The sequence below is a fragment of the Pseudophaeobacter sp. EL27 genome (assembly GCF_900313025.1).
Lineage (GTDB): Bacteria > Pseudomonadota > Alphaproteobacteria > Rhodobacterales > Rhodobacteraceae > Pseudophaeobacter.
This window is the reverse complement of record NZ_OMPQ01000011.1, coordinates 282,907-475,550: the sequence shown is the minus strand read 5'-3', so window position 1 is coordinate 475,550 and position 192,644 is coordinate 282,907. Positions and strand designations below refer to the sequence as shown.

The 192,644-nt window shown below is 58.7% G+C and carries 176 protein-coding genes, 2 tRNA genes, 5 pseudogenes and 2 riboswitches; of the genes and pseudogenes, 77 read left to right on the top strand and 106 right to left on the bottom strand.

The window, feature by feature from the left end; all coding sequences use genetic code 11:
- The 6 genes and pseudogenes from ED661_RS14690 to ED661_RS14665 all read left to right on the top strand — a co-directional run.
- Window positions 1-193 (top strand): annotated as a pseudogene (locus ED661_RS14690) (hypothetical protein); the annotation flags it as partial.
- Between the two features lie 737 nt (window positions 194-930).
- On the top strand, window positions 931-1,365 hold the full coding sequence (locus ED661_RS14685) for a hypothetical protein (RefSeq protein WP_122074640.1): 435 nt from the start codon (window positions 931-933) through the stop codon (window positions 1,363-1,365).
- The gene (locus ED661_RS14680; RefSeq protein WP_122074639.1) at window positions 1,362-2,039 is read left to right on the top strand and encodes a MotA/TolQ/ExbB proton channel family protein; all 678 of its coding nucleotides are present in this window, start codon (window positions 1,362-1,364) and stop codon (window positions 2,037-2,039) included. Before ED661_RS14685 ends, ED661_RS14680 begins: the two co-directional genes overlap by 4 nt.
- Before the next feature lie 31 nt (window positions 2,040-2,070).
- Window positions 2,071-2,400 (top strand): biopolymer transporter ExbD, encoded by a 330-nt coding sequence (locus ED661_RS14675; protein ID WP_122074685.1) that lies wholly within the window; start codon window positions 2,071-2,073, stop codon window positions 2,398-2,400.
- 4 nt (window positions 2,401-2,404) lie between these two features.
- A complete protein-coding gene (locus ED661_RS14670; RefSeq protein WP_122074638.1) occupies window positions 2,405-2,782 on the top strand; it encodes a biopolymer transporter ExbD in 378 nt (125 codons plus the stop codon).
- Window positions 2,779-3,963: an energy transducer TonB gene (locus tag ED661_RS14665; RefSeq protein ID WP_122074637.1), complete on the top strand. Its 1,185-nt coding sequence runs from the start codon at window positions 2,779-2,781 to the stop codon at window positions 3,961-3,963. The genes ED661_RS14670 and ED661_RS14665 overlap by 4 nt, the downstream gene beginning before the upstream one ends.
- A gap of 60 nt (window positions 3,964-4,023) precedes the next feature.
- Here the strand turns inward: ED661_RS14665 and ED661_RS14660 are convergent, their stop codons facing one another.
- The 13 genes from ED661_RS14660 to ED661_RS14600 form a co-directional block, all read right to left on the bottom strand.
- Window positions 4,024-4,239, bottom strand: a complete 216-nt coding sequence (locus ED661_RS14660; protein WP_122074636.1) for an NnrT protein — start codon at window positions 4,237-4,239, stop codon at window positions 4,024-4,026.
- Window positions 4,236-4,415 (bottom strand): hypothetical protein, encoded by a 180-nt coding sequence (locus ED661_RS14655; protein WP_122074635.1) that lies wholly within the window; start codon window positions 4,413-4,415, stop codon window positions 4,236-4,238. The genes ED661_RS14660 and ED661_RS14655 overlap by 4 nt, the downstream gene beginning before the upstream one ends.
- A gap of 1 nt (window position 4,416) precedes the next feature.
- Entirely contained in the window at window positions 4,417-6,327 is a 1,911-nt protein-coding gene (locus ED661_RS14650) for a nitric oxide reductase activation protein NorD (protein ID WP_122074634.1), read from the bottom strand.
- 6 nt (window positions 6,328-6,333) lie between these two features.
- The gene (locus ED661_RS14645; RefSeq protein ID WP_122074633.1) at window positions 6,334-7,131 is read right to left on the bottom strand and encodes a CbbQ/NirQ/NorQ/GpvN family protein; all 798 of its coding nucleotides are present in this window, start codon (window positions 7,129-7,131) and stop codon (window positions 6,334-6,336) included.
- Between the two features lie 2 nt (window positions 7,132-7,133).
- Window positions 7,134-8,504, bottom strand: coding sequence for a cbb3-type cytochrome c oxidase subunit I (locus ED661_RS14640; RefSeq protein ID WP_122074632.1), 1,371 nt, complete (start codon window positions 8,502-8,504; stop codon window positions 7,134-7,136).
- An 11-nt stretch (window positions 8,505-8,515) separates the two neighbouring features.
- Window positions 8,516-8,968, bottom strand: coding sequence for a cytochrome c (locus tag ED661_RS14635; RefSeq protein WP_122074631.1), 453 nt, complete (start codon window positions 8,966-8,968; stop codon window positions 8,516-8,518).
- A gap of 297 nt (window positions 8,969-9,265) precedes the next feature.
- Window positions 9,266-10,657, bottom strand: a complete 1,392-nt coding sequence (locus ED661_RS14630; protein ID WP_122074630.1) for an MATE family efflux transporter — start codon at window positions 10,655-10,657, stop codon at window positions 9,266-9,268.
- A 260-nt stretch (window positions 10,658-10,917) separates the two neighbouring features.
- Window positions 10,918-13,260 (bottom strand): methyl-accepting chemotaxis protein, encoded by a 2,343-nt coding sequence (locus ED661_RS14625; RefSeq protein WP_254054848.1) that lies wholly within the window; start codon window positions 13,258-13,260, stop codon window positions 10,918-10,920.
- A gap of 476 nt (window positions 13,261-13,736) precedes the next feature.
- Window positions 13,737-14,387: a bifunctional 4-hydroxy-2-oxoglutarate aldolase/2-dehydro-3-deoxy-phosphogluconate aldolase gene (eda, locus tag ED661_RS14620; protein WP_122074629.1), complete on the bottom strand. Its 651-nt coding sequence runs from the start codon at window positions 14,385-14,387 to the stop codon at window positions 13,737-13,739.
- A 131-nt stretch (window positions 14,388-14,518) separates the two neighbouring features.
- Complete coding sequence (locus tag ED661_RS14615) at window positions 14,519-14,896, bottom strand: carboxymuconolactone decarboxylase family protein (RefSeq protein ID WP_122074628.1); 378 nt, start codon at window positions 14,894-14,896, stop codon at window positions 14,519-14,521.
- A 660-nt stretch (window positions 14,897-15,556) separates the two neighbouring features.
- Window positions 15,557-17,734, bottom strand: a complete 2,178-nt coding sequence (locus ED661_RS14610; protein ID WP_122074627.1) for a xanthine dehydrogenase family protein molybdopterin-binding subunit — start codon at window positions 17,732-17,734, stop codon at window positions 15,557-15,559.
- Between the two features lie 5 nt (window positions 17,735-17,739).
- Window positions 17,740-18,204 carry a (2Fe-2S)-binding protein gene (locus tag ED661_RS14605; protein ID WP_122074626.1) on the bottom strand — a complete coding sequence of 155 codons (465 nt, stop codon included), beginning with the start codon at window positions 18,202-18,204 and terminating at the stop codon, window positions 17,740-17,742.
- Between the two features lie 159 nt (window positions 18,205-18,363).
- On the bottom strand, window positions 18,364-19,299 hold the full coding sequence (locus ED661_RS14600; protein WP_254054847.1) for an SDR family oxidoreductase: 936 nt from the start codon (window positions 19,297-19,299) through the stop codon (window positions 18,364-18,366).
- A gap of 49 nt (window positions 19,300-19,348) precedes the next feature.
- On the opposite strand from ED661_RS14600, the gene ED661_RS14595 reads away from it, so the two are divergent.
- Together ED661_RS14595 and ED661_RS14590 are read left to right on the top strand one after the other, a co-directional pair.
- Window positions 19,349-20,245, top strand: a complete 897-nt coding sequence (locus tag ED661_RS14595; RefSeq protein WP_122074624.1) for an AraC family transcriptional regulator — start codon at window positions 19,349-19,351, stop codon at window positions 20,243-20,245.
- A gap of 172 nt (window positions 20,246-20,417) precedes the next feature.
- Window positions 20,418-20,671: pseudogene (locus ED661_RS14590) on the top strand (transposase); the annotation flags it as partial.
- 81 nt (window positions 20,672-20,752) lie between these two features.
- On the opposite strand, the pseudogene ED661_RS14585 reads toward ED661_RS14590, so the two are convergent.
- The 3 genes and pseudogenes from ED661_RS14585 to ED661_RS14575 form a co-directional block, all read right to left on the bottom strand.
- A pseudogene (locus ED661_RS14585) lies at window positions 20,753-21,091 on the bottom strand (IS481 family transposase); the annotation flags it as partial.
- 152 nt (window positions 21,092-21,243) lie between these two features.
- Window positions 21,244-22,416: an alanine racemase gene (locus ED661_RS14580; protein WP_122074623.1), complete on the bottom strand. Its 1,173-nt coding sequence runs from the start codon at window positions 22,414-22,416 to the stop codon at window positions 21,244-21,246.
- Complete coding sequence (locus tag ED661_RS14575; protein ID WP_254054846.1) at window positions 22,413-23,669, bottom strand: D-arabinono-1,4-lactone oxidase; 1,257 nt, start codon at window positions 23,667-23,669, stop codon at window positions 22,413-22,415. The genes ED661_RS14580 and ED661_RS14575 overlap by 4 nt, the downstream gene beginning before the upstream one ends.
- Window positions 23,670-23,853: 184 nt before the next feature.
- On the opposite strand from ED661_RS14575, the gene ED661_RS14570 reads away from it, so the two are divergent.
- Window positions 23,854-24,165, top strand: a complete 312-nt coding sequence (locus ED661_RS14570) for a DUF1272 domain-containing protein (RefSeq protein WP_122074621.1) — start codon at window positions 23,854-23,856, stop codon at window positions 24,163-24,165.
- Between the two features lie 16 nt (window positions 24,166-24,181).
- On the opposite strand, the gene ED661_RS14565 is transcribed toward ED661_RS14570, so the two are convergent.
- The 12 genes from ED661_RS14565 to ED661_RS14510 form a co-directional block, all read right to left on the bottom strand.
- The gene (locus ED661_RS14565; protein ID WP_122074620.1) at window positions 24,182-24,850 is read right to left on the bottom strand and encodes an ureidoglycolate lyase; all 669 of its coding nucleotides are present in this window, start codon (window positions 24,848-24,850) and stop codon (window positions 24,182-24,184) included.
- A 162-nt stretch (window positions 24,851-25,012) separates the two neighbouring features.
- Complete coding sequence (locus tag ED661_RS14560; RefSeq protein WP_122074619.1) at window positions 25,013-27,463, bottom strand: FAD-dependent oxidoreductase; 2,451 nt, start codon at window positions 27,461-27,463, stop codon at window positions 25,013-25,015.
- Between the two features lie 86 nt (window positions 27,464-27,549).
- Window positions 27,550-28,557 carry a GlxA family transcriptional regulator gene (locus tag ED661_RS14555; RefSeq protein ID WP_122074618.1) on the bottom strand — a complete coding sequence of 336 codons (1,008 nt, stop codon included), beginning with the start codon at window positions 28,555-28,557 and terminating at the stop codon, window positions 27,550-27,552.
- Window positions 28,558-28,588: 31 nt separating this feature from the next.
- Window positions 28,589-29,485: a homocysteine S-methyltransferase family protein gene (locus tag ED661_RS14550; protein ID WP_122074617.1), complete on the bottom strand. Its 897-nt coding sequence runs from the start codon at window positions 29,483-29,485 to the stop codon at window positions 28,589-28,591.
- A 10-nt stretch (window positions 29,486-29,495) separates the two neighbouring features.
- Window positions 29,496-30,545, bottom strand: a complete 1,050-nt coding sequence (locus ED661_RS14545) for an alcohol dehydrogenase family protein (RefSeq protein ID WP_122074684.1) — start codon at window positions 30,543-30,545, stop codon at window positions 29,496-29,498.
- 47 nt (window positions 30,546-30,592) lie between these two features.
- Complete coding sequence (locus ED661_RS14540) at window positions 30,593-33,040, bottom strand: FAD-dependent oxidoreductase (RefSeq protein WP_122074616.1); 2,448 nt, start codon at window positions 33,038-33,040, stop codon at window positions 30,593-30,595.
- 15 nt (window positions 33,041-33,055) lie between these two features.
- Window positions 33,056-33,439 carry a GFA family protein gene (locus tag ED661_RS14535; protein WP_122074615.1) on the bottom strand — a complete coding sequence of 128 codons (384 nt, stop codon included), beginning with the start codon at window positions 33,437-33,439 and terminating at the stop codon, window positions 33,056-33,058.
- Window positions 33,436-34,065 (bottom strand): LysE family translocator, encoded by a 630-nt coding sequence (locus tag ED661_RS14530; protein WP_122074614.1) that lies wholly within the window; start codon window positions 34,063-34,065, stop codon window positions 33,436-33,438. Before ED661_RS14530 ends, ED661_RS14535 begins: the two co-directional genes overlap by 4 nt.
- Window positions 34,062-34,352, bottom strand: coding sequence for a hypothetical protein (locus ED661_RS22260; protein ID WP_254054845.1), 291 nt, complete (start codon window positions 34,350-34,352; stop codon window positions 34,062-34,064). The genes ED661_RS14530 and ED661_RS22260 overlap by 4 nt, the downstream gene beginning before the upstream one ends.
- Before the next feature lie 203 nt (window positions 34,353-34,555).
- On the bottom strand, window positions 34,556-35,125 hold the full coding sequence (locus ED661_RS14520) for a helix-turn-helix domain-containing protein (RefSeq protein ID WP_216822455.1): 570 nt from the start codon (window positions 35,123-35,125) through the stop codon (window positions 34,556-34,558).
- A 219-nt stretch (window positions 35,126-35,344) separates the two neighbouring features.
- Window positions 35,345-35,800 carry a GAF domain-containing protein gene (locus ED661_RS14515; RefSeq protein WP_122074613.1) on the bottom strand — a complete coding sequence of 152 codons (456 nt, stop codon included), beginning with the start codon at window positions 35,798-35,800 and terminating at the stop codon, window positions 35,345-35,347.
- Window positions 35,801-35,895: 95 nt separating this feature from the next.
- Complete coding sequence (locus tag ED661_RS14510; protein ID WP_122074612.1) at window positions 35,896-37,068, bottom strand: acetyl-CoA C-acyltransferase; 1,173 nt, start codon at window positions 37,066-37,068, stop codon at window positions 35,896-35,898.
- Window positions 37,069-37,167: 99 nt separating this feature from the next.
- Here ED661_RS14510 and ED661_RS14505 point away from each other — a divergent pair, with 99 nt between their 5' ends.
- From ED661_RS14505 to ED661_RS14495, 3 genes are all read left to right on the top strand, one after another.
- Window positions 37,168-37,506, top strand: coding sequence for an STAS domain-containing protein (locus ED661_RS14505; protein ID WP_122074611.1), 339 nt, complete (start codon window positions 37,168-37,170; stop codon window positions 37,504-37,506).
- A 43-nt stretch (window positions 37,507-37,549) separates the two neighbouring features.
- Window positions 37,550-37,990, top strand: a complete 441-nt coding sequence (locus ED661_RS14500) for an ATP-binding protein (protein WP_122074610.1) — start codon at window positions 37,550-37,552, stop codon at window positions 37,988-37,990.
- A 270-nt stretch (window positions 37,991-38,260) separates the two neighbouring features.
- Window positions 38,261-39,838: a gamma-glutamyltransferase family protein gene (locus tag ED661_RS14495; RefSeq protein ID WP_122074609.1), complete on the top strand. Its 1,578-nt coding sequence runs from the start codon at window positions 38,261-38,263 to the stop codon at window positions 39,836-39,838.
- A gap of 195 nt (window positions 39,839-40,033) precedes the next feature.
- Here the strand turns inward: ED661_RS14495 and hspQ are convergent, their stop codons facing one another.
- Complete coding sequence (gene hspQ / locus ED661_RS14490; protein ID WP_122074608.1) at window positions 40,034-40,360, bottom strand: heat shock protein HspQ; 327 nt, start codon at window positions 40,358-40,360, stop codon at window positions 40,034-40,036.
- 85 nt (window positions 40,361-40,445) lie between these two features.
- Between hspQ and ED661_RS14485 the strand changes: the two genes are divergently transcribed.
- Complete coding sequence (locus tag ED661_RS14485) at window positions 40,446-41,333, top strand: AEC family transporter (protein ID WP_122074607.1); 888 nt, start codon at window positions 40,446-40,448, stop codon at window positions 41,331-41,333.
- A gap of 61 nt (window positions 41,334-41,394) precedes the next feature.
- Window positions 41,395-41,985 carry a lytic transglycosylase gene (locus ED661_RS14480; RefSeq protein WP_122074606.1) on the top strand — a complete coding sequence of 197 codons (591 nt, stop codon included), beginning with the start codon at window positions 41,395-41,397 and terminating at the stop codon, window positions 41,983-41,985.
- A 131-nt stretch (window positions 41,986-42,116) separates the two neighbouring features.
- Here the strand turns inward: ED661_RS14480 and ED661_RS14475 are convergent.
- From ED661_RS14475 to ED661_RS14440, 8 genes and pseudogenes are all read right to left on the bottom strand, one after another.
- Window positions 42,117-43,267 (bottom strand): annotated as a pseudogene (locus tag ED661_RS14475) (transposase).
- A 366-nt stretch (window positions 43,268-43,633) separates the two neighbouring features.
- Window positions 43,634-44,404 carry a TylF/MycF/NovP-related O-methyltransferase gene (locus tag ED661_RS14470; RefSeq protein ID WP_122074605.1) on the bottom strand — a complete coding sequence of 257 codons (771 nt, stop codon included), beginning with the start codon at window positions 44,402-44,404 and terminating at the stop codon, window positions 43,634-43,636.
- Entirely contained in the window at window positions 44,397-45,092 is a 696-nt protein-coding gene (locus tag ED661_RS14465) for a phytanoyl-CoA dioxygenase family protein (protein ID WP_122074604.1), read from the bottom strand. Before ED661_RS14465 ends, ED661_RS14470 begins: the two co-directional genes overlap by 8 nt.
- A gap of 275 nt (window positions 45,093-45,367) precedes the next feature.
- Window positions 45,368-46,624: pseudogene (locus tag ED661_RS14460) on the bottom strand (transposase).
- Between the two features lie 98 nt (window positions 46,625-46,722).
- Complete coding sequence (locus tag ED661_RS14455) at window positions 46,723-47,325, bottom strand: outer membrane lipoprotein carrier protein LolA (RefSeq protein WP_122074681.1); 603 nt, start codon at window positions 47,323-47,325, stop codon at window positions 46,723-46,725.
- A 79-nt stretch (window positions 47,326-47,404) separates the two neighbouring features.
- Window positions 47,405-50,452, bottom strand: a complete 3,048-nt coding sequence (locus ED661_RS14450) for a DNA translocase FtsK (RefSeq protein WP_122074603.1) — start codon at window positions 50,450-50,452, stop codon at window positions 47,405-47,407.
- A 113-nt stretch (window positions 50,453-50,565) separates the two neighbouring features.
- The gene (locus ED661_RS14445; RefSeq protein ID WP_122074602.1) at window positions 50,566-51,750 is read right to left on the bottom strand and encodes an aminotransferase class I/II-fold pyridoxal phosphate-dependent enzyme; all 1,185 of its coding nucleotides are present in this window, start codon (window positions 51,748-51,750) and stop codon (window positions 50,566-50,568) included.
- Between the two features lie 141 nt (window positions 51,751-51,891).
- The gene (locus ED661_RS14440) at window positions 51,892-53,226 is read right to left on the bottom strand and encodes an amidase (protein ID WP_122074680.1); all 1,335 of its coding nucleotides are present in this window, start codon (window positions 53,224-53,226) and stop codon (window positions 51,892-51,894) included.
- 154 nt (window positions 53,227-53,380) lie between these two features.
- On the opposite strand from ED661_RS14440, the gene ED661_RS14435 reads away from it, so the two are divergent.
- Window positions 53,381-54,607, top strand: a complete 1,227-nt coding sequence (locus ED661_RS14435; protein WP_122074679.1) for an FAD-dependent monooxygenase — start codon at window positions 53,381-53,383, stop codon at window positions 54,605-54,607.
- 360 nt (window positions 54,608-54,967) lie between these two features.
- Here ED661_RS14435 and ED661_RS14430 read toward each other — a convergent pair whose 3' ends face one another.
- From ED661_RS14430 to ED661_RS14415, 4 genes are all read right to left on the bottom strand, one after another.
- Window positions 54,968-55,156, bottom strand: coding sequence for a Trm112 family protein (locus ED661_RS14430; protein ID WP_122074601.1), 189 nt, complete (start codon window positions 55,154-55,156; stop codon window positions 54,968-54,970).
- Window positions 55,153-55,797 carry an LON peptidase substrate-binding domain-containing protein gene (locus tag ED661_RS14425; RefSeq protein WP_122074600.1) on the bottom strand — a complete coding sequence of 215 codons (645 nt, stop codon included), beginning with the start codon at window positions 55,795-55,797 and terminating at the stop codon, window positions 55,153-55,155. Before ED661_RS14425 ends, ED661_RS14430 begins: the two co-directional genes overlap by 4 nt.
- Before the next feature lie 27 nt (window positions 55,798-55,824).
- On the bottom strand, window positions 55,825-56,757 hold the full coding sequence (locus tag ED661_RS14420; RefSeq protein WP_122074599.1) for a tetratricopeptide repeat protein: 933 nt from the start codon (window positions 56,755-56,757) through the stop codon (window positions 55,825-55,827).
- A gap of 237 nt (window positions 56,758-56,994) precedes the next feature.
- Complete coding sequence (locus ED661_RS14415; protein ID WP_122074598.1) at window positions 56,995-57,783, bottom strand: exodeoxyribonuclease III; 789 nt, start codon at window positions 57,781-57,783, stop codon at window positions 56,995-56,997.
- A 353-nt stretch (window positions 57,784-58,136) separates the two neighbouring features.
- On the opposite strand from ED661_RS14415, the gene ED661_RS14410 reads away from it, so the two are divergent.
- Entirely contained in the window at window positions 58,137-59,246 is a 1,110-nt protein-coding gene (locus ED661_RS14410; protein ID WP_122074678.1) for a TauD/TfdA family dioxygenase, read from the top strand.
- A 137-nt stretch (window positions 59,247-59,383) separates the two neighbouring features.
- On the opposite strand, the gene ED661_RS14405 is transcribed toward ED661_RS14410, so the two are convergent.
- Window positions 59,384-60,070: a response regulator transcription factor gene (locus tag ED661_RS14405; protein ID WP_122074597.1), complete on the bottom strand. Its 687-nt coding sequence runs from the start codon at window positions 60,068-60,070 to the stop codon at window positions 59,384-59,386.
- 186 nt (window positions 60,071-60,256) lie between these two features.
- Between ED661_RS14405 and ribA the strand changes: the two genes are divergently transcribed.
- Window positions 60,257-61,348, top strand: a complete 1,092-nt coding sequence (ribA, locus tag ED661_RS14400) for a GTP cyclohydrolase II (RefSeq protein WP_122074677.1) — start codon at window positions 60,257-60,259, stop codon at window positions 61,346-61,348.
- Window positions 61,345-61,863, top strand: coding sequence for a L,D-transpeptidase (locus ED661_RS14395; RefSeq protein WP_254054844.1), 519 nt, complete (start codon window positions 61,345-61,347; stop codon window positions 61,861-61,863). The genes ribA and ED661_RS14395 overlap by 4 nt, the downstream gene beginning before the upstream one ends.
- Here ED661_RS14395 and ED661_RS14390 read toward each other — a convergent pair whose 3' ends face one another.
- The 3 genes from ED661_RS14390 to ED661_RS14380 form a co-directional block, all read right to left on the bottom strand.
- Complete coding sequence (locus tag ED661_RS14390; protein WP_162930134.1) at window positions 61,864-62,190, bottom strand: phospholipid-binding protein; 327 nt, start codon at window positions 62,188-62,190, stop codon at window positions 61,864-61,866. It abuts the gene before it with no gap.
- Window positions 62,191-62,286: 96 nt separating this feature from the next.
- Complete coding sequence (locus tag ED661_RS14385) at window positions 62,287-62,949, bottom strand: YggS family pyridoxal phosphate-dependent enzyme (protein WP_122074595.1); 663 nt, start codon at window positions 62,947-62,949, stop codon at window positions 62,287-62,289.
- A 120-nt stretch (window positions 62,950-63,069) separates the two neighbouring features.
- Window positions 63,070-64,110, bottom strand: a complete 1,041-nt coding sequence (locus tag ED661_RS14380) for a porin (protein WP_122074594.1) — start codon at window positions 64,108-64,110, stop codon at window positions 63,070-63,072.
- A 391-nt stretch (window positions 64,111-64,501) separates the two neighbouring features.
- Here ED661_RS14380 and ED661_RS14375 point away from each other — a divergent pair, with 391 nt between their 5' ends.
- The 5 genes from ED661_RS14375 (at window position 64,502) to ED661_RS14355 (ending at window position 69,877) form a co-directional block, all read left to right on the top strand.
- Complete coding sequence (locus ED661_RS14375) at window positions 64,502-64,990, top strand: DUF3576 domain-containing protein (RefSeq protein ID WP_122074593.1); 489 nt, start codon at window positions 64,502-64,504, stop codon at window positions 64,988-64,990.
- Between the two features lie 96 nt (window positions 64,991-65,086).
- Window positions 65,087-67,654: a leucine--tRNA ligase gene (gene leuS, locus ED661_RS14370; protein WP_122074592.1), complete on the top strand. Its 2,568-nt coding sequence runs from the start codon at window positions 65,087-65,089 to the stop codon at window positions 67,652-67,654.
- A complete protein-coding gene (lptE, locus tag ED661_RS14365; RefSeq protein ID WP_122074591.1) occupies window positions 67,641-68,168 on the top strand; it encodes an LPS assembly lipoprotein LptE in 528 nt (175 codons plus the stop codon). Before leuS ends, lptE begins: the two co-directional genes overlap by 14 nt.
- The gene (holA, locus tag ED661_RS14360; protein WP_122074590.1) at window positions 68,165-69,193 is read left to right on the top strand and encodes a DNA polymerase III subunit delta; all 1,029 of its coding nucleotides are present in this window, start codon (window positions 68,165-68,167) and stop codon (window positions 69,191-69,193) included. The genes lptE and holA overlap by 4 nt, the downstream gene beginning before the upstream one ends.
- 90 nt (window positions 69,194-69,283) lie before the next feature.
- Window positions 69,284-69,877 (top strand): glutathione S-transferase family protein, encoded by a 594-nt coding sequence (locus ED661_RS14355; protein WP_122074589.1) that lies wholly within the window; start codon window positions 69,284-69,286, stop codon window positions 69,875-69,877.
- A 19-nt stretch (window positions 69,878-69,896) separates the two neighbouring features.
- Here ED661_RS14355 and ED661_RS14350 read toward each other — a convergent pair whose 3' ends face one another.
- The 3 genes from ED661_RS14350 to ED661_RS14340 form a co-directional block, all read right to left on the bottom strand.
- Window positions 69,897-71,093, bottom strand: coding sequence for a TIGR03862 family flavoprotein (locus tag ED661_RS14350; protein ID WP_122074588.1), 1,197 nt, complete (start codon window positions 71,091-71,093; stop codon window positions 69,897-69,899).
- Window positions 71,094-71,184: 91 nt separating this feature from the next.
- Window positions 71,185-71,799 (bottom strand): enoyl-CoA hydratase/isomerase family protein, encoded by a 615-nt coding sequence (locus ED661_RS14345; protein ID WP_122074587.1) that lies wholly within the window; start codon window positions 71,797-71,799, stop codon window positions 71,185-71,187.
- On the bottom strand, window positions 71,796-72,545 hold the full coding sequence (locus tag ED661_RS14340; RefSeq protein ID WP_122074586.1) for an SDR family oxidoreductase: 750 nt from the start codon (window positions 72,543-72,545) through the stop codon (window positions 71,796-71,798). The genes ED661_RS14345 and ED661_RS14340 overlap by 4 nt, the downstream gene beginning before the upstream one ends.
- Window positions 72,546-72,687: 142 nt before the next feature.
- On the opposite strand from ED661_RS14340, the gene ED661_RS14335 reads away from it, so the two are divergent.
- The 5 genes from ED661_RS14335 to lpxK all read left to right on the top strand — a co-directional run bounded on the left by ED661_RS14335 (window position 72,688) and on the right by lpxK (window position 78,646).
- Window positions 72,688-74,208, top strand: a complete 1,521-nt coding sequence (locus tag ED661_RS14335) for a DUF2125 domain-containing protein (RefSeq protein WP_122074585.1) — start codon at window positions 72,688-72,690, stop codon at window positions 74,206-74,208.
- A 121-nt stretch (window positions 74,209-74,329) separates the two neighbouring features.
- A complete protein-coding gene (locus tag ED661_RS14330; RefSeq protein ID WP_122074584.1) occupies window positions 74,330-75,676 on the top strand; it encodes a TldD/PmbA family protein in 1,347 nt (448 codons plus the stop codon).
- Window positions 75,663-76,466 (top strand): 3'(2'),5'-bisphosphate nucleotidase CysQ, encoded by an 804-nt coding sequence (locus ED661_RS14325; RefSeq protein ID WP_122074583.1) that lies wholly within the window; start codon window positions 75,663-75,665, stop codon window positions 76,464-76,466. The genes ED661_RS14330 and ED661_RS14325 overlap by 14 nt, the downstream gene beginning before the upstream one ends.
- Before the next feature lie 13 nt (window positions 76,467-76,479).
- Entirely contained in the window at window positions 76,480-77,661 is a 1,182-nt protein-coding gene (locus ED661_RS14320; RefSeq protein WP_122074582.1) for a 3-deoxy-D-manno-octulosonic acid transferase, read from the top strand.
- The gene (gene lpxK, locus ED661_RS14315) at window positions 77,648-78,646 is read left to right on the top strand and encodes a tetraacyldisaccharide 4'-kinase (protein ID WP_122074581.1); all 999 of its coding nucleotides are present in this window, start codon (window positions 77,648-77,650) and stop codon (window positions 78,644-78,646) included. Before ED661_RS14320 ends, lpxK begins: the two co-directional genes overlap by 14 nt.
- 90 nt (window positions 78,647-78,736) lie before the next feature.
- Here lpxK and ED661_RS14310 read toward each other — a convergent pair whose 3' ends face one another.
- Both ED661_RS14310 and ED661_RS14305 read right to left on the bottom strand, forming a co-directional pair.
- Window positions 78,737-79,408, bottom strand: a complete 672-nt coding sequence (locus tag ED661_RS14310) for a DsbA family protein (protein WP_122074580.1) — start codon at window positions 79,406-79,408, stop codon at window positions 78,737-78,739.
- Window positions 79,405-79,932 (bottom strand): DUF721 domain-containing protein, encoded by a 528-nt coding sequence (locus tag ED661_RS14305; RefSeq protein ID WP_122074579.1) that lies wholly within the window; start codon window positions 79,930-79,932, stop codon window positions 79,405-79,407. Before ED661_RS14305 ends, ED661_RS14310 begins: the two co-directional genes overlap by 4 nt.
- A gap of 84 nt (window positions 79,933-80,016) precedes the next feature.
- On the opposite strand from ED661_RS14305, the gene mutY reads away from it, so the two are divergent.
- A complete protein-coding gene (gene mutY, locus ED661_RS14300; protein ID WP_122074578.1) occupies window positions 80,017-81,132 on the top strand; it encodes an A/G-specific adenine glycosylase in 1,116 nt (371 codons plus the stop codon).
- Window positions 81,133-81,265: 133 nt separating this feature from the next.
- Entirely contained in the window at window positions 81,266-82,402 is a 1,137-nt protein-coding gene (locus ED661_RS14295) for an alkane 1-monooxygenase (RefSeq protein ID WP_122074675.1), read from the top strand.
- A gap of 300 nt (window positions 82,403-82,702) precedes the next feature.
- On the opposite strand, the gene ED661_RS14290 is transcribed toward ED661_RS14295, so the two are convergent.
- The 4 genes from ED661_RS14290 to ED661_RS14275 form a co-directional block, all read right to left on the bottom strand.
- Window positions 82,703-84,091: an adenylate/guanylate cyclase domain-containing protein gene (locus ED661_RS14290; RefSeq protein ID WP_122074577.1), complete on the bottom strand. Its 1,389-nt coding sequence runs from the start codon at window positions 84,089-84,091 to the stop codon at window positions 82,703-82,705.
- A gap of 194 nt (window positions 84,092-84,285) precedes the next feature.
- Complete coding sequence (locus ED661_RS14285) at window positions 84,286-85,389, bottom strand: site-specific DNA-methyltransferase (RefSeq protein WP_122074674.1); 1,104 nt, start codon at window positions 85,387-85,389, stop codon at window positions 84,286-84,288.
- Between the two features lie 111 nt (window positions 85,390-85,500).
- The gene (locus tag ED661_RS14280) at window positions 85,501-86,118 is read right to left on the bottom strand and encodes a ribonuclease HII (RefSeq protein WP_122074576.1); all 618 of its coding nucleotides are present in this window, start codon (window positions 86,116-86,118) and stop codon (window positions 85,501-85,503) included.
- Window positions 86,119-86,260: 142 nt separating this feature from the next.
- A complete protein-coding gene (locus ED661_RS14275; protein ID WP_122074575.1) occupies window positions 86,261-86,743 on the bottom strand; it encodes a hypothetical protein in 483 nt (160 codons plus the stop codon).
- Window positions 86,744-86,959: 216 nt separating this feature from the next.
- Between ED661_RS14275 and ED661_RS14270 the strand changes: the two genes are divergently transcribed.
- The 3 genes from ED661_RS14270 (at window position 86,960) to ED661_RS14260 (ending at window position 89,834) form a co-directional block, all read left to right on the top strand.
- Window positions 86,960-87,253, top strand: a complete 294-nt coding sequence (locus ED661_RS14270) for a hypothetical protein (RefSeq protein WP_122074574.1) — start codon at window positions 86,960-86,962, stop codon at window positions 87,251-87,253.
- The gene (locus tag ED661_RS14265) at window positions 87,225-87,926 is read left to right on the top strand and encodes a hypothetical protein (protein WP_122074573.1); all 702 of its coding nucleotides are present in this window, start codon (window positions 87,225-87,227) and stop codon (window positions 87,924-87,926) included. Before ED661_RS14270 ends, ED661_RS14265 begins: the two co-directional genes overlap by 29 nt.
- Window positions 87,927-88,160: 234 nt before the next feature.
- Window positions 88,161-89,834, top strand: coding sequence for a DUF427 domain-containing protein (locus ED661_RS14260; RefSeq protein WP_122074572.1), 1,674 nt, complete (start codon window positions 88,161-88,163; stop codon window positions 89,832-89,834).
- 121 nt (window positions 89,835-89,955) lie between these two features.
- Here ED661_RS14260 and ED661_RS14255 read toward each other — a convergent pair whose 3' ends face one another.
- The 3 genes from ED661_RS14255 to ED661_RS14245 form a co-directional block, all read right to left on the bottom strand.
- Entirely contained in the window at window positions 89,956-90,999 is a 1,044-nt protein-coding gene (locus ED661_RS14255) for an ACP S-malonyltransferase (RefSeq protein ID WP_122074571.1), read from the bottom strand.
- Window positions 90,996-93,185: a thiamine pyrophosphate-dependent enzyme gene (locus ED661_RS14250; RefSeq protein ID WP_122074570.1), complete on the bottom strand. Its 2,190-nt coding sequence runs from the start codon at window positions 93,183-93,185 to the stop codon at window positions 90,996-90,998. The genes ED661_RS14255 and ED661_RS14250 overlap by 4 nt, the downstream gene beginning before the upstream one ends.
- Before the next feature lie 112 nt (window positions 93,186-93,297).
- The gene (locus ED661_RS14245) at window positions 93,298-94,176 is read right to left on the bottom strand and encodes a haloalkane dehalogenase (RefSeq protein WP_122074569.1); all 879 of its coding nucleotides are present in this window, start codon (window positions 94,174-94,176) and stop codon (window positions 93,298-93,300) included.
- Between the two features lie 73 nt (window positions 94,177-94,249).
- Between ED661_RS14245 and ED661_RS14240 the strand changes: the two genes are divergently transcribed.
- Entirely contained in the window at window positions 94,250-94,870 is a 621-nt protein-coding gene (locus ED661_RS14240) for a TetR/AcrR family transcriptional regulator (RefSeq protein ID WP_122074568.1), read from the top strand.
- Window positions 94,863-95,471 (top strand): 3'-5' exonuclease, encoded by a 609-nt coding sequence (locus tag ED661_RS14235; protein ID WP_122074567.1) that lies wholly within the window; start codon window positions 94,863-94,865, stop codon window positions 95,469-95,471. Before ED661_RS14240 ends, ED661_RS14235 begins: the two co-directional genes overlap by 8 nt.
- 197 nt (window positions 95,472-95,668) lie before the next feature.
- Here the strand turns inward: ED661_RS14235 and ED661_RS14230 are convergent.
- Window positions 95,669-95,744: transfer RNA gene (locus ED661_RS14230), tRNA-Lys, on the bottom strand.
- Between the two features lie 195 nt (window positions 95,745-95,939).
- On the opposite strand from ED661_RS14230, the gene dapF reads away from it, so the two are divergent.
- Window positions 95,940-96,770, top strand: a complete 831-nt coding sequence (dapF, locus tag ED661_RS14225; protein ID WP_254054843.1) for a diaminopimelate epimerase — start codon at window positions 95,940-95,942, stop codon at window positions 96,768-96,770.
- A gap of 3 nt (window positions 96,771-96,773) precedes the next feature.
- On the top strand, window positions 96,774-98,030 hold the full coding sequence (gene mtaB / locus ED661_RS14220; protein WP_122074566.1) for a tRNA (N(6)-L-threonylcarbamoyladenosine(37)-C(2))-methylthiotransferase MtaB: 1,257 nt from the start codon (window positions 96,774-96,776) through the stop codon (window positions 98,028-98,030).
- A 151-nt stretch (window positions 98,031-98,181) separates the two neighbouring features.
- Here the strand turns inward: mtaB and ED661_RS14215 are convergent, their stop codons facing one another.
- The 4 genes from ED661_RS14215 to ED661_RS14200 form a co-directional block, all read right to left on the bottom strand.
- Entirely contained in the window at window positions 98,182-98,973 is a 792-nt protein-coding gene (locus tag ED661_RS14215; protein ID WP_122074565.1) for a cytochrome c1, read from the bottom strand.
- Window positions 98,974-98,992: 19 nt separating this feature from the next.
- Window positions 98,993-100,324, bottom strand: coding sequence for a cytochrome b (petB, locus tag ED661_RS14210; protein ID WP_122074564.1), 1,332 nt, complete (start codon window positions 100,322-100,324; stop codon window positions 98,993-98,995).
- Between the two features lie 11 nt (window positions 100,325-100,335).
- Window positions 100,336-100,896: a ubiquinol-cytochrome c reductase iron-sulfur subunit gene (gene petA, locus ED661_RS14205; protein ID WP_122074563.1), complete on the bottom strand. Its 561-nt coding sequence runs from the start codon at window positions 100,894-100,896 to the stop codon at window positions 100,336-100,338.
- A 208-nt stretch (window positions 100,897-101,104) separates the two neighbouring features.
- Entirely contained in the window at window positions 101,105-101,707 is a 603-nt protein-coding gene (locus ED661_RS14200) for a glutathione S-transferase (protein ID WP_122074562.1), read from the bottom strand.
- A gap of 150 nt (window positions 101,708-101,857) precedes the next feature.
- Window positions 101,858-102,064: riboswitch (FMN riboswitch) on the top strand.
- Window positions 102,065-102,149: 85 nt separating this feature from the next.
- On the opposite strand from ED661_RS14200, the gene ED661_RS14195 reads away from it, so the two are divergent.
- Window positions 102,150-102,590 (top strand): 6,7-dimethyl-8-ribityllumazine synthase, encoded by a 441-nt coding sequence (locus tag ED661_RS14195; protein ID WP_122074561.1) that lies wholly within the window; start codon window positions 102,150-102,152, stop codon window positions 102,588-102,590.
- 36 nt (window positions 102,591-102,626) lie between these two features.
- Here ED661_RS14195 and ED661_RS14190 read toward each other — a convergent pair whose 3' ends face one another.
- The 3 genes from ED661_RS14190 to thiB are packed head-to-tail and all read right to left on the bottom strand — an operon-like array spanning window position 102,627 to window position 105,815.
- A complete protein-coding gene (locus ED661_RS14190) occupies window positions 102,627-103,319 on the bottom strand; it encodes an ATP-binding cassette domain-containing protein (protein ID WP_122074672.1) in 693 nt (230 codons plus the stop codon).
- A complete protein-coding gene (locus tag ED661_RS14185) occupies window positions 103,306-104,862 on the bottom strand; it encodes a thiamine/thiamine pyrophosphate ABC transporter permease ThiP (RefSeq protein WP_122074560.1) in 1,557 nt (518 codons plus the stop codon). Before ED661_RS14185 ends, ED661_RS14190 begins: the two co-directional genes overlap by 14 nt.
- Complete coding sequence (thiB, locus tag ED661_RS14180) at window positions 104,838-105,815, bottom strand: thiamine ABC transporter substrate binding subunit (RefSeq protein ID WP_122074671.1); 978 nt, start codon at window positions 105,813-105,815, stop codon at window positions 104,838-104,840. The genes ED661_RS14185 and thiB overlap by 25 nt, the downstream gene beginning before the upstream one ends.
- Before the next feature lie 32 nt (window positions 105,816-105,847).
- Window positions 105,848-105,944, bottom strand: a riboswitch (TPP riboswitch).
- Window positions 105,945-106,180: 236 nt separating this feature from the next.
- Here thiB and aroC point away from each other — a divergent pair.
- The 3 genes from aroC to ED661_RS14165 are packed head-to-tail and all read left to right on the top strand — an operon-like array spanning window position 106,181 to window position 108,911.
- Window positions 106,181-107,287, top strand: coding sequence for a chorismate synthase (gene aroC / locus ED661_RS14175; protein ID WP_122074559.1), 1,107 nt, complete (start codon window positions 106,181-106,183; stop codon window positions 107,285-107,287).
- A complete protein-coding gene (locus ED661_RS14170; protein WP_122074558.1) occupies window positions 107,284-107,970 on the top strand; it encodes an HD domain-containing protein in 687 nt (228 codons plus the stop codon). Before aroC ends, ED661_RS14170 begins: the two co-directional genes overlap by 4 nt.
- Window positions 107,967-108,911 (top strand): AEC family transporter, encoded by a 945-nt coding sequence (locus ED661_RS14165; protein WP_122074557.1) that lies wholly within the window; start codon window positions 107,967-107,969, stop codon window positions 108,909-108,911. The genes ED661_RS14170 and ED661_RS14165 overlap by 4 nt, the downstream gene beginning before the upstream one ends.
- Before the next feature lie 39 nt (window positions 108,912-108,950).
- Here the strand turns inward: ED661_RS14165 and ED661_RS14160 are convergent, their stop codons facing one another.
- On the bottom strand, window positions 108,951-110,456 hold the full coding sequence (locus tag ED661_RS14160; protein ID WP_122074556.1) for a malonyl-CoA synthase: 1,506 nt from the start codon (window positions 110,454-110,456) through the stop codon (window positions 108,951-108,953).
- Window positions 110,457-110,551: 95 nt separating this feature from the next.
- Here ED661_RS14160 and ED661_RS14155 point away from each other — a divergent pair, with 95 nt between their 5' ends.
- Entirely contained in the window at window positions 110,552-111,493 is a 942-nt protein-coding gene (locus tag ED661_RS14155) for a DMT family transporter (RefSeq protein WP_122074555.1), read from the top strand.
- Window positions 111,494-111,702: 209 nt separating this feature from the next.
- Here the strand turns inward: ED661_RS14155 and ED661_RS14150 are convergent, their stop codons facing one another.
- Window positions 111,703-112,569: a branched-chain amino acid aminotransferase gene (locus ED661_RS14150; protein WP_122074554.1), complete on the bottom strand. Its 867-nt coding sequence runs from the start codon at window positions 112,567-112,569 to the stop codon at window positions 111,703-111,705.
- Between the two features lie 172 nt (window positions 112,570-112,741).
- Here ED661_RS14150 and ED661_RS14145 point away from each other — a divergent pair, with 172 nt between their 5' ends.
- From ED661_RS14145 to dxs, 7 genes are all read left to right on the top strand, one after another.
- The gene (locus ED661_RS14145) at window positions 112,742-113,278 is read left to right on the top strand and encodes a MarR family winged helix-turn-helix transcriptional regulator (RefSeq protein WP_254054842.1); all 537 of its coding nucleotides are present in this window, start codon (window positions 112,742-112,744) and stop codon (window positions 113,276-113,278) included.
- Window positions 113,275-113,976 (top strand): response regulator, encoded by a 702-nt coding sequence (locus ED661_RS14140; protein WP_122074553.1) that lies wholly within the window; start codon window positions 113,275-113,277, stop codon window positions 113,974-113,976. The genes ED661_RS14145 and ED661_RS14140 overlap by 4 nt, the downstream gene beginning before the upstream one ends.
- 137 nt (window positions 113,977-114,113) lie before the next feature.
- On the top strand, window positions 114,114-114,599 hold the full coding sequence (locus ED661_RS14135) for a hypothetical protein (protein ID WP_122074552.1): 486 nt from the start codon (window positions 114,114-114,116) through the stop codon (window positions 114,597-114,599).
- Window positions 114,600-114,724: 125 nt separating this feature from the next.
- Entirely contained in the window at window positions 114,725-115,651 is a 927-nt protein-coding gene (locus tag ED661_RS14130) for a histone deacetylase family protein (RefSeq protein WP_122074551.1), read from the top strand.
- Entirely contained in the window at window positions 115,648-115,893 is a 246-nt protein-coding gene (locus ED661_RS14125; protein ID WP_054461847.1) for an exodeoxyribonuclease VII small subunit, read from the top strand. The genes ED661_RS14130 and ED661_RS14125 overlap by 4 nt, the downstream gene beginning before the upstream one ends.
- Before the next feature lie 4 nt (window positions 115,894-115,897).
- Window positions 115,898-116,761, top strand: coding sequence for a polyprenyl synthetase family protein (locus ED661_RS14120; protein ID WP_122074550.1), 864 nt, complete (start codon window positions 115,898-115,900; stop codon window positions 116,759-116,761).
- A 41-nt stretch (window positions 116,762-116,802) separates the two neighbouring features.
- Window positions 116,803-118,731, top strand: a complete 1,929-nt coding sequence (dxs, locus tag ED661_RS14115) for a 1-deoxy-D-xylulose-5-phosphate synthase (RefSeq protein WP_122074549.1) — start codon at window positions 116,803-116,805, stop codon at window positions 118,729-118,731.
- A gap of 125 nt (window positions 118,732-118,856) precedes the next feature.
- On the opposite strand, the gene ED661_RS14110 is transcribed toward dxs, so the two are convergent.
- The gene (locus tag ED661_RS14110; protein ID WP_122074548.1) at window positions 118,857-119,177 is read right to left on the bottom strand and encodes a hypothetical protein; all 321 of its coding nucleotides are present in this window, start codon (window positions 119,175-119,177) and stop codon (window positions 118,857-118,859) included.
- Window positions 119,178-119,180: 3 nt separating this feature from the next.
- A complete protein-coding gene (locus ED661_RS14105) occupies window positions 119,181-120,053 on the bottom strand; it encodes an SDR family oxidoreductase (protein ID WP_122074547.1) in 873 nt (290 codons plus the stop codon).
- Between the two features lie 422 nt (window positions 120,054-120,475).
- Between ED661_RS14105 and ED661_RS22415 the strand changes: the two genes are divergently transcribed.
- Window positions 120,476-120,745, top strand: a complete 270-nt coding sequence (locus ED661_RS22415) for a hypothetical protein (RefSeq protein WP_371412446.1) — start codon at window positions 120,476-120,478, stop codon at window positions 120,743-120,745.
- 119 nt (window positions 120,746-120,864) lie between these two features.
- Here ED661_RS22415 and ED661_RS14095 read toward each other — a convergent pair whose 3' ends face one another.
- Genes ED661_RS14095 through ED661_RS14080 form a run of 4 tightly spaced genes read right to left on the bottom strand, consistent with a single transcriptional unit; the run spans window position 120,865 to window position 125,183 of the window.
- Entirely contained in the window at window positions 120,865-121,662 is a 798-nt protein-coding gene (locus tag ED661_RS14095; protein ID WP_122074669.1) for a carnitinyl-CoA dehydratase, read from the bottom strand.
- On the bottom strand, window positions 121,662-123,698 hold the full coding sequence (locus ED661_RS14090) for an acetate--CoA ligase family protein (RefSeq protein WP_122074546.1): 2,037 nt from the start codon (window positions 123,696-123,698) through the stop codon (window positions 121,662-121,664). The genes ED661_RS14095 and ED661_RS14090 overlap by 1 nt, the downstream gene beginning before the upstream one ends.
- Before the next feature lie 6 nt (window positions 123,699-123,704).
- The gene (locus ED661_RS14085; protein ID WP_122074545.1) at window positions 123,705-124,013 is read right to left on the bottom strand and encodes a SelT/SelW/SelH family protein; all 309 of its coding nucleotides are present in this window, start codon (window positions 124,011-124,013) and stop codon (window positions 123,705-123,707) included.
- Window positions 124,014-124,019: 6 nt separating this feature from the next.
- Window positions 124,020-125,183: an acyl-CoA dehydrogenase family protein gene (locus ED661_RS14080; RefSeq protein ID WP_122074544.1), complete on the bottom strand. Its 1,164-nt coding sequence runs from the start codon at window positions 125,181-125,183 to the stop codon at window positions 124,020-124,022.
- Between the two features lie 78 nt (window positions 125,184-125,261).
- Here ED661_RS14080 and ED661_RS14075 point away from each other — a divergent pair, with 78 nt between their 5' ends.
- On the top strand, window positions 125,262-126,215 hold the full coding sequence (locus ED661_RS14075) for a GlxA family transcriptional regulator (protein ID WP_122074668.1): 954 nt from the start codon (window positions 125,262-125,264) through the stop codon (window positions 126,213-126,215).
- A 380-nt stretch (window positions 126,216-126,595) separates the two neighbouring features.
- Here ED661_RS14075 and ED661_RS14070 read toward each other — a convergent pair whose 3' ends face one another.
- Window positions 126,596-127,600 (bottom strand): sterol desaturase family protein, encoded by a 1,005-nt coding sequence (locus ED661_RS14070; RefSeq protein WP_254054841.1) that lies wholly within the window; start codon window positions 127,598-127,600, stop codon window positions 126,596-126,598.
- Between the two features lie 116 nt (window positions 127,601-127,716).
- Entirely contained in the window at window positions 127,717-128,472 is a 756-nt protein-coding gene (locus ED661_RS14065) for a class II aldolase and adducin N-terminal domain-containing protein (protein ID WP_122074542.1), read from the bottom strand.
- 128 nt (window positions 128,473-128,600) lie between these two features.
- Between ED661_RS14065 and ED661_RS14060 the strand changes: the two genes are divergently transcribed.
- The 7 genes from ED661_RS14060 (at window position 128,601) to msrA (ending at window position 135,544) form a co-directional block, all read left to right on the top strand.
- Entirely contained in the window at window positions 128,601-129,512 is a 912-nt protein-coding gene (locus ED661_RS14060) for a LysR substrate-binding domain-containing protein (RefSeq protein WP_122074667.1), read from the top strand.
- A 138-nt stretch (window positions 129,513-129,650) separates the two neighbouring features.
- Window positions 129,651-131,453, top strand: a complete 1,803-nt coding sequence (gene ade, locus ED661_RS14055; protein ID WP_122074541.1) for an adenine deaminase — start codon at window positions 129,651-129,653, stop codon at window positions 131,451-131,453.
- On the top strand, window positions 131,450-132,934 hold the full coding sequence (locus ED661_RS14050; RefSeq protein WP_122074540.1) for an AMP nucleosidase: 1,485 nt from the start codon (window positions 131,450-131,452) through the stop codon (window positions 132,932-132,934). Before ade ends, ED661_RS14050 begins: the two co-directional genes overlap by 4 nt.
- A gap of 142 nt (window positions 132,935-133,076) precedes the next feature.
- Window positions 133,077-133,370: an HU family DNA-binding protein gene (locus ED661_RS14045; RefSeq protein WP_054461859.1), complete on the top strand. Its 294-nt coding sequence runs from the start codon at window positions 133,077-133,079 to the stop codon at window positions 133,368-133,370.
- A 188-nt stretch (window positions 133,371-133,558) separates the two neighbouring features.
- Window positions 133,559-134,431 (top strand): DMT family transporter, encoded by an 873-nt coding sequence (locus tag ED661_RS14040; RefSeq protein ID WP_122074539.1) that lies wholly within the window; start codon window positions 133,559-133,561, stop codon window positions 134,429-134,431.
- Window positions 134,432-134,582: 151 nt separating this feature from the next.
- Entirely contained in the window at window positions 134,583-135,032 is a 450-nt protein-coding gene (msrB, locus tag ED661_RS14035) for a peptide-methionine (R)-S-oxide reductase MsrB (RefSeq protein WP_122074538.1), read from the top strand.
- Window positions 135,029-135,544, top strand: coding sequence for a peptide-methionine (S)-S-oxide reductase MsrA (msrA, locus tag ED661_RS14030; RefSeq protein WP_122074537.1), 516 nt, complete (start codon window positions 135,029-135,031; stop codon window positions 135,542-135,544). The genes msrB and msrA overlap by 4 nt, the downstream gene beginning before the upstream one ends.
- 69 nt (window positions 135,545-135,613) lie before the next feature.
- Here the strand turns inward: msrA and ED661_RS14025 are convergent, their stop codons facing one another.
- The 8 genes from ED661_RS14025 to ED661_RS13990 form a co-directional block, all read right to left on the bottom strand.
- The gene (locus tag ED661_RS14025) at window positions 135,614-137,620 is read right to left on the bottom strand and encodes a hydantoinase/oxoprolinase N-terminal domain-containing protein (protein WP_122074536.1); all 2,007 of its coding nucleotides are present in this window, start codon (window positions 137,618-137,620) and stop codon (window positions 135,614-135,616) included.
- Between the two features lie 69 nt (window positions 137,621-137,689).
- Complete coding sequence (queG, locus tag ED661_RS14020) at window positions 137,690-138,742, bottom strand: tRNA epoxyqueuosine(34) reductase QueG (RefSeq protein WP_122074535.1); 1,053 nt, start codon at window positions 138,740-138,742, stop codon at window positions 137,690-137,692.
- A gap of 103 nt (window positions 138,743-138,845) precedes the next feature.
- Window positions 138,846-139,511 carry a glutathione S-transferase family protein gene (locus tag ED661_RS14015; protein ID WP_122074534.1) on the bottom strand — a complete coding sequence of 222 codons (666 nt, stop codon included), beginning with the start codon at window positions 139,509-139,511 and terminating at the stop codon, window positions 138,846-138,848.
- 69 nt (window positions 139,512-139,580) lie between these two features.
- Window positions 139,581-140,255 (bottom strand): monofunctional biosynthetic peptidoglycan transglycosylase, encoded by a 675-nt coding sequence (mtgA, locus tag ED661_RS14010; protein WP_122074666.1) that lies wholly within the window; start codon window positions 140,253-140,255, stop codon window positions 139,581-139,583.
- Window positions 140,256-140,472: 217 nt separating this feature from the next.
- Entirely contained in the window at window positions 140,473-145,005 is a 4,533-nt protein-coding gene (gltB, locus tag ED661_RS14005) for a glutamate synthase large subunit (RefSeq protein ID WP_122074533.1), read from the bottom strand.
- Between the two features lie 12 nt (window positions 145,006-145,017).
- Window positions 145,018-145,854, bottom strand: coding sequence for a hypothetical protein (locus ED661_RS14000; protein WP_122074532.1), 837 nt, complete (start codon window positions 145,852-145,854; stop codon window positions 145,018-145,020).
- A 27-nt stretch (window positions 145,855-145,881) separates the two neighbouring features.
- Window positions 145,882-146,319: a GFA family protein gene (locus ED661_RS13995; RefSeq protein WP_122074531.1), complete on the bottom strand. Its 438-nt coding sequence runs from the start codon at window positions 146,317-146,319 to the stop codon at window positions 145,882-145,884.
- 32 nt (window positions 146,320-146,351) lie between these two features.
- Window positions 146,352-147,797 (bottom strand): NAD(P)-dependent oxidoreductase, encoded by a 1,446-nt coding sequence (locus ED661_RS13990; protein WP_122074530.1) that lies wholly within the window; start codon window positions 147,795-147,797, stop codon window positions 146,352-146,354.
- A 252-nt stretch (window positions 147,798-148,049) separates the two neighbouring features.
- On the opposite strand from ED661_RS13990, the gene ED661_RS13985 reads away from it, so the two are divergent.
- Window positions 148,050-148,856: an undecaprenyl-diphosphate phosphatase gene (locus ED661_RS13985; protein WP_122074529.1), complete on the top strand. Its 807-nt coding sequence runs from the start codon at window positions 148,050-148,052 to the stop codon at window positions 148,854-148,856.
- Window positions 148,857-148,947: 91 nt separating this feature from the next.
- Here ED661_RS13985 and ED661_RS13980 read toward each other — a convergent pair whose 3' ends face one another.
- On the bottom strand, window positions 148,948-149,937 hold the full coding sequence (locus ED661_RS13980) for a complex I NDUFA9 subunit family protein (RefSeq protein ID WP_122074528.1): 990 nt from the start codon (window positions 149,935-149,937) through the stop codon (window positions 148,948-148,950).
- Between the two features lie 245 nt (window positions 149,938-150,182).
- Between ED661_RS13980 and ED661_RS13975 the strand changes: the two genes are divergently transcribed.
- From ED661_RS13975 to ED661_RS13935, 9 genes are all read left to right on the top strand, one after another.
- A complete protein-coding gene (locus tag ED661_RS13975) occupies window positions 150,183-150,614 on the top strand; it encodes a globin domain-containing protein (protein WP_122074527.1) in 432 nt (143 codons plus the stop codon).
- 122 nt (window positions 150,615-150,736) lie between these two features.
- A tRNA-Leu gene (locus tag ED661_RS13970) sits at window positions 150,737-150,823 on the top strand.
- A gap of 434 nt (window positions 150,824-151,257) precedes the next feature.
- Entirely contained in the window at window positions 151,258-151,872 is a 615-nt protein-coding gene (locus ED661_RS13965) for a ribonuclease D (protein WP_122074526.1), read from the top strand.
- Window positions 151,869-152,837, top strand: coding sequence for an SIS domain-containing protein (locus ED661_RS13960; RefSeq protein WP_122074525.1), 969 nt, complete (start codon window positions 151,869-151,871; stop codon window positions 152,835-152,837). Before ED661_RS13965 ends, ED661_RS13960 begins: the two co-directional genes overlap by 4 nt.
- Before the next feature lie 18 nt (window positions 152,838-152,855).
- Window positions 152,856-153,452 carry an LPS export ABC transporter periplasmic protein LptC gene (lptC, locus tag ED661_RS13955; RefSeq protein ID WP_122074524.1) on the top strand — a complete coding sequence of 199 codons (597 nt, stop codon included), beginning with the start codon at window positions 152,856-152,858 and terminating at the stop codon, window positions 153,450-153,452.
- A 3-nt stretch (window positions 153,453-153,455) separates the two neighbouring features.
- Complete coding sequence (locus ED661_RS13950; protein ID WP_122074523.1) at window positions 153,456-153,968, top strand: LptA/OstA family protein; 513 nt, start codon at window positions 153,456-153,458, stop codon at window positions 153,966-153,968.
- Window positions 153,968-154,729, top strand: coding sequence for an LPS export ABC transporter ATP-binding protein (gene lptB, locus ED661_RS13945; protein ID WP_122074522.1), 762 nt, complete (start codon window positions 153,968-153,970; stop codon window positions 154,727-154,729). Before ED661_RS13950 ends, lptB begins: the two co-directional genes overlap by 1 nt.
- A gap of 320 nt (window positions 154,730-155,049) precedes the next feature.
- The gene (gene hpf, locus ED661_RS13940) at window positions 155,050-155,622 is read left to right on the top strand and encodes a ribosome hibernation-promoting factor, HPF/YfiA family (RefSeq protein WP_122074521.1); all 573 of its coding nucleotides are present in this window, start codon (window positions 155,050-155,052) and stop codon (window positions 155,620-155,622) included.
- A gap of 46 nt (window positions 155,623-155,668) precedes the next feature.
- On the top strand, window positions 155,669-156,133 hold the full coding sequence (locus tag ED661_RS13935; RefSeq protein WP_122074520.1) for a PTS sugar transporter subunit IIA: 465 nt from the start codon (window positions 155,669-155,671) through the stop codon (window positions 156,131-156,133).
- A gap of 428 nt (window positions 156,134-156,561) precedes the next feature.
- Here ED661_RS13935 and ED661_RS13930 read toward each other — a convergent pair whose 3' ends face one another.
- The 8 genes from ED661_RS13930 to cysQ all read right to left on the bottom strand — a co-directional run bounded on the left by ED661_RS13930 (window position 156,562) and on the right by cysQ (window position 165,783).
- A complete protein-coding gene (locus tag ED661_RS13930) occupies window positions 156,562-157,992 on the bottom strand; it encodes a sulfotransferase family 2 domain-containing protein (protein WP_122074519.1) in 1,431 nt (476 codons plus the stop codon).
- 3 nt (window positions 157,993-157,995) lie between these two features.
- Entirely contained in the window at window positions 157,996-159,699 is a 1,704-nt protein-coding gene (locus ED661_RS13925; RefSeq protein WP_122074518.1) for a beta-1,6-N-acetylglucosaminyltransferase, read from the bottom strand.
- Window positions 159,696-160,682 carry a glycosyltransferase family 2 protein gene (locus ED661_RS13920; RefSeq protein ID WP_122074517.1) on the bottom strand — a complete coding sequence of 329 codons (987 nt, stop codon included), beginning with the start codon at window positions 160,680-160,682 and terminating at the stop codon, window positions 159,696-159,698. The genes ED661_RS13925 and ED661_RS13920 overlap by 4 nt, the downstream gene beginning before the upstream one ends.
- Window positions 160,683-160,947: 265 nt before the next feature.
- Complete coding sequence (locus tag ED661_RS13915; RefSeq protein WP_254054840.1) at window positions 160,948-161,991, bottom strand: glycosyltransferase family 2 protein; 1,044 nt, start codon at window positions 161,989-161,991, stop codon at window positions 160,948-160,950.
- Window position 161,992: 1 nt separating this feature from the next.
- A complete protein-coding gene (gene galE / locus ED661_RS13910; protein ID WP_122074515.1) occupies window positions 161,993-162,976 on the bottom strand; it encodes a UDP-glucose 4-epimerase GalE in 984 nt (327 codons plus the stop codon).
- 71 nt (window positions 162,977-163,047) lie between these two features.
- Window positions 163,048-163,950 carry a UTP--glucose-1-phosphate uridylyltransferase gene (locus ED661_RS13905; RefSeq protein ID WP_122074514.1) on the bottom strand — a complete coding sequence of 301 codons (903 nt, stop codon included), beginning with the start codon at window positions 163,948-163,950 and terminating at the stop codon, window positions 163,048-163,050.
- A gap of 235 nt (window positions 163,951-164,185) precedes the next feature.
- Complete coding sequence (locus ED661_RS13900) at window positions 164,186-164,986, bottom strand: 3-deoxy-manno-octulosonate cytidylyltransferase (protein ID WP_122074513.1); 801 nt, start codon at window positions 164,984-164,986, stop codon at window positions 164,186-164,188.
- Window positions 164,986-165,783, bottom strand: coding sequence for a 3'(2'),5'-bisphosphate nucleotidase CysQ (gene cysQ, locus ED661_RS13895; protein WP_122074512.1), 798 nt, complete (start codon window positions 165,781-165,783; stop codon window positions 164,986-164,988). Before cysQ ends, ED661_RS13900 begins: the two co-directional genes overlap by 1 nt.
- A 135-nt stretch (window positions 165,784-165,918) precedes the next feature.
- Between cysQ and ED661_RS13890 the strand changes: the two genes are divergently transcribed.
- Window positions 165,919-166,740, top strand: a complete 822-nt coding sequence (locus ED661_RS13890) for an ABC transporter permease (RefSeq protein WP_122074511.1) — start codon at window positions 165,919-165,921, stop codon at window positions 166,738-166,740.
- A gap of 24 nt (window positions 166,741-166,764) precedes the next feature.
- On the opposite strand, the gene ED661_RS13885 is transcribed toward ED661_RS13890, so the two are convergent.
- Window positions 166,765-167,367, bottom strand: a complete 603-nt coding sequence (locus ED661_RS13885; RefSeq protein ID WP_122074510.1) for an alpha-ketoglutarate-dependent dioxygenase AlkB — start codon at window positions 167,365-167,367, stop codon at window positions 166,765-166,767.
- Window positions 167,368-167,577: 210 nt separating this feature from the next.
- Between ED661_RS13885 and dnaK the strand changes: the two genes are divergently transcribed.
- The 3 genes from dnaK to radC all read left to right on the top strand — a co-directional run bounded on the left by dnaK (window position 167,578) and on the right by radC (window position 171,728).
- Window positions 167,578-169,497 carry a molecular chaperone DnaK gene (dnaK, locus tag ED661_RS13880; RefSeq protein ID WP_122074509.1) on the top strand — a complete coding sequence of 640 codons (1,920 nt, stop codon included), beginning with the start codon at window positions 167,578-167,580 and terminating at the stop codon, window positions 169,495-169,497.
- A 77-nt stretch (window positions 169,498-169,574) separates the two neighbouring features.
- Window positions 169,575-170,732, top strand: a complete 1,158-nt coding sequence (dnaJ, locus tag ED661_RS13875) for a molecular chaperone DnaJ (RefSeq protein WP_122074508.1) — start codon at window positions 169,575-169,577, stop codon at window positions 170,730-170,732.
- Window positions 170,733-170,948: 216 nt separating this feature from the next.
- Window positions 170,949-171,728, top strand: coding sequence for a DNA repair protein RadC (gene radC, locus ED661_RS13870; protein ID WP_122074507.1), 780 nt, complete (start codon window positions 170,949-170,951; stop codon window positions 171,726-171,728).
- A 138-nt stretch (window positions 171,729-171,866) separates the two neighbouring features.
- On the opposite strand, the gene ED661_RS13865 is transcribed toward radC, so the two are convergent.
- The 3 genes from ED661_RS13865 to secA form a co-directional block, all read right to left on the bottom strand.
- The gene (locus ED661_RS13865; RefSeq protein WP_122074506.1) at window positions 171,867-173,423 is read right to left on the bottom strand and encodes a phosphate ABC transporter substrate-binding/OmpA family protein; all 1,557 of its coding nucleotides are present in this window, start codon (window positions 173,421-173,423) and stop codon (window positions 171,867-171,869) included.
- Window positions 173,424-173,447: 24 nt separating this feature from the next.
- Window positions 173,448-174,407 (bottom strand): hypothetical protein, encoded by a 960-nt coding sequence (locus ED661_RS13860; RefSeq protein WP_122074505.1) that lies wholly within the window; start codon window positions 174,405-174,407, stop codon window positions 173,448-173,450.
- A gap of 245 nt (window positions 174,408-174,652) precedes the next feature.
- Window positions 174,653-177,358: a preprotein translocase subunit SecA gene (gene secA, locus ED661_RS13855; RefSeq protein WP_122074504.1), complete on the bottom strand. Its 2,706-nt coding sequence runs from the start codon at window positions 177,356-177,358 to the stop codon at window positions 174,653-174,655.
- Window positions 177,359-177,536: 178 nt separating this feature from the next.
- Here secA and ED661_RS13850 point away from each other — a divergent pair, with 178 nt between their 5' ends.
- The 3 genes from ED661_RS13850 to mutT are packed head-to-tail and all read left to right on the top strand — an operon-like array spanning window position 177,537 to window position 180,012.
- On the top strand, window positions 177,537-178,388 hold the full coding sequence (locus ED661_RS13850; protein ID WP_122074503.1) for a peptidylprolyl isomerase: 852 nt from the start codon (window positions 177,537-177,539) through the stop codon (window positions 178,386-178,388).
- 2 nt (window positions 178,389-178,390) lie between these two features.
- The gene (gene argJ / locus ED661_RS13845; protein ID WP_122074502.1) at window positions 178,391-179,617 is read left to right on the top strand and encodes a bifunctional glutamate N-acetyltransferase/amino-acid acetyltransferase ArgJ; all 1,227 of its coding nucleotides are present in this window, start codon (window positions 178,391-178,393) and stop codon (window positions 179,615-179,617) included.
- The gene (gene mutT / locus ED661_RS13840) at window positions 179,614-180,012 is read left to right on the top strand and encodes an 8-oxo-dGTP diphosphatase MutT (RefSeq protein ID WP_122074501.1); all 399 of its coding nucleotides are present in this window, start codon (window positions 179,614-179,616) and stop codon (window positions 180,010-180,012) included. Before argJ ends, mutT begins: the two co-directional genes overlap by 4 nt.
- Before the next feature lie 737 nt (window positions 180,013-180,749).
- Here the strand turns inward: mutT and infB are convergent.
- The 6 genes from infB to pip form a co-directional block, all read right to left on the bottom strand.
- A complete protein-coding gene (gene infB / locus ED661_RS13835) occupies window positions 180,750-183,251 on the bottom strand; it encodes a translation initiation factor IF-2 (protein ID WP_122074500.1) in 2,502 nt (833 codons plus the stop codon).
- Window positions 183,252-183,259: 8 nt separating this feature from the next.
- Window positions 183,260-183,880 (bottom strand): RNA-binding protein, encoded by a 621-nt coding sequence (locus tag ED661_RS13830; protein WP_122074499.1) that lies wholly within the window; start codon window positions 183,878-183,880, stop codon window positions 183,260-183,262.
- Window positions 183,881-183,911: 31 nt separating this feature from the next.
- Window positions 183,912-185,537 (bottom strand): transcription termination factor NusA, encoded by a 1,626-nt coding sequence (gene nusA, locus ED661_RS13825; RefSeq protein WP_122074498.1) that lies wholly within the window; start codon window positions 185,535-185,537, stop codon window positions 183,912-183,914.
- Window positions 185,537-186,127 carry a ribosome maturation factor RimP gene (rimP, locus tag ED661_RS13820; protein ID WP_122074497.1) on the bottom strand — a complete coding sequence of 197 codons (591 nt, stop codon included), beginning with the start codon at window positions 186,125-186,127 and terminating at the stop codon, window positions 185,537-185,539. The genes nusA and rimP overlap by 1 nt, the downstream gene beginning before the upstream one ends.
- A 263-nt stretch (window positions 186,128-186,390) precedes the next feature.
- On the bottom strand, window positions 186,391-187,236 hold the full coding sequence (locus ED661_RS13815; protein ID WP_122074496.1) for an ABC transporter substrate-binding protein: 846 nt from the start codon (window positions 187,234-187,236) through the stop codon (window positions 186,391-186,393).
- Window positions 187,233-188,213, bottom strand: a complete 981-nt coding sequence (gene pip, locus ED661_RS13810) for a prolyl aminopeptidase (protein ID WP_122074495.1) — start codon at window positions 188,211-188,213, stop codon at window positions 187,233-187,235. The genes ED661_RS13815 and pip overlap by 4 nt, the downstream gene beginning before the upstream one ends.
- Window positions 188,214-188,263: 50 nt before the next feature.
- Between pip and ubiG the strand changes: the two genes are divergently transcribed.
- A complete protein-coding gene (ubiG, locus tag ED661_RS13805; RefSeq protein ID WP_122074494.1) occupies window positions 188,264-189,010 on the top strand; it encodes a bifunctional 2-polyprenyl-6-hydroxyphenol methylase/3-demethylubiquinol 3-O-methyltransferase UbiG in 747 nt (248 codons plus the stop codon).
- A 325-nt stretch (window positions 189,011-189,335) separates the two neighbouring features.
- On the opposite strand, the gene ED661_RS13800 is transcribed toward ubiG, so the two are convergent.
- From ED661_RS13800 to ED661_RS13785, 4 genes are all read right to left on the bottom strand, one after another.
- Complete coding sequence (locus ED661_RS13800; RefSeq protein WP_122074493.1) at window positions 189,336-189,776, bottom strand: MarR family winged helix-turn-helix transcriptional regulator; 441 nt, start codon at window positions 189,774-189,776, stop codon at window positions 189,336-189,338.
- A complete protein-coding gene (locus ED661_RS13795; RefSeq protein WP_122074492.1) occupies window positions 189,776-190,606 on the bottom strand; it encodes a carbon-nitrogen hydrolase family protein in 831 nt (276 codons plus the stop codon). Before ED661_RS13795 ends, ED661_RS13800 begins: the two co-directional genes overlap by 1 nt.
- Window positions 190,607-190,637: 31 nt before the next feature.
- Window positions 190,638-190,895 (bottom strand): glutaredoxin 3, encoded by a 258-nt coding sequence (gene grxC / locus ED661_RS13790; RefSeq protein WP_122074665.1) that lies wholly within the window; start codon window positions 190,893-190,895, stop codon window positions 190,638-190,640.
- A gap of 82 nt (window positions 190,896-190,977) precedes the next feature.
- On the bottom strand, window positions 190,978-191,706 hold the full coding sequence (locus tag ED661_RS13785; RefSeq protein ID WP_122074491.1) for a ComF family protein: 729 nt from the start codon (window positions 191,704-191,706) through the stop codon (window positions 190,978-190,980).
- A 13-nt stretch (window positions 191,707-191,719) separates the two neighbouring features.
- On the opposite strand from ED661_RS13785, the gene ED661_RS13780 reads away from it, so the two are divergent.
- The gene (locus ED661_RS13780; RefSeq protein WP_122074490.1) at window positions 191,720-192,550 is read left to right on the top strand and encodes an SAM-dependent methyltransferase; all 831 of its coding nucleotides are present in this window, start codon (window positions 191,720-191,722) and stop codon (window positions 192,548-192,550) included.
- Window positions 192,551-192,644 lie beyond the last annotated feature (94 nt).

The window sequence follows — 192,644 nt, the reverse complement described above, 5'->3', positions numbered from 1 at the left end:
CTTCCTTCAGGGCGACGTGGCGATGTGGATGGGCTGGGTCAAACTGACCAACTCGGACGGGTCGGTCACCACGGTCGACAAGAGCTTTGGTTACAAAAAGGACGAAACCGGTACGCTGCGAATCGTTCTGCACCACTCCTCGCTGCCCTACCAGCCGCCGGAACCGGCCCTGAAAACAGGGCCCCTCAAATGATCCTCGACAAAATCCCTGCACTCGATGATTGCAGGCTTTTGTATCCGCACCTGGAAGTCTGACTGCAATTCATCAGTCAAACTGCGCTTCAACGGTCTGGCAGCGCAAACCGCTGCCGGGCTTCCAGGAATGAATCGATAGGTTGCCGCTCGATCAATTGCCAAAGGCGCGAATGATCTTGCAGCCAGAGGCGGTCTGTGACGCGCTGGTCGACATTTCCCGACAGAGATCCACGCTGCTTCAGACTAGCATTGTAAGACGACCAGTTTTTGTCTTGTACATTATTGAGGGCCTGCCACTCACACCTCCCATCTATCATGCTGGATTCACAGCATGAATCCCTACAAACGATTTGTGCAACAAAGCCAGTTGTGCCTATTAGCCAAATACTTTGTATAAAAAGAGTGTCGTGAATTTTTATATCTGCCTTGGCCCATGCGGGCTTCAGATCAGCGGTCACATCTCATGGCGCAGGACTTGGAACGTCAGGTCGCCGAGGCCTAGATCCGTATCGCCCTCAGGAACTGCGAAAGAGCCCTCGGAATACCCATCACAGAAGCAATGGGATAGGTCCGGCCAGGGGGGAGGGAAACTCCTATCAGCCAATTTGTACAACAGAGCCTAAGAGGCTTGATCCTTGCCCCCGCCCTTCTTTAGGAAGAATGATGTGCTGCCGCCAAACATCATCCGAACCTGCAGATTGTTCGGGTCAGCATTCTACAAACAGGAGCCAATCGATGTTTCTTCGCCATATCGCTTCTTTGGTGCTCTTCTTAAGTCTCGTTCCTAGCCTGATATTGGCCCAATCCACCGAGAAGGACCCCTCCTCCCTGTTTTTGGAGTTGAACGAGGTTCAGGATGCGGGCACGGCTTGCCGATTGACCTTTCTGGTGCGCAACGAGACGGGCCAAACAATCGACCAAAGCATTTTTGAGACCGTGGTTTTTGACAGCTCAGGGAGCGTGGTGAGCCTGTCGCTCTTTGATTTTCGCGACCTGCCTGCAGACCGGCCTCGGGTGCGCCAGTTTGAGCTGCCGAATATGGCCTGCGGCACGGTGGGAAAGGTGCTGATCAACGGCGCCAACTCCTGTCTTATTGAGGGGGTTGAAAGCGAAATCTGCGATAAATACCTATCGCTTAGCAGTCGGCAGGCAGTGGAGTTGCTGGGATGAAATCTCTTGATGTACTAGGTGAGATCCTCGCCCTTGGCGGCCCGGTGGTTATGATCCTCATTGCGGTTTCAGTGCTGACGCTGGGTGTCACGCTTTACAAGCTCTGGCAGTTTGCAGTCTCCGGCGTTGGCCGCCACCGGGTGCTCAGCGAAGCCCTGGAATTTTGGGACGCCGGAGATCGAGAGGCGGCACAGCTGCGTATCTCCGAGAGCCATAGCTACCTTGCCCCCTTGTTGCGTTCCGCAATGCAGGCGCAGGGTCAGTCCGATCTCGATGGCAGGCTTGATGCCGAAGCAGGGCTGGCACTCGCCGGGCTGGAGCGTGGCTTTCGGTTTCTTGACACGGTTGCGCAACTTGCTCCGTTGCTGGGCCTGTTTGGGACAGTTCTTGGCATGATCGAGGCCTTCCAGAACCTGCAGGATGCCGGTTCTTCGGTTGATCCCTCACTGCTGGCAGGAGGTATTTGGGTGGCCCTGTTAACCACCGCTGTGGGGCTGGCTGTGGCCATGCCAACCTCTATGCTGCTTGCCTGGTTTGAAAGCCGAACGGCCCGTGAAAGGGTCTTTGCCGACAAGGCCCTGCAAACCGTTTTGGTGCCCGGTCAAACGGGCGTCCAGGTGCACGGAGGTATCCAGCTCCCCGCGGCAACTGTCTCCACGCCGCTCGATGCGTAACCGCACCCCCTTTGTCCGACGGGCCTTGTCGATGACCCCGCTCATCGATGTGATCTTTTTGTTGTTGCTGTTCTTCATGTTGACCTCGACCTTTTCGACCTTTGGTGAAATCGAGCTGGGTCAGGCGACTGCCGGGGCCTCCGCGCCTCAAACCCAATCCGATCAAAAGGCCTTTGTGCAGCTGGGAGCTGCGCGTTTAACCTTGAATGGCGCATCGGTCTCCCTGGAGGAACTGACCTCACAGCTCGAGACCGGGCAGGTGCTTGTTAGTCTGGATGCTGACACCACAGCGCAGAGGGTGGTGGATTTCCTGGTGCATCTGCGGGGCCGCGAAGGGCTGACCGTATTGGTGCTGGAGTGACACTATGATCAGACGCCCCCGCACGCGCAGGAAACGCGACTCGACGATCACACTGATCAACGTAGTCTTCCTGATGCTGATCTTTTTCCTGATCGCGGGCACAATTGCGCCGCCGCTCGACAGCAGTTTGGAACTGGTGGAAACCTCTGGTCTCGAAGGGCGCGAGCCGCCAGATGCGCTGGTGCTTCACAAAGACGGCACTTTGCGTTTTCAGGGCAGATTGACCGATCCCGAAACATACATGGCCGCCCATGGGGCAAAGCCAGTGCGCATTGTTCCTGACCGCGCGGTCCCAGGGTCCCGGCTCATAGAGATTACCGGAGCGCTGCGCCGGCTGGGCGCTCCAGGTGTCTTCCTCGTCACTGTGCGGTCGCTGGAATGATCAAAGCCTCTACAGGTATCGCGGTTGCCGCCATTGTGCTGTCGCTGTTGCTGCATATGGTCGGATTGAACGTGATCGGCTTTGATCAGCCAAAGCAGTCTGCTGGCGAGGGCTCCGAGAATGTAGTCACTCTCGACAATGCCTTTGAAGATCTTGCTGAACCTTTGTCTGATGCGGCCCCGCAAGAAACGACTCCTGCGCCGGAATTGGACAACGCCACTGTGCCGGAGCCAGAGAGTGCAGAAACGCCGACCAGCGAGGCGCTTGTGGCTGCTGAGACCCCTCAGGACACCTATTCACCGGACACAGGCACCGCACAAGAGGTGACGCCAAGAGCCGCCGGATCAAGCGAGGCTGCGCCGGGCCAGATCGTTGAACCCCAGGCAGTAGAGCCCTCTGGAGCCGCCTCGGGCGGCGAACAGGAAAGCCTTGCCAAACAGGAACCGGTAGAGCCGACCGTCCCCGAGACCACAGTGCAGCCACCCGTCACCCCAAACTCGACACCGCCAGTCACCTCGTCAGCTCCCGTCACGCCCAGCGTAGCTGTTGCCCCCTCCCCTGTGCCCTCTGAGGTTCCTACCGTTCCGTTGCCGGACGCGCTGTTACCGCCCGAAACACTGGAGGCTCTGGACGCCCCCATAACAGAGGAGCCTACCCCCGAAAACGCCGCAGCAGAAACAGCTGTTTCCGATCTGGCCGTTGCCACCTCGCTGCGTCCAAAGCCACCGCCCCGCCGATCCGAGGTCGCGGCCACAGGGCAGAGAGAGGATACAACTGCGCTGAGCTCCCTTCTGTCTCCACCTCCGTTTCAATCCCCTTTGAGTGCCTATCAAAACGGCCAAGGCAATCCTTTTGCCGGGCAAAGCGGTGGCTCACAAGCGGAAGGCTTTGGCCTGCTGGGTTCTCGTGCGACCGGAAATTCTAAAACCACCAACTATGCTGGCCGGGTTTTGCTTCATCTCAATCGGGCCCCCTCTGCCCAAGTTTCGATTCCAGGCACCGTCCGTGTGGTGTTTGAGATCAATCCTGATGGCTCGCTGGCCAGGGTCGACATCACCAGCAACACGGGCACAAAAGAGCTCGCCCGTGCCGCCAGGAGACAGGTCCAAAGTGCAGCGCCGTTCCCACCGCCACCCAAAGGGGCCCCGCGCAGGATGTCCTTTGTTTACCGGAGCAACTAGCTGTGAGAGTCGCTTGGTCGCCGCGTCTCACCGGTGCGCCAAACAGGGCATCGGGGTTTGTTAGCTCTGCATCAGTTTGTGGATGTGACGCGCAAAGGCAAAGGTTAGCGGCGCCCCCAGCACTAGGCCAAGGCCGAGCGACTGCACGGGGGACAGCACCGACCAGCCAATCCACGAAGTGATCAGAGAGGCAAAAAATACATTGACCGCCGCTGCCCCTGCGCCAAACGGGTACAGAACCAACGTCAGCCGCGCCTTGCCCCAGGGCTGTTTCATCGTTTGCTCACCAGCCATCCAACTGCGCCCAGCGCCGCGATCAAGGTCAGGGATGCAAGAAAGAACCAGAACTCGGCAGTGGCACTTTGGGACTGCGGGATGGGGCGGTCAAAACTGGTTGCCCAAACAGTGGCAGGCAGAAATACCAAGGGCATCGCGAAAAAAATGCGTTTCATGTCAGGTCTCCTGGGTCAGGGATCGGTAGATTTGTGGCAATGCACGGGTCAAGCGCGTCGGGTCCGGCAGCAGGGTAAAGCCCGCCCGGCCAAAGATACGGGCAAACCAGTCCTGGCCGTCCTGGTCGATGACAATGCCATGCACCGTGTGGCCCATGCGTCGGGCCTCGCGCACCGCCATATGGCTGTCCTCAATGCCATGGATGCCCTCGTAGTGGTCCAGATCATTGGGTTTGCCATCAGTAAGCACCAGCAGAAGTTTTCGCGCCGCGCTTTCCTGCTCCAGCTGTGCGGTGGCATGGCGAATGGCGGCCCCCAGTCGGGTATAGTGACAGGGGGTGAGGCCACAAATTCGCTGTGTCACCTCTGACGACATTGGCGCGTCGAAACCTTTGCATTTCTTCAAAAACACCCGGTCGCGGCGCAATGAGGAAAAGCCCCAAATGCCCAACCGATCACTACTGGCATCAATGCCACCGGCAAGAGCAACCAGGCTTTCGCGGGCTATATCCAACACGGTGCTGTCCCCAACCGAAGCTTCTGTGGATCGCGAGGTGTCGAGCAGGAAGCAGACGGAGAGGTCACGATCAATCTGGCGCAGGCTTTGGTAAATGCGGTCGCTGGAGGTGCCATCCGCCTGCAAATCCACCCGTGCGGTGATCAAGGCGTCCAAGTCCAGCTCGCTGCCTTCGATCTGACGTGGCCGCATCACCCGACGCGGATGCAGGGCTTCGAACTGGCGGCGCACGGCGCGCAATTGTCTCGGATCAGGGATCAGGGTCTGGGGCGCGTCGGTGTCGGCCTCGGTGTCCAGAACCCTGGTGTGATCCTGCAAATAGCTGCGCTTGCGATGGTCCCACTCTGGGTAGGTGAACACACCGGCAAGTCGTTCGTGCTCGGCATCCGCCGGGGCCAGATCCAGATGCAGCCGCAGCCGGGTGGCTGTTTTTTTATCCTTGTGGCGCGACAGAATGATCTTGTCCTGATCATCCGCAGCCTTTTGGGCGTTTTCGTCTTCGTCGTTATCAATGGAGCGGTTGAGGTTCATGCTCTCCACCCAGGACAGGATGGATTCAAAGCGGTGGATGATCAGGCTGTCTTTGCGATTTGCCTCATCGCGATCTTCACGCGCGGCCATTTTGCGATTGGTGGTCGCGGCAGCTGGGGCTGGCGGCAGGTTGTCTGCCTCCTCCTCTTCCTCCGCTTTTGTGCCGGACTGCGGCACGCTCAGCGTGAGCCAGATCGGCACCGGGGTAAAAGGCAGATAGCTCTTGGGGGCCTGTCGCTGTTCCGGCAGGGCAACGGGGCTGGCGTCTGGGCTGTTGAGCTGGTCCAGAATCGCCTGCTCGAGCCGCGCCTCCTCGCGGGGCAACATCAGCTTGGGGCGGGTTGCCAAGATAAAACTGCACATGCGCTGATAGGCACCGCGCAGGCCGGGGCAGCGTTGAAAGGCAAGATCAGAGGCCTGCGCCATGGCCTCGATCTGGGCGCGATCCTTGATACAACCGCAGCCCTCAGCCGGTGGCAGTGCGGGCTGCATTGCCGCAAGGGCGACCAGCCAGAAATAGGCGGCTTGGTTCAGCGTCTTTTCCGGAAAGACGTCAAAGCTGAGCGGCAGGCACAGACGCTCGCCATCATAACTCGGCAGGAACATCAGCTCCCCCCGGTTGCCCAGTTTGCGCTGCACCCCCTGACGATGATGTGACCGTATCTGCGGCGCCTCGGCCAGCTCAACAGAGGCAGCCCCCCCAAGGGCGCGAAACAACAGCACCAGACTGCCACGCACCTCGGGTAGGGCAACCGCGGCCTCAGGAAAGCTTGGCTGCGCCCCAATCTTGGTTGCGTAGTCATGCCAGATGTTGCCCACAGCTTCTTCGGGATCCATCAGATCAAGGGGGTGCAAAGCAGCCATGGCGCGTTACCCGTAAACGACAGCGATCAGATCACGTAGCGCGGTCTGAACATCTGCCTCATCGGTCAAGGGCTCGACGATGGCCGCCTGCAGGGCTTGATCAATTGGCATGCCGCCTGCGATCAGCTGGGCAGCATAGATCAGAAGACGCGTTGACACGCCTTCCTCCAGATCCATACCGGACAGCGCCCGGATATGCCCGGCCAATCGGATCAGGGGGGCGACGCGCTCCCGGCCCAACCCGCTTTCCTGGGTGACAACCTCGATTTCGATGCTGGCCTCAGGGAAATCAAACGAGGCCGACAAAAACCGCTGCCGGGTGGAGGGTTTCATCCGTTTGAGCACGTTTTGATAACCTGGATTATAGCTGGCAACCAACATGAAGCCCTTGGGGGCGACCAGTTCTTCGCCGGTGCGATCCAACATCAGCGTGCGGCGATTATCGGTCAGAGGATGCAGAACGACGGTGACATCCTTGCGGGCCTCGACCACCTCATCCAAGTAACAGATCGCGCCTTCGCGCACCGCGCGGGTCAAGGGGCCATCCACCCATTCGGTTTCGCCGCCCCGCAGCAGGTAGCGGCCAATGAGATCCGCCGCCGACAGATCGTCATGGCAGGCCACGGTGTAGAGCTTACGCCCTGTGCGGGCCGCCATATGTTCGACAAAGCGGGTTTTCCCGCAGCCGGTTGGCCCCTTCAGAAGAAGGGGCAAACCATTGTTTTGAGCAGTTTCAAATAGCGCACATTCATTGCCAACTGGCTGGTAGAATGGCACCTCGAAATCGCTGACTTGGGCGTTCATGTTCATTCTCCAACTTGGGCGGTTTTGGCGTCACGCACGAAGAGCTCGCGGCGGGGAACCATCATCGCGTAGATGAACAATAGCGCGCCGATCACCACGGCCAGGCCAGAGCCAAAGCGCATCATGTAGAACAGGCTGAGCCCCTCTTGGACCTCCATGAAACCCTCGCCCAGAACCCGCTGCATATGGGTCTGAATGGTGCCCGCAAAGGTCAGCACAAAGGTCATGAAGGCCATGCCGCCGGTCATCAGCCAGAATGAGGCCATGTTGAGCACCTGATTGTAGGGATCACGGCCCCGCAGATGCGGGATGGCATAGCTCATGACCGCCAGGTTGGTGGCAACATAGGCGCCGTAAAAGGCCAGGTGACCATGGGCTGCGGTGATCTGGGTGCCATGGCTATAAAAGTTGACCCCGTGCAGCGTGTGCAAAAAGCCCCAGACGCCAGCGCCAAAGAAAGCCACAGTCGACGCGCCCAGCGACCACAACAGCGCGGCCTTGTTGGGATGATTGCGACGGCCCTTCCAGACCATGACAAAGGCAAAGCTCATCATCAGGAAGAAGGGAATGACTTCCAGTGTCGAGAAGATCGACCCAATCCACTGCCAATAGCCCGGCAGGCCAATCCAGTAGAAGTGGTGCCCGGTGCCGAGGATGCCCGAGAACAACGCGGTGGCGACGATCACATAGAGCCACTTCTCAACGATCTCGCGGTCCACCCCGGTGAGTTTCAGCAGCAGGAAGGCCAGGATTGAGGCCATCACCAGTTCCCAGGTGGCTTCCACCCAGAGATGGATCACGAACCACCAGTACATTTTGTCGAGGCTGAGGTTGTCAGGATTGACCAAAGCAAAGAGCCAGAGCAGTGACAGCAGCCACAGACCGGTCAACAGCACATTGGAGATGGCGGTTTTACGCCCGGCCAAAACGGTCATCGAGATATTGAACAGGAACATAAGCGCCGCAACCAGAATGCCCAGTTTCACCCACATGGGCTGTTCGATGAACTCACGCCCCTGCATGCCCAACAGCCAGTTGCCTGGAAATGGATTGAACAGATAGGTGAGTACAGCCCCCAGGGTGCCAACCACCAGGATCAGCAATTGCAGATAGGCCAGCGGGACCGAATAGATCTCTCGCTCGCTTTCCTCGGGGATCAGGTAGAAGGCCGCGCCAAAGAAGCCCAGCAACAGCCAGACGACGAGCGCATTGGTGTGCAACATGCGGACGATGTTGAACGGCAGCAGCTCTGACAGGAAATTAGGCGATACATAAATCCAGCCGGCGATCAGCCCTCCCAAAACTTGAATGGCAAAGAGCGCCATCGCCACCAGGAAATAGGCATAGGCCACTTTTTGAGATTGATACTTCATAACCTGTCTCCTTAACCCGCGTCATTGGGCGGCCAGCCCTGTGTGTCGGTCTGGTCGGCCCAGCGCAGAAACTCTGCGAGGCCGCGCATTTCTTCCTCGGTGAGCTCGAAATAGGGCATCTGGCGGCGCCCCTCGACACCGCTGGGCTGAGATTTCATCCAGCCGTCCAGGATTTCATAGGCGGTTTCAGGGTCATCCAAGGTGCCCCAGCGGGACATGACATTGCCCAGTTCAGGGGCAAAATAGGCGCCTTCGCCGTGCAGCGTGTGGCAGTTGATGCAGCTGTGTCGCTCCCAGACATGCTTGCCCAGGACAACCGCTTCGGTCAGGGGCATTCCGGCAGTCGATGTATTCACCACATAGCGATGGCTGTGAAAGGACAGGACCCCAAAGATCGCGACGAAGAACAGCGATCCTCCGTAGAAAATGTTCCGGGCCCGTGACTTTGTCAGGATTTCAGACATTTGGGAATCCAATCGTGGTTTCGGGTTCCCCACGATTAAGGGTCGCGTTTGAAATAGAGTTTGTTGCCGCACAAAGTCGCGCCAGTTTTCCAACCTCAGCGGTCACTCGGCAGCCCGAAACCATGAGCTCCCCTGCCTGCTGAGGAGACGAAGATCTGGGCTGAAACCGGACCACTGGACGAGCCAAATCTCCGATCTCAGCCCAAACCCACCCTTCACACCAAGCAGATTTCACCGCGTTGATCTTAGGGGGTTAGGCCTGTTCCCTTGTCTGAAGGAATGGTGAAAGGGGGATCTTCATGGGGCAGATCCTCCTTCAATGTGAAAGACACCCCACTTTAGCCGTTTGTCCTTGGCCACTTGCCCAAGCACCAAAGTCGTCAAGAGGAGCAACAGTATTTCCGCCACTGGCCCCGCAAACCAGACCCCCATCTCACCGAACCACAGAGGCAGCAGAAAGGTCAGCGGTATTGCAAAGGCATAGGCCTTGGTCAGCCCCAAGACTGCCGCCTTCGCCGCTGCCCCGATGGCCTGGAAATAGCTCGCGATCATCATCAATGGCCCCATGAGGAAGAAGACACAGGTCATGATAGGCAAGATACGCGCCACCTCTGCTATGACGCGCAGATCCTCAACAAATGCACCTGCGATCTGGCTGGGGAAACTCATCACAATGACCTGCACCACTGCACAATAGACAAAGGCAACCCAAAGTGCGATCCGCAGGCTCTTGTCAGACCTCTGCCAAAGCTCTGCACCATAGTTGTTGCCGGTGATCGACTGCATGGCAAACGACAGACCCAGAAGCGGCAGGAAGGCAAAGGTGATGACACGTGTGATAATCCCATATGCGGACACCGTGTCTGCGTAGCCCGGATGACCAACCCATTGCAGCGCCGTGATAATCGCGGCAGACCCAAGTGCCAGGCCAATGAAGTTCAGACTTTGCGGTGCCCCCAACACCAGGATCTGCCCCCAGTATCGCCACAGGGAATTCTGCAACAGGGTTGAGGGGCGGAGCGCGGTGTTGCCACAAAACCGAAAGGCAAAAATGATGCCAAACGCAAGAGCCTGTGCCGCAGCGGTGCCATAGGCAGAGCCCGCCACGCCCATGTCGAGCAGGGCAATCAGCACATAGTTGAACCCGATATTTGCAACCGAGACCAGCAAACTCATCGCCGCCATGAAGCCGACGCGGCCTTCATTGCGCAGCACATCAGAGTTGACCGACAGGACAAATAGCAGCGGAGAGCAGAACACTGTGACCTGCAGATAGATCAGCCCCATCTGTGCGAGTTCGTCGGACCCTCCTGCAGCCAGCAGGGTTGCAGGCCGCCCCAAGAACAGGAAGAGCAGGATCAGACAGCCACTCAAAACGAGGGCCATTCCGTGCGCACCTGAGAAAACACCACGGGCACGCCGCATATCTCCAGCGCCGAGGTATCGCGCCAGAAGACTCGACATGCCGTTGGAGACCAATGTCGAAAGAGCCACGATCAGCATGTAGATCGGAAACATCAGCGTGACAGCGGCCAGCGCCTTGGGGCCCACGTAGTGTCCCAGAAACAGCGCATCAGCCACCGACAAAACCCCATTCATCCCCATCACAAATATGATCGGTAACGCGGTCTTCAGGTAAATGGTGCCAAGGGGCCCATTGGTGAATGTATTGGTAGGAGTGTCAGACATATCCCATATTCCTCAAGCCTATTCGCGCTTTTGAGATGGGACCCGCATTACCATCCGCGCGATATGCGGAAAGAGGTAGATAGAGATTTGAACTCGTAGACCTTAACCAAGACAAATGTCAGCGGGAGGCAGGTGTCTACAACCTGCCCCCCGATTAGTTTAATAAATTTTCTGCGTCAAGCGGTCTGCAGAGGCTTCGGTCTGACAAACCTGGGCAAAGGAAAGATCTAGATAAAATCGCTTTGCCCGGCGTCCTGCCTCTAGGCTGATTGTGGTTGATCCCAATCCGCAGCATCTCCCCAGTCGCTGGGGGCTTCCGCAACTGCAGAGGATCCTTCCGCGCCATCACCAGAAACCGCGTCCTGCCCCAGGTCAAAGCGGCTGACAATCCCGGACAGGCTGGTGGCTTCCTGCTGCAACAACTGGCTGGAGGCAGAGGCCTCTTCTGCCATCGCGGCGTTCTGCTGGGTGACCCCATCCAGGACCTCCATCGAGCCATTGATCTCCCCCAGGCCCTTGGACTGCTTGCGCACCCCTTCGGCGATCTCGCTCACCAGGCCAGAAACCTCGCCCACGTTGCCAATGATGCCCGACAAGGCATCGCCAGCTTGACCCACCATATCAACACCATTTGCGATATGGGCCTCGCTGGCGGAGGTCAGCTCCTGGATCTGTCCGGCCGCTGTAGAGGTCCGTAGCGCCAGTGCCCGCACCTCAGAGGCCACCACGGCGAACCCTGCCCCAGAATGGCCCGCCCGCGCGGCCTCGACCCCGGCATTCAGAGCCAGCAGGTTGGTTTGAAAGGCAATGTCATCGATCATGTTGATAATCTTAGAAATCTCATTGGAGGTTTCCTGGATCTGGTCCATGGCAGACACCGCTGCCGTCACAACCTTGGTACTGCCTTCGGCCTCGGTGCGTGTTCGGCTCATGGCCTTGTCCATCTGCGCCGCCTGCTCTGCAGTGGTTCCAATATTGGCAGTCAAATCCCGCAGCGCCGAGGCGGTCTGTTCCAAGGTAGCGGCCTGACTTTCGGTGCGATGCGCCATTTCATCGGCCGCTGCACTTTGCTCCTGAGAGAACTTGCCGACATGCTCAGAAGCACTGACGACCTCACCCATTGACCCGCGCAGATTGACCAGACTCTGATTGAAGTTTTCGCGCAGCGTTTCATAGCTCTCCGCAAAGGGGTTCTGGATGTCACAGGCGAGGTTGCCAGCCTGAAGCTGCGACAGGGCCCGACTGGTCTCCTCCACCACAGCGGTGGTTTGCTGAGCTGCCTGCACCTCGCGGACGGCGGCCTCGTCGGCCTGCTTCAGCTTATCCCGGAAACTGTCCAGGCTGCGGGCCAAATCGCCCAGCTCATCGCTGCGGGATTTGCCAGTGATGTCGATGTCATAATCATCATCGGCCAGGGCATTGGTGGCTTCGCGCAGCGCCAGAATGGGGATTGTGACCCGGCGTGCGGCAAACAGGGAAACCACAATCGCAATCAACACAGAGCCACCAATCACCGCCATAGCAAGCAGGCGAATTTGGTTCAGCTCTGCAAAGGCCGCGATCTCATTGGTTTCCAGAACCAGTGACCAGGAAAAGCCCGGCAGATCTAGCGGCATAACCAGGGCGGTTGCACTGCCCCCTGCCATGGCCGGAACCCCGTCAAAGCGCGCGGTTTCTGCGTTACGGGCGGCCTGTATTTGCGGCACATCCGGCAGGGTATCCAATACGCCAAAGCTATCCCCCAGCGCCGAGGGGCTGCGGGCCAATCCATCAGGGCTGACCAGATAGATATTCTGGCTCTCAAGATCTTGCAGGTTTTTTGTCAGGGCCTGTACCACCCCAGCACTGCCCAGACGAACGGCAATCACGCCAACGGTTTTTTGCCGTTTGTTGAGCACCGGGGTTGCCAGAAAAGCAGAGGGCGCATCGCCGTCTAGCCCATATAGGGTGAAATCCGAGTGCACCACATGGCCCGGTTCCGCCACCAGAGCCTCTGCGAACAACTGGCCCAGTCCGGTTTCGGCCAGATCTCCGGTGGCAAAACTATTGGCATAGTCATCCAGCTTTTTGACCGAGTAGATCAACAGCCCTTCCATATCAAAAAGGTAGAGATCTTCGTAGCCGTTCAGATCGACCGTGCGCTGGAATGTCGGGTGATAGCTGGCATGGGACTGGCTGTAATAGGATCCATCACCGGGATCGACGAGCTGTGCGCGTTGATCAACCGGATTGGGGTTTTCGCTTCCATAGACCCGCTTGAGATAGGCAATCGGATCGGGTTCTTCGATCATGCCGATCACACGGGTGAAGTTGCTGACCGCCCGGAAAACAGTTGGCTGGGCCGCCTGGCTCGCGAGGTTGGAATGGGCGGAAGAGATCAGGAAATCCAGCGCCTGAGCGCCCGCATTGGCCTCAATTTCATGTGCCGTGTAGATGTTCTTTCGAATGCTCTTTTCGGCCATCGAATAGATCAGAAAAGCAACCGTAACAAGAAAGGTCGCTGTCAGCGCCACCATGATCATCGGGAGTTTTGCCGAAAGTGGTAGCTTTTGTATCTTAAACATCATCGGGTCCTTGTCTGAGGCGGCCCCTGTACCTTCCATTTTCAACGATCCTGGCCATAGCACATAGGAAAGGGGCACCCAGAGAGATGCCAAAAAATGCCTGACAAAAGGTTGATTTTTCCAATTTGCGCGCAAACCGCACATTCGAAGCCCGATCCAAGTCCATGACTGGCTAACGGCTTGGACAGATAAAATCCAATTTCAGCGTCCACGCTGCTTACCTTTAGACGGTCCGAAACCCTCTAGGGGCAAGCCACCTGAAAAGCTAGGACTTAGTTTTGATCGAACACCGCCTCCTAAGAGGCACAAGGATCACGCTTTGAATGCAATGCCTTAAGGATGTTGATTTGGAGTTTGGCCCCCCCAGCGGCACCAAGTTCACGCCTTTGGACAACGGGAACAAATGCCCCGCCCTCGGCGTGGCGGCACAACGGCATGGGGTTGGTAGCTAAACAACGCGTTACACTGTTCTTTTTAGTGGTGTTCTGCCCTGGTAGCAGCGCAAGACTATCCATCTAGGTGGATAGATGTTGTTTTGCCTCGCGGGCGAGGGTCTCAATTTCACTCCAGGCCTGGGCAGAGACGAGTGTTTCCGGGGCCACCCAACTCCCTCCTGCACAGAGAACATTGGAGAGCCCAAGGTAATCTTTTGCATTCGACAGGCTGACACCACCTGTAGGGCAAAACCGAATTTGCGGCAACGGCGCGCCAATGGCCTTCAGTGCCGCTGCACCGCCAGAGGTCTCGGCTGGGAAAAACTTCTGTGTTGTATAGCCCCGCTCGAGCAGCCGCATGGCTTCACTCGCGGTCGCGGCGCCGGGCAGCAGCGGCAGATCTTCGTCGAGACAGGCCTCAATCAGCGCATCCGTGGCCCCCGGCGAGACACCAAACATGGCGCCAGCCGCCTTGGCATCGCGTACATCCTGTGGGGTAATCAGGGTGCCTGCGCCAACGACCCCGCCTGGAACTGCGGACATCGCAGCAATAACATCCAGGGCGGCGGGCGTGCGCAGGGTGACTTCCAGCGCAGCTAGGCCACCAGCAATCAGAGCCTTGGCCAGGGGTTCCGCATTGACCGCATCCCGGACCACAAGAACCGGCATAATAGGTGCCAGTTCACAGACCTCGCGGGTTTTCTTTTGCGCGGCTGCTGTATTCTGTCTCATTCCCTGTCACCCTTTTGCATGTTGTATACTCCCAGGCCCCCACTCTGATCAGCTTACCCTAAGGCTTCTGTGACAAGAATACCAAGAGCGCTGTCGCGAATGAGGGCCAGGCCCGCCGCCTCTATCTTGGATCAGGTCTCCTCGAGTACTTTACGGGCGACCCGGAAACATTCCAGCGCTTGCGGCACCCCACAATATATACCAACGACGTGGATGATGGCCCGGATCTCTTCTTTGGTGACCCCGTTGCTGATCGCCCCACGGCAGTGAATTTCCCATTCGGACATTTTGCCCAGCGCGCCGATCATGGAGAGGTTCATCATCGACCGGGTTTTTGCATCAATCACATCATCCCCCCAGCCAAAGCCCCAGCACCAGGCGGTCATGGCTTCCTGAAACGGGCGGGTGAATTCATCGGCCGCGGCCAGGTTTTTCTCCACATACTCAGCGCCAAGGGTCGCCTTTCGTTGCTCAAGTCCCTTTAGAAACAGGTCTTCATCTAGGCTCATATTTTGCCCCTCATCTTGATGGTGGTTTTTGTTTGCACATAGGCCAAAGCGCCTCGTGGCCTTTTCGCAGCCGTAACCGGGTTTATTATAGTAACCCAATGGAGTTTCAACAAACTCGAAGGCGGCGATGGTTGGTCTCTGGAAGTTGTCACTGGGGACGGAACACCCATTGTCTGGGACGATCTATTCGATGACGATCAGGCTGCGTTCGATGAAGCGGCGACGACAATTCGCAAAGAAGGCACTGTAGCCTCCGTCAATGGTGGATCAAACCTCATCTCCTTCAAGCAATAGGCCGCGAACAACGGCCCGAAGCCGACCTGCGTGGACGACCCCGCTTGCTGCGCTGCAGGTTTCGGTCAGCTGCCATTCAAACCGTCCACTGCTTTCATGAAAATAGCGACTGACAAGTCGAACCATTGCGATGGAAATGAACTGGCCTTTCAAGTCCCAATTGCCTTAGCTGTTCAGTCCCGGCATCTGGTGGATCGGGTTTGAATTGAATCGATCTGGTTCAAAAGTCCGGTTTTGCAGATGTATTCGGAATGGCAGCTCCAATGACCTTGTCACAACGGTTTTCGACGTTTGCCCACAGATGAGAAAAGTGATCCGAAAACTAGAAAAGGGCGCAGCACAGTTTGTTGCTGTGCTGCGAAAATACTATGCGAATGAAACTCCATTTGCGCTCATAGGCAATTCCGCAACAAGCAGATCCAGCTGCGCGATGGCGTTGGCCAAGGCGGGAGCTGAAGGCGGGGTGCCAGGTTCTCCGATACCGCTAGGTGCTTCGGAAGATGCCACAATATGCGTTTCGATCGCCTTGATGTCAGAGATCCTTAGCGGCTCATAATCCGGAAAGTTGGACTGTTCTACCGCTCCGCCATCCAGGGTGATTTGGTCGCGCATCGCATGCCCAATGCCGTAGCCAATGCCTCCTTCGATTTGGGCTTTGACCACATCGGGATTTACTGCGATGCCACAATCGACGGCGGCGGTGACTTTTTCGATCTGGATACCATCCGCCAAGTTTCCAGAAATTTCCACCACTTCCGCTACATAAGACCCAAAGGACTTGTGCACAGCAATGCCCTGCACATTCCCTGCAGCTGGTGTGCCCCAGTTTCCTTTGTCCGCTGCCAGTTTCAAAACCGCTGCCTTGCGAGCTTGGTCCGCCTCACCTGCAAGATACTTCAGTCTGAACGCAACGGGATCTTGCCCAACGGCCCTAGCGGCCATATCCATCATGACTTCCATCACATAGGCTGTATGGGTGTGGCCAACCGATCGCCACCATAGCACCGACGTCGCTTTTTCTGTGTCCGTCAGCCCAAGCGCCATGCCTGGAACAGCATAGGGGCTGTCAGCGATGCCTTCGACCGTGGAGTGGTCAACGCCGTCATGCACGGCAAAGGCCTCAAAAGGCGTGCCTTTCATGATCGACTGCCCAGCCACCTGATGTTCCCAGCCGACAATGTTGCCCGCGTCATCCAAACCAACACGGACTTTGTGACCCGCGGCTGGTCGGTAATAACCACCACGGATGTCATCCTCGCGGTCCCAAACAAGTTTCACCGGGCGGGACCGGTCTGTTTTGACAAAGGCCAGCCCGGCTTCAACCTGGTAGTCCGCATCCGGCGTTGCACGGCGCCCAAAGGAACCGCCTGCCAGCATAGTTCTGATATGAATCTTCTCCGCTGGGAGGCCAAAGATCTGCTGATAGGCCATATGCGGTCCAGTCGGCATCTGTGCGCCGTCATGCAGTACGATGTCGCCCTCGGCGGTCTGCTCAATCGTGCAATTCAGCGGTTCCATCGGGGCATGGGCCAGAAGCGGGAAGTAGAACGCCTTTTCAATCGTCGTGGCCGCACCATCGACCATGGATTTTACGGCTGCTGGATCCGCCTTGTTGACGTTATATGTCGGCGCTGCGTCCAGGGCTGCCAGAATCTCATCCTTGATCTCCTGTGAGGACCGCGTTTCCGCGGCAGCGAGATCCCATTCGACCTCCAGTGCTGCGCGCGCCTGCATTGCCGCCCAGGTGTTTTCTGCATAGACAGCGACGCCGTGTTTCGTCGGCAGCGCCTGCGCCATGATGAAACCTTTGATCTGCCTGGCAGCGCTGTCGTCAAAGCTTGCCACCAGACCACCACGTTGTGGTGTGCGTTTGATCATCACAACCATTTGGTTGTCCAAATGCACATCCATGGCAAATTTGGCTGTGCCGTTTACCTTTATGGGGCTGTCTTTGCGCCTGGTGGTTGGGTTGCCGATGATCTTCCACTCTGCAGGCGCGCGCAGGCGCGGGTTTTCAGTGGGGGCAATGCCCGCGGCAGCCGCAACAAAGGCCCCCAGAGGTGCAGAGTGACCAGCGCCAGAGATCACCCCTGCCTGAATATCCAGGGCCGAAGCCTCCACGCCCCATTCCTTTGCCGCGGCTTTGATCAGCATTTCACGGGCATTGGCACCAGCCGTGCGATACTGCATCCAGGAGTTGGCCATGGCCGTTGAACCGCCGGTGCCCTGGAACTGCCCAAACAGCGTGTTGTTGTAGACTTTTGGGTTGGAGGGGGCGAATTCATAGCCAATTTGATCCATCGTCACACCGAGTTCTTCGGCGATGAGGGAGGTCAGACCAGTGGCCGGGCCTTGACCTTTCTCAAAGTGCTTTACGATAGCAATGACGGATCCATTGCTATCGATTTTTACAAATGGATTCAGCATGGCATCTGCTGAACCGGATGCTGCGCTGACGCCCTTTGAAGTTGCTCCAACGTAGAGCACAGCGGTGGCTGCGGCTGCGGTTTTCAAAAAGTTGCGGCGGGACGTATTGATAGTCATCAGTTTCAAGCCTCCAGAATATCAGCGGCACGCAGAACACCGGCGCGAATGCGTTGGTAGGTGGCACAACGGCAGGCATTGCCATGCATATAGTCATCTACCTCCTGCGCCGTGGGGGTCGCGTTTTCACGTAGTAGCCCTACTGCATTCATGATCTGGCCAGACTGACAGTAGCCGCATTGAACCACATCCAGTTCCAACCAAGCCTTTTGGACAGCCGCACCGATCTTGTCCTCTTCCATCTTTTCAATGGTGGTGACTTCTGCATCTTCAACGTCTTCAATGAAGGTCTGGCAAGAGCGGACAGGCGCGCCATCCAAATGCACCGTGCAGGCCCCGCAAGAGGCCACACCACATCCGAATTTGGTTCCGGTCAGTTTCAATTCATCCCGGATAACCCACAAAAGCGGGGTGCCCGGTTCGGCGTCAACAGTATGTGTCTCACCGTTTAGTTTGAGTGATATTGCCATGGCTTGTAGGTCTCCCTGTTGGCTATTTTTCGAGGCTATATTTTATTCGCATTTGGCTCTTTCAGAGCTTGTTGGGCAGGCGCCCCGACCAGGTCAGTTGCAAGAGCTGGCCCAGCCAATGCAGCCACCTAATCACACCAGCCCGTTTTCCGGTCCCGGCTACAGACCAAGCTGCGCCTTCAGGCCGCCGATGAATGAAGCGTCATCCAAGGCCTTGCGGTTATCGAGCAATTCAACCGCATCTGCACCAGCGCGGTAACGCAGTGTGGCAGTGCCATCGGTGACCGCCTGATAGATGACTTCGGCAACAACGATGGGCTGCGAGGCGCGGGCTGCCATTTCTGTGCTGCCCCATGCTCCGAATAGGGCCTGAACAACGGGTTGGTACTCTGTCATTGCTTCATCATTGACAAAATCAAACGAACGCCCACCAAAGTCGGTTGCAATCATGCCTGGTTCTACGATTTTGATCTTGATACCCGCGGCTTCCAGTTCATAGTGGAGTGCCTCTGAAATACCTTCGACCGCAAATTTTGTTCCATGATATAGCGCCCCCAAGGGAAAGGTCATCTGGCCGCCAATAGACGAGATATTGACGATTGTGCCCGAACCCTGGCTCCGCATGTGCGGCAATACTGCCTTAGTGGTTTCCAGTAGGCCAATCACGTTTGTGTCGAACTGGCGGCGGATCCGATCCATTGGAAAGGCTTCCAAGGGGCCATACGCCCCGTAGCCCGCATTGTTGAGCAAAACGTCGATCTTGCCAAACTTTGCAATTGCAGCGGACAGGGCCGCGTTGATCGTCTCAGGATCGGTCACATCAAGGCGGGTGACAAGAACATTCTCGATTTCTACGAGTTCTTCTTCTTTGGCGGGAGCGCGCGTCGTGGCAACCACATTCCACCCGCGCGAGGCAAAGAGTTTCGCAGTTTCCTTGCCAATGCCGGAAGATGCGCCTGTGATCAAAATGGTCCGAGACATGAAGACAACTCCTGTTTTGCCTGCCTTCAATTTAACATTACCCAGTCCGGTTCCATTGCCTGATCCTCCAAATGGTCTGCCTAATTCTCCAGATCTTAGGGCTTTGTCGTTCACCGCACCGCGATCATGGCCTATCATTTTTCAGGAACAGGGAGGCTCTTACATGGTACTCGACGATCTGGCTCGGGAAGTTTTTCAGCATGTGGTGTCCCAAGACGCCCTGGGAACGGGCTGCGAAACCGATATTCAAGGGCTCTATGCAATCGGCAATCTCGAGAAGACTGATTGTGCGGCCGCCTTTTATGAGCCGATCATGTGCCTAGTGTTGCAGGGGGCAAAAGAGGCCTATGCCCGTAGGCGTGTGATCCGATATGGCGCCGGGGATACCTTGATCGTGAGTCACGCAGTCCCGGTTGATGCTGCGGTCATTCAGGCCAGCCCTCATGCCCCCTATACAGCCCTGGCCTTGCGGCTAGACTTGGATTTGCTACGCAGCATGTCTGCCGAATTTCAGGGGCTTGAGGAGGCTGGAAGTGGCAATATGCATTCGCTAAACGCCGCCGCTTCCGACACGGCACTCATTGATGCCGTGGGCAGGTTGTTTCGCCTATCCTTAGATCCGGTTGAGACTGAGGCACTGGCGCCGCTGGTGCTAAAGGAAATCCACTTTCGACTTCTGCGGGCAAGTCATGGTACAATGCTGCGTCAATTGCTCAAGCAAGACAGCCCGGCAAGTCGTATATCCAAAACCATCACCACACTGCGCAATAACTACAAAAGCAATATCTTGGTTGCCGACCTTGCGGCTGCATCTGGCATGAGTCTTTCGGCCTTTCATGAGCATTTCAAATCGGTAACGTCCACTACGCCTCTACAGTATCAAAAGGACTTGCGTCTGCTGGAAGCACGGCAACTTCTCATTTCTGGAACCAAGTCCGTGGCTGCAACAGCTTACCACGTAGGCTATGAAAGCCCGACACAGTTTAGCCGTGAATACTCCCGAAAATTTGGAATGTCTCCAAGCAGTCAAAAGTCAGAAACACTTTCTCTTTCTAAATGATCGCAAATACTTATCTTGGTTTCTGACTGAAAACTTCCAACTAGGACTAGATGCTCGATGTGAACACAACAAACGCCGGTTTTGTCGGTCTGCAACTCTTATCACTGACCGACAGCACAGGCTTGCATGTGTGAGAGGTTGGGGTGACCCGGAAATGGCGTGAAAGGCGTAGCCGTCAGGTCATCCTGGGCCTCAGCAAGCCTATAGCGATGCGGCAATCCAAGCCTGTCTGACCATGAAAGTTCTGTTCGGTCTGGCTGTGTCGAAAGCCTGCTGGAACTGATCGGGCTTGACTGGTCTGTGCCAGACTTTGGCACCCTGTGTCGGCGGCAGAAGATGTTGCCGGTCGCCATTCCCTATCGGGGCTCACCAGGGCCGTTACATCTGCTCATCGATAGGACCGGCATCAAAGCTGAGGGAGAAGGTCCCCGCTCGGTCATAGGCTAAGTCCGCCCGGGGAAGGGAGAAACACGACTTCAGGCCGATTTGTGCAACAAAGCCATGGCTGGGATAACGCTTGAACTTCTGACGTTTAGGCTTGTCACCCTCGACGTCCAGCAAGCGAGAAATGCCGTGCTGCTGAAGGCATCGATGCAGGGCAGACCGGGTCAAATGTGGAATGGATGGCTGAAGAGCATAGAGAAAATCATCCAGCGGCAACAGCCTGTGCCTTGGGAAGGCGACGATCATTGCCTCCTCAGCTTTGCTGAGAACAGTTGAACGCGGCTCCTTTGGTCTGGTCTTCAAGTCTTCGACCGTCGCACGCTTACGCCACTTTGTGACAGTCTTGGGATTGATGCCCAACTGCTTGCTCAGCTGCGCGAGCGAAGCTTGCGATCGCTGTATTGCAGCTCTGACGGCGCACGTGCCCTATCGGCAGATTGCTCCGCAATCGCCTGCCGGGTGACAGTGCGAGGCGCTTTCGTGACGAACTTGCCCCCTAATGCTTCCTTCCAGGCTTGAGAAAGGATCGCACCATCAAACCTGGGATCAAACACCTAGTGAAGGTGACTCAATGCAGGCCAGGTCTCGGTGATCTGCCCCTCTGACAGCACGAGGAGCGCGCCGAACTCAGGGATCACCGCTTCGCTTTGACTGGGGTGCAGAAAAGCGAAGTGATCCACCGGAGAGGGCTCCAACTGCGGACCAGACCAGACCTCCTGGTTGGAGGAGCGCCCAAAGACACCTGAATTGCCATAGCCTAGGGGGTGGACCGGTTTGGCTTTCCAATAGCCGCCGTAGATGGCCAGATTGGCACGGCGGCGCCAGCTCAGCAGGGGACTTAGGGCCTCAAGCCCCGGCAGTGGGTTATTGGCGCGATACTTCAGAATCGGCGTGGCGATAAACATCGCAGGCAGAAACGCACGCGTCGCCGGGATTAAAAAATCCTGAGGCTTCACCAGCACTGAACCTAGAGAGACCTCGCTGACACCCTGGGCAGGCCCATAGCTGTCAAAGCTCAGGCTGCCGCCGGTATTGACCAGCGGCGCTTCCCCACCTGACCCGCAAACGCCGAGCTGTTTCATCAGGTCCGCCGCCGCGTGCAGAGCCCGCTCAACTGCAGCCTTAGCGCTTTTTCGCAGGAGGGTAGGTAACTTGGCGAGATGTGGTTCATAGCCCATCACCCCCTCAATGTTCAGACCGGGCATCCGCTGGATCTCCGCCACAAGTGCCGCCAGCTCTGCCAGTTCAACACCGCCCCGGTGCAGCCCCACATCCAGCTCTATCGCGACCCGCAGCTGGACCCCGCGCGCTATGGCCAGCTCTGCATATTGCTGCGCCCGGCGTGCGGTATCAATCAGCCAGATCACCTGTTCGGGAGCCTTCTCCTGGCCCGCCAGGACCTGCGCCGCCGCCCCGACGGGCAGAGGTTTACCCATCAGCTGCTCCAGCTCAGGGCGGTGCTGCAACAGATCCTGCACCATTGCCGCTGAAAAGGTCATCACGCCCAGGGCGCCGAGCTGCTCTATCGCCAGATCCAGCAGCGGCAATGAGGCCAGGGATTTTGCCACCACCCGCAGGCCGGTGCCAAGCTGTGCCCTGCTGCGGGCCAGCGCCAGATTTGCGACAAAGCGCTGGCGGTCAACCACCAGACAGGGCAGGTTTTGTCCCCGTTGCTGCAAGGCCCGATCCCAAAGCGCAAAATCCGGCAAACCACCCAGGCCACTCATGGGCGGAATACCTTGGCCATGGCAGGTGACAAAAACCGATCCTTGGGATCCAGCCGGGCCCGCAGCGCATCAAACTTTCCCAAGTCCGGATAAAGCTCCTCCAGATCCCGCCGTTTCAGGCTGTGCATCTTGCCCCAATGCGGGCGTCCGCCTGCGGTGCGAAAGATCGCCTCGCAATCACGGAAAAATCCGGTGTAGTCCTGACCACCATGCATATGCACCGCCACCGAAACCCGGGGCCCGTGCTGAAAGGGCGAGAGCCAGGCGGTATCGCCAGCGGTCTGGCGCACCTCGATCGGGAACCAGACATCCGGATGGCGCGTTTCGGTCAGTGCCGTGATCTCGCGCAGCACCCCTTCGGCGGTGTCAGGCGGCAGGTGGTATTCCATCTCGTTGAACAGCATGGCGCGGGTAGAGCTGAGCACCCGCCAGCTTTCGCCGGTAAAATCTTCCTCGCCCTGTAGTTTCAGCATCAAGGCGAGAACCCCGCGCTGTATCTTGGGATGCAAATGACGCAGAGCGCTGGCCAGCCTCATCACCTGTAGGCCCAGCGCATCCAGATCCAGCGGCGGTTTGCCGGGTGCTGCCTCTGTCACATCATGGCTGATCTGCACCCCCTTGCCGCTATGGGGCAGCAGGAAAAACTCGTAACAGCGATGCGCCGCCCAATTGTCATGCATCTGTTCCAGCAGTGTCTCCAATGAGCGGACCCCAACCCGGCGGCGCAGATTAAAGGCAGGCACGGTGTTCAGCTCAATCTCCAGCAGGATCCCCAAAAGACCCAGGCTGACCTGAACACCCGGCAGATCCTCAGCCGAGACCTCAATCAGCTCTCCGCTGGCGGACAGCAACTGCGCGCCGGTCATTTCGGCCGCAATACAGGGCAGGGTCAGCCCGGTGCCATGGGTAGCCGTGGACATGGCACCTGCCAGCGACTGCACATTGATATCCCCAAGATTGCGAAACGCCTGCCCCTTACTGCCCAGCGCCGCTGACAGCTCATGCAAGCGGGCATTGGCATTGACCCGCGCCCGGCCTGACTCAAGCCCAATGACGGTCGGTTTTTCAAACCGGTCCAGTTGCAGGATCTGGTCGCCCTCCACGGCCAGGGGGGCAAAGGAATGCCCCGCGCCTACCGGGCGCAACACCCCGTGAGCACCCGAGAGCTGCGCCTTCAGCTGATCCAGTGAGGTAGGCGCCACAACGGCAGCGTCCGAGGTCTGGCACCCCGACCAATTCGTCCACATCCGCATCACCTCTTTCTCGCCACTCGCTTTGAGCCGCAGTCTAGCCGCAGCCCCCAGGGGGCAAACAATACTAACCCGGCGTCAAGCGCGAGAGTTCATGAACCAGTGGGAATGCCATCAAACCACATGACAGGGCGGCCCAGCTCTGACACTCTGAGTGCCAGATAGGCCTCCACTCTGGAATTTGCACATGCTTGAGCTGCGCCCCAACTGCGAACTTTGTGATGTTGATTTGCCGCCGCAGTCCTCGGAGGCGCGGATCTGCAGCTATGAATGCACCTATTGCGCGGACTGCGTAGAAAAGCTGTCCAATGTCTGCCCCACCTGTGGCGGAGGCTTTGCGCCGCGCCCCATCAGACCGCAGCAGGCCTATCGCCCCGCGTTAAAGCTGGGGCTGGTCAACCACCCCGCCAGCCGCAAACGCCACTCTTCAAAGTTCACGGCCGAAGATATTGCGGCGCATGTGGCCCGTATCAAAGAGACCCCACCACAAGAGCGGTAACAGGGGGCACCCTCCCCTATAGGTCTTTGATCTTGGCCGCATCCAGAGGGCAGGACAGGTAGACACCAAACTCCTGACCGATGTCAGCACTGACCCGCGCATGTACGGCCCCCTGACGGTCGAGGAAACGCTGGTTGTCTTCCACCGGGAAGATGCCTTCGTGCCAGATATTGGGGTGAATATAGAGCCCCTTGGAGCCGTCACACCAAAAGGCCACCACCTTTTCCGGGCTGAGGTTGTCACCAGGCAAGGCCAGCGGCACGATGAAGGGTTTATTGTCGAGCGGGAAGAACAGCTGACCGCCATCTGGGTGATAGTTCATGTGCCAGAGCAGCACCTGATCGCGCGGTGCTGTCTGCCTCTCGGTCTGGGCCTGTTGCGGGTCGGCTGACCAGCCCAAGACATAGTTGCCTTTTACCGCTTCGTTTTCGCCATAGAGCACATCCCCACGCCAGTCGCATTTAAACGTGCCCTCGACCCAACCGCCCTCATCGCCGGTGCCCTGATCAATCGGGCGCCAGCCCTGTTGCGGCCAGCGGGCGATCTCGATCTCAAAGCCCTCAGGGCTGTCCACCAATTGGCCATAGCCCTTGACGCTCTCGTCGGTGGCTCGGATCAGAGGCACCTCATGCCAGGGCAAAGAGGGTTTGGAACTGGCTTCAAAGATATATTCGGGGTTGTTCATGTTCAGGTGTCCTGTGGCATCTGTTTGGGGCAGTCAAACAGCCCAGCAGACGCAAGCGCTAGCTCATCTGCGACAGCTTCATCAAACTGCTACGGAAAATGAAAAGGGGCAGAGACCTCTCACAGTCCCCGCCCCTTTCCGCTTTTGCTTTGCCTTGAGCGATCAGACCTTCACCCGCTCCGATTTTGGATCATACATCGGCTTCAATGAAGCCTCGGCGCGCACCCGTGTGCCCATGACCTCGATCTCATAGCAAGAGGCCAGCACATCCGCCGCTTTTTCGCCCTCGCAGGGCACATAGCCCATGCCGATGGCAGCCCCCAGCGTATGACCATAGTTGCCCGAGCTGATATAGCCAACGATCTCACCATCGCGGATCAGAGGCTCGTTGTGATAAAGCAGCGGCTCGGGATCGGTGAGCTTGAACTGCATCATCCGCATCTTGGGGCCGCTCTCTTTGCGCTCCAGCACCGCGTCACGGCCAATGAAGTCCGGCTTGTCGGTCTTGACTGCAAAGCCAAGCCCGGCATCGATCACATGGTCCTCGCAGGTGATATCATGGCCAAAGTGGCGGAAGCCTTTCTCGATCCGGCAGCTGTCCATCATATGCATGCCACAGAGCTTGAGCCCCATGTCCTGACCGGCTTCATGCAGGGTCTCAAAGGCATGACCGGCCATATCCGAGCCCATATAGATCTCCCAACCGAGCTCACCCACGTAGGTCACCCGGTGCACCCGTGCCAGCCCCATGCCCAGCTCGATCTCCTGGGCGGTGCCAAAGGGGTTCACATCATTGGAGAAATCATTGGGCGAAACCTTTTCCAGCAGTTTGCGCGCATTGGGGCCCATCACCGCCAGCACACCCTCGCCAGCGGTCACATCGGTGATTACCACGCGGCGATCACCAACATGACGCATCATCCAGGTCTGGTCCGCCAGACGGGTGATCGCAGGTGTCACCACCAAATAGGCGGTCTCGCTCATCCGGGTGACGGTGACATCCGCCTCGATGCCGCCACGCGGGTTGAGGAACTGGGTATAGACAATCTTGCCCGCGGGCACGCTCAGGTTTGCACCACAGACGTGGTTCAGGAAGGCCTCGGCGTCGGGGCCTTCGACGCGGATTTTACCAAAGGACGACATGTCGTACATGCCGACATTTTCACGCACAGCGCGATGTTCGGCCGCCGAGTTTTCAAACCAGTTCTGACGCTTCCAAGTGTACTCATACTCCGCCTTCTGGCCTTCATTGGCAAACCAGTTGGCGCGTTCCCAGCCGCCCAACTCGCCCATGACCGCGCCCTGTTCTTTCAGGTGGTGGTGAAAGGGCGTGCGACGCACACCGCGCGCGGTGGCCTTTTGGCGATAGGGGAAGTGATCGGCATAAAGCAGCCCCAGCGTTTCTTTGGAGCGCTCGAACAGATAGTGTTTGTTGCCCTGGAAGGGATGCATGCGGGAGATGTCCACATCGCCGAGATCAAAGGGTTTCTGCCCCTCGTCCATCCACTGTGCCAGCGCCATGCCCGCGCCACCGGCCGACTGGATGCCGATGGAGTTAAACCCGGCGGCCACCCAAAAATTATCCATCTCGGGCGCCAGACCCAGATGATAAGCATCATCGGGGGTAAAGCTCTCTGGCCCGTTAAAGAAGGTATGGATACCCGCCTCGGCCAGCATCGGCATCCGGTTGCAGGCGTTTTCCAGAATGGGCTCAAAATGATCAAAATCTTCCGGCAGCTGGTCAAACTCAAACGTGTCCGGAATGCCCTTCATCGCCCAGGGCTTGGCATTGGGTTCAAAGGCCCCCAACAACATTTTCCCTGCGTCTTCCTTGTAGTAGGCGCATTCATCCGGCACCCGCAGCACCGGCATCTGGGTCAGGCCCTCAATCGCTTCGGTGACAATGTAGAAATGCTCGCAGGCGTGCAGCGGCACGTTGACGCCCGCCATGCGGCCAACCTCGTGGCCCCACATGCCGGCGCAGTTCACCACCATGTCAGCCTTGATATGGCCCTGCGCGCTGCCGTCATCGCTGACCCAATCAACCCCCGTCACCCGGCGACCTTCTTTAGACAGACCCGTGACCTTGATGCGTTCTTTGACCAGCGCACCACGTTGACGCGCGCCCTTGGCCAGGGCCAATGCGATATTGGCGGGATCGCCCTGCCCGTCCTTGGGCAGCCAGACGCCACCGGTGACATCGCCGATGTTCAGATGCTCATAGCGCGCTTTAACCTCTTCGGGAGAGATCTCTTCGACATCCACCCCAAAGGCCCGCGCCATGCTGGCCTGACGAAAGATCTCTTCTTTGCGCTCCTCCGTCAGGGCCACGGTGATCGAACCGCAGCGCTTGAACCCGGTGGCAACACCGGTTTCCGCTTCCAGCGCGCCATAGAGTTCCTGGCTGTATTTTGCCAGTTTGGTCATATTGGCGGTGGCCCGCAGCTGGGCGATCAGACCAGCGGCATGCCAGGTGGTGCCCGAGGTGAGCTGCTTGCGCTCCAACAGCACCACATCCTTCCAGCCCAGCTTGGTCAGATGATAGGCAACCGAGCAGCCAATAACGCCGCCACCGATGATGACCACACGGGCCTGAGTAGGAAGTTCGCTCATGTCAGCACTCCAAAAGAACCAGAATTTTGCCCTGATTATCATGTCCAGGCGTCACAAAATGTGTCAAAAACGTCAGAGGTCTTTGGCTATTCACCGGCTTTCAAAAAATCTGTCGGCATGTCCTCGCCCAGACGGCGGCGTTTGCGCAGCGTAAAGGGAGTGATTCCAAAGATCGATTTATAGAGCGTGGAAAATCCGTTCTGGAAACCACAGGCCAGGCCAATCTCGCGCACGCTCATGGTGGTATTGAGCAACAGGTTGTTGGCCTTGTTGAGCCGCATTTCGCGGTAGAACCCATTGGGCGTTGTAGCAAGAAAGGTCTTGAACTTGCGCTCCAGAGAGCGCGTTGAAATGCCCAGGTCCGCGACGATCTTGCCAATGGGCATCGGCTCTTCGATATTGGCCTGCATCAGGCGGATCGCATGATCCAGATCCCGGTCACCGGTGATCGTTGGCTTGGCGCCCGAAAAGGGCTGCAGCGAGGAATAGTCCCGCACCTGTTCATGCAGCATGATATTGGCCACGCTCATCTGCGCCGCGGCCGAGGTGAGGCGCCCAATCAGCGCCAGTACGATATCAGTAGTGGCCCCCATGCCTGCACAGGTGATCACCGGACCATCCTCGCTGGCCAGGGCGTGGCTCGCCTCGAACAGGCCGAGACGTTCGCGCAGCAGAGCGGCGTTTTCCCAATGGGTTGCCCCTGCGGTCCCCTGATCCTTGAGGTAGCGGGCGGCGGCTTCGGCCAGCAGATAGACCCGCGCGCCCCGGTTGGTGTAGCTTTTCGTCACCCGCCCCAGAGACAGCTCGGGGTGATCCGGGTCTGTATTGCCCAGCACAAAGGCAAAATCCGCATTCGGGCGATCAGCATAGGGTTTGGTATTGACCAACAGACCCGCCCGACAGGACAGCTGCCCGCCCTGCGCCGAGCGAATACAAATGCGAAAGGGCGGCTGAGCCAGCACCCGATTGGCAATGCGCAGCGTATCGGCCACAGCGGACATTTCCGTCAGAACAAAGCCTTCGGCGACCAGAATATCCACCGTCCAGACCCGCGTCGGGGAAATCTCCAGACCCGTTGCATTTTCCTTCGCCATGTCACGCCTCCTCGTTCTGCCCGGTCTCTGATCAGATGATTTCATGCCCTGCTGCGCGCAACCTGCGCGCCACTTCGGCAATATGCGCCGGACCCACTTCGCAACAGCCGCCAACAATTGTGGCACCCATGGCGACCCAGCCCATCACAAACTCTGCGTATTCAGCCGGCCCCAGATCCCGCCGCTCTTCCAGGGCATCCACAGTGGGGGCCTCTTGCAAAAAACCCTCGGAGATGCCGGTAAAGCCATTGGCATAGGCGCCAAAAGGGCGGCCAAAGCCCTTGATGATCTCCAGCCCTACGCCGATTGCCTCTGGGCGGGAACAATTGATCAGCACCGCTGCGGGGGCAAATTCCGCAATCACCGGCGCCAGATCCTGCAGCGGCTCACCAGAGCGCAAACGGGTGCCGTCTTCGTCATTCACTGAGACCGCCAACCAGACAGGTTTGTTCGTGTCTGCACAGCCCAGCAAAGCGCCGCGGGCGTGATCAACGGAGGAGACTGTTTCCAGCAAAAACAGATCAGCCTTGGGTTCCATCAGCCGGATCAGTTCCGAGAACAGAGCTTTGGCCGTTTCTAGCGGAATATCAAGATCCGGGCGGTAGCTGGCCCCGATGGGTCCCAGCGCAGCGGCGATACGGCCTGAACCATGGGCGTCACGGGCCTTTTCGGCCTGGCTCATGGCGATTTCAAGCAGCTCTTCAAAGCGGTTTTCCATCCCGGCGCGCACCAGACGGTCACGGTGCACCGCATAGGTATTACTGGTGGCAACGGTGGCCCCAACAGCAAAATAGTCGCCATGAACCGCGCTGACCACGTCGGGTTTGTCGATCATCACCGAGGTCGACCACAGCGGCGTCGGCCGATCACCAGAGCGTTTGACAATTTCCTGGCCAATCGAGCCGTCCAACAGGGTTATCTGCATGATCTTCTTCTCACTATGGGATCAGGACCAGCTTGCCGGGCAGCGCTTTGGACTGAAAGTCCTCCTGAGCTGTGGCAATGTCCTGGAGTGGGTAGGTATTGGACACCAAGGGTTTGATCCGCCCGGCATTGATCAAGGCAACGAGGCGGCCAAAATTCTCGGGCGATTGATAGGTGCAGCCATGGATGGTGATATCACGCAGATAGATATTGCGCAGGTCGGCCTCTACCATGGGGCCAGCAATGGCGCCGGCCACCGCATAGTGGCCGCCGGGTCGCAGCGCCAGTATCAGATCTCCCCAGCCAGCGCCGCCGACAATATCAATCACCACATCAAAGTGATCTGTGGGCAGCTTGGCATCGCGCCCCCATGTTGTCATGGCCCCCTGCCCCCGCACGGCCTCCGCCTTGGAGGCACTACAGAGCGCAGTTACATTGGCCCCGCGCAGGCTGGCCAGTTCGACTGCCGCTAGGCCAACGCCACCAGAGGCACCGGTGATCAGAACCTCATGCCCTGCCGTCACGCCAGCGCGCGCCAATAGACCCTCGGCTGTGCCAAAGGCGCAGGGAATGGCGGCTATCTGGACATCGCTCAGCGGCGAGGCACTGACATCATAGAGATCATCCTCATCCATCAGGCAAAACTGCGCAAAAGCCCCGTCGATCTCAGACCCAATAGCGATGTATCCCATGGGTGCGCCGGGACGCGCACGCGGCAGGTTCACCGGGCAGGTGACGCGATTGCCGATCTGAAAACGGCTGGCGCCTGGCCCCAGCGCTTCAACCACGCCGCAGAGATCACCGCCTTGAATGCGTGGAAAACTCAGCGCGCCGGCATGGCCGCCGGCCTCGACGTCCTCGGTCACATCATCGGTCGCACCCGTTACCTCAGGGGCATACCAGCCGATGCGGGTATTGATATCGGTATTGTTGACCCCGGCCGCCGCGACCCGGATCAAGACCTGCCCCGGCCCCGGGACCGGAACAGGAATGTCGTTGCGAAACTCCAGCATCTCGGGGCCGCCGTGGCCTGTAAGGTAAACAGCCTGCATTCTATCAGTCATGGTTTGTCCTCTTGGGTCACGGGGGCGGCCCTTTTCTGTTGCAGTGATCAGGCGCGCAGGCGCGCGTTGGCGGGATCCCACAGGGGTTTGTCCTCTTGTACCACAGCGCGACATTTTTTGCCGTAGATCTCAATTTCGACCTCGGTTCCCGGCACCGCCAGATCGCTGCGCAGAGTGCCCAGCGCGATCGAGGCATTGACCCGGTAGCCGTAGTCACCCGATGTGGTCTCGCCGACAATCTCACCCTCTTTCCAGATGCAGGACATATAGGGCGCGTCTGCATCACCAGCGTCGACGATCATGGTGACAAAGGTCTTTTTGGGCCCCTGCTGCATCTCATTCTGGATCGCCGCCTTACCGGGGAAATCCTGTGGCTTGTCGAGTTTGATGAACCGGCCAAGACCGCCTTCGAGCATGGTGAAATCGGTCGAAAGGTCGCCTTTCCAGGTGCGATAGCCTTTCTCGATACGTAGGGAGTTCAGCGCATACATGCCAAAGGGTTTGGCGCCGCCAGAAATCAATGCCGCATAGATTTCCGGCTGGTCTTCGTTGGCACAGTGCACCTCCCAACCCAATTCACCCGCATAGGATACCCGCGCCAGGAAGGCAGGTTTGCCCGCCACTGTAGCGCTTTGATGCGTGAGCCAACCAAGGGACAGATCCGCATCAGAGATGCCGGCAAACAGCTCCCGCGATTTGGGGCCAGTGACGATCATGGTGGCAAATTCGGTGGTGTGGTCGGTCAGCGAAAGCCCTGCGGGCAGCGACTTTTTCAACACCTCAAAATCATGCCACTGGGCCGAACCCGCGGTGATCATAGTGAAATGGTCTTCGCCGTGACGCACACAGGACATCTCGGTCAGGATGCGGCCACGTGTGTCGGAGAAATAGACCAGGTTCATCCGGCCCACCTTGGGCAGACCACCTGTCACCATCCCGCGCAGAAACTCGGCAGCGCCTTCACCTGTCAGGTTGTAGCGTGAGAAACCGGGTAGATCGAGCACACCTACGCCGTCACGCACCGCTTCGCATTCTTCCTGAATGCGGCTCTGCCATGGACCGGAACGACCCCAGGTATGGGTGGCTTCCTCAGAGGTATCATCGCCATCCTTGGCGAACCAGTTGGCCCGTTCCCAACCGTTGTAGGCGCCCATCTGACCGCCCATTTCCTTGATCTGAGCATGCACCTGGCTGACCTTCTTGTCGCGCGCGGCGGGCCATTCATGATGGGGGAAATGCATGGCATATTCATTGCCGTAGACTTCCATGCCTTTCTGGTCGCAGTAGTCCTGATCGGTATAGTCGGTGTAGCGACGCGGATCGACGGACCACATGTCCCATTCGGTCTGCCCATCCACAATCCACTCCGCCAGCACCTTGCCAGCGCCACCACCCTGGGCAATGCCAAAGGTAAAGACGCAGGCCTCAAAGGCATTGTCGACGCCGGGCATCGGGCCAATCAGCGGCAGGCCATCGGGGGCATAGGGAATCGGACCATTGATGACGCTGGAGACACCAGATGTCGCCATCAGCGGCACCCGCTCCATCGCATCGGTGACGATATCCTCGATCCGGTCCAGATCATCCTGCCAGAGCTGGAAGGAGAAATCCTCCGGCATCTGGTCGTCCTCGGTCATCCAGTGGCCACGGCAGTTCGGCTCGTATGGGCCAAGGTTGTAGCCGTTCTTTTCCTGGCGCAGATAGTAAGAGACATCCACATCACGGATCAGCGGCAGTTTCTTACCCGTCTCTTTGACATGAGCTTCAACCTCATCGATCTGCTCGGTCAGCAGATACTGGTGCGACATCACCATCATCGGCACGGTGCGGCCGCCATAGGGTTTGAACATCTCACCCACCCGCTGGGCATAATAACCTGCAGAGTTGACCACATAGTCACATTCGATGTCGCCCTTCTCGGTGTGGACGATCCAGGTCTTGTCTTCTTTCTGGGTCACACCTGTTGCGGGGCAAAAGCGGATGATCTTGGCCCCCATGTCGCGGGCACCCTTTGCCAGGGCCTGGGTCACCTGTGCCGGGTCGATATCCCCATCCGAGGGGTCCCAGAGCACCCCTTCCAGATCATGGGTTTCCAGGAAAGGATAATGCTCCTTGGCCTGCTCCGGCGTCCAGATCTCCATCTCGATGCCCTGATACCGACCCATAGAACAGGCGCGTTCAAACTCCTGCATCCGCTCCTTGCTATGCGCCAGACGGATCGAACCCGTCTGGTGATAGTTCATTGGGTAGTCGACCTCTTCACCCAGACGGGCATAAAGCTCGGTCGAATAGCGCTGCATATTCATGATCGACCAGGAGGTGGAGAAGGTCGGCACATTGCCCGCCGCATGCCAGGTGGACCCGGCGGTCAGCTCGTTCTTCTCCAGAAGCACACAATCGGTCCAGCCCTTCTTGGCCAGATGATAGAGGCTAGAGGCGCCAATCACGCCGCCGCCGATGATGACCACACGGGCCTTGGTTGGAAAATCAGACATGTTTGCTCCCTAGTCTTAGTCTTTTTGCAAAACGCCATCGGCGATCTCGTAGAAATCGCCTTTGTCGCGCACAAAAATATGTTTCTCGATGCTCAGCCCCGTGGGCGCCTCTACAGCGCCAAGGGCAAAACTTGTGGTGTCTTCGTCATGGGCCTTCCAGAACAGGTAGGAGCCGCAACGGGCGCAGAAGCCGCGCTTGGCTGTGTCACTGGCCTCGTACCAGCTCACCGGGCCAGTGATGGTCAAGGCGCTGTCCTGCACATAGGCCGACGACCAGATCCCGCCGGATTGCTTGCGGCACTGACCACAGTGACACATAGATGCCCCCTGCGGTTCAGCCTCCGTTTCAAAACGGATATCGCCGCACAGGCAGGCGCCTCTGGTTACATGAGCAGTCATCGCATTGCCTCCACTTGCGGTGTGCTGCTGGCGCCAAGCAGCACACCATAGATGATGAAACACAGGGCCAGAACCCGGCGGATCCAGATGTTGAACACCGCTTTCAACGCCGCGCGCCCCATCACCAGCCCCAAAAGGGTAAAGCCCGTATAGCTCAGCGCGGTCAGCACCAATGCGGTGGGCATGATCACTCCCATCTGCTGCCAGATCGGCACCTCCGGCTGCACGAATTGGGAAAAAGCTGCGAGATAGCCCGCCACGCTTTTGGGATTGATCACCGCCACGGCCAAGGCATGCAAATAGACATGGCGGGCAGGACGCTCTGCCGCCGGGGCAGGCTTGGCCGCGTTGCGCCAGTTGCGTATCCCTAGAAAGATCAGAAATCCTGCACCGATCTGCTTGGCCACAAAGAACCCGGTTGGAGAGGCCGCAATCAGTGCGGTGACGCCCAGCGCCGAAAGCACCAGAAACAGCGTGGCCTGTGTCAGGATCGCCAGCACCCCAAGCATTGCCTTGGGAAAGCTCAGCACCATGCCATTGCTGATGCAATTCACCGCATTGGGCCCTGGTGTGGTCACAAAGGCCACCCAGAACAACACGAATATGGTCCAGGCTTCAAAGGTCATCCCTCTCCCCCTGACCGCGTTGCCATCAACTCCGCGTTCAAGGCCGACACAAGATCAGGCGCTTCTTTCTCTAAGATCCCGTACCAAACTGCCCGTGCCTCTGCTGGCACCTGATTGTGATGTACACGCACGATGGCAGAAAACAGGGCTTCGGGAATTTCGTAACCGGAATTTAGCTTCCTAGTATGGCGGCTCTTGTGTCCCCATTCATAGGCCGTTTCGAAATCACGATTGGCCTGTTCGAGGTTTCCATTCCGAAAACGCTCCACTGCATAGCCAATATACAATTCAGCATCGCCTGGCTTATGTGCCTGCCCAATCTTGCGGAGGCCCAGCAGACCAAATCTACTGACCCGGCAGGCTCTATCCGTCCTGTCTGGCTGCGTTAGCCCCTTGCGGCACCCTGCAGAGGCTAAGCCAGTGACCATACCAAAGGACCAGAAGAGCATGAAGCCGACAGCAAAGAGAGATATGAAAACACCCTTGCGCATTAGTAAACCGGCGGCGCGATGACCCAGACCGCGACGGCAGGTTCATCATAGGGATTGGCCCATTGATAGGGCTGATGCTTGATGCGGAAACTGTCACCCGGCCCAACGCTAAAGGCCTTGCCATCGATCAACAGATCAAGTCGACCAGAGATCATATAGCCGACTTCCTGAGTCGGACGATCCGCTGGTTTCTGCATCTTGGAGCGCGGCTGAAAGGTGGAATGCACCATCTCAAAATCATCCGTCAGATCCGGCGAGAGCAACTCTTCAATCAGGCCTTCCTCGCCCGAGCCCATGGGACGGCGCGATCCAGCCCGCACGATGTAACCATGTTCATGCGCAGGGGCTCCGGAATGGGCAAAGAGCATCGACATCGGCACGCCCAGACAATTGGCCAATTGCCGCAGGTCTGAAATAGTTGGCTCCGACAGGTCCCTCTCCACCTGGCTCAGCCAGCCCACCGATTTATCCAACATCCCGGCAATATCGGTCAGGGTCAGCCCACGCGCCTTGCGCAGTGCGCGAATATCTGCACCCAAAGTTGCAGATTGTGGGGCTTGGCTGATCACGCCGGACATCTCCATTTGCAAAACTTACGTGAAATTTTCTTCCTCTTTTTCACGATGCGTCAACTTGGTGAAATTTTCAAGCATTTTTTCATCACAAAGCTCAGCAAAAGACATCACGCCCCCCCTCACAGCAGGCGCTTTGCTTATCATCTTTCCAAAAATATTCTGGGGTGAGGCCATAGGCCGAGGGGCAAAGCCCCTCCCTTTTTGATATAATACCTAGAGCCTACCAAACACCTGCTGCAAAATTGCAGTCAGTTGACGCTGGTCTTCCAGGGTAAAGGCATCAGGTTGGTCGCTGTCGATATCCAAGACCGCAATAACCTGTCCTCCCGCATTCCGCACTGGAATCACCAGTTCAGAGCGGGTGGAAGAGGCACAGGCAATATGCCCGGGGAAGGCTTCGACATCTGCAACCAACTGCGCCTCTCCTGTGCGCGCCGCAGCACCGCAAACACCACGTGAAAACGGGATCTGCAGACAGCCATGCCCCCCCTGATAGGGGCCGATTTTTAGCAACTCGGTATCAACAACGCGGTAAAACCCAGTCCAATCAAAGCGGTCGTCACTATGGTGTAACTCGCAAGCCACGGTGGCCATCAGGGCAACCGCATCATCCTCACCCTCTGTCAGGGCTGCAATTGTTTTGGATAGGGCGTCGTAATCCACAGCCATGTCACTGTCCTTTGAAACCAGTAGAGGGGGCTTTCTGCCCCCTCTTGCCCCTGGGGGTCAATTCACCCCCGAGGATATTTTTGGCCAAATGAAAATCAGACCAATTCGATGGCAATCGCAGTCCCTTCGCCGCCACCGATGCAGATCGCGGCAACGCCGCGTTTCAGCCCGCGCTTTTCCAGAGCATTGAGCAATGTCACCATGATCCGGGCGCCGGAAGCGCCAATGGGATGGCCCAGCGCACAGGCGCCGCCGTTTACATTGACCTTGTCGCGGCTGATTCCCATCTCATGCATGAAGGCCATAGGAACCACGGCAAAGGCTTCGTTCACTTCCCAAAGATCGACCTCTTCGACGTTCCAGCCAATTTGATCGAGAAGTTTTTTCGCAGCGGGAACCGGCGCGGTGGTGAACCAGCCTGGCGCCTGGGCATGGCTGGCATGACCAAGAACACGGGCACGCATTGTCAGCCCCTGCGCCACAGCAGCCTCTTCGGAGGCCAGAACCAAGGCGGCGGCCCCGTCCGAGATCGATGAGGCATTGGCCGCCGTCACGGTTCCGTCTTTGCGGAAAGCTGGTTTCAGGGTCGGTATCTTTTCGGGACGGGCATTGCCGGGCTGCTCATCCGCGACATTGGTGGTTGCGCCTTTGCGCGTCTTTACCGTGACGCTGGCAATTTCGCCGTCAAAAGCACCATTTTCCTCCGCAGCCAGCGCATTGGAGAGGGATTTCAACGCGTATTCATCCTGTGCCTCGCGGGTGAACTGATAGTGTTCGGCGCAATCCTCGGCGAAGGTGCCCATCAGGCGACCTTTGTCGTAGGCGTCTTCCAAGCCATCAAGGAACATATGGTCAATGACCTGACCATGTCCGATTCGAGCGCCACTGCGCTGATTGGGCAGCAGATAGGGCGCATTTGTCATGCTCTCCATGCCGCCGGCAACAACCGTGTCAGTTTGCCCCAGGGCGATTTGATCATAGGCAATCATTGCCGCCTTCATACCTGAGCCACACATCTTGTTGAGCGTGGTTGCCGGGACGTCTTCACCAAGACCAGCGGCAAAACCGGCCTGACGTGCGGGCGCCTGGCCTTGCCCTGCTGGCAAAACACAGCCCATCAGCACCTCATCAACCGTTTTGGCGCCAGCGCCCTCCAGCGCCGCTTTGATGGCAACACCGCCCAGTTCGGAGGCGGGCAGTGCCTCAAACACCCCTTGAAATCCACCCATGGGGGTCCGCGCCGCGCCGGCAATCACAACATTTTTCATCAGATCTTCCTCCAATCGTCGCCAATAAACATACCGAATGCTAAGGATTGAGGTCTAGACTGGTATAAATACGTTGAGACAAACTCCCGGGGGATCATTATGAGCCTGACAAGTACAGAGGCCGATGGTGCACAGATTGTGACTGTAAATGCGGATCGCATCGATGCAGCCATGGCCATACAATTCAAAGAAGACATGCGTTCTGAGACCGAAAGCGGTCCTGATCGCGTTATCCTTGATCTGTCATTGGTACAGTTCATCGATTCCAGCGGGCTGGGCGCTATAGTGGCAGCCATGAAGCAACTGGGGCGAGATCGCCGTCTGGATCTGGCTGGCCCCACACCGATGGTCGAAAAAGTATTCCGCCTGACGCGTATGGATACAATTTTCACCCTCTACGACTCTCTGAATGACGCCGTTGGCGCAAACAAGACCTGAGTTCTGTCCAACGCACCGCGTAAAGGCGGGGAGTGAGAAGTGAATGGCTGAAACTTTTGCATATTCATTCAGAGCAACCGAACAAACCGCCAGATCCTGTATCTCGGCAGTGATGGAATGGTTGCGCGGAATTGATCTGCCCGCAGAGCGGGCTGGAGATGTGCAAATCGCCCTGACGGAAGCAGTGAACAATATTGTTGAGCACGCCTATGCAGACACCCTGGGCGGCGAGATTAGTATCCAATGTGATCTGTCACCAAAAATTCTAAAAATCCGCATTGTCGACACCGGCCCCCCGTTGCCCGACGACGAACTCCCTGCTGGTCTGCCTGCAGATATCAGCGGCCCCTTGGAAACCCTGCCAGAGGGAGGCTTTGGTTGGCACCTTATCCGTGAGCTGACCAGTCGTCTGCACTACGAAAGACAGCTTGATCGTAACCTCTTGTCGCTGTTCTTTGAGATGCCTGCCAAGCCTATCGGGTAACTCAATCCGGAGGTGCGCCGCAAAAGCGCCGCATTCTCGACCCACTCTCGCCGCAGGGCTCAGGCAGTAGTTAACGCGTAGCTGACATAGCTTCTCCTGGCGTCGGACATCCAAGCCCCCACCGATCGTGCGACGCCAGGGACATTCCCCCTTAGACCATCTCCGCTGTGCTTGGCCTCTGCCCATCGAGCCCCTCAAACAGTGGCGAAAACTCTATTGTCATTTCAACCAGCTGCACTACCCTGCCGGGCAACCCAACAGGAGTGGTCTATGCGCGACTTTCAATCCCCCGGACGCTCTGCCGTCTTTGCTCAGAACGGTCTTTGTGCCACCTCTCATCCGCTGGCAGCTGGTGCCGCCATTGATATGCTGAAACGTGGCGGTAATGCCATGGATGCGGCCATTGCCGGCGCTGTCTTGCTGGGCATCTGCGAGCCGCAGATGACCGGGATTGGCGGCGATTGTTTTGTACTCTTTTCACGCGGCGGCAGCGATGAGATCCAGGCCGTGAATGGATCAGGGCGGGCACCAGCAGGCGCGTCAGCCCAGGCGTTGCGCGACCAACAACTCACCAACATTCCACTGGGCAGCGCTGATGCGGTCACCATTCCCACCGCGATTGAGACCTTCTGCCACCTGTCGGAAACCGAAGGGAAACTGGGTCTGGACGCTCTGCTGGCCCCGGCCATTCACTATGCCGAAAATGGCGTTCCGGTTGCCCCACGTGTGGCCTTTGACTGGACCAAGGACGCGGATACCCTGCAGGGCTCGGCGCGTGACGCCTACCTCTTTGACGGCAAGCCCCCCTCTGTTGGCCAGATCTTTCGGGCCCCCGGCCAGGCCGAAGTGCTGCGCCGTATTGCCCGGGAGGGCCGCGATGCCTTTTACACCGGGGAGATCGCCGAGGACATGGTTGCCACCCTGCAAGCCGCAGGTGGCACGCACCGGATCGACGATTTTGCTGCTGCTACCTGTGACAGGGTCACCCCAGTTTCCGCCCCCTACAAAGGGCTGGATCTGGTTGAGCATCCGCCCAATGGCCAAGGGGCTACCGCGCTGTTGATGCTCAATATCCTATCGCATTTTGACCTCTCATCAATGGATCCCCTCGGCTCTCAGCGCGCCCATATCGAGGCTGAGGCCGCCAAACTGGCCTATGATGCGCGCAACCGATTCCTGGCTGATCCCGCACATATGCAGCACCTCGACCATATGCTGGCACCAGAAACAGCCAGCCGTCTTGCAGCGCTGATCGATCCCAAACGCGCCATGGCTGCCGCCGCACCGCTCACCGAAGCCATTCACAAAGACACCATCTATATCACCGTGGTGGACAAGGATCAGATGGCCGTCTCGCTGATCTACTCGATCTTTCACGGCTTTGGCTCCGGCCTCGCCTCTGACAAATTCGGCATTCTGCTGCAAAACCGCGGCGCCGGCTTTACTCTGCAACAGGGGCACCCGAACGAGCTCGCAGCTGGCAAACGCCCGATGCATACCATCATTCCTGGGATGCTGCGCCAGGAGGGGCGTGTCATGATGCCCTTTGGGGTGATGGGTGGTGCCTATCAGCCCAATGGACATGCCCGATTTGTGTCCAACCTGCAGGATTTTGACATGGAGCCCCAGGCCTCCATCGATAGCCCGCGCAGTTTTTCGGATGGCGGCATTCTCAACGTCGAACGCGGCTACAGTGATCAGGTCCGCCAGGAGCTGAGCGACCTTGGGCACAGGGTCCAGATCCCGGCCACGGCGATTGGCGGCGCTCAGGCCATCAAGATCCATTCAAATGGGGTGCTCGAAGGGGCCAGCGATCCACGCAAAGACGGGTGCGCCCTCGGCTATTGACCCCTTCAGTTCAGCCCCAATCTCACTGCAGGGCACAACCGCGCCGGGCCGAAGGAACGGCGCCCGGCCCAACGCCTGTCAGGCTGGCGCAGCCAGTTCTGAAACAGGGGGCGGGAGCCCCACCCTGGCAAGATCTGCCAAGGGAGCAGCAATTTCAGGTGATTTCAAAAAGGGGTGATAAAGCGGTGCTGCGGCTCAGTTGAGCTGATACTGCAGCGCATAGGCGGCGCCATCAAACTGATCAAACATCTCCGGCAGGTCCGGGTGGCTGATCGGTTCACCGGAATAATCCGCAACCAGATTCTGTTCCGAGACATAGGCCACATAGTAGGTCTGATCATTCTCTGCCAGCAGGTGATAGAACGGCTGATCTTTCACCGGGCGACTGTCCTCGGGAATGGATTCATACCACTCTTCCGTGTTCTCGAACTCTGGATCCACATCAAAAACCACGCCGCGAAACGGGTGTTTCCGGTGCCGGACAACCTGTCCCAGATTATATTTGGCGCGTGTTCTTAGCATTGGCAGACTGTCTCCGTGACTTGTTACTAGCGCAAAACGCTGGCAGATGTCCAACTCTTGAAGCAAAATTTAGAGGAAACAGTCTGTGAACCTGGCTTTGACAGTGCTCGAAATAACGGCCCCTGTTTTCCTGCTTGCAGGGGTTGGCTTTACCTGGGTGAAACTCGGATTTGAATACCGAATTCAGTTTGTCACCCGCCTGGCCATGACCCTCGCGGTGCCCGCCCTGATCTTCACCGCGCTGATGAAAACCGAGCTGGATAAATCTGCCCTCGGGGTTTTTGTCATCGCCGCCATTCTGGGGCATTTGCTGCTTGCACTGGTGGGAACCCTGCTGATCAAGACCGGGCGCCTGAACCGGCAAACCTATCTGGCGCCTTTCATTTTTGGCAATACCGGCAATCTCGGCATCCCTCTGGCGCTCTTTGCTTTTGGCGAGGCGGGACTGGGCTATGCGGTGGCCATGCTGGCGGTCTCAGCCATACTGTCCTTCACCCTGGGCCTGTCTTTGGTGGCAGGCAAAGGCGGCGGCGCCAAGGCTCTGCGGGAACCGATGGTCTGGACCACGCTACTGGGCGCGCTGTTCCTGTGGCAGGACTGGCAGACGCCCAAGTTTCTGACAAATGCGCTGGACCTCATTGGCCAGATGGCCATTCCAATGATGTTGATCACCCTGGGCGTGGCCATCGCCCGGCTCACTCCGGGGAAAACCGGTCTGGCGATTTTGCTCTCCCTGGCCAAACTCTGCGCCAGCGTTGCCATTGGCTGGGGGCTGGGGCTTGCCTTTGGCCTGGATGAGATCGCCTTTGGCGTGTTAGTTCTGCAACTGGCTACCCCGGTTGCCGTCACCTCCTATCTGCTGGCCGAAAAATTTGGCGCCGAAGCAGAGGCTGTTGCCGGGCTTGTGGTGGTCTCCACCCTGATGGCGATTGCTGCCCTGCCCCTGGTGCTCTCGCTTTTGCTCGATTTGTGATTTTCTCTTTTGTCAAAATTCGCTAGGATGGCAAAAAAATAAATCAAATGAGGCAGAGGCAATGAGCAGAATCATCGTCGCACTCGCCCTTCTTCTGGTCGTCGCATCCTGCGGTGGTGGTGGTCCCAATACCCCGCCCCGCAATCTGGACAATGCGTGTAGTATCATCAAGGAGCGGCCCAAATACCTGAACGCCTTTCGCGCGACTGAGCGCCGTTGGGGCGTGCCCATCCATGTGCAGATGGCCACCATCCATCAGGAAAGCAAATTCCGCGGCAATGCCCGCACCCCGCATAAATACCTGCTGGGGGTGATTCCTATGGGGCGGCAATCCAGCGCCTATGGCTATGGTCAGGCCCTGGATGGCACCTGGGAGGACTACAAACGCGACACCGGACGCCGCCGCGCCAAACGCGACCGGATCGAGGACGCCACCGATTTCATGGGCTGGTATATGAACAAAAGCCTCGAGAAGAATGGCATCCAATTGTATGACGCGCGCAACCAGTATCTGGCCTATCACGATGGCCACACCGGCTATGCCCGCGGCACCTACAAAGCCAAAACCTGGCTCTTGCGCGTCGCCAGCAAGGTCGAAGCTCGCGCGCAGATGTATCAGGCCCAGCTCGCCACCTGCCGCCGCGCCCGCTGATCAGAAAACCTCAACACAGCTGTCGTTCTCCGCAGCGCAGCTAACGGCAGCTCTCCGTCGATTCTGTGGAAAAACAACGTGTTGCGACCACAGAAAGTAGCGGTTCAAACAGAGTGCGAGCACCTTTCTTATCAGGCTTTGCGCATTTGTTGCGGTGCAGAAAAGATCTTGGCCAATTTGCGGGGGTTCTGGGCGGTTGCGGCGAGGAGGAATTCGTCATTTGCGCCGCATGGACCACGTAATCTCAGCCGTCCGAGACCACGGATACGTTTGAGGTGCGCAAACAACATTTCGACCTTCTTTCGCAGACGCATTGACATGGCATATTGCTTGGTCTTTGCAATGTCGCGGGCGACCTGTCGAGCATCCTCGTGTTCCTCGCGGTCAACGAGCCATCCCAGCATTGGCCCTGATCCATAAGCGCTGTCTGCAATAAGCCGTTCTGGGTCAATATTATGCTGTTCCTTGATCCGATCCAACATGGCGCGCACGGACCCAACTTCTGCTTGTCGGATGGATCTTGTGCCTTCCACATCGACGATCACGCTGTGATCAGTATCAATCAGGTAATTGGTGGTATAGCCAAAGAACGCTGGTCCTTTACGAGCCGCTGTCCACTGGCTGGATGGATCGGAATGGGACGTAAATTTGGGTTCCACGGTGGACGCAGCACCAAAAGCCGCGTCCTCCAAGACATCTAAATCCTCCCTCACAGCACGCGGCGCATCGTTTGGATCAATGGTACTGCGATCCCAATCTTCCTTTGGCGTGGAGTTCTGATTGGTCGCGTCGGCCTCGATCAAGCTGGCATCTTCCGCAAGGCGTTGTCCGGTCACCAAACCATCTGCAATGCAACGTGCGACGGCCTTCTCAAACAGGTGGCGCAGCAGTTTGCCCTCCCGAAAGCGCCGGTGCCGATTTTTGGAAAATGTCGAATGATTGGGTATGGGGTCAGAAAGATCGAGACGACAGAACCAACGATATGCGAGGTTCAGATGCACTTCCTCACAAAGGCGGCGTTCCGACCGAATGCCCAAACAATAGTCCACCAGCAACATTCGGATCAGCAGTTCAGGATCGATCCCCAGTCATGCATTTACAACGCATTGCCGGGCAGTGGATGGGAGGCCTGATTGGCTGCAAAATCTGCGGGATACTGACGGATGTCGTCCAAATCGACGAACCGGTCAATTGACCGTAGCAGAAGATCTTGTGGCACAGGATCGGATATCGAGAACTCGTAAAACAGTGCGCCCTGGGCTTCTTGCTTCGGTCCTAACATCGTCAATCCCCTGCATTTACAGGTAAATTGAATCAGCCATAGCTCCTCAAATCAACAAGAGTTTTTCAACAGAATTCGCTCACTTCAGACCCAGAGCGCAGCCGCAGTATTTTGCAGGTGCGGCCTACAGGGACCGGAAAGATCCGCCAATAGCTGACATTCGTTCATGCTGCAGCGAGAGCAGTTTCGAGTTTAGTATGCATTGTGACTGTGGCTGCAGTTTAAACCGAAAACCGGAGCAAGCCGCTGTTCTTTGCTGGCAGGTACATAGATGTACGCCGTTGATTCAGGGGACAAAATGCTAGGCAGCATAAAATAATTATTGGTCTTCCAAGACACCTACTGCAGTGCAATTCGTTCGCGTCATCATTCCAAGACCGCATAAGAAACATATGAATCAAACGGAAACCTCTGGATGTTGATGTCTCGTAACCCCAAGACTTCGTCCACAGCAACGGTCTCACCTGGGAACATTTTTGCATTCAGTTCGTCAAAAACGACAATGGCCCCTTTGGGCATACGCGGTAAAAAAGTTTCCAAAAGAACCTTGGTCGGCTCATACAAATCCACATCAAGGTACAAAAGACTGACCACCAAATGTGGATTTTCCTCTAGATAGACCGGTGCTGTTTGGGCGATGTCACCTTGTACCAATTCTACCTTGGGTATGTGACTTAATGGGCGATTCAGGTCATAAACTCGGACGGCTTCGTCAACACTGCCGCGCGCGGATCCCTTGAGTTCACCAACTTTTGTTAATGTTCCATCATTTCCAACGAGATCTTTCTCGTCCACCGATGGAAATCCATCAAACGTGTCAAAGCCGATAATTTTGCGAGTATGATTTGTGGGTTCAAGAATGGACGACAGTTTTGCCCAACCCAAAGTTCCGCCACCGTGCAAAACGCCCCCTTCAACAATTGATCCGTTCACATGCAGAATTTTCTGAAAAATCTCATACTTTGTCAGAAATTTGGCGATTGATTGGCGCGAAGCGTATTTGGGGAAGGCATCCAAACGGTTCACCAGACTGTCCGTTTCGGATTGGAACAAAGTTTCCATAGCGGAAAACTGATCGAGATCGCCTTTGGATTGGTTAAGCGGTTCGCGACTGTGTTTGACATCAGAATTAGACATGGGTGAAACCCTTCATTAGACTCGATTGTACACCCGCGGAAGCCGCAGAATAGCGCAGTTGGATCGAATAGCGTATTTGCTCAGAAATGTTCAGATTAGAAGAATGAATGAGGTATGAGCTAAAGAACAGAACATCGCTCTTGTTCATTTCGACGATGTTTATGGGGGCATCGAACACCCCCACAGGTAGAGACTTTTTTCCGACCTTGTAAGAATGCGGAATAGCGCCGTTCACGTGGCTACCCTTCATGACTGACAACGCTCCAGTGTGGGCAAAAGTATCCTGTAGTGGAATCCATACTGTGACTTCACTTTGGTTTCCTTGCACATAGAAATCATCTTGATGCCAGAAAGCTAACTCTTTGTTTTCAAATGGAACATCTATGCGAAGTGGGATTTTATGATAGATCACAGGCGCGTCAATCAAAGACTTTATAACGTTGGTGATGTTTGGGGTTTGGCCAAGCGCTAACAGCGCAGGATGGCCTTGCAGCTTGTCATATACTGCACTCACAATTTCAGGGTTCTCGCTGGCAAACTGAACCCATTTAGGATCTTGGATGGAGGTCGCCTCTGGCAAATGCTCTTTGATCACACTCAGAATAGCAGAGCCAATCGGCGCAATGTCTTGGATGGTTAGAAGCGAGCGGGAAAGGACACATCCTTGTGCGGAATATTCACTGTTCATCGGTGCCTCATTCACTAATTTCAGCTTTCTTTACTCGATCATGTTTGGAACTTAAAGATGATCATGGGAATCCTGTCAACTTATCCACCCTTATCGGACATTGGCGCATTCCGCAGAGAAAGTCTGCAATCCGCCCACCCTCCCAGTTTCTGCATTGGAGAAGCCAAGGATCGTGCGCCTGCAGCGAACGGCTGAAAAATCCGAATTCTGTGGGAAAACACCCGTTCGCGATCGCAGAAAGAGAACGCTTTGGCGACGCGCGAACGCCTTTCCTGTCAGGCCTTGCGCGTTTGCTGCAGCGCAGGAAAGATCTTGGCCAGTTTGCGGAGGTTTTGGGCGGTTGCGGCGAGGAGGAATTCGTCATTTGCACCGCATGGGCCACGTAGTCGGAGCCTTCAGAGGCCGAGGATGCGCTTGAGGTGCGCGAAGAGCATCTCGACCTTCTTCCGGAGCTTCATGGATATGTCGTATTGCTTGGTCTTTGCGATGTATCGGGCGACCTGGCGAGCGTCTTCGTGTTCTTCGCGGGTGATCGATCTGACATCTGCGTTCGGGCAGCATTTTGCCTTGGACGGGCATGCCTGGCAAGTCAGTTGCAGGGCACGGTATTTGGTTCTGCCCTGTCCGGTCGGCCCCCGGTTCGGGTCCGAATAGTTCCGCCGGAACTGCTTCAGCTCTTGGCCCTCGGGGCAGATGTATTGGTCGTTCTCTGCGTCCCATTCGAAATCCGCCCGGGTCCAGGTGCCATCGCTGCGGCCAGATTTGTCGAAGACGGGAATGTGCGGGGCAATCTTGCGTTCAACCAGCCAACCCAGCATCGGCCCGGTGCCATAGGCCGTGTCCGCGATCAGGTAGTTGTCGGAATAACTGAAGAATGCAGGGACTTTGCGGGCGGCTGTCCACTGACTGGCCGGGTCGCAATGCGAGGTGAACTTGGGCTGCACCTCGCTGCCGGCACCGAACGCGGCCTCGTCCAGCGTGTCGAGATACTCGCGAACTGCGCGGGATGCATCCGCTGGGTCGATGCTTGCCGCATCCCAGTCTTCTTTCGGCGTGAAGTTCTGCTTGTTGGCATCCGCTTCGATCAGGCTGGCGCCGATGGCCATGCGCTGGCCACTGACCAGACCTTCCGCGATGCAGCACGCAACGGTCGTCTCAAACCGATGGCGCAGCAGCTCACTTTCGCGGAAACGGCCGAGGCAGTTTTTGGAGAACGTCGAATGATCCGGCACCCGGTCACTCAGATCGAGGCGGCAGAACCAGCGATACGCGAGGTTCAGATGCACCTCATCGCAGAGCAGCTGCTCAGACCGGATGCCGAAACAGTATCCGACCAGAAGCATCCGGATCAACAGCTCGGGGTCGACCGACCGGCGGCCCGTGTGACTGTAAAAATCTGCAAGGTGGGCACGGATGCTGCTCAGGTCGATGAACCGGTCGATGGATCGCAGAAAGTGGTCTTGTGGAACGTGATCCTCCAGCGAGAACTCGTAGAACAACCCCGCCTGCGCTTCTTGTCTCGGTCCCAACATCGCCAAATCCCTCCAACAATACGGGAATTGAATCAGCAGTTCAGGCCGCAATCAAGGAAGAGTTTTTCAACAAAATATCCGCAAAGCAGACCTTGCCGCTAGGGCGAACTGCCACCGCCACCCGAACTAAACAGCGTCGACGGCAGGCGCATGCCGGTTTCCAGCGCGCCAAGGATCACTGTGGTTTTGCCACCGCCACCGTCGTGCACCACCCATTTGCGCAGCTCCACTGGCTCATCCGTGAACATTAGCTCCAGACTGCCGTAATCCGGGTTTTCGGGGTCCTGCGCGCGCACCACGGTCGAGGTACCGTCAAATCCGTGGCCGACCACCATATTCGCCTGATCCAGATTGACCCGCTTGGCCAGGATGATCGACAGCGGCGTGCGCCGCAGCGGGAAGGTTTCGGGCGGTTGATTTGATTTGGGGTCATGAATGCGCACGGCCCCGGCCCCGGCCACCACGGTGCCGCCGCCTGTGCCCTCATATTCAAACCGCATCCGGCCCGGACGATGCAGGTAAAGCTTACCTGTGGTCAGCGTACCGTCATCATTGATCTGGGTGAAGGTCGCCGTCGCCGTCTTCATTCCGTTCAGATAGCCCGAGATCTCTTTCAGGCTCAGCTTATCCCCGGCCCAGGCAGCAGAGGAAAACACAAGGGCGCAACAGCTCAGCGCGATAGCAGACAGAATATGTTTCATGAGATCTAGATAAGCCTTGCCGGACAAATGAAAAGAGGCCGGATCAGTTCTGACCCAGCCTCGCAGTGTCATGCGCGATTTATTGCTCTGGCACCAGGATTTCGCGTTTGCCCACGTGATTTGCAGGTGAGACGAGACCTTCGTCCTCCATCTGCTCAACCAGTCGCGCGGCCTTGTTATAGCCGATGGCCAGTTTGCGCTGAATATAGGAGGTAGAGCACTTGCGATCCTTGATCACGATCTGCACCGCCGAGTCGTATAGCGCGTCTTCGCCATTGGTATTGCCACCGGTGTTCAGGCCCAGAACCGCGTCGATATTGTCGGCCTTGTCATCATCCGGACCATCAACAACCCCGTTCATATAGGCAGGCGGACCAAACTGCTTCAGGTGGTTCACCACCTCTTCAACCTCTTCATCCGACACAAATGGCCCATGGCAGCGGGTGATCTTGGCGCCGCCCGCCATATAGAGCATATCGCCCATCCCCAGGAGCTGTTCTGCCCCCATTTCGCCAAGAATAGTCCGGCTGTCGATTTTCGACGTCACCTGGAACGAAATCCGGGTAGGGAAGTTGGCCTTGATGGTACCGGTGATCACATCCACCGAGGGCCGCTGTGTGGCCATGATCAGGTGAATACCAGAGGCCCGCGCCATCTGCGCAAGACGCTGAATACAGGCCTCGATCTCCTTGCCCGCTACCATCATCAGATCAGCCATCTCATCGACGATCACCACGATATAGGGCAGCGCCTCGGGGGCGAATTCATCCGTCTCGAACACTGGCTCGCCAGTGTCATCATCAAATCCGGTCTGCACCGTGCGGCTGAACATCTCGCCCTTGGCCAGGGCTTCCTTCACCCGACCATTGTAGCCGGCGATGTTGCGCACACCCATCTTGGACATCTTGCGGTAGCGATCTTCCATTTCGCCGACGACCCATTTCAGCGCCACGACTGCCTTTTTGGGGTCGGTCACAACAGGCGACAACAGATGCGGGATACCGTCATAGACGGAAAGCTCCAACATCTTGGGGTCGATCATGATCAAGCGGCATTCCTCTGGTGACAGTTTGTAAAGCAGCGACAGGATCATGGTATTGATCGCAACCGATTTACCCGAGCCCGTGGTCCCAGCAATCAGCAAATGCGGCATCTTAGCCAGATCGGCCACCATGGAGGACCCACCGATATCCTTGCCCAGCGCCAAAGGCAGGCTCTGAATGCCATCTCCATAGTCGCGCGACGACAGGATTTCACGGAAGTTCACCATCTCGCGCTTTTCATTAGGCAGTTCAATGCCAATGACCGTCCGACCCGGCACGGTGGAGACCCGCGCTGACAAGGCCGACATCGAGCGCGCAATATCATCAGACAGGCCAATCACACGGCTGGCCTTGAGACCAGGAGCTGGTTCCAGTTCATACATGGTGACAACAGGCCCAGGACGCACCGAGACGATCTCGCCCTTCACGCCATAGTCATCCAGCACCACTTCCAGCATGCGCGCATTTTCTTCCAAAGCTTCGTCACTCAGGTGGTGGCGTTCGACCCCATTGGGGTGGCCAAGCAGCGAGAGCGGCGGCAGTTCAAAATCGGCGGCATTATCCTCAAAGGCCAGCGCAGGCTGGGCTTCGGCCTTGGCCCGCGTCGAGGGCTGCACTGGCTTACGCTGGGGTTGCTCCACAACGGCCTTACGCGGCGTGGCGACGGGCAGTTCATATTCAACCGGATCCGCAGCTTTTTGAGCAGAAACCGTCTTTGGCGCTGCACCAAATTCGCGGTTGATCACGCGACCTGCAGGCAGATCTTCTGAGGCAACCCGATCTGGCGCAAGCTCTGAGGACACATCCATAGCTGTGGGTTCAGGGGCAGATCTCTGCTGGGCGGGCTCTGCTTCCATCGAAGCGGCCTCAAGGTCCGGAACCTGATGTAACTCTGGAGCAGAAGGCGCAAATGCAGCCACTGCAGGCGCGGCAGGAATGCTCTGTGTTGCAGTCAGCGGTGGCTCAGGTGGCAAATTGGCTTGGGCTGCGTTTGGATTAAACAACAAAGGTTCCGCCCGCTTGCCACGTCCCTTGGTCAGGGGGAGATCCGGGTCATGGTCCGGCGCTTGGCTCGCTGCACGACGAATGCGCACAGCGCTGGCAATCTTTTCTGATATCCGCGCATCGCCTGACAGCAAGGATTCACCAGATTGCGCCGTTTCCACCAGCTCTGGTTCCGGCATTTGATCTGGGATCTCTTCGGGGTCAGAGCGACGCATCAAGCCTGGCACGCGAGCAAACAGCCCAACCTTTTCAGGCCTGTCCTCAACAAAGTCATCTTCAGCGGCCTCTGCACCAGTGCCGCTCTGCGGATAGCTTTCAAACATCTGCGCGCCATCGTCTTCTGCAATCCAGGCGTCCTCTTCGGCCTGTAATTTGGCCGCGCGACGCTGTTCACGCAGCGCCATAGCGGCTTTAAAGCCGCTGGTGGCACCCCGCCCCAGCAGACTGGCAATGCCGCCATAGATGATCACAAAGCCCAGGGTCAGATAGCGCCCAGCACGGGACATTTCACCACGGCTGAACCCAGCCACAAAAGCCCCAAGCGCCAGCATGCCAAAGGCCATCAACAACGACATCAATTTGACGGCAAAATGCGAACTGACTGGCAAGAGCGTCAGCAAAGCTCCCATGACGGTATCACCGAACAATCCACCCAAGCCGAAGCTATGGGTCGCTTTCCATTCGACACCCGGTACCAGGGTCGCCGCATAGATAGAGGCCACAGCCAATAGAACAGGCGCAAAAATCATCCGACCAAGCACGCGGTCTTCACCACTGTGCAGTAGGAACCGCAGGCCCCAGGCCAATGGCGTCAGCGCAAGGCTCCAGGCCGCCCAGCCCACAATCATGAACAAGGGTGCCGCGATCGAGGCCCCAGGGCGGCCAAGCCAATTCTGCACCGGCGCATCGGTAGAGACCATCCAATTGGGGTCATCCGGCGTATAGGAGCCAACCATCGCAGCCACAAAAACGCCGAGGCCAATCAGGAAAATCCCAATCAGTTCCTTGCCACGCTTTTCGATCGCCGCCTGCATCGAACTGTCAAGCAGGGGGTCCCTGCTGCGGGTTTGAAATGCCATGCCTACCTCGGTTCATTGTTGCCGATCTGTCCTGATTGTATCACAGGATCTAATTACCGGTCGTTCTTAAGTATTGGCCATGTCCCCAAGAGCCCCGGGGCCATCGCAGTCATTCAAGCGTCGTAAAGACAGCGTCGCAGTTTGGTCAGCGCTTCTCGCGTCACCTCGGGCGCGGCCACCAGTGCCACCCGGATATAGCCAGCACCAGGGTTCCCCTCGCCGCTGCCCTGCGCCAGATAGGCACCAGGCAAAACCCGCACACCGGTCTGCCTCCACAGCTTCAGCGCCGCTTCCTCGCCATCTGGCACCGGAAGCCAGAGGAAAAAGCCCGCCTCGGGTGATACATAGCCGTCGAGCCCAGCGAAAACTTCATCCGCGATTTTGTATTTCTCAACATAAAGCGCCCGGTTTTCCACCACATGGGTTTCATCCGCCCAGACCGCTGCCGCGGCGGCCTGCAAAGGCCCCGGCAAGGGCGCGCCGGAATAGGCGCGCAGCTGTTTGATCCGTTTGATATTTTCCGGGCCAGAGGCAATCACCCCAGAGCGCAGCCCCGGCAGGTTTGACCGTTTGGAGAGCGAATTGAACAGCACCAGCCGTTCCGGATCCGCCCCCATCTCCTGCGCCACGGTGAGGGCACCAATGGGGGCCTCGTCGCGATAGATCTCGCTGTAGCATTCATCGGCAAAGATGCAGAAATCATGCTTCTCGGCCAAGGCGATCAGCCGCTGCCAATAGGCGCGATCGGCTACGGCCCCCTGCGGATTGGCAGGCGAGCAGATATAGGCAATGGCCGTGCGTTCCAGCAGCTCTTCGGGCAGGTTTTCATAATCGGGTAGATGACCGGAGGCTGCGGTTGCCGGCAGGAACACGGGCTCTGCCGCAACAGACAGGCTGGCCACCATATAGACCTGATAGAAGGGGTTCGGGATCAGGATCGCTGGTTTTGCGCCATTCTTGGTTTCAGGGCAGAGCGCCATGGCGGCGTTATACAATCCCTCACGGGTGCCATTCAGCGCCATGATCTGCGTTGCCGGATCCATAGTGACACCGTAGCGGTTGGAAATCCAACCTGCCATCGCGCCGCGCAGATCATCAGAACCATCATTGGGCGGATAGCTGTTAAAGCCCGCCGCATTCTCAACGATGACATCCGTCACCCACTGGGGGAATTGGTGTTTTGGCTCGCCAATGGTCATATGCACCACATCGCCGCCGGGCGTGTGATGGTCCAAAAGCGCCCGCAGGCGCGGAAACGCATAGGCTGGCAGGTTCGCAAACCGCTCAGGGAAATTCATAGCTGTGCCTCAAGTTCGGGATCATTCACGCCCCGTTTGCAATCAAATTACAGAGCAAGAGCCCATGCGTCCAGCCGCAGGATGCGGCCTTGGCCAAATTTGTGGCATTCCCGCCAGACTTTGCGTCTCACCGGCGCGACTTTAGACAGCCAAAGCCGCCTCAACCCCCATGCCAACCCGCAGCAGAGCCTCTTCGCAATCGGGCTGACCAAGGATTTGCAAACCGCAGCTGGGGGTGCCCGTTGGCAGGCTCAGCCCGCATGTGCCCATCAGGTTGCCAATACGGGTGTTGCGCAGTGTCAGCAGATTGGCCTGCACATAGTAATCCTCTTCCTGTTCCAGCCGCGCCAGATTGGGCGGCAGGATCGGGCAGCTGGGGGTCAAGACACCATCAAAACCAGCCACTGCCTGATCCCAGGCCATGCGGGCTTGCTCCAGCTTGGCCCAGGCTGCGACATAGTCCGGACCTGAGAAACCCGCGCCGGAGCGGAACCGTTCCAGTATCTTGTCAAACATCACCTCAGGGCTGGCCTCAATCACGTCTTTCCACAATCCATAGGCCTCAGTGGTGAACAGAATTGCGCTAAACCCCATGGCCTCAGCCAACTCAGGCACCTCCAACGGCACGATCTCAGCGCCTGCCTCTTGTAGCTTTTGCAGGGCATCAGCGTAGCTTTGGGCGACAACCGGGTCGAGTTCCTCCTGCGCCATGGTCTGCAGATCGGCAAAACGCCGCCCCTTGAGGTCGCCCGCACCGCGCAGATCCGGCCCCTCGGTCCCCTCCAGCAATCCCAGGAAAAGACCAGCGTCCTCAACCGAGCGTACCAGCGGGCCGACAGTATCGAACTTGAGACAGAGAGGCACCACCCCTTCGAGGCTGATCCGCCCGGCAGTGGTTTTTAGCCCAACCAGATCGTTCCAGGCAGAGGGAATACGCACCGATCCCCCTGTATCAGAGCCAATAGCGCCCGCCGCCATATCAAAAGCGACCGAGGCGGCTGCACCGGAGGATGAGCCGCCCGGCACCGCCCCTTCATCGTTCACGCAGGGGGGCGTTGCCTTCACCGGGTTGAGGCCCAGCCCGGAAAAGGCCAGCTCGCTCATATGGGTTTTGCCAAGACAGACACTGCCCATGGAGGTTGCTACCTCCAATACCAATGCGTCCTGATCCGGCACCCGATCTTTCAACAAATCAGACCCCGCCTCGGTCTTGGCCCCTGCGGAATCAAACAGGTCTTTCCAGCTGATCGGCACCCCATCGAGGGGCGAGCGCCGCAGCCCCATTCGGGCGCGTTCCGCGGCCGCAGTGGCTTCCGCCAAGGCGCGTTCGTGGGTGACTTCGCTGTAGATACGATCCCGGTGCGGATGTGCGTCGATAGCCGCCAGATAGCATTCGGTCAAAGCAACCGGGTCAATCTCCCGTGCCGCAATTCCCCGCCCCAAATCTGCGGCACTCATCTTCAACCAGTCCTGCATTGCCATCTCTCCCATGGATTTTCCAGGACGGTAGCCTCCTGCTGAACCTCGTACAATCCCGAAGACCAAAGTCAGCGCGGGCCAGCGGCTTAGATCTGCCGAATTGCCCTCCGGTGGCATGGACAATTCCACCAATCAGCGCATATTGCGAGGTATGAAAAACACATCCGATATTCTGATCGTAGGTGGTGGTCTGAATGGCCCTGCTCTGGCTTTGGCACTGGCTCAGACGGGTCATAGCGTCACTGTGATCGACGCCCTGCCAAGGGGCGGATTTAAGGAAGAGGATTTTGATGGGCGCGGCTATGCCTTGGCCTTGGCCTCGCAGCGGTTGCTGCATCAGATCGGCATCTGGCCCTTGGTGGCAGAGCAGGCGCAGCCCATGCTGGAAATCAAGGCCAGCGATGGTCATGCCGGGGAAGGGGCATCGCCGTTTTTCCTGCATTTTGACCACCGCGAAATCGAAGAAGGCCCGATGGGCTATATGCTGGAGGATCGCTATCTGCGTCGCGCCTTGCTGCAGGCGATGGAAGATGAACCAAGCATCACCCAGATCAATGAGGCCCGCGTTGTCGCCCAGGAGGCGGATCAGACCGGCGTCACTCTGACGCTAGAGAGTGGCGAGACTCTGCGGGGCGGTATTCTGGTCGGCGCAGACGGGCGCAAGAGCGGCACCGCAGCCCGCGCCGGGATCACGCGCAGCGGCTGGGACTATGGCCAGACCGCGCTGGTCTGCGCCATTGATCACGAAAAACCACACCACGGCATTGCCCACCAGTTCTTCATGGAGCCCGGCCCGCTGGCGATCCTGCCGCTGCCCGGCAATCGTTCCTCGATTGTCTGGAGCGAAAAGACCGAGATGGCTCAGGCAATCCACGGTCTGGAGGATGCCGATTACATCACTGCCCTGAAACCGCGCTTTGGTGACTTTCTTGGTGAGATCTCTCTGGCAGGCAAGCGCTTTACCTATCCGCTGAACCTGACCATCGCCAATAGTTTCATTGGTACCCGGATGGCGCTGATTGGGGATGCGGCCCATGGCATGCACCCCATCGCCGGACAGGGGCTGAACGCCGGGTTGCGCGATGTTGGCGCCCTGGCTGAGGTGCTGACCGAGGCCAAACGCCGCGGTGAAGACGCAGGTTCTTCGCTGGTTCTGGAGCGTTATCAACAGTGGCGCCGCTTTGATACGGCCACGCTTGTGGCCAGCACAGACATGGTCAACAAATTGTTTTCCAACGACAACCCGCTGCTGCGGTTTGGCCGTGATCTAGGGATGGGACTGGTGAACAGCCTGCCGGGCCTCAGGCGTGGTTTCATGCGCGAGGCCGCCGGGCTGACCGGCGATTTGCCGCGTCTGCTCAAAGGCGAAGCCATTTGACCTCTCGCCATCCGCAAGGGGGCGCTCCCGCCCATTCCGTCAACACCTCTGGTGTTGCGATCCAGTTGGGCCAAGCGCCTTGCCCACCGGCAAGGCGCGGCACCGCTGGTTTCGCAGCTGTCGCGAATACCGACCCACGCGGCCAGCCCTCTTGCCACATAGCGCCATTTTCCAGGCACTGCCAAATCCACCACATATCAAATAGCGCGCCCGCTGTGCGTCAGCTCAGCGCCGGGCCCAACGCCGCCAAGTTGCCCCAACGGGGCAGCTGCGGGGGCGGGAGCCCCTCCCTTGTCAAGTCAAACTATCAGGAGTTTTGGCCACAATCCAAAGCCTAGATGTCCGCCTTACCCCATCGGCCTAGTCAATTACGCGGGCTTCATCCACCAACATGACCGGAATACCGTTACGGATAGGAAAGGCCAGGTTTGCGGCCTTGGACCGCAGCTCCTGTGCCTCGGCGTCATACTCAAGCGTGCCTTGGGTTTTTGGACAGACCAGGGCCTCCAGCATGCGGCGATCAAAGGTCACCGGTTTTGTATCACTCATTGCAAGATATCCTCATGTGCGCCGCCCCGAAGGGCAAACTCGATCAATGTCACCAGCGTTTTCCGCCTTGTGGCAAGACAGGGCGACTCTAGCAAGGCCTGTTTGTCCTCGGGCTCAAACTCCAACAACATCGACAGAGAGTTGATAAGCAGCTCATCTTCAGCCTCGCTCAACGAGCCCCAATCCGTAGACAGGCCCTGCGCCACAAAGAACCGCTCCAACAGGGACAGGAAACCAGTGCGATCAAACTCCGGGTCCAGCTCACCAGAACTGCCAAGATCACGATCAAAACCGCTCCAGCTCACGTCACAGCGGCGATAGGGGCTAAAGCCGGTGACCTCTCCCAGAACGCGAAACCGGGACAGGCCGGACAGGGTGACCATATAGCGACCGTCCTCAGTCTCGGAAAACTGTGTCACCCGGCCGGCGCAGCCTATGGCGTGCAGCGCCTCGGCATCCCCTGGTCGAGCACAGGGTTGGATCATGCCAATCAGACGTTCCGGAGTTTTCAGCGCATCCTCAAACATCTGCAGGTAGCGGGGTTCAAAAATATGCAGCGGCAGGCGCGCCCGGGGCAATAAAATCGCCCGAGGCAATGGGAAGACAGCAATAGTGTCCGGCAGATCCGCGATATGCATCATGGCTATTACTGTAGGGCAGAGACGCGATTAGGCAAAAATTAATGAGCTCAGCTTGCGTCGCCCATTCAAAACCACCGGGTCATTTGGCTGAAGCGCATCAAAGATGGTGAAAAGCTGTGCCTTGGCAGCGCCCTCATTCCATTCCCGATCGCGACGGAACAGCTCCAGCAACTCTGTGACAGCAGCCTCGGCATCTCCGGCGGCATGCAGCGCCTGCGCCAGTTCAAACCGCGCCTCCAGATCCTCTGGGTTGGCCTCGACCTTGGAAGCCAGTTCCGCAACCGGGCCGGCATTTTCCGCCTGTCGCGCCAGTTCGATCTGCGCCCGCGCCGCCTCAATCTCAGCAGCATCGGCGATCTCTGCCGGAGCACCATTCAGAGCCGCCTCGGCCTGGTCCAGATCTCCCAGCGCAATATGCGCCCGCGCCAGGCCGCCATAGGCCGCGGCGCTCTTGTCATCTTCGCCAATGATTGCCGCAAAGGTCTGCGCCGCGTCGGCAACCTCGCCCTCTGTCAGCATCTGTTCCGCCACTTCCAGCGCCTCGGCCAGGCCGCCATCCGCGCTGCCACCGCCAGCCTCGATCGCCTTGTTCACAAAGGCTTCGATCTCACTCGGCGGGACATTCCCCTGGAACATATCGAGCGGGCGCCCCTCAACAAAGGCAACAACAGTTGGGATGGATTGCAGAGGCAAGCCCTGCTGTGACAACGCCTGCACCAGACGCTGGTTCTCATCCACATTGACCTTGGCCATGGTGACCGCGCCCTTGGCTTTGGTCACGACCGCTTCCAAAGCAGGGCCAAGCGTCTTACATGGGCCACACCACGGCGCCCAGAAATCAACAATCACCGGTGCCTGCATCGAGGCCTCGACCACATCCTGCATAAAGGTCGCCTCACCGACGTCCTTGATCAAATCACCTGCGGGGGCTGCTGTGCCCGCTCCGCCAATAATGTCCATTGTCTCAATCTTCTCCGTTTGAAGCTTGGCCCCTATATGGAGCCCTGAAGCACAGAAACCAAGAGAGGAGTTCGCCACAGCCCTCCTCTCTCCGCATTTCTCACCGCCTGAGGCCCATCAGACCAGACCGCAAAGAGGCGCAACCGCGCCGCGCGTCAGCGCGGCGCTCGGCCCAACGGGAGGCGGGCATCTGTGATGCCCAAACGACGGGCGGGAGCCGCCCCTGCCCTTTAACGCTTACAGATCAAAAGTCGCAAAGACTGGCGCATGGTCGCTGGGCTTTTCCCAACCACGCGCGGCGCGCAGAACCCGGCTGGAATGCGCCGCCTGCTTGATGTCTTCGGTGGCCCAGACATGGTCTAACCGTCGCCCCTTGTCCGCTGCATCCCAATCTTTGGCGCGATAGCTCCACCAGCTATACAGCAACCCTTCGGGGATATCCGCCCGGGTTACATCCGCCCAACTGCCAGCCTCCTGCACCTCTGCCAACAGATCCACCTCCACTGGCGTGTGGCTGACAATTTTCAGCATCTTCTTGTGATCCCAGACATCATCCTCGCGGGGCGCGATATTCAGATCCCCTACCAGAATGGACTTCTCGGGCCGCTCAGCCTTGAACCAATCCCGCATCTCACTGAGGTAATCCAGCTTCTGACCAAATTTCTCATTCACCGCGCGGTCGGGCTTATCCCCGCCTGCAGGCACATAGAAATTATGCACGGTTACACCGTTCTCCAAGCGCCCAGCGATATGACGGGCGTGACCAAGATTGGCAAAATCCTCAGCCCCGGCCTCCTCGATGGGCAGGCGCGACAGAATGGCGACGCCGTTATAGCCCTTCTGGCCGCGTGCCACCATGTGGGGATAGCCCAACTCGGCAAAACCCTCGGTCGGGATCAGATCCACCGGGCTTTTGCACTCCTGCAGGCACAGCACATCCGGGCCTTCCTCGCGCATGAGTTTCTGCACCAGCCCTTCGCGCAGGCGGACAGAGTTGATGTTCCAAGTGGCAAGGGTAAAGGCCATGCTGCGTCTCTCTTCCTAGATGAGTTGCCCCTGAACATGCATGAACAGAAGGGGAACCTCTAGACTGGAAAATCAAAGATGCATCTTTTTCTGAGCATGAGGTCGGATTTTGGTGAAATTTGCTTGCCATTTTTCATTTGTTTTTCCAAAGCTGCCCAAACTGCTCTTCACACAGAGGCCCTGCGCCGTGCCACGCTCCTCCGTCCTCGGGCAACGCCCAGGGCACCCCTATAAAAAAGCCTATGACTGGTGGCCGCCCCCGGGTGGTGCTACCTGAGCTGACTGTTCAGCCATTCCCCTCATATGACCTGTCCAACATGCCCGCGCGCATGCTTTTTTATGGAGGCCTATCCATGGCCAATGCCACCCTTCGTTCCGACGATGCCCTTGTTCACCTCACCTTTGCCGATGGCAGCAGTGCCGATTTCCCCTACATCTGGCTGCGCGACAATGATCCCGCCGGTTTCCACCCGCAGACCCAGGAACGGATCACCGATCTGACCGCCATTCCCCTGGATGTGACCCCCAGCAAAATCGAGACTGATGGCCAGAGCCTCAGCATCTGGTGGCAGGGGGACGAGACCATCTCCACCTTTGATCTGTCCTGGTTGAGCGCGCGGCGCCCTGGCCAATATGCCGCCGATCCGGCGCGCACCGGCTTCCACCACTGGCGCAAAGATCTCGGCGCTCAGGGTATTCCCCGCGCCAGGGCCGATGAGGTCCAGACCTCGGATCAGGCCCTGCAGGATTGGTTGATCCAGACCCAGAAATACGGGCTCTCCATTGTGGAAGGGTTGGCCGACAGCACCGAGGCCGGCATGGATGTCGCCCGCCGCATCGGTTTCCTGCGGGAAACCAACTTTGGCCTGACCTTCGAAGTCCAGTCCAAGCCAAATCCGAACAATCTGGCCTATACCCCCATAGCCCTGCCCCTGCACACCGATCTGACCAACCAGGAACTGCCTCCCGGCTTTCAATTCCTGCATTGTCTGGCAAATGAGGCCACGGGCGGCGGCTCGCTGTTCTGCGACGGCTACGCCATTGCAGAAGATCTGCGCAAGACAGACCCAGAGGCCTTTGCCCTGCTGTCCACGGTCTCGATCCCGTTCCGGTTCCACGATCAGGTTACCGATATCAGAAACCGGAAGAAGGTCATCAATCTGGATGAAGACGGGCAGATCATCGAGATCTGCTTTAATGCGCATCTGGCCGATATCCTCGACCTCGCACCCGATCTGATGACCCGTTACTACCGCGCCTATCGTCAGTTCATGATCATGACCCGCAGCGCCGATTATCTGGTCACGCTGAAACTCAAAGGCGGCGAGATGGTGGTGTTTGACAACCGCCGGGTTCTTCATGGCCGTGATGCTTTTGACCCGCAGACCGGGTTCCGGCACCTGCATGGCTGCTACGTCGATCGCGGTGAATTTGAAAGCCGCCTGCGCCTGTTGCAACGCTAGGGCGAAAAAAGGGCCGGGCGCGATGCCCGGCCTAGTCCAACAGGGAGGTGCATGTCATGACCCGGACATGCGCGGGATACGAACATGGTTAAAGATGCGCTAAGAATGTGTCTTTGACCTATGTCAATAAAAACACCTTAGCTGATCAGACGATATCCGCCGGACTCCGTCACCAGGATACGCGCATTTGAGGGATCGGGCTCGATCTTCTGGCGCAGACGGTAGATATGGGTTTCCAGAGTGTGGGTTGTGACCCCGGCGTTATAGCCCCAGACCTCATGCAGCAGCACATCGCGCGCCACCACACCATCGGTGGAGCGATAGAGGAACTTCAGGATATTGGTCTCTTTCTCGGTGAGGCGGATCTTGCGGTCATCCTCGGTCATCAGCATCTTCATCGCAGGTTTGAACGTATAGGGCCCAAGGACAAAGACCGCGTCTTCGGATTGCTCATGCTGGCGCAGCTGGGCGCGGATCCGCGCCAGAAGCACCGGAAATTTAAAGGGTTTCGAGACATAGTCGTTGGCGCCGGCATCCAGGCCCAGGATGGTATCGGAATCGCTGTCATGGCCTGTCAGCATCAGAATCGGCGCCTTGACGCCCTGTTTGCGCATCAGGCGGCACAGCTCACGTCCATCGGTATCGGGCAGACCAACGTCCAGGATCACCAGATCATACAGCGCTTCTTTGACACGCTCCATGGCGCCCTGGCCATTCTCGGCCTCAAAGACATCAAAGTCTTCGGTCATGATCAGCTGTTCGCTCAGGGCCTCGCGCAGGTCCTCGTCGTCGTCCACCAGTAGAATTTTTTTCAATTGCGCCATGTCTCTACTCTCCTGCCTCTACTCTCCTGTTTCCATGACTGACAGATGCGCTTCCATCATGCAAAGGACAAGATATGCTGCAAAACACTCACGCCGTCGTGTCCACAGCAAAGGATTTGTTTCACTTCTGTCGAAATTGGGCCTAGGAAAGGCCCGTTATTGTGTACCAACCGCTGGATCTGCTGCATGAGCCTGATGCCCTCCATGATCGAACTGCTGGCCCGCGCGCGCGTGGATCTGCGCATGGGGCTGCCCGTTGTCCTCATTGAGGAGGGTCAGGCTGCCCTCGCCATCGCGGCTGAAAGCCTGTCCCAGGAACGGCTGAAGGACATGCAGGCGCTGGGGGAGGTCACTCTGGCCCTGACCGCGCGGCGGGCCGAAACACTCAAGGCCCGCGCCTATGATGGGGATACCGCCCGCATCCGTCTGCCAGAGGTGGCAACCCTGGACTGGATTCAAGCGATTGCTGATCCTGCGGATGATCTGAATGCCCCCATGAAGGGCCCGCTGATCAGTGCCCGCGAAGGCAGCGCCGCGCTGCACCGTCTTGCCATTGCTCTGGTCAAATCCGCCCGACTGCTACCTGCGGCCCTTTTGGTGCCACTGAAAGGCACAGGCGCGCAATTTGCCACCGATCACGGGCTGACTTTGCTGCCACAGGCCGCAGCAGAACCGCTGATGAGCCAAAGCTCGCCGCTACATGCGGTTGCCGCTGCCCGTCTGCCGATACAGGCTGCCGAAGCCGGGCGGCTTCATATCTTCCGCCCCGAAGATGGCGCCGAAGAACACTATGCTATCGAGATTGGCCGTCCTGATCGCAGCAAGCCGGTGCTGGCGCGACTGCATTCGGCCTGCTTCACCGGCGATGTGCTGGGTTCGCTCAAATGTGACTGCGGCCCGCAGCTCAATGCTGCTCTCGCGCAGATGGGGACGCAGGGCAGTGGTGTCTTGCTCTACCTCAATCAAGAGGGTCGCGGTATTGGTCTCGCCAATAAGATGCGCGCCTATTCCCTTCAGGATCAGGGGTTTGACACAGTTGAGGCCAATCACCGCCTCGGTTTTGAGGATGATGAACGGGATTTCCGGCTTGGCTCTGCCATCCTGAAAGCGCTGGGGTTCTCGCAGGTGCGGTTGCTGACCAATAACCCCAACAAGATTGCGATGATGGAGAAAACCGGGATCAAGGTTGCGGAACGTGTCGAGTTGAAGGTTGGAGAAAACGCTTTCAACGCGCAGTACCTGGCCACCAAGGCGGCCAAATCCGGGCATATGTTGTGAGCAACCTGCCCTTTTCTGCCGCTGATCTGGTACTGACCCGGCAGGGTCTGCGCTTTGCCGGCCGCTTACTGCCCTGCAGCATCGGCAAGGGTGGGATCTCCACTGATAAGCGCGAAGGCGACGGGGCCACCCCCACCGGGGTGCATCACATTGTCGGAATGCTTTACCGTCCGGACCGCATGGCGCGCCCCAATGCCTGGGCACAGCAAATAGGCCCGCGTGACCTATGGTCTGACGATGGACGCGATACCCATTACAACAGCCGGGTTACAGCGCCCTATGGCTATAGCCACGAGCACCTGCGCCGTGCCGACCCGCTTTATGATCTGGTGCTGATACTGGATTGGAACTGGCCCAATGCTACCCCCGGCAAGGGTTCTGCCATCTTTATCCATCAATGGCGCCGCCCGGGATACCCGACCGAAGGCTGCATCGCCTTTGACCGCAGCGATCTGCATTGGCTGACCGCCCGCGTGGTGCCGGGCAGCCGGGTGATTGTCCCCAATCTGGTATAGTTATTCAGGATAGCGGCGCTGCGCCGTGGCCCGCGCCAGAACCTTGCCGCCCTTGCGCGCTGTCACGGTCCATTCATAGGTATGCACCCCACTCGGAGGGCAGGGGCTCTTGTAAGTGAAGCTGCCTTCAGGAACGGTCCCATCGCCAGACATTGCGATCCGCTTGCTGCCGCCATGGTTGTAACTGGGCACATCCAGATCCTTGAGGCGGAATTGCACCGAAGTGGTCCCCTCAGGCAGGCCCCTGAGCACAAAAGCAGGGTTTCCCACCTTGTTCGGGCTTCCGGTGGTGCAGCTTGGAATATTGCCCCAAGAGGAAAATTTCAACGAAAGCTCCCCGGCCTGAACGCCCGTTGCGCCCATCAGGAGAGTCAGTATCAGAATGGCTTTCTTCATCGTTACGCATCTCGCAATTGTTAAGGTCTAGCTCACTTGCCTATAGGCCCTGGCCCCAAAAATGGCGGAACCAACCCGGACATGGGTAGCACCATGGGCGATTGCAGTTTCAAAGTCACCACTCATCCCCATGGAGAGACCCTGCAACCCATTGCGTGCGGCCATCTCTGACAGTTGTGTAAAATGATCGGTGGCCACCTCTGAAACCGGCGGGATACACATCAGCCCCTTGATTGGCAGATCCAAGGCGCGGCACTCAGCAACAAACCCGTCGGCCTCGGCAGGCAGAATACCGGCCTTTTGCGGCTCGGCCCCGGTATTGACCTGAATAAAAAGATCCGGACACTTGCCCAGCTCCTGCGCCAGTCGCACCAGGGCTTTGGCCAACTTGGGACGGTCCAATGTGTGGATAGAGCTGAACAGCTCCATCGCCTGACGCGCCTTGTTGGTTTGCAAAGGGCCAATCAGATGCAGATCCAGCCCCGTGTAAGCCTCGGCAAAATCGGGCCATTTCCCCATGGCCTCCTGCACGCGGTTTTCACCAAAACAGCGCTGTCCTTCGCCCAGAACCGTCGCCACCCGCGCGTTTGGCTGAACTTTGGACACCGCGATCAGGGTCACCGATCCTTCGGGACGGCCAGCAGCAGCCTCTGCCGCTGTGATACGAGTTTTGATTTCTTGCAGCGACATTTAGCGTCCTCCGGTTTTGACGCCAAAACAACACTGTTTGGCAGCAAATGTTAAGAGCCAAACGAAAAGGGCGAGCTCTGTTAAGAGCCCGCCCCCAATTCACGCTAAGCGTAGTTCAGCTTAGAAGCTGAAGTATACACCAGCCTGGAACTGGTTGTCATCGTCTGCTTCGTCAACATAACCAGCAACGAAGGTAGCGCCGCCACCCAGGTCGTACTGGTAGTTGATGCCGAAGGAGGTGCCGTCAGCTGTGTCAGCTGCGGTAACAACACCGGAAACGTCGGTGGAGTTAACCCAAACCAGGATGTTGGAAGCCGCGCCGATGTCCATGTTACCTTCGAGAGTAACCGAGTCAGCCGCGTCAGTCGAACCATAGGCCAGACGTGCGCCAAATGCGCCGAAGTCACCGCCAGCTGCGACGAATGTGACGTCGTTTGCTGCAACCGAAGAGGACTGAGCAGCAGCTGTCACATAGTAGTCGGAGAAGGAGTATGTCAGCATGATACCGGTGCGGTCTTCGCCACCAGCTTTACCCAGAACGGTACCGCCGTTCTGCTGGCTGTAGGAGATGTGACCAGTGAAGCCGCCCATGGAGTACAGAGCTTCGATACCGTTTGCGCCCATGCCGTCGGAGGAATACGCATCCCAGTTAAAGGCAGTACCGGTGCGGGATTTGATCACAACTGAGTGGAAACCCATGCCGTCGATGCCTGTGCCAGCAGAACGTGTTCCGGTGGTGAACAGGCCAGGTGCGTTTTCAACAGCACCGATGATGTTGCCAACGTTGACAGCCAGGCCGCCATAGGTCACGCCAAAACGTGCACCGTTGAAGCCGTTGTCGTCAGCCAGCTCATCTGCGCCGTTCAGGGCTGGGCCGTCGGAATCACCTGCGGTACCAGCGGAACCAGCAGGATTGCCGTCACGGCTTTCGGACTGCATACGAACGCGTGCGTTGAAGCCGATGCCGCCATCGGTTTCGGTGGACATGTCGACCTGCAGACGCAGACGGCTGGTGATGTTGGTTTCGGAAACACCAGCAGTACGCTCGTTAGCGGAGTTATAGTCCAGACCAAAACGGCCGTAACCGGACAGACGGACGTCAGCAGCTGCCATGCCGGCAGTGGCGATCAGCGCGGTAGTCGCGAAGAGAACCTTTTTCATCGATTTTTCCCTCGGTTTTCAATTCTGATGCCCAAACCGGGGAATCCGGTGTGGGTATGACAAGGGGTTTCGCTTTTTCACCCCCGTTTTGGCAAGAGCGCCCCATCCGTCAGCCAGCATTGCACTCGGGGATGGTGCAGCTTTGCCACAGTCTTTAGTCCCGCCCGGTGCTTCACGGTCTGAATCACGCCATTTCATTAACAGGCGCGCTTCTTTGCAGCCAAAGTCCAAGCAGAACTGCCACCCCCGTTTTTCCCGCAATTGGTTGTGGCCCATATATAACTGTCCAACCACACGATTCGCAGGAAGCTGCCAGCGAGAGCTAAAGCCCTTGCTCCGCAACCCACCGATACGATAGGAGTTCCGCAAGATACTGGCGCCAGGAGCGACGATGACACAGCATAAGATAATTAGAACGACCCTTGTTGGGGTTTTGTGCTTTGGTTTAGCGGCCTGTGGCGGGCGCTCTGACAATGGGGCCCCTCGCGGGACAGCGCCCCAGGAGTTCAACAATGACGTCGACAGCGCAAGCAGCAACCGCTCTTCCATCTGGGATCTGTTTGGCGGCACCCCTGACCAGAAAGTACAGGTGAACCGTTACCTGTGGAATGCGTCCTTGGATGTTCTGGAGTTCCTGCCGGTGCAGTCTGTTGATCCTTTTACCGGCGTCATCGTCACTGGCTACGGCAACCCACCCGGAAGTGGCCGTTCCTATCGCGCTACGGTCCATATCAAGGATCCGGCATTGGATGCGCGTTCGTTGAATGTCTCGCTGCAGACAAAGGGCGGACGCCCCGTCAGCGCCTCAACCACCCGCGCCGTTGAGGATGCCATCCTATCGCGTGCCCGCCAGTTGCGCATCGCTGACAAGAACCTCTGACGCCCAGCCACGAAGCTCTGGAACAGAGAACAAAACATCAGTATTACATGCGCCGGGTCACCACCCGGCGTTTTCATTCTTAAAGGACCAGTCGTGATGTCGCGCTACGCTGCCACCAAAATCGAAGAAAAATGGCAAAAGGCCTGGGATGAGGCCGGCATTTTTGAAGCCAAGCGCACGCCTGGCAAAGAGAAGTACTACGTGCTGGAGATGTTCCCCTACCCATCGGGCAAGCTGCACATGGGCCATGTGCGCAACTACACCATGGGCGACGTGGTAGCACGCTACAAGATGTCCACCGGCCATAACGTGCTGCACCCCATGGGCTGGGATGCCTTTGGCATGCCTGCGGAGAACGCCGCCATGGCCAGCGGTGGTCACCCCAAGGACTGGACCTACGCCAATATCGACGCAATGAAAGAGCAGATGAAGCCGCTTGGCCTCTCGCTCGACTGGTCGCGTGAATTTGCCACCTGCGATGAAGACTACTACGGCCAGCAGCAGGCGCTGTTCCTGGACTTCCTCGACAAGGGGCTGGTCTATCGCAAAAACGCCGTGGTGAACTGGGATCCGGTTGACATGACCGTTCTGGCCAACGAACAGGTCGAAGGCGGCCGCGGCTGGCGTTCTGGCGCGCTGGTGGAACGGCGTGAGCTGACGCAGTGGTTCTTCAAGATCTCCGACTATTCCGAAGAGCTGCTGTCGGCGCTGGACGGGCTGCACGACTGGCCCGCCAAGGTGCGCTTGATGCAGGAAAACTGGATCGGCAAATCCCGCGGGCTTCAGTTTGGCTTTGAACGCACCGATGGCGGCGCGGCGATTGAGGTCTATACCACCCGCCCCGACACGCTGAATGGCGCCTCTTTTGTGGGCATCTCGCCCGACCACCCCATTGCCAAAGAACTCGAAGCCCACTCTCCTGAAGTGGCTGAATTTGTTGCGGAATGCCGCAAAGGTGGCACCACCGAAGAGGCCATCGAGACGGCTGAAAAGCTGGGCTATGACACTGGCATTCGGGTGAAACACCCGCTGAACCCGGACTGGGAGCTGCCCGTCTGGATCGCCAACTTTATCCTGATGGATTACGGCACTGGCGCCATTTTTGCCTGCCCGGCGCATGACCAGCGTGACCTGGATTTCTGCCGCAAGTATGACCTGCCGGTACTGAACGCCTTTTATGCGCTGGATGACGCGGCTCCTGTGGCGAATGAGGCCCTGGTTCCTGCCAAATCGGAAAAGGTCCGCTGGGTCGACCATTTTGCCGGTCTTACCGAGGCCACAGGCGAAGAAGCGATCAACACCACCGTCGATTTTGCGGAAAAGGCAGGTTGGGGCGAGGGCGTCACCAAGTTCCGTCTGCGCGACTGGGGCCTGTCCCGCCAGCGGTATTGGGGTTGTCCGATTCCGGTTGTGCACTGCGAAGACTGCGGCGTGGTGCCGGAAAAGAAAGAGAACCTGCCCATCGCCCTGCCCTATGATGAAGACGGCAAGGCGATTGATTTCTCGGTGCCGGGTAATCCGCTGGACCGCCATCCCAGCTGGCGCAACTGCGCCTGCCCGAGCTGTGGCAAACCTGCCCTGCGCGAAACCGACACCATGGATACCTTTGTGGATTCGTCGTGGTATTTCAGCCGCTTTACCGCGCCACAGGCCAAAACACCGACGATTCTGCCCGAGGCCGAATACTGGATGAATGTGGACCAGTATATTGGCGGCGTGGAACATGCGATTCTGCACCTGCTCTATGCCCGCTTCTTTTCACGGGCGATGAAGATCTGCGGCCATCTGCCGGATGGCTGCGAAGAACCCTTTGACGCGCTGTTCACCCAGGGCATGGTGACCCATGCGATCTACAAAAGCGAAGATGACAACGGTCGTCCGGTCTATCACTACCCAGAAGAGATCGAGCTGCGCGACGGTAAGGCCTTCCTCAAGGAAGGTGGTGCCGAGGTCGCGGTGATTCCTTCGGCCAAGATGTCGAAGTCCAAAAACAATGTGGTCAACCCGCTCTCGATCATCTCCTCCTATGGCGCGGATACGGCGCGCTGGTTTGTGCTGTCTGATTCGCCCCCCGAACGGGACGTGGAATGGACCGCCTCCGGGGCTGAGGCCGCCTATAAGCACCTCAACCGGGTCTGGAACTTGTGTGACAAGATCGGTGAGATGGAGCCCGGCGCCACCGGTCAGGGCGACGAGGATCTGCTGCGCGAGATGCATAAATGTATCCGCGATGTGACCCTCGGCGTTGAAAGCTTTGGCTTTAACGCCTCCATCGCGCGGCTTTATGGCTTCACCAACACCCTGGCGAAATCCAAGGCCGGACAGGCAGCGCAAAAGCAGGCGATCATGACCCTGGCACAGCTGATGTCGCCGATGGTGCCGCATCTTGCCGAAGACATCTGGGCCCATCAGGGCGGCACCGGCCTGATCACCACCGCGCCCTGGCCCGTGGCCGATGAAGCGATGCTGGTCGAGGACAGCGTCACCCTGCCGATTCAGATCAATGGCAAACGTCGCGGCGAAATCACCGTGGCTGCCGATCTCGACAAAGCAGAGGTTGAAAAAATCGCGCTGAGCCACGAAGCTGTGCAAAAGGCGCTGAATGGCAGCGCCCCGAAAAAGGTCATCGTGGTGCCGGGTCGTATCGTCAATGTCGTTGCTTAAACAGCCTTTGCTGATCCTTATGCTGGCCACCTCTATGGTGGTCAGCGCCTGCGGCTTTACGCCAGTGAACGCGCCAGGCGGCACTGGCGATGCACTTTATGGCGAGGTGGTCATCGCCTTCCCGGATCTGCCCAATTCGACCGGCGACAGAAATGCCTATTTCCTCGTGCGGGATCTGGAACAGCGTCTGGGACGCAGTAGCGATGGCCCCTACAAGTTGAATTTGACCCTGTCGACCCGCCAAGAGGGTCAGGCCATCACTGCGGATAACTCGATCACCCGTTATTCGATCATTGGCGCTGCGGGCTATAGCCTGGTCCGACAATCGGATGGTGTGGTGCTGGCCAGTGGCAGCGAGACCAATTTCACCGGTTATTCCGCCACCGGATCCACTGTTGAAACCCTGGCAGGCGAACGCGATGCCTATGAACGCTTGATGCGCATCCTGGCGGATCAGATCTCTGCCCGCCTGCTGAGCACAGCGGATCTAACTGTGACAACAGCTGCCGAATGAAGCTTTCGCCACGCGATACTGATGCCTATTGCCAGCGCCCGGATGCCTCTAAGACCGGGCTGTTGATCTATGGCGCCGATGCCATGCGGGTGGCGCTGAAGCGGCAGCAGATGCTGGCAGCCCTGCTGGGGCCCGGCGCGGATGAAGAAATGCGCCTCACGCGGATGCCCGGCTCTGATCTGCGCAAGGATCCGGCCCAGTTGTTGGACGCGGTCAAGGCGGTGGGGTTTTTCCCCGGTGCCCGTGCTGTCTTTGTGGAAGAGGCAAATGACACCGCCGCCCCGGCAATTCTTGCCGCCCTTGAGGAATGGCAGCCGGGCGATGCGCAGATCATTGTCACCGCCGGGCAGCTCAAGGCCACATCAAAACTGCGCAAAGGCTTTGAGGGGCATTCCAACGCCTATGCCACCGGCATCTATGACGACCCGCCTTCGCGGTCTGAGATCGAACGCATTCTGGGCGCCGCGCAGATCCGCGATGTACCAAGTGACAGCATGTCGGCGCTGACGGATATTGCCAATGACATCGGCCCCGGGGACTTTTCCCGGATGATCGAAAAGCTGTCGATCTATAAACATGCCGACAGTGCTGCCCTCTCGCTTGAGGATATTCAGGCAGTGGCACCGCAATCCACCGAGGCGGCTCTGGATGATGTGCTCAACGTGGTGGCCGAGGGGCGCACGCCCGAAATTGGTCCCTTGATCAGCAGGTTACAGTCGCAGGGCACCAATGCGGTGACGCTCTGTATTGGTGCCACCCGGCATTTTCGCACACTGTACAATGTTGCCGCCGATCCAGGTGGTCCGGCACAGGGCATTGGTAGATTGCGTCCGCCACTTTATGGCAAGCGCCGCGACAGGGTGCTGCGTCAGGCGCAGAGCTGGGGGGCGGATCGTTTGCAACGGGCGCTGACACTTCTAACAGATACCGATCTGCAGCTGCGCTCGGCCGGGCAAACCGCCCCTGCCCTGGCGCTGATGGAGCGCGCTTTGATCCGACTGTCGATGCTGGGCCGTGCCCGCTAAGATCTACGCTGCGGTTCTATCTCTCTTCCGGTCTTGACCTATGGCGCCCAGGCTTCATCTTGGCGACAAGGAAAAACGGGAGTGATCATCATGTATAAAGTCATCGGCACACCTCTGTCGCGCAGTTTCCGGGTGCTTTGGGCTCTGGAAGAACTGGGCCAGCCCTATGAGCTGAATCCGGCGCCACCACAAAGCCCGGATATCCTGGCGGTGAATGCCTCGGGCAAGGTGCCGGCCTTGATGGAAGGCGAGGCGGTGCTTACTGATTCGACTGCCATCATCACCTATCTTGCGGATAAACACGGCGGCCTCACAGCGCCGGCCGGCACGCTGGCGCGGGCACAGCAAGACGCCATGACCCAGCGCTTTCTGGATGAGCTGGATGCCATCTTGTGGACGGCGGCGCGACACAGCTTTGCCCTGCCAAAGGACCAGCGGGTTCCCGAAGTGAAGCCCAGCCTGAAATGGGAATTCAACCGCAACCTCGACAGAATCGAGACCCAGATCAAAGGCCCCTTTGTCATGGGAGAGGAATTCACCCTCGCAGATATCGTGCTGACCCATTGCCTGAACTGGGCTTACGGCGCCAAATTCCCAGTCGAAAATCAGGCCATGCTGGACTACGGCAAGGCAATGCGCTCCCGTCCGGCGCATCAGCGCGTGGCCGCGCTCATGAAGAAATAGACCTGTCGGTCAGGGCCAATCACTGGGTCGCGAGGTAGCGCGCGGCCCCTTGTCCGGCCCATCGCCCAGTGGCGAAACACCCCGTCAGGAGATAGCCGCCAGTGGGGGCTTCCCAATCCAGCATTTCCCCGGCGCAGAAGGTGCCGGGGCGTTTTGCCAACATCAGATCCGCGTTCAGTTCTGCCCAGCTGATGCCGCCAGCGGTTGAGATCGCCTCATCCATGGGGCGCAGGCCCGCATGTGTCACCGGCAGCGCCTTGATCAGTGCCGCCAAAGCGGGTGGGTCCTGCGGCAGCGGACGGCCAAACTCCTGCAACAGGGCGGTCCGCCCCGCCCCCAGCTTCAAAGCACGGCGCAGGTGATTGGCCAGGCTGGCCTTGCCACGAGGGCGCGCCAGACGGTGTGTGACCTCCGCCTCGGTAAGGTCCGGCAACAGATCGACATGCAGTTCCGCCCCATCGCGGACAGCCGCACTGATGGTGTAAATGCCACCACCTTCCAGACCTCGCGCCGAAATCACCGCTTCCCCACGGGAAGAAACCTCCCCCGCCTGCCATTGCACGCCCTTCACCGGCTGGCCGAACTGCACCTGCATATGGGAGGACCATGCAACCATCAGACCCGCATTTGCAGGTTTGAAGGGCGCCAGCGAGACACCCGGCGCCCCTAGAATATCGCTCCAGGCCCCATCCGAGCCGAGCCGGGACCAGCTTGCGCCGCCCAGCGCCAACACGGTGCTGCGGGTCTTGATCTGCTGCGCCCCTTCGGGGGTGTCAAAACGCAGATCTTCCCCCTGCCAGCCCGTCCAGCGCCAGCGGGTCCGCTGGGTCACACCCAGGGTTTGTAGCTGGGCCAGCCAGGCGCGCAACAGCGGCGAGGCCTTCATCTTCTCCGGAAAGACCCGCCCGGTAGAGCCGGTGAACAGCGCCTGTCCCAGGCCCTGCGCCCAGTTCTGAATGGCAGGGGCATCAAAGGCAGAGATCATTGGCGTCAGGGTGTCTGACGCATCACCATAATGCGTGAGCAACTGCGCCAGAGGCTCATCCTTGGTCAGGTTCAGGCCGGATTTCCCCGCCATCAGGAACTTGCGCCCCAATGAGGGCTTGGCCTCAACCAGCAACACGCTATGGCCTGCAGCGGCCAGCTCACCAGCGGCCATCAGCCCCGCAGGCCCGCCACCAATCACCACCGCGTCCCATACCTTTTGCTGATCCATCCGTCTCTCTTTCCTGACTGCTGTCTGGTTCGCCTTTACCGGCGCATCTATGACAGATGAAGACGAAAGACGAGGCTTCAATCTCTGAGCCTCAGCCTTGGCACATCTCCAGGATGCCCTTGGCGATCTCAGGCTTGGCTGCCAGGGAATCTGCCAGCAGTCCCTGCGCCTGTGGCAGCAACTCTTCCGGTTCAACCAATCGGTCCACCAATCCCCAGGCACAGGCCTCTGCGGCTTCAATCTTTTGGCCGCCCGCCAGGATCATTTTGGTGCGCGCAGGGCCGATCAGCGCCCGCATCCGCCCCGCATCCGAGGGCTGCGGCAGATAGCCGAGCTTCATCACCGGGTAAAAGAACTTGGCCCCCGGCACCGCCAGGCGGATATCGCAGGCCAGTGCCATACCATTTGCGCCCCCCGCCAATGTGCCGTTCAGTGCCGCAATCTTGAGACAGGGTACCGCTGCCAGGGCTGTCGACAACCGCTCCCAAACGGTGGAGGTCGCCAGACCCGCGCGGGCTTCATCCAGATCAGCACCGGCACTAAACACCTTGCCTGTACCCGTGAGGATCAGCCCCCGCGCCTCTTGCGCACGGGTTGCGATCTCGACCAGCTCTTCCAGCATATCCGCAGTGAGCGAGTTCGCCTTTTCGGGCCGATTGATGGTGACGGTCCAAAGGCCTGTGTCAGCAATATCGAGCGTGATCATACCAGGCCCACCCGGCGGCGGATCAGGTCAAGACGCAGAGAGACCTCGTCGCCCAGGAATTCATCGGCATCCGGGCTGCACATCCACAACAGGGTTTTGGCTGGCCATTCTGCGGGCACATGGTCCTTCCAATCAATCTGACTGACCGGATTGATGCCGCTGGACTTGATCTTGCGTTGCATTTCGGTGGCCACGGTGCCCGGCGACAGGCTGAGAACACGAATGCCATTGTCCGCCTCTTCCAGATGCAGCGCCTTGGTCAGCATCAAGACAGCCGCCTTTGACGTGCAATAGGCGCTCCAGCCTTCGAGCGCATTATAGGCCGCGCCGGATCCGATATTGATGATCGTGCCGCCTGCGCCAGATTTCATCAGAGGCAGGGCCGCGTGGATGCCGTTGAACACCCCCTTGATGTTGATATCCATCAGCTGACCCCAGGAGGCCGCATCGGCGTCTTCGATCCGGGCAATCGGGTCAATGACCCCGGCATTGTTGATCAGAACATCCAGACTGCCAAAAGCCAGCTGCGTTTGTTGCAGGGCAGCGGCCACCGCTGCGGGTTCCGAGACATCACAGGCAAAGGCCAGCGTGTTTCCGCCGAGCTCTTCGCAGAGGGCCGCCAGACTGTCAGAGCTCCTTGCCAGCAAGGCCAGATTGGCACCTGCGGCGGCAAAAACCCGTGCCGCATCCGCGCCGATGCCACGGCTGGCACCGGTAATGACAACTGTTTTGCCCTTGATATCCATCAGCTAAATCTCCAAATCCTCTAATTCCAAATGTGTTAAACTGCTTAGGGGGAACGGTCCAGTGCTTGGCCCCTTGACGCTACACCCTTTGCGGTTGACCATATAAGCCATTGTATTTGACCATATGCAGAAAGGTTATCCTATGACAGTTTCCCTCGCGCGCGGCACGGGCGCTGCTGCGGTACTTATTATCTCCGCCCAAGGCGCATTTGCTGACGTCAGCGCTCAGGATGTCTGGTCGGACTGGAAAGCCTATATGACCGGCACTGGTTACACCGTGACCGGCACCGAAAGCCAATCCGGCAATGTGCTCACCGTCAGCGATATTTCGATGACAATGCCCCTGCCAGATCAGGATGGCACCGGCGGGCTGACCATGCCCGAAATCCAGTTCATCGAGAATGGCGATGGTACCGTCAACGTGATGCTGCCCAAGGATTTCCCGATGACCTTTGCCGGCGAAGGCGACGGTGAGAAGTTCTCGGCAGAGATCCTCTATTCCCATGATGGCAGCCCAATGGTTGTCTCTGGTGATACCTCTGCCATGACCTATGACTACGCCACTGGCCAGGCCAGCCTGACACTGGGCAAGGTCATGGGCGACGGTGAGGAAATGCCGGAGGGGGCACTGAAGGCTTCGGTGATGATCAGCGATTTCACCGCCAATACGGTCATGCAGATTGCCGATCAGCGCAACTACACGCAGAAGTCCTCGATGGCAGAAGTCAGCTATGACATCGCCTTTCAGGACCCTGATTCGTCGGATGCCGGCACCATCAAAGGCAGCATTCAGAACATCACTGCCACCGGTGTGAGCAGCATTCCGGCCGGTCTGGATGCCCCGCAGATTTCGGATTTGATCAAAGCCGGCATGAGCGTGGATGCCATGGTCAACTACACCGCTGGCAACAGCGCCATCTCTGTGACTGGCTCTGACAGTTTTGACATGCAAAGCTCCTCCGCTGGTGGCAACTTTGGCGTCACCATGAGCAAGGACGGGTTGTCCTATGATGTCGGCCAACAGGATATCTCGGTCAATGTGTCCGGGTCGGAAATTCCTTTCCCACTGGCACTCTCGATGGCGGAAACCGGCTTTAAGCTGATGATGCCTGTCAGCCAGTCCGACGAAGAGCAGGACTTTGGTCTTGGCATCACCCTGCGTGATTTTGCCGTTCCTGAGATGCTCTGGGGGATGGTGGATCCCACCGGTGCCCTGCCACATGACCCAGCAACGATCGTTCTGGACCTCGCCGGCAAGGGCAAACTGCTGTTTGATATGTTTGACCCGGAAGCCATGAAAGCCATGGAACGCGGCACGCAGAAACCTGGTGAGTTCAATGCTCTCAGCATCAAGCAACTGCTGGTCACCGCCGCAGGGGCCAAGCTGACCGGAACCGGCGATTTCACCTTCAACAACGAAGACCTGGTGACCTTTGACGGCATGCCCGCCCCCGATGGCACCGCCAATATCGAACTGGTTGGCGCCAATGGTCTGATCGACAATCTGATCAAGATGGGCCTGGTCAGCGACAGCGACGCCATGGGCGCGCGGATGATGATGGGCATGTTTGGTGTCCCCGGTGAGGGCGAGGACACCCTGACCTCGGAAATCAAGGTCACCGAAGATGGCCAGATCCACGCCAATGGCCAGCGCATCAAATAGGCGCTGCCTCTCAAAAATACGCAATCAGGGCCGCCATGCGCGGCCCTTTTTTGTGCCACACCCTTGCGGCAGCGCGCGGGTCTGGCTAGCTCTTGTTGCAATCCAAATTCAGTAGGTGCCCATGACCCAGTCCCCGCAAGCGCTTTGCCACGCCCTGATTGACGCCGCCAAATCCGCCGGTGCCGATGCCGTAGATGCCATGGCCACCGAAGGCAGCTCTCTCAGCATCGAGGTGCGCGAAGGCAAACTGGAACATGCCGAACGTTCCGAAGGCACCGATCTGGGGCTGCGGGTCTTTATTGGCCAGCGTCAGGCGCAGGTCTCTTCTTCGGACAGTCGCCCCGAAACCCTGTTGGCCATGGCGGAGCGCGCTGTGGCCATGGCCCGCGAGGCCCCCGAAGATCCCTATGCTGGCCTGGCCAGCGCCGATCAGCTGGCGCAGAACTGGGAAATCGAGGCGCTGCAGCTGTGTGACCCAAGTGCCGAACCCGCACCAGAGGCCCTGCAACAAGACGCGCTTGCCGCCGAGGCCGCCTGTGCCGCCATTGATGGGATCAGCCAGGTGCAGGCTGCCGGGGCCAGCTATGGTCATCATTCGGTCTATCTGGCCACCTCCAACGGTTTTGCCGGTGGCTACCAGCGCACCGGCCGTTCGCTGTCTTGTACCGGCATTGCCGGAACCGGCGCCGGGATGGAACGCGACTATGATGGCGATTCCCGCACCTTTCAAAGCGATCTGCGCAGCGCCGCGGAAATTGGCCGCATCGCAGGCGAACGCGCCGTGGCGCGGCTCAATGCCCGCCGCCCACAAACCGGCAGCTACCCGGTCTTGTTTGACGAGCGGATCTCTTCTTCGCTGATCGGTCACCTGTTGTCGGCTTCCAATGGCGCAGCCATCGCCCGTGGGTCGTCCTGGTTGCAGGGCATGGTGGGGGAGCAGATCCTGCCCGAGGCCCTGTCGGTCATCGAAGACCCGCACCGCGCCCGCATATCCGGCTCCCGCCCTTTTGACGGGGAAGGCCTGCCCACCCAGCGGCGCGCCATTATTGAAAACGGCACCCTCACAGGTTGGACCCTGGATCTGGCCTCGGCCCGCAAACTGGGACTGCAAAGCACCGGTAATGCAGTACGTGGCGTGGGATCGGTCCCCATGCCCTCGAACTGGAACATTGCCCTGACCCCTGGCAGCCATAGCCGCGAAGAGCTGATCGCAAATATGGGCACCGGCCTGTTGGTCACCTCCCTTATCGGCTCGACCATCAACCCCAATACCGGGGATTATTCCCGCGGGGCCTCGGGCTATTGGGTGGAAAACGGTGAGATCGCCTATCCGGTGAATGAATGCACCATTGCGGGCAATCTGCGCGACATGTTGAAAAACCTGGTCCCGGCCAATGACGCCCGCAGCTACCTGTCACGAGTTGTACCCTCGCTTCTGGTCGAAGGAATGACCCTTGCCGGCAGCTGAAGACCTCACTCTCCTGATCCAGGCGGCCAAGGCGGCAGGCGATATCGCACTTAAATACTCTGGCCCCACCGCGCAGCGCTGGGACAAGCCCGATGGCCAGGGCCCGGTGACCGAGGCCGATCTGGCGGTCAATGCCATGCTGGAGGCCATGCTGCCAAGGGCGCGGCCAGATTATGGCTGGCTGTCGGAAGAAAGCGAAGACAATGAGGCCCGGCTCGGCAAAGACCGGGTGTTTATCATTGACCCTATTGATGGCACCCGCAGCTTTGCCGAAGGGTCAGCCACCTGGGCGCATTCGCTGGCCGTGGCGGAACGAGGCGTGGTCACCGCTGCAGTGATCTACCTGCCACAACGCGACTTGCTCTATTCGGCCTCCAAAGGAGGCGGCGCCTTTTGTAACGGGACCCCGATTTCGGTGACATCCCCCGGGGCACTGAGCGCCGCAAAGATACTGACGGCCAAGCCCAACCTGGATACACAGCACTGGCTGGGTGGCACGCCACCTGTCTTTCACCGCAGTTATCGCCCCTCGCTGGCCTATCGGCTGGCCCGTGTCGCGGATGGCGGATATAGCGCCATGCTGACGCTGCGGCGCAGCTGGGAATGGGATATTGCCGCTGGTGATCTGCTGCTGCGCGAGGCCGGCGGGCTGATCAGTGATCGGCTCAACAAACCCTTGCTGTTCAACAACCGGGTGCCGCTGTTGGATGGGGTTGTGGCGGCAACGCCCCAAACCCACCTGGAGCTGTTTCAGGCCCTGGACCCAATAGGTCCGGGCATTGCAGGGTAGTGGACCGGCAACTATGGCTGAGCCACATACACTCTCTTCCCCGGCCCGTCCTGCGGGCGAAGTGCTCTGGGTGCATGCCACCAGTATCGAGCGCTTCATGGCGCTTTGTGACATTGGTCATCGGCTCAAGGCGATGCGGCCAGATCTGGTGGTGCTGGCCACCTGGGAGACCGACATGGGCGAGGTTCCTGAGGTCGATGGCTGCGATTACATTCTGGGCCCCCTGCCCGGCGATCAAACCAGCGAGTCCAGGGCCTTTCTCAACCAGTGGCGGCCGGATCTGTGCCTCTGGGCCGGCGGGCAGCTGCGCCGGGGGATGTTGCGCCAGATGCGGGAACAGGGGGTCTCTGCTTTGCTGGTGGATATCCTGGACAGCGAAATGCCAACCCGCAAACTGCGCTGGCTGCCGGACCAACGCCATCGGATCTTTAGTGGCTTTGATGCAATTTACACCCCGTCAAAACTCGTCCGCAGCCAGCTCCTGCGCGGACCGTTCTCTGCTGAACATGTGCTGCTAACCAGCCGCCTGCGGCTTTCCACTGTGCCCCCCGGCTGCAATCACGATGATCTTGCCGACCTGCAGCAAAGCCTCGGCAGTCGCCCCGCCTGGCTGGCGGCTCGGGCTCAGCTGGAAGAACTGCCCACCCTGCTGGAGGCCCATCGCACCGCGCTCAGACTATTGCACCGGATGCTCCTGGTTATCGCGCTGGACAATCCCGAATGCCGTGCCCGCGCCCGTAATCTGGTGCAGGCCAGCGGCTTGCAATGCGCCGATTGGGACGCCGGGGACGAGCTGAGTGACTACACCCAGATTCTGATCACCGACAGCGCCAACCTTGGGCTGTGGTACCGGTTGGCCCCCATTACCCTGCTGGCCTCGAGCCTGATGCAGGATATGCCGGGACAAAACCCGCTGGACGCGCTGGCGCTGGGATCTGTTGTGCTGCACGGACCGGGTAGTGGCCATCACCGGGCAATCTATAGTCAACTCGCCGCGCTCAAGGCAACAAAACAGGTGAATTCCGCGCAGGAGCTGGCCGAGATGGTGATCCATCTGTCGGCGCCGGACATGGCGGCAAAGCGGGCATTGGCCGGCTGGACAGCTGTCACCGAAGGCGCGGAAATGACCGATCAACTGATAGACAGAGTTCAGGACATTCTGGACCTGCGCGAGGACCAAGATGCGACCTCCTGAGTTTTGGAACAAACCGCCGCAGCGCTTTGATCTGCGCCGCCTGGTGCTTGCACCTTTGGGCTGGATCTATGCCGCTGCCACCGCCAGACGGCTGCGCGCCGCCGGGTATCAGGCCAAGGTGCCGGTGATTTGTGTTGGCAACCTCAATGCCGGGGGCACCGGCAAAACCCCAACCGTGATCTGGTTGCTCGAAACACTACGCGCCATGGGCCATGACCCCCATGTTGTCACGCGCGGTTATGGTGGCACATTGCAGGGACCAGTGGCCGTGAACCCCGGCAAACACCGCGCTCAGGATTGTGGTGACGAGCCGCTGTTGCTGGCCGCCTTTGGCGGGGTCTGGGTCTCCCGTGACCGCGCCGCTGGCACCAAGGCCGCCGAAGCGGCAGGCGCCACCGTCATTGTGCTGGATGACGGGTTTCAAAACCCCAGCGTGACCAAGGATCTGTCGCTTGTGGTGGTGGATGCCGCCCGTGGGTTTGGCAATGGCAGCTGCCTGCCGGCCGGCCCCCTGCGTGAACCCGTGGCGCCAGGTCTGCGCCGTGCGGATCTGGTGCTGTCCATTGGGGGTAAGGCGGCACAGGACGGCTTTGCCAAACAATGGGGCCGCGACCTGCAGGGCCTGCCGCATGTTCAGGCCGCGCTGGAACCGCTGCAAACGGGAATGCCCTGGAAAGACACGCCAGTGCTGGCCTTTGCCGGCATAGGCCATCCGCAAAAATTCTTTGATACCCTGCGCGGCCTGGGGGCCAGGATCCTGCACGCCGAGGCTCTGGACGATCACCAGCCGCTCTCCACCGCGCTAATGACCCGGCTGGAGGCGGATTCCAAGATGCGGGGCGCGCAGCTGGTCACCACCGAAAAGGACGCCGTGCGCCTGCCTGCGAGTTTCCGTCACAAGGTGATCACCCTGCCCGTGCGTTTGCAGATCCCCGAAGATCAGGCGCTAACCGACCTGCTCAAGGCACGTGCCCCGGCGCCCTAACCAACTGCCCAGCGCGGTTGCATGGATCGCCAAAAAACAAAGCCCGAGGTTTCCCCCGGGCTTTGGCATAGTCACTCTGGCTGGGGCGATTTAGCCGTCCAGCTCAGCGTCGATCAGGGCCTTGAATTGCTCATAGGACTGATTGGCGACCTTGGTTCCATTCAGGACAAAGGAGGGGGTTGATTCAACGCCATCCGCTGTCGCGTTTTCCTGATACCAGGAGACCAGGGTCTGCGCCTTGGTGCCATCCTGCAGGCAGGCCTCAACCGTGTCTTTATCCAAACCGGCAATACCGCCAATTTTGCGCAGCGCGTCAATGACCTCGGATGCGCCACCAGCACGGGTCCAGTCAGACTGGCCTTTGTAGATCAGATCGCTGATGCCAAAGAACTTCTCGGACCCGCCGCAGCGCGCAATCATCGAGGCCCAGAGACCGTAGCGATCAAAATAGACCTCGCGGTAGATCAGTTTGACCTTGCCAGTGTCGATGTAGTTTTCCTTGAGCTGCGGATAGACGCCTTTGTGGAAATTGGCGCAGTGCACACAGGTATAGGAGGCGTATTCGATCAGGGTGACAGGCGCGTCTTCGGCTCCGATCACCATCTCCGCGATGGTCGAGGTGTCCACCTCGGCCTCCTGCGCAGAGGCGGCCCCAACCAGGGACAGATCGGGCAGGCGGGTTTGGCTGTTGTAGCCACTGACCGCATAGGCCCCGGCAGCAAGCGCCACCGCAGCAAAAACACCAGACATAAGACGGGTCATTTATACCTCTTTCTTTGCGTTTTCTTCTTTGTCAGCACATTGCGCCCCAGCCGTTCAAGCGCGGCGCGCAGATCTTCGTTTTCGACCCCTTCGGCAGCCTGAGCCGCCTCTGCCTGATCCTGCGGATCAACCGGGGCGAGCTTTTGCACCTTGGGGGCGTGTTTGAATTCTACCTGGCCATCGGAAAACCCGGTGGGAGCAGTCTGGGTGATCCAAACCTTGGAAATGGCATTGTAGCCGTAGACGGCGTTCACCTTTTCCCGCAGCCGTTCCTTTTGCATCTCCAGCATTGGCGCATTGGCGCCATTGGTCAGCACCGTCAGCGTGGCACCAAAGGAACTGCGGCCATAGCCAACCTTGACCGGACGTGCGATCGCCGCAATGTCAGAGCCGGCGATCTCTTCCCAATGGGTGAGCAGCCGCGACACCGCAAAGCCACGGCTTTCGCCCGCCTTGCGGATCTGATCCGACAGGAGCCGGGAAGTGCGGGAGAACCCGCGTGTGGTGCTGCGCCTGAATGCCATAATCTGGTTTTGCTTGACTGCTCCCCCTATTGTAAAGGGGGCACGTAGCGTGGTCATCAAAACAACGACACCAAGGGGTAAAGAATGCGTGATTTGGACAGATCCTCGAACCCCGGTTCAAAAACCGCAGCGGATGAGACGGCACTGAACCAGCAGCTGCTCAGCTGGTACGACCGCAATGCCCGCACCATGCCCTGGCGAGTCTCTCCGGCGGATCGCGCCCGCGGACAGCGCCCCGACCCCTATCGGGTCTGGCTCAGCGAGGTCATGCTGCAACAGACCACGGTTGCCGCCGTGACGGACTATTTCCAACGCTTCACCCAGCGCTGGCCAAGCGTGTTGGATCTGGCCGCTGCCGAGGATGCCCAGGTGATGGCCGAATGGGCCGGGTTGGGCTATTACGCCCGCGCCCGCAATCTGCTGAAATGCGCCCGTGTAGTCGCACAGGATCTGGAGGGTGACTTTCCCGACAGTTACGACGCCCTGCTGAAGCTGCCCGGCATTGGCCCCTATACGGCGGCCGCTGTGGCTTCCATCGCCTTTGACCGGCGCGAGACGGTGCTCGACGGCAATGTGGAGCGGGTCATGTCGCGGCTGCATGACATCCATGATCCGCTGCCGGCGGTGAAACCCCTGCTGAAAGATCACGCCGGGCTCCTGACACCAGAACTGCGCCCCGGGGATTATGCCCAGGCGGTGATGGATCTGGGCGCAACCATCTGCACCCCCAAGAACCCCGCCTGCGGCATCTGCCCCTGGCGCGCCCCCTGTCTGGCCCGCGTCGCGGGAACCGCACCAGAGCTGCCAAAGAAGACCCCAAAACAGCCCAAACCCACCCGGCTTGGTCTGACCTATCTGGCCCGCAGTGCTGACGGCGCCTGGCTGCTGGAGCGCCGCCCCGATAAAGGCCTGTTGGGCGGCATGCTGGGCTGGCCCGGATCGGAGTGGAACGAGGCCCCAGTGCCGCGCGCGCCCTTTGAGGCCGACTGGCAAGACCTAGGTGGGGAGGTCCGTCATACCTTCACCCATTTTCACCTGATCTTGCAGGTAAAACTGGCAGAGCTACCCGCCGGATATAACCTCACCCCGGGACAGGAACTGCTGTCACGGCATGCGTTTCGACCACAGGATCTGCCAACCGTGATGCGCAAGGCATTTGATCTCTGGGCGGGCTCAGATTTCAACCCGGGCCAAGACTGAAACCCTAGGGGCTGAGCGCTGAGAGCAGCCACCTTTGATCGCCACGCAGCCCCTTGGGTTTCAGGAAGAACAGGCCTAGTCTCCCCCTATCCCATTGGCCCTGATGCGGGCCACTGATTTTGGAGACCGACCGATGATCGCCGCTGATATTCTGCCGCGTTGGCAATCTGCCCTGCCCTTCTGGCTCTCCTTTCTGTTGCTGCCACTGATCTGGAGCGCCGCCATATTCGGCGGTTGGACCATCCTGCTGCCGCCGCTGGTGACCTGGTATCTGTTTGCGGTGCTGGATGGCCTTCTCGGCCTCAACCTCAAAAACGCCGACCCGGCAACTCCTGAAGAAGATCTCGACTGGTATCGCTGGTTGACAACAGCCTGGGTGCCACTCCAGTTTCTCAGCCTGTTTGGCCTGATCTGGTATGTCAGCGATGCCAGCCACCTTTCGGGGCTGGAAAAATTCGGGGTGTTTTTTGGCACCGGTGTGGTCACCGGCACCATCGGTATCAACTACAGTCACGAGCTGATGCACCAGCGCAACCGACTAGAGCGCAATCTGGCTGACATCTTGCTGGCCATGGTGCTCTATTCGCATTTCCGCTCAGAACACCTGCTGGTGCATCATCGCTACGTTGGCACCCCGCGCGATCCAGTTACCGCCCGCTACAACGAGGGATTTCACCGCTTTTATCCCCGTGTATTGCGGCAATGCTGGCTGTCTGCTTTCCGCGCCGAACGAGAGAGGCTCGCGAAGAAAAACCTACCCTGGACCCATGCGAAGAATCCCTTCTTTCGCTACTGGGGGTTGCAGGGCGGTATGATTCTGCTGGCTATTTTACTGGGGGGCTTCACCGGATTTGTGCTGTTCCTGGTGCAGGCGGGCGTTGCCATCTGGCAGCTGGAACTGGTCAACTATGTGGAACACTACGGGTTGACCCGTAAGCACCTGGGGGAGGGCAAATACGAGCATGTGCGCCCGCATCACTCCTGGAATGCCGCCCATAAGGCCTCAAACTGGTTGCTGATCAATCTGCAGCGGCATTCGGACCATCACTACCGCCCGGATAGGCGATTTCCATTGCTGCAGAACTATACCACCTCGGATGCGCCACAGCTGCCCTATGGCTATCCGGTGATGACGGTGGCGGCAATGTTCCCACCGCTGTGGCGCCGGGTGATGAACCCAAAGGTGCGCCGCTGGCGGCAGATGTATTACCCGGAGATCACCGACTGGAGCAGCTACAACAAGGTCAAGACCCCGATGCCCCGCTCCTAGAGCTTAATGTCGGTTGCCCTGAAGTGAAAAAGAACACTGACCGGCCCAAGGGTCAGTGTTCTTTAGAAGACCCTTGGCGAGGGCCTCAAGGAGGCGCAGTTCAGGAGTACACTGAGGCGGAAAACTCCTTTGCTGCACGGCAACAGGGGCATCCTGTCAGTACAGACTTTCCAAAATTCTAACGTAAAATTCGCAACCCAGAGATGTGCTTTTAAGAAGCTGAAATCAAACAGTAAAAATCTGTCCAACACCGCTTCAGGAACACCATCATATAAAACAACCGCTAAAGCTGTAAGCGAATCACCGCTTTGCCCAGACCGCCATCGGGTCATCCAACCCGCGCACTTCTTGCTCCGGGTGGCTCTCAAACCCTTTGCCCAAATCAGAGCCGGGTTGCTCCAGCTCAGCTTGCAGGCGCAGATCATCGCTCATCACAATGGGTGTCTTGAGCCGCCGGGTCATCTCTTCCAACCGCGCGGCTACATTCACCGCTGTGCCAATCACCGCGTATTCCAAGCGGTTGGCACCGATGTCTCCCAACAGGGTCTCACCGTAATGAATGCCGATCCCGGCCAGGATTTCCGGCTCTCCCAAGCGACGGCGCTCCCGATTCCAGATCGCCAGGGAGTCCTGCATCGCCAGGGCACATTCCAGCGCATTGCTGGCGTCACGCTCTCCGGCCGAAGGGGTGCCAAAAGTCGCCATCAGCCCGTCGCCAAGATATTTGTCGAGCGTGCCGTTATGACGAAAGACCTCGCGCTCCATCCGGCCATGAAAACCGCGCAGCAGGGTAATGACATGGTGCGGGTCATGACCCGCCGCGAGTCGGGTAAAGCCGATGATATCGATAAACAGAACCGCAACATTCTGGATCTTCACCTGTTTCAGCGGTTCATCGTTCTGCGATAGCTGGTCAACAACATTGGGCGAGAAATACCGAGACAGGTTGGCGCGTTCCCGCTCCAGCCCGGCATTGTTCAGCAGCAGTGTATTGGTCCGGCGCACCGAGACCCCCAGGGTGATCGCCACGATCAAGAAGACGATGACCTCCTGCACCCTGAGCGACAGCATGAAGTCATTGGGATCCAGGAACTTGAATAGATCGGAATCAGCTCCAAAAGCAGCCGCTGCAGCCTCGGAGACCCCCACCATCGGGGTTGAGAACCACATGGAGAGCCCAAGCCCCACCATCCACATCCCCAGCGTCCAGACACCGATAGCAATCACTGTGCGCCAGGAATAGGCCATGGTGCCGGCCGCCAGAATCACAAAGAAGTAAATGAAGTTGTCGAACCGATACTGCATCGCCATTGGCATGGCATCGAGGCTCAAGGGATTGGGGCCAACCATGCCCAGCGTCATCAAAAACAAATCGATGAATATCAGCAGTAGCTCCATGCGGGACCGGCCAACCCGCCCAACGCGCTGAATGAACCAGCCATTCAGGCAGATGAGGGCCATGATGCCGATGTAATATGCGACCTCAAACTGAGGGTGCACGATCAACAAAAAGACCGCAAAGATTGACATGGCAATCCAGCGCGCCTTGACTGCCAATTCCAGCCCCTGACGTTTGTGAATTTCCAGCGCATCCAGAACATATTGCGATTCAGCAGCCTGAGCCTCTGCCGGGTCCGGGAAATATCTGTCGAGTTTGGGCTTGGACGAAATCAAAGCGGTGTCAGTCATCAAGCAGTCCCTATTGCTGCGCCCTAGATAGGCAGTCTCTCTGCAGCATACATCCCCCAAGCCTGCCAAAATACGAAAAAACCCCGCCATATTGGCGGGGCAAGGTGCGGTCTCCGTGTTTCGAGCTGCGTCACGTCAGTGACACAGGCACGGGGACCGTCAGTTAACTTTGGTGGTTTTGAGAACAGCAGCGCCTAGTTCTGCATTTCAGCCCGGATTTGCTGGCGCAGCACGTCGATGGGCACAGTTTGACCATCACGTTTGAAACACCAGTAGGTCCAGCCATTGCAGGAAGGGGCGTTTTCCAGATGGGCGCCAACCTGATGAATGGAGCCTTTGACATTGTCGCCAATCAGCGTGCCATCGGCGCGCACTTTGGCTTTGTGCCTCTGGTTCATCGAGTAAAGCTCATCACCGGGGCGCAGCATGCCGCGCTCCACCAGCTGGCCAAACGGCACTCGGGGCTCGGCCCGTTTGCTGGTCGACACCTGAAGGGCTTCGCGGTCGAACTTGCGCACAGATTTGATCCGCGCAGTTGCCACCTTGCGATAGCTTTCCTCCTGTTCGATGCCGATGAATTCACGACCCAGCATCTTGGCTACTGCGCCGGTGGTGCCGGTACCAAAGAAGGGGTCGAGAACCACATCACCGGGGTTGGTCGAACCAACCAAGATACGATGCAGCAGCGATTCAGGTTTCTGGGTCGGATGGGCTTTTTCGCCATCCTCGTTCTTCAGCCGCTCATGGCCGGTACAGATCGGTAGCACCCAGTCCGAGCGCATCTGAATGCCCTCGTTCAGCGCCTTCAGCGCCTCGTAGTTGAAGGTGTATTTGCCACCCTCAGATTTTGACGCCCAGATCATTGTCTCATGGGCGTTGGTATAGCGTTTACCGCGGAAGTTCGGCATCGGGTTCGACTTGCGCCAGACCACATCGTTGAGGATCCAGAAGCCCTCATCCTGCATCGCGGTGCCGACGCGGAAGATGTTGTGGTAGGAGCCGATCACCCAGATTGAGCCGTTTGGCTTTAGAATCCGGCGGGCCTGATGCAGCCATCGGCTGGTAAAATCATCATAAGCCGCAAAGCTGGAGAACTGATCCCAATGATCATCCACCGCATCGACCTTACTGTTGTCGGGGCGGTGAAGCTGGTTCTTCAACTGCAGGTTATAGGGGGGATCCGCAAAGATCAGATCGACCGAGTTGTCCGGTAACCCGGCCATCACGTCGATACAATCGCCGTCAAGAATCGTGTTTAGAGGGAGCGCCTCGGCGCCCTTCGTCATTGTTTTAGTCATTTGCTCTGCCTCAAAACCATTCGGCGCATTTTTGCGCTCATTTTGGTTATCCACAGGATGAGTCATCCGGGATTCGAGGTCAATTTGTTTTTTAGATCAGAGCCCTGCGGTTCACTCTTGATACAATATCTTGTGTACCGGCTTAAATGAGCGCCGATGATGTGGTGTCACCCCCAATTCGACAAGCGCCTCACGGTGTTGCTTTGAGGGATATCCGGCGTTCTTCTCCCATCCATATCCTGGAAACTGTTGCGCCAAATCCACCATGAGATTATCGCGCGCCTCTTTTGCCACGATCGAGGCCGCTGCAATCGAGACTGATTTGCCGTCTCCTTTGACCACCGCTTCGGCTTTGATCGTGAGGTCCCGGGGGATCAGGTTGCCGTCGATCAGCAGGTAGTCCGGGGGTGGGTTCAGCGCCGCCACCGCGCGCTCCATCGCCAGATGTGAGGCACGGAGTATATTAATGGAATCAATCTCTTCGACGCTTGCCTCTGCCAAGGAAACCTCGGCCCGATCCCAAATCTCTGTGGCCAGGGCAGCGCGTTTCTTGGGGCTCAGCTTTTTGGAGTCATTCAGCCCCTCAGGCAGGTCTGCCATGTCCAGTACAACGGCTGCCGCCGTCACTGGTCCGGCCAGGGGGCCGCGCCCCACCTCATCGACTCCGGCAATCCTCAAATAGCCCTTGGCATGGGCGGCGATCTCTAGGCTGTTATCTGGCTGTTCCATGGCTCTGTCAGACCCAAATCCTGCCGAACTTGCAAGCGCCCAGATACAATTCGACCTGTGTCAGGCACAAAAAGAAGGGGGCCAGGGCCCCCTCAAGTCTGCTCGATATGTTGCGCTTGGGTCACGTATTGAGCAGAGCCCCTTAGCGATTGACCATGCGATAGCCATGATTGTTCAGGCAGCGTGGCTTGTAAGCCGTGCGGTTTTTATGGCCATTCCAAAATGTGACTTTGCAGGCCTGCGGCAGCGAGCGTGTGTGGTTGTAATTGCGTTTCAAGCAGCCACGCGCCACCAGATTTCGACCATTTCGGAAGTTGGGGAAGTACTTCACGCATTGTGCGGGCAGATCATAGCGACCAAAGCGCGGCGGCAGCGGACGCGGCTGCGGGCCTGGGGTTGGACGATGTGGCCGGGTCACCACCTCCCGCGAGTGGCGGCGATCCCGGGTGTTATGGTTATGCAGCGCCGCGCCAAGGATCCCCAGAACGGCCAGTCCTGCCACCACCTTGCCAAAGTCCTCCCCGGCTTGTGCGGGCCCAGAGGAGGCACCTGTGATGGCCAGTGCTGCGGCCAGAATGATAGCAATGAATTTACGGTGCTGTTTGGGTTGGGTGCTCTGGGTCATCGGATCGTTTCCTCTTCATGTTCTGTCTGGTGACGCCGCCTGGAGAGGCAGCAGACCCGCGCTTGTTCAGTGATATAGGCGGGCTCAAAATCTGTGCCCTCACAATCCGCCAACAGCGCTCAGACAGGCAATAACAGCGCATTGATATCGAATAACCATCGGCCCAAATGGCTGTTGTTATTGAATTTCACCCGGGTTTCAGCGCAGGGTGAAGTTATGAAACACATCCTTGCCATACCGCTGATATGCGCCGCCCTGCTGGCCGCCACGGCGCCTGCACAGGCCGCCGATTGCTATGCTGATTACAAGGCCAAGCAGAACAACCCGCTGAAATTGCATTACGGGGTGATCCAGATCCGGGGCGCCTGCAACAAGGCCGCCGCGCAGGGGGAAATTCAGTCCCGAATCGCCTCTTCCGGCTGGACCCTGCTCAATGTGATGTCCGTCTTTGGTCCCGAAGGCCTGCAACAAAGGAAGGCCAATGCCGGACCCTACTATCTCCGTTTCTGAGGCCCGCACCGCTGGCAGCCGTATCATCGCTATTGGCATCGCCCTGATCGCCGCCCTGTTGGCCATCGCCGGGACGGTGCTCTTGCTGGCGCTGCCAGATGCCAATGCCTTTAACGCGCGGGTCGAGCAGCTCTTTGTTGAAAACGACCTGACCACCCAGGCTGAAATCAAACTGCTGGAAATCCTGGCCCAATCCGGCACTGCCTTTGCCGATACCCTGGCCAGTTACCGGGTGGTGATCTTTGTGCTGCTGATCTTTGCCACCGCGATGATGATTGTTGCCCTGGTGGTTCTGGCCATGCTCTTGCTGCTCAATCGCCGAATGGCGCAGATTGAACGTGCCGGCATTCAGGTGACCGAGCTGTTGATCAGCCGCGAAGAACACACCGTCTATCTCAACAACATGGGCTTCAAACTCACCCCCGCCGCGATGGAGACACTCTCAGCTCTAGCCGAGGCGCGGATGGATGATGATGTGCTGTCTGGCGCTGAAATCGAAGCGGTGATTTCCGGTAAACACAGCAGCGATTGTGAAGAGGCCGCCGGTGCCACCCGCATCAAACGGCTGCGCGACACGCTGGGCAACCAGATGGTAAGCGAGCTATTGGTCAAAAACATCGCCAAACGGGGCTATGTGCTAGCGATCAGCAAGGACGTCATCCGCATGATCTGACAGGCGGTCCGCCTGTCAGACCCCACAGAATCTGGTCACTTCTGTGCGAGAAGGGGCGAATCCGGCAGCAAAACACATTCCCTGTGCACAGATGATCCTTCCAGCCACTGGATATTTGCCCCTGCAACCCCACATATAGGGCTGCCTCCCAAGGGGAGGTGCCCTGGGGAGTCTCTTGCGATCCTTAGGTCCCAGCACGCCCCTCGAACAGCGGGGGACAAGAGGATAGCCCCGATGAACGCACATGTTTCCGTCCCCCCCAACAGTGCCGGCCCACACAGCGGTGGTCCGCAAAATCGTGGCTATGGTATTCTGGTTGAACCCCTGCGCGGTGAGGTTCAGGTGCGACGCGGCGGCTGTCTCCTAGCCAAAACCACCCGCGCGCGGGTGATGTATGAAACCCGCCTGCAACCAACCATTTACATTCCGCGCGAAGATCTGGTGGTAGATTTGTCCAACAAAGTTGGGATGCAGACCTTCTGCCCCTTCAAGGGCACCGCCCAGTATCACGATCTCAAACTGGCAGAGGGCCGGGTCGACAATGCGGTCTGGATCTATGAAAATACCCTGCCCGAGGCCTCTCAGATCGAAGACCATGTGGGGTTTGTCGCTGACCCCTGCACTGAAATTGACCTTGGCACCAATCAGATTGCACCGCCCGAATATGGCAATATCTCCGGCCCTCTGATTGACTGGCTCCTTCGCGAGGCCGCCTTTCTGCCGACCCCGGCAGAGTTCACCAAGGCTTTTTCGGAAAAGCTGCTGGAACAGGGCGTCTATCTTTCACGGCTCTCGGTCCTGGCCTGGTCCCTGCATCCGCAAATCGCAGGCAAGAACTTCATCTGGCAAAAGGCCACAAATGAGGTAACCACCTACGCGCCCAGCTATGAAATCTACGAACACCCTGCCTATAATGCCAGTCCGCTGCGCCATGTTTCCAAGGGACTGGGCGGTGTGCGCCACCGCATCGACAGTGAAGACAGCGCTGATGCCTTCCCGATCCTCAGCGATCTGCGCGCTGCTGGTTCAACCGACTATGTCGCCATGCCGCTGCCCTTCTCGGATGGGCGGATCAATGTGCTCACCGTGGCCTCGGACCACCCGGACGGGTTTTCCACCGCCAATCTGGGGCTGATCTTTGAATGCTCTGCCGTTGTGGCTCGCTATTATGAGGTCTTCATGCAGCGCGAGAATGCTCAGTCGCTGTTGGAAACCTATGTGGGCAAGCGCACCGGTGAACGGGTATTGGGCGGCAAGATCCGTCGCGGCGAAGGCGATGAGATCGACGCTGCCATCATGTTCTGCGACCTGCGTGGCTCTACCCTGCTGGAAGAGCAGCTGGGACGGCGCGACTATATCAAGCTGCTGAACGCGTTTTTCGATACCGCCTCGACCATCGTGCATGATAACGGCGGCGAGGTGTTGAAGTTCATCGGGGATGCGGTTTTGGCGGTGTTCCCCGTTGGGGATGGAGCGGGGGAAGATGCCAATCAAGCCCGTGCACAGGCACTGAAATCCGCCCGCAGCATTGTTCCGGCCCTGGCTGAGGTCGCTGCTGACCACGATCTGCCCCAGCTCGAATGCGCCAGTGGCATTGCCTATGGCACCGTCACTTATGGCAATGTCGGCTCACGCGAACGGTTGGATTTCACCGTCATTGGCCAGGCCGCCAATATCGCCGCCCGTCTGGGCGACTATGGCAAGACCCTGGGCCATCAGATCGTGGTCAGCCGGAACTCGCTGCCCGGCAGCTGCAAGAGTGCGACACCTCTGGGGGCGCTCAGCCTGCATAATGTCAGCCAGCCGGTAGAGGCCTTTGCTGTCAGCCCCTTGACTGTTGCCCTTGAAAAGAAGCCGCTGGAGACCCCAAAGGGACCGCCACCCGCACCGGAGCCTGTTTCAAAGTAAACCGCGTCCAGGAGGAAGGCCAGGCAATAGGGGGCCTTGCCCCCTCGCGTCCAGGGACGCTCACCCCCAGGATATTTTTGGCCAAATGAAGGGGATGGCCGGTGCTATTTAGCCCTTTGGTCTATGAAGGAGCCCTGGTGGCCAGATCACGCTGTGCCGCATCGCCCATGGAGATCAGCAGTGGTGCCTCGGATTGGCGCGCCTTAAATGCCGCCTTGTCTGCCATGCCCCGCCAGTCCTGATGCACCAGGGATTGCGCCACGGCGCCGCCCAGCGTGGTGCCCGGTCCGGTGACGATGAACAGATCCGGGGCAAACTCCTGCGCCGCCACCTGCACCGCACGGGTGAAGTCATAGGGCTCCACCACCTGATGGCCGAGGGTGTAGTCCCAGAGCGCCATCAGATCGGTTGATCCCGGCTGCCAGATAGCGCCGCGCCCATCCACCAGCGGCACTGCAGGCTGTCTCGGCATTGCGCCATTCAGGTGCTTGCGCCCCTCAGCAGCCACCGGTGCCTGCAGGGCGGTATGGAACCCCGCGTGGTTGGCCAGCCGCATCGGGAACCGCCCGTCGATCTGCGGCACGGCCTCCTCAAAGGCAGCCAGCCCTGGCTCATCCCCGGCCAGAACCAACATGCCGCCAAGATCAATCGACAGGGCCAGCACATGGCCTGCGCGGGCATTGATCTGATCTACCAGCGCCAGCAGGGCGGCTTTACGCGCCGGATCCGGCCGCCAGTCATCTCCGGTAAAGGGATAGACCAGCTGCCCACCAATCAGATGCTGCTGCATCAGGCTGCCCATGGTATTGACCAGATCAAACCCATGTTGCGGCGACAGCGCCCCGGCTGCAGCCAGCGCGATGTACCAGCCCATGGAATTGCCGGTAACCGCGACCACCTCGATGTCATCTGCCAGCGACTGCGCATCCGCCAGAGCGCTGGCATAGATCAGCGGAGAGGCAATATCACCGCGCGAGTATTTTGCGACCGAGAATCGGGTAGCCCCATCCAGGGCGGTGACTTCTTCCTGTCCCTGGGCCACCCGCGCTGCATCAAAACCCGCAAACAGGCTGGCCTTGTCAGCGTGGTGGCGGTGCAGATAGCCCAGCTCAGGCTTGTTATAGGTGCCCCGACCGGGACAGATCAAAACGGCGGTGCGGGTCATGCGCGCTCTCCTACCAGGTCAAGGGCTGCGGCCAGGATGCTCTCCTTGGAGGGCAGGGTTGCCGCATAGGCTGGGCCGGTTGCAATAAAGCAGTCCCCGGCTGCAATGCGTGCTGTGGGGATATCACTGGCCTCTGCAAAGAGCGCCATCAGCCCCTCAGACTGGCTGCCGGTGGTGCGGCATTCATCCACGATGAGCACATGTTTGCAGCCCTTGGTGGCGGCAATCAACGCCTCGGCCGGCAGTGGTGCCAACCAGCGCAGGTCAATGATGCGGGTCTTGATGCCTTTTGCCTCCAGATCTGCCTGCGCCTGAGACGACAGATACCGCCCATTGCCATAGGTGACGATGGCCAGATCCGTGCCGGTCCCGTGCTGACCAACCTCTCCCAAAGCGATGCTCTGGTCCGGGGTGGGATAGTGACGCATCCAACCGCCATCCTTGGCCGCATGCAGATCCCGCATCGGATAGAGCGCGATGGGTTCGACAAAGACCACCACACGTTGCTCTTCGCGTGCCAGGCGGACCGCTTCGCGCATCATCATCGCGGCCTCTGCCCCATCCGAGGGACAGGCGATAATGATCCCGGGAATATCGCGCAGCACCGCTAACGAGTTGTCATTGTGGAAATGACCGCCAAAGCCCTTTTGATAGCCCAGCCCTGCGATGCGCAGCACCATTGGGTTGCTGAATTGCCCGTTGGAGAAGAACGGCAGGGTTGCCGCCTCACCACGCAGCTGATCCTCGGCATTGTGCAGATAGGCGAGGAACTGGATTTCCGGCATCGGCACAAATCCGTTATGGCCCATGCCGATGGCCAACCCCAGGATCGATTGCTCATCCAGCAGGGTGTCGATCATCCGGTCGGGACCAAAGCGCTGATGCAGCTTTTGGGTGACGCCGTAGACCCCGCCTTTGCGGCCCACATCCTCGCCCATCATGACGATCTCGCCATGCTCCAGCATCAGGTCGGTCAGCGCCCAGTTGACCAGGCGCGACATCGGCTGTGGGTCCGTCATGGCGCGCATATCACTGCCAAAGACCTCGGCCCGCGCCGCCTCGCTGGGACCATTGCTGGCAGCACAGGCGCGCACTGGGGGGACTAGGCTGGCGGCAACATCCGCACCGGATTTCAGATGCGGGCGTGTCACCACCTCGGCGCGGATACGTTCAACGCGGGCGCAGGTCTCGTTATAGATCTTCAGCGCGTCATCGCGTGACAACGCCCCGGCCTGTTCCAACAAGCGCACCGAATGCAGCAGCGGATCATTGGCCTCGTCCGCTTCAACCTCGGATTTTGGCAGATAGGTGGTGGGCACATCCGCTCCGGCATGGCCGTAAAGGCGCACGGTACGCAGATGCAGGAAGGCGGGTTTCTTGCGAAGGCGCACATAGTCTGCCGCCTCTTGCGCCACCGCATGGGCGGCAAAGATATCCAGCCCATCGGCTTTGAAATACTTGATACCGGGGCGCGCCCGCATCGAGGTCTCAATCCAGCCCTGCGGGGTTTTGGTTGAGATGCCGATGCCATTGTCTTCGCAGACAAAGAGCAGCGGCAGCGGTGTCGACTGCACCGAGGTCCAACCCGCGGTGTTGATGGCCCCCTGCGCGGTGGAATGATTGGCCGAGGCGTCGCCAAAGGAGCACATCACGATGCTGTCGTCTCGCATCACCTGATGCTCGGGCGCATGGCGCCTGGCGGCACCGATGGAATAGGCGGCACCCACTGCCTTGGGCAGGTGGCTGGCGATGGTCGAGGTCTGCGGCGGGATCATCAGTGCCCTGGAGCCCAGCACCTTATGCCGCCCACCGGAGGTTGGATCTTCGCTGGAGCAGGCAAAGGACAAGAGCATATCCCAGGCGATGCGTTGGCCCGGCACCTGATCGGCGCGCGAAATCTGAAAAGCCGCATCGCGGTAATGCAAAAAGGCCATATCATCGGGGCGCAGGGCCCGGGCCACCGCCGCCATGCCCTCATGCCCGGATGACCCAATGGTATAGAACCCCTGCCCGGCCTTCTGCATGGCCCGGCTGGTGATATCCAACGCCCGGCTCAGCACCTGGGCCCGGTAGATGCCCACCGCCTGCTCTGGCGACAGCCCCGCCTGCGGTGGCATCCCCTGCGGCAACGCCCCGCTGGCAACCCGATCCAGGAAGTTCTGATGCACGATCTGAGCGCGGTCCATTGGCAATCCCTTTGCTGTTGTGACCTCCGTTATCGGGCAGAACAGCCATGAATTCCAATGAGTTTAGCAGCCCGACTCATGCGGTTTTGACATGAGTCGGGCCAAAACTCCCCTAAATCTTGGCGTGCCAGTCTTGGATCGCTTGGCCGATGTCATCCGGGGAATCCTCCTGAATGAAATGCGCGCCTTTGACTGTGACCTCATCGAGATTGGGAAAGCTGCGCACATAGTCCCGCACAGGCCCGACGATCAGCGCGCCGGGCTCTGCGTTGACAAACAGCTTGGGCACCGGAGTTTCGCGCAGCCAGGCAGAATAGGCGCTGACAATTTCGACCACATCAGCCGGATCGCCGCCAATCGGGATTTGCCGTGGCCAGGTCAGGGTGGGGCGGCGGTCTTCGCCTGCATTGGCAAAGGGGCGACGATACTCGGCCATCTCTTCCTCGCTCAGATCCCGCAGGATAGAGCCCGGCAGGATTGCCTCCACAAAGAGGTTCTTTTGCAGCACCATCTCCTCACCGGCCTCGGACCGAAGACCCTGGAACATGGCCCGTGGTGCCTCGGGGAAGCTCTCCCAGCCCGGTACCGGCGCCACGATTCCCTCCATAAAGGCGATGCCACGCACCGCATCGGGATTCATATGCGCCCAGTGAAAGCCCAAACCAGATCCCCAATCATGAAGGACCAGTGTTACATTGCTGGTGACCCCCAGCTGTTCCAGCAGGGCAAAGAGATATTTGCGGTGCTCAACATAGGTGTAGCGATCCGGGCCACTCTCGCTGAGCTTCTCCGAATCCCCCATGCCAATCAGATCCGGCGCAATCAGGCGGCCCCGTCCTGCCAGATAGGGCATGATGTTACGCCACAGATAGGAGGAGGTCGGATTGCCATGCAAAAACACTATGGGGTCGCCTTCGCCCTCCTCAATATAGGCCATCTGTTTGCCATGCACGGTGGCGAATTTCTTTTTGTCCCGAAAGCGCGTAGTCATGTCTCATCCTCTCGATCTTGAGATCCGGTTGAGAAAACGATAGTGGAACGATCATTCCAAAACAAGGACCAAAATGCCCCGCCCCAAGTCTTCCTCCCGCACTGAGCTTGTTGATAGCGCTCTTAACACCTTTTGGAAAAAGGGGTTTCACGTGGTTTCCATGGGAGACCTGGTGCGTGAAACAGGGGTAAGCCGCAGCAGTCTCTATAGTGATTTCCCCAGCAAGGAGGCCTTGTTTCACGCCTGCCTCGACCGATATCAGGAAAAGGTCGTAACCCCGGCTTTTGGCCCGGTCGAACAGGAGGGCGCCGGGCTGGCTGAAATCCGGACCTACCTGGAAAACCTGTTGGGCCGCGCAGAGACCTCAACCGCCCCCTATGCGGGCTGTCTGGTGCTCAACACCCTGGCCCAGATCACGCCACAAGAGGGTGAAACGCTGGAACGGCTCAAGGCCCATGGCAAACGCCTGCACAAAGGCCTGTATCAGGCGCTGTCGCATGAGAATCAAAAGCACCAACGCCTGGATGAGGCCCAAATTGATGCGCTGGCCCGGTTCACCCTGATCTCTGTCCAGGGGCTTTGGGCACAATCACGCGGCAGCAAGGACAGCGCGCCGCTGCGCCAGTATTGCGAAACTTTGCTGGCGCTGCTTGCCAATCGCCTGGGCGTTGATGAGGCCGGCATCCATGACTGAACACTCCATGGTCTCAACCCTGCCCAACGGCCCGTTTCGCTTTATCGCATTGGATGTTGAAACCGCCAGCCGCGACAGTGCCAGCATCTGTCAGATCGGCATTGCCTGCGTACAAAGCGACAACCATATCCAAACCTTCACCACCTATGTGAACCCCGAACAGAGCTTTGCCTCCTTCAATACCGAACTGCACGGCATCGACGCAGAAACCGTTGCCGACGCTCCAAGCTTTCCCGAAGCCTGGGCGCTGTTGAAACCCCTGTTGCAACTGCACCATCTGGTCCAGCACAGCAGCTTTGACAGCAGGGCCCTCACCGCCGCCTGCCGCGCCTACCGCATGCCCAATGCCGATCTGAGCTGGAGCGACAGCGTCAAAATTGCCCGCAAGGCCTGGCCGGAGTTCAAGGGCAATGGCGGTCATGGATTGGCCAATCTGAAGCAGGAACTGGGGCTATCCTTTCACCACCACGACGCCGGCGAGGATGCCCGCGCCGCGGCCCAGGTGGTCTTGATGGCTGAAACCAGGCTGGGACAGAGTTTTGACCTGATCAGCGGCACCACTCGAAAGTCACAGTTCAGCCTGCCACTTGATAGGACCTAGGCCTCATCGGGAGCCATTACCTTCCCAAGCAAAGTGCCAAAAACCCAATGGAGATTTTACGCCCGCGCTTGCGGGCAACACAGTGAATCTGCGTGGCTATGCCCAATGGAGATTCGCTCAACAAAGCCCAAACCCTACAAAATCCGGTGCTGAAAAAGAGAAAGCCTCAGGCGTTTCCGCCTAAGGCTTTGATAAAGTGGTGAGCCGTGATGGGTTCGAACCATCGACCTACTGATTAAAAGTCAGTTGCTCTACCAGCTGAGCTAACGGCCCACTTTATTTGCGCGGTCTAAGTGATTTTCCCAAGAAGATCAAGCACTTAATTTGCTATCGATTGGCTCGTCCGTATCGTCCTTGCCGTCTCGATTGGCGGCTGTCTACGGTTAGGACGGGAAAGGGTCAAGCCCTTTTTTGAACTTTATGCGTCACAGGCTGGATTCATTTTCACCGCAGGTCTATATGGCCAATATGAGCAAGCTTTCAGAACCCCATTTCCCCTTCATGAAGATGCATGGGCTTGGCAATGACTTTGTTGTTGTCGATGCGCGTAGGCAAAAACTGGAGATCACCCCGGCCCTGGCCAAGGGAATCGCCCATCGTCAGTTTGGCGTGGGCTTTGATCAGCTTGCCTTGATTGAACAGGGCGCTGGGGATGCGCATCTGACCTTTTACAATGCCGATGGCTCCACCTCGGCGGCCTGTGGCAATGCCACCCGTTGCATTGCCCGCCATCTGATGGAGGAAGGCGGCAAGACGGAGCTGCATCTCACCACTGATCGTGGTGACCTCTTTGCCCGTGACGCCGGGGATGGCCTCACCTCGGTCAATTTGGGTCAGCCGCAGCTCCACTGGGATGAAATCCCCCTGGCAGAAGACATGGACACGCTGGAACTGCCGATCAAAGACGCTCCTACAGCCACCGGCATGGGTAATCCCCATTGCACCTTCTTTGTCGAAGACGCCGAACAAATCCCGCTGGACGAATTTGGCCCCCGCTATGAGCATCACCCGCTCTATCCCGAGCGTACCAATGTACAAGTGGCCCATCTGGTTGGCCCCGATCACATCCGCATGCGAGTCTGGGAGCGCGGTGTTGGCATCACCTTGGCCTCTGGCTCCTCCTCCTGCGCCACAGCCGTCGCTGCCGCCCGCCGGGGGCTCACAGGGCGTCAGGTGCAGATCGATCTGGATGGCGGCACCCTGTGGATCGACTGGCGTGAGGATGGCGTCTGGATGACTGGCCCCACAATGCATGTCTTCTCCGGCACGTTTACCGCCGCCTTTCTCGAAAGTCTCTGAGCCATGTCCGCGCCCAAATTCACCACCCTCGGTTGCCGTCTCAACGCCTATGAGACCGAGGCGATGAAAGAGCTCTCGCAGGCTGCTGGTCTGGAGGATCTGGTGGTGGTGAACACCTGTGCGGTCACCGCGGAGGCGGTGCGCAAATCCCGTCAGGAAATCCGCCGGTTGCGCCGCGATAATCCGCAGGCCCGCATTGTGGTCACCGGCTGCGCCGCCCAGACCGAACCGGAAACCTTTGCCCAGATGGCAGAGGTTGATACCGTCATTGGCAATACCGAAAAGATGCAGCCAGAAACCTGGAACGGCATGGCGGCCAATTTCATCGGTGAGACCGAAAAGGTGCAGGTCGACGACATCATGTCAGTGACCGAGACCGCCGGCCATCTGATCGACGGTTTTGGCACCCGTAGCCGCGCCTATGTACAGGTACAAAACGGCTGCGATCACCGCTGCACCTTTTGCATCATCCCCTATGGCCGCGGCAATTCCCGCTCTGTGCCGGCCGGCGTGGTGGTCGATCAGATCAAGCGGCTGGTCGACAAGGGCTACAACGAGGTGGTGCTCACGGGCGTTGATCTCACTTCCTGGGGCGCCGATCTGCCAGCCACGCCCAAACTTGGCGATCTGGTGATGCGGATCCTCAAATTGGTGCCGGACCTGCCGCGCCTGCGAATTTCCTCAATCGATTCGATCGAGGTGGATGAGAACCTGATGCAGGCCATCGCCACCGAACCCCGCCTGATGCCGCATCTGCATCTGTCGTTGCAACATGGCGACGATATGATCCTCAAACGCATGGCCCGGCGCCACCTGCGCGATGATGCCATCCGCTTCTGCGAAGAGGCGCTCAAACTGCGCCCCGAAATGACCTTTGGCGCCGATATCATCGCCGGCTTCCCCACTGAAACCGAGGCGCATTTTGAAAACTCGCTGAAACTGGTGAACGAGTGCCAGCTCACCTGGCTTCATGTCTTCCCCTATTCCAAACGGACCGGCACCCCGGCGGCTAAAATCCCCAAACAGGTCAATGGCAATGTGATCAAAGCCCGCGCCGCCCGTCTGCGCGCAGCGGGTGAAGCCCGGGTGCAGTCCCATCTGGCAGTACAGATCGGCAAGACCCATCAGGTGCTGATGGAAAACCCGCATATGGGCCGAACCGAACAGTTCACCGAAGTGCGTTTTGCCACGCCACAACAGGAAGGCCAGATCGTCACCGCGATGATCCTCGGCCAGGACGGCAGTCAACTCACCGCCTGACAGCCAGCTCTCTTCATTTGGCCAAAAATATCCCGGGGTGAATGCGCGCCTGGCGCGCAGAGGGGCAGCGCCCCACTGTCCGAACTCCTCCGAAAAATGGCCCCCGCAAGTCTCCTCGCAGGGGCCATTTTCTATCTGCTAAATCAGCCTATCAGGCGGATTTGCGACCCTTATGCGGGGCCCAGAGCTGTTTGTTGGTCAGATAAAGCAGAACCGACAAAACAGTCAGGATCAGAACTCCGACAAAACCAACTTTCTTGCGGTCCATCATCTTGGGCTCAGCGGTCCACATCAGGAAGGCCGCAACATCCTGCGACATCGCCTTGACGCTGTTGTCATGGCCATCGGCAAATTCAACCTGCTCATCCGACAGCGGGGGCGCCATCGAAATCCAACCACCTGGGAAGGCGGTGTTTTCATAAAACAGGGTGCCTGCTTCTTCCTTTTCCTCACCGGTATAACCGTCCAGCAAAGAGGCGATGTATTCCGCGCCACCGATGCCCTTGAACAGCTGGTTCATACCAGAGCCATAGGGGCCGTGGAAACCGGCACGCGCCTTTGCCATCAGGCTCAGGTCGGGTGCGCCAGCAGCCGTGTTGGCAGGGAAGTGATCCACCGGCTTGGCAGGAACATCCTCGTCCAGGTCGGCGTCATAGACGGTGAAGTTCTCAGCCGCATAGGCCCGAACCTGATCGGCGGGCAGCGCAGGGCCACCCTCGTCAGCCAGGGTGCGCAGAGGTACAAACTTCAGCCCGTGACAGGCCGCGCAGACTTCGGTGTAGATCTGCAGGCCGCGCTGCAGCTGGTTTTGATCATAGGCGCCGAATGGTCCCTCAAACGAGAACTGGAAGTCCTCGACGTGGCCGCTACCGCCTGCTGCATTGGATGCAGCAGGGATAAGGGCCAGAGCGAAGGCGGCACCGATTGCGAGTGTCTTCAACATTGGTAGCTGTCCTTCTCTCTTACTCGGCAGGCGTGGCTGCGTCGGATTTCTCGCCGTAGTGAGCGTCGAAATCTTCTTCGATTGTAGCAGGCTCTGCCAGGGGCTTCTCGATGACACCCAGAATGGGCAGGATGACCAGGAAGTAGCCAAACCAATAGGCCGATGCGATCAGCGAGAACGATGCATAGGGCTCTTCCGCCGGCATCGCGCCCAGCCACATCAGGGCAAAGAAGTCAAAGACCAGGAGGTAGAACCACCACTTGAACATCGGACGGTAGCGACCGGAACGCACCCGCGAGGTGTCGAGCCAGGGCACCAGCGCCATGACGGCAATCGCGCCAAACATCGCCAGAACACCAAAGAACTTGGCGTCGATGATGCCACCGGTCACGAAGGAGGCAATCTGCACAACCCAGACCTCGGAGGTGAAGGCCCGCAGGATCGCGTAGAAGGGCAGGAAGTACCATTCAGGAACGATATGCGCAGGGGTCACCAGCGGATTGGCTTCGAGATAGTTATCGGGGTGACCCAGATAGTTTGGCATAAAGCCAACGATCGCCCAGAAGATCACCAGAACCACGGCCAGGCCGAGGAAATCCTTGATCACGAAGTAGGGCCAGAACGGCAGGGTGTCTTTTTCGGCTTCTTCTTTAGAGCCCTTGCGCACATCAACACCGGTTGGGTTGTTGTTGCCTGTGGTGTGGAAAGCCCAGATATGGACCACAACCAGCGCCGCGATGACAAATGGCAGCAGATAGTGCAGCGAGAAGAAACGGTTCAGCGTGGCGTTATCCACCGCAGGTCCGCCCAAGAGGAAGGTCTGCAGCGCTTCACCAACAAAGGGAATGGCGCCAAACAGGCCGGTGATCACGGTCGCACCCCAGAAGGACATCTGACCCCAGGGCAGAACGTAGCCCATGAAACCGGTTGCCATCATCAAGAGGTAGATGATCATGCCGATGATCCAGGTGATCTCACGTGGGGCCTTGTAGGAGCCGTAGAAGAGACCACGGAAAATGTGGATGTAAACGGCCACAAAGAACAGCGAAGCGCCGTTTGCGTGAATGTAGCGCAGCATATAGCCGCCATTCACGTCGCGCATGATGTGTTCAACAGAGGCAAAGGCCAGGTCAACATGCGGGGTGTAGTGCATCACCAGGACGATGCCGGTGACAATTTGCAGCACCAGGCAGAAAGCCAGAACGATGCCCCAGATCCACCACCAGTTCAGGTTCTTGGGGGTGGGGATCATGATGGTGTCATATACCAGACCGACGATGGGCAGGCGGCTATGCAGCCATTTCTCTGCGCCAGTCTTTGGTTCGTAATGATCGTGCGGAATGCCAGACATTGCGTACCTCCTTATCCCAGTTTGATGGTGTTGGCGTCGGTGAAGGACGCGACAGGCACATGCAGGTTCTCAGGCGCGGGGCCTTTACGGATCCGGCCAGCGGTGTCGTAGTGCGACCCGTGACAGGGGCAGAACCAACCGTTGAATTCGCCGGCACCATCGCCAAGCGGAACACAGCCGAGGTGGGTACAGACACCCATCATCACCAGCCATTCGCCATTCTCATCCATGGCGCGGTTCGCATCCGCGGCATCGGTGCCAGGCTTGTTGGGGTTTTCCGAAGTGGTATCGATCAGGCCTGCAACATCAACTGCACGGGCTTCGTCGATCTCTGCCTGAGTACGACGGCGGATGAACACGGGTTTCCCCAAGAACATCACACTAATCTGCGTTCCAACTTCTACACCGCTGATATCCACGAGAATCGAGGACAAAGCTTTGACGTCAGCCGAGGGGTTCATCTGATTGACCAGGGGCCATATGGCGGCTCCCGCGGTCACTGCCCCGGCGCCGGCAGTGGCGTAGTAGAGGAAATCTCTCCGGGTTCCTTCGTGGTCTTCTGCGTGGGACACGAGGTTTTCTCCATTTCCAGCGCCCGTTTAGGGCAAACATGCGCATGCACCACGATAAACGCGGTGACTCATGGCGGGTCATAGCCGGGTGAGGCGCTTTCGTCCAGCGGTCAAAGGCGCACATGGCACTCCAGTTTCAAGTTTCTTTGAATGGGCGCTCTGAAAACCACAGCCCAGCGCGGCTCACCCCAGATTTCTAAAGGAAAACTTAACCCTCAGGCGGCCGAGTCGCCTGCATCGCGGGGCGCGATTCGAAAGTCTTGAACCAATCCGCCAGAGCCTCGTTACCGGTCCGCCAACCCGCATCTGGATGCCTGAAATCCACATAGGCCAGCGCGCAGCCCACGGCGATCTGGCCCATGTCCAGGGGACCTTGCAGGTGACTCATCCAGCGCGCATTCAGCGCCGAACAGGCCCCCAGAACCTTACCCAGTTGCGCCTTGATCCACTCCGGGGACTGTTTCTCTTCGGGGCGCAGACGCATTTCATAGGTCATGAGAACCGCTGCCTCCATGATGCCATCGGCAGTGGCCTCCAGCACTTTGCTGTCCCAGCCCCCGGCATAGAGCCCGGCTCCAGCGCGTTCATTGAGGTAGGCGCAGATCACCCGGCTATCATACAAGGCCGAACCATCGCCGCGTTCCAGCGCCGGGATCTTGGCCAGGGGGTTGCTGGCCTGCACATCAGCGCTGGGGTCATAGGGCGTGGTTGCGACATTGTGTAGCTCCACGCTGTCCAGCGTTTCGGTCTCATGCAGCAGGACCATCACCTTGCGCACAAAAGGGGAAGTTGGGGCATAATGCAGTTTCATCGCGCTCTCCTTGATCAGTTGGCGGCAGCCTAGTGGCTCTGCCCCAAATGGAAAGCCCAAGCCACGCCCCATTGCCACAACAAATTCTTATAGCGCGGCGTCACCCTATACTTGGGATCTTGCGCTCAGCATCACTTCTTGGCAGGGTCGCGCTGTTCTCAGGGCGGGGTGAAATTCCCCACCGGCGGTATGCGGGCTCATCCCCGTAAGCCCGCGAGCGGTCATCTTTTTGGCTTCACAGCTTGAACCGAAAACCGGTTCCCACTTTTCGGGCTGTGAACGCACATCAGATGATGTCTAGCAGATCTGGTGTGATTCCAGAGCCGACGGTCATAGTCCGGATGGAAGAGAACGTGCGACAGGATTGCTTTCGGCTGAGGCCGGTGCAGTCATGCCGTTCGTTATCGCCTTGGGTGACGTGTCAAACCTATAGGAGATACCAATGACACACACCCGCTATGCCTTTATCAAGGCCCAATGGCATGCCGATATCGTTGACCAGGCGCTGCTTGGTTTTACCCAGCTTATCCCCGCCGAACAGGTAGATGTCTTTGACGTGCCCGGTGCCTTTGAGATGCCGTTGATGGCACAGGATCTGGCAAAGACCGGCGCATATACCGCCATCGCCTGCGCTGCCTTTGTGGTAGATGGCGGCATCTACCGCCATGATTTTGTCGCCCAGTCCGTGGTGGATGGGCTGATGCGCGTCGGCCTGGATACCGGCGTTCCTGTGCTCTCTGTTTCCCTGACACCGCATCAGTACCAGGAAACCGATCATCACAATGCCATCTACCAGGCACATTTTGTCGACAAGGGCCGCGAGGCCGCCCAGGCAGCACTGATGATCGCCAAATCGCGTCAAAAACTGGCAGCTGTCGCTTAAACGCGCAAATCGCGGTGGGCCTGATCGCCCGCCGCCCTAACCCAGATAGGCCTTTAGCACCGGCGGCGGATTGTCCAGCAGTTCCGCCGTCGCCACAGGCGGATGCGCCTTGCCCTCGGCGACCAGAACCACCTGATCTGCAAGGCGGCGCGCGTCCTGTGGATCATGGCTGACCATCAGCACCGTCGCGCCCGTCTCGGCAGCGATTTCCGCCACCAGATCCAGCATCTCATCTTTCAGGGCCGGCCCAAGCGCCGCAAAGGGCTCATCCAGCAGCAGGATATCGCGCCGCTGCAACAGGACCCGCGCCAGGGCGACCCGGCTTTGCTGCCCCCCCGACAGTTCCGCCGGTTTACGCGCCGCCAGATCCCCCAACCCGACTCGGAGCAGTGCTTGCTGAACCTGTGCCTGCTCGTCCTGCGACAGACGCAGATTGGCGCGCAGCCCCAGTCCCGCGTTCTGCGCCACGGTAAGATGGGGGAACAGGTTGCCATCCTGAAACAGCATCGCCACCGGACGCTGCCCCGGTGCCAGACCCGTCAGATCCTCCCCCTGCCAAAAAATGCGCCCCTGGCGCAGCGGCAAAAACCCGGCAATCGCCTCAATCAGGGTGGATTTCCCCGCCCCCGAAGGGCCAATAATGGCAAGCTTGGCCCCGGCAGGAATCTCCAGATCAGCCCGCAAAACGAAGCCGCCGTTCTCTATTTCACAGCTCTCAAGCCTCAGCATGCCAACGACCTCCGCGATCCAGAATCCAAAATGCGCCCATCGACAGGATCAACAGCAACAGCGCCGCCCCCGCTGCCGCCTCCATCTGGTAGGCTCCCATCAGGCGGTAGACCTGTAAGGGCAAAGTCGCCACTTCCGGGTCGGCAAACAGGGTAATGACGCCAAGATCTCCCATCGACAGAGCCGCCCCCAGCCCTGCGGCAAAGCCGATTTGCGCCCGCATCCGCGGCAGGAACACCCGCCACAAAAACGGCATCCCCGCCATATTCAGCGAGAGCGACAAGCGCCCATAGCGCATCATCACCTCACGGGCACGCGGCACCAGAATGCGCAGGGCAAAGGGCAGCGCCATCACCGCATTGACCAGCGCCGTCACCGGCAACGCCAATGAAAACGGATCAACAAAGGGGTAGATCACGATGAACAACCCGGTACCGATCACCAGGGGCGAGGCCGCTAATCCCAGAATACCTGCGACCTCGATCAATGCGCTCCGCCCCATAGCCACGGCTGCGGCCATGGGCAGCGCCAGAAGCAGCAGCAACAGGGTGCTGAGGCCAGCAACCAGAACCGAGGTCAGCGCCGCCATCCAGACAGATGCTTTTAACAGAAACAGGCCGGAAATTCCCGACACAACAACCGCCGACAGAGGCAGAATCAAAAACAGGGCCGCAAGCGTAATCCAAGCGACATCCAAACAGCGCGCCAGCGGGGCCTCGCCGTCCCAGCGCCGCAGCGCCCGGTCCAACCCAGCGCCAACACCATCACCGTCAGAGACCCGAAGTGCCACAAAACCGGCAATCCCGGTCAGCCCCAACTGCACCGCCGACAACAGTGCTGCCCGCCCCAGATCAAAATCAAACCGAAAGGCCTGATAGATGGCCAGCTCAATCGTGGTGGCACGTGGCCCGCCCCCCAGCGTCAGCGCCACCGCAAAGCTGGACAAACAAATGGCAAAGACCACCGCCAGAGCGCCGGGCACCACGCGCCGCAACATGGGCGCTTCCAGCAGTTGCCACATGGCACCGGGGCCTGCCTTCAACTGCGCCGCCAGACGGAAACGTTCTGTCGGGATTTCCTGCCAGCCCTGCAGAATCAACCGGGTTGCCAGTGGCAGATTGAAAAACACATGCGCCAGCACCACGCCGTGCAGCCCATAGATCTGCAAGGGCTCCAGCCCAAGACCCATCAAGATCTGACTGATCCAGCCCGCCCGGCCAAACACCGTCAGCAAGCCCAGAATCGCCACAATCACCGGCAGGATAAACGGCGCCCCCAGGAACGCGATTAGCGCGGTGCGCGCCCAAAACCGTCGCCGCGCCAGGGCCCGCGCCAGACCGATTGCCAGTCCAACGCTCAAAACAGCAGAAAGTACCGCCTGTGTGAGGGTAAAGCGCAGCGCCGCCCAGTCACTACCTCCAAAGCCACGACCGGCCTCGGCCCGCAGCGCCACCGCGGCCAGCGTCCCGAGTATCAGCGCGGCCACAATCAGGGCCGCGCCAGCGCCGGGAAGCGCGCTTATTGGCTGAGCGCGTCGAGCCATTCGTCCAATGCACCATCCCGCACAGCCGCTGCTTCGTCCGCTGACAACAGCAATGACTTGGCAGGGGTGATCATGGTCTCAAACCCCTCGGGCAGACCACCCGCAGGAGTGACGGATGGATACATCCAATTGGTGGTTGGAATAATCGACTGGAACGCGTCAGAGACCATGAACTGCATGAAGTCCTGCGCCAGTTCCGGCTGATCGCTGCCTGCCAGAATGCCGGCAACCTCCACCTGCATGTAGTGACCTTCGTCGAAGGCCGCCGCCGCTTTGGAGCCATCTTCTTCCGCAATCAGGTGATAGGCCGGCGAAGTGGTATAAGAGAGTACCATATCGGCCTCCCCTTCCAGAAACAGACCGTAGGCCTCAGACCAGCCCTTGGTCACGGTGACCACATTATCCGCCAGCCCAGCCCAGATCGCCGGGGCTTCATCGCCATAGGCGGCCTTGACCCACATCAGCAGCCCCAAACCAGGAGTAGAGGAGCGCGGATCCTGAATGACAATCTTCATGTCACTGGCGCCCAGCGCCTTGAAATCCGCCGGCACAGCAGCATCCACATTGTGCACAAAGGCAAAATAGCCCCAATCATAGGGGGCAAAAGTGGCATCCTTCCAGGTCACGGGCAGGCTATAGTCGGCGGTCACACCATGTTCGGCAAACAGACCGGTTGCGGCCGCCGCCGCTGTCAGATTGGTATCCAAGCCCAACACGACATCCGCCTCCGAACGCGCGCCTTCCAGTTTGACCCGCGCCAGCAGTGCAGCCCCATCGCCAGCCCCAACCAGCTTCAGATCACAGCCACACTGGGCTTCAAATGCTTTTTCCACCGCTGGGCCAGGGCCCCAGTCAGACACAAAGCTGTCATAGGTATAGACAGTCAGCTCGGGCTTCTCGGCATAGGCCGCCGAGGCGCTCAGGACTGCTGCTGCAAAAACGGAATACTTCATGGCATCCTCCTTTGCGGCATCGGGCAAGGGTGGAGCATCTCCGAAACCTTCCCTCCGCCGGTTCAAGCCGGTTCAGGTTCTACGGGTTTGTTCTCAGCCAGGCCCTCCCTGGCACCCCGAGGTGCCCCTCTCCTAGGCCCCGGACCGTCCAAAGGCAAGCCAAAGTCACCTCTGGCTAGACGGCTCCGCCAAACTGGCCAGCAGGAACCCACCTTTTCATTTGGCCAAAATATCCCGGGGGAGCCGCCCCTGGGGCGGCGGGGGCAGCGCCCCATTCCCGGCCAGCAAGCAGGTATTGCAGTGCAATAGGCCTTGAGCCATGGCCTCAGCCTCGCTAAGCACATCTCGCAAAGGAGACCCGCCCCATGTCGATGAACAGCTTTGGCCATCTTTTCCGCGTCACCACCTGGGGTGAAAGCCACGGACCCGCGCTCGGTGCAACCGTGGACGGCTGCCCACCCAATGTTCCGCTGGATCCTGCGATGTTGCAGCAGTGGCTGGATCGGCGCCGCCCGGGCCAGAATAAAAACACCACCCAGCGCAACGAGCCCGATGCGGTCAAGATCCTGTCCGGTGTCTTTGAGGGCAAATCGACCGGCACGCCGATCCAGCTGATGATCGAAAACACCGACCAGCGCTCCAAGGATTATGGCGATATCGCCCAGACCTTCCGTCCCGGCCATGCCGACATCACCTATTTCCAGAAATACGGCAACCGCGACTATCGCGGTGGTGGCCGCTCTTCGGCGCGTGAAACCGCCGCCCGTGTCGCCGCAGGCGGGGTGGCGCGCGAAGCCATCAAGGCGCTGGTTCCGGGGTTGGAGATCACCGGCTACATGACACAGATGGGGGAGATGGAAATCGACCGCGCCCGCTTTGACTGGGAGGCCATCGGCCAGAATGATTTCTGGATCCCCGATGCCGGTGCAGTGCAGGATTGGGAAGACTACCTCCAGGCCCTGCGCAAAGCCCATGATTCTGTTGGCGCCGTGGTTGAAGTGGTCGCCCGCGGTGTTCCCGCCGGTATTGGCGCACCTGTTTATAACAAGCTCGACACCGATCTGGCTGCCGCGATGATGTCGATCAACGCCGTCAAGGCCGTGGAAATCGGCGAAGGCATGAATGCCGCCCGCCTCAAAGGGTCTGAAAACGCCGATGAGATCTTCATGGGCAACGATGGCCAACCGGTCTATTCCTCCAACCATGCCGGCGGCATCCTCGGGGGGATCTCCACAGGCCAGGATGTGGTGGTGCGCTTTGCCGTCAAGCCGACTTCCTCGATCCTGACCCCGCGCCAATCGATCCGCAAAGACGGCACCGCCGCCGAAGTCATCACTAAGGGCCGCCATGACCCCTGTGTTGGCATCCGCGCGGTGCCGGTGGCCGAGGCGATGATGGCCTGCGTGATCCTGGATCATCTGCTCTTGCATCGCGGCCAGATCGGCACCAACCAGGGCACCATCGGCGCATGACCTTGAAAGATTTGCAGGCGAAACTGCGCCGCATTGCCGAAGTGCAAATGGCGCAGGATCCAGCCCATGACATCGCCCATCTGGACCGGGTCTGGGCCAATGCTCATCGAATAGCCCTCGATGAAAACAAGGATGATCCAAACCGTGCCAGCCTGCGGGTGCTGATCGCGGGCGCCTATCTGCACGATCTGGTCAACCTGCCCAAAGACCACCCTGAGCGCGAGACCGCCTCAAAGCTCTCGGCAGAAAAAGCAGAGCCTATATTGGCGGATCTGGGCTATTCAGCAGATGAAATCACCGCCGCCCAGCACGTGATTGAGGCCCATAGTTTTTCGGCCGGGCTGCCTGCAAACAGCCTCGAGGCGCTGATCCTGCGCGATGCCGACCGGCTGGACGCACTGGGGGCCGTGGGTATTGCCCGGACATTCATGGTGGCAGGCACCATTGACCGTCCGCTGTGTGATGCGGATGACCCTTTTGCCGCCAACCGCCCCCTGGATGATCAGACCTGGTCGATTGATCACTGGCACCTGAAGCTGTTGAAGCTGCCCGGTGACATGGCCACAGATAAGGGCCACAAGATCGCCCGCAAACGCGCCCGGCTGATGTTGGCCTACCTGCGGCAACTGGCCAAGGAAATGGATACCGAGCTACCCGATCACTGGGCTGACCTGCTGAAATGATCGAAATCCTCGCCATTACCTTCCCCATCTATGCAGCCCTGGTGCTGGGTTATCTGGTGGTTTGGAAGGGTTGGTTCAGCGCAGGTGATATGCGCGTCCTTGGGCGCTATGTGCTCAACATTGCCCTGCCTGCACTGATTTTCTCTGCCGTGGCAGCGCGCAGCCCGGTGCAGGTATTTCAGCCCGGATATGTTCTGATCTATGCGCTTGGCGGGTTGGCAACGGTCGCAATCTCCTATGGGCTGTTTAGCCTGCGCGGCACCGATCCCAAGCGCCGCGCGCTGGGGGTGATGGGCTCTACCTGTCCCAACAATGCCTTTGTCGGCTATCCGATCATGCTGCTCGCCTTTCCCGATCAGGCCGGCATCATCCTGGCTCTGAACCTGCTGGTGGAGAATCTGTTGCTGGTCCCTGTCTGCCTGATCCTGGTCGAGCTCGCTGCCAATAGCGCAGATCAACCGATCTGGGCACGGCTGCGACGCATCCTGCTGGATCTGGCAAAAATGCCCATGTTGATTGGTCTGGCACTGGGGCTGGTGGTCTCGCTCATCGGTCTGCCGCTGCCCGGTCCCTTTATGCGATTTATTGACATGCTCGCACTCTCCGCCGGGGCAGTCTCGCTTTTGGTCATCGGTGGTTCTCTGGTGGGATTGCCGCTGCATGGCAATCGCTCGCTTGCGGCGCAGATCAGCGCCTCAAAACTACTGCTGCACCCGGCACTGGTGGCTCTGGCGGCTTCGATCCTGCTGGGGCTGGGGCTGATCACCCTGACACCGGAACTGCACAGTGCTGTGATCCTATCAGCGGCCATGCCAATGTTTGGCATCTACACGGTCCTGGCCCAGCGCCAGGGGCTGGAGGGCGCCGCCAGCCTGGCCATGCTCACCGGAACCAGCTGCGCCTTTGTCACGCTCACGGCCTTGCTCTGGCTGCTGGCCTGACTGGGAGGCCAGAGGTTTCGCCCGCCTCAGAAGTGCCTCTTAGGCAAACAGATCTGCATATTCCTCGCGCAGTGCCTTTTTCTGTACCTTGCCCATGGTGTTGCGCGGCAGTTCCGCGACCAGCTCGATCCTCTTTGGCTGTTTGAACTTCGCCAGTTGATCCGACAGGGCCTCGGCAATTTTGTCGGCGCTGATGTTCTGAGGCTCGGAGGCCACCACGATGGCCACCACGGCCTCACCAAAATCGGGATGCGGCACGCCAATCACCGCGCTTTCCAACACGCCGGGCAGATCGTCAATCAGGCTTTCAACCTCTTTGGGATAGACGTTAAAGCCGCCGGTGATCACCAGATCCTTTTGCCGCCCGACAATGGTGATGTAGCCCTCCGCGTCCTGCCGGGCGAGATCGCCGGTGATGAACCAGCCATCAGCCTGCAACTCCTCGGCGGTCTTTTCCGGCATCTGCCAATAACCCCGGAACACATTTGCGCCGCGCACTTCCAGAACCCCGGTCTCACCACGCGCGACCTCGTGACCCTGATCCACGATTCGCGCCTCGACTCCGGGCAGCGGAAAGCCGACAGTGCCAGCACGGCGCTCGCCCTCATAGGGGTTTGAGGTGCTCATATTGGTTTCGGTCATCCCGTAGCGTTCCAGAATGCGGTGCCCGGTGCGCGCCTGCCATTGTTCATGGGTGTCCACCAGCAAGGGGGCAGAGCCCGAGATGAACAGCCGCATATTCGCTGCTCGCTCTGGCGTCAGTCGCGGATCCTGCAACAGACGGGTATAAAAGGTTGGTACCCCCATCAGAGCGGTAGCCTGCGGCATGGCCTCGAGGATTTGATCCGCGTTGAAACCCGACAGAAACACCACCCGCACCCCGGCAAAAAGCGCCACATTGGTCGCGACAAACAACCCGTGGGTATGAAAGATCGGCAAGGCGTGGATCAGCACGTCCGCGCTGGTGAACTGCCAATAGTCCCGCAGGGTCAGCGAATTGGACGCCAGATTGCCATGGCTCAGCATCGCCCCCTTTGAGCGCCCGGTGGTGCCTGAGGTATAAAGGATTGCCGCCAGATCGTCCGGCCCCCGCGGCACCGGAGTAAACCCGCCGCGTCCCACGACCGAATCCGTCAGCGTCCCCAGCCCCTTGGCATCCAGAGTCACAACCCGTGCCGCCCCGGAAATGGCCTGTATGTCCTCCAGGCGCGCGGGATCGCAAACCACCACACGCGGTGTGGCGTCGCCCAGGAAATAAGCCACTTCCGGCACCGTATAGGCGGTGTTGAGCGGCAGGAAGACGCCCCCTGCCATGACAGTTCCCAAATAGAGCTGGATTGCCTCGATGGTTTTTTCCACCTGCACCGCCACCCGGTCCCCGGGTTGAACCCCCAGGGCCACCAAGGCTGCGGCGTTGCGTTCTGCCCCGGCGAACAACTCTCCAAAGGTAACGCTGGCACGGGCAGGGAAGGTGGCAAAGTTGCGGGTCTCATGCCCCTTTGAGGCGCTATGCAGTCGGGAAATCAGGTGGTTGGCATCGTACATCTGCAGGCTCCTCAAGGTTTGCCGCAATCTGCGCCGGGGCTGATAGGGAAATCAACCCATTGATCTTTTTGTCGCAGGGGCGCAGGGTCCGGCCCATGGCCACATCCTTAACATCGCATCGACCTATGCTCGCTATCGCCCTAAAGGTCGTGGCCATTGGTCTCTTTACCGGTCTTTCCGCACTGATCAAGGCGGTGTCGGAGGTGATCCCAGCTGGCGAGGCGGTGTTCTTTCGCTCGTTTTTTGCTATTCCCGTCATTGTTGTCTGGCTGTCGATGCGGGGCGATTTGAAAAACGATTTAAAGACGCAACGGCCCATGGGTCACATTTTGCGCGGCTTGGTTGGCACCTCGGCGATGGCGATGACATTTATGGGGCTGGGCATGTTGCCCCTGCCAGAGGTCACGGCCATTGGCTATGCCACGCCGATTTTTACCCTGATCCTGGCCGCGGTGTTCCTGGGTGAGCGCATTCGCCTGATCCGTATCAGTGCCGTAGGCATTGGACTTCTCGGGGTTCTGATCATGATCTACCCGCGGCTCTCTGGTGGTATGGATATGTCCAGCGCCGCCTTTGTCGGCGTCCTGCTGATTTTGGGAGCCACGGTGGCACGCGGCTTTGTGCAGATTCACATTCGCCGCATGGTGATGACAGAGCACACAGCCGCCATCGTATTTTACTTTTCTGTCACCGCCTCACTGCTGTCCCTGCTGACCCTGCCCTTTGGCTGGGTCATACCTGATTTCACGACTTTGCTTTTACTGATTGGAGCAGGGCTGGTTGGTGGCGTCGCACAGATCCTTGTCACCTCCTCTTATCGCTTCGCCCCGGCCTCAATGCTGGCGCCCTATGACTATGTCTCGATGCTTTTTGCAATTGTTCTTGGCTATGTCTGGTTTGAAGAATGGCCGACCGCTGTCATGCTGGCCGGTGCCTGCCTAGTGATTGCTGGCAATGTCCTGGTGATCTGGCGCGAAAGCCGCCTGGGGTTGGTACGTGGTAAGGCGAAGTCTCTTACCGACCCCAAAGGCGGTTGAAGCCCTCTGTGCTCCGGTTAACGGCAGGAACCTCCGAAACGGGAAAACCATCCTTGATCGGGACATATTGCGAGGCTCTGCCTCGCGCTCCGGGATATTTTTGGCCAAATGAAATTGCTAAGGGCGACAACCGCACCGTCAGGTGCGCATACAGCAAAAGCGCGGAAGGTGACTTCCGCGCTTTTTCATTTTAACAACAGCAGATGCAGTTAGCTACGCACCAAGGCCTCATAGGCGGCAGCAATATCTCGTGTCATCTCTCCAACCTCAAATGTGTAGGGGCCGATTTCACCAACCGGGGTGACCTCAGCAGCGGTGCCGGTCAACCAGCACTGCTCAAACCCTTCCATTTCCTCGGGCAGGATACGGCGCTCGTGCACGGTGATGCCTTTTTCCTTGAGCATGCCGATTACAGTTTGCCGGGTAATACCATTGAGGAAGCAATCTGCCAGCGGCGTGTGGACTTCGCCATCTTTCACAAAGAAGATGTTGGCGCCGGTCGCCTCGGCGACATATCCCCGATAATCCATGAACAAGGCATCTGAGCAGCCCTTGGCCTCGGCCTTGTGTTTGGAGATTGTGCAGATCATATAGAGACCTGCGGCCTTGGCATGCACCGGAATAGTTTCCGGGCTGGGACGTTTGTACTCAGCGATATCCAGCTTGGCGCCTTCCATCTTGGCGTCCCCATAATAGGCCCCCCATCCCCAGACCGCCACGGCCATGCGCACCGGGTTCTGAGCCGAGGCAACCCCCATGTCCTCGCCGGAGCCACGCCAGACCAGGGCACGGACATAGGCATCCTGCAGACCTGAGGCCTTTAGGGTTTCTTCCTTTGCGGCCTCGATCTCATCCACCGAGTAGGGCATCGGCATATCCAGCGCCTCGGCGCTTGCAATCAGGCGCTCGGAATGTTCGCGGCTTTTGAAGATCTTGCCGTTATAAGCGCGTTCGCCCTCAAAGACAGAAGAAGCATAGTGCATCGCATGGGTCAGGACGTGCACCTTGGCATCGCGCCAGTTCACCAGTTCTCCATCCATCCAGATCAAGCCGTCACGATCATCATATCCAGCCATGCCACAGCCTCCTCAAAGCAGTTAGTATTTTCACAAGTTGCGCAACAAATGGCCGATGTGGACATATTGTTGCGCCAAAGCTGCGATTCGATACATCTTCACTCTTGGAATGTCAATATAGCTGACATAAACTGCCCGTTAGGCACTTAAGGCGAGTAGAAGGGAGAGCACCATGACAGAGGGTGACTCACGCGGGCGGTCAATGGGGCGATCGAGTCAGGCATTTGGCGGCGAAAGCCTGTTGTTTTTGACTGATGAGCAGCTACGGCAGGGGATCGAGGCAATGTTCTTTGCCTATCGCGGCTTTACCGCTGACCCCGACCGCATTCTGGCGCAGATGTCCTATGGCCGTGCCCATCACCGGGCCATTCACTTTATCAATCGCGCCCCCGGCACCACAGTGAACAACATGCTGACCATTCTGGGCGTCACCAAACAATCGCTCAACCGGGTTTTGCGCACCCTGATCAGCGACGGGCTGGTCGAAAGCCGGGTGGGCGTCACTGACAAACGCGAGCGCCATCTGCACCTCACCGACGCGGGCAGACAGCTGGAGGCAAAACTCTCCGATGCCCAGCGCGCCCGCATGCGTGCGGCCTACAAGGATGCCGGGCCCGAAGCCGTGCAGGGATTTAAGAAGGTACTGGAAGCCATGATGGATGCCGATATGCGCCGGGCCTATATCAATTTGCGGGAAACCGGATCATGAGCACATTTGACTCACATCTGTTGATCGTAGACGACGATGAGCGCATTCGCGGCTTGCTGAAGAAATTCCTGATGCGGGCCGGGTTTTTGGTCTCTGCGGCGCGTGACGCCGCCCATGCTCGCCGGGTGTTGGCGGGGCTGGATTTTGATCTGATCATTATGGATGTAATGATGCCGGGCGAGGATGGCATCTCGCTGACCAAATCGCTGCGCGAAACCATGTCGACGCCGATCCTGCTGCTCACTGCCAAGGGCGAAACCGAGGACCGCATTACCGGTTTTGAAGCAGGGGCAGACGACTACCTGCCCAAACCCTTTGAACCCAAGGAACTGCTGTTGCGGGTCAATGCGATCCTGCGGCGGGTGCCGGATACTTCGGCGCAGGATAGTGCCCCGAAGGTGCTGCACCTGGGCGAAATTCGCTATGACATAGAGCGCGGGGAGATGTGGCAGGGTAATGATCTGGTCCGGCTGACCGGCACCGAAAGCCAGCTGATGAAGATCTTTTCAGCCTGCCCGGGCGAGGCCGTGAGCCGGGCCAAACTGGTTGAGGATCTGGGCCGAGATCGCGGCCAAGCGCAGGAGCGCGCTGTAGATGTTCAGATCACCCGGCTGCGTCGCAAGATCGAGCCAAACCCCAAGCAACCCCAGTACCTGCAAACCGTGCGGGGCGCAGGCTATATGCTGGCGCCCGACTGACCATCTGCCTCCTTTGCCAATGCTTCAACCTCTTGCTGCCCCTATCGGCGATAGATTTGTTTGACCATTTTGTTTTGGAATCGTGTTAGTTTCCCTTGAGCTTCCGACAAAGGGGAGACGCAGCATGGGAGAGATCAATGAAATTGTTCAAACTGGCCGCCGTCGCTTGCCTTCTGCCACTTACGGTCCAGGCACAGGAACTAGACTACTGGGGGGAAGCCGGTGGTTGGGATGTAATGATCGATTCATCGCTGGGGGATGGCTGCCTGATCCAGGCGGCCTATAGCGATGGCTCCGTGGTTCGCATTGGCTTTGATCGCAACCAAGGCAACGGCTATGTGACAGCCTTTAATGAAGCCTGGGAGGGTATAGAGGAAGGCGTGACCTACCCGATCGCTTTTGATCTGGACAGTGAGGAGTATCAGGGGGAGGCAACCGGTATCTATCTGAACGATGTTCCAGGCGCCGATATCGCCTTTTCCAACCCGGACTTCCTGTTCGATCTGGCGCAGAAATACACCATGACCCTGTACAATGAACAGGGTGAGGTCATGGCAATCGACCTGGAGGGATCTTACGCCGGGCTAGAGGCTGCCATCGCCTGCCAGGAAGAAATGGGCTAATCTCTCTGCGCGTATTTTGCATGGCGGAATAATTCAGAGTTGCATCTTGTGGCCTCTGCCCCTTGAACCTTAGGTATATCAACTTGAAGACATCCTTTTCTTGTCACACTCCTGGGACACGCTGAATGACCACCGCCCTGATTACCCATGCTGACTGCCTGCGCCATGAAACACCTGAGGGACATCCCGAACAGGTGGCGCGACTGGAACATATCCTGCATGCGCTGGAGCCCTTGGATCTGAAGCGGGTTTCCGCGCCGATGGTGGCCGAGGATGATATCCTGCGCATTCATCCCGTGGATCACCTGCGCGCCCTACGCTCTGCCCATCCCAGCGAGGGCTATGTGCAGATCGACGGGGATACCTTTATGTCACCGGGAACCCTGGATGCAGCCTTTCGCGCAGCGGGCGCTGCGGTGCGTGCGGTGGATATGGTCCTGGGCGGAGAGGTGCAGAACGCCTTTGCCGCCATTCGCCCGCCGGGACATCATGCTGAGACCGAGACCGCCATGGGCTTTTGCTTCTTTGGCAATGCCGCGCTGGCTGCCAAACATGCGCTGGAGCATCACGGGCTGAATCGGGTCGCGGTGGTGGATTTTGACGTGCATCACGGCAATGGCAGCCAGGACCTCTTGTGGGATGAGCCCCGCGCACTGTTTGTGACCAGCCAACAGATGCCGCTTTGGCCAGGCTCTGGCCGTGTGGACGAGGACGGTGTGCATGGTCAGATCCTCAATATGCCACTGCCCCCCGAATCGGGAGGGGCAGAGATGCGCGCCGCCTACACGGGGCAGGCCTTTCCCCGCATCCGCGCCTTCAAACCGGAGCTGATCATCATCTCGGCAGGCTTTGATGCGCACCGCGATGACCCGCTCGCCAGCCTGAACTGGAGCACCGAGGATTTTGCTTGGCTCACGGCTGAGCTGTGCGCTCTGGCAGAGGAGCTGTGCCAGGGTCGTATCGTCTCGACTTTGGAAGGCGGATATGATCTGAACGCGCTAGCGCAGGCCACCCGTGGGCATGTGGAAGAATTGATAAAGGCAGCGACATGACCACCGAAACACCCGTGAACGAGATGAGCTTTGAACAGGCCATGCGCGAGCTGGAAACCGTTGTTGGCCAATTGGAACGTGGCGATGTGGCACTGGATGCCTCGATCGCGCTCTATGAACGTGGGGCACAGTTAAAACAGCGCTGCGAAGATGAACTGAAACGCGCCGAAGAAAAGGTGGCCTCTCTGACGCTGGATGCCAGCGGCACACCGATTGCAACCCAGGCTCTGGACGCTGGCTAACAGCATGGCTGTCCCGTTCACCGAGGCGCTGAAACAGGCGCAACAAGAGATCTCTGCCCGCTTGAATGCTATCATTCCTGTGGGCGCCACCCTCGGCAAACCGATGCTGCATGCCGTTCTTGGCGGCAAGATGCTGCGCGGTTTTTTGGTATTGGAAAGCGCCCGCCTGCACGGTGTTGATGCCGAGGCCGCCCTGGATGCAGCCGTCGCCATCGAGTGCATTCACGCCTATTCCCTGGTGCATGATGACCTGCCCTGCATGGATGATGATGATCTGCGCCGCGGCCTGCCGACTATCCACAAGAAATGGGATGAAGCCACCGCCGTTCTGACCGGCGATGCGCTGCAAACCCTGGCTTTTGACCTTTTGGCCGACAGTAAATTTGGCCCCAATGCGCTGGAGCTCATCCGGCTCTTGGCCCGCGCGGCTGGACACTCTGGCATGGTGCAGGGGCAGATGCTGGATATTGATGCCGAAACCGCCAGCACCCCGCTGACACTGGAGCAAATCACCCGCCTGCAAGACCGGAAAACTGGCTGCCTGATCAACTGGTCGGCCACCGTTGGACCGGTGATTGCCGGTGACGATTCCCGCGCCCTGTGGCAATATGCAACTGCCCTTGGTCTTGCTTTTCAGATTGCCGACGACATCTTGGATGTTGAAGGAGACGCGGAAAAGGTCGGCAAAGCCCTGCGCAAGGATGCCGATGCCGGCAAGGCAACCTTTGTCTCGCTCTTGGGGTTGGAGCCCGCAAAACAACGCGCGCGGGATCTGATCGACGAGGCCTGTGCCGCCCTCGCCCCCTACGGGGATGCGGGAGAAACCTTGAAGCAGGCCGCCCGCTTCGTTATTGCGCGAGACAGCTGACACCGGGGCCAATTTTGCCCCGCCCGCCACAAGGAAATACCATGTCTGACCGGCCCTCTACCCCGCTTTTGGACCAGATCGCGCGCCCTGCGGATATGAAGGGGCTGAGTGACAGCCAATTGGTACAACTGGCCCATGAGCTGCGGCAGGAGACCATCTCGGCGGTGTCCACCACCGGTGGTCATCTGGGCGCCGGTCTGGGCGTGGTTGAGCTGACCGTGGCCCTGCATGCGATTTTTGACACCCCTCGGGATAAACTGATCTGGGATGTGTCGCATCAGAGTTACCCCCACAAGATCCTGACCGAGCGCCGCGACCGTATCCGCACCCTGCGCACCAAGGGCGGGCTGTCGGGGTTCACCAAGCGCAGTGAGTCGCCTTACGATCCCTTTGGTGCGGCCCATAGCTCCACCTCGATCTCCGCAGCACTGGGGTTCTCGGTTGCCCGCGACCTGGGCGGCGTTGTGCCCGAAGGCCTGGGTGAGGCAATCGCGGTGATTGGCGATGGCTCGATGTCGGCCGGCATGGCCTTTGAGGCGATGAACAACGCCGGCCATCTGAACAAGCGTATGATCGTGATCCTCAACGACAACGAGATGAGCATTGCTCCCCCCGTTGGCGCCCTGTCGTCCTACCTGTCACGGCTCTATGCCGAAGAGCCTTTCCAGGAGCTGAAGGCCGTGGCCAAGGGCGCGGCCTCGCTATTGCCGGAACCCTTCCGAGAAGGCGCCAAACGCGCCAAGGACATGCTGAAAGGCATGGCTGTGGGCGGCACCATGTTTGAATCCTTTGGCTTCTCCTATGTCGGGCCGATTGATGGTCACGACATGGACCAGCTGCTGCCAGTGCTGCGCACAGTCAAGGCCCGCGCCAAGGGCCCGGTGCTGATCCATGTACTGACCAAAAAGGGCAAGGGCTACGCCCCCGCCGAGGCCGCCCGCGACAAGGGCCATGCCACCGCCAAATTTGATGTGGTCACCGGCAAACAGCACAAAACGCCTTCAAACGCGCCCTCCTATACGGGAGTCTTTGGTGATGAGCTGGTGAAACTCGCCGCCAAGGACGACAAGATCTGCGCCGTAACCGCCGCCATGCCCGATGGCACTGGCCTGGCGCTGATGGCCGAACGCTACCCCTCGCGCTGTTTTGATGTGGGCATTGCTGAACAACACGGCGTCACCTTTGCCGCTGCCCTGGCGGCGGGCGGAATGAAGCCATTCTGCGCGATGTATTCGACTTTCCTGCAGCGTGGCTATGACCAGGTGGTGCATGACGTCGCCATCCAGCGCCTGCCTGTGCGCTTTGCCATCGACCGCGCCGGTCTGGTCGGTGCCGATGGGGCCACCCATGCGGGATCTTTCGACATTGGCTTTATGGCCAACCTGCCCGGCATGGTGGTCATGGCCGCCGCGGACGAGGCCGAGCTGGTGCATATGGTCCATACCGCCGCCGCCTTTGATGCAGGGCCCATCGCCTTTCGCTATCCGCGTGGCGAGGGCGAAGGGGTCGAAATGCCCGAGGAACCGCAACTGCTGGAAATCGGCAAGGGCCGGATGATCCAGGAGGGCAAGCGCGTCGCGCTGCTCTCCTTTGGCACCCGTCTGGGCGAGGTCAAAAAGGCTGCCGAGGCGCTCTCTGCCAAGGGCATCACGCCAACAATCGCCGACGCCCGCTTTGCCAAACCGCTGGACCGCGAGATGATCCTGGATCTGGTGGCAGGTCACGAAGCCCTGATCACCATAGAAGAAGGCGCCGTGGGCGGCTTTGGCAGCCATGTGGCGCAGCTTTTGTCGGATGAGGGCGTCTTTGACGCGGGCTTCAAATACCGCTCCATGGTGCTGCCCGATACCTTCATCGATCAGGCCAGCCCCAAGGACATGTACGAGACCGCCGCCATGAACGCACCGCAGATCGAAGCCAAGGTGCTGGAAGTTCTGGGCGTGGCGCAGATCGGGGAAAAGCGGGCTTAATCTGCGCAAACAATAGGTCTGAGACTGCCTGGGGAGGCGAAAATGCGTCTGTCTGTTGTGTCAGAGTCAAACCTTCGGTTTGACGGGCAGGCAGGGCCGCAAGTGTGCGGGCGAGGTATTCAAACCTAGTTATAGCCAGTGACTTTGCAGAAGACTCGATAAACACTGGCTGACCCTCGATCGTTCAGCGCACGCACAAGTCTGGCAATTTGCTCATCACCCAAAAGATGAACCGGCAACCGATCCGGGTTCACAACCGCCAAGTTCATCAACATTGCCAGTTTTGTAAACACCGCGGGACCAAGAGCAACATCAATGCGACGCGTGAATGACTGCTGCTGCCACAGCTGGTCCAGAACACCGGGAGACGCATCATTTACACGTCCGTAAAGGCGACGCAGTGTCCTGAAGTTCAACAATACAAAGATCAGATGCAAAATGCCCATGCTCTACAACGCTGGCGGCTCAGCCGGCGGCACAAACGCCTCCATATCTTCTGCCGCCAGCACGGCCCGCAACCCCTCGCGATAGCTGGGATAGAGCAGCTCCACCCCCAGTTCGGACTTGATGCGGTTGTTGTGCACACGTTTGTTCTCACCATAAAAACTGCGCGCCATTGGGGTCATGCCCGCCTCATCAAAGGGCACTTCGGCAGGTATGGGCAGGCCCAGCAGCTCTGCCGCGTAGCCCAGGACATCCTGCGGCGGCGCCGGGTCATCATCGCAGAGGTTGTAGATCCCGCCCGGGTTGGGCTGGTCCATCGAGGCCAGCAGCGCCTGGGTGATATCCTCCACATGGATGCGCGAAAACACCTGCCCCGGTTTGACGATGCGCCGCGCCTTGCCCGCCATCAGCTTGGCAAAGGGGCCGCGCCCGGGACCGTAGATCCCAGCCAGACGAAAGATATGCAGCGGCAGATCCGGGATCTCTTGCCATTGACGCTCTGCCAAGGCACGCCAGTTTCCGCGTTCACTGGTTGGCGCGACTGGCGTGGCCTCATCCACCCAATCGCCGCCCCTATCGCCATAAACGGCCGTGGTCGACAGATAGCCAAACCACGCGAGATCAGTCGCAACAGCGGCAATCTCATCGTGCAGAGCTGCCAGTATCGGATCACCCAAGGCGCCCGGGCCGATCGAGCTCAGCACATGGGTAACTCCGGTCAGAGAGATTTCCTCGTCAGGCCAGGTAATCATCTCCACACCCGGCACCTCCACCGGCTCACGCGCCGTGCCGATCACCCGCCAGCCACGCGCCAAAAGCTGCGGCGCCAGGCTGCGCGCAGTATAGCCATATCCAAGACAAAGAAGTGTTTTCTGCATGACCTCTACTTGAGCGGAACTGCCAAGCCGCGCAAGGCTTGATTCGAATCCTTCACCACTCTTTGATGACCCCATGACAGATGAACAACCAGATCTCGCCGCCGCCTATGATCTTGCCTCGCCAGAACAATCCCGGCGGCTCTATGCGCAATGGGCCGCAAGTTATGATGACTCAGCTACCACCTGCCCTTTCAAACCGCGCAGGCCTTTGTCGCGGCGGGTGGCCATGGGCCGGTGCTGGATGCTGGGGCCGGAACGGACCTTTGCGGGCAGGCCCTGTCTGATCTGGGCATCTCACCGCTGGAGGCCACCGATATCAGCCCCGAAATGTTGGCCCAGGCCGCACAAAAGGACATCTACCGCGACCTGATCGAGGCCGATCTTTTACAGGGTATCCCGGTGCCCCAGGCAGTTATCGCGGCGTGGTCTCCTCCGGCACTTTCACCCATGGTCATATCGGCCCCGAGGCTCTGCCCGCGCTATTGCGCGTCGGCGCCCAAGGCGCGCAATATGCCCTGTCCATAAATGCCAAGTTCTACCACAAATCCGGGTTTGCGAACGCCTTTACCCGCCTGATTGATGGTGGATGGATCTCGGATTTCACCCTGCTTGAGGTCCCGATCTACGGCGAAGCCGCCAGGGATGAGCACCGCGGTGACAAGGCCTTTATCGCCCTGTTCAAAAAGGCCTGACCCCGCGCCCTACTCCCACGACCTGCAAGAAAGCGGCAAGCAGCGCGCTGCCGGGCCCAACCCTAAAGCAGCAGTCTTTGACTGCTGCGGCAGGGGCGGGAGAGCACCCTTGGCCCTTTTCAGCACCCTTTCCAGACCGGATCGCGTTTCTCGGCAAAGGCGCGGGCCCCTTCCAGCTGATCCTCGCTGGAATATAGCACATCCACCGAACGCAGTTGGCGCTGCGTGATGTGGTTCATCGCATCCTGGAACTTGGCGCCCTCGGCGTCGCGCACCACCTCTTTGATCGCCGCGTAGACCAGCGGCGGCCCCGAGGCGAGCAGCCGCGCCAGTTCCCAGGCACGGTCCATCAACTGATCGGCGGGCAGGATCTCGTTCACCAGCCCCCAGCGGTTTGCTTCCTCAGCATCAAACCAACGCCCGGTGAGCAAAAGCTCCATGGCGATGTGATAGGGGATCCGCTTTGGTAGCTTGATCGAGGCCGCATCCGCCACTGTACCAGAGCGGATTTCCGGCAGGGCAAATGTCGCATGCTCCGCCGCCAGGATCATATCCGCCGAGATCGCCAGTTCCAGCCCGCCACCACAGGCGATACCATTCACCGCCGCGATCACCGGTTTGTTCATGTCGCGCATTTCCTGCAGGCCGCCAAAACCGCCCACTCCATAATCGCCATCAACCTCATCCCCGTCGGCGGCGGCCTTCAGATCCCACCCGGGGCAAAAGAATTTCTCGCCGCCCCCCGTCAGAATTGCCACCCGCAGTTCCGGATCATCGCGGAAATCGCGAAACACCTCGCCCATGATCCGGCTGGTCGCCAGATCGATGGCATTGGCTTTGGGCCGATCCAGCGTGACCTCCAGAATGGCGCCTTCGCGCCGGGTTTTTACCGGCCCCTCAGTCAAATCCACACCCATCATTTCATAAAATCCTTTCTTCGCATCAGCGCATCCGCCGCCACCGCATCGGTCGGTGTACACAAGAGCGGGTTGATTTCAATTTCTTCCAGACCCTCTGCTTCAGCCAGCACATAGGACTGCACTGACTTGATGGCCCGCAGGATTGCAGCGCGGTCGGCGGCTGGTTTGCCGCGATAGCCTGCCAGCAGTTTTGAGATTTTCAACCCATCCAAAGCGGCATCAATTGCTGCATCACTGGCGGGCAGCAACAGCGAGGTGCTGTCTTGCAGGATCTCGGTCAGGGTACCGCCAGCGGCCAGCGTCAGAACAAAGCCATGCGCCGGGTCTTTCACCACCCCGATCAGCAGCTCTGCAACAGCATCATTGACCATTTCCTCGACCAAAAACCGCTCGGTTGGCATCGCATCTGCCGCTTCGCTGACGTCGCCACCCGACCTCAGCCCAAGCACCACCGCACCGGCTTCGGTCTTATGGGCGATGCCTTCGCCTTTCAGCACCACCGGATAGCCGATATCAGCCGCCGCAGCCCGCGCCATGCCGGGGGATTTTGCCCGAATGGATTTGGGCAGGCGCAGCCCATAATGCCCCAGCCGGAACTTGGCTTCTGCTTCCGAGACCAGGCTGGGCTCCACCACAGCTGTGGGCAGCAACAAAGGTTCACCCATTTCTGCGCGTGGTTCGGCAGCAGCGGCGCAGGCCACCAGGGCCTCCCGCAGCCCACAAAAGGGCACCACCCCCGAGGCCATCAATTGCTCAGAAACCATTTCGGGCAGCAGTTCCGGCAGACTCGCTACCAGGGCAACATTTGCCCCGGTAGCCTGGCGCGCGCCAATGGCGGCGGCAATGGCACAGTCCCAATCCTCGGCAGAGCAACGATCCGCACGGGGAAAATCGACAATCAGAAGGGTCATCGCCAGAGAGGGATCCATCATCGCAGACCAGGCCCGCGTCATCGCCTCTGTGTCGCGCCAGATATAGGTGTGATAATCCAGCGGATTTGCCAGCGCCACCATCGGCCCCAGCGCCGCGCGCAGATTCTCCCGCTGGCTGTCGTTCAGCGGTGGAAATACCACAGGCAGGTCATGGCCCGTATCCGCTGCCAGGCTGGCCTCGCCGCCGGAACAGCTGATCGAGGCAATACGATTGCTGGGCAGCGGCCCGGTCACATGCAACAGTTTCAGCACCTCCAAAAACGAAGGCAGATCATCCATCCGCGCAATGCCAAGCCGCGACAGCAAAGCCGAAGCTCCCGCGTCGCCGCCTGCAAGCGATGCGGTATGGGAAATGGTTGCCGCCTGAGCCTCCGCCGATTTGCCCACCTTCAGGGCGATAATCGGCTTGCCCAGGGCACGTGCCTTTGCCGACAGGGCCTCAAAGGCTCTCAGATCGCCAAAACCCTCGATATGCAGGCCCAGCGCGGTGACGCGATCATCGTCCAGCAGGGCCTCGCCAATGGCGGCAATGCCGGACTGCGCCTGATTGCCCGCTGCCACCACATAGGCAATGGGAAGCCCCCGTGTCTGCATGGTCAGATTGATGGCAATATTGGAGCTTTGGGTGACCAGGGCGACACCCTTTTCCACCCGTTTGCCGCCATGCTGATCCGGCCAGAGTAATGCCCCGTCCAGATAATTGATAAAGCCATAGCAATTGGGGCCGAGGAAGGGCATCTCACCCGCTGCCTCCAACAGCTGCGCCTGAAGATCGGCGCCCTCAGAATCCTCGGCCTGGGCCTCAAGAAAGCCCGAAGCAAAACAGACAGCACCGCCTGCGCCGCGTTCCGATAGGGCTCTGACCACCTCAATTGTGGCAAAGCGATTGACGCCGATAAAGGTGGCATCAGGTGCATCCGGCAGGCTGGCAACATCCTTGTAGGCCTGCAATCCTGCCAGCTCTTCCGCTTTGGGATGAACCGGCCATATCTCGCCATCGAACCCCATTTTCTGGCACTGTTCAATCACCAGCCGACACCAGGCACCACCGCCAACAACGGCAATGGTTTTGGGCCTAAATAGCCTGTTTAGAGACTTCATTTCTATCTATTCACCACTTGTAGCCCGGTCCAGATGGCCCAGGTCCTGTTGCGGGTTGATCCGGTCACGCACGCGGGTTTTCAGCTCTTTCACATCCGGAAATCCACCATCACGCTTGCGCTCCCAGATCAGCTCTTGATCGAGCCTGATCTCAAAGATGCCCCCGACCTCCCCCGGAACCAGACTCACCGCGCCCAATTGATCCTGAAAGGTCGACAACAGTTCCTGCGCCATCCAGGCAGCGCGCAGCATCCAGTTGCAGCCGATACAATAGGTGATGGTGATCTTTGGTTTTTGAGAGGGTATCGTGGTCATGGCTCATCAGGCTCCGTGGGCGCGTAACATTTCACGGCTGATGATATGGCGTTGGATCTCGCTCGTCCCCTCCCAAATGCGCTCAACCCGCGCATCACGCCAAATACGTTCCAGCGGCAGCTCATCCATCAGCCCCATGCCGCCATGGATCTGGATTGCTTCATCGGCAACCATGGCCAGCATCTCGGTGGCTTTCAGCTTGGCCATCGACATATCGGATTCGGTGACGGTGCCCTGATCGAACTTCCAACCGGCCTCAAAGGTCAGCAGATTGGCAGCTTTCAGCTCCAGCGCCATATCGGCCAGCTTGAAAGACACACCCTGGAATTTGCCGATCTGCTGGCCAAATTGTTTGCGCTCAGCGGCATATTCAACCGAGTGCTGCAGGGCCCGTTCTGCCCGACCCAGACAGGTGGCCGCCACCTGCAAACGGGTCGCCCCAAGCCAGGTATTGGCGACATCAAAGCCTTTATCGACCTCGCCCAGAATGGCCGAAGACGGCAGGCGGCAATCGTCAAACTCCAGCACCTGATTGGTGTAACCCCGGTGCGAGACATTGCGGTAACCATCGCGCACAGCAAAGCCCGGCGTGCCCTTGTCCACAAAGAAGGCGGTGATCTTTTTCTTCGGCCCGCGTGGGGTGTCCTCGACGCCGGTCGCCATAAAGCAGATGGCAAAATCGGCGATATCGGCATGGCTGATGAAATGTTTGGTACCGTTCAGGATCCAGTCATCGCCATCCCGACGGGCGGTGGCCTTCATGCCGCGCAGATCCGATCCCGCGTCCGGCTCTGTCATCGCCAGACAGTCCCATTTCTCGCCCTTCATGCAGGGAAAGAGATATTTCTCTTTCTGCTCTTCGGTGCCCGCCAGCAGGATATTCGACGGACGCGCAACTCCGGTCCAGTGCAGCGCATAGTTGGCGCGGCCCAGCTCCTTTTCATACATCAGCCAGCTGAGCGTATCGAGCCCGGCACCCCCCACCTCTTCGGGCATATTGGCGGCATAAAGTCCGGCTTCCATCGCCTTGGCCTGGATGTCCTTGATCACATCCATGTCCAGGTGACCGGTGCGTTCAATTTCCAGCTCATGGGGGTAGAGCTCATTTTCCACAAAGGCACGGGTCGTCTCGACGATCATTGCCTGTTCTTCTGTCATGCCAAAATGCATCGCGCCTGTCCTTCTCTTTGACTTGCCGATCACTCTATCGCCGGACTAAGGTCACTTCGTGCAAAGATGGGCCGTATCATGCAGAATTGGGTAAAAGATAACGCTGCGGTGCAGCAGGTTGATCTGCTGCTGTTTGACGATTTTTCCGGCCACTGTCTCGCCAATACGGTAGAGCCTTTGCGGGCCGCAAATACCCTGGCGGGGCGGCAAATCTATGCCTGGCGGTTTCTCACCTTAGATGGGCGGCCTGCCACCTCTTCCGCTGGAATGGAGGTAAACCCACATGACCGTCTGGCGCGCTGTCAGGGGGATATGCTGATCGCCATGCCATCCTATCGCTACCGCCCCCTGGCGACGAGCACCGCCAAGAACGCCCTGCGCGCTGCTGCCAAACGCTACAAAGTGATGGCCGGCTTTGATGCCGGGGCCTGGCTGTTGGCCGCAGCGGGGCTGCTGGACGGGCTGCGGGCCACCATCCACTGGGAGGAGCTGGTCAGTTTCGCCGAAGACTTCCCGCAGGTGGAGGTGCTGCGGCTGCGTCATGTCCGAGACGGAAACCGCATCACCTGCTCTGGCGCGCTGGCCGCGTTTGATCTGATGATGGACCTGATCGGACAGACCCATGGTCAGGCACTACGGCTCGAAGTGGCCACCCTGTTCATGAGCCCCGAAGCCACCGAGGTACAAAGCCCGTCCTGGGGGGCAGGGCTTGCCCGCAGTGGCTCGGTTGCCCGCGCCTTGGGGCTAATGCAGTCCAACATTGAAACACCGCTGACCATTCTGGACATTGCCCGTCAGGTTGGGCGCAGCCGCAAGGAGCTTGAAAAGCGAATGAAGGCGCAACTGGGTGCCACACCGCAGGCAATCTATCGTCGGCTACGCCTTATGCAGGCCCGAAAGTTTGTATTAGAGACTGATCTAAGCGTGGCAGAGATTGCCCTGCGCGCAGGTTACGAAGACCCCAGCGCCATGACTCGCGCCTACCGCGAGGAGTTTGGGGCAACTCCGCGCCAGATGCGATCCGACTTCTAGCCAATTCCCTTTGTTCTCCACTCCTTGAATAGAAAGCGAGAGATACCTATCTCTCATCTGTTTGCTGATGATGGGAGTGAAGGCTTTTCACTTTCCTAGGTTTTCTTTTCAAAAAGCCATCAATGCACGCGATTGCGTGGAGGAGTGATTGGACGATTGTCCAACAGTCCTTTGATGAGGGCATGAAATGGAAAACCCGGAACTCTTAATTGCTTTGGCAAAGATGTTGACTGCAGCATTCAAGTTTGGCTCCTTTTGTATCATCGCATATTTGCAATGCAGGAAGTGGTAAGAAGTCTGCAGCGCCAGCGGCAGACACGCGCCTGCCCGCCCCACGGCGGGCGCGTTCCGCTCCCGCCCGGGCAGACGCTTAGCGTAATCTACCCAAACATCCGCTTCTTGCGGGCGCGGGTTTCAGCGGTGGCCTCATCACTGCCGTCGTGAAAGGTGCCGAACCAGCGATCCCAGGGCATCTCCTGATTGCCATAGTTGCACTCGTAGTAACGATGATGCAGCTGGTGATAGAAGGTGCCCAGCGCCAGCCAACGTTTGTCCTTGATCAGCAGATCCTCGTATCCGGTGTGGGTCATCGCAGCCCCCGGCCCCTGAAACACGATGTGAAAATACAGGTGGATCGGATGGCTCGCCACCACCCAGTGGAGACACAGCGTGGTCAGGTAGATGAAATGCTCAATGGGGTGCATGGCAAAGCCGGACCAGGGGCCAATATTGACGTTGCGGTGATGCAGGGAATGCACCCGTTTGTACAGAAACGGTTGATGCAACAGCCGATGTACCCAGTAGAAATGAAAGGCCGACCACATGGGAATAATCACCAAAAGCGCTAGGAACCAGATCGGGCTTTCGGCAAAACTGATCATGGGTGTGTAGCCATTGGCCATCAGCCACATGGTCACGACCTGAAAGCCGGTGAGCTGCAAAACCCCCGACCCCAGTGACCAGAACATATTGTCCTTCACCTGATCGCTGAAATCCCACAGCTTGTTGTTGCGCCCCTGTTCGCGGCGCTCGAACTTGAGCTTTTTGCCCTGCCCCCGGCGCATATAGAAATACCAGTGCAAGCCCCCCGCGACGGTAAAAATCATCACAAAATTCACCAGCCAGATCTGCAGGATCCAGCCAATTGCAAAGCTCCGCGCGGTCTCTACTGAGGGGTAAAAGACCCACCACAGCACCAGCGCCAGTGCCAGCATCAGAACCCGCTCGCTGAGGGTGAGCCAATTGCGCATCAGCCAGCGGATCAGAAAGGCTGGGTTGGGGGGCCATTGAAAGATCGACGGGTTCTGCAAGGGCAGATCCGGGTGATAATTCCAGTCCCGACCCATATCCTGCATCTGCTCGGGCGGTTCTTTGGTCTCTGACATCGTCTGTTTCTCCTCACGCTGGAGTTCATCTGGCATAGCTTCTTGGACCGCGCGCAATGGGGTTGGCACGAGGGGGAAACTCTCTGTGTTAGGCTCTAATTAGTGTCGTTTTGGGCCTAGCTGGCGTAGGTGGAGCCTTCGCTATCCAGGATCAGTTTGATCTCGCGCAGATGCGCCTCGGCCTGGGAGGGGTAATCCTCCAGTTCCTGCGCGGTCTTCTCGGCGATCTCATCCGACAGCACCCTCAGCGGCAGACCAGTCTGCAAGGCACGAATATAGGTCTCGGCGGCGCGCTCAAAATAGTAGAGCCGGTTCAGTGTATCTGCCGGGTCAGAGCCGATCACCAGCACGCCATGATTGCCCATGATCATGACCTTCTGCTTTGGGTCCGTCAGCATCGCCGCACAGCGCGCGCCCTCATCCTCAAACGCCAGTCCGCCATAGCCATCGTCAATCACATAGCGGTTGAAAAAGGTTGCGGTGTTCTGGTCAATCGGCGGCAGATTGCTATCCGCCAAGGAGGCCAGCACCGTGGCATGGATCGAATGCACATGCATCACGCAGCGCGCCTGCGGGCACAGGCGATGGATCGAGCCATGTAGCCCCCAGGCGGTGGGATCCGGGGCACCGGGCTTGGTCATGGTTTCGGGATCATTGGCATCCAGCAACAGCAGGTTCGACGCGGTAATGCGGGCAAAATGCATCTGATTGGCATTCATCAGAAACTGGGTGCCCTCTTCATTCACCGCCAGGCTGAAATGATTGGCCACGCCCTCATGCATATTGAGCCGCTCCACCCAGCGAAAGCTGGCGGCCATATCAACGCGGTCCTGCCAGTGGTCCATATTGGGGCGCAATTCGGTGACGCTCATCTTGGGGCTCCTCAGCTCTGTCTTGCAGCAATGATCCTGCCTTCCAGAACCTGAGCCGCAAAGGCCTCTTTGACCAACGATTAATTTGCCCTCTTGCCATTAGTTCAGCTTATGACACACTTATGGGTATGAAAAACGCTCTCCCTCCTCTGGGCTGGCTGCGCACCTTTGAGGCGGCAGCGCGGCATCTGTCGTTTACCGGCGCGGCCAATGATCTGAACATGACCCAAAGCGCCGTCAGTCAGCAGATCAAGGCGCTGGAGTCGCATCTGGGCAAAACCCTGTTTCACCGCCGTCCCCGCGCGTTGGAGCTGACGCCGACGGGCTCAACCTATCTGCCTGTGGTGCGCGAGGCCTTTCGCACCCTCACCAATGGCACCCGCGCCATATCCGGCCCGGCAAAGAATGTGGTGCAGGTGCAAAGCAATATCTCCTTTGCAGTCCAATGGCTGTCACCCCGGTTGGGGCGCTTCTACGATGCCCACCCGGATGTGCTCCTGAATATCTCCACCGAGATCTGGGAGCCCCGCGACATGGCCGAGGGCGCCGATGTGGAGATCCGCTTTTCTCTGGGGCTGGCCGATACGGTGCGCGGCGAACTGTTGCACCGTGAACACTACTACCCGGTCTGCGCTCCCGACTATGAGGTCACGCTGAAGGGCCTGCACCAGCACCGCCTGTTCGACTGCGCCAATCTGATGGCCAACTTCCCGGCCTGGGCCGAGGATCAGGGCCTGCCCTGGCCCAACCCGCCGGTGACCTATACCACCACTTATATGGCCTGCCTGCCTGCCGTGGCTGCGGGCGCAGGGGTGGGTATGGCGCATGACATCATGGCCGGTGACCTGATCCGGCAGGGGCGATTGATTGCCCCCTTTGAACACCGCGCCCCGGTGCCCGAAGCCTACTACCTGTTGTTGTCCCCTCAAGCGGAGCATTCCCCCGGCGCCCAGGCCTTTGCCAGCTGGCTGCGCACTGAGATGGCAAAGGAGCACTGCGGTGGCAAGGCTTGGCCAGATGAGCTCAGGTTCACCTGTTAGCCCTCTCTGACAGCGCCTCCCTTTGATCAGGTCAACAGAGTGTCACAAATCATCCTCTTGTCTTGCCTATAGGTGTTTCAAACCCAAGCAAAGAATCGCAGGGCTTGCACTTGGCTCCGCAATCAGAACAATTGGCACATGACAGATAAAGCATTCCCCAGCTGGCCCGATATCGCCTCAGACTTGATCCATGTTGCAGCAGGGCGTGCGCCTGCCGATACGGTTATTCGTCAGGGCAAATGGGTCAATGTCCACACCCGCGAGGTGCTGGACGGTCACGACATCGCCATCAAATCTGGCCGCATCGCCTATGTTGGCCCGGATGCCAGCTATTGCACTGGCCCCGATACAGAGGTGATCGAGGCCAAGGGCCGCTACATGATCCCCGGCCTCTGCGATGCGCATATGCATATCGAGAGCGGCATGCTGACCCCGGCGGAATTTGCCCGTGCGGTTATCCCCCATGGCACCACCTCGATGTTCACTGACCCCCATGAGATCGCCAATGTGCTGGGGCTGGAGGGCGTGCGTCTGATGCATGACGAGGCGCTTTTGCAGCCGGTCAATATCTTCACCCAGATGCCCTCTTGTGCGCCCTCGGCGCCGGGGCTGGAAACCACCGGTTTCGAGATCACCGCCGAAGATGTGGCCGAAGCGATGCAGTGGCCTGGCATCATCGGGTTGGGCGAGATGATGAACTTCCCCGGTGTCGCCAATGCCGATCCCAAAATGCTGGCCGAAATCGCCGCTACCCAGCGCGCTGGTAAAACCGTCGGCGGGCACTATGCCTCTCCAGACCTCGGCCCCGATTTTGCCGCCTATGTGGCCGGTGGCCCGGCAGATGACCACGAGGGCACCTGCGAAGCCGATGCCATTGCCCGGATGCGTCAGGGCATGCGCGCCATGGTGCGGCTGGGCTCTGCCTGGTACGATGTTGAGGCGCAGATCACCGCCATTACCGAGAAAGGCCTGGACCCGCGCAACTTCATCCTCTGCACCGATGATTGCCATTCCGGCACCCTGGTCAATGACGGTCATATGAACCGGGTGGTGCGCCATGCCATTGCCTGCGGCTGTGATCCGCTGATCGCGCTGCAGATGGCGACGATCAACACCGCCACCCATTTTGGCCTGGAGCGCGACATTGGCTCTATCACACCGGGACGCCGTGCCGATGTGATCCTGACTTCAGACCTCACAGAGCTGCCGATTGAGCTGGTCGTGGCGCGTGGGCAAATCGTCGCTGAATCAGGCTCTATTATGGTCGATTGCCCACATCTTGACTGGCCCGAAAGCGCCCGTGGCACCGTCCATCTGGGCCATGAGCTCAGCGCCGCAGATTTTGAACTGAAGGCCCCTGAAGGCGCCAATGCGGTCACCGCCAATGTCATCGGCATGGTGGAAAACCAGGCCCCGACCAAGGCGCTGAAGGCGGAACTGCCGGTGCGTGACGGATTGGTCGAGGGCGCAGGCGAGACCTGTCAGATTGCCTTGGTGGAACGACACCGCGGCACCGGCGGGGTGACCAATGCCTTTGTCTCCGGTTTTGGCTATCAGGGAAAGATGGCCATGGCCTCGACCGTGGCCCATGACAGCCACCATATGATTGTGGTCGGCACGGATCGCGATCAGATGGCCCTGGCGGCCAATCGGCTGGCCGAAGTGGGCGGCGGTGTCACCATCTTCCGCGATGGCGAAGAACTGGCACTGGTGGAGTTGCCTATTGCCGGGCTGATGTCCGACAGTCCGGCGACCGAGGTGGCCGCCAAGGCACAGAAACTGGGCGAAGCGATGGAGGCCTGTGGCTGCTCATTGAACAATGCCTATATGCAGCACTCCTTGCTGGCCCTGGTGGTGATCCCAGAACTCAGGATATCAGACCTGGGTCTGGTTGACGTGCGTACATTTGAAATGATTCCGGTGATCGAGCCCCTTACATGACCCCAACAGCCCCAGCGACCCATATCAAACACCCCGGCATCCCCGCCCCCGAGAGCTTTACCGATGCCGCTGCCGCCGTGGCCCGGCTGGAGCAGCTCTATGAACAGGCCACAACCTTCCTCTGTGAAGAGTTCATGCGCAGCATGGCCGCAGGCACCCAAGGGGATCAGCGTATTCGCGCCTTTTACCCAGAGATCCGCTTTACCACCTCAAGCTTTGCCCAGGTGGACAGCCGCCTCAGCTTTGGTCATGTCTCAGCGCCGGGCACCTACGCCACCACGGTGACGCGGCCGGATCTGTTTCGCCACTACCTGACCCAGCAGATCGCGCTATTAATCAAGAACCACGGCCAGCCCGTCACCATTGGCGCCTCGGACACACCGATCCCGGTGCATTTTGCCGTCGCCTCGCGCCCAGATCTGACCGTGCCGCAAGAGGGCGCAGCCGGGTTCACCCTGCGCGATGTCTTTGACGTGCCGGATCTGGCCACCACCAATGATGATATCGTCAATGGCACCTATCAAGCCGAGGATGGCATCGGCCCGCTGTCGCTGTTCACCGCCCAGCGTGTTGACTACTCACTGGCGCGACTGTCGCATTACACAGCGACCAGTGCCGAGCATTTTCAAAACCACGTCTTGTTCACCAACTATCAGTTCTACGTGGCCGAGTTTGAGGCCTATGCCCGTGCACAGTTGGCCGATCCCAATTCCGGCTACACCAGCTTTGTCAGCACCGGCAATCACCAGATCACCGACCCAGAGGCCGAGATCCCCGCGATTGCCAAACTGCCGCAGATGCCGACCTACCATCTGAAGCGCGCCGATGGCAAAGGCATCACCCTGGTCAATATCGGCGTTGGTCCGTCAAATGCCAAAACCGCCACCGATCACATCGCAGTGCTGCGCCCCCATGCCTGGATGATGGTCGGCCATTGCGCGGGCCTACGCAATACCCAGGCGCTGGGGGATTTTGTTCTCGCCCATGCCTATCTGCGTGAAGACCATGTGCTGGATGATGACCTCCCCGTCTGGACGCCGATCCCTGCGCTGGCCGAAATCCAGATCGCGCTGGAACAGGCCGTGGCTGAGGTGACCGAATACGAGGGCTATGACCTCAAGCGGATTATGCGCACAGGCACCGTCGCCACCATCGACAACCGCAACTGGGAGCTGCGCGACCAGTCCGGCCCGGTGCAGCGGCTCAGCCAATCGCGCGCCATCGCGCTGGATATGGAGAGCGCCACTATCGCCGCCAATGGCTATCGCTTCCGCGTCCCCTACGGCACCCTCCTCTGTGTGTCCGACAAACCCCTGCATGGCGAGCTGAAGCTGCCTGGCATGGCGTCGGACTTTTACCAAACACAGGTTGCACGTCATTTGCAGATTGGCATAAGAGCAATGGAACAGCTCAGATCGATGCCTCTGGAGCGGCTGCACAGCCGAAAACTGCGCTCTTTCGACGAAACCGCCTTCCTCTAGGGTGAGTTTTCCACTGTTTTCTGCAAAAAACCGCTGGTTTCTATGGTGTTTTGTAACACTACGCGTTGTGTTCCTACACAACATAACGATAATGTCACGCGATGAGGCCCCATAGTTCGGGCAGTTTTAAGGAGATCTGAGAATGTCCAAACCAATGACAAAAACCCAGCTTGTTGCAGCTCTGGCTGAGGAAATGGGCGAAGACAAAAAGACAGCAGGCGCCGCTCTGGAAGCTGTTTGCGCGCTGATCACACGCGAAGTGTCCGGCGGTGGTGCCGTGACTCTGCCCGGCGTTGGCAAAATCTATTGCCGTGAGCGCCCCGAGCGCGAAGTGCGTAATCCTGCCACTGGCGAGAAGTTCATGAAGGAAGCTGACAAGGTCGTGAAAATGACCATTGCCAAGGCCCTGAAAGACAGCGTCAACGGCGAAGCATAATCCTGGAAATTCCGGATTACAGCTATCGAGATCAGGGTCGCCTTTGGCGGCCCTTTTTTGTTGCCTCTCTCCCTCCTCGCCTGTGACCGGATGCCAATCGCGTGACACCCTCACGAATCTGCATTCCCACGGGATACTTGCCTTGCTAAAGACCTGAGACAACCACCAGCCCCCCAGGAGACACCAGCATGGATCTACGCGCAATTGCCATGGGGCTTATCTTTGCCTTCATGTGGTCTTCGGCTTTCACCTCGGCACGGATCATCGTGATGGATGCTTCGCCCCTGTTCTCCCTGGCGGTGCGGTTTCTGATCTCTGGCTTGATTGGTGTCGGGATCGCGCTGGCTCTGGGCCAGACCTGGCGCCTGACCCGTGGTCAGTGGCGGGCGACGATGATCTTTGGCCTCTGTCAGAATGCGCTTTATCTCGGGCTTAACTTTGTCGCCATGCAGTGGATCGAAGCCTCGCTGGCAGCAATTATTGCCTCCACCATGCCGCTGCTGGTGGCGATGGCAACCTGGGCAATCTACGGCGATAAGCTCAAACCTCTTGGCGTTCTGGGCCTGTTGGCAGGGGTGGCTGGAGTCGCCCTGATCATGGGAACCCGCATCAGTGCCGGAGTTGATTTTTTTGGCGTCCTGCTCTGCGTCATTGGCGTTCTGGCCCTTGCCGTTGCTACGCTGGCGCTGCGTGGGGCCACCTCGGGTGGGAACTTCATGATGGTGGTGGGGCTGCAAATGCTGGTTGGCTCTGCCATCCTGTTTGTCGCCGCCCCCCTGACCGAAGAGATCTTTGTCAATCCAACCCTGCGGTTGGGCCTGGCCTTTGCCTATACAACGCTTGTTCCCGGTCTGATGGCGACCTTTATCTGGGTCTTGCTGCTCAACCGGATCGGCGCCATTCGCGCTGCAACCTTTCACTTCCTCAACCCGGTTTTTGGCGTCGCCGTTGCCAGTGTCATTCTGGGAGAGAAGCTGGGCCTGCTGGATATGATAGGCGTCGCGGTGGTGACCCTGGGCATTCTGGCGGTGCAGCTATCGCGGCAAGCTGCCCCCAAATAGAGCACATGGCTTTGGCCACCAGAGCTACCGCTCCACACGGAAACGCGAGCAGAGCGAAACCTTCTTTGCATTTTGCCCGCGACACCCCATCTTTGTCCCAACAGCGAACAGAGCGGTCACAGGGAAATGGCCGCATTAGACGGAGAATGTCATGACCAGATACAGCAAAGACCCGGCAGCCATCGCCGCCCTTTCAGAAGAAGAATTCTACGTCACCCAGAACGCCGGCACTGAACGCCCCGGCACCGGCAAGCTGCTCGCCAACAAAGAGGTTGGCATCTATGTTGATATCGTCTCGGGGGAACCCTTGTTTGCCTCAGGCGACAAATATGAATCTGGCTGTGGCTGGCCCAGCTTTACCAAACCAATTGAACCCGCCTATGTGAGCGAGTTGGAAGACCGCACCCTGGGTATGATCCGCACTGAGGTCCGCTCGACCCATGGTGACAGCCATCTCGGCCATGTCTTCCCGGATGGGCCAGTGGATCGTGGCGGTCTGCGCTACTGCATCAACTCGGCCTCGCTACGCTTTGTTCCCTTGGCAGAGATGGAGGCCGAGGGCTATGCAGAGTACATCAATCAAGTGGAGGAAAGAGCATGAGTGTAACTGAACGCGCCGTTCTCGCCGGGGGTTGTTTTTGGGGCATGCAGGATCTGATCCGCAAGCGCAAAGGCGTGCTGGAAACCCGCGTCGGCTATACTGGAGGTGATGTGGCCAGTGCCACCTATAAAAACCACGGCACCCATGCCGAAGGCATCGAGATCATCTTTGACCCCAAACTGACCTCCTACCGCGAATTGCTGGAGTTCTTCTTTCAGATTCACGACCCCACCACGCAAAACCGCCAGGGCAATGACCTGGGGATGAGCTATCGGTCGGCAATCTACTATGTGGATGATGCCCAAAAGGCCACGGCCCTGGACACGATTGCCGATGTGGAGGCCTGCGGCCTTTGGCCCGGCAAAGTCGTCACCGAAGTCGAAGCCGTGAGTGATTTCTGGGAGGCCGAGCCTGAGCATCAGGATTATCTGGAACACCGCCCCGATGGCTACACCTGCCACTTTGCCCGACCAGATTGGGTTCTGCCCAAACGCGCATCAGCAGCCGAATAACCCAGGTTAGAGCCGCTATTTCAATAAGACCCGCCTCCATCTGGGGCGGGTCTTTTTCTGTGCACGGTGTTAGTCCTGGGCCACACGCGGGCGGCCACTGGCCTCGACCGTCAGCATGGCCTCGACAAAAACCTCACGCGCCTCAACCTCGGCCATGCGGATATCGCGGGTGACATGAATATGGATATCCTGTGCCCCTGCCGCTTCGGCCTCGGCACTTGCCTGATCCCGCAGGGCCTGCTCGAGCACCTGCAAAGCCTCTTGCGAGGCGGAAAAGTCCTGCGGCGCGCTGTCCAGGTGTACCCGGAACTTGCCCTCGGCCGGCGATGTCACGCTCCCGCTGCGACGCATGGTGATGCGACCAACAACGGCGCCAATTGCATTGGCAACCCCGGCATGTTCCGGCAGCAGCATCCGGCATTTCAGCCGCTCGCCAACTGCTGGGTAATAACAGGGGGCCGAGGCCCCTAGCCCCACCACATCGATATTCACCGCAACATCTATCGACAAAATCCCACGATGCGAGGCCAACCCCCGATGCGTCAGCACATGCCGCGCCAGATCAGCGGGCGGCACAGGGAACTCTTCAGCCTCCTCGGCAAAAGCAGCCTCTAACAACGTCAAAGAGGTCTGTTCCGTCAGCTGATCAACAATCATCTGTGCCAAGCTATGAGCATCCGGGGCCAAGGTCTCTCCGCTACCGACCCGACGCCGGGCAAACAGCGTCAGCGCCTTTGTCGCGGCCTCCGCATCCCAGGCCTCCACCCGGCCCAGCACATGGCTGGCGTCCGATGGGGTCACACCCGAGACCTGCACCAGCCCGCGATCCACCAACCGGCTCAGCGCGCCCTGCTCCATTCGGGTGCGCAAAATGCTACCCAGCGGGTGGACCTCGGTGCCAATGCGCCCCAGCAGCGCATGTTCGCGCTCGCCCAGACCGGCAGCAGGCAGGCCCAGCACGGCGCGTACAAACCTGCCGTCATATTCCCCCACCACCGGCGCCAGCAGCTGCTGATCCAGCGTCGCATGTACCAACTCAGGCGCCTCCGTGGCCATCAAAGAGATCGGTACAACCCGGCGCGGTCCAAGTGTCACGCCCCCCTGCAATCCGCTGGCCTGCATATGCACCTGACTGTCCCCGCCCAGGCCCGTGGTACGCATCGCCACCGCCTCGACCATGGTGCGAAATTCGCCAACCCGCGCGCCTGCCGGATCAATAGCCGGCTTGCCGTCGCGGATCAGGGCCACATCCGTAGTGGTGCCGCCGATGTCACTTACCAGAGCATTCTCTGCACCGGTCATCCAGCGCGCCCCGACGATCGAGGCGGCCGGCCCACTCAGGATGGTCTCAATCGGGCGTTCACGTGCCTGTTCTGCGGACATCAGCGCGCCATCGCCCCGCACCACCATCATTGGCGCTGTCACCCCCAGCTCCACCAGCACATCCTGCGCCCGGCCAATCAACCGGTCAATCATGCCGATAAGCCGCGCATTCAGCACCGCGGTCACCGCCCGCTTGGGCCCGTTCAGCTTGGCCGACAACTGATGTGAACAGGTGACCGGCGCCTGGGTCATCTCGCCGATGATACGGGCAACCTCCAGCTCATGTGCCGGGTTGCGGGTGGCAAAGACAGAGGCCACGGCAAAGCCGGAAACGCCTGCGGAATGTGTCTCTAAAAAGGCCCGTAACGCCGTAACGTCCAGGGCAGTGGCCTCGGAGCCTGCGTGATTATGCCCCCCTGCAAGAACCAGCGCAGGGTCGCCCTTCAACGCATCCTTCAGCCCGTGGCGATCCAGGTCGGCCTCGCTAAATCCCACATAGATCAACGCAACGCGCCCGCCCTGGCCTTCAACCAACGCATTGGTTGCCAGCGTCGTCGACAGCGCCGCCATCGAGACCTCGCCTGCGGCACAGCCAGACTGCGCCAAAACCGCCCGAATGGCCCCCCCAACCCCGATAGCCAGATCCGCCCGCGTCGTCAGCGATTTGGCGCTGGCGATCACCTCTTCCTCGTCACGGATCAAAACCGCATCCGTATAGGTTCCGCCCGTATCCACACCCAAAAGCAGTGCCATTTCAATAGTCTCCAACCCGTTCGCAGAACCGGTCTAACGCCTATTTGAGACAGGTCCATCCTGTTTGCGTCATGAAAGCCGCTGAACCGCCCATTGCGCCGCATCGGCTACCGTCGGGTCAGGATCTTCGAGCAATCCCTGCGCCACGCTGCGCAGCTCAGGCTGCCCGGAATTGCCAATCGCATAGAGCACGTTGCGCACAAAGCGATCCCGCCCCACCCGCTTGATTGGTGAGCCTGAGAAAAAAGCCCTGAACCCGGTGTCATCCAACACTGCCAATTCCGCCAGTCTGGGCGCCTGTAATTCAGCCCGCGCCGCATAGCGCAGATCGCTGGCCGCAACGGCAAATTTGTTCCAGGGGCAGGCCGACAAGCAGTCATCACAGCCATAGATACGGTTGCCCAACCTGCCGCGCAGTTCTTCGTCAATCGGGCCTTTGTGTTCGATCGTCAGATAGGAAATACAGCGCCGTGCATCCATCTGATAGGGCGCGGTAAAGGCCTCGGTCGGGCAGGCCGTCAAACAGGATGAACACGATCCACAGCGATCCGGCTCAGCCTCGTCCACCGGCAGATCAAGCGTGGTAAAAACAGAGCCTAAAAAGGCCCAATTGCCCCAATCTCGGCTTACCAGATTGGTATGTTTCCCCTGCCAACCAAGCCCCGCCGCTTGCCCCAGGGGTTTTTCCGGCACCGGTGCGGTATCAACAAACACCTTTACCTCAGCGGCCTCATCCTGCGCCCTGGCCTCTTCAATCAACCAGCGCGCCAAACGTTTCAGGCGCTTCTTGACCAGATCATGATAGTCCTTGTTGCGCGCGTAAACAGACACGGCACCCCGGTCGACACAGCCGACAATCTCCATCGGATCTTCTTCCGGCGTGTAACTCTCCGCCAGCATGATGACGGACCGCGCCTCGGGCCACAAAACACTCGGATCGCCACGCCAATGGCTGCGCTCTGCCATCCAGCCCATCTGCCCATGATACCCCTTGTCGAGAAATTGCTGCAGCCGCTCCGGCACCTGCGGCACATCCCAGGGGTGACAGATCCTACAAGCCACAAACCCCTCTTCGAGGGCCCGCGCCACCAGCCGCGCCTTCAGTTCAGCTGCGTTTTTCATTTGGCCAGAAATATCCTCGGGGGTGAATTGCCTTTTTCAAAAAGGCAAAAGGGGGCAGACAGCCCCCTCATAGTGACAGTGGTGAGCGCAAAACGCCAGTCGCTCAGAAATCGAGATCTGCGTAATGGGCGGGCGGGCGGAACCCTGAGATCTGATCCGCCAGGATAGAGCGAAAGGCCGGGCGTGATTTGATCTTGGCATACCAGTCCTTGACCACAGCCGAACGATTCCAATCCACATCCGAGATATAGTCCAGCGACGACAGATGCGCCGCAGCTGCAAAATCCGCCAGACTCATCTGATCCCCCGCCAACCAACGACGATGATCCAACAGCCAGGTCATATAGTCGAGGTGGTATTTGATGGCCTTGGCCCCGGCTTTGACGTTCTTACTGTCCGGGTATCCCTCGCCGGTGACCTTCTTGTTGACCCGCTCATAGAGCAGTTTCGAGGTCACTTCGGAATGGAATTTATCGTCAAACCAGCTGACAATGCGGCGCACCTCGTAGCGGCCATCCGGATCGCTGGGCATAAGCGAAGGCGTTGGTCGGGTCTCTTCCAGATATTCGCAGATAGCAGCACTCTCGGACATCATTTTGCCATCCAGCCGAATGACCGGCACCTTGCCCGCCGGGTTGCGCCGCAAAAAGTCCGGATCGGCTTCCCAATAGCGCTCTTCCACCAGTTCTACTTCGATCTTCTTTTCCGCCAGCGAGAGGCGAATTTTCCGACAAAACGGCGAAAGCGGGACATGATAGAGACGTGCCATGTGGTCTTTTGGAACTCCGGATGAGCTAGCGAGGGTCTGTTCCAGCAATGCCCTGTGTGCGGCAAAACTTCAATCCTCGAAACAGCCCGCGCGCCCATCTGCGCGGATGGTGGCCGCCCCATCGCGAATACTGGCGGCACGGCGTTTGACTTTGGCGCTGGGGCGCGCTGCCGAGCGCTGCTTTGGGTTGGGCAGTACTGCTGCAATCAGGGCCGCCTGACGGGCGTTCAGCGCATCCGGTCCCACCCCAAAGTAATGCCGCGACGCAGCTTCCGCGCCAAAAATACCCTCATCCATCTCCGCCACATTCAGATAGACTTCCAGAATGCGCCGCTTGCTCCAGACCGCTTCCACCAATGGCGTCAGCAGTGTTTCCAGCGCTTTGCGTCCCCAACTGCGCCCCTGCCACAGAAAGACGTTCTTCACCACCTGCTGCGACAGGGTAGAGCCGCCACGCCGCCCACCCTCCGCCAGAGCAGCCCGAATAGCCCGCACATCTATGCCCCAGTGCTGACAGAACCGCGCATCCTCCGCCGCCACAACCGAACGCGCCAGAACCGGGGCAATATCTTCCATCGGCACCCATTCCTGATCCACATCCCCAAGACGGCGTTTTTCGCTCCAGATCGTATGGGTGGTGGGTGGGTTCACCACGGAAAACAGCAGCACCAGCAGCGTCGCCACCAGAGTAAATGCCAAAATACCGCGCAGGATCCAACGCCTTAGCCAGCGCCAGGGGCGCATCAGCGGAGCTGTGATCCAGGATCGGCCTGATTTTGTTTTTCTGGTTTGTTTCGCTGCCTTTGCCATACCCCTCTATAAGATAGCCAAGCCCCCGGAACCAACCAGAATTGCAGCTGGAAAATCTGTCCTTAGGTGGAAAGACGCGCAGCCCAAAACAAAAAAGCCCCGCAAGCGACCAGCTTGCGGGACAATTTAACAGCAGGAGCTCCTTCTGAGCTTACTCAGCAGGAACCGCCGATTGCTCCAGGCTCAGAGGATGCGCCAGCTTGTCGAGCATCTCGGTTGGGCAGACCTGCAAGAAGCTGCCCTTCTCCAGATCCCAGTTCTGCAGGATCTCGGCGGCTTTGCGGCTGCCGGTCTCTTCCAGGTGCTGCGCAATCAGAGTTTTCAGCTGGTCTTCCCAATGTGCCACGGTCACCGCACAGGTCACCAGACCTTCCATGTTCATCATGGTCTCAGCCTGACCCTCTGGATCATAAAGATAGGCCATACCGCCAGTCATCCCGGCCCCAAAGTTGGCGCCGATAGACCCCAGGATCACCGCAACGCCGCCGGTCATATATTCGCAACCACAGGCACCACAGCCCTCGATCACGACCTTTGCCCCCGAGTTACGCACGCCAAAGCGTTCGCCGGCCCGGCCAGCTGCAAAGAGATAGCCATCGGTGGCACCATACAAAACGGTATTGCCCACAATGGTGTTCTCGCTGGCGGTCAGCGGCGAAGACATCGGTGGACGTACCACAATGGTGCCACCCGACAGGCCTTTGCCGACATAGTCATTAGCATCGCCAGAGACTTCCAGCTTCAGACCAGGTGCTGCAAAGGCCCCCAGTGACTGCCCCGCAGAGCCCTGCAGTTTCACCGTCAGGTGATCGGGCTGAAAGGCATTGCGCATGCCAAAGTTGCGCACGATATGGCTCGAGGTGCGGGTGCCCACGGAACGATGCGTGTTCTGCACCGCATAAGACAGCTGCATCTTTTCACCATCCTGCAGGAAGCGGGCCGCATCGCGGACGATTTCGCTGTCCAGTGTATCCGGCACCGCATTGCGATCCTTGTCGCGGTTATAGACGATATCTGCGGCGCCATCGACGGTGATCAGCAGTGGGTTGAGGTCGAGATCATCCAGATGCGCCGACCCACGGGAGACCTGCGCCAGCAGATCCGCACGGCCAATCACCTCATCCAGGCTGCGTGCGCCAATGGCGGCGAGGATTTCCCGCACTTCCTGCGCATAGAAAGTGATCAGATTGACAACCTTATCCGCAGAACCGGTGAATTTACCGCGCAGCGCTTCGTCCTGAGTACAGACCCCAACAGGGCAGGTGTTGGACTGGCACTGACGCACCATGATGCAGCCCATGGCAATCAGCGCTGCGGTGCCGATGCCGTATTCCTCAGCGCCCAGCATTGCGGCCATGACAATGTCACGTCCGGTACGCAGACCGCCATCGGTCCGCAGAGTGACACGTTCGCGCAGGTTGTTCATCGCCAGAACCTGATGCGCCTCGGTGAGGCCCATTTCCCAGGGCAGACCGGCATATTTGATCGAGGTCGCAGGCGAGGCCCCAGTGCCACCGTTATGGCCCGACACCAGAATGACATCGGCCTTGGCCTTGGCCACGCCAGCGGCAATGGTGCCCACACCCGAGGAGGCCACCAGTTTCACCGTCACCTTGCAGCGCGGGTTGATCTGTTTCAGGTCATAGATCAGCTGCGCCAGATCCTCGATCGAGTAGATATCGTGGTGCGGCGGCGGCGAAATCAGGGTCACGCCTTTGGTGGAATGACGCAGACGCGCGATCAGGTCGGTGACCTTCATGCCCGGCAGCTGGCCGCCTTCGCCGGGCTTGGCGCCCTGGGCCACTTTGATTTCCAGCTCTTCGCACTGGTTCAGATATTCAGCCGTCACACCAAAGCGACCCGAGGCCACCTGCTTGATCTTGGCAGATGGGTTGTCGCCATTTGGCTCTGGTACAAAATGCGCCGGATCTTCGCCGCCTTCACCGGAGTCGGATTTGGCACCGATGCGGTTCATCGCCACGTTCAGGGTCTTGTGCGCCTCCGGGCTCAGCGCGCCCAGCGACATGCCTGGGGTGACAAAACGTTTGCGGATCGAGGTGATGCTTTCCACCTCTTCGATCGGAACCGCCTTGCCCATGGGTTTGATGTCCAGAAGGTCACGCAGGTGGATCGGCGGGTTGGACTGCATCTTGGCAGAGTACTGCTTCCACATCTCGAAGGAGGCGCGGTTGCAGGCCATCTGCAGCATATGCATCGAGGTCGCTTCCCAGGCATGTGTCTCACCGGATTTGCGCGCCTTGTAGAAGCCGCCGATCGGCAGGATGTTTTCCGGACCTTTCCAGCCCTTGGCGTGGATTTCCTCGGCCTTGACCTGGATGCCGCTGACACCGATGCCGGAAATCCGGCTGGTCATGCCAGGGAAGAACTCGGCGCACATGGCGCGGCTGAGACCAACGGCCTCAAAATTCAGGCCACCACGATAAGAGGAGATCACCGAGATCCCCATCTTTGCCATGATCTTCAAAAGACCCTGATCGATGGCTTCACGGTAGCGAGCAACGTTTTCGGTCAAGGTGCCGTCCAGCAGCCCACGCTCGATACGGTCGGCCAGGGAATCCTCGGCCAGATAGGCGTTCACCACGGTGGCACCACAGCCGATGAGCACGGCAAAGTAATGCGGATCAACGCATTCCGCCGCCCGCACGTTGAGCGAGCAGAAGGTACGCAGCCCTTTGCGGGTCAGATGCGAATGCACAGCCGAGGTCGCCAGAATCATCGGCATCGCCACACGGGCGGCATCGGAATACTGATCGGTCAGCACCAGATGACCAGCACCTGAGCGCACAGCCTCTTCGGCCTCCGCACGGATACGCTCCAGCGCCAGGCTCAGCGAGCCCTCAGAAGGGTCAAAGGAACAGTCGATTTCCGCCAGCGGCGCGTTGAACTGATCGACCAGCTTGTCCCACTGGGCATTGCCGACAAAGGGGCTTTCCAACACCACGATCTCGGTCTGGCTGCTGTCCTCATCCAGCACGTTCTTCAGGTTGCCAAAGCGGGTCTTCAGCGACATCACCCGGAATTCCCGCAGGCTGTCGATAGGCGGGTTGGTCACCTGGCTAAAGTTCTGACGGAAGAAATGCGACAGTGGACGGTACTGTTTCGACAGCACAGCCGAAGGCGTGTCATCCCCCATCGAGGCCAGGGTCTCTTTGCCGTCTTCTGCCATTGGCGACAGGATCTGTTCCAGCTCTTCAATGGTATAGCCCGCTGCCACCTGACGGCGGCGCAGCTCATCACCGGTAAAGATTGGCGCCTCGGTCACGGTGGCCAGGGTGGCATCCACATCGTTGATCTTGCCGACCCAATCGCCAAAGGGCAGCGCCGCGGAGAGCTTATTCTTGATCTCGGTGTCGTGGAACAGCTTGCCCTTTTTCATGTCGACAGCCAGCATCTGGCCGGGGCCAAGCGCGCCTTTTTCGACCACGGTGGCCTCATTGATCGGCACCATGCCCGCCTCGGAGCCGGCAATCACCAGACCATCGCCGGTGACCACATAGCGCATCGGGCGCAGCCCGTTGCGGTCCAGGCCCGCACAGACCCAGCGGCCATCGGTCATCGCCAGGGCGGCAGGGCCATCCCAGGGTTCCATCACCGAGTTGCAGTAGGAATACATGTCACGCCAGGCCTGTGGCAGTTCAACCGCCTGTTTGGACCAGCTTTCGGGCACCAGCATGGTTTTCGCCATCGGTGCCGAACGACCCGCGCGCACCAGAACCTCAAACACACCGTCCAGCGCCGCTGAATCGGACGCGCCGCCCGCGATGATGGGTTTGATGTCTTCGGCATGGTCGCCAAAGGTAGCAGAAGCCATGCGGATTTCATGGCTCTTCATCCAATTGACGTTGCCGCGCAGGGTGTTGATTTCCCCGTTATGGGCCAACATGCGGAAAGGCTGCGCCAACCACCACTGCGGGAAGGTATTGGTGGAATAGCGCTGGTGATAGATCGCAAAGGCGCTCTCAAACCGCTCGTCCATCAGATCGGGGTAGAAGACCGCAACCTGTTCGGCCAGCATCATGCCTTTGTAGATGATCGAGCGGCAGGACAGCGACGCCAGATAGAGCTCACCAATGCCCGCGGCGGCGGCGGCTTTTTCAATACGGCGACGGATCACATAGAGCTCCCGCTCGAATGTTTCCTCATCCACGCCTTTGGAGTTCGAAATCAGGATCTGCTCGATCTCGGGGCGGGTGGCATTTGCCTTTTCACCCAGGCAGGTCACATCGACGGGCACATGGCGCCAGCCATAGATGTAGTAGCCCATGCGCAGCACTTCGGTCTCGACGATGGTCCGGCAGGTTTCCTGGGCGCCAAAGTCAGTGCGCGGCAGAAAGACCTGACCAACCGCCATAAGCTGGTCAACGCGGGGCTCGTGACCGGTGCGTTTGATCTGATCGTAAAAGAACGGAACCGGGATCTGCACGTGAATGCCGGCGCCATCGCCGGTCTTGCCATCCGCATCAACGGCACCACGGTGCCAGATCGCTTTCAGCGCATCAATGCCGGCCGCAACCACGCTGCGGCTGGCTTTGCCATCAACGGCAACCACCAGGCCAACACCACAGGAAGAATGCTCTTCTGCCTCGGTATAGAGACCATTTTCGGCCATCCACTTACGCTTCGTTTCCTCGGCGCGGACCCAGTCAGCATCAAATTTGGTCATGAGGTTCTCCGATCAATTAGTGGCATAGCTTGTGGTAAGCTGGGCATTTAGAGCCCGATTGTTGTTGAGGTTTTCAGCGCATTCTCCCACCGCGCGCGGCAGGGCACTGATTTTGCGCATCAGGTTGCGCATTCTGGTCCGATCCTTCACCCATGCAGCATCGACAACCGGGTACAAAACACCCGCCTCTCGCAGAGGGTCGATAACATCATGGCTGCTACGGTCGGCCAGGAAATGGTCAATTTTGGAGCCCTGTGCAAAGGCCTGCCAGTGCTGGCTGTCCTCTGCATTCCAGCGGCCATGCAACAGCGTATACTGTATCTGTGATCCCATGGACTCGTTCAGCGAGGGACGGGAAAACTCGGGGATCCGCGCCCGGGCCTCTGCCCAACGCTGATCTGCAGGAAACGTCCCCGGACGTGGGCAATACTGTGGGGCAAAGGCCAGGGCACTGTCGGCACCCAGCTCTGCCGCATAAGACACCGCACCATAGCCGCCCATGGAGACACCCACTGTCATCAAACGTGTCAGCCGGTGGCGGGACACATAGTCAGAAACCGCCCGCAGAACCGCTGATGAGAAATCCTGCCCCTGAAACCAGCCCTGACGCCGGTCCGTGACAAAGATACAGTGCCGCGCACCCTGGTTTGAAGCGCTGGCTGCGAACTCGAGCAGACCCCGTTTTGCCGCATTGGCGTTGTAGCTGGTGAATACCACAATCCCACCGCCTTCCCCACCGTCTTCGCGCCCTGCAAGCGCGCGAATATCAGCCCCAGCCTCCTCGCAGAGGCTGCGTGACTTCAGGCGAAACATAGCCTGACGGAGTGATTTGCGGATACCGATTCTCATATTCAGTCAGCAATGGGCGCAGGGCCTCTAGCTATCCTCTTCTGCTGCGGCAGGGCGAAACGCTGCCATTACATCCGCTTCGGTCATCTTCCGTTGCGGTCCTGCAAAGGCGTAGCCCTCGGGTTTCTTATCGATATAGAGTTCCAGGCCGAGAGTGCTCTCGCCTGCATTGTCAAAAAGGCCAGCTGCCATCTGGGTCTGGCCGTGCATTTTTCCGGGCGCCGTAATGCGATACCAAAGAGCTGATCCACACTCCGCGCAAAAGGCGCGTTCGGCCCAGTCAGAAGACACATAGGTCTTAACCGGACCAAGCGCGGCATAGCCAGGAGAGGCCGGAATTGTCATCAGCATCGAGCTGGTCCAACGGCGGCACATGTCACAGTGACAGGCCCCCAGGGAGTGACGCGCCGGTGTCATCGAGACTGTGACGGCGCCACACATGCAATGTCCGTGCAGTTCACTCATCGTCCTGGCTCCCTTGCGGTGGCTTTACCTGGTTACTCCGCTGCGACCGATGCAGCAGCACTGTTGAAACGCTCGACCAGAGCCTCGGCGCAGTCGCGACCGTCCTTGATGGCCCAAACCACCAGCGAAGCACCGCGGACGATATCCCCAATGGCATAGACACCGTCCAGATCGGTGGCGCCGGTGCGGAACTCCGCCTTGACGGTGCCCCAGCGGGTCACGGGCAGGTCGGCCTGACCCCAGAGGGTTGGCAGCTCTTCTGGTTCAAAGCCCAGCGCCTTGATCACCAGATCGGCCTCTTCAACGTAATCCGCGCCCTCAATCACTTCAGGCGCCTGACGGCCTGTGGCATCGGGCTGACCCAAACGCATCTTTTGCACCATGACGCCGGCAACCTTGCCGCTCTCATCGGTGAAGCCTTTGGGCGCTGTGAGCCATTCAAACTGCACGCCCTCTTCTTCGGCGTTCTGGGTTTCGCGTTGCGAGCCGGGCATATTGGCGCGGTCACGACGGTAGAGACATTTCACAGATGTCGCGCCCTGACGGATAGAGGTCCGCAGACAATCCATCGCGGTGTCGCCACCGCCAATGACCACAACCTTCTTGCCCTCGGCATTCAGTGTGCCGTTTTCAAACTCTTCCACGGTATCGCCAAAGTTCGAGGCGCGGTTGGCGGCAGTCAGGAAATCAATCGCTTTGACGATGCCAGTGGAACCCGAGCCGGGCATTTCCAGATCGCGGGATTTGTACACACCAGTGGCGATGATCACCGCGTCATGTTTGGCGCGGATCTCGTCAAAGGTAATGTCTGTGCCGATGTTGCAGTTCATCACAAAGGTGACGCCGCCATCTGCCAGCAGTTGATTGCGACGCATCACCACGTCTTTTTCCAGCTTGAAACCGGGAATGCCATAGGTGAGCAACCCGCCCGCGCGATCATAGCGGTCATAAACTGTCACCTGAATGCCCGCCTTGCGCAGCATATCCGCTGCCGCCAGACCGCCGGGGCCAGCCCCGATGATGCCAACGCTTTCGGTGCGTTCCTGCATTGGGGCATTGGCCTTGACCCAGCCTTTGTCCCAGGCGGTATCGGTGATGTATTTTTCCACCGCACCAATGGTCACGGTGCCGTGGCCGGACTGTTCAATCACGCAGTTGCCTTCACACAAGCGGTCCTGCGGGCAGATGCGGCCGCAGATCTCGGGGAAGGTATTGGTGGCCTGAGAGGTCTGATAGGCCTCTTCCAACCGGCCAGTGGCAGTGAGGCGCAGCCAGTCCGGGATATTGTTGTGCAGCGGGCAGTGCGACTGGCAATAGGGCACACCACATTGGCTGCACCGGCTGGACTGCTCTTCTGCCTTGGCCGCAGCAAACTCCGAATAGATCTCGTCAAAGTCTTCGCGACGGGTATCAGCGGCACGCTTTTGCGGCATATCGCGATCAATCTTCACGAATTTGAGCATCGGTTGCTTGGCCATGGGCGAACTCCCTATTGTGGCTGGCTGCGACAGGCCCGGATTGGAGCACTGTGATTATAAGTCAATAATACTGACCTAATTTAGCCAGTGTCTCCCTCTGATACTGGTTATCACAGGAATGTACAGAAATTTTAGGTCCACTTCGGACTTAAAAAGCCTCCTTCCTTATCCGACACTAAGATTTATACAGGGGCGGGCCACTTTAGCCCTCTTCCGACTCATCAGGGCCACCCCATTTCAGGACCTCGTTTTATGCCGTTTTTGCAGCTTGTACTTGTCGCGCTGATCCAGGGAATCACCGAGTTTCTCCCGGTCTCCTCGTCTGGCCATCTGATTCTCCTGCCCGGATTGACGGGATATTCGGATCAGGGACAGGTCATTGATGTTGCAGTTCACCTGGGCACCCTGGCAGCCGTGGTGATCTTTTTCTGGCGCGACGTGCGCATGGGCTTGGCCGGGCTCACCTGCCTTGCCTGCGGCCGCAACGACACCGAGGGCTCCCGCCTGGCGTTGGGGTTGATCATTGCCACCATCCCCACGGTACTGTTTGGCGCCTTTCTGCATTTCTCCGGGCTCAGCGATGCGCTGCGCTCACCTGCGGTGATTGGCTGGACCATGCTGATCTTTGGTATCGTGCTCTATATTGCTGACCAAAAAGGCGGCGAGAAGAAAACCTCTGGAGATTGGGGCATTCGGGACGCTTTGATCATGGGCCTCTGGCAAATGATCGCCCTGATCCCTGGCACCTCGCGCTCTGGCATCACCATCACTGGCGCCCGTCAGCTGGGGTACAAGCGCGAAGACGGCGCCCGCATCGCCATGCTGATGTCCATCCCCACCATCATTGCCTCTGGCGTCCTGCTGGGCACCGAAGTGGCACTGGAGGCCAATATGGTGCTGATCCGTGATGCCGGGATTGCCGCTGTTCTGGCGATGCTTTCGGCGCTGGCGGCGCTCAGCCTGATGATGCGCCTGCTGCGCACGGTCAGCTTTACCCCCTATGTGATCTACCGGGTGATTCTGGGCCTGGTGCTGCTGGGCTATGCCTACGGCGCCTAGCCCCAGAAAATCGCTCGAAAGCGGCCACAAAACAAAAGGGCGCCGGATTTCTCCGCGCCCTTTCTTAATTGCATCCCTGCCAGATCTAAAATCAGGCGTCGCCCTTGAGGTTGCGCGCCGAGGCGGTCATCTCATCATACTGACCCGAGGGGCGGAACTTCCACAGGTAGCTGGGCAGGATCGGCCCCATCCGCTCTGGCGTGATACCCAGATCGGCAAAGCCCTTGGCGCCCTCAGACACCACATTGTCAGTGCCGAGGCTTTTGAGCTGGTCACGGCTCAGCACTTTGTTTTCGATCAGTTGCAGGCTCATGGCCTGCAGCATGTCAAACCCAAAGGCCAGCGGCCAAACAGCAAAGCCAGGAAGCGACAGCACCACACGGCGGCGCATGATCACATCGCACATCTGACGCATCAACGCAGCAAAGCTCTTCACTTCAGGGCCACCAAGCTCATAGAGGCCTGGCGCGACATCGCCCTTGGCCGCTTTCACCGCTGCGCGGGCCACATCATCGACATAGACCGGCTGGAACAGGGTCTTGCCCTTGGCAATCGGCAGCAGTGGCGACAGGCTCGCCATGCCGGCAAACCGATTGAAGAACTCATCTTCGGTGCCAAAAATCACCGAGGGGCGCAGGATCACAGCCTTTGGGAAGTAGCCGCGTACGGCCTCTTCGCCCAGCGCCTTGGTGCGGGCATAGTCACTGCTGCCTTCGGCATCAGCTCCCAGCGCCGAGATATGCACCATCTGGCCAATATCCTGCTTATGGGCAATCCGTGCCACCCGCGCGGCGCCATCAACCTGGACGGCCTCAAAGGTGTTTTTGCCATGGGCATTGAGCACCCCAACGCAGTTGACCACCGCATCCGCGCCCTGCATCGCCGCAGCCACCGAGGCATCATCACGAATATTACAAAGGACCGGCTCAACCTGGCCCGGCGCGCCGTAGGGTTTGACATGCATGGCTTCATTGGGTCTGCGCACTGCGACCCGTACCCGCCAGCCGTCTTTTGCCATCCGGCGCGCGATGTAGCGGCCGACAAAACCAGACCCGCCATAAATAGTGACCAGCTTGGACATCTCTTGGCTCCTGCAAATAGCTATGGCTCCGATCTACCGCCCCTAGGCCTTTCAAACAAGGCGCAAACGTCGATCATCGGCCACAATGGGTGCAGAATCTGCATTTGAAGTTAAGAAAAATGCCCTTAGGTTTCATTTGCCTTACGACACATTCAAAACTAACAATGAATCTCTGCAAAATCCCAAAAAATGCGTTCAAATAGGCAGCTTCGACACCCAAACCTGACAGGCAAGGATCAAATCCAATGGACACCACCACCTACAAAGCCCTGGTGCTCCGCAGTTTTGAAAGCGAGCGAATGGACCTCGAGGCTTTCATTCCTGTTTTCTATAAAAATTTCTTTGAACTACGGCCGGAAGTACGCGCCATCTTTCCAACAGATACCGAGCGGCTCGAAGCAAAGCTGCTGGCTTCGCTGACCCATATTGCCGAAGCCCTGGAAAGCAACGAGCGACTGGACGGCATCCTTAGAGAGCTGGGCCGGAAACACCGGAACATGCAAATCTCAGACCGCCACTTTGAAGGTTTCATTGAAAGCTTCACCAGCAGCCTCGCCACCATCTTTGGGCCGGAATGGGACGACGAAACCAATGCGGCCTGGACACAGTTCCTGCATTTTGTTGCCAAGCGAATGAACTTCCTTGCGTCCTCGTCCTCTGCGGAGAGCGGCAGCTGATTACCCGACCTCCGGCCTCTGCGCAGATGGGTAAAATCGGCAGGCAGCATAGTTTTTGCAAAAATGTCAAAATTCCGTTTGACGCCCCCGGCGCCGCGGCCTATACGCCCCACACGACACCTGCCCAGGTGGCGGAATTGGTAGACGCGCTAGCTTCAGGTGCTAGTATTGGCAACGATGTGGAGGTTCGAGTCCTCTCCTGGGCACCACTTATCCCTCGCAGTTTCAGAACACTTTTGACCCCAACAGCGGTGGGGGGTATGACAGCGTTACAACTCGTAAAACCTGTAGCTATCGGCGATCACAATCAGGACGCAGTGCTGGGCGAGGCGGCTTTGATGCGGACCCGAGGCGGCTTTAACCTCCCCTTCAGTGCATAGGTCTAGATTTGCACTCAAGCGTAAAATACTGCGCCTCTAAAACCCGCAAAACTCCTTCGAACCTGCGCTGAACCACTATGGACCCGTTTCTTGCGCAGAAATGCCATCTGCACCATAGGTTCACGACAGCCAAGGAGTTGAGTTCAGTCGGCATTGCCCTTATTTCGAGATCACCGGCGCATGGCGCCAGACCCAGACCACGACCCAGACTGTCACCAGGATGAGACCCGCCACGGGTCCGCGACCGGCAAAGGATTTCTGCATTGGCCAACCATCTGTATCAAAACGACCTGCCCGATGATCTAAAACTCGGCCCGGTGGTGGCAATTGACTGCGAGACCATGGGATTGAACCCGCACCGCGATCGGCTTTGCGTCATTCAATTGTCCGATGGCGATGGCAATGCCCATATCGTGCAGGTGGCCAAGGGGCAGACCGAAGCCCCCAATCTCTGCGCCATGCTGGAAGATCCCAATACGCTCAAGCTGTTCCACTTTGGCCGCTTTGACATTGCCGCCATGTATAATGCCTTTGGCGCCCTGACTGCCCCGGTCTACTGCACCAAGATCGCCAGCCGATTGGTGCGCACCTATACGGATCGCCATGGGTTGAAAAACCTGACCCAGGAATTGATCGGCGTCGATATCTCCAAACAGCAACAGATGAGCGACTGGGGGGCCAAGGTGCTCACGGATGCGCAGCTGGACTATGCGGCCTCGGATGTTTTGTACCTGCATCGCCTGCGCGAAGCTCTGAACAAGCGGCTTGAGCGAGAAGCCCGCATGGAAATGGCCCAGGCCTGTTTTGACTTTTTGCCGATGCGTGCCAAACTGGATCTCGCTGGATGGCCCGAAACGGATATTTTTGCACACTCATGACTGATTCTGAAAAACTCCTCGCCACCGCCCGTCAGGTGGCCACAGATGAGGCCCGCGCGCTGGATGCCCTGGCCGAGAGCTTTGATGAACGCTTTGTCGAGGCCGCCAATCTGGTTCTGGCCGCCACCGGGCGTATCATCATCAGCGGTATCGGCAAATCCGGTCATATCGGTCGCAAGATTGCCGCCACCCTGGCCAGCACCGGCACGCCGGCCTATTTTGTCCACCCCGCCGAGGCCAGCCATGGCGACCTCGGCATGCTCTCCAAGGGCGATGTGGTAGTGGCGATCTCCAATTCCGGTGAAGCGCCGGAACTGGCAAATCTGCTGGCCTTTACCCGCCGCTTTGAGATCCCGCTGATTGGCCTCTCCAGCAAGCCCAACAGCACCCTGATGACTGAGGCCGATGTGCAGCTGCAAATCCCCGCCACGGGCGAGGCCTGCGGCTATGGGATTGTCCCCTCCAACTCCACCACCCTGACACTGGCCATGGGCGATGCCCTCGCCATCGCCATCATGAAACACCGCGATTTCCGTCCTGAGAATTTTCGTGACTTCCATCCTGGTGGCAAACTCGGCGCCCAGCTCAGCAAGGTCAGCGACCTGATGCACGGAGATGAGGCCCTACCGGTTGTGGCGGCAGCCACGCCAATGTCTGAAGCCCTGATCGAGATCAGCCAAAAGGGATTTGGTGTCTCTGGCGTGACGGATACAGCGGGCAATCTGATGGGGATCATCACCGACGGCGATCTGCGGCGCCATATGGACGGGCTGCTGGAAAAGGAAGCCGCCGCGGTCATGACCAAAAACCCCACAACCATTGCCCCCGATGCACTCGCGGCAGAGGCGGTGGCCATCATGAACCAGCGCAAGATCACCTGCCTTTTTGTGGTGGATCCGGCCAAGGGCCACCGCGCCGAAGGGCTGTTGCACATTCATGACTGCCTGCGCGCCGGTCTCGGGTAAGAGCAGGGCAGCCCGCATATGGATCAGTATTCCCGCATGGTGAGTTACCTCAAGGTGTTTCTGCCTCTGGCAGCCCTTGCCCTGTTGTCGACCCTGTTTCTCATCTCGCCCGGGTCTGACTCCGAGGTGGTAATTCCCTTTGCGGACCGCGAAATAGAAGAACGCCTGCGCGGCCAACAGATGACGGCACCGTTTTTCTCCGGCTCAACTGTACAGGGGGATGAGATCTGGGTCACCGCAGAGGTGGCCCGGGCCAGTGACGATCAGCCGGTGATTGCAAGTACGCTCAGGGCGGAGTTCCGTATGATTACCGGGGGACAAATCACCCTGACTTCGGATCGCGGCACGGTGCACCCGGATCAGGATTTGGCGCGGTTTGTTGGCAATGTCGAAATCATCACCACCGATGGTATGGTGGTTGAAACAGAGGTGTTGAAAACACAGCTGAGTGCGGTGCACGCCGAAAGCCCCGGAGCCATTCGCGCCACGGGCGATTTGGGCGACCTGACCGCCGGACATATGGAGATCACTTCAGAAACTGGGGGGGGGCCCTTGCATCTCCTCTTCACCCAGAGCGTCAAGCTGGTGTACTCTCCTCAAAAATTGGAAAGATAGATTGTGACTCATTTGCGTGCCCTATTCATTTTCCTGATCTCCACACTGTGGTTTACCCTGCCTGCAACCGCACAGAATGTTGCCTTTGGCGCTGTCAAAGCCGATCCTTCGCAACCGGTTGAAGTCACTTCCGACGCGCTGTCGGTCAATCAGGCAGATGGCTCGGCTGAATTCACTGGCAGCGTCTTGATTGTTCAGGGCGTGATGCGACTCTCGGCAGACAAGGTCCTGGTGATCTACCGGACCGATGCGGAAGGCAAGCGCGCAATCGAAAGGCTGGAGGCCACTGGAAGCGTCATCCTGGTCAGCGGCCCGGATGCAGCCGAAGCCCAGCGGGCAGAATATACCATCGACGAAGGCACCATCGTCATGACCGGTAATGTGCTGCTTAATCAGAGCGCAGGCACCCTGGCGTCGCAGCGGATGGTGGTCAACCTCACCACCGGGACAGCCAGCATGGCCGGGCGGGTCAAAACCATCCTGAACCCAAGCTCCAGTTCAAGCGATAATAACTGATGTCCCCAACACCCGATCTCAAACTGACTGAAGGCTCTTCGGGGCTGCGTATCGAAAAGCTGCGCAAAAGCTATCGCAAAAAGGTTGTGATCCGCGATGTCTCGATCTCGCTGGATCGCGGCGAAGTGGTGGCGCTGCTTGGACCAAATGGGTCCGGCAAGACCACCAGTTTTTACGCCATTGCCGGGCTGATCTTTCCAGAGGCCGGCACTGTCACCATTGATGGCCAGACTGTCACCAACCTGCCGATGTATCGGCGTGCCCGACTTGGCATCGGCTATCTGCCGCAGGAAATGTCGATTTTCCGCGGCCTTTCTGTCGAAGACAACATCATGGCGGTTCTGGATATCGCGGTGAAACACGGTCATCGCCGCCGCGAGAGGCTGGAAGAGCTGTTGTCGGATTTCTCTATCGAACATCTGCGCCGTGCGCCTGCCCTGGCGCTATCGGGCGGTGAGCGCCGCCGGGTTGAGATTGCCCGTTGCCTGGCTGCTGATCCAAAATATCTGTTGCTGGATGAACCCTTTGCCGGTGTTGACCCAATTTCGGTTGGCGATATTCGCCATCTGGTGGCCGATCTGAAAAAGCGCGGGATTGGCGTGTTGATCACCGATCACAACGTCCGCGAGACCCTCGAGATTGTGGACCGCGCCTATATCCTGCACGACGGTCAGGTCCTGATGTCCGGCAGCCCCGCTGAGGTTGTTGAAAACGAGAACGTGCGTCGTGTCTATCTGGGCGATAACTTCCGCATCTCTTAACCCCGGAACACCCCCTGGGCCTATGAATTTGAATTCAAAACCTGCCTTACATAGGCAGGTTTTCCTACAGCCATTTTTTGCCAAGCCAAGCGATTTCTAATCATCAATTTGCCGTAACTCCATTGACTCTCCCTCCAGATTGTCATCGAATTGAGACATGGCAAAAGTGCAGTACGAAGCAGTCCGACGCGTGGTCTTGGCAACAAGACCCGAAGGGTTGCAGCCCTGTCTTCAGCCTAATCCCCTGACCCAAAACTGACGACAGCTCTGCGGGCCCGGCCCGGAGGGTGTTTTGGGTGGAAATTTGTGAAGGAGATCACATGCGTTACAAAATCACCGGTAAACAGATCGACATTGGCGAAGCCCTGCAGACCCATGTTCAGACCGAGCTGGGGACTGTCGTCTCGAAATATGCAGAACGCCCGACGGATGCAAATGTCGTCTTTTCCAAGTCGGCCCATGAATATGTTTGCGAAGCCACTGTCCACCTTTCAACCGGGCTGACCGCCCAGGCCAAGGCGCATGCCACTGAAATCTATTCTGCTTTTGAGGCCTGCAACGAAAAACTGGAAAAACAGCTGCGCCGGTACAAGCGTCGATTGAAAGATCACCACCGCGATCGCAGCGAACCGGTTGAAATTCTCGGCGCCAGCTCCTATATCCTCGCCTCTGATGACGCGGAAACCGAAGCCGAGCCTGAAACGCTGCAGCCGATCATCGTTGCCGAGATGGAGACCAGGATTCAATCCCTCTCTGTTGGTGAGGCAGTGATGCAGATGGAGCTTGCAGGCGCCCCGGTGCTGGTGTTCCGCAATGAAAGCAAAAACGGGGTGAACGTGGTATACCGCCGGGAAGATGGCAACATTGGTTGGATCGACCCACAACAGGTATAGGCTGAGATAAGGCCGCGCCACGGCATCTGAACGGAGCAGGTGACCAATGCAGATTTCAAGCATCCTTAAGCCGGGCGCGGTCCGGGTTATCGGAGCCGTATCCAGCAAGAAGCGCCTGTTTCAGGAAATTGCCGAGGTGGCGCAGACCTCCTATGGGCTTTCCGCCCAGTCAACTGTTGAGGCTCTCCTGGACCGGGAGAGCCTTGGTCCTACAGGGGTTGGGCATGGTGTTGCCCTGCCCCATGCCCGGCTCGACGGGCTCGATATGGTGCGCGGGGTCTTTCTGATCCTGGAGAAACCCCTCGATTTTGATTCCGTTGACCGCCAGCCGGTGGACATAGCCTTTTCGCTTTTTGCGCCTGAAGACGCTGGTGTAGAACACCTGAAGGCACTGGCTCTGGTGTCGCGGACATTGCGAGAACAAAGTTTCTGCACCAAACTGCGTGCCAACCATGACCCGGCAACGCTGTTCACCATCCTGACCGAAGCGCAGCCGGTCCAAGCCGCCTAAAGCCTCTCGCGGGGTGGCAGGACAAGAATGCCACCTCTGCAGGCCCAAGCCCACGCGAGCACTTGCCACCAGACCCAAATGCTCCCGCCCGTCAGGGAATCTTTTGTCAAAGATCCCTTCCCGTTGGGCCTGGCATGAAAACTCCTATGGAGTTCTCATGCGCCCCCAAAAACCAAGGCCTCGCCAGACAACCCGTTCAGGCAACCATCCAACATTTTTGAAACACCAATCAGGGGCACCGTCATGTCACATGACGCTTGCGGTCCTACGGTTCAGCGCCGCACGTAGGGCGGCGCTCGGCCCAAGGCCGTTTTTGGTGTTTTGCAGCGCAAACACCAAACGGGGGCGGGAGCCCCCACCCTTGCCCTCGGCGCGGGTCCGTAATTTGGCATGCACGGCCTCTCGGCTTTTGGACCATGCAGATTGCCCTAGGCTCGCCAGGGAGCAAAGCCAAACATCACATAGTCACGCTGGTAAAGAGATGACACCTGCTTCTCCAGCTCAGCATCCCAAATCTCTTCCAAACGGTAGGGCTGATCCCCGGAGGCCGCCTCTGGCTGACCGGGGGCAGTACGCCCCAGCCGTCGTGCCAGGGCAGGCAGATCCTCCGCCAGCTCCTCCTCGCGCAGCACCAAATCCGGTGAACCCAATTCCGCAAACCCCGACAGAGCCTGCGACTGGCTGGCCCATTCCGCATCCACCCGCACCGAAGTTTGCCCGGCCAGATTGGCGCGCAAAAAGGTCAGGAATTGAGAAAACGCTTCCCGGTGATCTGCCAGGCTGTAGCTCTCATCCGGGCCATCTTTGGGGAGTGGTAGTTTGAACTGCCGTCGCAATGTCTCGCGAATGGCACCATAGTTGCCATTCCCCTTTTGCAGGATTCTGCGGCAAAAGACCGAATGCACCCGCGCAGCCGGATGCCGTAGCACCGTAAAGCTGCGAAACCCTGGATTGCCCCGCTTCCACTGACGCAGCTGTTTCTGGTTCATCTTTTGGATGAGTCCATCAGGTGAAACATTGTCGAGCCCAGCCATCCAGGCCGTCACCTGCGCCTCTGGCCCCCCTTTGATGGGCAGGTAGAGCAATGGTGTCACCACCCCAGCAACATAGCCCGGCACCGACGGCCCCCTGCGAGGTTCAAAATTGGGCGTGCGGCTCAGATTGAAGCGGTCCATCCCGGACAGGGCCTCTTCCATCACCCCAGGGTTTTCCACCTTCGATACAACCGGCGCCGGGTTTTGCCGTTTCAAACTGTCATCCAACGCCTCGAGCTGGGACTCGACCCCCAGCCACCGCGCCAACCCATTCATCACTTCCAGGTTCTGGAGATCCTCATAGGCCACATAAAAGGCAGTTTGGCCGGATTTCTGCAGCCGGTTTAACAGGGTGATCTGAAAGTCCTGCAATGCCTCCACGTGCTGCGAGAATTCAGCACTGTCAAACTGCGCCAAGGCTTCTTTGCGGCGCTTTACATTGGTCAGTTTCCACTGCCCCGTCGCCTTGGCAATTTTCCAGGACACATAGCTGTCCAGCGGATTTCTGGTGAGCACCACATTGGCGCAGCGCGGATCTTCCAGCGCCAGATCCATAACCCGCGGGTCATGGTCATGGAAATAGCGAAACCCGCCAAGTGCACCCGGTTCGGATTTGATCCGCGAGATCAGGCTGGCTGGGTTATCCTCGCGCATGCTCTGGGTGATCCCCAGGATATTATCCGAATTAGGATAGCCAATGAAATGCGGATTAAAAGCCTCGCCATGGCAGGTCAGCCCGTCAAAGGCATTGAGATTGGTTTCCAGAAAATTGGAGCCCGTCCGCATTTCGGCGAAGACGATGAAGTAATCAAAAGAAGAGGTCATAATTTATTTTCGCACCAGATAGGGTTTTCTGGGAGGTTTTGGCATGTTTACCGGCCCCTGCTCTACCGGGAAATCCCCCATCAGATAGGGATGCATGCCCTGGTTCTTAAGATTTTGCAGGAACTGCCCAAAGCCGTCGAGGTTCACCATCGTCGGCGCCTCGCTCAAATGGCGGGGCATCTGTGGGCCCAGCTCATCCAGAATGGTTTGCAAAGGCTCCATCGGCGCCTCGATGAATTCGGCCATGGTCCAGATCCGCACCCGCGCTTTGGTTTCCTGATCGCGCAGCTGGTTCAGGTATTTGGCTTCAACCTGTTGCAGCCGGGCGGCCGCGCGGCGCAGCTCGGTGAAATTCTGGTTGGAGCGGAACAGTGGCACCGCCCAGGCACCGCTGATCACCGAGATCTGCGCATTGGGATCGCGAGCCAGAACCTTGCAGATTTTCTGGTTATCACCTGGCCCAAACTGAAAACACTGCCGCTCACCACGGGTATTCCAGATCAGATTGGTCAAAAAGCTCTGCACGTTATAATCGCGCATCTTGGCGCTATCGCTCAATGCGCCATTGATCATCGCGCCACCGCCGGACAGCTCGGCCCGCTCTGGCGCAAAAAGATGCCCATGCACCCGGGCCCCGGTGATCCGTGTGAGCCAGCTCTCAAAGTCTTCAAACAGCTCGGTAAAGCCGTGAAACACCGAATAGGGGTTGGAGGTGACACTGTTGACAGACCAGCGCCCCGGAAAACGGCTCTGCATATAGAGCCCCGGGCGACCACGGGTGCGCCGCTCCACCGCCTTGGCAAAAATACGGTCAATTTTGCCGGGGTTGGGTTCGGTCTTTTTCATCGCCCCGGCGCTATCGGTCAAAAAGGCCTGATACAGCCGGTCCGCGCGTGGCCAGATCTTGCGGGCGACAAAACAATCCGAGCGGCGCAGCAGCTGTAGATGGTCATCATAAAAGATATGCGGTTTGCCCTGAAAATCGAACTTGGACAGCGTCAGCGAACGGCTTTCAATATTGGTGGAATATTGCCGCGCCAACGTCTGGTAATAGCTCTCATCCGGAATCCAGACCTTTTGGAAATAGCTATCATAGGTCGGGCGTTCGGGGTCTTCCAGAATGGCTGACAGGGTTTGCCGAGTCAGACACCACCATTGGCTGCCCATATGCGGGACCAACCCAGCCGGGATACGCCGACGCATGCCCAGACGGCGTTGCAGATCAACGTAGCGGTCAAACAGATAGCGGTGCCTTTTCCAGGAGAAGGGAAAACGCAGGGTGAAACGTTCAAAATCCAAGCCCCCAACGATCCAGGGTACATCCGCCGTGGTGGCGCTTTCGATGAAATCAGTGCGCGGGCGGGCCGCCAGATAATCCACCAGCTCGTCAACCGGGCGTAGCGGCAGGCAGGACCCAGAGGACAGGTAGACGTGACGCACCTCCTGAAATTCTTTCAGCATCAGCATCGAGGCCGATTGCGAGGCGGCAACGATGCCCCAGGTACCCCATTCGCAGCGATGCCTTTTGCTGAACTTGATGAGCGGGTCCTGCGCCAGGCTTTGGCGGAAATTGCGAAAAGTGGCGCCATCAACATTCTTGTCCACATGCAGCACCACAGGACAGCCGCTCGCAGTCCAGTGACGCGCCACCTCGGCGGCACGGTCCAGCGCCGTATGCACCAGCATGATGATCCCAACGGTGCTCATGCCCAGTTACCCTTGGACATTAGACCGAGGATCTCCAGCTGGCGCCAGTTGATATATTTCTCGCTCCATTTGCACCAAAGCTCGGGCTGTTGTTCCAGACCTTCGGCATAGGCCTTATACTCGCGTGAATTGGCATAGTGCTCGCTACGCGCCAGCTCCTCTGCGGCTTTGGCACCCAGGGTATCGAGAAATTTGGTATGCAGCAGCGCGCCACTGGCCTTTTCACCGCCATCGGTCTCGTAGACCTGGTTCAACCCGCGTGGCAGCAGGGAATGGGTCGAGCTGACAAAGGCATAGCGGCGATCCCATTTCACCAATGGGATCTTGTTTAGGGCTGGGGCCTTTTTGGGCTCATCCGCAAAAAACACCCGCGCGCGTGGCCCACCCTGGATCCAGAGATTACCATACAGGTGGTTCTTGCTAATCGAATAATTGCCGCTGTCGAACCAGTTGGCGATCTCCAGCGGGTTTTGCCCGGCCTGGTAGGGTGCATCATTCAAACGACCCTTGGGATAGGTATCAACCAACATCGCCGAGAAGCTGCGGATGGCAGAGTTATCCAACCAATCCGTTAGTGCCTGAATTGGGCGGGTATCACAGAACGGGTAGATAAAGAACTCATCCGGATCGACCACCAACACCCAATGCCCATGCGCATATTTGCGCTTGAGGTAGTTCATCCAGTCAATGCCAAAATGGGAGCGCCGATAACTGGCATGGGTCTGCCACAGCGAGACATCGGCCATTCCGCTCAAATACCGGGTGGTGTCATCCACCGAGCCATTGTCGACAAAGAGGAAGTGATTGACCCCCAGTTTGCGGTAGTATTCGAGAAAATAGGGCAGTCGGATCTGCTCATTCCGCATGGTTGACACCAGCAGAACATCACTGGGGCGAATGCGATTGGTATTGTCCTGTAGGGTGCGCAGCTCTCTCGACTTTCGCACGGCACGGATCAAGTGCCGTTTTCGCCGTAGCCGCATGCGATATGACTGCCAGATCTTCAAAAATTTGTCCCTACGATATCCATTACCTGTTACCGCACCCGCTTAGTATAGCTTTTCAGCGCTTAATATGGCGTTTCAATGGTAAGAGACGACACGAGATATTGTTTCTGTTTTCAGGACAATAAAGACTGCGAGTCACGAGGTAAACAGATTGTTTCCGCAGCCAATCCCAGCTCCGATCCAGATATTCCAGTTCCGATATGGCCTGATCTGGATCACCCGTTTCAAGCTACAGAGACGCTCACGTCCAGTCACCCTGTGTCATCAGACCAAGAGCCTCAAGCTGCTGCCAGCCCTTGTAGCGAACCGATTCTGCGCCCCAAAGATCCGGAGCTGCTATCAGATTGTCATAGTATTGCGTGTAACGCTCGACATGGGTGAAATGTTGCTGCCGCTGTTTTTCCTCAGCGGACTTGTCGATCACCTCCGCCAGAAACTTACTATGCAACAAAACCCCCGTTGGCAGCCCAAGCCGGTGATCAAACGCCTGGTTCAACACCTGCGGCAAAGCAATATGGGTGGAGCTTACATAGGCATATCGGCGATTCCACCGCACCAGCGGAATCTTGTGAAGATGTGGTGACTGTTCTGGGTTATCTCTAAAAAACAGTCTTTTACGTACACCACCTCGGATCGAAACATTGCGATATCGCTGTTGATACTCCCAGGTATAGCCTTCGCCATCAAACCAGCTGAGCAACTCGAATGGATCCGTGCCTTCCTCATAGGGCACGGCGCCAATGGACCCTTTGGGATACATATCCAGCATGACCGCAGCAAAAGCCTTTGCGCCACGCTGATCCAGCCACCCCGTAAGGTCTTTAAGGTTACGCTGATCAGCATGGGGGAAAGTCAGGATCTCATCGGCATCTACGGTCAGGCACCAATGCCCATGACCATAGCGCATCAACAGCCAACCGGCCCAATCGACGCCAAAACGGCTTTCACGATAGCTGGCCTTGGTTTGCCAAACCGAAACATCCTCCTGCTCTTCCAGCAAAGCGGCCGTGCCATCGTTACTGTCATTGTCCACAATCAAAAAATGCGAGACGCCCAGATCCCGATAATATTGCAGAAAATACGGTAACCGCGCCCTCTCATTGCGCAGGACGGCCACCACGAGAATATCATCGGCCCCAATCCTGTCACTGCGATCAGCCAGGACCTTTAGCTGGTGGCGAGATCGCAAGCAGCGCCACAACAGGCGCCGCCGACGTATGCGCATCTGGTACTTTGCGCCCCAACCCTGCAATCCCCAGGCTGCTGTATGGGCCTCGCGCGTCACCTCACGCCTCGTAGTGGCCTGTCTGATGCCATTTCCAGGCATCAGCGATCATGGTGTCGAGATCAGAGCGCTTTGGCGACCAGCCAAGATCAGTGATGGCGCGGGTCGATCCCGAAACCAGTTTGGTGCAATCCCCAGCCCGGCGCGGACCAGTGTTGCAGGGCACGGGCCGACCCGTGACAGCGGCGCCTCGGTCCATGACCTCTCGTACGGAAAAACCGGATCCGGTGCCCAGGTTGAACACCTGACTGCCCTTGCCCTGTTCCAGCCAGTTCAACCCCAGCACATGGGCATCGACCAGATCACAGACATGCACATAGTCGCGGATACAAGTCCCATCCGGGGTGTCGTAATCGGTTCCAAAAATCGTTAGCGCGTCGCGTTTGCCGTCGATGGCATCCAGCACCAACGGCACCAGATGGGTTTCGGGGCGGTGGAATTCCCCCACCTCAGCCTCGGGGTCCGCCCCGGCCACGTTGAAATAGCGAAAGATCACCGAGCGCAGCCCATATGCGGCGCCAAAATCCTTCAGAATATCCTCAACCGCGCGTTTGGAGGCGCCATAGGCGTTCAGCGGCAGCTGTGGCGTGTTTTCATCAAGCACCACATTGTCATGCTCGCCATAGGTGGCGCAGGTGGAGGAGAATACAAAGTCCAGACATTCCGCAGCCACCGCCGCCTCAATCAGGTTCAGCGAACCTCCAGTGTTATTGGCCCAGTAACGCCCCGGTTCGCTCATCGCTTCGCCAACCTGGCTCAGGGCAGCAAAATGCATCACCGCAACGGGCCTATGCTTGGCAAAGACCTCATCCAGCCGGGCGCGATCCTGCAGATCGCCCTGTTCAAAAGGACCAAATTTTACTGCATCTTTCCAGCCTGTTACCAGATTATCAAAGGTCACAGGGGTGTAGTCCGCCGCTTTCAGCGCCTTACAGGCATGTGATCCGATATATCCGGCACCGCCGGTCACAAGAACAGTCTTCACGTCGATAATGCCTTTCAAAGGTCATATAGATCAGTCGTGACCCCGCCCCTGGGGCAGGGCCATGGCGGGCATTACTCCGCGGTATTTTCGATCTGGGTGACCTTTTGCAGATGCTGCATCAGATCGTCGCGCAGCTCGGGGCGCGATAGGGCAAAGGAGACCGTCGCCTGCAGGAACCCCGCCTTGGAGCCGCAGTCATAGCGCTCGCCCTTGAAGCGGAACCCATGGGTCGGCACCTCGGCCGCGATATCCTCGGCGATGGCATCGGTGAGCTGGATCTCTCCACCGGCCCCCGATTTCATCTGGTTGAGATTGCGCAGCACTGAGGGCGACAGGATATAGCGGCCAATCACCGCCAGGTTTGAGGGCGCCTTGGCCGGGTCAGGCTTTTCCACCATGCCGCGCGCCGCCACCACCGCGCCGGAGGTTGCGGCGCCGGGCACCGGGTCCAGCACCCCGTAAGAGGCGGTCTGCTCGGGGGCGATTTCCATGGTAGCGACCATATTGCCGCCGATCTCCTCATAGGTCTCGACCATCTGCTGCAGGCAGGGGGTCTCGGCGGCGATGACATCATCGGGCAGGATCACCGCAAAGGGTTCATTGGCGATTAGGCGCCGCGCGCACCAAACCGCATGGCCCAGGCCCAGGGCGCGATGCTGGCGGATATAGGCGATGGCGCCGCTGTCCATATTGGTGTCCTTAAGGATCTCCAACAGCGCATCCTTGCCCTTCTTGCGCAGCTCCTGCTCCAGCACAGGCGAGTGGTCAAAGTAATCCTCCAGGGCGCCCTTGCCCCGCGAGGTGACAAAGATGAATTCCTTGATGCCGGCAGCGCGGGCCTCATCGATGGCATATTGCACCAGCGGGCGGTCCACCAGGGTCATGATTTCCTTGGGCACCGATTTGGTCGCAGGCAGAAAACGCGTGCCAAGACCCGCAACCGGGAAAATCGCTTTTGTTACTTTTTTACGCATCGGATTTCTCACTCATCTACGTCAAGGGCCATTTTATCTCGCGCAAAGGCAGTCAGCTGACCAGCCAATGTGTCAGCCACCCATCTATCCTGCTTGGGTGCGACCTATCTGAAGGCATCAAGGGGATGCCCCTCCACGGAATACTCTAATTAAACATCACACTGGTTTCATGACCTAGCGCAACTCCGTCACCAAGATCATAAAAAAGTGGGAGGAACGGCTAGGGGAAATTTGTCTAGTTCTTTCCCATCTTAACCATCATCGCCTCAATACGCGCCACATCTTCGGGATTGTTCAGCTCCCAGAACTCCCGGCCACGCGCCTCCACCTCAACACAGAGGATCTTGCGGTTGTTTTCCAGGAAGCGCAGCTGCTCCAACCCCTCGAGTTGCTCCAATGGGCCAACGGGCCAGCTGGGATAGTCGGCCAGCGCATCGGGCCGATAGGCATAGACCCCAACGTGGTGAAAGACCGGTGTCAGCCCGTCCCCCTCAAAGCGTTCCGCGCAAAAAGGAATGACTTCTTTGGAGAAGTAAAGCCCACTGTGATCCTGGCCAAAAACTGCCGTGGTGCCGCCAACGCGCCCCTCTGCACGATCCTTCAGCAGGCTGTTGAGTGTATCGCCATCACATTGCAGCACCGGGGTCGCCAGCCCCATTTCAGGAGCGGCGCGCAGCCCTGCCACCAGATCCTCAACGAACCAATGCGGCGTCAGCGGCGCGTCGCCCTGTAGGTTCACCACCACCTCATAGCCACCGCCCAGCGCCGCATGGGCCTCGGCACAGCGTTCGGTGCCATTGGCGCAGCTCTGCGAGGTCATCACCACCTCGGCTCCAAAGCCTCGGGCGGCGGCCTGGATACGATCGTCATCGGTTGCCACAACCACGCGATCAACGCCCTGAACCGCGCAGGCCGCGCGCCAGGATCGTTCAATCAGTGTGAGCTTGTCCCCATTGGCCCCGGTGAGCTCTACCAGGGGTTTGCCAGGATAGCGGGTGGAGGCATAGCGGGCAGGAATGACGATCAGAACGGACATCAGGCTTCCTTCAACTCAACATCAGGTGCAGTGGCAATAAAGAAAGGGTTGGCATAGTCTTCCTTGCCATAGAGCAGCGGCGAATGGTCGTCAAAGCGAACCACCTTGCCCCCGGCACCAGACAGAACCGCATGCCCTGCGGCAGTGTCCCACTCCATGGTGCGGCCAACGCGGGGATAGATATCGGCCTCGCCGGTTGCCACCAGACAGAACTTCAGCGAGGAGCCTGCGCTTTTGCTGTCTTTGACGTTGTACTTGTTGATGTAGTCCTCGGTCGCCTGGTCGCGGTGCGATTTGGAGGCCACAACCATCAGCGCGGCATTGTCGCTTTGCGCAACACGGATCGGGTTGGTCTCACCAATCACTGCGGGGTCAAAGGCGCCGGTTTCTTCTACAGCGCTGCCATCTGCCAGGGTAAAGAACATGCGGTTCTTTGCCGGCGCATAGACCACCCCCCGGGTTGGCGCGCCCTTTTCGACCAGCGCGATATTCACCGTAAAATCGCCACGGCGATGGATGAATTCCTTGGTGCCATCCAGCGGGTCGACGATCAGGAAGGTATCGCCGCGTGTCTTATGCGAGTCAGATTGCTCTTCGGTGACCAGCATCAGATCAGGAAAGGCGCTGCGCAGACCGGCCGAGATCAGAGCATCCGCAGCCTCATCCGCAGCCGTCACCGGGCTGTCGTCAGACTTCACCTTCACCTCAAATTCGTCGGAATTGTAGATTTCCATGATCTTGGCGCCGGCTTCGATCGCCAGACGGCGGATTACCGGAATAAGCTCTTCATAGGTCACAGGGACGCTCCCACCCAGAAAGGGTTAATTGAAAATTTGCCTCCGCCCCCTTATGCTGCCTCGCAGATGGATCATCAAGAAGTCCATTGGATTATCGGTCCGCTCTTTTGGCCCCCAGCATAGATCGCAGGCAAAATGTTTCAGATCCGCACGAAAAAGACATGGTTCTCCAACGTCGTCTCCCTGTTTGAGGTGGTGTTTCACTCTGTCGTGCGCAGCGTGCGTTCAAAACACAATAATGCGCTTATCGCTCTGGCGATGAATATCATGCAGGCGGTGATGTTTGTTGCCGTTTTCTACTTTATGTTCTCTATTCTTGGCATGCGCGGCTCCGCCATCCGGGGCGATTTCCTGCTCTATGTGATGTCGGGCATTTTTCTGTTTTTGACCCATACCAAAACCGTTGGCGCCGTTGCAGGTGCCGAGGGCCCCGCCAGCCCGATGATGCAGCATGCCCCAATGAACACCATGGTGGCGATTCTCTCGGCAGCGCTTGGTTCGCTTTATATCCAGACGGTGTCCCTGTTTCTGATCCTGTTTGTCTACCATGTGGCCTTTACCCCACTGGAGATCGAACAGCCCATTCAGGCCTATGGCATGATCTTGCTGTCCTGGGTCACTGGCGCCGCTGTTGGATTGGTGTTTCTGGTGCTCAAACCCTGGGCGCCCGGCGTGGTGGGGATCATGACCACCATCTATCAGCGGGCCAATATGATTGCCTCGGGCAAGATGTTCCTGGCCAATACCCTGCCCAGCTTTCTGTTGGCGATGTTTGACTGGAACCCGCTGTTTCACTGCATCGACCAGGCACGTGGTTTTGTTTTCATCAACTACAACCCGCATTACAGCAACTGGGAATACGCCGCCTGGGTGGCGTTGACCCTGGTGATGATCGGGTTGATGGGCGAATTCTATACCCGGCGTCATGTCTCGATCAGCTGGAACGCGCGCCGCTAAGAGCGCGCTTACCTAAATCACAACTCAGGTCACCACCCGCAGCGTCAGGTTTATGCGCCCGCCCTTGGGCAACAATCGCGAGGATTGGAACCTGATCCTATCCACCCCGTGATAGGCAAGCCGCGCCTCGCCCCCCATCACCACCACATCGCCAGAATTGAGCCAGATGGTATCCGTCTTACCACCACGACGGTTGCCGCCTATGCGGAACATGCCATCATCGCCCAGACTAATCGACACCACGGGAAAAGAGAAATCCGCCTCGTCCTTGTCCTGGTGCAGGCCCATTTTGGCACCCTCCCCATAGTAGTTCAGCAAGCAGCAATCCGGTTGCCGCTGCAAGCCGGTGACATCGCGCCAAAGATCCAGGATGGCTTCGGGGATAGCCGGCCAGTCAAAGCCCTTTGGATGGTGATCTGAATAGCGATAGCCCATTTCATCCGAATACCAGCCAAACGCCCCGGCAGAGGTCATGCGGACCGACATTTTGCCGCCCCCCGGCACAGTGGGGGAAAACAGTGGCGCCGAGCGCAAAACCGGGCGCAGTGTCTCGATCAGACTGCGCTGAACCTCCGGATCCAAATAGCCCTTGTGGATTTCAAATCCACGCAAACGCAACATGCTCATGCCGATTATTCCATTCTTAACTACATCACATGCAAAAAAGCGCACTGAATCGCAATTCTCGGTGCGTTCTGGCGCTTGCAGGGTCAATTTCTGCTCCCTATATACGCCGTGACGCAGTGAGGTGCAGACCCCGCTGCAACAAAATCGGGGCCTGGATGCCACAACGGGTTCAGGCCGCGGGTAATCGCCTTAGTAAGTAAAGGGATCAAAATGAGCAAAGTTATCGGGATTGACCTCGGAACAACCAACTCCTGTATCGCCATCATGGATGGCTCGCAGCCGCGCGTTGTTGAAAACGCCGAAGGCGCACGGACGACACCTTCGATCGTTGCCTTCACCGATGATGAGCGTTTGGTTGGCCAGGCCGCCAAGCGTCAGGCCGTCACCAACCCAGACAACACCGTCTTTGGCGTCAAACGCCTGATCGGTCGTCGGTTCGACGATGCCGACCTGGCAAAAGACAAAAAGAACCTGCCGTTTGAACTGGTCAGCGGCGGCAATGGCGATGCATGGGTCAAAGCCAAGGATGAGACCTACTCTCCTTCGCAGATCTCCGCCTTTATTCTCGGCAAGATGAAAGAAACCGCAGAGTCTTACCTGGGTGAAGATGTCACTCAGGCAGTGATCACGGTTCCTGCCTATTTCAACGACGCCCAGCGTCAGGCCACCAAAGATGCCGGCAAAATCGCTGGCCTCGAAGTGCTGCGCATCATCAACGAGCCAACAGCCGCTGCCCTGGCCTATGGTCTCGACAAGGAAGAAACCCAGACCATCGCGGTTTATGACCTTGGTGGTGGTACTTTTGATGTGACCATCCTGGAAATCGACGACGGTCTGTTTGAGGTGAAATCCACCAACGGCGATACCTTCCTCGGCGGTGAAGACTTTGACATGCGCATCGTCAACTACCTGGCGGGCGAGTTCAAAAAAGAACACGGCGTTGATCTGACCAAAGACAAGATGGCCCTGCAGCGTCTGAAAGAAGCCGCTGAAAAAGCCAAGATCGAACTGTCGTCTTCCAGCCAGACCGAAATCAACCAGCCCTTCATCTCGATGGATCCCTCCTCGGGCCAGCCACTGCACATGGTTATCAAAATGACCCGTGCCAAGCTGGAAAGCCTGGTCAACGACCTGATCAAAGCCTCGATGAAGCCCTGCGCTGCCGCTCTGAAAGACGCCGGCCTCTCCGCTTCCGACATCGACGAAGTCGTTCTGGTTGGTGGTATGACCCGGATGCCAAAAGTGATCGAAGAGGTCACCAAATTCTTTGGCAAAGAGCCCCACAAGGGTGTGAACCCTGACGAAGTGGTTGCCATGGGTGCCGCCATTCAGGCCGGTGTTCTGCAGGGTGACGTCAAAGACGTTGTTCTGCTCGACGTGACACCTCTGTCGCTGGGCATCGAAACTCTGGGCGGTGTCTTCACCCGTCTGATCGACCGCAACACCACCATCCCGACCAAAAAGTCTCAGGTCTTCTCGACCGCCGAAGACAACCAGTCGGCCGTGACCATCCGGGTTTTCCAGGGTGAGCGCGAAATGGCTGCGGACAACAAGATGCTAGGCCAATTCAACCTCGAAGAGATCCCACCAGCGCCACGCGGCCTGCCCCAGATCGAAGTGACCTTTGACATCGACGCCAACGGCATCGTTTCAGTTTCGGCCAAGGACAAAGGCACCGGCAAAGAGCAGGTCATCACCATCCAGGCGTCTGGTGGTCTGTCCGACGCCGATATCGACCAGATGGTCAAGGACGCAGAAGACAACGCCGAGGCGGATAAAGAGCGTCGCGAGCTGATCGAAGCCCGCAACCAGGCCGAAAGCCTGATCCACTCGACCGAAAAGCACGTTGAAGAGCATGGCGACAAGGTGGATCCTTCCACTGTTGAAGCTATTGAGCTGGCTCTGGCCGCGCTGCGCGACGATCTGGAAGGCGACAGCGCCAATGCCGAAAAGATCAAGGCAGGCATCCAGAACGTCACCGAGGCCTCCATGCGCCTGGGCGAAGCCATCTACAAGGCGGCTCAGGATGAGGCAGGCGACGAGCCAACTGCGGCAGATGCCGATGCGGCCCCAGGCGATGACGACATCGTTGATGCCGAATTCGAAGATCTGGACGGCGACAAGCGCTAAGATCTGAACTCTTGGCCGCAACGAGCCGGTCCGATCACGGACCGGCTCGTTGTCGTTGAGGCAGCAGGGGTAAACCGATGTCGAAACGTGACTATTACGAGACTCTCGGAGTGGCCAAGGGTGCCAGCGCCGATGAAATCAAAAAGGGCTTTCGCAAGAAGGCCAAAGAATTGCATCCCGATCGCAACAGCGACAACCCGGATGCTGAGGCACAGTTCAAAGAGGCCAATGAGGCCTATGAAGTTCTGAAAGACGCTGAGAAAAAGGCCGCCTATGACCGCTTTGGTCATGCTGCCTTTGAAAACGGCATGGGGGGTGGCGGTGGCCAGCGCGGCGGGCATCCCGGCGGCGGTGACTTCTCCTCGGCCTTCTCCGATGTCTTTGACGACCTGTTTGGCGACTTCATGGGTGGCCGTGGCCAGGCCGGTGGCGGACGTCAGCGCGCCTCTCGTGGGGCCGATCTGCGTTACAATCTGCGGGTCTCCCTCGAAGAGGCCTTCGCGGGCCTGCACAAGACCATCAAGGTGCCCACCTCGGTCTCCTGTACCGCCTGTGAGGGCACGGGTGCAGAGGGCGGCGTAGAACCCACCACCTGCCCGACCTGTTCCGGCATGGGAAAGGTACGCGCGCAACAGGGTTTCTTTACCGTGGAACGCAGCTGCCCGACCTGTTCCGGTCTGGGGCAGATCATCAAGAACCCCTGTAAGGTCTGCCATGGACATGGCCGGATCGAGAAGGACCGCTCCCTGTCGGTGAATATCCCGGCAGGCGTCGAGACCGGCACCCGTATTCGCCTGGCTGGCGAAGGCGAGGCAGGCCTGCGCGGTGGTCCTCCGGGTGATCTCTACATCTTTGTCGAGGTGGCACCGCATGATCTGTTCGAGCGCGACGGCAACAATCTTTATTGCCGGGTACCCGTTTCCATGGCCAAGGCCGCGCTGGGTGGCGCTATTGAGGTGCCCACCATCGACGGTGGCCGTGGCCGCGTACAGATCCCCGAGGGCAGCCAGTCCGGTCGCCAGATGCGTTTGCGCAGCAAGGGCATGCCTGCCCTGCGTGGTGGCGGTGTTGGCGATATGTTCATCGAACTGGCGGTGGAAACACCGGTCAACCTGACAAGCCGTCAAAAAGAAATCCTGCGCGAATTTGAGGACCTGTCGGAAGACAATACCAACCCAGAATCCCGCAGCTTCTTTTCCTCAGTAAAAGGCTTCTGGGACGGTATGAAGGGGTGAGCAAGCGAAACGCTCCGGGGGAGCGTTTCGCTTGCTCACGGGCGGCGCCCAGGCAGATTCTGCCCAGCGCATCCTGAGTTTGGCACACCAAGCTTCCGGCCTGCCGCTCCAACCAAAACACCACCAATAAAAGCGTCCCTTACGGGGCGCTTTTCTTTTGCGCTGCCACCTCCCCCGCCTAGCCTTCCTTTGGCCGCAGAATGGGGAAGGAAGCAAATGGCACGCAACAAGGCCGGGGGAGACACCACCACCCTGCCGCTGTTCCCAAACGAGGCGCTGGCGCAGGAAGAACCTGTACCCACAACGCTCAACAGCGGCCGTTTGCCCTCTTACATCAAGGACCACCGTTCACGCCTGCGGCGGCGGTTTCGTGAGGGCGGTGCGGCAGCGATGCCGGACTACGAATTGCTGGAACTGGTGATGTTTCGCTCATTGCCACGGCAGGATGTCAAACCCCTGGCGCATCAGCTGCTCAAACAGTTTGGTGATTTTGCCCGCGTCGTCAGTGCGCGCCCCGAACGGCTGGCCCAGGTTAAAGGTGTCGGCGAAGCTCTGATCACCGATCTCAAGGTGCTGGAGGCCGCAGCCCAGCGGATGGCCCGCGCCCGGGTGATGCAGCGTCAGGTGATCTCCAGCTGGGACGCTTTGCTGGACTATTGCCACACCGCCATGGCCCATCGCAGCACGGAGCACTTCCGGGTACTGTTTCTGGACCGCAAGAACTGCCTGATCGCGGATGAGGAACAGGCCCGCGGCACTGTGGATCATGTGCCGGTCTACCCGCGTGAGGTGGCCAAACGGGCGCTGGATCTGGACGCCAGCGCGCTCATTCTGGTGCATAATCACCCCTCGGGCGATCCCTCTCCCTCGGACAGTGATATCGACATGACGGCCCGGATCAATCAGGCGCTGACCCCCCTCGGCATCCTGCTGCATGATCATCTGATCATTGGCAGCGCCACTGAGCTGAGCTTCAAAACCGAAGGTCTGCTCTGATCCACCACAGCTGCATCAGAACGCAACCGCGCCGCGCCAGCGGCGCCGCGCCCAAAGCGCTTTGACTCATCTGTGATGAGACCAAAAGCTGCGGGAGCCCCCACTTTGCGGCGCATCTGAGCCCCCCTGAGGCGGGTGCTATTGCACCCAGACCTCAACACGGCGGTTGACCTGGCGCCCCCAGTCACTGTCATCACAGGCCATTGGCAGTGCCTCGCCAAAGGCTTCTACCTGCACCTTCACCCGCGCCACACTGCCCTCTTCAGCCGTGGAAAGGACCGCATCACGCACCGTCTCAGCCCGCTTCAGGGCAATGCTTCGATTGCTTGAGGCCGCCCCGTCACCATCGGAAAACCCAACAAAATTGAGCACCTTGCCGTCATAGAGCCCGGTCTCCAACGCCCGCGCCAATTGTGCGACATTGCTGCGCGATTGCGCATCCGGGCGCGAAGACCCGGCCTCGAACCGGAAAGAGGTAGTGAGACGTCGAAACCCGGTCAAGCTGTTCACCAGACGCTGCAACTCAGCCAGTTGCACCTCCGGGCCAGCCGCCAAAATCGCATTGCTCAGCCGATCCCCCTGGGCATTCATCGAAATGCGCTCTGGTGCCTGATCGACAAAGCCGGCTCGGCGGATCACGATCTGTGCGCCGGGACCGCGCACATAGGCCAGAAAGTCCCGCGCCACCTTGGCCAGACGGCGCTGCGGCAGATACAGAAACATTGGCGCCGTCAGCGGGTAATCCTCGGTTTTGATCCCGCGCCGATTGGCCCGCAGCAAAAACCCACAGGCGCCTGTCAGCGTCAGCATCCGGGTGGTGCCGGTGTTCGAAAAACTGGTAATGCCAATTGCAAAGGGATCCGTTGCCACCCGGCGCACCAGGGTTGTGCCGCGCTCATGATGGCGCAGATCCCGGGTTAACTGCACTCCCGATGCGGCCAGAACCCGATCGGCAAAGCCCTGGGTCAAGCCTGAGTTTTCCAACGGCATATGCACCGATATCGGCGCGTCCGGTCCACCAAGCACCTGCCAATTGGTGATCGCTCCGGAAAAGACCCCGGCCAGATCCGGGATCGAGATCCGGGTGACCGGGTTTTCGGGCGAGACCACTGGCACCATGGCATCCAGCGCCACAATCCGACTGCGCGCCGCGCTTGTCATATCCCCCAGCCCCGAAGCCCGGGCCAACGATTGTTCCGAGGGGCGGATTTCCCGCAGGGCCATGACAATATCGGCCTGCTGCGCAATCAGATCGGCAAAACCCACATCGGTAGAGCTGACCAGAAAGGAAAACCGCGCCACCGAGCGCCCATCGCCCTGCTGCAAAAGATATTCAAAGTTGCCATCATCCAGGGCCACACGCTGGGTTTTATAGCCATTGCGCAGGGCAAAGCCCTCGATCAGGGCCGGCAGCAAAACCTCTGCCATATTTGCCGATCCCGACAGGGTCACCTCGGCAACAAAATCTGACAGGCTGGGGCAGCCCGGCCCGTCGCAACTGACCCCAGATCCATCAAGGGTCAATTCTCCAAACTTGGTCTCAACCCGATAGAATTCGCCATCAAATCCCAACAGATTTCCGGTGATCTCCACCGCCCCATCCGGGGAGGACAGGGTGACATCCTGCGCCTGCGCAAGAGTCACAGGGACAAAAAGGAGAAGTGCGGCGCTGATCGCCGCACGAAAATTGATCATCTGAATTCCTGAATTAGCCGCAGATCACTTGGCGGCGATTTTCAGGTTTTCTACCAGATTATTCAACACCAGAAAGTCACCAGTGGCCGCGCAATCTGGCATGTTGAGAGTCAGATCGCGTGTTTGCACCCGTCCTGCGACCACACGCAGGCTCTGGGCGGCAATTTCGCGGCCACAATTGATCGCGGTGATTTCAGCCTCGACACTGATTTCGATGAGCCCGGCTTCGGTAGTCGCTGCGCCTGGGTCTTCTTGAAAGCTATAGATCTCTGCCAGGCGTGGAACCAGTTGGTTGGCATCCCCCAGCCGGACCATCTGACCGGCGGCCTCCTGTGCCGGGTCAGCCCCATGCCAGACATGGCCGTTTTCGCCATATTGCGCGCCAAACTCGCGGGCATGTATTTCAAAGCCGCTGTTGCCGCTCCATTGCAATACCACCCGGTCCACCTGCGCCATATCCGGCACCTCAACCTGCACAACTGCGCCAACCGCTGTGGTCGCCTCTGCCTCTGCAGCAAAGGTGAGGTTGGCAGGTTCCACAATAAAGGTCGCAGGGCTGGACAGTGCTGGGATCACCAGATCAAGCTGTCCGTCCTGGCCCAGAGTTTCTGTTACCATCATACCGTGATGATGCAGGGTAATCCGCTCACTCCCCCGGCAAGGCGCGGTGATCTGCAGCGCCACTTGGGCGCCAGGAAGAGATCTCGCGCTGGCTGTCACGCCACAGGCTGCAACCGGTACCAGCCGAGCCGCAGATGTGGTTTCATTCTCGTCAGGAAGACCTGGATTTGCCGATGTCAGAGTGATCTTTTCGATCGAGATAGGCTGGGTCAGTGCTGGGTCCTGCGGCAGCTGCCCCCCTGCCTGACCAAATCCATCACCCGCTCCTGCAGGCTCAGAGATCGAAGGCTGCATAAAGAAGCCGATTCCCAAGGCACAGGCGGCAGTGGCCGCGCTGATCAGAAGTATGCGTTTATTCAGCATTTCAAACCTCCAACACCCGATCAAAAACCTAATTCGGGCCCTTAGATTAGGCTCGCAAAAGGAGGCCGGTTTATGGCCGCGCCTTGATATGATTCAGGCATTTATCCGCAATTTGACCAAATACGGTGCAGCGCCCTGCCCCGTTGTTTTGGCGAACTCGTGCAAATAGGTAGCCAAAAAGAATTAACCCCGGCCAAAGGCCGGGGCTATTTGTGGTTTGTTTATGATGGGGTCTTGGGCTGAGGTCAGGCCAGACGCCCATGGCAATGTTTGAACTTTTTGCCAGAGCCACAGGGGCATTTGTCATTGCGGGACGGGTTGCCCCAGGTCGAAGGATCATCTTCAACAAATCCGGGCGCCGCATCCTCTGGGTTGGCCTCCGCCTCTGCTGGTGCCCCACCCAATGCCATCTGTTGCATAGCGGCCTGGCGTGCGGCCATTTCGGCCAACATCTGCTGCTGCTCTTCATCCGTCATAGGACGCACCCGGCTCAGTTGCTGGGTCACATCCTCACGCAGCGAATCAAGCATGGTTTCAAACAGCTGGAAGCTCTCGTTCTTGTACTCATTGAGCGGATCACGCTGCGCGTAGCCCCGGAAACTCACAACCGAGCGCAGATGTTCAAGCGTCAGCAGATGCTCGCGCCATTTGGCGTCGATGGTCTGCAACAGCACCTGCTTTTCGATGTTGCGCATGCTTTCGGGACCAAAGGCCGCGGTCTTTTCGTCCATCATCTGGTTGGCGGCTTCGGCCAGGCGTTCCGACATCTGCTCGTCGTCGACACCCTCTTCGCCAGCCCAATCGGCGACCGGCGCATCCATGCTCAGCTTTTCCAGAACCGCCGCATGCAGGCCTTCGACGTCCCACTGCTCGGCATAGGTCTTGGGCGGCATATAGGTGTCGATCAGCTCGTCGATCACCTCATGACGCATATCACCAACGATTTCAGACAGATCCTCAGCGGCCATGATTTCACGGCGCTGACCAAAGATCACCTTACGCTGATCATTCATCACATCATCAAATTTGAGCACGTTCTTACGCATGTCAAAGTTGCGGCCTTCGACCTTGGCCTGGGCGCGTTCCAGTGATTTGTTCACCCAGGGGTGAATAATCGCTTCGCCTTCCTTCATGCCAAGGCTCGACAGCACCTTATCCAGACGCTCAGAGCCAAAGATCCGCATCAGATCGTCTTCGAGGCTGAGGTAGAAACAAGTCCGACCCGGATCGCCCTGACGGCCGGAACGACCGCGCAGCTGGTTATCAATGCGGCGGCTTTCATGGCGTTCAGAGGCCATCACACAGAGACCACCAGCTTCAAGAACCTTTTTCTTTTCTTCGGCGTGTTTGGCTTCTTCTTCGGCGCGCAAGGCGACCGGGTCTGCATCCGGGTTGGCCTCAAGTGCCGCCATCACGATCATGTCGATATTGCCGCCCAGCTGAATATCCGTACCGCGACCGGCCATGTTGGTGGCGATAGTCACTGCGCCAAGCCGGCCTGCATCTGCAACGATCTGGGCTTCTTGCTCGTGGTGACGCGCGTTCAGCACATTATGTTTGACGCCTTCGTGCTCCAGCATCTGGCTCAGCAGTTCGGATTTCTCAATCGAGGTGGTGCCCAAAAGAACAGGCTGCCCCTTAGCGTGGGCGATTTTAGCTTCATCGACCATGGCCTGGAATTTTTCAGCAGCCGTACGGTAAACACGGTCATCCTGATCCTCCCGTGCGATGGGCCGGTTGGTTGGAACTTCCACAACACCCAGGCCGTAGATTTCGGCAAATTCCTCTGCCTCGGTCAGCGCGGTGCCGGTCATGCCGGACAGCTTGTCATAAAGACGGAAATAGTTCTGGAAGGTCACGGAGGCCAGCGTGGTGTTTTCCGGCTGGATATTCACCTCTTCCTTGGCCTCGATTGCCTGATGCAGCCCTTCGGACAGGCGGCGACCTGCCATCATGCGGCCGGTGAATTCGTCAATCAGCACCACCTCGCCATCGCGGACGATATAGTCCTTGTCGCGCAGGAAGAGTTTATGCGCCCGCAGAGCCGAGTTCACGTGATGCACCACAGTGGTGCTTTCGGGGTCGTACAACGAGGCCTCAGCTTCCAGCAGCCCCTGCTCGCGCAGGACCTGTTCCAGATAGTCGTTGCCCTCTTCGGTGAAGGTCACACCGCGGGTTTTCTCATCGACCTCATAATGCTCATCCGACAACAGCGGAATCACCTTGTCGACAGAGATATAAAGCTCCGAACGGTCCTCGGCGGGGCCGGAGATGATCAGCGGGGTCCGCGCCTCATCAATAAGGATCGAGTCAACCTCATCGACGATGGCAAAGTTGTGCTGCTTCTGGAACACCTGATCGAGGCTGGGCTTCATGTTATCGCGCAGATAATCAAAACCCAGCTCGTTATTGGTCGCATAGGTGACATCACTGGTATAGGCGGCCATCTTTTCGTCGTCGGGCTGGCCGGACCAGATCACCCCGGTGGTCATGCCCAGGGCGCCAAAGACCTTGCTCATCCACTCAGAGTCACGCTTGGCCAGGTATTCGTTCACCGTGACCACATGCACGCCACGCCCCGTCAGCGCATTCAGATAGGCCGGGAAGGTCGCCACAAGGGTTTTACCCTCGCCGGTCTTCATCTCGGAAATGTTACCCTGATGCAGGAAAATCCCGCCCATCAGCTGGGTGTCAAAGGCCCGCAGCCCCAACGCCCGGCGCGCGCCTTCGCGCACATTGGCAAAGGCCTCTGGCAGCAGCGTGTCCAGCGATTCACCATCCAGCGCCCGCTGGCGCAGTTCCGCAGTTTTTTCCTTGAGACCCTCGTCGCTGAGTTTCTCGAACGTCTCTTCCAGCCCATTGATCTGTGCAACCAGTGGCCGTGTCGCCTTGATTTTACGGTCATTCGGTGTCCCGAAAACCTTTTTGGCGAGTGTTCCGATACCCAGCATGTGTTCTCCAACGATCCTCTTAGTGGCCCTTGTATCAGGCAGGCTTGCCCGTCGTGGTCGCAACCCATAAACAATGGAGGAAACGACGGTCCTGCCTCGGGCCTCTTTGGGATGTAAGGGGCAGGAAAATAAGTGTCAACGCCGCGCCCCTTTGCGGCCCGGGAATAGGAAGAATTCAATGCGTAAAGGTCTCACTTTTTTGCAAGGTACCGCAATGGCCCTCTTTATGGCCCTGCCCCTGCCTGCATTGGCCGCGCCCCATGCCAATACCGTGATTGCAACCGTCAACGGCGAAGAGATCACGCTGGGTCACATGATCATGGCCCGCGACAGCCTGCCCGAACAATATAAGCAACTGCCCGATGATGTGCTCTATAATGCCATCCTCGACCAGCTGGTGCAGCAGACCGCCCTGAAGCAAGAGCTGCACGGCGGTGTGCCTCACTACGTGAAACTGGCCGTCGAAAACGAAAAACGCGCCCTGCTAGCCGCCAATGTCATCGAGACCGTGATGCAGAGCGCCAGCAACGAAGAGGCCCTGCGCCAGGCCTATGAGGACAAATATTCGGATGGTGATGGCGGTGACGAGTTCAACGCCGCGCATATTCTGGTCGAAACCCAGGAAGATGCGCTAGAGATCAAATCCGAGCTGGATACCGGTGCCGATTTCTCAATCATGGCCAAAGAGCGCTCCACCGGACCATCTGGCCCCAATGGCGGCGATCTGGGCTGGTTCACCAAGGGTCGCATGGTTCCAGAATTCGAAGAGGCCGTGCTCGACCTGCGGGCTGGCGAGATTTCCGAACCGGTTGAAACCCAATTTGGCTGGCACCTGATCCTGCTCAAAGAACGCCGCAAAACCGCCGCTCCCGCCTTTGAAGAGGTCCGCGAGACCCTGAGTCAGGAATTACAGAATGCCGCTGTTGAGGCCCGCGTCAGCGATCTCACCGCTGCGGCCGTCATCGACCGCGCTGAAATCGAAGACCTCGACCCCGCGATTCTGCGGGATCTCAGCCTGGTGAGGAACTAAACATGGGCGATAGCCTTCCCCGCTCGCCTTTGGCGCCCTCCGCCTTTCCTCAGCTGCCAGTGATCAAGGGGCTGCGGCTCTGTGCTGGTGCCGCGGGAGTGAAGTATCAGGATCGCAATGATGTGATGCTGGCGGTGATGGATCCCGGCACCACGGTTGCCGGAACCTTCACACGCTCCAAGACCCGCTCGGCCCCGGTGCGTGACTGTCAGGAAAAACTGGGTGGTGACAGTTCTGCTGGCGCCGCCATTCTGGTGAACTCCGGCAATTCCAACGCCTTTACCGGTCACTACGGTCAGACCTCTGTTGCGGAAATCTGCACATCCGTTGCCCAGATCACCAAGCTGCCCGAGGCCCGGGTGTTCACCGCCTCGACCGGTGTTATTGGCGAACCCCTGCCGCATGAGCGCATCATCGCACAGATCAGTGATCTGAACGCAGGCCTGGACGAGACCGCGCTGGAAGCCGCCGCCGAGGCGATCATGACCACAGATACCTTTGCCAAGGGGGCCTCAGCCGAGGTGACAATTGGCGGGGAAACCGTGTCGATTGCAGGGATCGCCAAGGGTTCGGGCATGATTGCGCCGGATATGGCCACCATGCTGGTCTATATCTTTACCGATGCGCAGCTGCCGCAGGAGGCCCTGCAGGCAGAGCTGAGCCGTCTGTGCGATCGCAGCTTCAACTGCATCACCGTCGACAGTGATACCTCCACCTCGGACAGCCTGATGCTCTGTGCTACAGGGGCTTCCGGTGTTGATGTCTCAGACAGCGCCGAGTTCAGCCAGGCGCTGGAAGCGGTGATGCTGGATCTGGCGCATCAGGTGGTGCGTGACGGTGAAGGTGCCACCAAGTTTGTCGAGATCCAAGTGACAGGCGCGGTGTCAGATGCCGAGGCAAAGACCCATGGGCTCTCTATCGCCAACTCCCCACTCGTAAAAACCGCGATTGCGGGCGAAGATCCCAACTGGGGCCGGGTGGTGATGGCCATCGGCAAATCCGGCGCCTCGGCTGACCGCGATCTGCTGTCGATCTCATTTGGCGATGTGCTGGTTGCGGAAAAAGGCTGGGTCTCACCCAATTACCGCGAGGAAGACGGCGCGGTGCAGATGACCCGGGATGAGATCATCATCAAGGTGGATCTGGGCCTGGGGAGCGGCGCCTGCACGGTCTGGACCTGTGATCTGACCCATCAATACATCGCCATCAATGCGGATTACCGATCATGAAAACCGTCCTGGTGTCAGCCGTTGCGCTGATTGATGTCGAGGGGCGCGTGCTGCTGGCACAACGCCCCGAGGGCAAATCCATGGCTGGGCTATGGGAGTTTCCCGGCGGTAAAGTCGAGGCTGGCGAGACGCCAGAAGCAGCCCTGATCCGGGAGCTGCAAGAGGAGCTGGGCATTGACACCTGGTCTTCCTGTCTGGCGCCGCTGACCTTTGCCAGCCACAGCTATGATGACTTTCACCTGCTGATGCCGCTGTTTGCCTGCCGCAAATGGGAGGGCATTCCGCAGGCCCGTGAGGGTCAGACCTTGAAATGGGTGCGCCCGCAAGACCTGCGCAGCTATCCCATGCCTGCTGCCGATATCCCGCTGATCCCTATTCTGCGCGACTGGCTTTAGGGCAGCTACTCCTGGTCCAGAACCAACAAATGCAGGGCCTCCGCATCGCTGTGTGAGGCCCTTTTTTCTTGACCGGGTATGGGTGCACCCTGGTCTCTGAGCTGCAACTGGCAAAAGGATCGCAAAAACGTCGTGAAAAGCGGGAAATTTTCCGAAAATGATTCTTACCGCGAATCACTGGAAACCTTTTGTTAACCATTTTGTCAGAAATTGGGCAGAACATTAACAAGACCACCACAACGGCTTCTACACAGACAACCAGAGGATCTCAAAACGGCTCTATGTTCTCCCCAGGACGCCAAAAAGAGATCCTCGGCAGGTTCATACAGGCAGTATCTATCGTGCAGTGCAGCCAAAAGATCCACAAGGATCAACGCTAGCGCTGCATTCTAAAGACCACCACTCACTCACAGAACCGGGGCAGCCATTGGCTGCCCCACTTTCTTTCGCCCTCCGGTTATCCAAACCTATACTATCGTGAACAGACAATACCGATGGCTGCGTCATCACCCAAAGGTGCGGCTATCTTTGTGGCTTCGGTTGGGTGACGATCAAAGGGTAGCAAGGTCAATCACGGCAAGGACACGACCATCCCTGGCTTTCGGCACCTGACCAAAGTTGTTTTGCCCTGGTCGTTTGACCGCTACACGAATTCCCTCCAGCACGTCCTTTGGGAATGCACAAAAAAAAGCCCCGGCACAAAGGCCGGGGCTTTTAACATTGGGTTCTCAGACAGATTAGTCGAGGTTCCGCTCAACTTCCTGACGCTCGAAGATCTCGATGACGTCATCCGCGCGGATATCTTCGTAGTTCTCAAAGGCCATGCCACATTCCTGACCGGACTGCACTTCGGCAACCTCGTCCTTGAAACGCTTCAGGGTCTTCAGGGTGCCTTCGTGGATCACCACGTTGTCACGCAGCAGGCGCACACCAGCCGAACGACGGGCAACACCTTCGGTAACCAGACAGCCGGCAACCTTGCCAACGTTGGAGACCTTGAAGACATCCTTGATCTGCGCGTAACCAATAAAGGTCTCTTTGATCTCGGCGCTGAGCAGACCGGAAGCGGCCTTCTTCACGTCGTCGACCAGATCGTAGATCACCGAATAATAGCGGATCTCGACGCTTTTTTGGTTGGCAGTGTTACGGGCCGATGTATTGGCACGCACGTTAAAGCCCATAACCGGTGCACCGGAGGCTTCAGCCAGGGCGATATCGGTCTCGGTGATGGCACCAACACCCGAGTGCAGCACCCGCACACGGACTTCGTCGTTACCGATTTTCTCCATCGCCTGAACGATGGCTTCGGCAGAACCCTGCACGTCGGCTTTGACCAGAATGGGCAGCTCAGAGACGGTTTCGTCGTCTTTGGCCTTCTGCATCAGCTGTTCCAGGGTTGTTGCGGCACCAGCGGCAGCACGTTTGTCCTTGGCAGCCTGAGCACGATACTCTGCGATTTCACGCGCCTGAGCTTCGGTTTCAGTCACGTTCAGTACATCGCCCGCTTCGGGTGTACCGTTCAGACCCAGAACCTCGACAGGAACCGAAGGACCGGCTTCCTTGACGCGCTCGCCCTTGTCGTTGATCAGCGCACGGACCTTACCGTACTGCTCACCCACAACAAAGATATCGCCCTGACGCAGTGTCCCGTTCTGAACCAGAACAGTGGCAACGGGGCCACGGCCCACGTCCAGCTGCGCCTCGATCACGGCACCCTGGGCGGCGCGATCGGGGTTGGCTTTCAGTTCCAAAATTTCGGACTGCAGCGCGATGGCTTCGAGCAGTTGATCCAGGCCCTGACCGGTGTGGGCAGAGACTTCGACGTCCTGAACCTCACCAGACATGGCTTCGACGATAACTTCGTGCTGCAACAGATCCGTGCGGACCTTCATCGGGTCAGCCGCCGGTTTGTCACATTTGTTGATCGCAACAATCATCGGAACTTCGGCTGCCTTGGCATGCGCAATCGCTTCGATGGTCTGTGGCATCACCGCGTCATCCGCCGCCACAACCAGAACAACGATATCCGTTACCTGCGCACCGCGCGAACGCATCGAGGTAAAGGCCGCGTGGCCAGGCGTGTCGAGGAAGCTCAGCACGGTGCCGCTCTCGGTGGTGACTTGATAGGCGCCGATGTGCTGGGTAATACCGCCAGCCTCACCGGCCACAACGCGGGCGTTGCGGATCGCATCCAGGATCGAAGTTTTACCGTGGTCAACGTGACCCATGATGGTGATCACGGGTGGGCGACCCTGCAGGTCTTCGTCTTTGTCTTCCACTTCGTTGATCACGTCTTCGACGTCGGAGTCGGAAACCCGAACAACCTTGTGGCCGAACTCTTCGATGATCAGTTCCGCAGTATCGGCGTCGATGGTCTGGTTCTGTGTCACCATCATGCCCATTTGCATCAGCGACTTCACAACCGCACCAACACGTTCGGACATCCGGTTTGCCAGCTCGGACACAAGGATCGCTTCTGGCAGCTGCACTTCGCGCAGAACCTTTTCGCGCTCAACCGTGCCACCCATCGCCTTTTGACGTGCGCGCTCTTGCTTACGCTTCATCGAGGCCATGGACCGGTGACGGTTGCCCGCACCCCCTGTGGCCTGACCCAATGTCAGCTTGCCGGAACGACGGTTGTCATCACCGGTACGGGCCTTGGCACTGCGGCCACGCTCTTCGCGTTCGCGGTCGGATTTACGGGGTGTCTGCGCCGGAGCCGGTTTGGAGGCCGGGCCGCGCGTGGTTGCAGCAGCACCTCCCGCAGGAGCAGCGGCTTTGGCAGCGGGCTCAGCAGCGCGCTTTGCAGCCTCTGCGGCTTCACGCTTTTTGCGCTCTTCCTCTTCAGCCTTTTGACGGGCTTTTTCTTCCGCTTCGCGCTGCTCGCGTTCCTTGGTCTCTGCCTCGGCACGACGACGGGCACGCTCTTCTTCGCGGGCCTTCTCTTCAGCGGCGCGTTTTGCCGTATCTTCGGCCTCACGGGCCTTGGCAGCCTGCAGCGCCTTCAGGCGGCGGGCCATTTCCACATCGGTAATCCCGGCAGGCCGACGCGATCCATCGGTCGCAGGGGCAGCATTGCCGCCCTTGTTGCCACCCGGTTTAGGCACCACAACGCGTTTGCGCTTGGTTTCCACCACGACATTCTTGGTCCGCCCGTGGCTAAAGCTCTGTTTTACGTTCCCAGGCCGGGAACCGCCGCCACGCAGACCCAAGGTCTTTTTGCCGTCACTATCGCTCATAAAGCTCTTTATCCTTCTGTGCGGCCGCTGCCGCCCACCAATTCACGCAAACCCTGCAACCGTTGCGCCTCGTCTACAACACGTTTGCTGAGTCCACCAGAGGCGAGCGCCGCATGTATCATGGTTTGACGCCCAAATGCCATCCCCAGCTCATCCGCCGTGAGACATCCGATGAAATTTCCCCGATGCGGGGTACTCAATTTCGATTTGCCGCGCCCTGATCCATCACTTGCCTGAATCAAAACTGTGGCATGTTCTTTACCTAGCCAATCCTTGACTTTTTCATAGCCGCCAACGGCCTGGCCCGATTTCCGTGCCAGACTTAGCAGATCCACCACCCGTCGCAGTGTCTGACGTTCCACCTCATCCGGCAGATTGTCCGGCAGTGTCACCGGCGCTTTGAAGCCACGGGCAAAGAGTTTCTTCTTTACCGCCAGATCCAAGGCCTCGCGGCTGGCTGTCACATAGACCCCGCGTCCCGGCAATTTGCCAAAGATATCGGGCACCACCTGAGCCTCAGGCCCCATCACAAAGCGAATCAGACCCTGCTTTGGCTGGGTCTCACCAGTCGCAATACACTTGCGGTCCGGCCCATCGTCGTGATCTTTTCTGGCGCCTGCGCGACCCATGCTCACTCTCTCCTACTCGGAAACCCGAGGCTTACGCCTCGGCTTCCTCCGTGTCACCTTCAACGAGATCTTCTGCTTCGTCGTCAGAGCTGATCAGATCATCAGGATCAACCCAGCCCAGCATCACACGTGCGGTCATCACCAGGTCCTGAGCCACTTCCAGGCTCATGCCAAAGGGCTCCAGGATACCGTCGTCCTTGATCCGCTCACCGTTGTTGTTGGTCCAGCCACCGGCCAGTTCCCAATCAGCACAGGTTGCAAAATCTTCCAGCGTCAAGATCTCGTCCTTGGCCAGAGCCTCGATCATGGGTGGGGTCAACCCGTCGAACTGGATCAGGCTGTCCTCGGCGCCCAGCGCGCGGGCCGCATCAATTGCTGCCTTTGCCTTGGCTTCAAGGTAATCGCGGGCACGGGCCTGCAATTCTTCGGCGGTGCCTTCGTCAACACCGTCGATGACGGTCAGCTCGTCGAGCTCAACATAGGCAACCTCTTCCAGATTGGTAAAGCCCTCAGAGACCAGCAGCTGGGCGAAGAACTCGTCCAGATCCAGGGTTTCCATGAACAACCCGGTGCGCGCTTCGAATTCCTTCTGGCGACGCGCCGATTCTTCTTCTTCGGTCATGATGTCGATGTCGAGACCGGTCAGCTGCGAGGCCAGACGCACGTTCTGACCACGACGGCCAATCGCCAGGCTCAGCTGCTCTTCGGGCACCACAACTTCGATCTTGCCGGCTTCTTCATCCAGAACAACCTTGGAGACCTCGGCGGGCTGCAACGCGTTCACCAGGAAGGTGGGCTGATCATCATTCCATGGAATGATGTCGATCTTTTCACCCTGCAGTTCGTTCACAACGGCCTGAACACGGCTACCGCGCATACCGACACAGGCACCAACCGGATCGATCGAGCCATCGTTGGAGATCACGGCGATCTTGGCGCGCGAACCGGGATCCCGGGCCACAGCTTTGATCTGGATGATACCGTCATAGATTTCTGGTACTTCCATCTTGAACAGCTCGGCCATGAATTCTGGCGCGGTCCGGCTCAGGAAGATCTGCGGGCCACGGGGCTCGCGGCGCACATCTTTGATGTAGCAGCGGATGCGGTCATTGGGGCGATAGCTCTCGCGGCCAATTTTCTCGTTGCGACGCAGGATGCCTTCGCCAGCGCCCACATCGACGATGACATTGCCGTATTCTTCGCGTTTGACCAGCGCATTGATGATGGTGCCTGCGCGATCCTGGAACTCTTCGAACTGGCGATCACGTTCTGCTTCGCGCACCCGCTGCAGGATGACCTGCTTGGCCGATTGTGCCGCGATGCGGCCCATTTCCACCGGGGGAACCTCTTCAACAAAGGTGTCACCAACCGCAGGGTCCGCCATATACTGTTTGGCCTGCTCGACGGTCATTTCGGCCTGGTAGTTTTCCAGCGCCTCATCTTCAACAACTGAGCGCACCCGGGTAAAGGTCGCCTTGCCGGTCTTGCGGTCGATCGACACGCGGATATCCATCTCGCTGCCGTAGCGGCTCTTGGCGGCCCGGGCGAGACTTTCTTCCATCGCATCGACCACCAGACCGGGGTCGATCATCTTTTCGCGCGCCACGGCTTCGGCAGTTTGCAACAGCTCTAGCTGGTTTGCAGAGGTGATAGCCATTACTTGTTCTCCTCTTCGGACCCTTCGGCCTCGATCTCGTCGAATGCGTCTTCGTTTAATGTGCCGGCAGCTTTGCGCTGGCGCAGCATTTCCGTGATCAGATCATCGGTCAGAACCAGCTTGGCATCCGAGAGCCAATCAAATTTCAAACCAATGGTAACAGTCTTGCCCTGATCTTCGATATTGATCAGAACCTCGTCCTCTTCGGTGCCAGCCAGCTCACCCTTGAAACGGCGGCGGCCACCAACCAGCTCATCTGTTTCCAGCTTGGCCTCGTAGCCCTCGAACATGTCGAAGTCTTTCAACCGGGTCAGCGGCCGGTCGATACCAGGGCTGGAGACCTCCAGCGTATAGGTATCAAGGATCGGATCCTCGACATCCAGCGTGGCGCTCACCGCGCTGGAGACAATAGCACAGTCATCCACCTCGATACCGCCCTCAGGCTTATCCGCCATGATCTGCAGCGTGGTGGTTTTCCCGGACATCAGGCGAATGCGCACCAGCTCATAGCCGAGATCCTCAATCACAGGGACAAGAATTTCGGCCAGGCGGCGGTCAATCGCGGCTTTGGCAATCAGGTCGTTGGTCATTTAGCTTCCCACAATCGGGTTGGCCACAATCGGGTTGGGCATTGGATACGGCATCCCTGAGGACACAAAAAAACGGGCGCGCGGCCCGTTGAACTAATCCGGAGGTGTCTTGAACCAGAGCTCAACACGCCGCTGTTGAAAAGCCATATACGCCCCTTGCTACGAATCTGCAAGCCTTGTGTTACGTACGCAAGGTTCGCAACCTTTCATGGCAAAAGCACCATCTCCGGCGGCACAGTTTTAAGACGCCAAAATGGCTCAGATCACAACCGCCACCAGCGTTCGGCAATTCGGCCATCATCCAGCGCGGATTGTTGCCCAACCACCCGCGGCAGGCCAACATCCGACCGCGCGGCCAGGGCCATGTCTTCGGCCGAGGGGTGATACAAAAAACCTCCCCGTTTCAACAGCTCAGCGGGCTGCGGCAGGGCAGCCACATCGACAAAGCCATCTCGCAGGGCCTCAGCGCGGACGGCAGCATCGGGAATAACAATCACTTCCAGACTGTCGACCCACCCGGCCCGACCCTCCTTATAGTGACCTGCAACCTTGGTGGCGCGGAAATGGCGCCCACCTTGGGCGCGCTCAACCCGGTAACAGCCGCTGCCCACCAATTGCGCCAAGGGCAGATCAACCGCCCCGCCGGGGGCAATCACATAACCCGGACCTGCCAGCAAGTAGGGCAGATGCGGATTGGGCTGCGATAGATGGATTTCAACCCGCTGCGGGTCCAGTACCGCAACCGTCATCCGATCAACGCCCGCAACCGACCGCCCCTGCAACGAATCCACAACATCAGCCGCCTTCAACGCAGTGCCATCATGGAACAGCACATCCTGGCGCAGCTCAAACCGCCAGACACGCGCACCTTCATGGCTTTCCCAGGCGGAGGCAAGTTCCGCCCGCAACAGCCCATCCGGTGCAATCTCGGTCAGGCAGTCCAGCACCGCCCCACGGGCAACAAGATCCAGCAGGCCGCTTTCCCGTGGCAAGGCCAGACGCAGTGCCCCGCCTGCCCGCGGCGAGGCCGCAAGCGAAGTGCCCGTGGCTGCCAGCAATGCTGCAGCGGCACCAGAGGTAAAAAGGGCGCGACGGTCGATACGGGTCAAGGCAGCAGTTCCTCGGCAATGCGGTCCATGGCCAGCACCAGCTCTGCGCTGATTCCCGGCTCTGACAGAGCATGCCCTGCATTGCGCACCATGATCAATTCCGCATTTGGCCACAGCTCATTCAACTTCCAGGCCGAAACAGGGGGGCAGATCATATCGTAGCGACCCTGCACAATCGTACCGAGAATATGTGAGATACGGCCCATGTTGGCCAGGATCTGACCATCAAAGTCGAGAAAACCGCGATTGATGAAATAGTGATTCTCCAATCGGGCAAAGGCACGAGCGTAGTCACCGGGCCCCTCAATTGAGGTGCCATTGGAATGAATTGAGGCCAGCGCATTCTCCCAGGCAGACCAGCTGCGCCCAAGCAGGACCTCTTCTGTCCTATCGCCCGAAAACAGACGTTTGTTATAGGCCGCAATCAGATCGCCCCGCTCGGCCTCGGGAATGGGAGCGACAAATTTTGCCCAGGGCTCCGGCCAGAACCGCCCAGCGCCGCCGCCATAAAACCAGTCCAGCTCAGCAGTGGTCATAAGGAATACGCCGCGCAGAACGATCTGTATTACCCGCTCGGGGTGGGTCTGCGCATAGATCAGCGAAAGTGTCGCGCCCCAGCTGCCGCCAAAGACCACCCAGCGCTCGATCTGCAACTGCCGCCGGATTTCCTCCATATCGGCAACCAGATGCCAAGTGGTGTTGTCCTCGCAGGAGGCATGCGGTTGTGACCGCCCGCAACCGCGTTGATCAAAGAGGATAATCCGGTACACCATAGGGTCAAAATAGCGCCGCATCGCCGGGCTGCTGCCACCACCGGGGCCACCATGACAAACAACCACAGGGATGCCACGCGGGTTCCCCGATTGTTCGACATAAATCTTGTGACCCTGCCCGACTTCGAGCATCCGCTGATCAAAAGTGTCAATCGGAGGGTAAAGATAATGCACTGCGCGCTTTTGATCCGAGAATTTGTCCATTACTGACCTAGATGAAACCATTGGCTACAAAAGAACATACGGAGACAGGAATGCAAGCGCCTCAATCCACAGTCGACCCGGCGGAAATCGCAAAATTCGAGGCCATGGCCGCGGAGTGGTGGGATCCCAATGGCAAGTTCAAGCCGCTACATATGCTGAACCCCTGTCGGTTGGATTACATTACCAACCAGATTGCCGGTGAATTTGACCGCGATCTGACTCAGCCAGAACCTTTTAAGGGACTGCGCCTGCTGGATATTGGCTGCGGTGGCGGGTTGCTCTGTGAACCCATGGCGCGTCTTGGCGCCGAGGTGACCGGCGCAGATGCGGCAGCAGGCAATTTGCCAGTGGCGCGGCTGCACGCCGAACAGACCGGCCTCACCATCAACTACCGCCACACCACCGCCGAAGACATGGCCGCCGCCGGCGAACAGTTTGACGTGGTGCTGAATATGGAAGTGGTCGAACATGTGGCTGACCCACTCAGCTATCTGACCGCCACCAAGGATCTGCTGAAACCGGGTGGCCTGGAGATCTGTTCGACCATCAACCGCAATCCCAAAAGCTATGCCATGGCCATTTTTGGCGCTGAGGTCATCATGCGCTGGCTGCCACGCGGCACCCATGAATGGCATAAATTCATCACCCCGGATGAGCTGGTGGAGCTGCTGCAGAAGGCCGGGCTGACGCCAGTCGATCGCAAGGGCTTTGTGTTCAACCCGATCAGCTGGAACTGGTCGATCTCGGACCGGGACCTGTCAGTCAATTATGTCACCGCCAGCATAAAAGACCGCTGAGCCGCAGGTGTACCGTCCTGATCCTCTGAATGATAACGCTCACCTATCCTTTTAGGTAGGTGGGTTTTATCTTTTGCGGCCTTTGGAAATCGGCAAAAAGTGAATAGGGTAATTTTGACTTACCTTTTAAGGTTTTCTAACAGCGACCTGTCTGGCGGATCTAAGACCACCCGATCAGGACATCCATTTGAACTCTAGCGCCAAAGATTAGTTTTGCTTTGGTTCTGCCGCCACTCACATATCGACAGAGAGTTCATATGGACGGAAAGGGATGCCTGACACAGGCATCCCTTTTTAATCTGGGTCCAGATTGTGGGGTAGCAGTCTAAGCAGTGGTTTCCAGCTTGGCGCGCAGCTCCCGCAGAATCGGCAATGTTGCGCGGACACGATCGCCGCCCAGCTCATTCACCACTTCGGAGATCAGCGGCACAATGCTGGCCAAAGCCGCATCCCGAGCCTGCCGCCCAGCCGGGCTGATCGCCACCATCTTGCGCCGGGCATCATCCCAATCGGGACGAATATGGATGTAACCCGCCATTTCCAGCTTGTTCAACGTATTGGTCATGGCGCCGCGGGTGACATGAAAAGCCTTGGCCAATTGCGCCGGAGAGCGTTCAACGCCGGTACGGGTCAGGTGATTGAGCACCGAAAAATGCGACAATTCCATTCCCTTGGGCAGGGCCTTGCCCAGGCGTGAGCGCGCCAGCTGATCCGCCATCAAAATCTCGCTAAACAGCGAGACCGCCAGGGAGTGGGTTTCTTCCATCAGGGTCCGTCAAACTCTCGATCATGGGTCAATGCGGGCACGCGCCTGCGTGCTTCTGCCACTTTTTCCCTATCAAGATCAACGTAACTTATCCCCGGTTCTGTGCCGGCATCCGACAGGATCTCGCCCCAGGGCGCCACCACCAGCGAATGACCATAGGTTTTGCGCACCGCGCCCCGGCTGGTTTTATGGCTGCCGGTCTGGGCCGCCGCCAGCACATAACACCCGGTTTCAATCGCGCGGGCCTGCAGCAGCGCGTGCCAATGGGCCGCACCAGTGACCGGAGAAAAGGCCGCCGGCGCGATCAGGATCTCGGCACCCGCCTGGGCCAGCGCCCGGTGCAGATGCGGAAAGCGCAGATCGTAACAGATAGTCAGCCCCAGGGTGCCAAAAGGCGTCTCAGCGGTGACAGCCCGGCTGCCTGGTCGATAACCGTCAGATTCGCGAAAGGTCTCCTCCGGGGTGACCACCACATCGAACATATGGATCTTGTCATAGCGCGCGGTGATCTCTCCCTGCGGCGAGATCAGGAACTGGCGATTGGCAAACCGCCCGTCCTCATCATCGGTCTTGACCCCAAACGAGCCCAGCGACAGCCAGATACCGTGGTCGGCAGCGCTCTGGCAGAGGGCGGCAAGCGTAGGGTCGTCTTCCTCAAGACAAAGAACCTGCTGCTGATGCGCGCGGCTCAGCGAGACGCAGTTGCTCACCTCGGGGGTCAGGACAAACCCGGCACCATTCTCAACCGCCTCAGCGATCAGGCGCTCAAGCCGGTCAAGGTTTTCGCTCGGGGAATCACTCGATGTGATCTGCAACAGGGCGGCGCGCATCGGGATTCCCCTTTTGGCTGTGTCTTATGGTTCAGGCGGCGAGCAGCGGGTCCAGTTTACCGGCCTGCTCCAGCGCATAAAGTTCGTCACAGCCACCCACATGGGTTTCGCCAATAAAGATCTGTGGCACCGTGCGGCCGCCATTGGCCCGTTCGATCATTTCCTGCTTGCGCCCAGGGCTGGTCAGCACGTTGACCTCGGAAAACTCCACGCCCTTCTGTTTCAACAGGCGTTTGGCCGCGTGGCAAAAGCCACACAGTGGCGAGGTGTAGATTTCGACCGATTTCATGCGGGTCTCCAATTGTCTGATTGCGATGTTCTGCGCCATATGGGGCCACATTGCAATCATTGCCAGTAGCATCAGTGGCTGATCACGCCCGTGTGACCCGCGCCAGCACCGCAACCCGCACATCTGCCGCCCCGGCTTCGCGGCAGGCATCGGCGCAGGCCGTAAGGGTTGCCCCCGAGGTCATCACGTCATCGACCAGCAGCACCACACGCCCCTGCATCAAGGCGCGATGACGGGGATGGGCCACAATCGCCCGGCTGAGCGCAGAAAACCGCTGTGCCCGGGTCTTGCCCTCCAGACTGGGGGTCACCTTGACCCGCTTCAACATGTCAGGCCAGTAGTCCAGCCGCGCCTGCCTGGACAGGTGCTCGGCCAATAGGGCCGACTGGTTATATCGGCGCTTTAACAGACGCGACCAATGTAATGGCACCGGGCAGACCAGGGGATTGTCGCGCAGCAGGGGCGCGGCGGCGCGTTCGATCCAGCCCGCAGCTGGCGCAGCAAGATCCGTGCGATCGCCGTGTTTCAGGGCCATCACCAGATTGCGCGCCTTGCCCTTATAGAGCATGGCGGCCCGACCCTGGCTCCAGGGGCGCGCCAGTGACATACATTCATCGCAGTCCAGACGATAACCATCCTCATCGCCCGGCAATGGCACGCCACAGCCCTCGCAAACCGTGCCGCTGATAAAATGCGCCTCACCCCAGCAACTGCCACGCAGGCCAAAGTCCTGCTCAACCAATTCATCACAGCCAAGACATTTTGGCGGATAAACAAGCGAAACAGCGGTTTGAAACTGCGCGCGCAACATCTAAATAGCCCCCATGACGCAAGCACCCAAATCACAGCCAGAGCTGTTCGACCGCCAAGCATTGGCGATCCATCGCACCCGCCACCAGACTGAGGCCTTGTTCCTTCACGACCTGGCACGGGATGAGGTGGAAGATCGCTTAACATTGGTTAACAGGACCTTTACGAAGGTGGCGATTGTTTCACCTTTTGCTAAGATTTGGCAAAATTCCTTCCCCAAAGCTCAGATTGTGCCCGATGACGAGGTTCTGGACCTCACCCCCGGCGCGCATGATCTGGTGATTCACGCCATGGGGCTGCACTGGGCCAATGATCCGGTGGGGCAATTGATCCAATGCCGCCGTGCGCTCAGCGAGGACGGGTTGCTGCTGGCGATCACGCTTGGGGGGCGCACCCTGCACGAGCTGCGCAGCGCCCTGGCCGAGGCCGAGACCCGCGTCACCGGTGGGCTGTCACCGCGTGTCGCGCCAATGGGCGAGGTCCGGGATCTGGGCGGGCTGCTGCAACGTGCCGGCTTTGCCCTGCCAGTTGCGGATGTGGTGCCACTGACCGCGCAGTACCGCGACAGCCTTCACCTGATGCATGAGCTGCGTGCCATGGGCGAAGGCAATGCCATGGCCCAGCGCCTGAAACGCCCCAGCCCCCGCGCGCTCTTTACCCAGACCGAAGCCATCTACCGCGAGCATTTTGCCCTGGAGAACGGCAAACTGCCCGCCACATTTGAGCTGGTCTGTCTGACCGGCTGGTCGCCCTCGGAGAGCCAGCAGCAACCACTGCGCCCCGGCTCTGCCAAGATGCGGCTGTCTGAGGCGCTGAAGGTGCCAGAGACCAAACTGCCCAAATAGACCCGTTGGCGCACCGATAAGAAAAACAAATCACTGCGCCAATATGATCCAATTGGCCTTTGGCCCCGTAACACCCTATCTTGTGGCGAATTGT

Bases quoted from the DNA above. Each gene is read 5' to 3' on its own strand.
- ED661_RS14685 (WP_122074640.1), top strand. From the start codon at position 931: ATGTTTCTTCGCCATATCGCTTCTTTGGTGCTCTTCTTAAGTCTCGTT.
- ED661_RS14680 (WP_122074639.1), top strand. From the start codon at position 1,362: ATGAAATCTCTTGATGTACTAGGTGAGATCCTCGCCCTTGGCGGCCCG.
- ED661_RS14675 (WP_122074685.1), top strand. From the start codon at position 2,071: ATGACCCCGCTCATCGATGTGATCTTTTTGTTGTTGCTGTTCTTCATG.
- ED661_RS14670 (WP_122074638.1), top strand. From the start codon at position 2,405: ATGATCAGACGCCCCCGCACGCGCAGGAAACGCGACTCGACGATCACA.
- ED661_RS14665 (WP_122074637.1), top strand. From the start codon at position 2,779: ATGATCAAAGCCTCTACAGGTATCGCGGTTGCCGCCATTGTGCTGTCG.
- ED661_RS14660 (WP_122074636.1), bottom strand. From the start codon at position 4,239: ATGAAACAGCCCTGGGGCAAGGCGCGGCTGACGTTGGTTCTGTACCCG.
- ED661_RS14655 (WP_122074635.1), bottom strand. From the start codon at position 4,415: ATGAAACGCATTTTTTTCGCGATGCCCTTGGTATTTCTGCCTGCCACT.
- ED661_RS14650 (WP_122074634.1), bottom strand. From the start codon at position 6,327: ATGGCTGCTTTGCACCCCCTTGATCTGATGGATCCCGAAGAAGCTGTG.
- ED661_RS14645 (WP_122074633.1), bottom strand. From the start codon at position 7,131: ATGAACGCCCAAGTCAGCGATTTCGAGGTGCCATTCTACCAGCCAGTT.
- ED661_RS14640 (WP_122074632.1), bottom strand. From the start codon at position 8,504: ATGAAGTATCAATCTCAAAAAGTGGCCTATGCCTATTTCCTGGTGGCG.
- ED661_RS14635 (WP_122074631.1), bottom strand. From the start codon at position 8,968: ATGTCTGAAATCCTGACAAAGTCACGGGCCCGGAACATTTTCTACGGA.
- ED661_RS14630 (WP_122074630.1), bottom strand. From the start codon at position 10,657: ATGTCTGACACTCCTACCAATACATTCACCAATGGGCCCCTTGGCACC.
- ED661_RS14625 (WP_254054848.1), bottom strand. From the start codon at position 13,260: ATGGAAGGTACAGGGGCCGCCTCAGACAAGGACCCGATGATGTTTAAG.
- eda (WP_122074629.1), bottom strand. From the start codon at position 14,387: ATGAGACAGAATACAGCAGCCGCGCAAAAGAAAACCCGCGAGGTCTGT.
- ED661_RS14615 (WP_122074628.1), bottom strand. From the start codon at position 14,896: ATGAGCCTAGATGAAGACCTGTTTCTAAAGGGACTTGAGCAACGAAAG.
- ED661_RS14610 (WP_122074627.1), bottom strand. From the start codon at position 17,734: ATGACTATCAATACGTCCCGCCGCAACTTTTTGAAAACCGCAGCCGCA.
- ED661_RS14605 (WP_122074626.1), bottom strand. From the start codon at position 18,204: ATGGCAATATCACTCAAACTAAACGGTGAGACACATACTGTTGACGCC.
- ED661_RS14595 (WP_122074624.1), top strand. From the start codon at position 19,349: ATGGTACTCGACGATCTGGCTCGGGAAGTTTTTCAGCATGTGGTGTCC.
- ED661_RS14580 (WP_122074623.1), bottom strand. From the start codon at position 22,416: ATGAGTGGCCTGGGTGGTTTGCCGGATTTTGCGCTTTGGGATCGGGCC.
- ED661_RS14575 (WP_254054846.1), bottom strand. From the start codon at position 23,669: ATGCGGATGTGGACGAATTGGTCGGGGTGCCAGACCTCGGACGCTGCC.
- ED661_RS14570 (WP_122074621.1), top strand. From the start codon at position 23,854: ATGCTTGAGCTGCGCCCCAACTGCGAACTTTGTGATGTTGATTTGCCG.
- ED661_RS14565 (WP_122074620.1), bottom strand. From the start codon at position 24,850: ATGAACAACCCCGAATATATCTTTGAAGCCAGTTCCAAACCCTCTTTG.
- ED661_RS14560 (WP_122074619.1), bottom strand. From the start codon at position 27,463: ATGAGCGAACTTCCTACTCAGGCCCGTGTGGTCATCATCGGTGGCGGC.
- ED661_RS14555 (WP_122074618.1), bottom strand. From the start codon at position 28,557: ATGGCGAAGGAAAATGCAACGGGTCTGGAGATTTCCCCGACGCGGGTC.
- ED661_RS14545 (WP_122074684.1), bottom strand. From the start codon at position 30,545: ATGACTGATAGAATGCAGGCTGTTTACCTTACAGGCCACGGCGGCCCC.
- ED661_RS14540 (WP_122074616.1), bottom strand. From the start codon at position 33,040: ATGTCTGATTTTCCAACCAAGGCCCGTGTGGTCATCATCGGCGGCGGC.
- ED661_RS14535 (WP_122074615.1), bottom strand. From the start codon at position 33,439: ATGACTGCTCATGTAACCAGAGGCGCCTGCCTGTGCGGCGATATCCGT.
- ED661_RS14530 (WP_122074614.1), bottom strand. From the start codon at position 34,065: ATGACCTTTGAAGCCTGGACCATATTCGTGTTGTTCTGGGTGGCCTTT.
- ED661_RS14515 (WP_122074613.1), bottom strand. From the start codon at position 35,800: ATGGCTGTGGATTACGACGCCCTATCCAAAACAATTGCAGCCCTGACA.
- ED661_RS14510 (WP_122074612.1), bottom strand. From the start codon at position 37,068: ATGAAAAATGTTGTGATTGCCGGCGCGGCGCGGACCCCCATGGGTGGA.
- ED661_RS14505 (WP_122074611.1), top strand. From the start codon at position 37,168: ATGAGCCTGACAAGTACAGAGGCCGATGGTGCACAGATTGTGACTGTA.
- ED661_RS14500 (WP_122074610.1), top strand. From the start codon at position 37,550: ATGGCTGAAACTTTTGCATATTCATTCAGAGCAACCGAACAAACCGCC.
- ED661_RS14495 (WP_122074609.1), top strand. From the start codon at position 38,261: ATGCGCGACTTTCAATCCCCCGGACGCTCTGCCGTCTTTGCTCAGAAC.
- hspQ (WP_122074608.1), bottom strand. From the start codon at position 40,360: ATGCTAAGAACACGCGCCAAATATAATCTGGGACAGGTTGTCCGGCAC.
- ED661_RS14480 (WP_122074606.1), top strand. From the start codon at position 41,395: ATGAGCAGAATCATCGTCGCACTCGCCCTTCTTCTGGTCGTCGCATCC.
- ED661_RS14470 (WP_122074605.1), bottom strand. From the start codon at position 44,404: ATGTCTAATTCTGATGTCAAACACAGTCGCGAACCGCTTAACCAATCC.
- ED661_RS14465 (WP_122074604.1), bottom strand. From the start codon at position 45,092: ATGAACAGTGAATATTCCGCACAAGGATGTGTCCTTTCCCGCTCGCTT.
- ED661_RS14455 (WP_122074681.1), bottom strand. From the start codon at position 47,325: ATGAAACATATTCTGTCTGCTATCGCGCTGAGCTGTTGCGCCCTTGTG.
- ED661_RS14450 (WP_122074603.1), bottom strand. From the start codon at position 50,452: ATGGCATTTCAAACCCGCAGCAGGGACCCCCTGCTTGACAGTTCGATG.
- ED661_RS14445 (WP_122074602.1), bottom strand. From the start codon at position 51,750: ATGAATTTCCCTGAGCGGTTTGCGAACCTGCCAGCCTATGCGTTTCCG.
- ED661_RS14440 (WP_122074680.1), bottom strand. From the start codon at position 53,226: ATGCAGGACTGGTTGAAGATGAGTGCCGCAGATTTGGGGCGGGGAATT.
- ED661_RS14435 (WP_122074679.1), top strand. From the start codon at position 53,381: ATGAAAAACACATCCGATATTCTGATCGTAGGTGGTGGTCTGAATGGC.
- ED661_RS14430 (WP_122074601.1), bottom strand. From the start codon at position 55,156: ATGAGTGATACAAAACCGGTGACCTTTGATCGCCGCATGCTGGAGGCC.
- ED661_RS14425 (WP_122074600.1), bottom strand. From the start codon at position 55,797: ATGATGCATATCGCGGATCTGCCGGACACTATTGCTGTCTTCCCATTG.
- ED661_RS14420 (WP_122074599.1), bottom strand. From the start codon at position 56,757: ATGGACATTATTGGCGGAGCGGGCACAGCAGCCCCCGCAGGTGATTTG.
- ED661_RS14415 (WP_122074598.1), bottom strand. From the start codon at position 57,783: ATGGCCTTTACCCTTGCCACTTGGAACATCAACTCTGTCCGCCTGCGC.
- ED661_RS14410 (WP_122074678.1), top strand. From the start codon at position 58,137: ATGGCCAATGCCACCCTTCGTTCCGACGATGCCCTTGTTCACCTCACC.
- ED661_RS14405 (WP_122074597.1), bottom strand. From the start codon at position 60,070: ATGGCGCAATTGAAAAAAATTCTACTGGTGGACGACGACGAGGACCTG.
- ribA (WP_122074677.1), top strand. From the start codon at position 60,257: ATGAGCCTGATGCCCTCCATGATCGAACTGCTGGCCCGCGCGCGCGTG.
- ED661_RS14385 (WP_122074595.1), bottom strand. From the start codon at position 62,949: ATGTCGCTGCAAGAAATCAAAACTCGTATCACAGCGGCAGAGGCTGCT.
- ED661_RS14380 (WP_122074594.1), bottom strand. From the start codon at position 64,110: ATGAAAAAGGTTCTCTTCGCGACTACCGCGCTGATCGCCACTGCCGGC.
- ED661_RS14375 (WP_122074593.1), top strand. From the start codon at position 64,502: ATGACACAGCATAAGATAATTAGAACGACCCTTGTTGGGGTTTTGTGC.
- leuS (WP_122074592.1), top strand. From the start codon at position 65,087: ATGTCGCGCTACGCTGCCACCAAAATCGAAGAAAAATGGCAAAAGGCC.
- lptE (WP_122074591.1), top strand. From the start codon at position 67,641: ATGTCGTTGCTTAAACAGCCTTTGCTGATCCTTATGCTGGCCACCTCT.
- holA (WP_122074590.1), top strand. From the start codon at position 68,165: ATGAAGCTTTCGCCACGCGATACTGATGCCTATTGCCAGCGCCCGGAT.
- ED661_RS14355 (WP_122074589.1), top strand. From the start codon at position 69,284: ATGTATAAAGTCATCGGCACACCTCTGTCGCGCAGTTTCCGGGTGCTT.
- ED661_RS14350 (WP_122074588.1), bottom strand. From the start codon at position 71,093: ATGGATCAGCAAAAGGTATGGGACGCGGTGGTGATTGGTGGCGGGCCT.
- ED661_RS14345 (WP_122074587.1), bottom strand. From the start codon at position 71,799: ATGATCACGCTCGATATTGCTGACACAGGCCTTTGGACCGTCACCATC.
- ED661_RS14340 (WP_122074586.1), bottom strand. From the start codon at position 72,545: ATGGATATCAAGGGCAAAACAGTTGTCATTACCGGTGCCAGCCGTGGC.
- ED661_RS14335 (WP_122074585.1), top strand. From the start codon at position 72,688: ATGACAGTTTCCCTCGCGCGCGGCACGGGCGCTGCTGCGGTACTTATT.
- ED661_RS14330 (WP_122074584.1), top strand. From the start codon at position 74,330: ATGACCCAGTCCCCGCAAGCGCTTTGCCACGCCCTGATTGACGCCGCC.
- ED661_RS14320 (WP_122074582.1), top strand. From the start codon at position 76,480: ATGGCTGAGCCACATACACTCTCTTCCCCGGCCCGTCCTGCGGGCGAA.
- lpxK (WP_122074581.1), top strand. From the start codon at position 77,648: ATGCGACCTCCTGAGTTTTGGAACAAACCGCCGCAGCGCTTTGATCTG.
- ED661_RS14310 (WP_122074580.1), bottom strand. From the start codon at position 79,408: ATGACCCGTCTTATGTCTGGTGTTTTTGCTGCGGTGGCGCTTGCTGCC.
- ED661_RS14305 (WP_122074579.1), bottom strand. From the start codon at position 79,932: ATGGCATTCAGGCGCAGCACCACACGCGGGTTCTCCCGCACTTCCCGG.
- mutY (WP_122074578.1), top strand. From the start codon at position 80,017: ATGCGTGATTTGGACAGATCCTCGAACCCCGGTTCAAAAACCGCAGCG.
- ED661_RS14295 (WP_122074675.1), top strand. From the start codon at position 81,266: ATGATCGCCGCTGATATTCTGCCGCGTTGGCAATCTGCCCTGCCCTTC.
- ED661_RS14290 (WP_122074577.1), bottom strand. From the start codon at position 84,091: ATGACTGACACCGCTTTGATTTCGTCCAAGCCCAAACTCGACAGATAT.
- ED661_RS14285 (WP_122074674.1), bottom strand. From the start codon at position 85,389: ATGACTAAAACAATGACGAAGGGCGCCGAGGCGCTCCCTCTAAACACG.
- ED661_RS14280 (WP_122074576.1), bottom strand. From the start codon at position 86,118: ATGGAACAGCCAGATAACAGCCTAGAGATCGCCGCCCATGCCAAGGGC.
- ED661_RS14275 (WP_122074575.1), bottom strand. From the start codon at position 86,743: ATGACCCAGAGCACCCAACCCAAACAGCACCGTAAATTCATTGCTATC.
- ED661_RS14270 (WP_122074574.1), top strand. From the start codon at position 86,960: ATGAAACACATCCTTGCCATACCGCTGATATGCGCCGCCCTGCTGGCC.
- ED661_RS14265 (WP_122074573.1), top strand. From the start codon at position 87,225: ATGCCGGACCCTACTATCTCCGTTTCTGAGGCCCGCACCGCTGGCAGC.
- ED661_RS14260 (WP_122074572.1), top strand. From the start codon at position 88,161: ATGAACGCACATGTTTCCGTCCCCCCCAACAGTGCCGGCCCACACAGC.
- ED661_RS14255 (WP_122074571.1), bottom strand. From the start codon at position 90,999: ATGACCCGCACCGCCGTTTTGATCTGTCCCGGTCGGGGCACCTATAAC.
- ED661_RS14250 (WP_122074570.1), bottom strand. From the start codon at position 93,185: ATGGACCGCGCTCAGATCGTGCATCAGAACTTCCTGGATCGGGTTGCC.
- ED661_RS14245 (WP_122074569.1), bottom strand. From the start codon at position 94,176: ATGACTACGCGCTTTCGGGACAAAAAGAAATTCGCCACCGTGCATGGC.
- ED661_RS14240 (WP_122074568.1), top strand. From the start codon at position 94,250: ATGCCCCGCCCCAAGTCTTCCTCCCGCACTGAGCTTGTTGATAGCGCT.
- ED661_RS14235 (WP_122074567.1), top strand. From the start codon at position 94,863: ATGACTGAACACTCCATGGTCTCAACCCTGCCCAACGGCCCGTTTCGC.
- dapF (WP_254054843.1), top strand. From the start codon at position 95,940: ATGAGCAAGCTTTCAGAACCCCATTTCCCCTTCATGAAGATGCATGGG.
- mtaB (WP_122074566.1), top strand. From the start codon at position 96,774: ATGTCCGCGCCCAAATTCACCACCCTCGGTTGCCGTCTCAACGCCTAT.
- ED661_RS14215 (WP_122074565.1), bottom strand. From the start codon at position 98,973: ATGTTGAAGACACTCGCAATCGGTGCCGCCTTCGCTCTGGCCCTTATC.
- petB (WP_122074564.1), bottom strand. From the start codon at position 100,324: ATGTCTGGCATTCCGCACGATCATTACGAACCAAAGACTGGCGCAGAG.
- ED661_RS14200 (WP_122074562.1), bottom strand. From the start codon at position 101,707: ATGAAACTGCATTATGCCCCAACTTCCCCTTTTGTGCGCAAGGTGATG.
- ED661_RS14195 (WP_122074561.1), top strand. From the start codon at position 102,150: ATGACACACACCCGCTATGCCTTTATCAAGGCCCAATGGCATGCCGAT.
- ED661_RS14190 (WP_122074672.1), bottom strand. From the start codon at position 103,319: ATGCTGAGGCTTGAGAGCTGTGAAATAGAGAACGGCGGCTTCGTTTTG.
- ED661_RS14185 (WP_122074560.1), bottom strand. From the start codon at position 104,862: ATGGCTCGACGCGCTCAGCCAATAAGCGCGCTTCCCGGCGCTGGCGCG.
- thiB (WP_122074671.1), bottom strand. From the start codon at position 105,815: ATGAAGTATTCCGTTTTTGCAGCAGCAGTCCTGAGCGCCTCGGCGGCC.
- aroC (WP_122074559.1), top strand. From the start codon at position 106,181: ATGTCGATGAACAGCTTTGGCCATCTTTTCCGCGTCACCACCTGGGGT.
- ED661_RS14170 (WP_122074558.1), top strand. From the start codon at position 107,284: ATGACCTTGAAAGATTTGCAGGCGAAACTGCGCCGCATTGCCGAAGTG.
- ED661_RS14165 (WP_122074557.1), top strand. From the start codon at position 107,967: ATGATCGAAATCCTCGCCATTACCTTCCCCATCTATGCAGCCCTGGTG.
- ED661_RS14160 (WP_122074556.1), bottom strand. From the start codon at position 110,456: ATGTACGATGCCAACCACCTGATTTCCCGACTGCATAGCGCCTCAAAG.
- ED661_RS14155 (WP_122074555.1), top strand. From the start codon at position 110,552: ATGGCCACATCCTTAACATCGCATCGACCTATGCTCGCTATCGCCCTA.
- ED661_RS14150 (WP_122074554.1), bottom strand. From the start codon at position 112,569: ATGGCTGGATATGATGATCGTGACGGCTTGATCTGGATGGATGGAGAA.
- ED661_RS14145 (WP_254054842.1), top strand. From the start codon at position 112,742: ATGACAGAGGGTGACTCACGCGGGCGGTCAATGGGGCGATCGAGTCAG.
- ED661_RS14140 (WP_122074553.1), top strand. From the start codon at position 113,275: ATGAGCACATTTGACTCACATCTGTTGATCGTAGACGACGATGAGCGC.
- ED661_RS14135 (WP_122074552.1), top strand. From the start codon at position 114,114: ATGAAATTGTTCAAACTGGCCGCCGTCGCTTGCCTTCTGCCACTTACG.
- ED661_RS14130 (WP_122074551.1), top strand. From the start codon at position 114,725: ATGACCACCGCCCTGATTACCCATGCTGACTGCCTGCGCCATGAAACA.
- ED661_RS14125 (WP_054461847.1), top strand. From the start codon at position 115,648: ATGACCACCGAAACACCCGTGAACGAGATGAGCTTTGAACAGGCCATG.
- ED661_RS14120 (WP_122074550.1), top strand. From the start codon at position 115,898: ATGGCTGTCCCGTTCACCGAGGCGCTGAAACAGGCGCAACAAGAGATC.
- dxs (WP_122074549.1), top strand. From the start codon at position 116,803: ATGTCTGACCGGCCCTCTACCCCGCTTTTGGACCAGATCGCGCGCCCT.
- ED661_RS14110 (WP_122074548.1), bottom strand. From the start codon at position 119,177: ATGGGCATTTTGCATCTGATCTTTGTATTGTTGAACTTCAGGACACTG.
- ED661_RS14105 (WP_122074547.1), bottom strand. From the start codon at position 120,053: ATGCAGAAAACACTTCTTTGTCTTGGATATGGCTATACTGCGCGCAGC.
- ED661_RS14095 (WP_122074669.1), bottom strand. From the start codon at position 121,662: ATGGGTGTGGATTTGACTGAGGGGCCGGTAAAAACCCGGCGCGAAGGC.
- ED661_RS14090 (WP_122074546.1), bottom strand. From the start codon at position 123,698: ATGAAGTCTCTAAACAGGCTATTTAGGCCCAAAACCATTGCCGTTGTT.
- ED661_RS14085 (WP_122074545.1), bottom strand. From the start codon at position 124,013: ATGACCACGATACCCTCTCAAAAACCAAAGATCACCATCACCTATTGT.
- ED661_RS14080 (WP_122074544.1), bottom strand. From the start codon at position 125,183: ATGCATTTTGGCATGACAGAAGAACAGGCAATGATCGTCGAGACGACC.
- ED661_RS14075 (WP_122074668.1), top strand. From the start codon at position 125,262: ATGCAGAATTGGGTAAAAGATAACGCTGCGGTGCAGCAGGTTGATCTG.
- ED661_RS14070 (WP_254054841.1), bottom strand. From the start codon at position 127,600: ATGTCAGAGACCAAAGAACCGCCCGAGCAGATGCAGGATATGGGTCGG.
- ED661_RS14065 (WP_122074542.1), bottom strand. From the start codon at position 128,472: ATGAGCGTCACCGAATTGCGCCCCAATATGGACCACTGGCAGGACCGC.
- ED661_RS14060 (WP_122074667.1), top strand. From the start codon at position 128,601: ATGAAAAACGCTCTCCCTCCTCTGGGCTGGCTGCGCACCTTTGAGGCG.
- ade (WP_122074541.1), top strand. From the start codon at position 129,651: ATGACAGATAAAGCATTCCCCAGCTGGCCCGATATCGCCTCAGACTTG.
- ED661_RS14050 (WP_122074540.1), top strand. From the start codon at position 131,450: ATGACCCCAACAGCCCCAGCGACCCATATCAAACACCCCGGCATCCCC.
- ED661_RS14045 (WP_054461859.1), top strand. From the start codon at position 133,077: ATGTCCAAACCAATGACAAAAACCCAGCTTGTTGCAGCTCTGGCTGAG.
- ED661_RS14040 (WP_122074539.1), top strand. From the start codon at position 133,559: ATGGATCTACGCGCAATTGCCATGGGGCTTATCTTTGCCTTCATGTGG.
- msrB (WP_122074538.1), top strand. From the start codon at position 134,583: ATGACCAGATACAGCAAAGACCCGGCAGCCATCGCCGCCCTTTCAGAA.
- msrA (WP_122074537.1), top strand. From the start codon at position 135,029: ATGAGTGTAACTGAACGCGCCGTTCTCGCCGGGGGTTGTTTTTGGGGC.
- ED661_RS14025 (WP_122074536.1), bottom strand. From the start codon at position 137,620: ATGGCACTGCTTTTGGGTGTGGATACGGGCGGAACCTATACGGATGCG.
- queG (WP_122074535.1), bottom strand. From the start codon at position 138,742: ATGAAAAACGCAGCTGAACTGAAGGCGCGGCTGGTGGCGCGGGCCCTC.
- ED661_RS14015 (WP_122074534.1), bottom strand. From the start codon at position 139,511: ATGGCACGTCTCTATCATGTCCCGCTTTCGCCGTTTTGTCGGAAAATT.
- mtgA (WP_122074666.1), bottom strand. From the start codon at position 140,255: ATGCGCCCCTGGCGCTGGCTAAGGCGTTGGATCCTGCGCGGTATTTTG.
- gltB (WP_122074533.1), bottom strand. From the start codon at position 145,005: ATGACCAAATTTGATGCTGACTGGGTCCGCGCCGAGGAAACGAAGCGT.
- ED661_RS14000 (WP_122074532.1), bottom strand. From the start codon at position 145,854: ATGAGAATCGGTATCCGCAAATCACTCCGTCAGGCTATGTTTCGCCTG.
- ED661_RS13995 (WP_122074531.1), bottom strand. From the start codon at position 146,319: ATGAGTGAACTGCACGGACATTGCATGTGTGGCGCCGTCACAGTCTCG.
- ED661_RS13990 (WP_122074530.1), bottom strand. From the start codon at position 147,797: ATGGCCAAGCAACCGATGCTCAAATTCGTGAAGATTGATCGCGATATG.
- ED661_RS13985 (WP_122074529.1), top strand. From the start codon at position 148,050: ATGCCGTTTTTGCAGCTTGTACTTGTCGCGCTGATCCAGGGAATCACC.
- ED661_RS13980 (WP_122074528.1), bottom strand. From the start codon at position 149,937: ATGTCCAAGCTGGTCACTATTTATGGCGGGTCTGGTTTTGTCGGCCGC.
- ED661_RS13975 (WP_122074527.1), top strand. From the start codon at position 150,183: ATGGACACCACCACCTACAAAGCCCTGGTGCTCCGCAGTTTTGAAAGC.
- ED661_RS13960 (WP_122074525.1), top strand. From the start codon at position 151,869: ATGACTGATTCTGAAAAACTCCTCGCCACCGCCCGTCAGGTGGCCACA.
- lptC (WP_122074524.1), top strand. From the start codon at position 152,856: ATGGATCAGTATTCCCGCATGGTGAGTTACCTCAAGGTGTTTCTGCCT.
- lptB (WP_122074522.1), top strand. From the start codon at position 153,968: ATGTCCCCAACACCCGATCTCAAACTGACTGAAGGCTCTTCGGGGCTG.
- hpf (WP_122074521.1), top strand. From the start codon at position 155,050: ATGCGTTACAAAATCACCGGTAAACAGATCGACATTGGCGAAGCCCTG.
- ED661_RS13935 (WP_122074520.1), top strand. From the start codon at position 155,669: ATGCAGATTTCAAGCATCCTTAAGCCGGGCGCGGTCCGGGTTATCGGA.
- ED661_RS13930 (WP_122074519.1), bottom strand. From the start codon at position 157,992: ATGACCTCTTCTTTTGATTACTTCATCGTCTTCGCCGAAATGCGGACG.
- ED661_RS13925 (WP_122074518.1), bottom strand. From the start codon at position 159,699: ATGAGCACCGTTGGGATCATCATGCTGGTGCATACGGCGCTGGACCGT.
- ED661_RS13920 (WP_122074517.1), bottom strand. From the start codon at position 160,682: ATGCGGCTACGGCGAAAACGGCACTTGATCCGTGCCGTGCGAAAGTCG.
- ED661_RS13905 (WP_122074514.1), bottom strand. From the start codon at position 163,950: ATGCGTAAAAAAGTAACAAAAGCGATTTTCCCGGTTGCGGGTCTTGGC.
- ED661_RS13900 (WP_122074513.1), bottom strand. From the start codon at position 164,986: ATGTCCGTTCTGATCGTCATTCCTGCCCGCTATGCCTCCACCCGCTAT.
- ED661_RS13890 (WP_122074511.1), top strand. From the start codon at position 165,919: ATGTTTCAGATCCGCACGAAAAAGACATGGTTCTCCAACGTCGTCTCC.
- ED661_RS13885 (WP_122074510.1), bottom strand. From the start codon at position 167,367: ATGAGCATGTTGCGTTTGCGTGGATTTGAAATCCACAAGGGCTATTTG.
- dnaK (WP_122074509.1), top strand. From the start codon at position 167,578: ATGAGCAAAGTTATCGGGATTGACCTCGGAACAACCAACTCCTGTATC.
- dnaJ (WP_122074508.1), top strand. From the start codon at position 169,575: ATGTCGAAACGTGACTATTACGAGACTCTCGGAGTGGCCAAGGGTGCC.
- radC (WP_122074507.1), top strand. From the start codon at position 170,949: ATGGCACGCAACAAGGCCGGGGGAGACACCACCACCCTGCCGCTGTTC.
- ED661_RS13865 (WP_122074506.1), bottom strand. From the start codon at position 173,423: ATGATCAATTTTCGTGCGGCGATCAGCGCCGCACTTCTCCTTTTTGTC.
- ED661_RS13860 (WP_122074505.1), bottom strand. From the start codon at position 174,407: ATGCTGAATAAACGCATACTTCTGATCAGCGCGGCCACTGCCGCCTGT.
- secA (WP_122074504.1), bottom strand. From the start codon at position 177,358: ATGCTGGGTATCGGAACACTCGCCAAAAAGGTTTTCGGGACACCGAAT.
- ED661_RS13850 (WP_122074503.1), top strand. From the start codon at position 177,537: ATGCGTAAAGGTCTCACTTTTTTGCAAGGTACCGCAATGGCCCTCTTT.
- argJ (WP_122074502.1), top strand. From the start codon at position 178,391: ATGGGCGATAGCCTTCCCCGCTCGCCTTTGGCGCCCTCCGCCTTTCCT.
- mutT (WP_122074501.1), top strand. From the start codon at position 179,614: ATGAAAACCGTCCTGGTGTCAGCCGTTGCGCTGATTGATGTCGAGGGG.
- infB (WP_122074500.1), bottom strand. From the start codon at position 183,251: ATGAGCGATAGTGACGGCAAAAAGACCTTGGGTCTGCGTGGCGGCGGT.
- ED661_RS13830 (WP_122074499.1), bottom strand. From the start codon at position 183,880: ATGGGTCGCGCAGGCGCCAGAAAAGATCACGACGATGGGCCGGACCGC.
- nusA (WP_122074498.1), bottom strand. From the start codon at position 185,537: ATGGCTATCACCTCTGCAAACCAGCTAGAGCTGTTGCAAACTGCCGAA.
- rimP (WP_122074497.1), bottom strand. From the start codon at position 186,127: ATGACCAACGACCTGATTGCCAAAGCCGCGATTGACCGCCGCCTGGCC.
- pip (WP_122074495.1), bottom strand. From the start codon at position 188,213: ATGGACAAATTCTCGGATCAAAAGCGCGCAGTGCATTATCTTTACCCT.
- ubiG (WP_122074494.1), top strand. From the start codon at position 188,264: ATGCAAGCGCCTCAATCCACAGTCGACCCGGCGGAAATCGCAAAATTC.
- ED661_RS13800 (WP_122074493.1), bottom strand. From the start codon at position 189,776: ATGGAAGAAACCCACTCCCTGGCGGTCTCGCTGTTTAGCGAGATTTTG.
- ED661_RS13795 (WP_122074492.1), bottom strand. From the start codon at position 190,606: ATGCGCGCCGCCCTGTTGCAGATCACATCGAGTGATTCCCCGAGCGAA.
- grxC (WP_122074665.1), bottom strand. From the start codon at position 190,895: ATGAAATCGGTCGAAATCTACACCTCGCCACTGTGTGGCTTTTGCCAC.
- ED661_RS13785 (WP_122074491.1), bottom strand. From the start codon at position 191,706: ATGTTGCGCGCGCAGTTTCAAACCGCTGTTTCGCTTGTTTATCCGCCA.
- ED661_RS13780 (WP_122074490.1), top strand. From the start codon at position 191,720: ATGACGCAAGCACCCAAATCACAGCCAGAGCTGTTCGACCGCCAAGCA.